This window comes from Agrobacterium sp. CCNWLW32 (assembly GCF_037083425.1).
In the GTDB taxonomy this organism is placed as follows: domain Bacteria; phylum Pseudomonadota; class Alphaproteobacteria; order Rhizobiales; family Rhizobiaceae; genus Agrobacterium; species Agrobacterium radiobacter.
Window position 1 is genome coordinate 220466 of the sequence record NZ_JBAOJM010000001.1, and the last position, 221113, is coordinate 441578.

At 58.9% G+C, this 221113-nt stretch carries 244 protein-coding genes, 1 tRNA gene, 2 pseudogenes and 1 other annotated feature (1 of these 248 only partly in view); of the genes and pseudogenes, 129 read left to right on the forward strand and 118 right to left on the reverse strand.

Going from position 1 to position 221113, the window contains the following annotated elements:
- Together V6R85_RS01135 and V6R85_RS01140 are read left to right on the forward strand one after the other, a co-directional pair.
- Positions 1-1007 carry the 3' portion of an aspartate aminotransferase family protein gene (locus tag V6R85_RS01135; RefSeq protein ID WP_162686144.1) on the forward strand. The gene continues 367 nt to the left of window position 1, outside the view, so the window shows 1007 of its 1374 coding nt (coding positions 368-1374); its start codon lies off the left edge, out of view; the stop codon is at positions 1005-1007.
- A 4-nt stretch (positions 1008-1011) separates the two neighbouring features.
- The gene (locus V6R85_RS01140; RefSeq protein ID WP_003509984.1) at positions 1012-1482 is read left to right on the forward strand and encodes an OsmC family protein; all 471 of its coding nucleotides are present in this window, start codon (positions 1012-1014) and stop codon (positions 1480-1482) included.
- Between the two features lie 171 nt (positions 1483-1653).
- On the opposite strand, the gene V6R85_RS01145 is transcribed toward V6R85_RS01140, so the two are convergent.
- The 6 genes from V6R85_RS01145 to V6R85_RS01170 form a co-directional block, all read right to left on the reverse strand.
- Positions 1654-1863, reverse strand: a complete 210-nt coding sequence (locus V6R85_RS01145) for a type II toxin-antitoxin system VapB family antitoxin (RefSeq protein WP_003509983.1) — start codon at positions 1861-1863, stop codon at positions 1654-1656.
- Positions 1864-1922: 59 nt separating this feature from the next.
- Positions 1923-3428, reverse strand: coding sequence for an AMP nucleosidase (gene amn, locus V6R85_RS01150; protein WP_003509981.1), 1506 nt, complete (start codon positions 3426-3428; stop codon positions 1923-1925).
- Positions 3429-3531: 103 nt separating this feature from the next.
- Positions 3532-3705, reverse strand: coding sequence for a hypothetical protein (locus tag V6R85_RS01155; protein WP_003509979.1), 174 nt, complete (start codon positions 3703-3705; stop codon positions 3532-3534).
- A gap of 10 nt (positions 3706-3715) precedes the next feature.
- Complete coding sequence (locus tag V6R85_RS01160) at positions 3716-3898, reverse strand: hypothetical protein (RefSeq protein WP_020809511.1); 183 nt, start codon at positions 3896-3898, stop codon at positions 3716-3718.
- 159 nt (positions 3899-4057) lie between these two features.
- Entirely contained in the window at positions 4058-4654 is a 597-nt protein-coding gene (locus V6R85_RS01165; RefSeq protein ID WP_111834260.1) for a hypothetical protein, read from the reverse strand.
- Between the two features lie 163 nt (positions 4655-4817).
- Complete coding sequence (locus V6R85_RS01170) at positions 4818-5156, reverse strand: DUF2147 domain-containing protein (protein WP_003509976.1); 339 nt, start codon at positions 5154-5156, stop codon at positions 4818-4820.
- Positions 5157-5759: 603 nt separating this feature from the next.
- Between V6R85_RS01170 and V6R85_RS01175 the strand changes: the two genes are divergently transcribed.
- Complete coding sequence (locus V6R85_RS01175) at positions 5760-6023, forward strand: SEL1-like repeat protein (RefSeq protein WP_003509974.1); 264 nt, start codon at positions 5760-5762, stop codon at positions 6021-6023.
- A gap of 305 nt (positions 6024-6328) precedes the next feature.
- On the opposite strand, the gene V6R85_RS01180 is transcribed toward V6R85_RS01175, so the two are convergent.
- Together V6R85_RS01180 and V6R85_RS01185 are read right to left on the reverse strand one after the other, a co-directional pair.
- A complete protein-coding gene (locus V6R85_RS01180) occupies positions 6329-7441 on the reverse strand; it encodes a pyridoxal phosphate-dependent aminotransferase (protein WP_060723988.1) in 1113 nt (370 codons plus the stop codon).
- Between the two features lie 157 nt (positions 7442-7598).
- Positions 7599-7946: a hypothetical protein gene (locus tag V6R85_RS01185; protein WP_020809747.1), complete on the reverse strand. Its 348-nt coding sequence runs from the start codon at positions 7944-7946 to the stop codon at positions 7599-7601.
- Positions 7947-8273: 327 nt separating this feature from the next.
- Here V6R85_RS01185 and V6R85_RS01190 point away from each other — a divergent pair, with 327 nt between their 5' ends.
- Together V6R85_RS01190 and V6R85_RS01195 are read left to right on the forward strand one after the other, a co-directional pair.
- A complete protein-coding gene (locus V6R85_RS01190) occupies positions 8274-9491 on the forward strand; it encodes an NAD(P)/FAD-dependent oxidoreductase (protein WP_065694919.1) in 1218 nt (405 codons plus the stop codon).
- Positions 9492-9498: 7 nt separating this feature from the next.
- Entirely contained in the window at positions 9499-10299 is an 801-nt protein-coding gene (locus V6R85_RS01195; RefSeq protein ID WP_111834261.1) for an aldolase/citrate lyase family protein, read from the forward strand.
- Between the two features lies 1 nt (position 10300).
- On the opposite strand, the gene V6R85_RS01200 is transcribed toward V6R85_RS01195, so the two are convergent.
- The 24 genes from V6R85_RS01200 to V6R85_RS01315 all read right to left on the reverse strand — a co-directional run bounded on the left by V6R85_RS01200 (position 10301) and on the right by V6R85_RS01315 (position 21013).
- Complete coding sequence (locus V6R85_RS01200) at positions 10301-10477, reverse strand: hypothetical protein (RefSeq protein ID WP_162993007.1); 177 nt, start codon at positions 10475-10477, stop codon at positions 10301-10303.
- Positions 10478-10566: 89 nt separating this feature from the next.
- Positions 10567-10908, reverse strand: coding sequence for a hypothetical protein (locus tag V6R85_RS01205; RefSeq protein ID WP_003509967.1), 342 nt, complete (start codon positions 10906-10908; stop codon positions 10567-10569).
- A 303-nt stretch (positions 10909-11211) separates the two neighbouring features.
- Positions 11212-12180: a tyrosine-type recombinase/integrase gene (locus V6R85_RS01210; protein ID WP_336376939.1), complete on the reverse strand. Its 969-nt coding sequence runs from the start codon at positions 12178-12180 to the stop codon at positions 11212-11214.
- 438 nt (positions 12181-12618) lie between these two features.
- A complete protein-coding gene (locus V6R85_RS01215; protein ID WP_336376940.1) occupies positions 12619-13230 on the reverse strand; it encodes a hypothetical protein in 612 nt (203 codons plus the stop codon).
- Positions 13217-13390, reverse strand: a complete 174-nt coding sequence (locus tag V6R85_RS01220) for a hypothetical protein (RefSeq protein WP_336376941.1) — start codon at positions 13388-13390, stop codon at positions 13217-13219. The genes V6R85_RS01215 and V6R85_RS01220 overlap by 14 nt, the downstream gene beginning before the upstream one ends.
- Complete coding sequence (locus V6R85_RS01225; RefSeq protein WP_336376942.1) at positions 13380-13829, reverse strand: hypothetical protein; 450 nt, start codon at positions 13827-13829, stop codon at positions 13380-13382. Before V6R85_RS01225 ends, V6R85_RS01220 begins: the two co-directional genes overlap by 11 nt.
- Positions 13826-14227 (reverse strand): HNH endonuclease signature motif containing protein, encoded by a 402-nt coding sequence (locus V6R85_RS01230; RefSeq protein WP_336376943.1) that lies wholly within the window; start codon positions 14225-14227, stop codon positions 13826-13828. The genes V6R85_RS01225 and V6R85_RS01230 overlap by 4 nt, the downstream gene beginning before the upstream one ends.
- On the reverse strand, positions 14224-14418 hold the full coding sequence (locus V6R85_RS01235; protein WP_336376944.1) for a hypothetical protein: 195 nt from the start codon (positions 14416-14418) through the stop codon (positions 14224-14226). The genes V6R85_RS01230 and V6R85_RS01235 overlap by 4 nt, the downstream gene beginning before the upstream one ends.
- Positions 14418-14621 (reverse strand): hypothetical protein, encoded by a 204-nt coding sequence (locus V6R85_RS01240; RefSeq protein WP_035198509.1) that lies wholly within the window; start codon positions 14619-14621, stop codon positions 14418-14420. Before V6R85_RS01240 ends, V6R85_RS01235 begins: the two co-directional genes overlap by 1 nt.
- Positions 14618-15013 (reverse strand): hypothetical protein, encoded by a 396-nt coding sequence (locus V6R85_RS01245; RefSeq protein WP_336376945.1) that lies wholly within the window; start codon positions 15011-15013, stop codon positions 14618-14620. The genes V6R85_RS01240 and V6R85_RS01245 overlap by 4 nt, the downstream gene beginning before the upstream one ends.
- On the reverse strand, positions 15010-15423 hold the full coding sequence (locus tag V6R85_RS01250) for a hypothetical protein (RefSeq protein WP_336376946.1): 414 nt from the start codon (positions 15421-15423) through the stop codon (positions 15010-15012). The genes V6R85_RS01245 and V6R85_RS01250 overlap by 4 nt, the downstream gene beginning before the upstream one ends.
- Positions 15423-15836 (reverse strand): single-stranded DNA-binding protein, encoded by a 414-nt coding sequence (locus V6R85_RS01255; RefSeq protein WP_336376947.1) that lies wholly within the window; start codon positions 15834-15836, stop codon positions 15423-15425. The genes V6R85_RS01250 and V6R85_RS01255 overlap by 1 nt, the downstream gene beginning before the upstream one ends.
- Positions 15837-16391 carry a Rad52/Rad22 family DNA repair protein gene (locus V6R85_RS01260; RefSeq protein ID WP_336376948.1) on the reverse strand — a complete coding sequence of 185 codons (555 nt, stop codon included), beginning with the start codon at positions 16389-16391 and terminating at the stop codon, positions 15837-15839. It lies immediately after the preceding gene.
- 162 nt (positions 16392-16553) lie between these two features.
- Entirely contained in the window at positions 16554-16766 is a 213-nt protein-coding gene (locus V6R85_RS01265) for a hypothetical protein (RefSeq protein WP_336376949.1), read from the reverse strand.
- Positions 16750-16998 carry a hypothetical protein gene (locus tag V6R85_RS01270; protein ID WP_336376950.1) on the reverse strand — a complete coding sequence of 83 codons (249 nt, stop codon included), beginning with the start codon at positions 16996-16998 and terminating at the stop codon, positions 16750-16752. Before V6R85_RS01270 ends, V6R85_RS01265 begins: the two co-directional genes overlap by 17 nt.
- The gene (locus V6R85_RS01275) at positions 16998-17321 is read right to left on the reverse strand and encodes a hypothetical protein (RefSeq protein WP_336376951.1); all 324 of its coding nucleotides are present in this window, start codon (positions 17319-17321) and stop codon (positions 16998-17000) included. The genes V6R85_RS01270 and V6R85_RS01275 overlap by 1 nt, the downstream gene beginning before the upstream one ends.
- 23 nt (positions 17322-17344) lie before the next feature.
- Positions 17345-17815: a helix-turn-helix domain-containing protein gene (locus V6R85_RS01280; RefSeq protein ID WP_336376952.1), complete on the reverse strand. Its 471-nt coding sequence runs from the start codon at positions 17813-17815 to the stop codon at positions 17345-17347.
- A 22-nt stretch (positions 17816-17837) separates the two neighbouring features.
- The gene (locus tag V6R85_RS01285; protein WP_336376953.1) at positions 17838-18194 is read right to left on the reverse strand and encodes a hypothetical protein; all 357 of its coding nucleotides are present in this window, start codon (positions 18192-18194) and stop codon (positions 17838-17840) included.
- A gap of 36 nt (positions 18195-18230) precedes the next feature.
- Positions 18231-18437: a hypothetical protein gene (locus V6R85_RS01290; protein WP_336376954.1), complete on the reverse strand. Its 207-nt coding sequence runs from the start codon at positions 18435-18437 to the stop codon at positions 18231-18233.
- Positions 18434-18811, reverse strand: a complete 378-nt coding sequence (locus tag V6R85_RS01295) for a hypothetical protein (protein WP_336376955.1) — start codon at positions 18809-18811, stop codon at positions 18434-18436. Before V6R85_RS01295 ends, V6R85_RS01290 begins: the two co-directional genes overlap by 4 nt.
- Positions 18811-19221: a hypothetical protein gene (locus V6R85_RS01300; RefSeq protein ID WP_336376956.1), complete on the reverse strand. Its 411-nt coding sequence runs from the start codon at positions 19219-19221 to the stop codon at positions 18811-18813. The genes V6R85_RS01295 and V6R85_RS01300 overlap by 1 nt, the downstream gene beginning before the upstream one ends.
- A gap of 35 nt (positions 19222-19256) precedes the next feature.
- On the reverse strand, positions 19257-19484 hold the full coding sequence (locus V6R85_RS01305) for a hypothetical protein (RefSeq protein WP_336376957.1): 228 nt from the start codon (positions 19482-19484) through the stop codon (positions 19257-19259).
- Positions 19485-19534: 50 nt separating this feature from the next.
- Complete coding sequence (locus V6R85_RS01310) at positions 19535-19702, reverse strand: hypothetical protein (RefSeq protein ID WP_336376958.1); 168 nt, start codon at positions 19700-19702, stop codon at positions 19535-19537.
- Positions 19703-20326: 624 nt separating this feature from the next.
- Entirely contained in the window at positions 20327-21013 is a 687-nt protein-coding gene (locus V6R85_RS01315) for a LexA family transcriptional regulator (protein ID WP_336376959.1), read from the reverse strand.
- A 63-nt stretch (positions 21014-21076) separates the two neighbouring features.
- Between V6R85_RS01315 and V6R85_RS01320 the strand changes: the two genes are divergently transcribed.
- The 5 genes from V6R85_RS01320 to V6R85_RS01340 all read left to right on the forward strand — a co-directional run bounded on the left by V6R85_RS01320 (position 21077) and on the right by V6R85_RS01340 (position 22675).
- On the forward strand, positions 21077-21340 hold the full coding sequence (locus V6R85_RS01320) for a carph-isopro domain-containing protein (protein WP_336376960.1): 264 nt from the start codon (positions 21077-21079) through the stop codon (positions 21338-21340).
- Positions 21337-21555: a hypothetical protein gene (locus V6R85_RS01325; protein ID WP_336376961.1), complete on the forward strand. Its 219-nt coding sequence runs from the start codon at positions 21337-21339 to the stop codon at positions 21553-21555. The genes V6R85_RS01320 and V6R85_RS01325 overlap by 4 nt, the downstream gene beginning before the upstream one ends.
- Positions 21556-21670: 115 nt before the next feature.
- Positions 21671-22006, forward strand: a complete 336-nt coding sequence (locus V6R85_RS01330) for a hypothetical protein (protein WP_336376962.1) — start codon at positions 21671-21673, stop codon at positions 22004-22006.
- Complete coding sequence (locus V6R85_RS01335) at positions 22003-22383, forward strand: DUF2493 domain-containing protein (protein WP_336376963.1); 381 nt, start codon at positions 22003-22005, stop codon at positions 22381-22383. Before V6R85_RS01330 ends, V6R85_RS01335 begins: the two co-directional genes overlap by 4 nt.
- A gap of 97 nt (positions 22384-22480) precedes the next feature.
- Positions 22481-22675, forward strand: a complete 195-nt coding sequence (locus V6R85_RS01340; RefSeq protein ID WP_336376964.1) for a hypothetical protein — start codon at positions 22481-22483, stop codon at positions 22673-22675.
- A gap of 34 nt (positions 22676-22709) precedes the next feature.
- Here V6R85_RS01340 and V6R85_RS01345 read toward each other — a convergent pair whose 3' ends face one another.
- Complete coding sequence (locus V6R85_RS01345) at positions 22710-22985, reverse strand: hypothetical protein (protein ID WP_336376965.1); 276 nt, start codon at positions 22983-22985, stop codon at positions 22710-22712.
- Between the two features lie 437 nt (positions 22986-23422).
- Here V6R85_RS01345 and V6R85_RS01350 point away from each other — a divergent pair, with 437 nt between their 5' ends.
- From V6R85_RS01350 to V6R85_RS01400, 11 genes and pseudogenes are all read left to right on the forward strand, one after another.
- The gene (locus V6R85_RS01350) at positions 23423-23998 is read left to right on the forward strand and encodes a DUF551 domain-containing protein (RefSeq protein ID WP_336376966.1); all 576 of its coding nucleotides are present in this window, start codon (positions 23423-23425) and stop codon (positions 23996-23998) included.
- On the forward strand, positions 23999-24199 hold the full coding sequence (locus V6R85_RS01355; protein WP_336376967.1) for a hypothetical protein: 201 nt from the start codon (positions 23999-24001) through the stop codon (positions 24197-24199).
- Positions 24196-24897 (forward strand): annotated as a pseudogene (locus tag V6R85_RS01360) (DNA cytosine methyltransferase); the annotation flags it as partial. The gene V6R85_RS01355 and the pseudogene V6R85_RS01360, both read left to right, overlap by 4 nt.
- 318 nt (positions 24898-25215) lie before the next feature.
- Entirely contained in the window at positions 25216-25476 is a 261-nt protein-coding gene (locus V6R85_RS01365; protein ID WP_336377020.1) for a hypothetical protein, read from the forward strand.
- Positions 25473-25838 (forward strand): RusA family crossover junction endodeoxyribonuclease, encoded by a 366-nt coding sequence (locus tag V6R85_RS01370; RefSeq protein WP_336376968.1) that lies wholly within the window; start codon positions 25473-25475, stop codon positions 25836-25838. The genes V6R85_RS01365 and V6R85_RS01370 overlap by 4 nt, the downstream gene beginning before the upstream one ends.
- Positions 25835-26482, forward strand: a complete 648-nt coding sequence (locus V6R85_RS01375; RefSeq protein ID WP_336376969.1) for a methyltransferase — start codon at positions 25835-25837, stop codon at positions 26480-26482. Before V6R85_RS01370 ends, V6R85_RS01375 begins: the two co-directional genes overlap by 4 nt.
- A complete protein-coding gene (locus V6R85_RS01380; RefSeq protein WP_336376970.1) occupies positions 26479-26841 on the forward strand; it encodes a hypothetical protein in 363 nt (120 codons plus the stop codon). Before V6R85_RS01375 ends, V6R85_RS01380 begins: the two co-directional genes overlap by 4 nt.
- 269 nt (positions 26842-27110) lie before the next feature.
- A pseudogene (locus tag V6R85_RS01385) lies at positions 27111-27338 on the forward strand (helix-turn-helix domain-containing protein); the annotation flags it as partial.
- 124 nt (positions 27339-27462) lie between these two features.
- On the forward strand, positions 27463-27621 hold the full coding sequence (locus V6R85_RS01390; protein WP_336376971.1) for a hypothetical protein: 159 nt from the start codon (positions 27463-27465) through the stop codon (positions 27619-27621).
- Between the two features lie 68 nt (positions 27622-27689).
- The gene (locus V6R85_RS01395) at positions 27690-28262 is read left to right on the forward strand and encodes a transcription termination/antitermination NusG family protein (RefSeq protein ID WP_336376972.1); all 573 of its coding nucleotides are present in this window, start codon (positions 27690-27692) and stop codon (positions 28260-28262) included.
- A 986-nt stretch (positions 28263-29248) separates the two neighbouring features.
- A complete protein-coding gene (locus tag V6R85_RS01400) occupies positions 29249-29419 on the forward strand; it encodes a hypothetical protein (RefSeq protein WP_336376973.1) in 171 nt (56 codons plus the stop codon).
- Between the two features lie 5 nt (positions 29420-29424).
- On the opposite strand, the gene V6R85_RS01405 is transcribed toward V6R85_RS01400, so the two are convergent.
- The gene (locus tag V6R85_RS01405; protein WP_336376974.1) at positions 29425-29772 is read right to left on the reverse strand and encodes a hypothetical protein; all 348 of its coding nucleotides are present in this window, start codon (positions 29770-29772) and stop codon (positions 29425-29427) included.
- Positions 29773-29822: 50 nt separating this feature from the next.
- On the opposite strand from V6R85_RS01405, the gene V6R85_RS01410 reads away from it, so the two are divergent.
- From V6R85_RS01410 to V6R85_RS01485, 16 genes are all read left to right on the forward strand, one after another.
- Positions 29823-29978 carry a hypothetical protein gene (locus V6R85_RS01410; protein ID WP_336376975.1) on the forward strand — a complete coding sequence of 52 codons (156 nt, stop codon included), beginning with the start codon at positions 29823-29825 and terminating at the stop codon, positions 29976-29978.
- Between the two features lie 112 nt (positions 29979-30090).
- A complete protein-coding gene (locus tag V6R85_RS01415; RefSeq protein WP_336376976.1) occupies positions 30091-30321 on the forward strand; it encodes a spike base protein, RCAP_Rcc01079 family in 231 nt (76 codons plus the stop codon).
- Positions 30322-30331: 10 nt separating this feature from the next.
- The gene (locus tag V6R85_RS01420) at positions 30332-30835 is read left to right on the forward strand and encodes a helix-turn-helix domain-containing protein (protein ID WP_336376977.1); all 504 of its coding nucleotides are present in this window, start codon (positions 30332-30334) and stop codon (positions 30833-30835) included.
- The gene (locus V6R85_RS01425; protein ID WP_336376978.1) at positions 30810-32330 is read left to right on the forward strand and encodes a terminase; all 1521 of its coding nucleotides are present in this window, start codon (positions 30810-30812) and stop codon (positions 32328-32330) included. The genes V6R85_RS01420 and V6R85_RS01425 overlap by 26 nt, the downstream gene beginning before the upstream one ends.
- Positions 32330-34393: a portal protein gene (locus tag V6R85_RS01430; RefSeq protein WP_336376979.1), complete on the forward strand. Its 2064-nt coding sequence runs from the start codon at positions 32330-32332 to the stop codon at positions 34391-34393. Before V6R85_RS01425 ends, V6R85_RS01430 begins: the two co-directional genes overlap by 1 nt.
- A 76-nt stretch (positions 34394-34469) precedes the next feature.
- Positions 34470-34670 (forward strand): hypothetical protein, encoded by a 201-nt coding sequence (locus tag V6R85_RS01435; protein WP_336376980.1) that lies wholly within the window; start codon positions 34470-34472, stop codon positions 34668-34670.
- Positions 34670-35620 carry a hypothetical protein gene (locus V6R85_RS01440; RefSeq protein ID WP_336376981.1) on the forward strand — a complete coding sequence of 317 codons (951 nt, stop codon included), beginning with the start codon at positions 34670-34672 and terminating at the stop codon, positions 35618-35620. The genes V6R85_RS01435 and V6R85_RS01440 overlap by 1 nt, the downstream gene beginning before the upstream one ends.
- Positions 35621-35779: 159 nt before the next feature.
- The gene (locus V6R85_RS01445; protein WP_336376982.1) at positions 35780-36868 is read left to right on the forward strand and encodes a N4-gp56 family major capsid protein; all 1089 of its coding nucleotides are present in this window, start codon (positions 35780-35782) and stop codon (positions 36866-36868) included.
- Positions 36869-36882: 14 nt separating this feature from the next.
- Entirely contained in the window at positions 36883-37293 is a 411-nt protein-coding gene (locus tag V6R85_RS01450; RefSeq protein ID WP_336376983.1) for a hypothetical protein, read from the forward strand.
- A gap of 48 nt (positions 37294-37341) precedes the next feature.
- Positions 37342-37515 (forward strand): hypothetical protein, encoded by a 174-nt coding sequence (locus V6R85_RS01455; RefSeq protein WP_336376984.1) that lies wholly within the window; start codon positions 37342-37344, stop codon positions 37513-37515.
- Entirely contained in the window at positions 37512-38156 is a 645-nt protein-coding gene (locus tag V6R85_RS01460) for a phage adaptor protein (protein ID WP_336376985.1), read from the forward strand. The genes V6R85_RS01455 and V6R85_RS01460 overlap by 4 nt, the downstream gene beginning before the upstream one ends.
- Entirely contained in the window at positions 38156-39613 is a 1458-nt protein-coding gene (locus tag V6R85_RS01465) for a hypothetical protein (RefSeq protein WP_336376986.1), read from the forward strand. Before V6R85_RS01460 ends, V6R85_RS01465 begins: the two co-directional genes overlap by 1 nt.
- On the forward strand, positions 39610-40047 hold the full coding sequence (locus tag V6R85_RS01470; RefSeq protein WP_336376987.1) for a hypothetical protein: 438 nt from the start codon (positions 39610-39612) through the stop codon (positions 40045-40047). The genes V6R85_RS01465 and V6R85_RS01470 overlap by 4 nt, the downstream gene beginning before the upstream one ends.
- A complete protein-coding gene (locus V6R85_RS01475; protein WP_336376988.1) occupies positions 40040-41041 on the forward strand; it encodes a tail fiber domain-containing protein in 1002 nt (333 codons plus the stop codon). Before V6R85_RS01470 ends, V6R85_RS01475 begins: the two co-directional genes overlap by 8 nt.
- A complete protein-coding gene (locus tag V6R85_RS01480) occupies positions 41042-42256 on the forward strand; it encodes a hypothetical protein (protein WP_336376989.1) in 1215 nt (404 codons plus the stop codon).
- 218 nt (positions 42257-42474) lie between these two features.
- Positions 42475-44328 (forward strand): hypothetical protein, encoded by a 1854-nt coding sequence (locus V6R85_RS01485; protein ID WP_336376990.1) that lies wholly within the window; start codon positions 42475-42477, stop codon positions 44326-44328.
- A 179-nt stretch (positions 44329-44507) separates the two neighbouring features.
- Here V6R85_RS01485 and V6R85_RS01490 read toward each other — a convergent pair whose 3' ends face one another.
- Positions 44508-44990, reverse strand: a complete 483-nt coding sequence (locus tag V6R85_RS01490) for a hypothetical protein (RefSeq protein ID WP_336376991.1) — start codon at positions 44988-44990, stop codon at positions 44508-44510.
- A gap of 98 nt (positions 44991-45088) precedes the next feature.
- Between V6R85_RS01490 and V6R85_RS01495 the strand changes: the two genes are divergently transcribed.
- The 4 genes from V6R85_RS01495 to V6R85_RS01510 are packed head-to-tail and all read left to right on the forward strand — an operon-like array spanning position 45089 to position 47658.
- Positions 45089-45808 (forward strand): hypothetical protein, encoded by a 720-nt coding sequence (locus V6R85_RS01495; RefSeq protein WP_336376992.1) that lies wholly within the window; start codon positions 45089-45091, stop codon positions 45806-45808.
- Positions 45808-45984, forward strand: a complete 177-nt coding sequence (locus V6R85_RS01500) for a hypothetical protein (RefSeq protein ID WP_336376993.1) — start codon at positions 45808-45810, stop codon at positions 45982-45984. The genes V6R85_RS01495 and V6R85_RS01500 overlap by 1 nt, the downstream gene beginning before the upstream one ends.
- Positions 45985-45996: 12 nt before the next feature.
- Positions 45997-47181, forward strand: a complete 1185-nt coding sequence (locus V6R85_RS01505; protein WP_336376994.1) for a hypothetical protein — start codon at positions 45997-45999, stop codon at positions 47179-47181.
- 57 nt (positions 47182-47238) lie between these two features.
- Positions 47239-47658, forward strand: coding sequence for a hypothetical protein (locus V6R85_RS01510; RefSeq protein ID WP_336376995.1), 420 nt, complete (start codon positions 47239-47241; stop codon positions 47656-47658).
- On the opposite strand, the gene V6R85_RS01515 is transcribed toward V6R85_RS01510, so the two are convergent.
- Entirely contained in the window at positions 47655-48647 is a 993-nt protein-coding gene (locus V6R85_RS01515; protein WP_336376996.1) for an FkbM family methyltransferase, read from the reverse strand. The two genes, V6R85_RS01510 and V6R85_RS01515, sit on opposite strands and share 4 nt — an antisense overlap.
- Before the next feature lie 115 nt (positions 48648-48762).
- On the opposite strand from V6R85_RS01515, the gene V6R85_RS01520 reads away from it, so the two are divergent.
- Genes V6R85_RS01520 through V6R85_RS01555 form a run of 8 tightly spaced genes read left to right on the forward strand, consistent with a single transcriptional unit; the run spans position 48763 to position 52695 of the window.
- Positions 48763-48969 carry a DUF7940 domain-containing protein gene (locus tag V6R85_RS01520; RefSeq protein ID WP_336376997.1) on the forward strand — a complete coding sequence of 69 codons (207 nt, stop codon included), beginning with the start codon at positions 48763-48765 and terminating at the stop codon, positions 48967-48969.
- Positions 48950-49546 (forward strand): lysozyme, encoded by a 597-nt coding sequence (locus V6R85_RS01525; RefSeq protein ID WP_336376998.1) that lies wholly within the window; start codon positions 48950-48952, stop codon positions 49544-49546. Before V6R85_RS01520 ends, V6R85_RS01525 begins: the two co-directional genes overlap by 20 nt.
- Entirely contained in the window at positions 49543-49890 is a 348-nt protein-coding gene (locus V6R85_RS01530; protein WP_336376999.1) for a hypothetical protein, read from the forward strand. The genes V6R85_RS01525 and V6R85_RS01530 overlap by 4 nt, the downstream gene beginning before the upstream one ends.
- Complete coding sequence (locus V6R85_RS01535) at positions 49872-50159, forward strand: hypothetical protein (RefSeq protein WP_336377000.1); 288 nt, start codon at positions 49872-49874, stop codon at positions 50157-50159. The genes V6R85_RS01530 and V6R85_RS01535 overlap by 19 nt, the downstream gene beginning before the upstream one ends.
- Positions 50156-51511 carry an SGNH/GDSL hydrolase family protein gene (locus tag V6R85_RS01540; protein WP_336377001.1) on the forward strand — a complete coding sequence of 452 codons (1356 nt, stop codon included), beginning with the start codon at positions 50156-50158 and terminating at the stop codon, positions 51509-51511. Before V6R85_RS01535 ends, V6R85_RS01540 begins: the two co-directional genes overlap by 4 nt.
- Before the next feature lie 23 nt (positions 51512-51534).
- Entirely contained in the window at positions 51535-51894 is a 360-nt protein-coding gene (locus tag V6R85_RS01545) for a hypothetical protein (RefSeq protein ID WP_112212749.1), read from the forward strand.
- Between the two features lies 1 nt (position 51895).
- Complete coding sequence (locus tag V6R85_RS01550) at positions 51896-52426, forward strand: hypothetical protein (RefSeq protein WP_336377002.1); 531 nt, start codon at positions 51896-51898, stop codon at positions 52424-52426.
- The gene (locus tag V6R85_RS01555; protein ID WP_112212747.1) at positions 52426-52695 is read left to right on the forward strand and encodes a hypothetical protein; all 270 of its coding nucleotides are present in this window, start codon (positions 52426-52428) and stop codon (positions 52693-52695) included. Before V6R85_RS01550 ends, V6R85_RS01555 begins: the two co-directional genes overlap by 1 nt.
- A gap of 1 nt (position 52696) precedes the next feature.
- Here the strand turns inward: V6R85_RS01555 and V6R85_RS01560 are convergent, their stop codons facing one another.
- Complete coding sequence (locus V6R85_RS01560) at positions 52697-53017, reverse strand: hypothetical protein (RefSeq protein ID WP_336377003.1); 321 nt, start codon at positions 53015-53017, stop codon at positions 52697-52699.
- Positions 53018-53205: 188 nt separating this feature from the next.
- Between V6R85_RS01560 and V6R85_RS01565 the strand changes: the two genes are divergently transcribed.
- From V6R85_RS01565 to V6R85_RS01575, 3 genes are all read left to right on the forward strand, one after another.
- Positions 53206-53296 (forward strand) — tRNA-Ser (locus V6R85_RS01565).
- A 693-nt stretch (positions 53297-53989) separates the two neighbouring features.
- Entirely contained in the window at positions 53990-55006 is a 1017-nt protein-coding gene (locus tag V6R85_RS01570) for a porin (RefSeq protein WP_111834262.1), read from the forward strand.
- Between the two features lie 578 nt (positions 55007-55584).
- Positions 55585-56607 (forward strand): porin, encoded by a 1023-nt coding sequence (locus V6R85_RS01575; RefSeq protein WP_111797561.1) that lies wholly within the window; start codon positions 55585-55587, stop codon positions 56605-56607.
- A gap of 170 nt (positions 56608-56777) precedes the next feature.
- Here the strand turns inward: V6R85_RS01575 and V6R85_RS01580 are convergent, their stop codons facing one another.
- Positions 56778-58850, reverse strand: coding sequence for a lytic transglycosylase domain-containing protein (locus V6R85_RS01580; RefSeq protein WP_162694563.1), 2073 nt, complete (start codon positions 58848-58850; stop codon positions 56778-56780).
- 362 nt (positions 58851-59212) lie between these two features.
- Here V6R85_RS01580 and dapA point away from each other — a divergent pair, with 362 nt between their 5' ends.
- On the forward strand, positions 59213-60097 hold the full coding sequence (gene dapA / locus V6R85_RS01585) for a 4-hydroxy-tetrahydrodipicolinate synthase (RefSeq protein ID WP_003509960.1): 885 nt from the start codon (positions 59213-59215) through the stop codon (positions 60095-60097).
- Positions 60098-60258: 161 nt separating this feature from the next.
- Positions 60259-60741 carry an SsrA-binding protein SmpB gene (gene smpB / locus V6R85_RS01590; RefSeq protein ID WP_003509959.1) on the forward strand — a complete coding sequence of 161 codons (483 nt, stop codon included), beginning with the start codon at positions 60259-60261 and terminating at the stop codon, positions 60739-60741.
- Positions 60742-60934: 193 nt separating this feature from the next.
- Here smpB and V6R85_RS01595 read toward each other — a convergent pair whose 3' ends face one another.
- Both V6R85_RS01595 and V6R85_RS01600 read right to left on the reverse strand, forming a co-directional pair.
- Positions 60935-62434, reverse strand: a complete 1500-nt coding sequence (locus V6R85_RS01595) for a methyl-accepting chemotaxis protein (protein ID WP_111834263.1) — start codon at positions 62432-62434, stop codon at positions 60935-60937.
- Between the two features lie 215 nt (positions 62435-62649).
- Entirely contained in the window at positions 62650-63219 is a 570-nt protein-coding gene (locus V6R85_RS01600; protein WP_003509957.1) for a LabA-like NYN domain-containing protein, read from the reverse strand.
- Between the two features lie 393 nt (positions 63220-63612).
- On the opposite strand from V6R85_RS01600, the gene rpoZ reads away from it, so the two are divergent.
- From rpoZ to recO, 11 genes are all read left to right on the forward strand, one after another.
- Positions 63613-64005 carry a DNA-directed RNA polymerase subunit omega gene (gene rpoZ / locus V6R85_RS01605; protein WP_020009554.1) on the forward strand — a complete coding sequence of 131 codons (393 nt, stop codon included), beginning with the start codon at positions 63613-63615 and terminating at the stop codon, positions 64003-64005.
- Positions 64006-64137: 132 nt separating this feature from the next.
- On the forward strand, positions 64138-66372 hold the full coding sequence (locus V6R85_RS01610) for a RelA/SpoT family protein (protein WP_003509955.1): 2235 nt from the start codon (positions 64138-64140) through the stop codon (positions 66370-66372).
- A 197-nt stretch (positions 66373-66569) separates the two neighbouring features.
- The gene (locus V6R85_RS01615; RefSeq protein ID WP_003496944.1) at positions 66570-66716 is read left to right on the forward strand and encodes a hypothetical protein; all 147 of its coding nucleotides are present in this window, start codon (positions 66570-66572) and stop codon (positions 66714-66716) included.
- A 474-nt stretch (positions 66717-67190) separates the two neighbouring features.
- Complete coding sequence (locus V6R85_RS01620) at positions 67191-67769, forward strand: DUF2062 domain-containing protein (protein ID WP_099085525.1); 579 nt, start codon at positions 67191-67193, stop codon at positions 67767-67769.
- On the forward strand, positions 67766-68170 hold the full coding sequence (gene acpS, locus V6R85_RS01625) for a holo-ACP synthase (RefSeq protein ID WP_111834264.1): 405 nt from the start codon (positions 67766-67768) through the stop codon (positions 68168-68170). The genes V6R85_RS01620 and acpS overlap by 4 nt, the downstream gene beginning before the upstream one ends.
- A gap of 208 nt (positions 68171-68378) precedes the next feature.
- On the forward strand, positions 68379-69125 hold the full coding sequence (gene lepB / locus V6R85_RS01630) for a signal peptidase I (protein WP_003509951.1): 747 nt from the start codon (positions 68379-68381) through the stop codon (positions 69123-69125).
- Positions 69122-69841: a ribonuclease III gene (gene rnc, locus V6R85_RS01635; RefSeq protein ID WP_003509950.1), complete on the forward strand. Its 720-nt coding sequence runs from the start codon at positions 69122-69124 to the stop codon at positions 69839-69841. The genes lepB and rnc overlap by 4 nt, the downstream gene beginning before the upstream one ends.
- A gap of 73 nt (positions 69842-69914) precedes the next feature.
- Positions 69915-70865 carry a GTPase Era gene (era, locus tag V6R85_RS01640; RefSeq protein WP_161974047.1) on the forward strand — a complete coding sequence of 317 codons (951 nt, stop codon included), beginning with the start codon at positions 69915-69917 and terminating at the stop codon, positions 70863-70865.
- A gap of 176 nt (positions 70866-71041) precedes the next feature.
- A complete protein-coding gene (locus tag V6R85_RS01645; RefSeq protein ID WP_020813373.1) occupies positions 71042-71794 on the forward strand; it encodes a Crp/Fnr family transcriptional regulator in 753 nt (250 codons plus the stop codon).
- A 136-nt stretch (positions 71795-71930) separates the two neighbouring features.
- The gene (locus tag V6R85_RS01650; protein ID WP_031234546.1) at positions 71931-72308 is read left to right on the forward strand and encodes a response regulator; all 378 of its coding nucleotides are present in this window, start codon (positions 71931-71933) and stop codon (positions 72306-72308) included.
- Between the two features lie 56 nt (positions 72309-72364).
- Complete coding sequence (recO, locus tag V6R85_RS01655) at positions 72365-73144, forward strand: DNA repair protein RecO (RefSeq protein ID WP_060723998.1); 780 nt, start codon at positions 72365-72367, stop codon at positions 73142-73144.
- Here the strand turns inward: recO and V6R85_RS01660 are convergent, their stop codons facing one another.
- Positions 73145-74359, reverse strand: coding sequence for an MFS transporter (locus tag V6R85_RS01660; protein WP_162691508.1), 1215 nt, complete (start codon positions 74357-74359; stop codon positions 73145-73147).
- Between the two features lie 166 nt (positions 74360-74525).
- Here V6R85_RS01660 and V6R85_RS01665 point away from each other — a divergent pair, with 166 nt between their 5' ends.
- Positions 74526-75260, forward strand: a complete 735-nt coding sequence (locus tag V6R85_RS01665; RefSeq protein WP_060724000.1) for a class I SAM-dependent methyltransferase — start codon at positions 74526-74528, stop codon at positions 75258-75260.
- A gap of 123 nt (positions 75261-75383) precedes the next feature.
- On the opposite strand, the gene V6R85_RS01670 is transcribed toward V6R85_RS01665, so the two are convergent.
- From V6R85_RS01670 to V6R85_RS01685, 4 genes are all read right to left on the reverse strand, one after another.
- Positions 75384-76226, reverse strand: a complete 843-nt coding sequence (locus tag V6R85_RS01670) for an MOSC domain-containing protein (RefSeq protein WP_111834265.1) — start codon at positions 76224-76226, stop codon at positions 75384-75386.
- An 11-nt stretch (positions 76227-76237) separates the two neighbouring features.
- Positions 76238-76882, reverse strand: coding sequence for an HD domain-containing protein (locus tag V6R85_RS01675; RefSeq protein ID WP_111784527.1), 645 nt, complete (start codon positions 76880-76882; stop codon positions 76238-76240).
- Entirely contained in the window at positions 76879-79650 is a 2772-nt protein-coding gene (locus V6R85_RS01680) for a DUF2339 domain-containing protein (RefSeq protein ID WP_162686141.1), read from the reverse strand. Before V6R85_RS01680 ends, V6R85_RS01675 begins: the two co-directional genes overlap by 4 nt.
- 170 nt (positions 79651-79820) lie before the next feature.
- Positions 79821-81380, reverse strand: coding sequence for a VOC family protein (locus tag V6R85_RS01685; protein ID WP_111834266.1), 1560 nt, complete (start codon positions 81378-81380; stop codon positions 79821-79823).
- A gap of 290 nt (positions 81381-81670) precedes the next feature.
- Here V6R85_RS01685 and V6R85_RS01690 point away from each other — a divergent pair, with 290 nt between their 5' ends.
- The 3 genes from V6R85_RS01690 (at position 81671) to V6R85_RS01700 (ending at position 84526) form a co-directional block, all read left to right on the forward strand.
- Positions 81671-82714, forward strand: a complete 1044-nt coding sequence (locus V6R85_RS01690) for an ABC transporter substrate-binding protein (RefSeq protein WP_111780929.1) — start codon at positions 81671-81673, stop codon at positions 82712-82714.
- Between the two features lie 208 nt (positions 82715-82922).
- Positions 82923-83711 carry an ABC transporter ATP-binding protein gene (locus V6R85_RS01695; protein WP_162690383.1) on the forward strand — a complete coding sequence of 263 codons (789 nt, stop codon included), beginning with the start codon at positions 82923-82925 and terminating at the stop codon, positions 83709-83711.
- Positions 83708-84526, forward strand: a complete 819-nt coding sequence (locus V6R85_RS01700) for an ABC transporter permease (protein WP_099085520.1) — start codon at positions 83708-83710, stop codon at positions 84524-84526. The genes V6R85_RS01695 and V6R85_RS01700 overlap by 4 nt, the downstream gene beginning before the upstream one ends.
- 185 nt (positions 84527-84711) lie before the next feature.
- Here the strand turns inward: V6R85_RS01700 and V6R85_RS01705 are convergent, their stop codons facing one another.
- From V6R85_RS01705 to V6R85_RS01745, 9 genes are all read right to left on the reverse strand, one after another.
- Entirely contained in the window at positions 84712-85398 is a 687-nt protein-coding gene (locus V6R85_RS01705) for a metal-binding protein ZinT (RefSeq protein ID WP_111834267.1), read from the reverse strand.
- A 169-nt stretch (positions 85399-85567) separates the two neighbouring features.
- Positions 85568-86389: a mechanosensitive ion channel family protein gene (locus V6R85_RS01710; protein WP_003501978.1), complete on the reverse strand. Its 822-nt coding sequence runs from the start codon at positions 86387-86389 to the stop codon at positions 85568-85570.
- A gap of 75 nt (positions 86390-86464) precedes the next feature.
- Entirely contained in the window at positions 86465-86983 is a 519-nt protein-coding gene (locus V6R85_RS01715) for a tyrosine phosphatase family protein (protein ID WP_003501980.1), read from the reverse strand.
- Entirely contained in the window at positions 86980-87603 is a 624-nt protein-coding gene (locus V6R85_RS01720) for a YfbR-like 5'-deoxynucleotidase (protein ID WP_060726123.1), read from the reverse strand. The genes V6R85_RS01715 and V6R85_RS01720 overlap by 4 nt, the downstream gene beginning before the upstream one ends.
- Positions 87604-87605: 2 nt before the next feature.
- Positions 87606-88454 (reverse strand): CAF17-like 4Fe-4S cluster assembly/insertion protein YgfZ, encoded by an 849-nt coding sequence (gene ygfZ / locus V6R85_RS01725; protein WP_111834515.1) that lies wholly within the window; start codon positions 88452-88454, stop codon positions 87606-87608.
- A gap of 122 nt (positions 88455-88576) precedes the next feature.
- On the reverse strand, positions 88577-89341 hold the full coding sequence (locus V6R85_RS01730; protein WP_111793945.1) for a hypothetical protein: 765 nt from the start codon (positions 89339-89341) through the stop codon (positions 88577-88579).
- Positions 89342-89355: 14 nt separating this feature from the next.
- On the reverse strand, positions 89356-89613 hold the full coding sequence (locus V6R85_RS01735; RefSeq protein ID WP_003501987.1) for a hypothetical protein: 258 nt from the start codon (positions 89611-89613) through the stop codon (positions 89356-89358).
- A gap of 105 nt (positions 89614-89718) precedes the next feature.
- The gene (locus V6R85_RS01740; protein ID WP_060724008.1) at positions 89719-90156 is read right to left on the reverse strand and encodes a TIGR02301 family protein; all 438 of its coding nucleotides are present in this window, start codon (positions 90154-90156) and stop codon (positions 89719-89721) included.
- Positions 90157-90254: 98 nt separating this feature from the next.
- Complete coding sequence (locus tag V6R85_RS01745; RefSeq protein WP_060724009.1) at positions 90255-90671, reverse strand: NUDIX hydrolase; 417 nt, start codon at positions 90669-90671, stop codon at positions 90255-90257.
- A gap of 129 nt (positions 90672-90800) precedes the next feature.
- Between V6R85_RS01745 and V6R85_RS01750 the strand changes: the two genes are divergently transcribed.
- Both V6R85_RS01750 and V6R85_RS01755 read left to right on the forward strand, forming a co-directional pair.
- Positions 90801-91124: a YnfA family protein gene (locus V6R85_RS01750; RefSeq protein ID WP_031234137.1), complete on the forward strand. Its 324-nt coding sequence runs from the start codon at positions 90801-90803 to the stop codon at positions 91122-91124.
- 9 nt (positions 91125-91133) lie between these two features.
- On the forward strand, positions 91134-91895 hold the full coding sequence (locus V6R85_RS01755) for an SOS response-associated peptidase (protein ID WP_065694921.1): 762 nt from the start codon (positions 91134-91136) through the stop codon (positions 91893-91895).
- A gap of 83 nt (positions 91896-91978) precedes the next feature.
- On the opposite strand, the gene V6R85_RS01760 is transcribed toward V6R85_RS01755, so the two are convergent.
- The 6 genes from V6R85_RS01760 to V6R85_RS01785 all read right to left on the reverse strand — a co-directional run bounded on the left by V6R85_RS01760 (position 91979) and on the right by V6R85_RS01785 (position 99722).
- The gene (locus V6R85_RS01760; protein WP_003501996.1) at positions 91979-93271 is read right to left on the reverse strand and encodes a GGDEF domain-containing response regulator; all 1293 of its coding nucleotides are present in this window, start codon (positions 93269-93271) and stop codon (positions 91979-91981) included.
- A gap of 388 nt (positions 93272-93659) precedes the next feature.
- Complete coding sequence (locus tag V6R85_RS01765) at positions 93660-93791, reverse strand: hypothetical protein (protein ID WP_003496883.1); 132 nt, start codon at positions 93789-93791, stop codon at positions 93660-93662.
- Between the two features lie 172 nt (positions 93792-93963).
- Positions 93964-94833 (reverse strand): CDP-diacylglycerol--serine O-phosphatidyltransferase, encoded by an 870-nt coding sequence (gene pssA, locus V6R85_RS01770; protein ID WP_020009523.1) that lies wholly within the window; start codon positions 94831-94833, stop codon positions 93964-93966.
- A gap of 22 nt (positions 94834-94855) precedes the next feature.
- Positions 94856-95554: a phosphatidylserine decarboxylase gene (locus V6R85_RS01775; protein WP_111834268.1), complete on the reverse strand. Its 699-nt coding sequence runs from the start codon at positions 95552-95554 to the stop codon at positions 94856-94858.
- A gap of 164 nt (positions 95555-95718) precedes the next feature.
- Complete coding sequence (locus V6R85_RS01780; RefSeq protein ID WP_111834269.1) at positions 95719-97605, reverse strand: ABCB family ABC transporter ATP-binding protein/permease; 1887 nt, start codon at positions 97603-97605, stop codon at positions 95719-95721.
- A gap of 110 nt (positions 97606-97715) precedes the next feature.
- Positions 97716-99722: a LysM peptidoglycan-binding domain-containing protein gene (locus tag V6R85_RS01785; RefSeq protein ID WP_099085518.1), complete on the reverse strand. Its 2007-nt coding sequence runs from the start codon at positions 99720-99722 to the stop codon at positions 97716-97718.
- Positions 99723-99878: 156 nt separating this feature from the next.
- On the opposite strand from V6R85_RS01785, the gene V6R85_RS01790 reads away from it, so the two are divergent.
- On the forward strand, positions 99879-100499 hold the full coding sequence (locus V6R85_RS01790) for a TIGR00730 family Rossman fold protein (RefSeq protein WP_003502006.1): 621 nt from the start codon (positions 99879-99881) through the stop codon (positions 100497-100499).
- 189 nt (positions 100500-100688) lie between these two features.
- A complete protein-coding gene (locus tag V6R85_RS01795) occupies positions 100689-102449 on the forward strand; it encodes a peptidoglycan D,D-transpeptidase FtsI family protein (RefSeq protein WP_111834270.1) in 1761 nt (586 codons plus the stop codon).
- Positions 102450-102519: 70 nt separating this feature from the next.
- On the opposite strand, the gene rarD is transcribed toward V6R85_RS01795, so the two are convergent.
- The 12 genes from rarD to alr all read right to left on the reverse strand — a co-directional run bounded on the left by rarD (position 102520) and on the right by alr (position 114185).
- Positions 102520-103428 (reverse strand): EamA family transporter RarD, encoded by a 909-nt coding sequence (gene rarD, locus V6R85_RS01800; RefSeq protein ID WP_003502010.1) that lies wholly within the window; start codon positions 103426-103428, stop codon positions 102520-102522.
- A gap of 216 nt (positions 103429-103644) precedes the next feature.
- Positions 103645-104601, reverse strand: coding sequence for a prolyl aminopeptidase (pip, locus tag V6R85_RS01805; RefSeq protein WP_111780921.1), 957 nt, complete (start codon positions 104599-104601; stop codon positions 103645-103647).
- A gap of 3 nt (positions 104602-104604) precedes the next feature.
- Positions 104605-105063, reverse strand: a complete 459-nt coding sequence (locus V6R85_RS01810; protein WP_003502014.1) for a GFA family protein — start codon at positions 105061-105063, stop codon at positions 104605-104607.
- Positions 105063-105536, reverse strand: a complete 474-nt coding sequence (locus V6R85_RS01815; RefSeq protein ID WP_060724015.1) for a GFA family protein — start codon at positions 105534-105536, stop codon at positions 105063-105065. Before V6R85_RS01815 ends, V6R85_RS01810 begins: the two co-directional genes overlap by 1 nt.
- Positions 105533-105901 (reverse strand): endonuclease domain-containing protein, encoded by a 369-nt coding sequence (locus tag V6R85_RS01820; RefSeq protein ID WP_111834271.1) that lies wholly within the window; start codon positions 105899-105901, stop codon positions 105533-105535. The genes V6R85_RS01815 and V6R85_RS01820 overlap by 4 nt, the downstream gene beginning before the upstream one ends.
- Before the next feature lie 257 nt (positions 105902-106158).
- Positions 106159-107544 carry a cysteine--tRNA ligase gene (cysS, locus tag V6R85_RS01830; RefSeq protein WP_111834272.1) on the reverse strand — a complete coding sequence of 462 codons (1386 nt, stop codon included), beginning with the start codon at positions 107542-107544 and terminating at the stop codon, positions 106159-106161.
- Between the two features lie 217 nt (positions 107545-107761).
- Positions 107762-108502, reverse strand: coding sequence for an SDR family NAD(P)-dependent oxidoreductase (locus V6R85_RS01835; protein ID WP_111834273.1), 741 nt, complete (start codon positions 108500-108502; stop codon positions 107762-107764).
- A gap of 144 nt (positions 108503-108646) precedes the next feature.
- On the reverse strand, positions 108647-110155 hold the full coding sequence (gene purF, locus V6R85_RS01840) for an amidophosphoribosyltransferase (protein ID WP_020009510.1): 1509 nt from the start codon (positions 110153-110155) through the stop codon (positions 108647-108649).
- Positions 110156-110293: 138 nt separating this feature from the next.
- Positions 110294-110881 (reverse strand): CvpA family protein, encoded by a 588-nt coding sequence (locus tag V6R85_RS01845; RefSeq protein ID WP_003502039.1) that lies wholly within the window; start codon positions 110879-110881, stop codon positions 110294-110296.
- Positions 110882-110970: 89 nt separating this feature from the next.
- The gene (gene radA / locus V6R85_RS01850; RefSeq protein ID WP_003502040.1) at positions 110971-112377 is read right to left on the reverse strand and encodes a DNA repair protein RadA; all 1407 of its coding nucleotides are present in this window, start codon (positions 112375-112377) and stop codon (positions 110971-110973) included.
- A gap of 313 nt (positions 112378-112690) precedes the next feature.
- Positions 112691-112945 carry a type II toxin-antitoxin system ParD family antitoxin gene (locus tag V6R85_RS01855; RefSeq protein WP_111834274.1) on the reverse strand — a complete coding sequence of 85 codons (255 nt, stop codon included), beginning with the start codon at positions 112943-112945 and terminating at the stop codon, positions 112691-112693.
- Positions 112946-113009: 64 nt separating this feature from the next.
- Positions 113010-114185, reverse strand: coding sequence for an alanine racemase (alr, locus tag V6R85_RS01860; RefSeq protein WP_111834275.1), 1176 nt, complete (start codon positions 114183-114185; stop codon positions 113010-113012).
- A gap of 86 nt (positions 114186-114271) precedes the next feature.
- Between alr and V6R85_RS01865 the strand changes: the two genes are divergently transcribed.
- The 3 genes from V6R85_RS01865 to V6R85_RS01875 all read left to right on the forward strand — a co-directional run bounded on the left by V6R85_RS01865 (position 114272) and on the right by V6R85_RS01875 (position 116290).
- Positions 114272-115129: an AraC family transcriptional regulator gene (locus tag V6R85_RS01865; protein WP_060724023.1), complete on the forward strand. Its 858-nt coding sequence runs from the start codon at positions 114272-114274 to the stop codon at positions 115127-115129.
- 157 nt (positions 115130-115286) lie between these two features.
- Entirely contained in the window at positions 115287-115991 is a 705-nt protein-coding gene (locus V6R85_RS01870; RefSeq protein WP_003502049.1) for an AzlC family ABC transporter permease, read from the forward strand.
- Positions 115988-116290, forward strand: a complete 303-nt coding sequence (locus V6R85_RS01875; RefSeq protein WP_336377004.1) for an AzlD family protein — start codon at positions 115988-115990, stop codon at positions 116288-116290. Before V6R85_RS01870 ends, V6R85_RS01875 begins: the two co-directional genes overlap by 4 nt.
- A 99-nt stretch (positions 116291-116389) precedes the next feature.
- Here V6R85_RS01875 and V6R85_RS01880 read toward each other — a convergent pair whose 3' ends face one another.
- Positions 116390-117886 (reverse strand): replicative DNA helicase, encoded by a 1497-nt coding sequence (locus tag V6R85_RS01880; protein WP_003502052.1) that lies wholly within the window; start codon positions 117884-117886, stop codon positions 116390-116392.
- A gap of 311 nt (positions 117887-118197) precedes the next feature.
- Between V6R85_RS01880 and V6R85_RS01885 the strand changes: the two genes are divergently transcribed.
- The 3 genes from V6R85_RS01885 to V6R85_RS01895 are packed head-to-tail and all read left to right on the forward strand — an operon-like array spanning position 118198 to position 121485.
- Complete coding sequence (locus tag V6R85_RS01885; protein ID WP_060724025.1) at positions 118198-118653, forward strand: MarR family winged helix-turn-helix transcriptional regulator; 456 nt, start codon at positions 118198-118200, stop codon at positions 118651-118653.
- On the forward strand, positions 118650-120398 hold the full coding sequence (locus tag V6R85_RS01890; RefSeq protein ID WP_162690386.1) for an MFS transporter: 1749 nt from the start codon (positions 118650-118652) through the stop codon (positions 120396-120398). Before V6R85_RS01885 ends, V6R85_RS01890 begins: the two co-directional genes overlap by 4 nt.
- Before the next feature lie 19 nt (positions 120399-120417).
- The gene (locus V6R85_RS01895) at positions 120418-121485 is read left to right on the forward strand and encodes an HlyD family secretion protein (protein ID WP_031234094.1); all 1068 of its coding nucleotides are present in this window, start codon (positions 120418-120420) and stop codon (positions 121483-121485) included.
- A gap of 263 nt (positions 121486-121748) precedes the next feature.
- Here the strand turns inward: V6R85_RS01895 and rplI are convergent, their stop codons facing one another.
- The 6 genes from rplI to V6R85_RS01925 all read right to left on the reverse strand — a co-directional run bounded on the left by rplI (position 121749) and on the right by V6R85_RS01925 (position 126066).
- Positions 121749-122324: a 50S ribosomal protein L9 gene (rplI, locus tag V6R85_RS01900; protein ID WP_003502059.1), complete on the reverse strand. Its 576-nt coding sequence runs from the start codon at positions 122322-122324 to the stop codon at positions 121749-121751.
- Positions 122325-122338: 14 nt separating this feature from the next.
- A complete protein-coding gene (locus V6R85_RS01905; protein WP_003502061.1) occupies positions 122339-123313 on the reverse strand; it encodes a hypothetical protein in 975 nt (324 codons plus the stop codon).
- A 185-nt stretch (positions 123314-123498) separates the two neighbouring features.
- The gene (gene rpsR / locus V6R85_RS01910) at positions 123499-123747 is read right to left on the reverse strand and encodes a 30S ribosomal protein S18 (RefSeq protein ID WP_003502063.1); all 249 of its coding nucleotides are present in this window, start codon (positions 123745-123747) and stop codon (positions 123499-123501) included.
- A gap of 13 nt (positions 123748-123760) precedes the next feature.
- Complete coding sequence (gene rpsF / locus V6R85_RS01915) at positions 123761-124222, reverse strand: 30S ribosomal protein S6 (protein WP_003520723.1); 462 nt, start codon at positions 124220-124222, stop codon at positions 123761-123763.
- Positions 124223-124495: 273 nt separating this feature from the next.
- Complete coding sequence (locus tag V6R85_RS01920; RefSeq protein ID WP_020811737.1) at positions 124496-125008, reverse strand: ClbS/DfsB family four-helix bundle protein; 513 nt, start codon at positions 125006-125008, stop codon at positions 124496-124498.
- A 14-nt stretch (positions 125009-125022) separates the two neighbouring features.
- Complete coding sequence (locus V6R85_RS01925) at positions 125023-126066, reverse strand: aldo/keto reductase (protein ID WP_111834277.1); 1044 nt, start codon at positions 126064-126066, stop codon at positions 125023-125025.
- Positions 126067-126288: 222 nt separating this feature from the next.
- On the opposite strand from V6R85_RS01925, the gene fabD reads away from it, so the two are divergent.
- From fabD to fabF, 4 genes are all read left to right on the forward strand, one after another.
- Positions 126289-127233, forward strand: coding sequence for an ACP S-malonyltransferase (fabD, locus tag V6R85_RS01930; RefSeq protein WP_003502070.1), 945 nt, complete (start codon positions 126289-126291; stop codon positions 127231-127233).
- Between the two features lie 98 nt (positions 127234-127331).
- Entirely contained in the window at positions 127332-128069 is a 738-nt protein-coding gene (fabG, locus tag V6R85_RS01935; RefSeq protein WP_003502072.1) for a 3-oxoacyl-[acyl-carrier-protein] reductase, read from the forward strand.
- Between the two features lie 350 nt (positions 128070-128419).
- Entirely contained in the window at positions 128420-128656 is a 237-nt protein-coding gene (locus V6R85_RS01940; protein ID WP_003502080.1) for an acyl carrier protein, read from the forward strand.
- Positions 128657-128903: 247 nt separating this feature from the next.
- Positions 128904-130166, forward strand: coding sequence for a beta-ketoacyl-ACP synthase II (gene fabF, locus V6R85_RS01945; RefSeq protein ID WP_003502082.1), 1263 nt, complete (start codon positions 128904-128906; stop codon positions 130164-130166).
- On the opposite strand, the gene V6R85_RS01950 is transcribed toward fabF, so the two are convergent.
- Positions 130154-130351 (reverse strand): hypothetical protein, encoded by a 198-nt coding sequence (locus V6R85_RS01950; RefSeq protein ID WP_162693415.1) that lies wholly within the window; start codon positions 130349-130351, stop codon positions 130154-130156. The genes fabF and V6R85_RS01950 overlap by 13 nt on opposite strands.
- A gap of 144 nt (positions 130352-130495) precedes the next feature.
- Between V6R85_RS01950 and mltG the strand changes: the two genes are divergently transcribed.
- The 3 genes from mltG to gmk all read left to right on the forward strand — a co-directional run bounded on the left by mltG (position 130496) and on the right by gmk (position 133339).
- Complete coding sequence (gene mltG, locus V6R85_RS01955; protein WP_003502086.1) at positions 130496-131716, forward strand: endolytic transglycosylase MltG; 1221 nt, start codon at positions 130496-130498, stop codon at positions 131714-131716.
- A gap of 67 nt (positions 131717-131783) precedes the next feature.
- Complete coding sequence (locus tag V6R85_RS01960) at positions 131784-132671, forward strand: YicC/YloC family endoribonuclease (protein ID WP_020810362.1); 888 nt, start codon at positions 131784-131786, stop codon at positions 132669-132671.
- Between the two features lie 5 nt (positions 132672-132676).
- Complete coding sequence (gmk, locus tag V6R85_RS01965; RefSeq protein WP_003502089.1) at positions 132677-133339, forward strand: guanylate kinase; 663 nt, start codon at positions 132677-132679, stop codon at positions 133337-133339.
- A gap of 86 nt (positions 133340-133425) precedes the next feature.
- Here the strand turns inward: gmk and V6R85_RS01970 are convergent, their stop codons facing one another.
- The 8 genes from V6R85_RS01970 to V6R85_RS02005 all read right to left on the reverse strand — a co-directional run bounded on the left by V6R85_RS01970 (position 133426) and on the right by V6R85_RS02005 (position 142354).
- On the reverse strand, positions 133426-133797 hold the full coding sequence (locus V6R85_RS01970) for a hypothetical protein (RefSeq protein WP_111834278.1): 372 nt from the start codon (positions 133795-133797) through the stop codon (positions 133426-133428).
- A gap of 7 nt (positions 133798-133804) precedes the next feature.
- Entirely contained in the window at positions 133805-134239 is a 435-nt protein-coding gene (locus V6R85_RS01975; RefSeq protein WP_236761714.1) for a hypothetical protein, read from the reverse strand.
- Positions 134240-134593: 354 nt separating this feature from the next.
- A complete protein-coding gene (rsmA, locus tag V6R85_RS01980) occupies positions 134594-135424 on the reverse strand; it encodes a 16S rRNA (adenine(1518)-N(6)/adenine(1519)-N(6))-dimethyltransferase RsmA (RefSeq protein WP_003502092.1) in 831 nt (276 codons plus the stop codon).
- Positions 135424-136446 (reverse strand): 4-hydroxythreonine-4-phosphate dehydrogenase PdxA, encoded by a 1023-nt coding sequence (pdxA, locus tag V6R85_RS01985; protein WP_107675450.1) that lies wholly within the window; start codon positions 136444-136446, stop codon positions 135424-135426. The genes rsmA and pdxA overlap by 1 nt, the downstream gene beginning before the upstream one ends.
- Before the next feature lie 26 nt (positions 136447-136472).
- Positions 136473-137420, reverse strand: coding sequence for a SurA N-terminal domain-containing protein (locus tag V6R85_RS01990; RefSeq protein ID WP_003502094.1), 948 nt, complete (start codon positions 137418-137420; stop codon positions 136473-136475).
- A 297-nt stretch (positions 137421-137717) separates the two neighbouring features.
- Positions 137718-140099, reverse strand: a complete 2382-nt coding sequence (locus V6R85_RS01995) for an LPS-assembly protein LptD (RefSeq protein ID WP_003502095.1) — start codon at positions 140097-140099, stop codon at positions 137718-137720.
- Positions 140100-141188, reverse strand: a complete 1089-nt coding sequence (gene lptG, locus V6R85_RS02000; RefSeq protein WP_111792517.1) for an LPS export ABC transporter permease LptG — start codon at positions 141186-141188, stop codon at positions 140100-140102.
- Positions 141185-142354 (reverse strand): LptF/LptG family permease, encoded by a 1170-nt coding sequence (locus V6R85_RS02005; RefSeq protein ID WP_003502098.1) that lies wholly within the window; start codon positions 142352-142354, stop codon positions 141185-141187. The genes lptG and V6R85_RS02005 overlap by 4 nt, the downstream gene beginning before the upstream one ends.
- Positions 142355-142652: 298 nt before the next feature.
- Between V6R85_RS02005 and V6R85_RS02010 the strand changes: the two genes are divergently transcribed.
- The 3 genes from V6R85_RS02010 (at position 142653) to V6R85_RS02020 (ending at position 145846) form a co-directional block, all read left to right on the forward strand.
- Positions 142653-144146, forward strand: coding sequence for a leucyl aminopeptidase (locus V6R85_RS02010; protein WP_111834516.1), 1494 nt, complete (start codon positions 142653-142655; stop codon positions 144144-144146).
- Positions 144147-144171: 25 nt separating this feature from the next.
- Positions 144172-144621 carry a DNA polymerase III subunit chi gene (locus V6R85_RS02015; protein ID WP_003502102.1) on the forward strand — a complete coding sequence of 150 codons (450 nt, stop codon included), beginning with the start codon at positions 144172-144174 and terminating at the stop codon, positions 144619-144621.
- Positions 144622-144817: 196 nt separating this feature from the next.
- Complete coding sequence (locus V6R85_RS02020) at positions 144818-145846, forward strand: sensor domain-containing diguanylate cyclase (protein WP_111834517.1); 1029 nt, start codon at positions 144818-144820, stop codon at positions 145844-145846.
- Positions 145847-145877: 31 nt separating this feature from the next.
- Here the strand turns inward: V6R85_RS02020 and V6R85_RS02025 are convergent, their stop codons facing one another.
- Positions 145878-146804, reverse strand: coding sequence for a Gfo/Idh/MocA family protein (locus V6R85_RS02025; RefSeq protein ID WP_003502104.1), 927 nt, complete (start codon positions 146802-146804; stop codon positions 145878-145880).
- 339 nt (positions 146805-147143) lie between these two features.
- Between V6R85_RS02025 and V6R85_RS02030 the strand changes: the two genes are divergently transcribed.
- The 5 genes from V6R85_RS02030 to V6R85_RS02050 all read left to right on the forward strand — a co-directional run bounded on the left by V6R85_RS02030 (position 147144) and on the right by V6R85_RS02050 (position 153386).
- Positions 147144-148331, forward strand: a complete 1188-nt coding sequence (locus tag V6R85_RS02030; RefSeq protein WP_003502105.1) for a GGDEF domain-containing protein — start codon at positions 147144-147146, stop codon at positions 148329-148331.
- A 112-nt stretch (positions 148332-148443) separates the two neighbouring features.
- Positions 148444-150384, forward strand: coding sequence for an EAL domain-containing protein (locus V6R85_RS02035; protein ID WP_111834518.1), 1941 nt, complete (start codon positions 148444-148446; stop codon positions 150382-150384).
- Between the two features lie 119 nt (positions 150385-150503).
- Entirely contained in the window at positions 150504-152210 is a 1707-nt protein-coding gene (locus V6R85_RS02040; protein WP_111834280.1) for a sensor histidine kinase, read from the forward strand.
- Entirely contained in the window at positions 152207-152815 is a 609-nt protein-coding gene (locus V6R85_RS02045) for a response regulator transcription factor (RefSeq protein ID WP_060724035.1), read from the forward strand. Before V6R85_RS02040 ends, V6R85_RS02045 begins: the two co-directional genes overlap by 4 nt.
- Positions 152816-152903: 88 nt before the next feature.
- Positions 152904-153386 (forward strand): GlcG/HbpS family heme-binding protein, encoded by a 483-nt coding sequence (locus tag V6R85_RS02050; protein WP_003502109.1) that lies wholly within the window; start codon positions 152904-152906, stop codon positions 153384-153386.
- 59 nt (positions 153387-153445) lie between these two features.
- On the opposite strand, the gene V6R85_RS02055 is transcribed toward V6R85_RS02050, so the two are convergent.
- Together V6R85_RS02055 and V6R85_RS02060 are read right to left on the reverse strand one after the other, a co-directional pair.
- Positions 153446-155329 carry an ABC-F family ATP-binding cassette domain-containing protein gene (locus V6R85_RS02055; protein ID WP_003502110.1) on the reverse strand — a complete coding sequence of 628 codons (1884 nt, stop codon included), beginning with the start codon at positions 155327-155329 and terminating at the stop codon, positions 153446-153448.
- A 69-nt stretch (positions 155330-155398) separates the two neighbouring features.
- A complete protein-coding gene (locus V6R85_RS02060; RefSeq protein WP_162694788.1) occupies positions 155399-156445 on the reverse strand; it encodes a GGDEF domain-containing protein in 1047 nt (348 codons plus the stop codon).
- 237 nt (positions 156446-156682) lie between these two features.
- Here V6R85_RS02060 and V6R85_RS02065 point away from each other — a divergent pair, with 237 nt between their 5' ends.
- Both V6R85_RS02065 and ndk read left to right on the forward strand, forming a co-directional pair.
- Positions 156683-157378: a glutathione S-transferase family protein gene (locus V6R85_RS02065; protein ID WP_026363455.1), complete on the forward strand. Its 696-nt coding sequence runs from the start codon at positions 156683-156685 to the stop codon at positions 157376-157378.
- 103 nt (positions 157379-157481) lie between these two features.
- Positions 157482-157904: a nucleoside-diphosphate kinase gene (gene ndk / locus V6R85_RS02070; protein WP_003502118.1), complete on the forward strand. Its 423-nt coding sequence runs from the start codon at positions 157482-157484 to the stop codon at positions 157902-157904.
- A gap of 206 nt (positions 157905-158110) precedes the next feature.
- On the opposite strand, the gene V6R85_RS02075 is transcribed toward ndk, so the two are convergent.
- Both V6R85_RS02075 and V6R85_RS02080 read right to left on the reverse strand, forming a co-directional pair.
- Positions 158111-158623: a hypothetical protein gene (locus V6R85_RS02075; RefSeq protein ID WP_111834281.1), complete on the reverse strand. Its 513-nt coding sequence runs from the start codon at positions 158621-158623 to the stop codon at positions 158111-158113.
- Positions 158620-159180 carry a CGNR zinc finger domain-containing protein gene (locus tag V6R85_RS02080; RefSeq protein WP_020813538.1) on the reverse strand — a complete coding sequence of 187 codons (561 nt, stop codon included), beginning with the start codon at positions 159178-159180 and terminating at the stop codon, positions 158620-158622. The genes V6R85_RS02075 and V6R85_RS02080 overlap by 4 nt, the downstream gene beginning before the upstream one ends.
- Before the next feature lie 52 nt (positions 159181-159232).
- Here V6R85_RS02080 and V6R85_RS02085 point away from each other — a divergent pair, with 52 nt between their 5' ends.
- Positions 159233-160129, forward strand: a complete 897-nt coding sequence (locus V6R85_RS02085; protein WP_099085504.1) for a branched-chain amino acid ABC transporter permease — start codon at positions 159233-159235, stop codon at positions 160127-160129.
- A 61-nt stretch (positions 160130-160190) separates the two neighbouring features.
- Here V6R85_RS02085 and V6R85_RS02090 read toward each other — a convergent pair whose 3' ends face one another.
- The 5 genes from V6R85_RS02090 to V6R85_RS02110 all read right to left on the reverse strand — a co-directional run bounded on the left by V6R85_RS02090 (position 160191) and on the right by V6R85_RS02110 (position 164426).
- Entirely contained in the window at positions 160191-160646 is a 456-nt protein-coding gene (locus V6R85_RS02090; RefSeq protein ID WP_111834282.1) for a molybdenum cofactor biosynthesis protein MoaE, read from the reverse strand.
- Between the two features lie 4 nt (positions 160647-160650).
- Positions 160651-160905: a molybdopterin converting factor subunit 1 gene (gene moaD / locus V6R85_RS02095; protein WP_031234579.1), complete on the reverse strand. Its 255-nt coding sequence runs from the start codon at positions 160903-160905 to the stop codon at positions 160651-160653.
- Complete coding sequence (gene pgsA / locus V6R85_RS02100) at positions 160905-161492, reverse strand: CDP-diacylglycerol--glycerol-3-phosphate 3-phosphatidyltransferase (RefSeq protein WP_003502124.1); 588 nt, start codon at positions 161490-161492, stop codon at positions 160905-160907. The genes moaD and pgsA overlap by 1 nt, the downstream gene beginning before the upstream one ends.
- 103 nt (positions 161493-161595) lie before the next feature.
- Positions 161596-163641 carry an excinuclease ABC subunit UvrC gene (gene uvrC, locus V6R85_RS02105; protein ID WP_060726133.1) on the reverse strand — a complete coding sequence of 682 codons (2046 nt, stop codon included), beginning with the start codon at positions 163639-163641 and terminating at the stop codon, positions 161596-161598.
- The gene (locus V6R85_RS02110) at positions 163638-164426 is read right to left on the reverse strand and encodes an SDR family oxidoreductase (RefSeq protein WP_003502126.1); all 789 of its coding nucleotides are present in this window, start codon (positions 164424-164426) and stop codon (positions 163638-163640) included. Before V6R85_RS02110 ends, uvrC begins: the two co-directional genes overlap by 4 nt.
- Before the next feature lie 348 nt (positions 164427-164774).
- Here V6R85_RS02110 and V6R85_RS02115 point away from each other — a divergent pair, with 348 nt between their 5' ends.
- Entirely contained in the window at positions 164775-165431 is a 657-nt protein-coding gene (locus V6R85_RS02115; protein ID WP_003502127.1) for an outer membrane protein, read from the forward strand.
- A 115-nt stretch (positions 165432-165546) separates the two neighbouring features.
- On the opposite strand, the gene V6R85_RS02120 is transcribed toward V6R85_RS02115, so the two are convergent.
- Both V6R85_RS02120 and V6R85_RS02125 read right to left on the reverse strand, forming a co-directional pair.
- The gene (locus V6R85_RS02120) at positions 165547-166143 is read right to left on the reverse strand and encodes a glutathione S-transferase (protein ID WP_087743731.1); all 597 of its coding nucleotides are present in this window, start codon (positions 166141-166143) and stop codon (positions 165547-165549) included.
- Positions 166144-166255: 112 nt separating this feature from the next.
- The gene (locus tag V6R85_RS02125) at positions 166256-167014 is read right to left on the reverse strand and encodes a ribonuclease T2 family protein (protein WP_111780898.1); all 759 of its coding nucleotides are present in this window, start codon (positions 167012-167014) and stop codon (positions 166256-166258) included.
- A 187-nt stretch (positions 167015-167201) separates the two neighbouring features.
- Here V6R85_RS02125 and V6R85_RS02130 point away from each other — a divergent pair, with 187 nt between their 5' ends.
- Positions 167202-168149, forward strand: a complete 948-nt coding sequence (locus V6R85_RS02130) for a lysylphosphatidylglycerol synthase domain-containing protein (RefSeq protein WP_080866056.1) — start codon at positions 167202-167204, stop codon at positions 168147-168149.
- Positions 168150-168152: 3 nt separating this feature from the next.
- Here V6R85_RS02130 and V6R85_RS02135 read toward each other — a convergent pair whose 3' ends face one another.
- Entirely contained in the window at positions 168153-169016 is an 864-nt protein-coding gene (locus V6R85_RS02135) for a 23S rRNA (adenine(2030)-N(6))-methyltransferase RlmJ (RefSeq protein ID WP_003502135.1), read from the reverse strand.
- Positions 169017-169057: 41 nt separating this feature from the next.
- Between V6R85_RS02135 and V6R85_RS02140 the strand changes: the two genes are divergently transcribed.
- Positions 169058-171280: a molybdopterin-containing oxidoreductase family protein gene (locus tag V6R85_RS02140; RefSeq protein ID WP_162695515.1), complete on the forward strand. Its 2223-nt coding sequence runs from the start codon at positions 169058-169060 to the stop codon at positions 171278-171280.
- Between the two features lie 55 nt (positions 171281-171335).
- A complete protein-coding gene (locus tag V6R85_RS02145) occupies positions 171336-171953 on the forward strand; it encodes an NUDIX domain-containing protein (protein WP_003502139.1) in 618 nt (205 codons plus the stop codon).
- Between the two features lie 57 nt (positions 171954-172010).
- Here V6R85_RS02145 and V6R85_RS02150 read toward each other — a convergent pair whose 3' ends face one another.
- The 4 genes from V6R85_RS02150 to V6R85_RS02165 all read right to left on the reverse strand — a co-directional run bounded on the left by V6R85_RS02150 (position 172011) and on the right by V6R85_RS02165 (position 175740).
- Positions 172011-172946: an omptin family outer membrane protease gene (locus V6R85_RS02150; protein ID WP_099085502.1), complete on the reverse strand. Its 936-nt coding sequence runs from the start codon at positions 172944-172946 to the stop codon at positions 172011-172013.
- A 131-nt stretch (positions 172947-173077) separates the two neighbouring features.
- On the reverse strand, positions 173078-173752 hold the full coding sequence (gene purN, locus V6R85_RS02155) for a phosphoribosylglycinamide formyltransferase (RefSeq protein ID WP_020809928.1): 675 nt from the start codon (positions 173750-173752) through the stop codon (positions 173078-173080).
- Positions 173749-174822: a phosphoribosylformylglycinamidine cyclo-ligase gene (gene purM, locus V6R85_RS02160; RefSeq protein ID WP_003502155.1), complete on the reverse strand. Its 1074-nt coding sequence runs from the start codon at positions 174820-174822 to the stop codon at positions 173749-173751. The genes purN and purM overlap by 4 nt, the downstream gene beginning before the upstream one ends.
- A gap of 123 nt (positions 174823-174945) precedes the next feature.
- Positions 174946-175740: a class I SAM-dependent DNA methyltransferase gene (locus tag V6R85_RS02165; protein ID WP_111784513.1), complete on the reverse strand. Its 795-nt coding sequence runs from the start codon at positions 175738-175740 to the stop codon at positions 174946-174948.
- Positions 175741-175982: 242 nt separating this feature from the next.
- Between V6R85_RS02165 and V6R85_RS02170 the strand changes: the two genes are divergently transcribed.
- The 4 genes from V6R85_RS02170 to ppx are packed head-to-tail and all read left to right on the forward strand — an operon-like array spanning position 175983 to position 181691.
- On the forward strand, positions 175983-177140 hold the full coding sequence (locus tag V6R85_RS02170; RefSeq protein ID WP_035212361.1) for an AI-2E family transporter: 1158 nt from the start codon (positions 175983-175985) through the stop codon (positions 177138-177140).
- A 2-nt stretch (positions 177141-177142) separates the two neighbouring features.
- Positions 177143-177871 carry a DnaA regulatory inactivator HdaA gene (gene hdaA / locus V6R85_RS02175; RefSeq protein WP_003502161.1) on the forward strand — a complete coding sequence of 243 codons (729 nt, stop codon included), beginning with the start codon at positions 177143-177145 and terminating at the stop codon, positions 177869-177871.
- Positions 177868-180171 (forward strand): RNA degradosome polyphosphate kinase, encoded by a 2304-nt coding sequence (locus tag V6R85_RS02180; protein WP_371412705.1) that lies wholly within the window; start codon positions 177868-177870, stop codon positions 180169-180171. Before hdaA ends, V6R85_RS02180 begins: the two co-directional genes overlap by 4 nt.
- Positions 180168-181691, forward strand: coding sequence for an exopolyphosphatase (gene ppx, locus V6R85_RS02185; RefSeq protein WP_003502164.1), 1524 nt, complete (start codon positions 180168-180170; stop codon positions 181689-181691). Before V6R85_RS02180 ends, ppx begins: the two co-directional genes overlap by 4 nt.
- A gap of 31 nt (positions 181692-181722) precedes the next feature.
- Here ppx and V6R85_RS02190 read toward each other — a convergent pair whose 3' ends face one another.
- The 8 genes from V6R85_RS02190 to V6R85_RS02225 all read right to left on the reverse strand — a co-directional run bounded on the left by V6R85_RS02190 (position 181723) and on the right by V6R85_RS02225 (position 189438).
- Positions 181723-182355 (reverse strand): DapH/DapD/GlmU-related protein, encoded by a 633-nt coding sequence (locus V6R85_RS02190; protein WP_111834283.1) that lies wholly within the window; start codon positions 182353-182355, stop codon positions 181723-181725.
- A gap of 150 nt (positions 182356-182505) precedes the next feature.
- Positions 182506-182853, reverse strand: coding sequence for a hypothetical protein (locus tag V6R85_RS02195; protein ID WP_111834284.1), 348 nt, complete (start codon positions 182851-182853; stop codon positions 182506-182508).
- A gap of 171 nt (positions 182854-183024) precedes the next feature.
- On the reverse strand, positions 183025-183372 hold the full coding sequence (locus tag V6R85_RS02200) for a YunG family protein (RefSeq protein WP_003502169.1): 348 nt from the start codon (positions 183370-183372) through the stop codon (positions 183025-183027).
- Between the two features lie 138 nt (positions 183373-183510).
- The gene (locus tag V6R85_RS02205) at positions 183511-184869 is read right to left on the reverse strand and encodes an esterase-like activity of phytase family protein (protein ID WP_080864281.1); all 1359 of its coding nucleotides are present in this window, start codon (positions 184867-184869) and stop codon (positions 183511-183513) included.
- Between the two features lie 154 nt (positions 184870-185023).
- Positions 185024-186052: an adenylate/guanylate cyclase domain-containing protein gene (locus V6R85_RS02210; RefSeq protein ID WP_111834285.1), complete on the reverse strand. Its 1029-nt coding sequence runs from the start codon at positions 186050-186052 to the stop codon at positions 185024-185026.
- 184 nt (positions 186053-186236) lie between these two features.
- Positions 186237-186842, reverse strand: coding sequence for a hypothetical protein (locus V6R85_RS02215; RefSeq protein WP_162695516.1), 606 nt, complete (start codon positions 186840-186842; stop codon positions 186237-186239).
- An 81-nt stretch (positions 186843-186923) separates the two neighbouring features.
- A complete protein-coding gene (gene rnd, locus V6R85_RS02220) occupies positions 186924-188084 on the reverse strand; it encodes a ribonuclease D (protein WP_003502177.1) in 1161 nt (386 codons plus the stop codon).
- Positions 188085-188166: 82 nt separating this feature from the next.
- On the reverse strand, positions 188167-189438 hold the full coding sequence (locus V6R85_RS02225; RefSeq protein ID WP_020810429.1) for an MFS transporter: 1272 nt from the start codon (positions 189436-189438) through the stop codon (positions 188167-188169).
- Positions 189439-189619: 181 nt separating this feature from the next.
- Here V6R85_RS02225 and aspS point away from each other — a divergent pair, with 181 nt between their 5' ends.
- The 4 genes from aspS (at position 189620) to V6R85_RS02245 (ending at position 195783) form a co-directional block, all read left to right on the forward strand.
- Positions 189620-191407, forward strand: coding sequence for an aspartate--tRNA ligase (gene aspS / locus V6R85_RS02230; RefSeq protein WP_111834286.1), 1788 nt, complete (start codon positions 189620-189622; stop codon positions 191405-191407).
- Between the two features lies 1 nt (position 191408).
- Positions 191409-191885, forward strand: a complete 477-nt coding sequence (locus V6R85_RS02235) for an FUSC family protein (protein ID WP_003502188.1) — start codon at positions 191409-191411, stop codon at positions 191883-191885.
- Between the two features lie 103 nt (positions 191886-191988).
- A complete protein-coding gene (locus V6R85_RS02240) occupies positions 191989-194094 on the forward strand; it encodes a methyl-accepting chemotaxis protein (RefSeq protein WP_111834287.1) in 2106 nt (701 codons plus the stop codon).
- 77 nt (positions 194095-194171) lie between these two features.
- Positions 194172-194227: a sequence feature (sul1 is cis-regulatory element that is thought to sense ions involved in sulfur or methionine metabolism; They are found in Alphaproteobacteria), on the forward strand.
- 74 nt (positions 194228-194301) lie between these two features.
- Positions 194302-195783, forward strand: coding sequence for a SulP family inorganic anion transporter (locus tag V6R85_RS02245; protein WP_111834288.1), 1482 nt, complete (start codon positions 194302-194304; stop codon positions 195781-195783).
- A 41-nt stretch (positions 195784-195824) separates the two neighbouring features.
- Here the strand turns inward: V6R85_RS02245 and V6R85_RS02250 are convergent, their stop codons facing one another.
- Positions 195825-197015, reverse strand: a complete 1191-nt coding sequence (locus V6R85_RS02250; protein ID WP_060724060.1) for a hypothetical protein — start codon at positions 197013-197015, stop codon at positions 195825-195827.
- 229 nt (positions 197016-197244) lie between these two features.
- Here V6R85_RS02250 and parC point away from each other — a divergent pair, with 229 nt between their 5' ends.
- A complete protein-coding gene (parC, locus tag V6R85_RS02255) occupies positions 197245-199497 on the forward strand; it encodes a DNA topoisomerase IV subunit A (RefSeq protein ID WP_087743751.1) in 2253 nt (750 codons plus the stop codon).
- Positions 199498-199594: 97 nt separating this feature from the next.
- Here parC and V6R85_RS02260 read toward each other — a convergent pair whose 3' ends face one another.
- The 3 genes from V6R85_RS02260 to hemB form a co-directional block, all read right to left on the reverse strand.
- A complete protein-coding gene (locus V6R85_RS02260; protein WP_003502198.1) occupies positions 199595-200353 on the reverse strand; it encodes an arginyltransferase in 759 nt (252 codons plus the stop codon).
- A 177-nt stretch (positions 200354-200530) separates the two neighbouring features.
- A complete protein-coding gene (locus V6R85_RS02265) occupies positions 200531-200989 on the reverse strand; it encodes an RDD family protein (protein WP_003502200.1) in 459 nt (152 codons plus the stop codon).
- Positions 200990-201086: 97 nt separating this feature from the next.
- Positions 201087-202100, reverse strand: coding sequence for a porphobilinogen synthase (gene hemB / locus V6R85_RS02270; RefSeq protein ID WP_111793082.1), 1014 nt, complete (start codon positions 202098-202100; stop codon positions 201087-201089).
- 174 nt (positions 202101-202274) lie between these two features.
- Here hemB and V6R85_RS02275 point away from each other — a divergent pair, with 174 nt between their 5' ends.
- The 12 genes from V6R85_RS02275 (at position 202275) to V6R85_RS02330 (ending at position 214577) form a co-directional block, all read left to right on the forward strand.
- Positions 202275-202712 carry a DUF6163 family protein gene (locus V6R85_RS02275; RefSeq protein ID WP_003502204.1) on the forward strand — a complete coding sequence of 146 codons (438 nt, stop codon included), beginning with the start codon at positions 202275-202277 and terminating at the stop codon, positions 202710-202712.
- A gap of 234 nt (positions 202713-202946) precedes the next feature.
- On the forward strand, positions 202947-203456 hold the full coding sequence (ldtR, locus tag V6R85_RS02280) for a transcriptional regulator LdtR (protein ID WP_026363448.1): 510 nt from the start codon (positions 202947-202949) through the stop codon (positions 203454-203456).
- Positions 203457-203830: 374 nt separating this feature from the next.
- On the forward strand, positions 203831-205162 hold the full coding sequence (locus V6R85_RS02285) for a L,D-transpeptidase family protein (protein WP_003502206.1): 1332 nt from the start codon (positions 203831-203833) through the stop codon (positions 205160-205162).
- 211 nt (positions 205163-205373) lie between these two features.
- On the forward strand, positions 205374-206663 hold the full coding sequence (gene glyA / locus V6R85_RS02290; protein WP_003512506.1) for a serine hydroxymethyltransferase: 1290 nt from the start codon (positions 205374-205376) through the stop codon (positions 206661-206663).
- 12 nt (positions 206664-206675) lie between these two features.
- Positions 206676-207155 (forward strand): transcriptional regulator NrdR, encoded by a 480-nt coding sequence (nrdR, locus tag V6R85_RS02295; RefSeq protein WP_003502218.1) that lies wholly within the window; start codon positions 206676-206678, stop codon positions 207153-207155.
- Between the two features lie 2 nt (positions 207156-207157).
- Entirely contained in the window at positions 207158-208402 is a 1245-nt protein-coding gene (ribD, locus tag V6R85_RS02300) for a bifunctional diaminohydroxyphosphoribosylaminopyrimidine deaminase/5-amino-6-(5-phosphoribosylamino)uracil reductase RibD (protein WP_099085494.1), read from the forward strand.
- A complete protein-coding gene (locus V6R85_RS02305; RefSeq protein WP_003502222.1) occupies positions 208402-209013 on the forward strand; it encodes a riboflavin synthase in 612 nt (203 codons plus the stop codon). The genes ribD and V6R85_RS02305 overlap by 1 nt, the downstream gene beginning before the upstream one ends.
- A gap of 203 nt (positions 209014-209216) precedes the next feature.
- The gene (locus tag V6R85_RS02310; protein ID WP_099085492.1) at positions 209217-209849 is read left to right on the forward strand and encodes a LysE family translocator; all 633 of its coding nucleotides are present in this window, start codon (positions 209217-209219) and stop codon (positions 209847-209849) included.
- A 177-nt stretch (positions 209850-210026) separates the two neighbouring features.
- Complete coding sequence (gene ribH / locus V6R85_RS02315; RefSeq protein ID WP_111834290.1) at positions 210027-210473, forward strand: 6,7-dimethyl-8-ribityllumazine synthase; 447 nt, start codon at positions 210027-210029, stop codon at positions 210471-210473.
- Positions 210474-210477: 4 nt separating this feature from the next.
- Entirely contained in the window at positions 210478-210975 is a 498-nt protein-coding gene (gene nusB, locus V6R85_RS02320; protein WP_031233928.1) for a transcription antitermination factor NusB, read from the forward strand.
- Between the two features lie 21 nt (positions 210976-210996).
- The gene (locus V6R85_RS02325) at positions 210997-212220 is read left to right on the forward strand and encodes an MFS transporter (protein ID WP_111834291.1); all 1224 of its coding nucleotides are present in this window, start codon (positions 210997-210999) and stop codon (positions 212218-212220) included.
- 218 nt (positions 212221-212438) lie between these two features.
- The gene (locus V6R85_RS02330; RefSeq protein WP_111834292.1) at positions 212439-214577 is read left to right on the forward strand and encodes a sodium-translocating pyrophosphatase; all 2139 of its coding nucleotides are present in this window, start codon (positions 212439-212441) and stop codon (positions 214575-214577) included.
- Between the two features lie 75 nt (positions 214578-214652).
- On the opposite strand, the gene V6R85_RS02335 is transcribed toward V6R85_RS02330, so the two are convergent.
- On the reverse strand, positions 214653-215183 hold the full coding sequence (locus V6R85_RS02335) for an outer membrane protein assembly factor BamE (protein WP_003502231.1): 531 nt from the start codon (positions 215181-215183) through the stop codon (positions 214653-214655).
- Between the two features lie 270 nt (positions 215184-215453).
- Between V6R85_RS02335 and V6R85_RS02340 the strand changes: the two genes are divergently transcribed.
- From V6R85_RS02340 to V6R85_RS02370, 7 genes are all read left to right on the forward strand, one after another.
- Positions 215454-215993 carry a ubiquinol-cytochrome C chaperone family protein gene (locus V6R85_RS02340; protein WP_060724066.1) on the forward strand — a complete coding sequence of 180 codons (540 nt, stop codon included), beginning with the start codon at positions 215454-215456 and terminating at the stop codon, positions 215991-215993.
- A gap of 8 nt (positions 215994-216001) precedes the next feature.
- Positions 216002-216565 (forward strand): YceD family protein, encoded by a 564-nt coding sequence (locus V6R85_RS02345; protein ID WP_003502233.1) that lies wholly within the window; start codon positions 216002-216004, stop codon positions 216563-216565.
- Between the two features lie 101 nt (positions 216566-216666).
- Positions 216667-217728 carry a phosphate acyltransferase PlsX gene (gene plsX, locus V6R85_RS02350; RefSeq protein WP_026363445.1) on the forward strand — a complete coding sequence of 354 codons (1062 nt, stop codon included), beginning with the start codon at positions 216667-216669 and terminating at the stop codon, positions 217726-217728.
- Positions 217729-217732: 4 nt separating this feature from the next.
- Positions 217733-218704 (forward strand): beta-ketoacyl-ACP synthase III, encoded by a 972-nt coding sequence (locus tag V6R85_RS02355; protein ID WP_111834293.1) that lies wholly within the window; start codon positions 217733-217735, stop codon positions 218702-218704.
- 244 nt (positions 218705-218948) lie between these two features.
- Positions 218949-219287, forward strand: coding sequence for an integration host factor subunit alpha (locus tag V6R85_RS02360; RefSeq protein ID WP_003502236.1), 339 nt, complete (start codon positions 218949-218951; stop codon positions 219285-219287).
- Between the two features lie 274 nt (positions 219288-219561).
- Positions 219562-220095, forward strand: a complete 534-nt coding sequence (locus V6R85_RS02365; RefSeq protein WP_003502237.1) for a MerR family transcriptional regulator — start codon at positions 219562-219564, stop codon at positions 220093-220095.
- 163 nt (positions 220096-220258) lie between these two features.
- Positions 220259-220987, forward strand: a complete 729-nt coding sequence (locus V6R85_RS02370) for a thermonuclease family protein (protein ID WP_020810782.1) — start codon at positions 220259-220261, stop codon at positions 220985-220987.
- Positions 220988-221113: the final 126 nt, after the last annotated feature.

The following is a 221113-nucleotide window of genomic DNA, read 5'->3' on the forward strand; positions in this document are numbered from 1 at the left end:
AAGCGACCGATACCTGGTTCCGCATGGCGCGGGTCTACTGGAAGGCGCTCGGCCATCCGACGAAGACGAAGGTGATTGCGAGGCGCAATGGCTATCACGGCTCGACGGTGGCCGGAGCCTCGCTCGGCGGCATGAAATGGATGCACGAGCAGGGTAACCTGCCGATCGAGGGTATCGCCCATATCGGCCAGCCCTATTGGTACGCCGAGGGTGGCGATCTTTCACCTGCCGAATTCGGCCTGAAGGTCGCCCGGGAACTCGAAGCGAAGATCGACGAGCTCGGTGAGGAAAACGTTGCCGCTTTTGTGGCCGAACCCATTCAGGGCGCCGGCGGCGTCATCGTGCCGCCGGAAACCTATTGGCCGGAAATCGCCCGCATCTGCAAGGCGCGCAACATCCTGCTCGTATCCGATGAGGTGATCTGCGGTTTCGGCCGTCTCGGCTCCTGGTTCGGCTATCAGCATTTCGGTGTGGAGCCGGATTTCGCGCCCGTCGCCAAGGGCCTGTCATCAGGTTATCTGCCGATAGGCGGCGTCATCGTCTCGGATCGGGTGGCGGACGTGATGTTGTCTGAGGTCGGTGACTTCAATCATGGTTTCACCTATTCCGGCCACCCCGTCTGCGCCGCCGCAGCGCTTGAAAATCTCCGCATCATCGAGACCGAAGGGCTGGTGGAGCGGGTGCGCGACGATATCGGCCCGTATTTTTCGCAAGGCTGGAAAAGCCTTGAGGACCACGAACTGGTGGGCGAGGCTGTCAATGTCGGCCTGATGGGCGGCCTGCAGATAACGGCCGACAAGGCGACACGCAAACGTTTTGCGAAGCCCGACGATATCGGAACCGCGGTGCGCAACCATTGCCTGGCAAACGGCCTCGTCATGCGCGCCACGGGAGACCGCATGCTGGCCTCGCCGGCGCTGACAATCAGCCGTTCGGAAGTGGATGAGATCATCGAGACGCTGCGCAAGGGGCTCGACCACCTGCGTGATACGATAAGGGAGGAGTAATTACATGGCAGGACAGGAACATCATTACGCCGTTCAGGTGAAATGGACGGGCAATCGCGGCAAGGGGACGTCCGGCTACCGCGACTATGAACGCGACTATACGATTTCCACCTCGGGAAAAGCCGATATCGCCGGCTCCTCCGACCCTGCCTTCCGCGGCGATGCCTCCCGTTGGAACCCGGAAGACCTGCTCGTCGCCTCACTCTCGGCCTGCCACAAGCTCTGGTACCTGCATTTCTGCTCCGTCAACGGCATCATCGTCGAAGACTATGTCGACAATGCCGAAGGCACGCTGTTGATGGAAAAGGACGGCGCCGGACAATTCAGCGAGGTGGTGCTGAAGCCGGTGATCACCATTTCGAAGGGGGATCCCACGAGAGCCGACGAATTGCACCATGACGCGCATGAGAAATGTTTTATCGCCAGATCGGTGAATTTCCCCGTGCGTGTGGAGGGGACGGTGAAGGTGGTTTAAAGGCACACGTCGCCTTCATTCAGTCTGTGTGGGCAGACTGTTAAAGCATCCCTCACACTCGACGTCATCCTCGGGCTTGCCCCGAGGATCCATTGCCGCGTGTGATGGTGGATCTTCGGGTCAAGCCCGAGGATGACGACGGAGAGGTTTCCAGGCCTTCGTCACTGCCCGCTAGACGTCGTCCTTGCCCGAGCCATCTCGGATTTCATCAAGATTGCCTTCCCAGCCAATCCCCCGCAGTTCCTCAAGCGCACGTCTCTGCCAGTGTACCCGGACGAATTCTCTCAGAGCCCGTCCAACCGTCGCCTCGACGGTGGACAATCCGGTGATTTCCATGGCCTCGGCCATCAAGTCGTCATCAAGGTCGATAGTCACACGCATCGCACGGCCTCAAGGTGTATGAACAGACATCACCACCTTGAGGGCGAAGATGTGCGATCTTACTGAAACGCCGTCTCGTAAAAGCTTCGAAGCTTGCGCGAATGCAGCGTTTCCGTCGGCATTGCCGCAAGCTTCTGCACAGCGCGAATGCCGATCTGCAGATGCTGGGCGACCTGTGTGCGGTAAAACTCCGTCGCCATGCCCGGTAGTTTCAATTCCCCATGCAGCGGCTTGTCGGAGACGCAGAGCAGGGTGCCGTAGGGCACGCGGAAGCGGAAACCGTTCGCCGCGATGGTGGCCGATTCCATGTCGAGCGCGATGGCGCGCGATTGCGACAGGCGCTTGACGGGGCCGGCCTGATCGCGAAGCTCCCAGTTGCGGTTGTCGATCGTGGCGACGGTGCCGGTGCGCATGATGCGCTTCAGCTCGAAGCCCTCGTAACCGGTGACTTCCGCGACTGCCCCTTCCAGCGCCAGCTGCACTTCGGCAAGCGCGGGGATCGGCACCCAGACCGGCAGGTCGTCGTCAAGCACATGGTCCTCGCGCACATAGGCATGCGCCAGAACATAATCGCCAAGCCGCTGGCTGTTGCGCAGGCCGGCGCAATGGCCGACCATCAGCCAGGCATGCGGGCGCAGCACGGCGATATGGTCAGTGATCGTCTTGGCATTGGAGGGACCGACGCCGATATTGACGAGCGTGATGCCGGCATGGCCCTTCTTCTTCAGGTGATAGGCGGGCATCTGCGGCAGGCGGCCGAGAACGGCGTCCGTTTCCGGCTTGTCGGAGCCGGCAGGGGTGATGATGTTGCCCGGCTCCACGAAGGCTGTGTAGCCTTCGCCGCCATTCTTCATCATCTGCCGCGCCCATGCGGCGAATTCATCGATATAGAACTGGTAGTTGGTGAACAGCACGAAGTTCTGGAAGTGGCTGGCGCTGGTTGCCGTATAATGGCTGAGGCGGGCCAGCGAATAATCGATGCGCTGTGCGGTAAAGGGTGCGAGCGGCGCGGGTTCGCCGGGCACCTGATCATATTCGCCATTGGCGATGAGATCGTCGGTATTGTTGAGATCGGGCGTATCGAAAAGATCGCGCAACGGCACGTCGGAGAGCGAGGATGCCGCCGCCGCTTCGACATAAGCGCCTTCGCCGAAGGCGAAATGCAGCGGAATGGGCGTGGCCGATTCAGCAACCGTCACCGGAACGCCGTGGTTCTTCATCAGAAGCCCCAGCTGCTCTTTCAGGTAATGGCGGAAAAGCTCCGGCCGGGTGATCGTCGTCGTATAGACGCCGGGGGCGGTGACATGGCCGTAGGAGAGACGCGAATCGACATGGCCGAAGGTGGCGGTCTCCAGGCTGACCTGCGGGTAGCAGGCGCGGTAACGGCCGGTGATCGGCGCGCCCTTGGCAAGGTCGGTGAAGGAGTTGATGAGGAACGCCGTATTGCGTTCGTAAAGCGCGGTCAAAGCCGCCACAGCTTCTTTCGGGTCCGTGAATGTCTGCGGCGCGAAAGGCTCGGGGCTGATGAAGGTGAAGGGCGGAATCGTTCGTTTTGCTATTGTCATGGCTCATTATAAGAGGCCAAATTCGACAGGCAAGCGACAGAAATACGAAGAAACTGAAAAGAAACGGAAAAAGCGGCTGGAGCAATATTGGGGCGGCGGAAACTCAGCCGAGCGCGCCGCGCTGAAGGCTCATCAGGAGCACGAAACCGGCGCCCTTGGAGGCGGGGCGGGGATCGGCCTTGTAAACCGCAAGTCCGGCCACCGGACCAAGAAAGATCGAGGCCATGAGCACCAGTCTCAGTGCGGAAAACAGGCCGTTGGAAAAACTAGTCGTCATCGGCCGGTCCTCAAAGTACGACGGGGCAATTGGCGGCGGGCGAGGGGCTGTGCTGGCAGGCAATTGCCGCACCGGCATTCACACGCTGGAAACTGCGGTTCGGATTAACGACGAGCGAGGCGAAGGACATGGCGAAGATCGCCATGAGAAACGCGAAGATTGCCAGTCGGCTGATCAGCTTTGCCATGTCCATTCCCCTTTATTGGAGTTGATGGACAGAGTTTTGCCACACTCGGACTGAACGGACCCTGAGACCCCGGTTCATATGGTGTTCAGGGATGTTAACGGGTGGTGACATGGTGGATCGGCGCGGCAATGGCGCTGGGCATCTCGCGGACCACCCGCTTTTCGATCAGGACAGAGGGGCCTCCGCGCGTGCCGCAAGATCGGTCAGCAGGGTCTCGAATGCCTGAGGCTGGGTCACATCGACAACCGGTACATGGTGTTCCTGCGCGGATGCCAGCATGTCGGTGTTTTCCCGCAACGAACGCTCGATGAAAGCGTCCATGATCCGCCGCCTGTCGGCTGTCGCATCTTCATATTGCGCGTGAGAACGCATTCTCTCGAGAAGAAAATCATTGCCGGCATGGAGAAAGACACCGGCGACCGTGCTGCCGAGCAGCGGCGATATCAATTCCGGCCGCAGGGCCGCGCCCTCGAAGATTGCGGGAGCGCCGGTGCCCGACCTGCTGTCGATCATCGTGCGGATCAGCGGCCAGATGTTCTGATGATGTATCTTCAGAAACCAGTGGATCGTTTCCGGCGAGAGCTGTGTGTAATATTCCTCCACCGGTGCCGGAATGCCCGGCCAGGGCCTTCCCGGATGGCGGGCGAGACTGTCGGTCGATATTGCCTCGCAGCGCAGTCTTTCGCTCAGCAGGCCGGCAAGGGTGCTTTTGCCGACATGGGAGGTGCCCGCGATCAGGATTGTCGAAAGGGTGGGGCGCATGCGTTGCTCTCGTTGGGGTTGGGCGCAACGATACATCAAGGGATATATGGCTTCCATGCGGCGTCTGTCCGCAATTTCGGGCGCGATCCTTGGGCAGCGCACCGCACCGTCAGGCGCGGGACCGCAGGCGGGAGGACAGAAAGCCCACCCGCCGCCTTGTCGATTACAGCCGTGTCCAGGTCTGTGATTTGCACAGAACCTTCAGCACGCAGCCCTTCATGCTCAGCGAGTTGCCGGAAACGGTGCCGGAGCCGCTATAGGTCTTGTCATTGGCGGGATCGGTGATTTCGCCGGAATAGCTGTTTCCCTTGCCGGCAAGCTTGCCGATCTGTTTTCCGGCGTGTTTGCCGGTCTTCAGCGTTACGCAGAAGGCGCCGCCGCAGGGGCCGATCACGGCGGTTTCGCCGCTGGCCGTCTTCCAATTGCCTTCGATCGCCTCGCCGGCAAAGGCAAGGTTGCCGCTCAGCATGAGGGCGGCGGCAATCGTCATCATACGCTTCATAAAATTCCTCCCGAAATTCGCGCAGGCTTTCCTGGGCCGGACAGGCCCGAAGAGGCGATGCGCAGATCAAACCCATTTGGCATGCGAATGCACCATTTCTGGCCCAAAGCCGCCCTGCGGCGCAACGATTGCTCCTCACACCGCAATATCCTTTGCCCGTTTCATCCTCATGACGGGCAGCGCGGATAGTATTTGACGTTCACGTAAAAGGAAACAGAAATTTGTGGCCGCGGCGCGGCATTTGCAGCAGCGGGAGGAGCGAAAAAGGGAGAATTCGAAAACCGCTGTTTTGATCGTGGTGAAGGAAGGGTTTAAATCCATTTCTAAAGTTTTCGTAAAATTCGCCGCAAAGTCCTTAATTTCCGCGGCTCGTGATATTTAACAAAAACCCAATTTTACCAATCGTTTGCAGTTTGTTTGCGGCCCATTAATCATGCCTTTTAAGCGACCGTTGAAAGCCCCGTGGCATAGTGAACTCATCAAAAGCGCAGGGAAAACCTGCCGGACGAAAGGACAAAAAAGCCGCAAAAGACGGCGGGTCCGGACGGTAGCCTCGACAAGAAGGCGAATGGTGAAACAGGTAGAAAGACAGGGATTAAAACAATGGCACGCTTTGACATCAGCGATATCGAAATGGCTGCCGGTGGCGAAACCCGCGCCGACACTCTTTGCAATCTCGGCCTGGTCTATGCGACCGGCCGGGGCTGCAAGGTGGATCTGATCGCAGCGCATAAATGGCTCAACATCGCCGCGATCCGCGGATCGGAAAGAGCCGCTTCACTGCGCGCTGATCTCGCCCGCAACATGACGAAATCGGAACTCGCCGAAGCGCTGCGCGCCGCCCGCGACTGGATGACGATGCACTGATTTACCCAAGCCATTATTGAGATTTCCGGTCCGGTTCCCTCCAGTCCCGACGACCGGTCAAAACGAAAGTAAACCCGAAGGGGAACGCGGCGAGGGCTTTGAAAAGGGCTTTTGCGCTGACACATCAAACCGCGACCGGCAGGAACAAGGCCGGCGCGGTTTTCTTATGTCTGATGAGCTCTCGTTGCCGGAAAATGATTCCTGGGCAGGGGGTTGCGGGAGGATGTTGAATCGATGCGCGCAATGTGCGGACTTTCCAACCCTCATTCCTGTGACGAGCACAGGAATGAGGGTTGGTTGGGAACTTACCCGATCGCCTTGAGAACCTTCGGCAGCGCCTGTTCGAAAAGATCAAGCTTGTCATCCGGCCCCACGCTCACGCGGATGCAGCGGTTGAGCGGCGCAACACCCGGCATGCGGATGAACACACCATGCTCCATCAACCCATCGACGATGGCGCGGGCGTAAGCACCATCGCGGTGGCAATCGATGGTGACGAAATTGGTGGCGGAGGGGAGCGGTGAAAGGCCGTTCTCGCGGGCGATTACCGAAATCCGCTCGCGGGCCGCGGAGATTTTGCCAACGACTTCATGCAGATAGGCCTGGTCCTTCAGCGCCGCCAAGGCGCCGGCGACCGAAATGCGCGCCATGCCGAAATGGTTGCGGATCTTGTCGAAGGCTTCGACATTGCCGAGCGTGCCGATGGCGTAACCCACGCGCGCGCCGGCGAGTCCATAGGCTTTCGAGAAGGTGCGCATGCGCAGGATGTTCGGCTGGCCGATCAGCGCATCGATGGCCGGAACGGCGCTCGCGGGCGCGGTCTCGCAATAGGCTTCGTCCAGAATGAGCAGGCAGGTTTCCGGCAATGCGCGGGCAAAGGCAACCACCTCGCTCGCTTCCCACCAGCTTCCCATCGGATTATCAGGGTTGGCGAAATAGACCAGCGGCGCATTTTCCCTGTTAACGAGGTCGAGAAGACCGTCGAGGTCTTCGTGATCGTCGACATAGGGCGTGGTGACGAGCCTCCCGCCAAAACCGTTTACATGGTAATTGAAAGTGGGATAGCCGCCAAACGAGGTGACGACGGGCGTGCCCGGCTCGACGATCAGCCTGGCGATCTCGCCCAGCAAGCCATCAACCCCGCTGCCGATGGCAATATTGCCGCGTGCAACGCCGTGGTGAATGGCAAGCGCTTCCTTCAACTCGAAATTTTCCGGATCGCTATACATCCAGGTTTCCGCTGCCGCATCGCGCATGGCCAGCAGCACGGAAGGGGCGGGGCCGAAGCCGCTTTCGTTTGCGCCGATTCGCGCCTCCACCTTCAAACCGCGGTTCCGCTCGATGGCCTCGGGGCCGACGAAGGGAACGGTGGAAGGAAGTGAGACGGCAAGTGGTGTAAGGCGTGAAAAAGCGGACATTGGCTGAAAGTTCCGGTACCTGTGTTTAAAACCCGGCTCACAATAGGTGCAAAAAAACCGGACGCAAGGCGCGGCCGGTTGCGGCATGGCTGTTTTGGAACAGAATTTTTCGTCGCGAAGAAGGGATGGAAAAAACCATCGGCCTGTCGTGACAAGGTCAGACGCTGGTCTCGAAGCTCAGGCGCCGCACATGGTGCAGGAATTCCGCATCGATCAGCATGTTGAAGCCGATCGTGGCCTTTTCTTCCTCGCGGCGGATCAGCGTGCAGCCGATCTCGTCGCGGATGCCCAGAATTTCCAGATAGAAATTGGCCGGCATTTCCAGATCGGGGCTGACATCCAGCTCGGCGCCGTAGAGGGAAATGGTCCGCACCAGGCAGCGCATGGTGTCCTTGGCGCTGAGATGATGCCCGATGAAGGTGATCTTGCCGGGCCGGTCGATCTGAAATTTCTCGTACATCTCGTCCTGTGGGACGTTCTGACTGATATCCATATGTAAAGCCATGACAACCTCCCGGATTGCCTCTTTCGTGCCGATTTTAACGCCGCTTCCTTGCCAGGGCATGAAGGAAATGCGCGCAATTATCTCTAGTGTGTGTCGATCTCGACCAATCTTCCGTCGGGGAAGCCGATGTTTCCACTATGGAAATGCGTTCGGTCCCATCAGGTTGCAGTCGTGCCGCAGCCTGTGCTGATAATGCGTCATGCTTGCACCGGGCTGGCGTTGCTGCGCGGTTGACTGGGGCCGTACTTGGCGTTACGCCTGATCCGGTAATATGGCTTCGCGAGGGTCGGCAGGATCGGCGCTTCGTGGTTGTTCTGGGAGTGAACTGTGACGGGAAGGCTGGTAATCGTCGGGGCGGGGCAGGCCGCTTTCGCGCTGGCGTCGAAGCTTCGGGCGCTGAAGGACGAGCGCCCCATCACCATCATCGGTTCCGAGGATGCCTATCCTTACCAGCGTCCGCCGCTATCCAAAAAATACCTTCTCGGTGAGATGAGTTTCGACCGGCTGATGTTCCGCCCGGAGGAATGGTACGCCGAAAACAATGTCGATATTCGGCTTTCCACCTGGGTGGAGGAGATAGACCGCGCTGAAAAAACCGTGCGCATGCAGGATGGCAGCACGCTTTCTTATGACAGGCTGGTCCTGGCAACCGGGGCCGCACCTCGCCTGCTGCCCGCCAGCATCGGCGGTGATCTCGAAGGCGTCCTGACGGTTCGCGACAAGCGCGACGCCAACCGGCTGATGGAGGAGATGAAGCCCGGCCGCAGGCTGCTGGTGATCGGCGGCGGTTATATCGGCCTTGAAGCGGCCGCCGTCGCCCGCAAGCTCGGCCTCGAGGTGACCTTGATCGAGATGGCCGACCGCATTCTGCAGCGCGTGGCGGCGAAAGAAACCGCCGATATCATGCGCGGCATCCATCAGGCCCATGGCGTTTCCATCCGCGAAAAGACCGGCCTTGTGCGCCTTGTCGGCATGGAAGGCCGGGTGGCCGCTGCCGAACTCTCCGACGGCTCTATGCTTGATGTCGATTTCGTCATCGTCGGCATCGGCGTGACGCCGAATGACCGCCTTGCCCGCGAATCGGGCCTCGATGTCGGCAATGGCATCGTGGTGGACGACCATACCCGCACATCCGACAGCGCCATTCATGCGGTGGGCGATTGCGCGCTGCTGCCGTGGCGAGGCCAGCACGTGCGTCTCGAATCGGTACAGAATGCGGTCGATCAGGCGGAGGCGACCGCTGCCGTGCTCACCGGGGCTGAAACCGCCTATGATCCGAAACCGTGGTTCTGGTCGGATCAATATGACGCCAAGCTGCAGATTGCCGGCTTCAACCTGGGTTACGACGAGACGGTGCTCCGGCCCGGTGCGCGCGAAGGCAGCTGGTCCGTCTGGTATTTCCGCGATGGACGATTCGTCGCCGTCGATGCCGTCAATGACGCCAAGGCCTATGTTGCCGGCAAGAAACTGCTCGATACCGGCGCGGAGCCGGATCGCGCCATCCTGGCGGACTTCTCCGCCGATCTGAAATTACTGCTTTCCTGAGGATATCATGCCTGCTCCCGAAAACCGTTTCAAAACCGCCATCCATGCCGGCAAGCCGCAGATCGGCCTCTGGCTCGATATGGGCGAGGCCATCACGGCGGAAATCGCCGGTACGGCGGGGTTCGACTGGCTGGTGATCGACGGCGAGCATGGGCCGAACGATCTGCGCAGCATCATCGACCAGCTGCGTGCCCTTGCCACGTCGTCCGCGGAACCCGTGGTGCGCGTGCCGGTCGGCGAAAGCTGGATGATCAAGCAGCTTCTGGATGCGGGTGCGCGCACGCTTCTGGTGCCGATGGTTGATTCGGCCACCCAGGCCACGGATCTGGTCAGCGCCATGCATTATCCGCCGCGCGGTATTCGCGGCATGGGCGCGGCCGTTGCCCGCGCTTCCGCCTTCAACACAATAACCGACTATGCCGACAGCGCCTCCGATAGCGTCTGCCTGCTGGTGCAGGCCGAAACGCGCGCGGCGATCAACGATCTCGATAATATTCTCGCGGTGGAGGGCGTGGACGGCGTCTTCATCGGCCCGGCGGATCTGGCCGCGGATATGGGTTATCTCGGCCGCATAGACGAGCCGGAAGTGCAGGCGGTGATTGAGGCGGCCATCGTCAAGATCGTCAAGGCGGGCAAGGCTGCCGGCATTCTCACCTTTAACGAAACCTATAATCGCCGTTATCTCGAACTCGGCGCGTCCTTCGTCGCCGTCGGGGCGGATGTCACGGAATTCGCCAACACCCTGCGTGCGCTGTCGGCCCGTTACAAGGGCGGAGCAGCGCCTGCGCCATCGCGGTCGGGATATTAATTCAGTCGTCGTTGCTGGCGTTCAGCTTTTCCGGCGGAATACCTTCTTCGCCGGAGGCGAGATAACCGCTATTGATAAGGGCGGCGCGAATGATGCGCTGGATGGCCTCATCCCTGTCTATGCCGTGATCCCTCGCAAAATCCGACAAAGCCGTTTCAAGATCGTCGCTGAACCGCATATCCGCCCCCATTCATTACATTTCAAACCCATACGAAAAGGCAAGGCAGGGTTGACCCGCCTTGCCTGAATTTTAATTCCATGCAGCGATCAGCGCCAGCGATAAAGGCTGCTGTTCGACGAGTTCTGCTGTGTGCTTGTGCCGACGGCATAACCGATGGCAAAACCGAGTGCGCCAACGATCGTCAGCAGGGAGGTTGCCGTACCGGGATTTTCCTTTACGGCTTCCACGACATTCTGGCCCTGAGCGCGTACATTATGCGCGGCCTTGCGGACGCGTCCGCGCGCCTCATCCAGAAATTCGGATGCATCCTCGCTCACCCCTTCCGCGCGGGCGGATACGGATTTGGAGAGGGATGCGATCTGCGAACGCAACTCCGCAATCTGGTTTTCGATCGTGTCTTCGACAACATTCAGTTTGGTCTGAGCCATTAGAACACCTCTTTTGTTACCGAAGGCAGAACGTACGGTCGGTCAAGAAGTTCCCGAATTGCCCGCAAAGTTTCGCGGGGGCGATGTTCAGCCAACAGGTTTTTGTGCTTCTTGGCGAAAAAGCCTTGCAATCATTTTTTTTAAGCAATAATCAGGCCGCACCGGAGAGGTGGCCGAGTGGTCGAAGGCGCTCCCCTGCTAAGGGAGTTTTAATACTTTCCCGCACCATCCCTAAGTAACTGATTTCATTATTTGTTTCGGTCAATCTATTTTTTCTAAAAATCGTCGTGTGCCAATCGTGTGTCAACGGCGTTCTTTCTTGCCAAAAACCCGGTCGATAACTTCCCGGTCGGCATCCCCCTCCACATACGTTTCCATAAGCAGCCTGCGCGACTTCCAACCGCCGTGATCTGCAGTCGTCGCTACATCCACGCCATTGCGTCGGATCATTTCAGTCGCAAATCCATGGCGGCCGATTTCATGGCTGGTGAGCCTGTTCAATCCAGCTTTGTCGATTACCTTGTCAAATCTCTTCTTCGCTGTGGATCGGTTTGCAGCGCCGAAGACAAGGATCGGATACCGGCTCCTGATGTTCGCTAGATCGATCACCATCGAGCGCGTCAGAAACACTTTCCGGGGCTCAGTTTTGGTCTTGGCGAGGTAGGCTACACCAAGCTGTAGGTTCACATCATCCCATGTCAGTCGGCAAGCCTCAGAGACACGGGTGGCGGTTTCAAACATGAACCGAGCCATTGCGGCAGTTTCCGGCATATCAAGCTTCTTGGCGGTCTTGCTGAAGACGTTCAGCCAATCTGAGTTTCCCGCCGGCCGACGTTTCTTTTCTTCCTTAAACCTTTTCACCGATATCTTGGGCAAACGCTTGGCTTCGGCCACATGATTGATGATGGCGCGCATGGGCGTTATTACCTGCCGGTTCCATGTCGCTGGCTGGGCATCGGGATACAGGAGCTTGGCGGCCTTGCGGATTTCCGGGCCGGTGATGTCCTTGACCTTCCACTTCCTGAAATGACGAATGAGCGGTGCTGTGAACCGCCCATCCTTGCCGTCATTCAGATATTCGGCCACCGCCTCTGGAAAGGTTAGGATTGCCTCCTGGCCGTGGACAGCGGCACGACGGACCCTGTCTTCGTGTTTGATCGCGATGTCTTCCGCGAGCCGCTTGTCACCCGTTCCAGAAGTTTCTCTGTATCTCTTTCCGTCCACCGTGAAACTGTAGTGCCAGATGTCTCCGCGCTTTTTGAGGTTGGGCATTCGTTAGGCTCCGGTCGTGCGGAATTGATGATTGTCTCGATATCGGACGGCATGAGGAACATCGCTTTGCCGATGACACGGCAGGCGCCAAGCTGTCGGGCTCGCTCTCTCAATGTTCGTTCGGAAAGGTGGATACCGCAAGCCGCCATTTTTTCAACGGCGGCCGATGGCGATATGGCTTGGTCAAGCAGGCTCGTCATCCCTCGCTCCTTTCAAGCGCCGCTCGGCCGGCCGCCGTCTTAAGGCGATGCAGAGACTTTAGCGCGCTGTCGTAGTTTTTTACCCATCGGCGCTCGTAAAGCTCGCACCCGGTCCCCATCGCCGCGCCATCTGCCATCAGCAGATGAGTTGCTCTGTTCCCGCAGCAAGCGCACTTGACGCGCGATCTGCCATTGACCGGATCAATGTAACGGTGACCCGTTTTTGCGCTGTAGACCGTCATTTGCCCTCCTGCTTTGCGGGTGCTGCGGGAAGCTCAAAAACTCCGAACCCTTCACGCTGGAGGGCGTTCAAAAGGTTGAGGCCTCGATCTATCCAATCTCCGCCGGAGTGAATGTCTGAACAGGCGCGGCCAAGCTTGTACGCTTCGATATTTCCCGGCTGATGCTCGTACGTGTAAGCCCGCCGCTCTTCCGGTCGGTCGTATGCCCTACCGTAAGTTCCAAGTTTGATGACACTCCTCGCCACGTCCTGCACCTGTGCGGAGAGGGCGGAGCGAATGCGGGCCTCGTAGTCGGCTTGGGCGGCGGCTTTGGCTTCATCCAATTCGTTAAATGATCCAATCTTGTGGAGAGTGTACCGAGACACATCCCACCTGTTCACAATCTTCATGACGTTGTAAGGGCCAAGGATTGTTTCCGCACTCCATATTTCGAAATCAATGGTATTTTGTCGCCACTCCAAAGCCTTCACTGCCACGGATGGCGCGGGCTGTGGCTCCACAGCGGACAGGGCGGCTTCGAGGGCGGCGCGCATAGCAGCGGGGCGGCATTTCTTATCTACCTTTACATAAGCCGCAACCGCAGCCGTCATCATTTTATCGCTGACCATTTTCGCCTCCAAACGATTGCATTTCTCGCTCAATCAAGACCCGTTCAATGCGCTCCCTGTCGCTGGCGCTGGTGCTTGCCGCATATCTCAAAGCTTTAAGCCACTCTGTTTTTGCATTCTCAATTCGAGGAAAGAGGTTCCATGTTTTCTCACTCTGCATGGTGTTCGCCTCCTGTGCTGGCGAGGGCTGTGTGAACATTCTTGATCGGGGTTGCCAAATTTCTCGCAGCCTCCTTGATGTTGGCTGGCGTATGAGCGCCAAGGCAGACGTGCTCAGCTTGATCCAGCAGTTCGCCTACCGCTTCTCGGATAAGCTTCACCTCGGCCTCTGCTGCCTCGGCTCGGGCCTTGTATTCATCGATGCGGGCTTGTTCTGCTTCCCGGCAAGAGATAGCGCCAGCCTGCCAATCCTTGAGGCGGCTAATCTCGTTGCCGTCCTTCACCGCCTGCTCTTGGCAAGCGGCAAGGTCGCGCCGCAAGCTTTCGAGGGCGGAGGCCAGAACGTATTCGACGCCTTCATCACCCCACTGGTTATCTTGGCACCAGCATCGATCGGGTGCACCCGCTGGTTCGAGCCAGATGCGTTCGTGTTCGGTCATCTCGTATCCTCGCGATAGAACGTGACGGGCCGGTAGACGACGGCCTTTTTGGGCTTTTCGGATTTGGGGAAGGGCTGGCCGCGCAGTGGCTTTGCGGGCTTCGTCTTGATGCCACGCGCCTTGTCCTGCTGGCGAACCGTCTTGGCGGCCATCGGGATATCGTGGTTCGCCGTCTTCCACTTATGGCACTTGATGCAGACCGCCGCGCAATTCTCCAGGCTGTTATCCTTGGAGTTGGCGTCGAGAACGATGTGATCGAACTCCACGCCGTGAGCGAGATCGGCATTGCATCGCTGGCCGGCGGGCAGCCCGTACATGGCTCCGACCGCCTCGCACTTGAAGCCGGACCGGGTAAAGGCCTCGCGCTGCGTCTTTTTTGTGAACTCGCGCCGGCTCATTGGATTTCCTCCTTGAGCCTGTCGTAAAATTTTTGAGTGCAGAAGATCACGTTCCCCTTGGTGACGAATGTGTCGTCTTCGACCGTGGCCTCTTGTCCGCTGCGCTCATCTGTGATGACCGTGCCGGGATCAACCTTCATCACGTGCATGCCGAGAAATGGCGTGGTGGTGTATTCGGTTGGGCTTCTCATCACCTCTGCCCTCCCAGCGCGCGTGTCATCATGTCCCGCTTGCGGCGCTGCAGATCGCGGACACGTCCTGTCTTGCCGTGGGATTGCTTTGCCTGTCGGATCTCGGCGTCGATCTCGGTTTGCCAGTTGTATTCACGGGCAAGGTTCCGTCTCGACTTCCAAGCGAGCCAGTGGTGGATGGCGCGGCGGATTAAGCGGTTCATTGAACTTCCTCCGCAGCAAAACGAGATTTGTACCAGTCGAACATGATGGCGTTCACGTACTCATGGACGTGATTGCTAAATGGAAGTTCGGCCTCACGAAGAAACGGTTCAACCTGCTCAGAGAATTGTAGGCTGGAGCCGTCATGCCAGCATGGGCATTTGAGCAGCCAGCAGTCGCTGTGGCTCGGCTCTTGGCTCCCGAAATCATAAAGCGGCTTCCGGCTATGTATCTCGATGCCGCCATAATAAAGTTCGCCCCAGCGATGGGTGATAAGTGGCGCCGTCGGTTCAGCCCAAACATGAACTGCGCCATTTTCCCCTACAGCCGTCCAGATGTGACGAGTAATTTCTCCCTCTGGAGCGATGTACTCATAGGTGATATCTATGCTCATGCTGCCTCCGAGAATGCTTGCTCTGGCGTCACGCCGAACGTCTCGGCAATGAAGCGGATCGCGTTTTCAAGGAACTGTTCGAACTGCGGTTCGCTCATGGAGCCGAAGGAAACGCTGGCCGGCACTAGGACTGTGTAGCCTTTAACCTTGATCGGCGTGGTGAAGCCGGTTTCCATCTTGACGAGCGCGTGCAGGCTTTCGGCGGTCGGTGCACACTCGGTGGCCTTCACGACCTTGCCGAGAAATGCCCAATAGAACCGAAGGCGCTGCGGCGATCGACCGGTGCGGAGTTCCACCTTAATCCGCATGTCGTGCGGCTGCTGGCGTATCCATTCGCGGTCGGCTTCCATTTCACCTATGAGGGTGTCGCCACGGCGAAGGCAGTAAACTGGCGGGTTTTCGGTCTTCATCAGCGGAACTCCGCAGCGAAGGGGATTGAATCATCCATATCCCCGAAGTTGGCCGGCTGCTGATTTCCGTAACTGTCGCGGTCCTGCTCATCGCTTTGGCGCTGGGCAGGCTTGGCGCCACCCATGAACGTAAGATTATCGACGTTGACGCCGAGATAGGCTTTGCCGTCGTGAACGCGCGCGGTCGGTCGGCCGGAAACCGTGAGCTTCGAACCCTTAACGATATGCTTCGCCAAGCCTTCGGCCCTCTTGCCCCATACCGCACAGTCAAACCACGTCGAAGGCCGGTCATTGCCGCTCTTGTCCTTGCCGTTGTCAACGGCGATGGAGAAGCCCAGAACCGGCTCCCCTTCATTCGTGCGGCGCAGTACCGCGTCTTTGCCAACGTTTCCGGCGATGATGAGCGTCTGCATTTATGCGGCCTCCTTATTGAGCTTCGGGAGGAACGCCGCCCTATTGCGAACGTGATCCCATGGATTTTCAGTGAATTTTTTGAAACGGGGCTTGCCCTGATTGTCGGTCGCCTCGCAGGGCACCCAGGTATTACCGAGATCGTAGAGATAGCGACCAATGCCCCACGACACGGCGGCACGTTTCAAAGCGCTGGAGAACGCGCCCTTTTCGGCCTCAACGTCGGTGTCGCCGGCGCCATCGGATTTCCAAACCCATTGGCCGTTGATGAAAATGCCGATACGGCAACCAAGGCGGTCTTTCCCTGCCTCGAAATGTTCGCTTTGCCAGAAGGCAGGCGTGCACACTTGGTCGAGGCGGTCCATCACGTCGCGAGCATCAAGATAGGCCAGCGCAAGGGCGGCATATCCTTCACCGCGGGCCTTCGTCACCATCTGGGCGCGCCAGTGAACCTGATCGGCATTGAAGGGCCGATGAAGGTCGCGTAGCTGTTCAAGCGATACGCTATCCATTTTCATTCTCCCTGCGTTTTTCAAAGAGCGGGCACGCACCCGCATTAACGTCCTTGCAGCGAAGGTAAGGCTCCTCGTTTGACCAGTATTCCGGGTGGACGAAGCCTTGGCCCTCAAGCCGCTTGTGTTTCAGGCAAAGCCAGCCGGTCGGGCTGCGCTTGCGAGATTCCGCGACGACGAATTCGCAGTCGGTGCAAAAGGTCGGGGTCATGCTGCGGCCTGTATGGAATGGCGCTGCACCGAGTGTTCAGCTATGAAAGCTCTGGAAAGATAGAACTCGGCATCCTCTTGCCGCTGTCTGGCGTACTTCAGGAGCGTTGACCGGCGCGGTTCGTCCGATTGCTCGGCCTCCGCTTCGTAATATTCAACGTCGTCGTATGCCTTCTGCGCATGAGCGCGATACTCATTTGGCTGCAACATGAACGTTCTCCTGATCAATAAGCGCCATCCGCTCAGCCTTTGGCATGCCGACGAACAGGAACGACGCTGAAATGATTGCGATGGTGAGAAGCCCGGTGATGAGGCGGGTGACGCCCTTGCGAAGATCTGCGTTGAACTGGTCGATCTGCTTTTCGCAATTGCGGAGCCGGATGATGATCTCGGTCGGGTCATCCGCTTCTTGTGTGTTGGTGGTGGAGAAAGCGGAGGGCATCACGAGCGGCCTTCTGCTTTGGCGATGGCGGCGGCGACAAGTCCAGCGGCATGCTCATGAGGGTTATCGCTTCCGACGATGGGAGACAGATCAAAAGCATCGCTGCTGGTGAGCGTCGAGTAGGCTTCCCTCAGGGCCTCCATCATTTCTTGCTCGACACCGCTCAACCCAAGCTGATCAGCCATATCCTTGGCGATGGTCTGCGCCACGGCCTTTGACACGACGTTGCCAATTTCCCGACCATCCGAGTATGCGACGAGAAGCTCGAAATTATCCTCGTCGCCATGAAACTGGCTGAGGCATGCTCCAACTATGCGTTTCATTTCCTGCCCCTTTATATCTCGGGTTACTCTGACAAAGCCGGTGGGTTGGTGGATGAGATAGACAGGCCAAATTCCGAGAAAATGCCGATGAATTTGTCTACCTGCTCCGGTGTGCTGTCGTCGCAAACAAGCCGGTCCAAGGCCTTCCCGACCTGCAACCTCAAATCATATGGAAGGCGTTCCTTCGCTTGCCTGTCGAAAATACGGCGGTGAGCGTCGATCAAAGCCATCTCCTGTTCGGAGAACATTGGCTGCGAGACATCCGCCCCGATCAATGAATTGAGGCTGCAATTCAGCGCGTCACACAGCGCCAGAATGAGCCACAGCGTGGGGTTCTTGGACTTGCGCCGCTCTAGCGCCCAAATGTGAGCCTTGGACGATCCGCAGCGCTCAGCGACCTGTTGAAGCGACAAGCCAAGCTCATGACGGCGAACCGAAATGTATGTCGCCATATGAGCGGTAATCATTGGGTGCCGATCAGCGCGTTCGCTCATCTTCTTCTCCGCTGTGCTGTGGTTACTTGGTGGGGGATGGGAGAGAGCTGTCCGTGGAACGAAGCGAGATCAGGAAATCGAGCTCGTCCTTAGCCGCAGCAATGAAATCCTCCAGCTTCGACTTCCCCTCCCACCACGAAATCTTGATGTTGTTCACCCGCAGGTATGGGGAATCTTTGCAATACCGCTTGCCTGTGGCGTCTCGAACCGGGCAGCCGATACAGTTCTGGTCTTCGTTATCTTCATCGTGGATGTTGAACAGCTGGCAAAGTGCGCAATCATCAGGGCCGATATTGACCTGATTGTATGCGGTAACCTCTGTTATCTCTTGCCAATGCTTGATTGATGCTTCCAGAGCATCACGCGTTATCTGTTCCATTTCCCTATCCCTTGTCGGAAGCCCTATGCGGGTCGGCTATTCGGCGGACTGGCGGTTGACGCCATCCCACTCGGGACAGGCGCAGCACTTGTCGGCTTCGTGAAATTCCGGTTCGTCAATCTGGCCGCAGAAGATGCATCGCAGTGTGCCGTCCGTTACCGGGTCAGAAAGCTTTCGAGGCCAGAACTTGAGGTAATCGCGGCCTTCGATGGTGATGAGTTCTTTCTGTTCCATGTCAGTCACTCAGCCGCTTCCAGACGACCGATGACGGTGCCGTGGACGATGGGGTTGAAGCTGTTGCGCATCGCGTTGTAGGCGACGTGGACGGCCTGTTCTTCCTCTTCGGCCTGATCCCGCTTGTCGTCATTGACGCGCTCTTTCCACGTCCGAACGTCGAACTCGTCGGCAATCGACTGGCCCTTCTTGGCGACGAAATCGTACAGATCGACGCCGACCACATCGCAGCGCTCGGAAACCGTCTCATCGATCAGCGACTGGATTTCCTCTGCCGTGTAGAACTTGACCGGCGTTTCCAGAAGAACCGTGTCGCCGTCATTCCAGCGAACGGTGATGAGAAGCATTTCATCTGCGCCGATTGTGTAAGCTGGCTTGGTCATCACGCACCTGCCGTTTCGGTCAGGCTGTCGAGATCGACGCCGATACGCTTCAGGAGAGCCTTCTTTTCACCTTCGCTCAGGAGCTTGCCGCTCAGGAGCATGTTTACCGTCTTCTCTCCAATTTGCAGGCTCTGAGAACGGTTCGATTTGAAGTCCTCCTGCACCTTGACCGTGAGGCCGAAACCGTGCGTCGGGATTGTCGAAGTGAGTTCCGGCCAGTTGAACTGGATGGAAGATTTCCTGTATTCTTGGCAGTCGATTGCCAGTGTACCGACGCCCTTCGGGCTTTTCAGAAACTCCTGCTGAGCCTCTTCGCGAACCTTGATAAGCTCTGCTTCGGCAGCCTTCAGACGCGAAACCAGCGCCTCATTTAGGTCTGCGTAGGAAACTGCGACTTTCACGTAAGTCATTTGCTCATCCTCAGTGGTTGAGATCGAATTGGAGATCAGGCGGCCTTGACGGCTAGCTTGGCTTCCTCAAGCGAGGGGAACTCACAGCCAGGAAGCCTAGAAATTTGGAATGGGAGGAGTTGGGTCGGTACACCGATGCCCCCTACCGAGAAGATTTTCCAAGTACCACCCGGCCTCTTGTCGAACGATGCAGTGACCTTGAACCCGCTCGCTGTTCTGAATTGCCCGCGAAAGCGTCCGATTTCTTCTGGTGTTTTTTTCATAGGTTCCACTCCAGTGGTTTAGATTAAATTGTGAGCCAACCCGGAGCCGGTTAAGCTAACTCTCTGATACGTCCGTATTTTTCCCCAATAGTCATCACAGCGATGACGGCTGAGAAATCGTTGGAGGCCTTGGCAGGAGCCATAACGGAGCGAATAACTTCGAGCGTATCTTTGTCCGTCTGGTAAGACTTGCCGTTCATTTCGAATGTGTATGCCATCGCTCATCTCCGGTTCTTGTGGTGGCAGCGAGATCGGCGGGTGTTGGTGATGCTTCGTCGCTGCTTGTGTATGGCCAGCATACACCCAACACGAAACGTGTCAACATAAATCGTGTTGAGCGGCAAAATAAAAACACGCGGCGTGTTGCGAAATGTCGAATCAAAGGGTAAAAATAAAAAGCCCGCCACGAGAGATTAGCTCGGGCGGGCTGTTGGTGACGGTTTGACCGTGGGAAGTTTTCCCGTCGCCAAATTGATGCAACCGTTATATCATTACGGTCGCAAAATTCAAAGCAAAAACCTCCCAACGAGTTGCCGATCTCCCGAAAATCGGAGCATTCGTATCGAGATGCCGCGATTTTTTCGGGCTAACCGATATTTGGACTGGCATAAGGCATGACACGCGGGCTCGGACGGCCCTGAACGCCCCGCAAGGGTGGATAAACGACGCAAGTGGTGAGGTTAGGCGAAAGCCACCAGCCGGGAGCGCAGGCCCCTGAAGATACCCCCGGGAGCATCCGGGTCTCAGCCTGGTCGATAATGCGTGTTTGGCTTAGCTTCTGACTATGGAATAAGACGGAATGGAAGTGATAACCTCACCCCCCGTCTTTGATACAACTATGCCTAAGCATTCCCAGCTAATGCGATATAGTGGACAGAATGAACCTGATTTGCAGGGAAGGTTAGAAGCTTCGGCGGATTGAACTGTTCAAGGACCAATTCCTGAGCATTATGCCGAATGAACTTTTTCACATAGGCAAGAATGGGCCCATGCTCTTCCGTCCGAATTTGGGCGATAACATAGTCGCCCTTCTTTACGCGGCGCACGGGATCTACGAAGCAAACCTCGCCATCTTCATATCGCGGAGACATCGAATCGCCGGACACCTGAACGCCATATGCTCCGCGAACATCAGACAGCACCGGCGGCGCCATCGTCTCGTATAGAACGCTCCCATTCATATCAAACTCGCCGTCTACGCCTCCCACAGCACGGCCGTAGACCTTTATCTTTCGACCGAGACCTACCACTCTATCGCCTATTTTAGCATTTGGCGAATAAACTTCTGCTTGAAGCGGTTGAGTTTCGGTTAGGAGTGTGTCGGCAGTCTTGCCCGTCATGATCCACAACGGGTCAACGTTGAACTTCTTGGCGTACACAGTTGCCTCTGCCAGATCGAAGTCGTTCTGGCCATTCTCGTGAGCGCGATAGGTTGAGGCATTAACGCTCAGAGCCTTTGCAGCATCTGAAGCATATTTATACCCGGCTTGTTCTCTTGCGGCTTTGAGCCGATCGGTTTTTTCCATCATGATTTCAACATATCGCAACACGCAACACGAAACATGTTGACTATACGACACGAATAGTGTTGTATGGGTGTTATGGAAACACAAGCACCACTCACCGACCTCCAAAGCGTATTTGCCGCATTCGGCTCGAATGTGAAGCTGGCCAGCGTGTTGCGCGTTGGCCCTTCTGCTGTCTCTGAAATGAAGCGCCGCAACAATATCCCGGTGGAATACTGGCCCGCGCTTGTCGATGGGGCGAGGGAGATCGGTCGCGGTGATTTGACAATGGAACGCATGGCTTTCCTCAGCGCCGAAGCTGCGCTTGCGAAGAAGGAAACTGCAGCATGACATGGTCCACCAACATCACCGAAGCCCAGACGGGCGATTACGTGTGGCTGGCAACGAAGTGCGGCCGGGTGATCAAATCGTACTGGATTGAAAACAAGATTGGCCCAGCCCGGTTCTCTGGCTTGGCCACCAATGAGGCTCCGGTTTCGTGGCAGCCGTTCATCACCCCAATTCATCCGTTCGAACTCGCAAAGCAAGAGGAGAGCGCATCGTGATCTGGCAGTTCGCAATTTACGGCTTCCTCTCAAGCCTGTTCGCCTTCATCGGCGCTATCGCTTTCATCGCCTACAAGACCAACCAAGAAGACCCGGATAACGAGGAGTGGGATTGATGGAGTGCAATTTCACAGTTGGGCAGAAGGTAGTTTGCGTTGATGCGGCTGTACGATTTGAAGCGCCACGTAATGGGGCAAGGGTCGTTAACACAACTCTTGGTGAAATCGTTGAGGGCAAAACATACACCATTCGCAGCGTTTTTTGGGATGAGTTGTGGGAATGCGTTCTGGTGAGGCTTGAAGAGGTTAAGCGAGGAAACTCCAGATACAAGGGTGAATATTATGAATCTGGATATGACCCGCGCCGTTTCCGACCGGTGAAAACTCGCAGCACTGATATTTCGGTCTTCAAGGCGATGCTCACCCCCTCGAAAGAGCAGGTGACGGCATGAAAGTCCTGATCTGCGGCGGTCGTGACGTGGACCGTATTGATGCTTGGAACTGGCTGGAGCGTAACGCTCTGGACGAACTGAGTTTTGCATCTGGCCTCAGCAACTTCACGATTGAGAAAATCATCCATGGCGGTTGCCGTGGCGCGGATGAGGGTGCTGGCGAATGGGCCAAGAGCGAAAACATCCCTGTTGTCATCTGCAAGGCGGATTGGAAGAAGCACGGAAAGTCTGCAGGACCAATTCGCAACCGGATGATGCTGGACGTTCATAAGCCTGATTTCGTCATCGCTCTTCCCGGCGGAAGGGGAACTGAAAACATGATTGGCCTCGCTGAAAGTTACGGCGTCCGCGTCATTCGCGCAGAGGTTTACGCATGACCACTCGCCCTCCCAAGCCCAAACCCATCAACATGCAGTCCCTCCAAGCTGAGCTAATGGCAGAGGTAGACCGAATTAACCGAGAGAAGGCAGAGCGATGAGCGGTCAGGAAGTTTCCGACTGGATCGAACATGACGGATCCGGAATGCCGGTTGGTGATGACGTCCTCGTTCAGGTCAGGTTTCGCGGCCTCGAACACAAGGAGACGAGAGTTATCCCGGCTCATTGGTATTCTGAGTTCTGGGGCAGTGACGAAATCCAATTCTATCGCGTCGTCAAAAGCGCGTCATGAATATCGAATTTGAGCGCTGAAGCCTCCATCGCGCTCAAAGCGGGCTGGTATCGTCTCCTTCCTCCCGGGTGCCAGCCCGCATTTTTATCCTCGGAAAGCCACCACGCAGCCTAAGCAAAACTGGCGCGATCGCTTCTCCGACCTGAATGAAAGCTGATGGCAAGTGCGGCTCGCCATCAGCATCCAAAGAGCGGGGCGGCGGATTGCTCTTTGGAAACGGAATTAGGTTCGTCTGATGCGGCGGGCCGGGATCGCGGACATCGTTGCAAGCTTTGCCTGCGATCCCATCATTTTCATGCCTGTGGCCCATCTGCATCTCCTGTCTACGAGGAGAAGATAACCACAGGAGTTTTCGTAAATGTCAGATTTTCGGTCGGAGAAATCCAATATGAGTACGGTTGAGTTTTGCCAGGATGCTTTGCGGCGGAAAATAGCGCCTCCTGAGTTCGGCAATGTCAGCACACGTATCAGGAAGGCGTCTCGAGACCTTGGGTGGTCTTACACGAGAACGCGCGACACTTGGTACGCTGATCCAAGAATTTCAATCAAACCAAACGAGCTATTCCGCGTCGAAGCGGTGAGCGGACTTACCTACGCACGAGAGGAGTTGCGGAAGAATGACGTGGCAATCGAAAGAGCAACCGCTCTCCTCGGCGGGGAAGATACGCGTCTCGTTCGCACGCTGGTTGCTGCGTTTCGCGAGGCGCTTGGCATTCGCAATCGCGCCTGAACTGAAGGATGAGGAGGATGGCGATGCAGGTAACTGATGAGATGGTAAAGCACGCCGTCGAGGCCTACAGGAAGGACACGGGTGCAGAAGATTGGCAGCTTTTGGGCTGGATCGAGCCTGCAATACGCGCCGCCCTCGAAGCCGTCCTGTCCGCAGAGGCAACTAGCTTCCGTTGTGAAGGATGTGGCTCGTCGTGGGATGACGCTAGATTGGCGGAAGAAAGAGCGAAGCGACCGGAGCTTATTTCATGCTGCCCAGAGCGTAAACTTGAACCTGTATGGTATCAGAACATCAAGGGTATGCTTCGCGGTGTATCCTTCACCGAAGAAATGAAGATGGCGTGCCTTCGCGAGTTTGAGGCGTTCTATAAGTCCACCCTCTCCGCACAGGTGCAGGACGTGGCGGGGTGGCAGCCGATTGAGACTGCGCCGAAGGATGGTAGCGATGTGCTTCTTTCCAGCCCAAACTGGCACGGCGACGTAGTGGTTGGATGCTGGAGCTTTGAAGGGTGGAGAGATCGCGAGGACAGCGACAAACTTGAACCCACCCACTGGATGCCTCTCCCCGCAGCACCCGCAAAGCAGGAGGGATAAATGACCCCCTCCAACCTCCAAGCCAAGATAGACTTCCTATCCTCCCAGATACACCAGAAGCGCCAATGGCTCGCCGACCATGGACCGGGAACCAAGCGCCCATGGCCTGAGAACGACATCGAGGCCAAGGAACGCCACCTGACCATGCTTGAGGCCATCCGCGTCGATTACGAGCAGGCGCAGAAGCGGGGGAAGGCATGAGCAAGCTTCGTGTCCTCGACCTGTTCAGCGGAATTGGTGGTTTCAGCCTTGGTCTTGAACGGACTGGTGGTTTCGAGACTGTCAGATTTTGCGAAATGAAGCCGCACGCTCGCGCTGTCCTTGAAAAGAATTTCCCCGGCGTTCCTTGCCACGAAGATGTAACCACAATGGATTTCAGAGAGGGTGAGGCGGATGTCATCACGGCCGGTTTCCCATGCCAAGACCTCAGCTTTGCAGGTGTCGGCGCCGGACTTGCCGGATCCCGTTCGGGACTCTACCGGGAAGTCATTCGAGCCATTCGCGTGGTACGACCCATCAGGGCCGTGCTGGAGAACGTGGCAGCGCTGCTTAGTAGAGGGCTGGGAACCGTTCTCGGAGACTTGGCCTCGATCGGGTATGACGCGGAATGGCATTGCATACCGGCGAGTGCCGTTGGTGCCCCTCACAGACGAGACCGCATATGGATTGTTGCCAACCCCAGAGGCAAGCAACACGAAGGCGGTAGCGCTCCGCTCAGCGGGTCGCTCGCCAAGGAACTTTTTGGCATCAATCCCGACGCCGAGGGCGAACGATGCTTTGAAGCGCGGGAACTTCGACACGGAGAATCCGAGAAACGGTTTGCCGGCGTATGCGAAGAAATGGCCGACGCCGAGCGCATCAGACAATCGAGATCGCGGGAATCTATCATCTCCAGCCATAAAAAGGAGACTAGAGAAGGGAAAGCAGGCGATGCTCTCCATGGTAGTATCCGAAACCAGTGGGCAGTTGAACCCGACGTGGGTCGAGTGGCTAATGGGGTTCCCCAAAAATTGGACGGAGTTGTAGATGCAGAAGAACACCATGCGCAAGATCGCACAAAGGCTGAACTCCGTCATGACGACATGTCAGGAATGTGGGGCGACCGAGAAGCTGCAGAGGCATCATCCGGATTATGCGAAGCCAGAACAAGTCGAGATCCTGTGTGTCCCTTGTCATGTCAAGGCAGACCAAAGGGACGGTCACCGGCGTGTGAAGCCATGGAAACCGTGCAAGGTGTGCGGCACGATGTTTCTGCCCAGTCACAGCATGAAGAACAATACATGCAGCGCAGCGTGCCTTTCGAAGATTGGCCGCATCAACGCGATGAAGCGTTGGGGATCTGGGACAGAGAGCCAGAAGTCCCCCGAGTAGCGCACGGCGTGAAAAATCGAGGCCATAGACTTGCCGAACTGGGTAACGCGGTCGTCCCGCAAATCCCCGAAATCATCGGAAGAGCAATCTTGAGGTCGCTGGCATGAGTGTGACCCTCCACCTCCCATTCCCGGTCTCTGTCAATGCCATTTACGCCAATGGTGGAAGAGCACGCGGTCGCAGCAAGACGGCGCGATACCTAGCCTGGATCAAGGAAGCATCCTTGTACGTCAAGGACAGCCACCGCCAGAAGATAGGCCCGTACCATATCGCTATATGCCTTGAGGCCCCCGATAAGCGGGCAAGAGACCTCGGCAATCTCGAAAAGGCCGTTCAGGATTTTCTCGTCATGCACGGGATCATTCAGGACGACAGCAAATGTCAGCAACTGGTCATGACATGGGGCAAGGACCTCCCGGCGCCTTGCGTTGTGACAGTGACCGAAGCGGCGGAGGAAGTAGCAGCATGAGCCAGAACACATCATCAGCCGTGATGCAACAGCGCAACGAGCCACACGACAGCCTAGACGACTTCCCAACCCAGCCATGGGCAACGCGAGCTTTGTGTGAATACGTGATTCCCCGGTTTTGCTTCATCAAAAACCGTACAGTGTGGGAACCGGCGTGTAATCGCGGTCATATGTCAGGACCACTGGATGAATACTTTGGAGCCGTTTGGGCTTCGGATATTCACGACTACGGAAATCCACGCTCTTTCCAGCACGACTTCCTGTTTCCCGTCATGCCTCTATCAGAGAGGCCGGACTGGATTATCAGCAACCCGCCTTTCCGCCTCGCCGAGCAGTTTATTTCTCGCGGTCGAGAAGTCGCTGTTGAAGGCGTGGCGATGATAGTTCGAACTTCATTCCTTGAAGGTGTCGGGCGCTACGAAAACCTCTTCAGCAAAAACCCGCCTTCTCTTGTCGCGCAGTTTTCTGAGCGAGTGCCGATGGTCAAGGGCCGTCTCACTGCGACAGGTTCAACCGCTACTTCTTACTGCTGGCTGGTATGGGTCGACGGGATGGACGGCACAAAGCTGGTCTGGATACCTCCCTGCCGGAAGAAGCTGGAGCGCAAGGAAGATTATGCAGCATATTCAGAGGTGGCAGCATGACCGAAGACATCAAGACAATTCTGGCCGCCTGTGTTGGCGATGACCTTGCAGGCGCCCTTATCGAGCATCGTAAGAAGACGGTAAAGAAGCCGCTGACCGCATACGCTGCCAAGCTTCTCGTTAAGGAATACGAGAAGACCGGAAGCCCACAGGAAGCCGCAGAAATGCAAATCCTGCACGGCTGGCAAGGTTTCCGCTCCGACTGGTTCACGAACGCCCGCGCCAAGCTTCCCCACGCCGGGACCGATCGGCCGCCGCCATTTGGCACATACAGTGTCTCACCCGTCGCCCGCATGGCGGAAAGCCGGGAAGATTACATTCGCCGCGAGAAAGAGCGTGAAGCGAGGAGTTTCAGATGAACATGCACCAGTTGCGTACCCCATCACAGATTGCGTTCTATGAGGCTGCAAGAGCAAGGGCGCTGAAAAAGATTGAGGCAGCAAAACGCTTCGAGGAGAAAACGCGCCCCGCACAGACCGAAATCATCGCCGCGCCACCTGAGCCAGAGGTACACGAAGAGCCGCCATTGGAAATATCATTTGCCATGTCAGCTTCGCTAAGGCTGACGTGGAAAGCTTACGAGCCTATCACATTTGGCGGCGACGAGAAACAGTCTCGCAAGAGATCAATGGACGAGATCGCCCTTAGTGTCCTTGAGCGCTTTCCGGGGGTAGAGCTTCGGGGGATAAAGGGACGCCGGCGCACCAAGCATCTTACGTTCCCGAGGCACCTTATCAGTTACGCGATCAAGGAAGAGCGTCCAGACCTGTCGTATCCACAAATCGGCAGGTGGTGCGGTGGACGTGATCATACCACCACTTTGAATTCTGTCCGAAAAATAGAGGAAATTGTCTCTCAAGGTCGGCTCGATGCTGAAATACTTACTTGGCGCGAAAGGGAGCGCGAGCGGTTGGAATCGTCTGCCCGCCTCGATGCGATCTATGCGGAGTGGCGAGAAAAGAACGCCAAGGCAGGCTCGAATGAACACCATTCCTAAGCCCATCCTCAATGCCAAGGCGGCGGGCTCAGATCGCAAGAAGCGAGAGACAGCCATTCACCGCATCATAGACCAATACCTGCAAGGTCGCGGCGCGTCGGCCTGCATGGACGAAATCAAGCGCATTCTCGGCAGGAAGTAACAGAAGGGGCGGCGGGCATGAGCAACACAAAATGGTATGCAATACGACCAATGCCGGGGACGCAGCGCATGGCTTCACTCGCTGCAAATCTTCCGGCAGGCAGGGAGGGCGAGAGCATCATCGAGCGCAACCTGCGCAATGAGGGGATTGACGTTTACATGCCGTCATTCTGGCAGGATGTTCGGCACCAGCGCACCAACAAGGTGATCGGCAAGCGCTTCCCTCTGCTGGTGGGCTATGTGTTCGTCAATATCCCCGAGCGTGACTTTGAGCGTGTCCGCCGCACTGATGGCGTCATGTGCTTCCTGCGATCATCAAGGGAAGGTGGCCCGGTATGCTTCCGCGATGCAGAAGACATCGGCCTCCTCATGCTCGCAGACATGGAGCGCAAGGCGGTCTACGCTCGGGAGCGGGAAGAACGGGAACGCCTGTGCCAGCAGCAGCGCCGCAACGCCCTCAACCGCCAGCTCGGATTGATATTACCAAAAGGCCGACGCAAGAAGGTTTCCATGAGATATGCGGCAGAGCAGGCCATGAATGAACTGTCGCCAGCAACCCGCGAAAGAGTTCTGTTGATTCTCAAGGAATTGGAGGGGCTTGAAGGCGATGGCCCTCTTGCAAAACTCGCGATGGCAAGCTAATGTTTCGGCGTGATTTGGGTGTTCAGTCGGACCTTTCGTTATTACCAAAGGGAATACTCGACGGCCTAACCAACCTTCGTTAAATCGGGGGTTGGAGAAACGCACCCAAAATTTCGCATGACGACGCGGTAATTAGCCAAGGCCGTCCTCCCCGCAAGGGTGTAGAGTAATCCGAGTGTTTGGCGCTCGGCATGCGAAAGTTTCGGTCGATTGGCCGAAGAACTCCAAGGTTGCGCGCTTCCGATAGCTCCTTGGTTTCAAGATTCTCGGAGCGTGATGGCAGAGTGGTAGTGCCGCAAGGTAGAGACGCCTAGATGCCATGAGGGACGCGAAACCGATCAGTACGTGAGCGGCAAATTAAGGCCCCGCAGAATCTCGGCCCGCTAATTCGCCCAACAGGGCAACGGAATGCGATGCGGCGCTGAAACGCAGAAGCGCAGGGAACACCGGCATCTTCACCGAACGCGATGCGCTGATGCTAGATGCGTTCGCCCGATGCCAGCCACGGTAGCGTGTGGCCCTCGCAGCAAATCAGGATCAGCGGGTTGATCACCCGATCTGAGGTATGAGGCTACCAAAAAGGACAAGCTCTGGGCTTGCAATCCGGGGCGAGTAGGGATGAAGCGATCGGCTGATAACCGGTAATGCTCGCAAGGTCCGGCAGGACGCGCCTGTGTCCTCATACTCAGCCCAGCCCTGGGGCTGTAAATCCGGGGCGCCTATCCGTAAGCCTGTAGGCAGGCATGTTTCACCAGCCCCGCCCGTAACAAGGTGGGGCTGAATACGTTTCACCCATAGAGGACTAAGCCATGAAGGTTCGGTTTTTCACGTCCGTTCGGTTCGCTGGTGATTGGGAACTGAATTTCATCGGCAAGCGGCTCAACCTCCGCGTTGGTCGTAGCCATTTCGCCCTCTGGCGCGATTATCGACCCATCTGGAACTTTGTCGCCGCCTAACCCCATTCACCCGCCCACATGGAGAGAGCGATGCAGTCTCAGTTCGATCGCAAGGTGAGCCAGCTCCGCGAGATGGAAAACGGTTTCTGCAATCCAATGAAGAACAAGGTGGCTCAGGAGCTGCGCGAGGATCTTCGCGAAGACCTGGAGCGTCGTGGCTTCAATAAGCAGGACATCGCTGAGATGGAGAGCGAATGGTGACCCACTCAGGCGAGGTTCCAGTCGAGGCAGTTAAGGCAGGGGTTGGATCCGTTCACTTCCTTAATCCCTTCACCGGTGAAACAGAGCCGTTCGTCTCCAGAGAGCATTCGCTCAACCGAGTGATTGAAGAAGCGTCCAAGCGCATTGCCGAACTTCAGGAAGAAATCCGGCAGATCAAAGCGTTTCTGGTTCTGTGAATGCGCTGCGTTCACTTCGTTGGCTTCAAGGGTGAGGAATACCATTCGGCAGTCAAGGCATTCGGGCCGCCGCATTTCATCCATCGCGGATGGGACTTGAGAGCGCAGCGCGAGATAGCCGGCGATGATCTGGTTGTCTTCGCGACCGGACCTCATGACCAAGCGCCACGCATCAAAAGTTTCGATGACCTTCGGGAGCCCACCCCATGACCACCACCGATCAAGAGCGGGAGAGGCGCGTGACCATTCATTTGTTGATCAACGGTAAGGCTGAACTCATCCATGATGAAGAGGCAGGCCGGCTGAACGCGGTTGTCAGGCGCTGCCGCATCAATCACGTCAGGCTCAAAGCCTACTCGTAGAAAACCATTATCGCGAAACACCCGAGAAATGTCACCTTCCCACCGGGTGGATAAAGCATTTCTGGAATGATTTTGCGCAAGACCGGAATAACCCCAGATAGGGAAGAGAACGATGTACAGCCCAACAGAACCAGGCGTTCCTTTCGCCATCACTCCCAGCGATACCGTAGACATGACAGCCGCAAGCCGCGCCATCGTCATTGCTGAAGGTGGGGACATCAAGGTAACCGGTATCGACGGCGTCACGGCAACATACACGTATCCTGCCGGCTGCTATGCGATCCGGGTTAACCGTGTATGGGCGACGGGCACCACGGCTACCGGTATTTCCGGGATTAAGTAAGGCAGAAGCCATGAGCAGTGATGAAACGGAAATGGATAAGGGCGGCCGCCCAAGCGAGTACAGGCCTGAGTATGCAGAGCAGGTCGAGAAGCTTTGCCTTCTTGGCGCAACTGACAGCGAAATAGCGGATTTCTTCGGGGTATGTGTCCGTACCATCCACCGGTGGAAAATTGATCACGAAGAGTTTTGTCACTCCGTAAAAGCCGGGAAGGAAAAGGCAGACGAACGAGTTGTTCGCAGCCTGTATATGAAGGCCACTGGATATGACTTCATCGAAGAACAGGCGATCAAGATAAAGGTCGAGCAATACAAGGAAGAGGTCGAGGTTGTGCAGGTCGAGAAGCACCAGCCTGCCGACACCACCGCAGCAATATTCTGGCTTAAGAACCGCCGCAAAGAAGACTGGCGCGATAAGCACGAGTTTGATGGGTCGCTCACCCACGAGGCGGGCGACAGCCTTAAAGGACTGATGGAGCGCATCGCAACCAATGGCAAACGCATCCATTCAGATTAACACTGACCAGTTCCTTGACCCGCGCTGGCGTCTGACAAACCTTTACAAGATCACAGACAAGAGCGGCAAGGCAGTACCGTTCGAGCCAAACGAAAGCCAGCTTCAGTTCCTCGATGACATCCACTCGATGAACATCATCCTGAAGGCCCGGCAGTTGGGTTTCACAACGCTGTGCTGCCTTATCTATCTTGACGCATGCATATTCACCCCGAATACACGCGCCGGCGTCATTGCTCATAAGCTGGACGACGCCAAGGTCATCTTCCGGGACAAGATCAAGTTCCCATACGATAATCTGGATGACGGGATTAAGGCACTCGTCGCTACACGGCAGGATAGCGCGGACACGCTGACGTTCGCCAACAATTCATCGATCCGCGTCTCTACCTCAATGCGATCGGGAACTCTGCAATATCTGCATATCTCAGAGTTTGGCAAGATTTGTTCGCAGTACCCAGACAAGGCCCGCGAAATTGTCACCGGCACTCTTAACGCAGTGGAGGCCGGGCAATTCGTCGTCATAGAGAGTACGGCTGAAGGCCAAGAGGGCAGGTTCTACGAAATGGTCCAGTCTGCCCGCAAGAAGCAGGCGGAAGGGACGGAGCTTAGCGACCTCGATTATAAGTTTCATTTCTTCCCGTGGTGGAGAGATGGTCAATACCGCCTGTCGAATGGTTATTTTGCCATAGGGCAGGAAGACCGGGATTATTTCGACAAGCTGGCGGCGCAGGGTATCATAACCACGCCAGAGCAGCAGTCCTGGTACATCAAGAAAGCAGAAGTGCAGGGCGGCGATATGCGGCGGGAATATCCGTCAACGCCTGATGAAGCATTTGAGCAGGCGCTTGAAGGTGCATACTTCGCTCACGAAATGCTTGCTGCATCGAAGCAAAAGCGCATCGGGGCGTTTCCGTTCATCCCGAGCGCGGTCGTCAATACGTTCTGGGATCTGGGGCGCAACGACCTAAACACAATATGGCTGCACCAGTTTGTTGACGGCTATCATCGCTTCGTTGGCTACTACGAAAACAGCGGTGAATTCATCGGGCATTACGTTTCATGGCTCAGGGAATGGGGCAAGGAGCGCAACGCTACCTTTGGAGAGCATTACATCCCCCACGACGGCGACAGGCAATCTCTGTGGCTGGAAGGCGGAACGCTCGCTGTCATGGATGGCCTAGGCTTTCGCCCAAACGTTGTGGAGCGGCCGGCGCTGAAAAGCGAGAGCATCGCGGCAGCACGATCAAAGCTGGCACTCAGCCAGTTTGACGAGACTGGATGCTCTACTGGCCTGAAGAGGCTTCGGGCATATCGCAAGGAATGGGACGACCTCCGGGGTGTGTGGAAAGACAAGCCACGGCATGACGATGCATCACACGGCGCCGATGGTTATCAGACGTTCGCCACCAGCAATTACACGCCACCCCGACCTCTTGCTTCGCAATCACGTTATTCGAGCCGATCAAGCTCGTCTTCATCATGGATGGCTGAATAATGGCTGAAGAATACGAAGACTCTGCCGATACCACATCCAGAGCGGAAAATGACGACCTGACGCTCAAGCTGAAGAGCTGGATAACGGACGACATGCCCAAGGTCGTAGCATGGCGCAAGACTGCGCGTGAGGCGTTCGGCTTCAAGTCCGGTAGCGGACAGTGGTCAGAGGAAGACAAGAACGTCCTGCGCGCCAACAAGCGCCCGGAAATGACGTTCAACCGGACGGCTCCTCTCGTTAATGCCGTGGTTGGCTCCGAGATAAACAACCGCCGCGAGGTGCAGTATATCCCGCGTGAGCAGGGCGATGCACTGGCTGACGAAATCCTAACGGCGGCCGGCGAGTGGTTCCGTGACCAGACTTCGGCAGAGGATGAGGAATCCGACGCATTCGAGGACACCGTTGTCACCGGCATGGGCTGGACCGACACTCGCCTTGATTTCGAGACTGACCCGGATGGTGCGCCTATTGTCGAGCGCATGGACAATCTCAAGATGGGATGGGACTGCAACGCCAGCAAGCCTAATTTGCAGGATGCTCAACGCCTCTGGTACGTCTGTGAAAAGCCTTACAGCGAAGTTCAGGAGATGTTCCCGAAGGTTCCGAAGGAGATGCTAAACGCCACGTGGGCGAAGACGCTTATCAAGGATCCGGTCAATCCGCACGATCAGGACAAGGCCGATCGCTACGAGGGTGACCAACAGGAGTTCACGGGCGACTGGCAGCGCAAGCTCTGCACGCTGGTGGAAATCCGCTGGTTTGAGAAGGTACCTTACTATCGTGGGCCTGCTATCAACGCTAACGGCATGCCATCGTCGGAGCCGCGTGAATACAGCGAGAAGCAATACGACCTGATCCGCAAGCAGTATCCCGACTTCCCGGCTGTGCGGCAGTACAAGAAGGTTGTGAAGCGCGCGTTCATCGGCAAGCAGGTTCTGGCAACGCCGGATCAGCCTCTTGTACCCCCCGGCATGTTCGGGTGGGAGTGCATCACCGGCTACTATGACAAGATCGAGATGCAGTTTTATGGCATCGTTCGCGCGGTCATCGATCCGCAGCGTTGGTCAAACAAGTTCTTCTCACAGGTCATGTACCTGCTCAACAGCCAGTCCAAGGGCGGCTTGCTTGCGGAAAAGAGCGCTTTCGACGACCCACGGCAGGCAGAGGAAAGCTGGACCAAGTCCGACGCTATCACATGGCTGAAGGACGGTGCATTGCGCGGTCAGAGTCCTGCGCTCAAAGAAAAGCCGTCCGCTCAATTCCCGACAGGCTTCTTTGCTTTGTTCAATGAGGCCAAGGAGTCGATCAGCCAGGTTACGGGCCTTTCTCCGGAGTTTCTTGGTACGCGCGAGGTCGATCAGGCTGGTGTTCTAGAATATCAGCGCAAGCAGTCATCTCTCAACCTGCTGGCATCGCTTTTTAACGCCCTCCGTCGCTATCGCAAGCGGCAGGGCAAGGTCATGCTCTTCCTGATCCAGAACTATCTCAGCGACGGGCGCCTGATCCGCATCGTTGGCGATGGCAAAGCTCAGTATGTGCCGTTGATCCGAAAAGAGGGCAGCTCACAATACGATATCATCGTTGATGATGCGCCAACGTCTCCGAACGAGAAAGAGCGCACATGGGGCGTCCTGTTGCAGATCATGCCATTCGTGAAGCAGTTCATGACGCCAGAGACCACGCTGGAAATTCTGAGCTATTCGCCACTTCCTGCCTCGCTTGTCCAGAAATGGAAAGAGAAGGCAGAGGAGGAGCAAGCCAAGGCCGCAGCTAATCCGCCTCCGCCACCCCCGGAAGAGATCAGAGCGCAGACCATGCGTGAAAAGGGCCAGCTCGATATTGCCGCCAAGCAGATGGATATGCAGGCCGACCAGCAGTCAGCCCAGATTGATGCGGCAGGTAAGATGCTCGACCTCTTCCTGAAGGGCAAAGAGGCAGAAATTGATCTTGCTCTCGGCACGCAGAAGGCCATGAACGACGCGGCCCGCATTGCCGGCCAAGAACGTCAAAACGAAATACGGCAGCAAAACGCCAACAGTAGACGCGGCTCGTCCGCAAGCTAATCCCGTCATCCAGACGGTTTCGCCCGCATGAGCGCATCATGCTTCGTTCGCCCACGAGACGGGCAAGGACAAAACAATGACCACTGAGAAAGATGTTCTGGCAATCTGCCATAAGGCAGGCTTCAAAAACGCGACTGTGGAAACGTCCGGCGACGATCCGCGCTTCAAGGTGACGGTGCAAGGCAAGAAGACGGAGTTCTCCTCCTACTTCCCCGCCGACAAAATCACTGACGAGCTTCCAACATGGCTCTCCGGTTTGAACGAGGACATAAACTGATGTCAGACGTTCTTACCCCATCCGAAGCAGCCTATTTCGAATCGGCCGGAGCAACGGAGGTGGTGGTCGAAACGCCTGCCGCCCCTGTTGTTGACCCCGCCAATCATCTCGACCCAGCACAGCCAGACGCGGCAAACCCTGATGCGCCTGCCGCTGAGCGAGACGAGAAAGGCCGTTTTGTTCCTCACCAAGCACTCCATGCAGAGCGCGAGGAACACAAGAAGACCAAAAGCCAGCTTGAGGAAATCAGCCGAAAGCAGGCGGTACTTGAGGACCGCTGGAATACGCTCCTTAAGCTCAGGGAGCCACAGGTCGAGGCAGATAACACCCCGCCTGACCCGAACGAAGACATTTTTGCCTTCTCCAAGTGGCAGGCTGAACAGATCAAGGCCCTAGCTGAAAAAGTCGAGGGCCGCGAGAAGCAGGAAGAGCAACAGCGCACCATTTCGCAGCAGGAAAGCGAACTGTGGAACCACTGGAGCGAATCCGCGCAGAGTTACGCGCAGGAAAAGACAGACTTCGGCGATGCCGTGAAGTTCCTTTCCGATGCACGCACCCGACAGCTCTCGGCTTTGGCTGCTGTTGAGCCTTCCTTTGCAACGGAGCAGGGGCGACTCAACCAGATCAACGCCGAGCTTCGCCAGATTGTTGCCGGCGCGAGACAGAAGGGGCAAAGCCCTGCTGCCGTTGTCTACGAGATCGCCGCAGCATACGGCTACGCTCCATCGGAGCCTGCTGCTGGCGACCCCGGCAAACTGGAACTGCCGCAAAAGCTGGCGCAGATCGATGCGGCGCAGAACGCCTCTCGCACGCTGGCAACGCCCGGTGGCCGCAATGCAACAGATCCGCTGACACCCGAAGCAATTGCCTCGATGTCGGCCAGTGAATTCGAAGCCTGGATGAAGGCGCCCGACAACGCCAAGCGCTTCGAGAGCATGATGGGCGGTTAACTCTGCCCACTGAAATGAGCCATAGAGGCGGCTTTAAACCTCTTTCGCAGGATGATGCGTCAAATCTCTCCGCGTTGGCCGGTCAGCCATCTTCGCCCGCTCCACGGCGTTACGTGCAGCACCAAACCCGCAAAATTCCCCATCAAAGGATAGACCTAAATGGCTACAACCACTTATGGCGTCAACGACGCTATGGCGGTGAAGCTGTGGTCGAAGAAACTCGCGGTCGAGGTGTCCAAGGCTACGGCCATTGCACCCCTGATCGGCACTTCTTCGAACAGCATCATCCAGCTCAAAGACGAAACGCAGAAGGGCAGCGGTGACAAAGTCACTTTTGGCCTTCGTACTCAGCTCGTTGGCGACGGCGTGACGGAAGCTCAGGTTCTTGAGGGCAATGAAGAAGCCCTTTCCACATATTCCGATGCGATCCTCATCAACGAACTGGCGCATGCCGTTCGCGTGAAGAATGACCAGACGATCGATGCCCAGCGCGTACCGTTCTCGCTGCGCAGCGAAGCCAATGCCGGTCTGACCGACTGGTACGCTGACCGTCTGTCTCTCGCTGCATTCATGCAGTGGGGAGGCTATACCGCTCCGACCATGTCGTTCGAGGGTCGTACTCTGGCAATCAAGCCGGTGCACTACCTATTCAACGCTCCGACCGCTCCTACGCGCATCATTCGCCCGAATGCCCGCGCCAACGACCAGTCGATCATTTCCACCGATCTGTTTGATTTGCGGCTGATCGATTACGCCGTCGAGCAGGCAAAGCTTGCCAACCCGAAGATCCGCCCTGTGCGCGTCAACGGCGAAAACAAGTACGTCATGTACCTGCACCCGGCGCAGGTCACCGACCTTCGTACCAACACGTCTACCGGTCAGTGGCTCGACATCACCAAGGCTGTCTACATGGGGTCCAAGCAGAACAACCCCATCTACGACGGCGCCCTTGGCGAGTACAACGGCGTTATCCTGCGTGAAGCAGAACATGTCGTTCCCGGTGTCAACGCCTCGACCGGCGCGCAGATCACCACGGTTCGCCGTGCGGTGCTTCTGGGTGCGCAGTCGGCCGTTGCTGCTTTCGGCATGAAAACCGCTCCCGACAAGTACAAAACTGTCGAAGAGCTTTTCGACTATCAGCGCGAACTCGGCGTCTCGGTTCAGACCGTCGTCGGCATGAAGAAGACTGTTTTCAACAGTGCTGACTTCGGTGTCGTCGTGGTTGCCACCTACGCCGCGCCTCACTAAGGAGGGCTAGCACTATGGCTACCAATACCACTCAGGTGAACCCTCCGGTGCGTCACATCTCCCAGCAGCAGATTTGCTATCTGCGCATGGGTGTGACGTTTGCGGATAACGGCGTAGCAAAGGTCATGGGTTCTATCCCGGCCGGCGCGCTCATCCTCAAGCCTCTGTCTGGCGTTCAGGTCGTAACGGTATTCAATGCCGGCACGACCAACACGCTGAACGTCGGCACCACGGCAGACGACGATCTGTTCGGTACGCTTCTCGCCCTCGGCTCGCTGGCATTCGTGCCTCTTGACGAAGCGATCGGCGGCTTCCGGGTTGCGGCAGACACCACCATCACCGCAACTGTTGTCCTGACGGGCACGGCTGCAACGACCGGTGATGCCGAAGTCGTCATCGCCTACATCGAAGACAACGACCAGTGATGAGCGAGGGGCGGGGAAACTCGCCCCTTCTCGTACATGGAGGGATGAATGGATATCCTGCAAAAACTATTCTCCCTCGGTTTCAAGAACGCCACTGTTCTTGATGAGAAGAAGGGGCTGACGCGCGTTCGAACCGCCAAAGGGTGGGTGTATGAGCGCTTCCAGTCCGAAGAACACATTGAAGCATGGTCTGACACGCATAAGCCGGAGATAGCGGAATGACGACGTATGCTGATCTTCAGGCTGACATTGCCGATGACCTTGACGATACTACCGGCGAATATTCGATCCAGATCAAGAAAGCCATTGTGGGCGCGATACGCTATTGCGAGCGCAACACCTACTATTTCAATGAGACGCGAGACATCACGTTTCCAACGGTGGACGGGCGTGAGTGGTACACTTCGGTGGACAACGCAAATATTCCGACGCTGGTTCATATCGCGGGGGTATGGAGCGAAGATTCGGCGGGTGTTCGTTCAGTCATCCAGAAATCAACACCGCAAGAGCTTGAGCTTTTGGCCGACAATGCGGCATCTCGGGGCGAGCCCTATGCCTATGTGTATTTCGGGCAGCAAATCCGCCTCTACCCAATTCCAAATGACGCCGTCTACACGATCCGTCTTCAGGTCTGTCCTTATCGCCTCGCTCCTCTGGTCAACGATACAGATGAAAACGCGTGGCTCAACGAAGCCTATGACATGGTGAAGGCGCGCGCGAAATACATCATCTACAAAAACACGATCAAGGATGCTGCTTTGGCCGCTGAAGCACTGAATGATTACAACGATCAGGAACTATCTCTGAAAAGCGAAACCACGAGCCGCAATGCTACCGGCTACGTTCAGGCGACGTGCTTCTGATGCTGATCCCAGCCGCCGAATATGCGCCAGATGTGGCCGATCTGAACTCATCCTTCAGCAATGCCATCCAGAACGTTCTCTGCGCGAGTGGAGGATACATTCCTGCGCCTGCACTGTCTGCGTTGACGTCTGCGTTGGGAGAGCAGCCTATCGGTTGGCTTTCGGTGCGAAGCCTTGACGGGTCTATCCGCTTCTTTGCTGGAACCCCCACGAAGTTGTTCTTGCTGAACAACACGGACTTGACATGGACAAACGTTTCCAAAGCGGCGACCGTCTACAACGCTTCTGTGGACGTGCCGTGGCACATGAAGGCCTTCGGAAATTTCATCATTGCTGTGAACCAGAACGATGACCCCCAGGTTTACCAGATCGGCACTGACGTACTGTTCCGCAATCTGGGTGGGTCTCCTCCGCGCGCCGGCCGAATTGCGATCTGGGGCGACTTTGTTGCTCTCCTCGATCTGACCAGCAATCAGAATCGCGTTCAGTGGTCTGGCCTCAATAACTGCGAATTCTGGACCCCGGGTTCAAATAACAGCGACTACCAGGACTTCCCGGACGGCGGACGCGTGACAGGATCGAGTGACGTAACAAACCCTATTGTGTTGCTGGAAAGCGCCATTCAACGCGCGACATTCGTTCCAGGTTCGGCAGAGATATTCACGTTCCAAAAGGTGCAGGAGATGCGGGGGGCCAAATCGCCGCTATCGGTGGCAACACGGGGTTCCTTTGTCTTCTTTGCGGATGCCGGTGGTTTCTTCCAATGCGCGGCTGACGGATCGGTATCGCCTATTGGTTTTGAGAAGGTAGACCGCACCGTCTTCGGTAAAATATCCGTCTATGGTACCTCGAAAATAATGGGTGCGATCGACCCTTTCTACAGCCGGGTTTATTGGGCAGTCGATACGAACGACGACAACCGCTACGAAGAGATGTACGTCTACGACTGGCAACTCCAGAAGTGGACGATGATCTCTATCAACGTCATGGGGATATTTCCGTTCGCAACGTCTGGCTACACGCTAGACGGTCTGGATTCTGTCAGTTCCAGCCTCGATGCTCTCCCGTTTTCGCTTGACAGCAAGGTCTGGGATGGTGGGGCACCGGTTCTCGGCAGTTTTACGTCTGACTGGAAGATCGGAGCCTTCTCCGGGACAAACCTTGAGGCAACGATCACAACGCAGGAAATGGGAGATACAGCAGGGCAGGTGACACGGGCGGTCGAAAGCGCGCCTGTTGTGGATACGATCAACACTTTCGTTTCCATCGGCGTTAGGATGCGTCGTAGTGACAATGTCGTCTGGTTGCCAGAGCAAATTCCGTCGACCAATACCGGTGTCGTGAAAAAGAGGGCGCGCGCGCGGTTCATGCGGTTCAAGACTCGCATCCCGGCTGGCGTTGTGTGGCGCAATTTCAAGGGGATTGATGTCCCGACGACGCCTGCGGGGTCTCGATGAGCCTTTCAATACATCTAACCACGGATTGGCCATTCGAGCGGGTGGCCCGGTATGGCCGAGAGATCACTGCGGCGATGAAGAAGCTTGTTGAGCGCTACCCCGACGAAATGACGCTAAAGGGATTGGCAGAAGATGTCATCAGCGGGAAAAACCAGCTCTGGCTCATCCTTGATGGCGAAGAGTTCAAGGCCTTTGTTACCAGCGAAATAAAGATCAACGAGGAAACCGGACGCCGGTCACTTATCTTGAGCGAGCTTGCTGGAGAGGGTGGGATTGATCTCGTTCCCATGATTGGGACGATCGAGGAATGGGCCAAAGAAAACTCGATCCATGAACTGACACCACTTGGACGTGACGGGTGGCGTAAACCTCTCGCAAAAGCCGGATACAAGCCGAAATTTGTCCTCTACAGCAAGGAATTGACGAATGGGTAAGAAGGGTTCGTCTACGCAGACGACAGAGAACAAGCCACCGGCATGGGCGACCCCGCTTTTCTCGCAATCCGCGTCAGAAGCGCAGAAGATTTACGATTCCGGCGCGGGCGGTAACGTCTACCAGGGGCAGACCGTAGCAGGTCTCGGCAGTACAACACAGAGCGGGATTGGCGGCATTCAGTCTGCTGCTGGGGCATACAATCGGACTCCCAATTACCTGACGGATCCGACCGCATCTCAATCCAATCTGTCTGATATGGCCTCCGGCAAATACCTGAAGGAAGGAAACCCTTATTTCAACGACGCTCTTCAGGGGCAATTGGATAATACAGCCGCTTCAGTTATGAGCCAGTTTTCGGGCGCCGGTCGATATGGTTCCGGTGCGAATACAAATGCTCTGACCACTCAGTTGGGGAATATTCGCAGCACTGCGCTGGCCGACCAGTTCAGCCGAGACTCGCAAAACATGCTTGCGGCGAACGGCCAGATTGATTCTGCAAACGGTAGTCTTGTCGATCGCCTCAATAGCTGGAACCAAGGACGCCTAGGTTCTCAGCAAGCCGTCGTCAACGCCGGTCAACTCCAGGATCAGGCTCGCCAGCAGCAGCTCACCGCCGACTTCACCAAGTGGCAGTCGCAGGACATGGAGCCATGGACGCGCCTTGGCCTGCTACAGAGCGCTGCCGCTGGTTCGGCCGGCAACTACGGCACCAACACACAGACAGCTACACAGCCATTCAACGCGCTTCAGGGCATTGGGGCGCTCGGATCCCTATTCACCAAGTCAGACGCGCGCCTCAAGACTGGCATCGTACCGGTTGGTGTAAGGAACGGGCACACGATTTACGAATGGCGCTATGTCGGCTCCACCGTGCGTTATCGTGGTGTCATGGCTCAGGATGTCATCGAGATCGACCCTCTGGCTGTCACCATTCAGGGCGGCTATTTCGCCGTCAACTATGCCCGTCTTGGCTTCGAAATGGAGGCTGCATAAATGGCTTTCGACATCATGAGCCTCTTCTCACCTCAGGCCGTCAACCGGCTTTTGCAACCGCAGCAAAGTGCGCAGGGGATCCAGAATTTCCTTGCAAACCCAGCGGTCCAGCAGCCCCAGATGGCACCGCCGCTTCCGCCACCTGTTAGCATTGGTCCTGCTCCGTCTGTTGCTCCGGCGCCTGTTGATCCGATGCAGACTGCTGCCGTTGCGGCTCCGCAGGTCGCTCCTGTCCAACAGCCTGCTAACCAGCCGTTTTTCAACGATGAGCGCAAAGCTATGCTGGGCGACATTTTTACTGGCTGGGCTATGGGATCTACCCCATCCGAGAGCATCGCCATGGGCGCCAAGTTGGTTGCGGCCAACAAGGGAACGCGAAAAAACGTCAACGAGACTGTGAACTGGCTCAAAGGCAAAGGCATGGACGAGCAGCAGGCGAAGATGCTTGCAGGCAGCCCCCCAGCGCTGAATGAATATCTCAAGCAGATGATCGGCGGCGATAAACAGAAGCCTATTGAGGTTGGTGGCCGTCTCATCGACCCTACGACATATAAGGTCATCGCAGACTTCAGCGACCCGAATGCAAAACTGACGAGCGACCAGCGGGAGTATAAGGCTGCGCAAGAACAGGGCTTCACTGGCTCATTTATGGATTACCAGATCAAAATGAAGGAAGCAGGCCGGAATCAGGTAAATATTGATACTGGCGCAAAACTGCCGAGCGGCTTCCGCTGGCTCGATCCCAATAAGCAGGAATTGGGCGTCGAGCCTATTCCAGGTGGGCCAGCTACGCAAGTTCCGGGCGAACTTGCCGCGCGCGTCGGCATGGGCGACAACTTCCTGAAAAACGATTTGCCATTCCTTAGGAAGCCAGAGTCCCTTGAGGCTGCTACAGGCCCAATCGACCGCACACAAGCTTATTTCGGGATAGGCGAACCCGGCGTCGTAGAACGTAAGTTTCAGTCAGGCGTCGAAGTGCTGTCACGCCTTCTCTCTGGCGCCGGCATGACCCAAGTTGAAATAGACGAGAAATCCAGACGGTACATGCCAACCAAATATGACACGCCGGAAAGCCTTAAGACTAAGCTTGACCAGCTCGAAGCCGAAATTAAAGCGGCCGGTGATGCCGCGATGCGTGGCCGTGGTGGGAGCATCATGACATCCCCATCAGCGGGCGTACGCAAATACAACCCACAGACAGGGATGATTGAATAATGCCGGTTCGCGTCTCAGCTCCCGACGGGTCAATTGTTGAATTTCCTGACGGAACACCCGATGACGTCATGGCAAACGCCATGCGTAAGACGTTTGGCAGTAATTCTCCGCAGCCTGACCCTGTTTCAAAGGCACCTGCTGGCCGCCACCTTTCTTTTGAGGAAGGACAGGCAGCAATGGGCGCTGAAGGCGCTAGTGGGGCGGCTGGAGCCGGACTAATGGGTATTGCCGAAGGCGTCCCAGTCCTTGGGCCATATATAAAAAGCGGGATCCAGAAGGCGTCCGCAGGTATCGCATCATTGATCGACGGGGAAAGCTATGGATCAAACCTGAGGCAGGGAGAGGCTATTACCGATGAGGCGCAGAGAGCGCATCCCTATATCAATACGGCGGGGCAAGTCGCTGGCGCGGTAGGTAGCATGATTCCTTTGGGTGCAACGTCAGTCGGCGCGCGCGCGCTTGGTATGACAGGCCCGAGCCTCATGGGTCGGATTGGAATGTCTGGACTTTCGAATGGAGTAATTGGCGCAGCGGATACGGCAGCTAGAGGTGGTGATGCAAAAGACATCATCAACAACGCTCTGATTGGCTGGGGCGTTGGTGCAGCTATCCCGGCTGTTGGTGCGGGGATTAAGGCTGGCATACAGGCAATTGGCGATAGGGTTGCGCCTACAGTTGGCGCGCTCACATCTCCTGATACTGAAGCTTTGCGGCGCGTTGGAGTGGCGCTGTCTCGCGATGCTGCCGCTAACCCTGGTCAAATGGTTAGCGCGCTGGATGAAGCTGCTGCTCGTGCGTCTGGCGTTCCTTTGGTTAACGCCGATCGCGGCGGAGAGGTTACAAGGGCGCTAACTCGCTCTGTCGCCAACCAGTCTCCTGAGGCAAGGGGCGTCATTGAAAAGGTAGCAAGTGACCGTTTCGGCACACAGAGCCAGAGAGCCGTGAATTTCATTAAGCGCGTTGCTGGTGGAAATGTGGATGATCTTGCTTATCAAGAGAATCTGACGCGGCTTGCCCGTGCGACTAACCGGCCCGCTTACGCTGCTGCCGAAGCCGCGCCTGAAGCACAGTCGATGTTTTCACCTCGCATGCAGGAATTGATGCAGTCGCCAACCTTTCGGAAGGCAGTTGATCAAGTTCCACGTCGAAGCGCCGACCGTGGTGCTGTCGAAGGGTTCAAGGAAATTGGCAACCCCTTTTCAAGGAATAGCCAAGGAGCGTACGTGCTGAAACAAAAGGCAGATGGGTCTCTAGTATCCCCCAGCCTGAAATTTTGGGATCAAGTACAGAGGAACCTGCGTTCCGATATGGATAAGGCCTATCGGGCTGGGGACAAGCAAACAGGGTCAGAAATAAAGGCTCTCCGTGATGCCCTTTTGGGCGACATGGATGCGTCTGTCCCGGCCTTCAAGGCTGCCAGAACTGGCGCCGCTTCTTTCTTCGGAGCTGAAGATGCATTGGATGCAGGCAGAAGCTTTGCTAACCAACCGCGCTCAATACCTGAGGCTAAGGCAGCTTTCGCCAAGTTTTCAACGGCAGAGAAGGATGCCTTTTCGACGGGGTACGCTTCCGAGCTTATCGACAAGATCAAGGCGTCTCCTGACCGCTCAAACGTCATAAATTCTATGTTCAAAAATCAGGCGTCCCGAGAATCTATAGAGTTGGCACTAGGCCCGCAGAAAGCGCGTCAAATTGAGGCATATGTACGCGTAGAAGATTTGGCGGACCGGCTGCGGGGGTCTCTTGGAAACTCCACAACAGCGCGCCAACTCGTAGAGCTTGGGATTGGCGCGGGGGTTGGTGGTGGTGCCGGATATGGCCTTACTGGAGACTGGAAAGGCGCAGCTCTTGGCGCTGTAGCTCCTAAGGCTATCCAGTATGTTGGCGCAAAAGCTGACACTCAAGTGATGCAGTCGATGGCGAAGCTGCTCACCCAGGACAATCCTGCTGCGTTGCAAGTAGCGATCCAGCAAGCAGCAAAAACACCGGCATATATGGATGCTCTAGAAAAGCTGTCTCTCGCTCTTGGCGCCCCTGCTCGCGGGGCAGCGCTTGCTATCGGAAATCAGTGAAACAAGCTGACTACCCAAGCTCCAAATCCGAAAAGCTCGGTTGATTTAAGCCACCAAGCAATCGGCATAAGGATCGCGGCGGCGATCAGATAACTAAACATCGAGAGTGCGTCAGGTTTTTCCATCGCGCGAATTCTAACCAGAAAATCCAAAATTGTACAAGGTTGGCTCGACCACTATCAACCGGCACAGGTGTATACGCCGTCCTTGACAATAGTTTTCCACTTCGGCCCCAGCGCATCACGAGCGGAAATAGCATTCTGACTGCCCGGTTCGCCATTCTTGAACATGCGGACAGCAACGTCCTGCTGATGGCCTCCGGCTACGAAGGTGGGGCCGGGGTTATAGGTTGTTGTCCCGTTATAAAAGCCGGTGTTCCCGTAAACGTTCATGGTACCGGAAGTGCTGTAGCTACCGGGCATCTGGACGACGCGGGTAGTATCCTGCGAAGCCTGCCCAAGGATGACATACTTGTCGTATCCTGCTTTGATTGTCTCGATTGCGGCTTGCTTCCCGGCGACCTTTAGCGCGCCATCCCCGCCACATATCGGCGCCGCGCGCGTCTTGATTATCATCTCATTCTGAGCGGTTCGCATTGAGCTTGATGCAGCGCAAGAAGCTAAAGACGATGCGATCAGCAACGTTACAACGATGTTTTTCATGATTTCCCCACACCAACAGAGCGGCCGCCCGACGGTAGAAAACCACTGCGCCACTGCGGCGTCAAGGTTGTGCTGCGGTCATATCAAAAGGTAGTTCAATGGCTCAAGACATTCGCGATGGGATAATTGCGACGGCAAGGGCACTCGGGATCGACCCGGTGGACCTTGCGACAGCCATTTCCTACGAGACGGCTGGAACGTTCGACCCCGTTAAAAAAGGTCCGAAAACCCAGTGGGGGCAACATCAAGGCCTCATTCAGTTCGGAGAACCACAAGCGCAAAAGTATGGCGTGGACTGGAACAATCCTGTCAGTTCGCAGCTAGGGCCGAATGGAGCCGTTGCGGGTTATTTGAGGGATACAGGTGTTAAACCCGGTATGGGCATGCTTGACATCTATTCGGCAATCAATGCCGGCGGGGTAGGTCGGTATGGCGCCTCCGATGCAAACAATGGGGGCGCTCCGGGAACTGTCGCTGATAAAGTCAACAACCAGATGGCAGAACACCGGCAGAAGGCTATGGCGCTTTTAGGGATGGCACAGCCTGACGGACCAAAAGGTCATGAAATGATTCCCCGGCCCGTTATGGGTTCAATGATGGCATCAGCATCTCCATCATCCGCTCCGATTCCGGAAGCTGTTCAGAAGGCGGCTGGCGGGATGCCCCCCGCGAATAATGGTCTTGCCAACATTTTTGGCATGATGGCGATGGCTGACAATAAGCCGCAGTTCTCTCCTGTTCAAATTCAGGGGCCGTCGCCGCAACAGGCCAACGCCTTGTCCACGCTTATCCAATCGCTCAGGCAGAGGGTTGTCTGATGGAAGAGTTGTTTGCTCAAGCGGCGATCGGTGAAGTCACCGACGTAACGAAGATCCGTGTCCTGATCTTCATAAACAACCGAGTGGTCCACGTGCCGTTCACTGAACTCGTCAAACAGATTGTCGCGGATGTCGAAGACCTGAAGACCCGCGTCACTGATCTGGAAACCCCTTAAGGATTATCGCCAATGTCCTCTATCTACGATTGGTCTACGACAGAGGCCAACAACGCTACCGCTGATTCTGGTATCAACTGGCAGGAAGGGCAACTACCAAGCACAGTGAACAATTCTGCGCGCTACATGATGCGGCGTGGTAAGGAGTTACTGAACGATATCGGCGCGGTAGCAACGGCGTCAGGTACGGCAAATGCATTGACGCTGACGGCTAGCAGCCCTTTTCCGGCGTATCAAAAGGGCATCCGTCTACTCTTCAAGGCTAGCGCCACCAATACCGGTAATGCGACATTGAACGTCAACGCTGTGGGTGCAAAGAGCATTGTATATCTTAACTCTGGCGCAGAATTGCCCATTGGCTCCGGGTTTATTTCATCAGGCGGAATTTACGAAGTCGTCTACGATCCTGCCCTTGCCGGAGGATCTGGAGCATGGGTTCTCCTTAACCCGCAAATGACATCCGGCGCAGCCCAACAGGGTCACCTATACGGGTTAGTGTTATCCAACAATTCTGGAGATGCGGCAAACGATATAGATATTGCCGCCGGGAACGCTGCTTCAGATGCAAGCCCATATCATCTGATGGTCCTTGCATCATCGCTGACAAAGCGCCTTGACGCAGCATGGGCTGTCGGAACCGGCAATGGCGGCCTAGACACTGGATCGATCGGCAACAACACCTACCACGTCTGGCTCATCCAGCGCTCGGATACTGGTGTCGTTGACGCGCTCTTTTCGCTGTCGGCCACCGCGCCCACGATGCCCTCCAACTACGACCGCAAGCGCCGCATCGGATCGATCATCAGGTCTGGCGGAACGATCCTCGGATTTTCCCAGAACGGCGATACCTTCATTCTCAACGTGGGGGTTACTGATCGCTCGTCGGCCTTGGCGCAAGCCTCAACGCTCCTCGCGCTTACTGTGCCGACTGGTATCGTTGTGCAGCCGATTATGCTTTCAACACAGGCCCAAAATGCAGTCGGGAACATCCAGACACAATTTTCGAATGCCGGTGGAGGGTTGGGAACATACGTCACGACGGTTGCTTCTCAAGAAATCGGTATTGCCTACATCAACGGCGGAATTTTCACAGATACGTCTGCGCGAATACAGTTCGCGGTCGTCATTATTGGCGGATCCTTGACGTCCAACAGCCTTACCACCCGAGGCTGGATAGACGGACGCGGACGAAGCTAAGGCCATTTTCAAAATAACCCAACACCTTGCACCACCTGATTAGGAGGCTGAACACCCATGAGTGAAGTTTGGTTTGATGACGGCGTAGATTTCAGCCCCAGAAATCTTATAACCAGGCAAAATGTAGGGGATATCAGCGGGACCATAAACGTTGATGTGGTTTACCCTGGGATTGTTCCAGCGAACGCCAAAAGTCTCATTTTAACTGTTGAACGTGGATTTTTGAGCATTCCAACGCTGGGGACCGGCTGCGTCTCTCTTCGAGTAATGCCAAGCCGGTGGAATCTGTCCCGCGTGTTGGACCGCGCCAAAACGCAGGAATGGATTGTTGGAAGCATGGGCATCGATGTCATCGCCCAAGACGTTCGTATGCCCATAACGACCGGCCGCCGCGATTTCTTCTACGCTCTCCAGAGCACATGCCCGGCAGAGGCCAACAAGATGATGATCATCGACTGTTGGGGCTACACCATTTAACTCGGGTAGAACCTGCGGTCGTCATTGTCAAATGCAGCCACAAGATCAGAATAGCTTGAGAATTTCTCAGCCCAGCCGCTCTCTTCGAATAGGCGTTCCAATCCTTCATCGACAGAGAAAATCGGCTCTAATCTATCCCTGAAGGTCAACAGCACATTTGCCGCCGAGTCCGGTTGCCCTATCATCGCGAACATTGCGGCTAGCTTCAAAAGCTTCTCTGGTGAATATCGTTCCGCTCTCTTTTTCTGAGCGGAATATGCCAAATCGCGTAAATACACGGCGTCCCCTTGAAGCGGACGGCCTGACACGCTTTGAGCGGGGAACGGAAGAGCATAGGGCGACGGCAGCGCAGCCAGAGAATATGTTCTCTTGGTGAAGTCGTAGAGATCAAACCCGCATTCTCTGAGGAACCGATCGGTGTTGTGGAAGGAGTGTTCATCTGGGCTTCCCGATCCAATCCAGTTCACCTCCATGCAGACGCCGATAACCTGATGCGTTGAGAAGGTGGTTTTCAGGGATTCGATCACATCAAAATCGGGGCCGTCGATATCGATCTTTACGAAGTCTATTGAAGACAGCCCCTTTTCCTTGAAGAAGGACGGAAGGTGAATTTCGCGCTTTGACATCTCCGTGAGGTGCCAGTCGTTTGCCGCAGTTTTCTCCTCCGATGATGCCGCCAGCCGTCGCTCTTGCGTAAGTTTTAGGGTGCGGTAGACGGCAAGTCTGTACCATGGGTTCCGGCCTGCTGGCTTCCGGCGGTTCTTCCCTACAATTGCGCCGTCAAAATATCTAATGTGTTCCGGGGAAGATGCGTTCAGGCGAGCAACCTCCTGGATATTCACATCAAACCCCCAGACGTGGAGTTTGTCACCGAAAGAGTTCCAGTTCGGGTGGGCGCCTCCTGAGCATCCGATATCAACAAGAGTGAAATTGTCGATGAAGTGAGAGACAAATTCGGCAAACTTCGACGTTCTTATAAGCTCCATCATTCTCCCCCTCGAGCGCTGTTAAGCGCTCCACTTAGATGGGAGCGATACTGTAGATTGCAACTTGGCCGGTCAAGGTGATTCAGCGATCCCGGCGCAACACAATCAGGACATTCCCATGCTCATCCGCAACTGGCGACGCGTGCTTCTGCGCGCCTCATCCCTTTGGGCTGTCTACATAGCGACGGCTCTCCAGATCGCTGAGAACGCCGTTCCGTATGTGGCCGACTACCTGCCGTGGTGGGTGCCGGTCGCTGTTCTGGTTCTCGCTCCCCTTTTCCGAATTATCTCCCAAGGAGGCCTCGATGCCGATCAACAGGATTAAGCCCACCAATCGGGCCAAGGCTGCGATTGCGGCCGTCGTCGCCGTTTCGGTTGGCGGCTTTGCTACCATCTTCGGCGGCTATCGTGTCCCTGACGACGTGGCTCTTGCTGTGAAGATCATCCAGCCGTGGGAAGGCCGCTCGCTCGTTGCTTACTATGACCGGCTGGCCAAACCTCCAGTCTGGACGATTTGCGACGGCGACACGAATGGGGTCAAGCAGGGAATGGTTGAGACTGAGGCAGGGTGCGACAAGCGTCTGGCCGTCAAGCTGGTTGAGGATTACCGGGCCGCCTTGGTGGAATGCACGGGAGATTGGAACCATCGTCCGCTTGCGTGGCGCGCCGCGATGCTCGCTCTGGCATGGAACATCGGGACCGGTTCGACAAAGAACAAGAAGGGCGCTTGCGGGTCGTCTGCCTTCATCTTGGCAAAGGTAGGCAAATATCGCGAGAGCTGCGAGGCGGCGACGGCATGGAACAAGGCTGGAGGCAAGGTTCTCCGTGGCCTCGTGCTCCGCCGCGAGATGGGGGACGAGAACCGCATTGGCGAAGCTGAACTTTGCGTAAGCGGCCTATGAGCGTTCTGAGCTACATCTACATGGCGGTCGGCGCGCTGGCGATGCTGGCGCTCGCTCACCTCTACAACGTGACGATAGACAATCCCTCTGTCCGTCGTCAGGCGCTGTCCGGCTACGTGCAGCAGTCGGAACGTGATGCGCTTCAGGCTCAGCTTAACAAGGAACGCTCTCTGCGTGAAGCGGCCGATCAATCCCTAGCCGCTGCCACGAAACGCGCTGACGAGGCGATGAAGGCAAAGCAGGCAGCAGAAGCAGAGATCGACCGGCTGGCCGAAGATGCCGCCAAGGACGCCAATCTCTCCCGCCCTAACGAAAGCGACAAGAAATGGCTATCCGAGCGCTAATCCTTATCGCCGCAATAGCGCTGACCGGATGCCAGAGTGACAAAGAGCGCCTCAAGGTTGCATCCGTCGTCAAGGGCGAGACTGCCGCACGTCAGCCGGTTCTCGTTCTCCCTGCCGCCTGCACCGCGCTTATAGAGCGCGTGAAGCTCCGAGACGAGCCGTGGGTGATCCATTCGTGGCGCTGGAACGTCGCCGCCGACAATCGCGACCAGTTGGCCAGAGACTGTCAGTCATGGGCCGATGACTACAATAGGAGAATTGCGCAATGATCGGTCTTGGACTTGGCCTGTCTCTCGGGTTGTCTCGTAAGCCGGGGAAGAGCCTGCGCGCCTTTAGCCCTTTGAAGACGAAGCTTGAAGGCGGGCAAGATGCGGTCCTGTTCGTCAACGGCGACAGCACCAGCTATTCCGACTATGGCCCATTCTACAAATTCGCCGTCGCGCTTGGTGATCTGCACGATTACACGGTGGTTATGAACCGCTGGGCGGAATGGGACAATGTTGCGGGTACGGCGACAGGTCCGAAGCAATACGCATCTTCCGCCACGCTCCGCACTGGCACGCGCGGCACGCTGACGGTCTATCTCGCTGCTCTTCCCGGTCAGGTGGCCGGTTGCATGTTCGATGGCACCCGCAAGCCTACCGCTATTGATGCGATCCCGACGCCGGATCTCTGCATTATCCACCACGGCCATAATATGCAGAGCTTCAACATCCCGAGCGGCACGAGCAACTATGCAACGGGTGTCGGCCTGTTCCTTGGCCCCATTGGCATGACCGAACTTCAGTGGCCCAACGTCCCGCAACTCATCACCACGCAAAATCCTTGGCGCGACGATAACGGCTACAACAAGGTGTACCAGGCTATCCTGCTGGCCTATGCAGGTCACTCCACAATGACGCTGATTGACACCTACGCGCAGTTTATCGCGCGGGGTAAGGCATCATCACTCTACCGGGATAACGTGCACCCCAGCGACACTTCCGGGAACAGTACCGGCGCACAGCTTATATCTGACACTCTATTCTCCGCCTACCAGTCATCCAAACCCGCAGCCTATACGACGCCAGCGTGGCCTTTAATCTCAGCTACAAACCTGATCGACAACGGCGATTTCGCCACATGGACAGAACCTTCGCCGCCGACTGGATGGACGCTTCAAGGCTCTGGCACGGCATGTGCGAAGGACACGACGACCAAATACGGCGCTGCGGCCTATTCGATGGCCCTCACGCCAAGCACTTCGATCGTTGGGCAGAACACCTTTCTACAGAAATATCTCTCCAGCACTGAAATGGGGAGGATTGCCGGAAAGACCGTCACCGTCGCCATGCTCGTTCGTGGACGGTCAACCCAGCCGCGCGCTTATGCCAGTTTCGGCGTCCCTGATTTCTCGAATGCTATTAAGACCTACGTCATGGGCGATCTGCTCAACTGCAAGGACGGATGGATGTGGCTTGTCGCGAGCGGCATTCCCGTGGTCAACGATGCTGCTGCTACGTGGAAGTATCTTCGCATCTACCCGGCCTTCGATGTCACCAACCCGACCAATACCGATCCGATCAACATCCAGAAGGTGCTGATCACTGACGGAATCCCACCCAAAGGCGTAATTGCCTAACGCTCATCGGAAAAGGAACCAGCATGACGACCGCAGAAAAGAAATCTGAAATCGTTTCCAACGGCGTAGATGCCCAAGCCCTGCTTGATAAGTATCTCGCCAAGTCCTATCGCGCCGGCATTCGATATGCGCAGGTCATCGAGGAGGCGGTGAAGAACGGTTTTTTCGTCAACCCGCTGGAAGCGAAGCGCATGCTTGCACAGGCACGGTCGCTGTCTGGCAAGATTGCAGATGCTGCAGAACTGGCCGCCGTGCTGCACCTGTCTGGCACGCAGCTGGCCAAGGACAATGATGTTGATCTTGGGTCCGTCTCGTCGGTCGGCGGCGTTGACTTCATTCGGCGCGATACCGGCATGATCACTCCGTTCGGGGGCGGTCGATAAGATGCAGTGGTATCACCTGACCATTCTCGCCATCGCCGCTGTTGCGTTTCTCGCATCAAGGGGGACGCCTCGCGCTTCGCTATGGATTGCCGCAGTCGTTGCGGCATATCTGGGGCCAGTGCTTTACATCCATGCGCCCCGGCCCGAGTGGCTCGGATGGTATCCGCCTGAGGCTGGCGTATCCTTCCTGTTTGACGGGCTGGTTTACTTCGTCATCACCCACAAGCATGAGGAGGCATGGGAGAAGCGTGGCCTTGGCACGATCTTCATGGTTGCCGCCACAATCGACCTGCTTCAATGTTTCGGCGTCCTCACAGGCCACCCGCCGCCGCTCTCATCCGCCATGTACGGGTCGATCCTCGAAATCTTCAATGTGTTGGCTTTGCTGCTGATCGGTGGAATCGGCATCGGGGATATGATCAGAGATGGCGGACTTGATATTTCTCGCTCTTATCGCCGCTATCTGGGTTCGGTTATGCACGTTGCCCACGCGAAAACGCACGCGACGAAACCGTTCAGGAAAGTGATGTAATGGTGGACCCCGACGATTACCGATACATCGGGGCTTTCCTCGGCGCGGCGTCCGGTCTGCTGTTTGTGAAGCCCAAGAGCATCCTTGATGCGGTGATGCGATTCGCCTTTTCTTTCATCGCAGCATCGATCCTGTATTTCGTGGTTCTCGACTATATGGCATGGGAAAAGGACGTCGACCACGTCGTAGCGGCCGCATGGATCACCGGTTTTGCAAGCTGGCCTATCGCTGGCTTCCTGATCCAGAAGGCCAAGAAGCAGTTCGGGTGATTTACGTTGAAGCAGGCTCTTCAGAAAGATTGAGGCAAACGACGTTAAAATTCGTATGTCCTGTGGCCTCAGCGTATTCTGTTGCCTCTTTTGCGCTGCTCCACATCGTGGCCATGAAGATATGGGGGGTTGGCACAGGATATCCGGAAGAATGGTCTATTTCCAGATAGCTCCCACCAACCTTGATCGCATACCATGGGCTTGCTGAAATAGCCTCAAGGCACCTAATCGATGCTTGGTAGCAATGGCTACACCTGAGAACAGGCTTATCAAATCCAAGAACATGATGTGCCTTTTCGCTAACGGTTGGCAAAAATTGCATAGATGTCTCCTGTGTTTAGAACATTGTGAGATTCCGGTGTGCCAAATTTGTGTCGTATGTGCCAACGCGTACCGGAATCGTTCTGCTTTTACCTGCAAGGATAGCGAGGCAGCGCAAAGCGAATATTTTGCGAAAAATCGCACAAAGCCCTTGATCCTGCGATGGTTTGCCCGTATCAGGCGCTTACCGGAGAGGTGGCCGAGTGGTCGAAGGCGCTCCCCTGCTAAGGGAGTATACGTCAAAAGCGTATCGTGGGTTCGAATCCCATCCTCTCCGCCACTTTGGCACAGACCGGAAACTTCAGCCCTACATATCCCTCAGCTCCAAATCATAGCCGACCCGCGCTTCGTGCTTCGGTGCGCGACAGCCATGTCGACCTCGCACCATGAAGCCGCAGACGTCCGCGCTCTTCAGGTTTCGATTATGGAAGAAACGAGCGAATCAAGAGACTTGGCGGTGTCGACTTCAATATCGTACCGGCAGTATCGTAACCAGCGCTGAGCAAGCGCGTCGAATCGTTGCGCGAGGAATCGGTGGCAAACGGCATGGTTTTCTATCCTTTCTCCATGAGCGCCGTGGCGGCATGTCAGGTTAAGGGGTATGAGGAAGCAAAAATTTCCATCATCCTTGCCCAGCAAGGCAAGGCTTCGCCGAAAAGGCCGGTAGTTTAGAAAGACCTTGTTAACCTCGCTAACTAACGGATTTTCAAGCAATTTCTTAACGCATGGTAAAGCTGTCTGCCGGCCGGGTGCGCACTGTGTGTTGTTTCCGCAACAAACCGAAATGAAGCATATACGTAAATGCTATTTATCGGATGTTGGCGATTGCAAGCGGCGAAACCTTTTGTATTTTCACCACCAGAAGCGAGGCGGTGGATCGTTTGGCTTCTAAGAACACGGGAATGGGGCAGGGAATGCTGTCCTTCAGCGAAAGTACCCAGACCCACTTAAAAACTTTGACTGGAGGTCAACCATGAACATCAAGAGCCTTCTCATCGGCTCCGCTGCGGCTCTCGCAGCAGTATCCGGCGCTCACGCTGCCGACGCTATCGTCGCTGCTGAGCCTGAGCCCCTGGAATACGTTCGCGTTTGCGACGCTTTCGGCACCGGCTTCTTCTACATCCCCGGCACCGAAACCTGCCTGAAGTTCCAGGGCTACGTTCGTTTCCAGACCGACTTCGGTCGTGACAAGTCCGGCACCTCTGACTGGGATTCGTTCACGCGCGCTCAGTTCGAAGTTGACACCCGCACCGACACCGAGCTCGGCGCTCTGCGTGGCTTCATCGGCTTCCGCGGCAATGCTGACAACGGTTCTGCTTCTTCTTCGAGCGTTTTCGTTGACCAGGCCTTCATCGAACTCGGCGGCCTGAAGGTCGGTAAGTTCTACAGCTGGTGGGACGATGGCCTTTCTGGCGAAACGGACGAGCTGTCTTCCAACGCTCTGTTCAACTCCATTCGTTACACCTACGACGCTGGCTCCTTCTGGGCAGGCGCTTCGGTTGACGAACTCGAAGGCATCAACGTTCAGGGCTTCAATGAATCTGACAACAACGTTGGTATCGCTCTCGGCGTTGGCGCCAAGCTCGGTGCAGCTTCGCTCCAGCTCATCGGCGGCTACGACGTTGACCGTGAAAACGGCTCTGTACGTCTGATCGCAACGGCTGACGTTGGTCCGGGTACGCTCGGCCTGGCTGGTGTTTGGGCTTCTGGCGCAAACGCTTACTACAACGTCTCCGAGTGGGCAGTTGCTGCTGAATACGCAATCAAGGCAACCGACAAGCTGACGATCACCCCCGGCGTTCAGTACTACGGCAACTACGGCCTGGTTTCCTGGGACGACTTCTCGAACGACGACGGCTGGAAGGCTGGTCTGACGCTCGACTACAAGATCACTCAGGGCCTCTCCACGAAGATCGCTGTTAACTACGTCGACATCGACAACCGTGACGACCAGGTTACCGGTTTCGTTCGCCTTCAGCGTTCGTTCTAATCTGATCTGACATTGTCAGTGATGGAAGCCCGGCTCTCGAGCCGGGCTTTTTTGCGTTATGGCGATCTTAGAGTGTGGATGATCAATTGATGATATCGTTTCGACCACACTTATGCGCGTTGCCGAATAGGGTTCATCGTGATCCAGATTCGCCGAATCACCTTGTGCTCGTCACAGATAGCAACGCCAGATCAATCGGAATTGCGGGCGGCCAGATTGCAAGATGAACGATTCTGCGACGTGGCAGATCAACTTTTGGACAATTTCCTGCGTCCTGATTATGGCCAGGCTCTCTAAAGGCATTTCACTTGCTTTTGGATGAATGTTGGATTCATCAGCTAAGCATCTGAAATAGATTGGAAATTAACTATTCGGTAATGAATCTGGTGAGGCAGGTTAGAATTGTAGCTATTTCGCAACAATGAAAAACTAAGGACACCTTACTGTCTTCCTTTCGTCATGATTACGATTGCCGATCCGTCCGGTTTTGGCTCTAATCAGCTTCATAAGCGGCACGCATTTCTGAGTGCTTTCCCACCCGCTGCTTAGAAGATTAAGCGTTTGACTGGAGGTCAACCATGAACATCAAGAGCCTTCTCATCGGCTCCGCTGCAGCTCTCGCAGCAGTATCCGGCGCACAGGCCGCTGACGCTATCGTCGCTGCCGAGCCCGAGCCCCTGGAATACGTTCGCGTCTGCGACGCTTTCGGCACCGGCTTCTTCTACATCCCCGGCACCGAAACCTGCCTGAAGTTTGGCGGTTACATCCGTTTCCAGACCAATTTCGGCCGTAACCAGTCTGGCACGTCCGACTGGGATTCGTTCACCCGCGCTCAGTTCGAAGTTGACACCCGCACCGACACCGAGCTCGGCGCTCTGCGTGGCTTCATCGGCTTCCGCGGCAATGCTGACAACGGTTCTGCTTCTTCTTCGAGCGTTTTCGTTGACCAGGCCTTCATCGAACTCGGCGGCCTGAAGGTCGGTAAGTTCTACAGCTGGTGGGATGACGATCTGAACGGTGAAACCGACATTCTGTCGACCAACACCCTGTTCAACTCGATCAAGTACACCTATGACGCTGGTTCTTTCCAGGCTGCGCTCTCGGTTGACGAACTGGAAGGCCAGTACGGCCAGTTCCAGTACGGCGCTGACAACAACGTCGGTATCGGCGGCATGATCGGCGGCAAGTTCGGCGCTGTTACGGCTAACCTGATCGCCAGCTACGACTTCGACGCAGAAAACGTTGCTATCCGCGGCATGCTGTTCGCAGATATTGGTCCGGGCACCTTCGGTCTTGCTGGTGTATGGGCTTCTGGCGACAACGCTTACTACGCAAAGTCTGAATGGGCTGTTGCCGTTGAGTACGCGATCAAGGCAACCGATCGCCTGACGCTTACCCCCGGCTTCGAATACCTCGGTACGCTGGACGTCAACCCTGCTGACGGCGACTTCGTTGGCGACCGTGACGCTTGGACTGCTGGTCTGACGGTTGACTACAAGATCACCGAAGGTCTGGCCACCAAGATCACCGCTAACTACTACGACGAAGATGGTCGTGACGACGAAGTCACCGGCTTCGTTCGCCTTCAGCGCACGTTCTAATCTGATCTGACATTGTCAGTGATGGAAACCCCGGCAGAAACGCCGGGGTTTTTCGTTTGATGGCTTCCGGCGCTGAGAGGCGTTATTCAAACACGGAAAACAAAAAAGCACCGGGCGAACCGATGCTTGAATGTTTTAGAACGATCAGCGATTGGCGGAAGAATGCTGCCTTATCCCGCACGCCCATGGCGCAGATCATCGACAATATCGGCCTGTTGCCCCAGCCGCGTCTTGTAGACCTGATAATTCTCCATCACCCGCTGCACGTAATTGCGCGTTTCGGGGAAGGGGATGCGTTCGATCCAGTCGACCACCTCGTCGATCGGCTTGCCGCGCGGGTCGCCATATCGCGAGATCCATTCCGGCACGCGTTTCGGTCCGGCATTATAGGCGATGAAGGTGAGGATGTAGGATCCACCGAAGCTGTCGATCTGTTCACCGAGATAATGCGCGCCGAGCGTGGCGTTGTAGCCCGCATCGCTGGTCAGCATCGCCTGCGTGTAGGGCAGGCCGTGGCGGCCGGCCACGCCCTTGGCGGTTCCGGGCAGCAGCTGCAGCAGGCCGCGGGCATTGGCGGCGGAGACGGCGGCGGGATTGAAAGCGCTTTCCTGCCGGGCAATCGCATAGGCGAGCGCCTTGCCGGAGCCGGCAATATTGGCGCTGGCGGGAATGACGCCGAGCGGATAGGCGAGCGCTGCCGCATCGATGCCGCGGCTGAAGGCCGTCTTGCCGATCTGCAGCGAGACCTGGTGATTGCCGTTGCCCTCAGCCCTTGCCGCCAGAATGGCAAGCTCGCCGGGACTGTCGAGCTGTTCCGCAAGCGACCGATAAAGGCTGTCGGCACGCCAGCCGTAACCGGCCGCCTCCAGCCGGTCGATGGCGCGTACGGCTTCGCGGCCGGCGAAACGTTCGCGGTCGCTGCTGCTGGGGCTCGGATAGGTGACGTTTAATGTTTTTGCGCCGATTCGCGCGGCGGCGAGCTGGCCGTAAAACGTGCCGGGGTGAGCGGCTGCCTTGGTGAAGAAGTCGCGGGCGTCGCCCGGTCCACCGGCTTCCGCCGCCCGACCTAGCCAATAATAGGCGCGCGACGCCGAAAGCGGCCGGTTCGAGGTCTGAAGCAGCGTGTTGAAGTGACGCGAAGCCGTCGCCGGGTCGCGCAGCGCCCTCAGCGCGTACCAGCCGGCATGGAACTCCGCATCGGCGGTATCGACCGCCGAGGTGGCAGAATGATTGGCGACAATGCGATAGGCCTCGGCGAAATCACCGAGATCGGCGATGCCTCGGGCGATGATGCGCCGCTCGTTCCACCATTCGCCGGCATTGACGAGCTTGGCGGCTTCCTTCGGCGCCTGCCGCAGAAGGGCTGCTGCTTCGGGGTATTTCTGCTGGTTGCGCAGGTTTTCCACCCGCGCGAAGAGATAAGCAGGGTCGCTGCGCCAGGAGGCGTCGACCTTGCCGAGGAGCGCGGTTGCGGTTGCGGATCGCTGCAGCACGGCCGCCCAGGCGTTGTAAAGCGACTGCGCCTTGCCGAGATCACCAAAACGCTTCGCCTGGCTGATGCGGCTGCGATACATCAGATAGTCCATGCGCGCTTTATGGTCGGCGGGCGTCAGATAGGCGGGAAACTCGGCAAGCACACGGTCTTCCATGTCCTTGTCCATGCCTTCGCTGACCCAGAGCTGGCGAATGAGACTCTGCGATTCCGCACCCTTGCCGGAGGAGGCGAGCGCCTTGGCGAACACCACGGTGCCTTCGGCGGTTTCCGGGCGGCTATTGCCGAAGGCGGCAAGCACCTGGGGTGCGGGCGGATCTTCGCGGTAAAGCGCTTTTTCGGAATTGGCGCGCAGCGTCGCCGCACCCGGCCAGCCGGAGAGCTCGCGCTGGGCAGCGGCAATTTCGGCGGAAGCGACGTCCTTCTGGCCGGAAACGGCAATAGCCCAGGTGAGGATATGGCGGTCAAGGCTGCCGGTCGGCATGGTGTTGCGCAGCGCAATCGCGCGGGCCGCATCACGGCTCGAAAGCGCGTCGAGACCCGCCTTCAACTGGCTTGTATCATCGGCGCGGTTGAGGCGCGGTATGGCGCCGGTGATCTCGGGCGAGGCCGGCATGAAGGCCGGAACAGCAGGTGCATTCGGCTTGACATAGGGAAGCGGCGCCGCACCTTCCGGCAGCGGCCCGGCCAGTGCGTTCCAAACGGTTGCGGCAAGGCCCGCCGCCATCAATCCCCAGACTGTCTTTTTCATGCCGCTCTTCATCGTGTAACGGATTTGTCGACTTTCTTGTAATATCGCTTCATTGCAGCGGGATTGCCGAAAACGGTCTGATGTCCCGCACCGGAATCTTGGGATTTCAGCCTTAATGAAATCTTAATTCCCGCCCCGCAATTCAATCAACTTTTATTCACCTGCCCGCGAGCGACGTCTCTTTTCGGTGCCGGTCTTTTGCGCTTGCCGATCACGGTCGGGAGACTGTCACACTTCCGACAATTTCGGACAAAATACGCTGCCTTTGCGCTTGTCGGCGCCAAGGGCTGGCTCTAATGTGTGCCGGTTTTAACCATCGAATGCGGCCGAAGCATGAACCGGCTCGGCGCCAGGAGCTTTGCATGTTCAAGGGATCAATTCCCGCCCTCATTACCCCGTTCACGGACAATGGCGCCGTGGACGAACAGGCATTTGCCGCCCATGTGGAATGGCAGATCGCCGAAGGCAGCAACGGACTTGTGCCCGTGGGCACGACGGGGGAATCTCCAACCCTCTCCCACGACGAGCACAAACGTGTCGTCGAGCTGTGCATCGAGGTAGCGGCGAAACGGGTTCCGGTCATTGCGGGCGCTGGCTCCAACAATACCGATGAGGCGATCGAGCTTGCGCTGCACGCGCAGGAAGCCGGTGCGGATGCGCTGCTGGTGGTGACGCCTTATTACAACAAACCGACCCAGAAGGGCCTGTTCGCCCATTTTTCCGCCGTGGCAGAAGCGGTGAAGCTGCCGATCGTCATCTACAATATCCCGCCGCGCTCGGTGGTGGATATGTCGCCGGAAACCATGGGCGCCTTGGTCAAGGCGCATAAGAACATCGTCGGTGTGAAGGATGCGACGGGCAAGATCGATCGCGTTTCCGAACAGCGTATTTCCTGCGGCAAGGATTTTATCCAGCTTTCGGGTGAGGATGGTACGGCGCTCGGTTTCAACGCCCATGGCGGCGTCGGCTGCATTTCTGTCTCCGCCAATGTCGCGCCGCGCCTCTGTTCGGAATTCCAGGCGGCGATGCTCGCGGGTGATTACGCCAAGGCGCTGGAATATCAGGATCGCCTGATGCCGCTGCACAAGGCCATCTTCATGGAGCCCGGCGTCTGCGGCACCAAATATGCGCTGTCGAAGACCCGCGGCGGCAATCGCCGGGTCCGTTCGCCCTTGATGAGCACGCTGGAACCGGCCACGGAAGCGGCCATCGATGCGGCGCTGAAGCATGCCGGCCTGATGAACTGAGACACGCCTGAAAACCTAAAAGGCGCGCCATGGACCGCTTCGAAACAGAAGCCGTTCGGCGCGCCTTTTCTTTTTGCGACGACAACATTAAATAGAGGTTCGAAAACCGCTCTCGGCGGTAAGCCGAAGGCGCAATAAGAAAAACAAGGGATTGAAATATCATGGCCCCCAAAGGCAGCCAGCGCGTGGTGAACAAGATCGTTGCGGAAAACCGCAAGGCCCGTTTCAACTACGAAATCATCGATACCTATGAAGCAGGGCTCGTGCTGACCGGCACCGAGGTCAAGTCGCTGCGCGAAGGCAAGGCGAATATCGCCGAATCCTACGCGTCGGACGAGGGCGATGAAATCTGGCTCATCAATTCCCACCTGCCGGAATATCTGCAGGCCAACCGCTTCAACCATGAGCCGCGCCGCCGCCGCAAGCTGCTTTTGAGCAAGCGTGAGATCAACCGCCTGCGCGCCGGTATCAACCGCGAAGGCATGACGCTGGTACCCTTGAAGGTCTATTTCAACGAAAAGGGCCGCGCGAAGCTGGAACTGGCGCTCGCCAAGGGCAAGAAGCTGCACGACAAGCGCGAGACCGAGAAGGAACGCGACTGGAACCGGCAGAAGTCGCGCTTGCTGAAGGGTGGTAACGCCTGAGCGGCAATAAATTTTGCCGGGCAGGGGGCTTGCTGCCTTTCACCGCTTGTTCCTCCGTCATGCCGGACTTGATCCGGCATCCAGTCACGGCGCGTCTGCGCCGTGGAAAGAGTTCTTTCAGCCCAAGGACTTGGACTGGCTGGATCCCGGCTCAAGGCCGGGATGACGGGAGTGTGTTGCGCGCCGGGCCCCGTTACGCCGCCTTGTAAGTCCGCTCCACATGAGCTTTCGTTGCCGAGACGCTGAACCGGCTGACGAGCGCCGCCAGATTGGCGCTGACATCGCTCAGATTGTGCGTGGCCGCATTGGTTTCTTCCACCATCGCCGCATTCTTCTGGGTCAGATTATCCATGCTGTTGATGGCGGCGCTGATTTCCTGAATGCCGACGGATTGCTCCTGCGCAGCCTTGGTCAGCGAGGCAATGTGTTCCTGAATATGATCCACCTTGTTGCCGATCGTATTCAAGGATTCGCCTGTCTTGTTGACCAGCGAGACGCCCTGCATCACATCCGCGGAGGATTTGGAGATCAGGGTCTTGATTTCCTTTGCGGCGTTGGCTGAACGCTGCGCCAGTTCGCGCACTTCCTGAGCAACGACGGCGAAACCCTTGCCAGCCTCGCCGGCGCGCGCGGCTTCCACGCCGGCATTCAGCGCCAGAAGATTGGTCTGGAACGAAATCTCGTCAATGACGGAGATGATCTGGGTGATCTTCTGCGATGAGTCCTCGATGGCCCCCATCGCCTTCACCGCTTCCGTCACCACATCGCGCGAGCGTGCCGCTTCGACGGCCGAGCTTTCGACGATGGCCTTGGCCTCTTCGGAACGCTGCGCCGACAATTTGGAAATGGTGGTGATTTCCTCGACGGCGGCGGCGGTTTCCTCAAGGGCGGCCGCCTGCTGCTCCGTCCGGCGGGCCATGTCGTCGGTCGCTGACGTCAGTTCGCGCGTATTGCCGGAAATCTTGTTCGCTTCCTCGACGATCTGCGCAAATGCGCCGGAGAGATTGCCGACGGCGGCGTTGAAATTGGCGATCAGTCCCTGGAATTGCGGTGCGGTCTTTTCACCGATGCTGGAGGTGAGGTCGCCATTGGCCAGCCTGTCGAGGGCGCTGTTGAGCAGTGCGAGAACATGCTCCTGCTCCTTCTTCATCTGCGCCTGTTCGGCCTCCACCTTGTGCCGCTCGGCGGCAAGCACGTCGAGATAGACGGAGATCGAATAATCCATGTCGAGAAGCGCGGCCTTGATGGTGGCGGACAGGGCGTCCTTCACCTTCCGGGCCTTCTTTTCCATGAAGAGGCCCTTCAACTCGGACTCGATCAGGGCCTTTACGATGCCATCGAGCATCAGCGCATAGCCGCCGATGTACCATCGCGGCTCCAGCCCGAGCCTTGCATGGGTGCGGCCGATAGCCGTCACGGCATCGGTATAATCCGCGTTGAATGTGCCGGAGGCGATCCTTGCCCAGTGTTTGAGCTGCATGGCCTTGGCGTGCTGTACATGCGCGTCGTTCGCGAAGAACTTCGCGGTCTCCGGCACCGAGCGGACCTTCGCATAAAAACGATCGAGAGAGGCGTCGAGAGAGCCGGTGATGACGCCCTTCATGTTTGAAAGATTTTGCCGCTCACCGTGGCCAAGCCCCAGAAAATTCAGTCTTTCATCGAGTTGTCGGTCGGTTTTTTCTTGGCCATGCATGTCTAGTCATCCTGATCTGGCGCCCAATTCACGTCTCTGGCGCCGTTGCGTGATTTAGACACGTCTAAAATTAACCAAGATATAATTTCGACTGGCTGAATTTGATGTTTGTTAATTCTAAAAGGAATTTTGTCCTGCTGGAGACGCTTGAAACAAAAACGCGCCCGTCTTTTGGACGGACGCGTTTTTGCAATATCAGCGGTACAAAAACCGAATCAGACGGTCTCTGGACCTTCGGCGTGACGAACGGGGCGCTCGTTCGGGTCGCGCCCGATTTCGGCCTTCAGCGTCATCAGATCGATGAAGTGATCGGCCTGGCGGCGCAGATCGTCGGCGATCATGGCGGGCTGGGTGGCCATGGTGGAAACCACGGAAACCTTGCGGCCCTTGCGCTGCAGCGCATCCACCAGCGTGGTGAAATCGCCGTCGCCGGAAAACAGCACCAGGTGATCGACGGTCTCGGACTGCTCCATGGCGTCGACTGCCAGTTCGATGTCCATATTGCCCTTGATCTTGCGGCGGCCGAGTGCGTCGGTGAATTCCTTGGCGGGCTTGGTGACGACCTTGTAGCCGTTATAATCCAGCCAGTCGATCAGCGGGCGGATCGAGGAATATTCCTGATCTTCGATAAGAGCGGTGTAATAATAGGCGCGCAGCAGATAGCCACGCTTCTGAAACGCCTTCAGAAGCTTGCGATAGTCAATATCGAACCCCAGGCTTTTCGATGCTGCATAAAGATTGGCTCCGTCTATGAAGAGCGCAATTTTCTCCCGTGGATCGAACATTCCATCCCATTCCTTTTTTTTGGAAAGGCCATTATCTGGCTTTTATTTCCGGTCGCTAACGCAAAAAATCATGTCGTATCAACGAATTTTGCGCATCGCCGTTGCGTTTTAAGTAAGCTACCTTCCCCCGTATTCCAAGACAATTCTTCTAGACATTTTGTTCATCAGACGCCAAACATGGCGGATAAGTTGCCAAAAGACGCCAAATACAGGAAAAACTTGAATTCCGCGGCCAATGGCTGTATCGGAAGCTGGAAAGCTTCGTCACGAGAAATCTTGAGTGTTTTTCGCAAGGCGCGAGGCGCAGATTCAATAGGTTAGGGCACAGCCGGTGCATCGCTAATATCGCACGGCGCTCTGATCCACGACATTACGACCCACAAAGGACAGGCAATGGCCCGCGTCACAGTAGAAGATTGCATTGATAAAGTAGACAACCGTTTCGAGCTGGTGCTTCTCGCTAGCCACCGTGCGCGCCAGATTTCGCAGGGCTCTTCCATCACGGTTGACCGCGATAACGACAAGAACCCTGTCGTTGCGCTGCGCGAAATCGCTGATGAGACGCTGTCTCCCGACGATCTCAAGGAAGACCTCATCCATTCGCTGCAGAAGCATGTGGAAGTGGACGAGCCCGAGCCCGATCCGGTCACGCTCGCCGCCTCCGCTATTGCTGATGGCGAAGACGACGACCAGCCGGAAACCGTCACTTTCGACCAGATGTCGGAAGAAGAACTGCTGGCCGGTATCGAAGGCCTTGTGCCGCCGGAAAAAAATGACGATTATTGATCTGACTTTATGACGCCATTGGCAGGCGGTGGTTACCGTCTGTCAATAGTTGCCGTCATAATCTGATCCCTATTGATGCAGCATTGTGCGCCGACCCCAAGGTTGGCGCGCTTTCTTTTTGTGGAATATCGCATGATGCGGCAATACGAACTCGTCGAGCGAGTTCAAAAATACAAACCGGATGCGAATGAGGCCCTGCTGAACAAGGCCTATGTTTACGCCATGCAGAAACACGGCCAGCAGAAGCGGGCCAATGGCGACCCCTATATCTCGCATCCGCTGGAAGTTGCCGCGATCCTCACAGAAATGCATCTCGACGAATCGACCATCGCGGTGGCGCTGCTGCACGATACGATCGAGGACACCACCGCCACCCGCGCGGAAATCGACGAGCTATTCGGCGAAGATATCGGCCGGCTGGTGGAAGGCCTCACCAAGCTCAAGAAGCTCGACCTCGTTACCCGCAAGGCGAAACAGGCCGAAAACCTTCGCAAGCTGCTGCTCGCCATTTCCGACGACGTGCGCGTTCTCTTGGTCAAGCTCGCCGACCGCCTGCACAATATGCGCACCATGGAATACATGCCGGCCGACAAGCGCAGCCGCATTTCCGAAGAGACCATGGAAATCTATGCGCCGCTCGCCGGCCGCATGGGCATGCAGGACATGCGCGACGAGCTGGAGGACCTGTCCTTCCGTTATCTCAACCCGGAAGCCTATGAGACGGTGACGAACCGCCTGCAGGAACTGGAAACGCGCAATGAGGGCCTGATCAAGAAGATCGAGGACGAGTTGCGTGAGCTTCTCGTGGCGAACGGCCTGATCGGGGCCAACGTAAAAGGGCGGCAGAAAAAGCCCCATTCGGTTTTCCGCAAGATGCAGGCGAAGTCGCTTTCCTTCGAGCAGCTTTCGGATGTTTACGGTTTCCGTATTCTGGTGGACGATATTCCCGCCTGCTACCGGGCGCTGGGCATCGTGCACACCCGTTGGCGCGTGGTGCCGGGTCGCTTCAAGGATTACATCTCCACGCCGAAGCAGAACGACTATCGCTCCATCCACACCACCATCGTCGGACCCTCGCGCCAGCGCATCGAGCTGCAGATCCGCACCAAGCGCATGCACGAGATCGCCGAATTCGGCATTGCCGCCCATGCGCTCTATAAGGATGGCGAAAACGGGGAGGGCGATCTGCTCTCTCGGGAAAGCAACGCCTATTCCTGGCTGCGCCACACCATCGAATCGCTCGCCGAAGGCGACAGCCCGGAAGAATTCCTCGAACATACCAAGCTGGAACTGTTCCAGGACCAGGTGTTCTGCTTCACGCCCAAGGGCAAGCTGATTGCGCTGCCGCGCGGCGCGACCCCCATCGATTTCGCCTATGCGGTGCACACCAATATCGGTGACACGACGGTTGGCGCCAAGATCAACGGGCGGATCATGCCGCTCGTGACCCGGCTTAACAATGGCGACGAGGTGGAGATCATCCGCTCGGGCGTGCAGGTGCCGCCTGCCGCATGGGAAGAGGTGGTGGTGACGGGCAAGGCCCGCTCGGCCATCCGTCGCGCCACGCGCATGGCCATCCGCAAGCAATATTCCGGCCTCGGCTATCGCATTCTGGAGCGCACCTTCGAGCGCGCCGGCAAGGCCTTCTCGCGTGAAGCACTGAAGCCCGTTCTTCATCGTCTGGCGCAGAAGGATGTGGAAGACGCGATCGCCGCCGTCGGGCGCGGTGAGGTCTCCTCGCTCGATGTGCTGCGTGCGGTCTATCCGGATTATCAGGACGAGCGCGTCACGGTGAAGATGACCGGTGACGATGGTTGGTTCAACATGCGCAGCGCTTCCGGCATGGTCTTCAAGATCCCCGGCAAGTCGCGCTCCGCTCTGGAGGACGATGGCGCGGCCGAAATGCTGGATGGGCCGGACCCGCTGCCCATCCGCGGCCTTTCCGGCAATGTCGACGTGCATTTCGGTGCCGCCGGCGCGGTTCCGGGTGACCGCATCGTCGGCATCATGGAAAAAGGCAAGGGCATTACCATATATCCCATTCAGGCGCCGGCGCTGCAGCGTTTCGACGATGAGCCGGAGCGCTGGATCGATGTCCGCTGGGACCTCGATGAAGCGAACAAGTCGCGCTTCATGGCGCGGGTGATGATCAATGCGCTGAACGAGCCGGGCACGCTCGCCTCCGTGGCGCAGTCCATCGCCACGCTCGATGTCAATATTCGGGGCTTGAACATGGTCCGCATCGGCACGGATTTCTCCGAGCTGGCGCTGGATGTCGAAGTCTGGGATCTCAGGCAGCTGAACCAGCTTCTGTCGCAGCTCAAGGATCTCGACTGCGTCTCGACGGTGACGCGTGCCTTCGATTGAGGCATTTTTGATCCTTTGAAGATACTGAAAGGCCGTTGTTATGCGCTAAACGCATGGCAGCGGCCTTTTCCTGTCTCTGGTCGTGGAAGTGGTTTGCGACTATTTTCTCCTCAGAAATTGAAGAGAAGGAAACGCGGCGTGCCGGTGGATAAACACCGATGAGAAACGCCAGTTCCAAACCGAAAGGACCGAAAATCATGTTTACTCCGCTTCGCAAGATCGCCCGTGCCGTCCGTGGCAAGACCACCCAGGAACGCGAATTCGAATATCTCAGCGGTTCGGTATCGAACGTCGATCTCGAATTCCGCCAGCGCGAAATCGACCGCGGCCTGTTCCGCCGGTAATGCACTCAACGCATGGCAGCCCATCGCCATGCGTATGGGGCTAGCAGATGCAGCCCTATCGGCCTGTGCATTCCTGCGTCTCGTAGACCAAGGTGAATACGCGCTTCTAGCGGGTGTCCCACACACAGCTGTCCGGTTTGACTGATATGACATGCTGCGTTTGCAATGAAGTTGACGGCGAGAGGGAGCGTATTTCCTCAACGTCTCCTTGGTCCCGGGAACAAGTTCGAGGATGCCCCAAGGATCTAATCACGTCGAATTGAATCAATCGCTTGCTGATCCTCGGGACAAGCCCGAGGATGACGTCAGAGTGTCCGGCAAGGCTTGTTATTGATCTGTCGACGCTGCACGAGCACGCGTAGGCTGGTTTCCGGCTCAAGGGCCAGAATGACGGACGTGGGGATAAGTCAGCAAAAGTCCTTTGTTGTCTACCATGCTCTTGGCTCGGCCGGGGCGATGAAATAGACTGCCCCCATGCCGTTTCGCCGCCGTGAACCCGTTGGTTTTTCAGAGAAGATTCGCGACCTGTTCTGGCCGCGAACGGGTTTTTCCCGTTCGCTGCGCTATATGAAGCTGCGGCTGCTCAGGCTTTCCGCCTCTCCGCATTCTGTTGCCGCCGGTGTCGCCATCGGTGTGGGCGTGGCATGGACGCCGTTTCTCGGCGTTCACATCATCATCGCCATGGCGCTCGGTTTCCTCTTGCGCGTCAATCTCGTGGCGGCGGCGCTCGGCACCACCTTCGCCAATCCGCTGACATTTCCGTTCATTTGGGCATCCACCTGGGAGCTGGGACACTTCATTCTCGGCCGGCAGAAGACGGAAAGTGCCGCGCATGTGGATTTCGTGGCGCTGTTCAGCCATCTTGAATTCCGGCAGATATGGACGCCGGTGCTGGAGCCCATGACCATCGGCGCGCTTCTTCCGGCCGGCATCAGCGCAATCATCGCCTATATCGCCGTTTATGGCCTCATCAGCGGTTTCCAGCGCCGCAAGATGGAAAATCTCGCGCATCGCGCCGCCAACAAGAATGCTTCTCTGGAGATGCTGAAATGATCATTGGATTGGGTAGCGACCTGATCGACATCCGCCGCATTGAAAAGTCGATCGAACGTTTCGGCGAGCGCTTCACCCATCGCTGTTTCACCGATATCGAGCGCGCGAAATCCGATGGCCGCAAGAACCGCGCCGCTTCCTACGCCAAACGTTTTGCCGCCAAGGAAGCCTGTTCCAAGGCGCTGGGAACCGGCCTTGCGAATGGCGTCTTCTGGAAGGACATGGGTGTCGTCAATCTGCCGGGCGGCAAGCCGACCATGAGGCTGACCAATGGGGCGGGGGAGAGGCTGGCGGCCTTGCTGCCCGCCGGCCACCGCGCCAATATTCACCTGACGATCACGGACGATTTTCCCTATGCTCAGGCATTTGTGATCATAGAAGCGCTTCCCGTGATCGATTGAGGCCCCGGCCTTGCCGCATTGGCGCTCTATTTGCGGGCGTGTGACAGAAGCGCTTCCCTTCGGGCTGGAAAGGTTCTAGAGAAGTCGCAGAAATATGAAAGCCTTGCCGGCAGTGTGAAACCGCTCCACCGCCGCAGGCTCTACAAACAACGGCCCGGAAGCCTTCGCGAAGCCGAAGAAGCCGGGAAACAATCAGGCAGGTCTTTAAGTGTCGGAAAAAGCTGAAAAGAAGCAGAACGCCCTCTGGGAGAACGTCAAGGTCATCATTCAGGCGCTGCTGCTGGCCATGGTCATCCGCACCGTGCTTTTTCAGCCCTTCACGATTCCATCGGGCTCGATGATGCCGACGCTTCTGGTTGGCGACTATCTTTTCGTCAACAAATTCTCCTACGGCTATTCGAAATATTCGCTGCCTTTTTCGCCGAACCTGTTTTCGGGCCGTATTCTCGAATTCAGCAAGCCGAAGCGCGGCGACGTCGTGGTCTTCCGCCTGCCGCCCAATCCTGAAGTCGATTATATCAAGCGTCTCGTCGGCCTGCCGGGTGATCGCATCCAGGTGACGAACGGCGTGCTGTTCATCAACGGTCAGCCGGTTCCGAAGCAGCCCGACGGCACCTTCACGTCAGATTATCGCGCCGATCCGGGCGCCAATGTGCCTGTTTTCCGCGAAACGCTTGATAATGGCGTCACCTACGACACGCTGGACCAGTCGCCCGATTCGCGCGGCGACAACACGCGTGAATTCGTGGTGCCGGAAGGCCATTATTTCATGATGGGCGACAACAGAGATAATTCGCTCGACAGCCGCTTCGATGTCGGTTTCGTGCCTGAAGAAAACCTGATCGGCCGCGCCAGCGTCATCTTCTTCTCGCTGGGCAACGACACGCCGTTCAGCCGCATTTGGGAATGGCCGGCCAACATGCGTTGGGACCGCCTGTTCAAGGTTGTGGGATGAGTAAGACCAAGCCGCTTTCCGCGGACGAAATTTCCCGTCTGGAAGCGTTGATCGGATATGAGTTCAAGGAAAAGGCCCGGCTCGACCGGGCCTTGACCCATGCCAGCGCCCGCTCCGCCGCGGCCGGCAATTACGAGCGGCTGGAATTTCTAGGGGACCGCGTTCTCGGCCTCTGCGTGGCGGAATTGTTGTTCTCCATTTTCCGTAACGCCACCGAAGGTGAACTCTCCGTCCGTCTCAACCAGCTCGTAAGCGCCGAATCCTGCGCCGCGATCGGCGACGAGATGGGGCTGCACAATTTCATCCGTACCGGATCCGACGTGAAAAAGCTGACCGGCAAGGCGATGCTGAATGTGCGCGCCGATGTGGTCGAAAGCCTGATCGCCACCATCTATCTGGATGGCGGGCTGGAAGCATCGCGCAAGTTCATTCTGAAATATTGGCAGGGCCGCGCAACGAGCGTGGATGCCGGACGGCGAGACGCCAAGACCGAATTGCAGGAATGGGCGCATGCCAGATTTGCGACCACGCCCTCTTACAGGATTGACGATCGCTCCGGACCGGATCACGATCCTCGCTTTACAGTGACTGTCGAAATTCCCGGCGTAAAGCCGGAAACCGGTGTCGAGCGCTCCAAGCGCGCGGCCGAGCAGGTGGCGGCAACCAGATTGCTGGAACGCGAAGGCGTCTGGCAGAAGGGCTCCACCCAGAACTGAGCGCCCGCCATAGGGTGCTAAATCGAGCGCATGGCGGACCGATAAGGCCGCATGTTGAATACCTCTGACCTTGATGGATATCATGACCGATCACGAAAACCCCGCCATTGAAGGCGAAGACAACAACCTTCCGACCCGTTCCGGTTTCGTGGCCCTTATCGGCCCGACCAATGCCGGCAAGTCGACGCTGGTCAACAGGCTGGTGGGCGCCAAGGTCTCGATCGTCAGCCACAAGGTTCAGACGACGCGCGCCGTGATGCGCGGCATCGCCATTCACAAGAATGCGCAGATCGTTTTCATGGACACGCCCGGCATCTTCAAGCCGCGCCGTCGGCTCGACCGCGCGATGGTCACCTCCGCCTGGGGCGGCGCGAAGGATGCCGATCTCATCCTGCTGCTGATCGACAGCGAACGTGGTCTTAAAGGCGACGCCGAGGCCATTCTCGAAGGCCTGAAGGATGTTCCGCAGAAGAAGATCCTCTGCCTCAACAAGATCGACCAGGTGAAGCGCGAAGACCTGCTTAAGCTTGCCGCCGCCGCCAATGAGACGGTGGCCTTCGACCGCACCTTCATGATTTCGGCCACCAACGGTTCGGGTTGCGAAGATCTGATGGATTATCTGGTGGAGGCTCTGCCGGAAGGTCCGTGGTATTATCCGGAAGACCAGATTTCCGATCTGCCGATGCGCCAGCTCGCTGCCGAAATCACCCGCGAGAAGCTGTTCCTGCGCCTGCATCAGGAGCTTCCCTATGCCTCGCATGTCGAGACGGAAAAGTGGGAAGAACGCAAGGACGGCTCGGTACGCATCGAGCAGGTGATCTATGTCGAGCGCGACAGCCAGAAGAAGATTGCGCTCGGCAAGAACGGCGACGCGATCAAGGCCATTTCCACCGCCTCGCGCAAGGAACTGTCGGAAATCCTCGAACAGCCGGTGCATCTCTTCCTGTTCGTCAAGGTGCGCGAGAACTGGGGTGATGACCCCGAGCGTTTCCGCGAAATGGGACTGGAATTCCCCCGAAACTGAAGCACATCCGCTTCACCCCCTCATTCCTGTGGCAAGCACAGGAATGAGGGCGCTGGGGGATGGAACGACGTACAAATAGCGAACTGAATATCTTCACCCACCATCGGGAACCGAATACGTTCGGGCGGGTTGTTCCAAAACAATTGGGCGCAACCTTTTTTCGATGACGGATATTCATGTCGCCAAAAAAACCGAACGGAATTTCCACCACCCCGTGCCAGCAATGTCCCCTGCGCGACCTGCCGCATTTCCGCGACTTTTCCTCCTCCGAGCTAGATTTCGTCTCGCGTTTCAAGACGGGGGAACTTGCGGTGGAAGGCGGCTCCGTCATCCTGATGGAAGGCTCGCATAGCGCCCATCTTTACACCGTTTTGCAGGGCTGGGCTTTCCGTTACAAGACGCTGGAAGACGGCAGGCGGCAGATACTGAACTATGTCATGCCCGGCGATCTCGTCGGCCTGCAGGGCACGGTGATGGGGGAAATGCAGCATTCGGTGGAGGCGCTGTCGCCAGTCACCCTATGCGTCTTCGAGCGCTCGCGCCTCAATAATCTCTTCACCGACCATCCGACGCTTGCCTATGACCTGACCTGGATCGCTGCGAGTGAGGAACGCATGCTCGACAGCCATCTCCTCAGCATCGGCCGGCGCACGGCGCTGGAGCGCGCCGCCTATCTGATTGTTTTCCTCTACAGCAAGGCAAAGGCGGTCCATCTCATACAGGGGGAAACGCCGATCCCGGTCACCCAGCAGCATGTGGCGGATACACTTGGCCTGTCCATTGTCCACACCAACAAGACCTTGAGAAAGCTGGTCGATCGCGGTCTCATTCGCTGGACCGACAAGGGTTGTCTGGTGCTTGATGATGCCGGGTTGAGCCATGTGGCCAGCTGGGAAAGCGAAGAGAAGCGGCAAAGACCCTTCATCTGATCTTCTTTCGACATGTCTTTTTTAAATGACGGTGGAGCCGTAATTTGCGACTCCTGTCGTGATATCTCACTGGAGAATCATGTCGGAAACCGCAGCTTCGAGCCTTGCGGCCATCTTTTTAGGAAGAAGAAAACATATGGTGCCACAACGGGTTATCATCGTTGAGGATGAATATCTGGTGGCGCTTGATGTCGAAGCGGTTCTCCAGTCCATGGGGGTGGAAACCGTCGTCATCGCCACGACGCTGGCGCAGGCGAGACAGGCCGTTGAAGAGGACGGCGCCGATTGTGTGCTTCTCGATGTCAGCCTTACCGACGGCAAGAGCTATGATTTTGCGCGCGGGCTGCGCGATGGGGGAATTCCCTTCGGTTTCGTCAGCGGCTATGGCGACACGACGGGCTTTCCGGATGATCTCATGCATGCGCCATTGCTGGGCAAGCCCTTCGGGGAAAACGAAATTATCGATTTCGTCCTCAACCTCGTCGGCACGGTCGACAATGCCGTAAAAGAATAACGTTTCGCCGCCAGATCGGGTATGATCGGCCTTGAATCGAAATTCGGACGCGTTTCATGCAGTGGCAGGAAGAGGCAATCATTCTCGGCGTAAAACGCCATGGCGAGACGAGTGTCATCGCCGAGGTGATGACCCCTTCGCGTGGCCGCCATCTGGGGCTGGTCCGTTCCGGCCGTTCCCGCAGCATGCAGCCGGTGCTACAGGCCGGAAACCGGGTGGATGTCATCTGGCGCGCGCGCCTTCACGATCATCTCGGCGAGTTCCGCATCGAGCCGCTGCAATTGCGCGCCGCACAACTGATGGAGACGGCGACCGCGGTTTATGGCGTACAGGCCATGGGTGCTCTTCTCAGGCTTCTGCCGGAGCGTGATCCGCACCCGCATCTCTATCAGGCGCTCGATATCATTCTCGACAATCTCCACGACCCCGTCGATGCCGGGGAATTGTTCGTGCGCTTTGAACTGGCAGTGCTGAACGATCTCGGTTTCGGGCTTGATCTGACCGAATGCGCGGCGACGGGGCTGCGCACCGACCTCATCTATGTATCGCCAAAGACGGGCCGGGCGGTTTGCCGCACGGCAGGCGCGCCCTATGCGGAGCGCATGCTGTCGCTTCCGGCTTTCTTGAGCGAAGGCCAGTCGAAGGCCGCCGATCCTGACAGCCTTGCGGCGGCTTTCCGCCTCACCGCCCATTTCCTCAACCGACATGTCTACGATCCGCGTGGGCTCAACGAAAACGCCGCCCGCGACGGTTTCGTGCAGGCGGCGCTGAAGGCGCTGGAAGGCCGGGCGACTGAGGGGAAGGTGATGCCGCCCGCGCTCGATAAGGCTGTCTGACTAGGCCATTGCAGGCCTCGGGGCCGGTTGCTCCTGAATGGGCCAATGCACGATGGCCGCAAAAATCCCCATGCCGACGCCCAGCCACCAGACGAGATCATAGGAACCCAGCCTGTCGTAAAGGAAGCCGCCGAGCCAGACGCCGAGGAACGAGCCGATCTGGTGCGACAGGAACACGACGCCGCCGAGCATGCCGAGATGGCGTGTGCCGAACATGATCGCCACCAGCGCATTGGTGGGCGGCACGGTGGAAAGCCAGAGGATGCCCATGACGGCGGCGAAGATGATGACCGAAAGCGGCGATTGCGGCAGAAGCAGGAAGGCTGTGACGGCGACAGAGCGGGCGATATAGATATAGGCGAGCAGATAGGGTTTCGAATAACGCTGGGCAATGACACCGGCGGCAAGCGACCCGATGATGTTGAAGAAGCCGATCAGCGCCATGGCGATGACGGCGTAGCGCGGTTCGATGCCGATATCGCCGAGATAGGCCGGGAAATGCGCGGTGATAAAGGCCACCTGAAAACCGCAGACAAAAAAGCCGGTGGTCAAAAGCAGGTAGCTTTTATGGCCGAGCGCCTCCTTCAGCGCTTCGCCTGCCGTCTGCTGGAACTGCGCCTGCGACTGGCTGCCGGAAGAGGAATTGCCGCGCATGAAGAAGGCGAGCAGCGGCACGAGCATCATCATCGCGGCAAGCCAGACGAGGCTGTCCGACCAGCCATAGGTGGAGATCAGCCCCTGACTGATCGGTGCGAACAGAAACATGCCGGCTGAGCCCGCCGCCGTGCCGATGCCGAAGGCGAGCGAACGCTGCTGCGGCGTGACATGGCGTGCAAAGGCCGAAAGGATGACGCTGAAGGAACCGGCGGCAATGCCGAGCCCGACGAGCACGCCGCCGCCGAAATGCAGCCAGAAGGGCGAGGTGCCAAAGGACATGCAGATGAGGCCGGCAGCATAAAGCAGGCCGGAGAGAACAAGCACGCGGCCCGTGCCGTATTTATCGGCGATGGCGCCGAAGAAGGGCTGGCCGAGACCCCAGAAGAGGTTCTGCAGGGCCATGGCGAGACCGAAGGTGGAACGGTCCCAGCCGGTATCGGCAAGCATCGGCAGCTGGAAGAAGCCCATGGCCGAACGCGGCCCGAAGGTCATGACGGCAATCAGTGACCCGGCGGCGATAATCAGCCAGGGCATTGTCTGGCGTGTGGCTTGCAACATGAATATTCCCCCATCGCGGCGCCTCGTCCCAAAAAAGAGGGACATGGCTTGCCGCAGATTCCGCTATGATGGGATGAATATTATCTTTTGTCAGCCAGTCCCACTAGCGACTTTTCTTGACGGCCACTATTCATGCGATTGATGGAATACGGCCGGAGAGAAGACGATGAAACAGAATATCTACGACGATCCAGGGTTTTTTGAGCGTTACAGCGCCATGCCGCGCTCCGTGGAGGGCCTGCGTCAGGCCGGCGAGTGGCATGAATTGCGTGCCATGCTTCCGCCCCTGAAAGACAGGAGCCTTCTTGATCTCGGTTGTGGTTTCGGCTGGCATTGCCGTTTTGCCGCAGAGCAGGGCGCGCGCCATGTCGTTGGCGTTGATCTCTCGGAAAACATGCTGCACCGCGCCGCCGAAATAAATGGCGGGCCCGGCATCGAATACCGCCGCGCCGCCATCGAAGACATCGATTTTCCGCAGGAAAGTTTCGATGTGGTGCTGAGTTCTCTCGCCCTGCATTACGTCCGTGATCTCGACGTGGCATTCGCGAAGGTCTTTGCCGTGCTGAAATCCGGCGGCGATTTCATCTTTTCCATCGAACATCCCGTTTTCACGGCGCTGGAAAAACAGGACTGGTTTTATGGCGAGGATGGCGAAATCCTGCACTGGCCGCTCGATAATTATCAAAGTCAGGGCGTGCGCCATTCCAACTGGATGGCGGACGATGTGGTCAAATATCACCGCACGGTGTCAGGCCTTCTCAATGGTCTCCTGGCTGCCGGATTTGTTTTGACGCGGCTGGCGGAGCCGAGGCCTGATCCGGCCTTGATGGCCGAGCGGCCTGAACTGAAGCACGAAGATCGCCGCCCGATTTTCCTGATCGTCGGGGCGCACAAGCCGTGATGCGGTGATGCTCCGTCCTTTCCTCATCCTGTGACAGGCGCAGGAATGATGGAGAGAGGGCGCGCCAGCCTATGAAAACTTTGCGCTGTGGGCTGTGGGTTGGGTTTGACCCGAACCAGCAACTTACCGCCGTTTGATCGTCCAGCCTTCCGGCCGTTCCTCGACCACCTTTGCCACATCGCCGACGGACAGCTTGCCCTGGCTGCGCGGCGTCACGTTCCAGCCGAAGAGCGGGCCGGGCACGCGCCGGTCGCCGGACATGCGGATGCGGCCCATGGCTTTCATGGGGGAGGGCACATCACGCGAGCCGGTGGTCTGATCCTGCGTGGTCATGATGCAGCGGGCGCAGGGTTTGACGAGATCGAAGCGAATGCCGCCAATCTCGATGGCCGCCCAGCGGTCCTCAGCCCATGCCTCGTCCGTGTCAAGCACGATATTCGGCCGGAAACGCTCCATGCCAACAGCGTCTTCGCCATTGGCGCGCATATTGTCGTTCAGCGCGGCAAGCGAGGCCGTGGTGGTGACGAGGATCTGGTAGCCGTCCGCAAAGGTGACGGGCGTTTCGTTGCCCGTCCATTCGAGGCTCGCAATACGTTTCGAGGTATCATCAAAAAAGGCGAGCTTCACCTCGCGCCCCAGCCATGCCGAGAGCGTGCCATTGGTCTCGTCATCGGCGATATTGGCGCTGACGATCGATTTCCACACCGCCACATCCATGCGCTGCCCGGATGGCCTTGCGAAAATCTCGCCGTCCTTGTCGCGCGCCAGCACCATGCCGCCATCCTCATGCCGGGCCAGAACCGTGGCGATGGCGGGCAATTCGCGCTGGGTGATGAAATGGCCGGAGGGATCAGTGAGCATGGCGCGGCGGTCACCCGGCAGGCCTTCGGCCGAAACGGCGCTTTCGGAGAGAGGGATACCGCGCGCGCTTTTCAGCGGATAGATGTTGAGTTCGGTCACACGCATCTAGGGTCTCCTTAGATCTCGTCGAGAAACAGGTCCAGCACCTGTTTCAGCCGCTCATGGCGGGCCCTGGCCATCTGCCGGCCTGTCTCGGTGCGAAAACCGTCGGCCAGCTTGAACAGCTTGGTTTCGAAATGGTCGATGGCAAAGGCGCGGTCGTCAAGCGGCCGGTCCTTCGCCAGCGGGTCGACCGGATCATAAAGTGCTGAGCCCATGCGCCCGGCAATATAAAAGCAGCGCGCCGCCCCCACCATGCCGATGGCGTCCAGCCGGTCGGCATCCTGAAGGATTTTCGCCTCCAGCGTCTGCGGTTCGATATTGGCGGAAAAGCTGTGTGTGGTGATGGCATGGGCGGCGGCGTCAATATCCGCCTGTTTCCAGCCGAGCCCCATCAGAATGCCGGATGCCTTTTCCGCCGCAAGCCGCGAGGCCTGCGCGCGCAGCGGTGAGTTCTTCTCCACCGCCACACAATCATGCAACAGCACGCTGGCGGCCAGCACGTTACCATCGCCGCCTTCGCCCGCATGGATGCGCATGGCGTTGCGGAAGACGCGGTGAATATGGGCAAGATCATGCGAACCGTCGCCGCTGTCTGCGGCGTGCGGTATCAGGTCCTGCGCAAGCGCCGCATAGGGCGCGAAAGCCTCGGCCGCGATCATGCCTGCGGCTTCCGGGTGAGGATCTTCTGGTAGAACAGGCCGATGCCGATGAGCACCGCGCCGAGCCCGATGAAGGACAGCGCCCTCAGCACGCCTTCGAGATTGCTCATGTCGATCAGGAACGCCTTGGCAACCGAGATCAGCACGAAGGCGGCCGATGCCAGACGCAGGCTGCGGGCATTAAAGCGCGAGCCAAGCACGAGCAGCAACACGCCGATCAGCAGCCAGACCACCGAATAGCTGTAGGTCTCGCCCTGCAGGAAACCCTTCCAGTCGGCAATATTTTCGCCCTGCCAGAAGCGGCGCACTGAAAGCGTGGCCCAGGCAAAACCGAGCGCTGCGCCCGCCACCGCCAGCATGCTGACATAGGGCGGTGGACGTTTTCCCCGCGCGTAATAGGCAAGGCCGCCATAGGCGAGCGCCGGCAGGAGGTAACCGATCAGCAGCAGGTTGAGGAACGGGATGCGGCCGGTATTTTCGCCGGTGAAATAGGGGTTGAGCGTGAAGAAATGCATCGTCAGCACGTTGATGACGGCAATCACGCCGGCAATCATCGAGCCGTAGCGGAAGATGGGGCTGGGGCTTTTCAGATCGAGCGTCATCAACACGCCCGAGAAGCCAATGGTCAGCAGCGTATAGATCGACTGTTCGCCAAGCGTCGGCACACTGTCATCCAGCGTGCCGCCATTCATTGCGTGGCGGACGAGGATGGCGACGGCGAGAAGACCCATGACGCTGGCAATCGCCTGCAGGAAGTTCTTCGCCCTGACCCCCGGCCAGTCGCGCAGCAGCCATGCCGAGGCGACGGCCAGCAGTGCGGGAATGCCGTAACCCGGAAGAAGCGCGTTGAAGACCGGCGTGAGCCCAAGATTTTGCGGCCCGACAATGGTGGGTTCCCAGGCGATGCGGCCGAGAACGGCAACGCTTGCCACGGCCATCACCCAGGGCAGAACCTCCCAGTTGCGGTAACGGCTGGCCAGCACATAGATGAAGCCGATGACCGAAAGGAGAACGGTTGTCACCAGCCCCTCCGTCAGCGTGTGCAGGCTGAGCGCGAAGGCGGCGAAGGAGCCGAGCACGAGGATGTTGAGCGGTTTGCGATAGGTCTCATTGTTCTGCCGATGCAGCCATTCGGCACCTGCAATCAACACGAAGCCGAGGCCGAGGCCATAGGCGGCGTGCAGCCAGTCGCGGCCAAGATTGCCGTATTCGACAAAGCTTGCGGTGGCGAGCCAGACCGGGAATAGCGCGGCGATACCAGCCCAGAGCTGGGCGAAATCCGCGTCGTCAGCACCCTTGCGCTTCAGGAAGGAGAAGGCGGACAGCACGAAGACGCCCCCGAGGCCGAGCGCCATGGCGATTTCCGCCGTGTAGCCAACCGACACGGGCGGAAGCGATACGGCCGTATCGTTGATGACGCCGATGAAGTCGAGACCCTGACGTGACATCAGCGATACCGCAGCCTGCGCGCCAAGTGCTGCGATAATAGCGGGCCATACCGCATAGTGGCGGGCGGCGCCAAGGGCCGCAAGGGCGGCTATGAGCGCTGAAACGATCAGGGCCGGATGAGTATCGACTCCGCCATCGGCAAAAAGGAAGCCGATTGCCGGCAGGATCACGGCCATCGAGACGGTGAGATTGAGGGCGAGTGACGGGCGTAGCAGAAGCCGCATGGCGCGGACGGCGCGTCGCTCGGGCGCTGCGGTTTCGGCAGTTTGGGCGGGCGGCGTGTCGAATGCCTTGCCGGGCCAGAGGAATATTGTTCCCGCCAGCATGACGAGCAGGGCAAGTGTTGGCGGTTCGGCGCTGATCGTTTCGGAAAAGCCGATATAGCCGAGCGCCCAGAGGCCAAGCCCGGCATTGGCGAGAGAGGGAACCACGGTCCAGCCCTGCCTGCGCGCCGCTGCCGCCGTTGCCAGCCAGGAGACGGTGAGGAAGACGAAGAGCGCCCAGATATTCGGCGTTTCGGTGGAAATCAGCGCGGGTGTCAGCATCGAACCGAGAAGGCCGAGACCGGCCAGCGCCTGCCCGTGCAGCAGCGAAAGCCCGATGGTGGCGAAAGCGACGAGGCCAAGCAGGCCAAAAGCCGCGCCGGGACCGATATAGTCGTAAATGCCATAGGCTGCATAAACCACGCCGAACAGCGTCAATGCGCCCGCCGCCGTCAGCACGCCCGGTATCATGGCGTTGGAATAGGTGGTGGCGATGCCCGGCACCGCCTTGCGGCGGATCGCTTCGCCGGCAAGCCCGAGAACAAGACCGAAAATGGCGGCGAGCGAAAGCCGCACGGCCGGGCTGAGCAGGCCCGATTCGATCGAATATTTAACGAGGAAAATGCCGCCGAGCGCCAGCGCCAGTCCACCGGCCCAGACCGCCCAGCGCGCGCCGAGCAGACTTTCGAAGCTCTCCTTCGTTGCCGGGGTGGATACGGCCTCGGCGGCAGGCGCAGGTTGGGCCTCCTCGCGCGCCAGCTCTTCCGATGCTGCCATGGCGGCGGCGTCTTCGGGCTCGGATGCGTATTCAGCCTGGAAGGCTGTGTCTTCCGCAGGGGGCGTGCTTGGCTCTTCCGCCTCGAAATCCGGTTTTACCGTGGATTCCGTGCTCTCCGTTTGCACTGCCGCAGCCGACGTCACGCCCGCAGCCATCAGCCGCTTGAGGCTGTGCACCTCCCGTTCGAGCGACTTGATTCGGCTTGAATTGCGGATGCTCGCGACCAGCGTGTAGATGAAGGCCGCGACGAGGGCGAGGATAAACAGCGGGATTTCCAAACGGACTCTCCAATTACGAAGCTGTTTTTAAAGCCCTTTTGGTGAATTTATGCAAGGCCCGGTTGATGAATGGTGTGGGTGGCGCGGGGGTAAGCATATGCCATTTGTTTCTTCTCCCCGACGGGGAGAAGAAATGGGTGGCCTCCGCTCGATCCGATGTACCGCTCGAATCAGGAAGCACCCGCCAGCCACCGCCGCGCCGCTTCGATATCGGTAAGCCCGAGCTCGTGCCCGTCCTCAACGGTTTCCATCTCGGCCTTTGCACCGCTCGCCGTGAGCTTTCCCTGCAGTTCGCTCGCCTTGTCGAGATATTTGTCGCGTTGTCCCGCCACGAGCAGGAAATTGTGGCCGGAAAGATCGGTTTGCGGCCATGTTTCGAGAACCGGCATCGGGCGATAGAGCAGGGCGTCGCCTGCAAGTTCGGGATAGAGCGCGGCAAAGGCGGCGTAGAAGTTCGCGCCATTGGAATGGCCGATAAACCGCAGTTTCGAGCGATCAAGACCATAGGCGCGGATTGCCCCCTCCACGAAGGCGGCAAAGGCTTCTGTTTCCGTGACAATATCCTGCTGGTCGAAGCTGAAATCGGGAAAACGGCGGAACCAGCGGGCGATTTCTTCTTCCGTGCTGCGGCCGCGCACGCCCAGAAGGGTGGCGCCCGGTGCTGCCCGGTGCGCCAGCGGCATCAGGCTCGTTTCACTGCCGCCGGAACCGTGCAGCAGGATGATGGTGCTGCCATCAGCTTCCTCGGGCGTGTAGAAACGGTGCACGAAGGGCAGGTCGCGATAGATGATGCGTTCTTCGCCCGGCATCGAGAATTGCGGCAGGGCGACACGCACATCCGCCTCGTCCTTCATGAAGAGCGGCGGGATGAACAGTTTTTCGCCGAGCGATTCCAGCGGTTCGTCGACCGTCATGCCCGGCCCATCGGTCGCCATTTCGATCAGCACGCCGCCCGGTTCGCGGACGTAGAGCGAGTGGAAATATTTCCGGTCATGGGCGTTGGTGGTGCTGGAATTCAGCGATTTCAGCCCGGTTAGAACCGTGTTCAGCTCATCCATGTCCTTCGCCCGGAAGGCGATGTGATCGACGGTGCCGGTGCCCGGCGCGCTGGACCAGAAGCCGGTGGCGTCACGCACGTCGATAATGTCGCCGCTGTCGGAAACGAGCCGGCGGATCGCACCCGCCTGGCTTTCCTGCCGGTAGCCGAAATGTTTCTCCAGAAACGCTACGGTTTCTTCCGGCACTTCACTCAGCACCGTCGCACCATAGATTCGGCGAATGGCGTCTTCTGCGGAAATATCGTCGGTCACATGTGGCGTGGCATCGGCAAAGGCGCGGGTGCCGACCAGCTTGACGATCAGGCCGTCAGGATCTTTCAGCCGGATAACCGGAGCGCCGAATTCGTCAGTCGGGCCTTCCGCGCGGATGCCGAATCTCAGCGCCCGCGTCAGCCAGAAGCCGATCGCAGCGGGATCGATCGCCACGGAAATTTCCAGCGTCTGGCCGTACCCGACACGGCCCTGGCCGCCATCTTCCCAGACGAGAAATGTCAGAAGCGAGCCGGGCGAGGCGATGTCATCGCCATAAAGCAGGTGAAGCTGCACGGCGTCTTCGAAGCCGGCCGTGCGCTTGGCCAGCCTCAAGCCCAGAAAGCCGGCGTAAAAATCCACATTCGCCTGCACCTTCCGGGTGATCATGGTGATGTGGTGTATGCCCAGTGCAGAATTCATCTTGCCGTCCCGCCGTTTCGCCTGCTGTTCATGGCCCTATTTGTCGCACGCTGCCCCTGATCCGCAACCCCGGCAAATGAGAACGCTGTGTTCTCTGGGTGAACGATACTGCTTTCGCTTCGTTGCATTCGCGATGGGCAGATTGCCGGCTTTTTGCCTGTCTTGTGATTGTTTGTGCATATAAAATAAGCACACAAAATAACGGCTATTTTGTATGCAATTTTATCTTGCCTTGAGGGTTGGAATTGGGTCTTATGCAACCAATCCAACAAAACCATCAGGGGGAACAGATGATTTTAACGCGCAGGTTGTTGACCAGAGCTCTGGCCATTACCGCCATCGGTGTAACCGCCGGCTTTTCGCTGCCGATCATCGAGGCGCGGGCCGAAACACCGGTGAAATTCACGCTCGACTGGAAGTTCGAAGGCCCCGCCGCCGGTTTCCTGCTGGCGCTCGACAAGGGTTACTTCAAGGCTGAGGGTCTCGATGTCACCATCGACAGCGGTAACGGTTCGGTTGAAGCTATTCCGCGCGTGGCGACCGGCGCCTATCAGATGGGTTTCGGCGATATCAATTCGGTGATGAAGTTCCTCGACGAAGATCCGAGCCAGAAGATCAAGGCCGTATATATGGTCTATGAGCGCCCGACTTTCGCCGTGGTCGGCCGCAAGTCGCTGGGTGTCACCGGTGATCCGAAGTCGCTGGAAGGCAAGAAGCTCGGCGCGCCGCCGCCGGATGGCGCTTTCGCGCAATGGCCGGCCTTCAAACAGGTGGCGGGTCTCGACGACAGCAAGATCAAGATCGAATCGATCGGTTTTCCGGTGCGTGAACCGATGCTCGCCAAGGGCGATGTCGACGCCGTTTTCGGCTTTGCCTTTTCGGTGATCCTCAACCTCAAGAAACAGGGCATCGCCGATGACGATATCTCGACCATCCTGATGGCCGAGCACGGCTTGAATCTTTATGGCAATGCGGTGCTGGTAAACACTGATTTCGCAGAGAAAAACCCGGAAGCAGTAAAGGGCTTTCTGAAAGCACTGGCCAAGGGCTTCGCCGATTCAGTCAAGAACCCCGAAGAGGGCGTGGCGGCTGTGCTCAAGCGCAACGAGACGCTCGACAGCGCCATCGAGCTTGAACGCCTCAACATGGCCAACAGCATGAATATCAAGACGCCCTATGTGGTGGAAAACGGCATGGGCGGCGTCGATCCTGCCCGGCTTGCGGCCTCCGTCGAAACGTTGAAAGTCTCCCTCGGCCTGAAGGGCAACGTCAAGGCGGAGCAGGTGTTCGACGCGACCTACCTGCCGGCCAAGGAAGAGCGCATGCTTCCGTAATGGGCGGAGTGAGCGGGTGCGGCATGCTTCTTCTCCCCGCCGGGGAGAAGGTCGCGGCAGCGGGATGAGGGGGCAAGCTCTCGGTCTATCGCTGGCGCTGCCCCCTCATCCGACCCTTCGGGCCACCTTCTCCCCGGCGGGGAGAAGAAACAAGCTGCAACGCTGCAGGGTTCAACCGCCCGATCAGCAACTTAAAACGGGGACAGCAATGTCACATCTCGTGGAAATAGACAGTGTCGACATGCGTTACGGCGGCTCCGCCGGCACGCTGGCCGTATCCGGCTTGAACCTGACGGTCGACAAGGGTGAATTTGCCGCAGTGGTCGGTCCCTCCGGCTGCGGCAAGTCGACCCTGATGAAGCTGGTGACCGGGCTGCATATTCCGCAGAAGGGCAATGTCATCGTTGCCGGGCGGCAGGTCACGGAGCCGGTTTCCATTGTCGGCATGGCGTTTCAGAACCCGACGATGCTGCCCTGGCGCACAACGCTCGAAAATATCCTGCTGCCGCTGGAAATCGTCGAGAAACATCGCCGACGCCTGCGCGCCCATAAGGCGGAATATGTCGCGAAAGCCGAGCGGTTGCTGGAAATCGTCGGCCTGAAGGGTTTCGGTTCAAAATACCCGTGGCAGCTTTCCGGCGGCATGCAGCAGCGCGCCAATCTTTGCCGGGCCTTGATCCACGAACCGGAACTACTGATGCTGGACGAGCCTTTCGGCGCGCTCGATGCCTTCACCCGCGAGGAATTGTGGTGCGTCATCCGCGACCTGCACGCCGCACAGCGTGTCACCATCATCCTTGTGACCCATGATCTGCGCGAGGCGACATTTCTGGCCGACAAGATTTTCGTGATGAGCGCAAGGCCGGGCCGCGTGCTCGCGGAACACCGCGTTCCGTTTGCCCGCCCGCGCCAGCTCGATATCATGTACGACAGGGGTTTCAACGACATGGTGCAGGAACTGCATGGCGAGATCGCCCAGGCGAGGGTGGCGGCATGAGCGCGATCCTGGAAAGCACCGTTGCGGCCGAGTCGCGCAAGCCGCTGATCGCCCGCGTCAACTGGGTGAAAGCCGCTCCATGGCTTTATACGCTGGCGCTTTTCGTGTTGTGGGAACTGCTCGTCCATGCGCTGAAAATGCCGCCCACCATTCTGCCGTCACCGGTAAGGGTTGGACAGGCCATCATGCAATATTGGTCGCCGATCTGGAAGAATTCGCTGCAGACGCTTTATACGACGACACTGGGTTTTGCCATTGCTGTGGCCGCCGGTCTTGCCATCGGTCTGTTCATCGGCTGGTCGAAAACCATCTATGCCGGGCTTTATCCGCTGATGATCGGCTTCAACGCCATCCCGAAAGTGGCGCTTGTGCCGATCCTCGTCATCTGGTTCGGCATCGGCACGGTCCCCGCCGTGTTGACCGCCTTCCTGATTTCCTTCTTTCCCATCGTCGTGAATGTCGCGACCGGGCTTGCCACCATAGAGCCGGAAACGGAAGATGTGCTGCGGGCGCTCGGCGCAAAGAAGATGGATATCATGCTGAAGGTCGGCATTCCGCGTTCCATGCCCTATTTCTTCGGCTCGCTGAAAATCGCCATCACGCTCGCCTTCGTCGGCTCGGTCGTATCGGAGACCGTCGCTTCCAATTATGGCCTCGGCAACATGATGAGTTCGGCCCAGAGCCAGTTCAATGTGCCGCTCGTCTTTGCCGGCCTGCTGATGCTCGCGGTGGAAGGCATCGTCATGTATGCGATTATGGCCTGGCTTGAAAAGCGCATGACCGGCTGGGCGCATCGTTCGACCATGGGGCAGTGAGCCTTTCTTCTCCCCGCCGGGGAGAAGATGCCCCGGAGGAGTAGATGAGGGGCACCGCCAGCGATAAGCCGAGAGCTTGCCCCTTCATCCCGCTGCCGCGACTTTCTCCCCCTCGGGGAGAAGGTGACAAGCGGCAACCGCTCGCGTCATTCACGCATGCTGCGGAAGACCGCTAAGTTACGGTCTCAATGCGCCGCCATTTCTTTCACGATATCGCCGCCGTCCATCAGGAAGGGATAATAGGTCGGCCAATTGGTCACTTCGTCCAGCAGCGCCTTGCGGTCAGCTCCCCAGTAGAGATGGTAATGGCCCGCCTTGACCGGGGCTATGGAGTGATCGCTGAACTGGATGAATTGCGGTGCGGCCTCATCGCCGCCGGTTTTCTTGAAGATGTAGCGGACACCGCGATTGCCCTTCTTGTAGGTCAGGATTTCATGGCCGTCGCTGACATAGGTGCCTTCAGCGGGCTTGCCGTCCTTATAAAACGCCACGCTGTCACTCTTGATGACGATGCGGTTTACATCGGTCTTGTAACCGATGTCGTAATAGGCGCGGTATTCGGCGGCGGTCTTGTCGCCATGGGCCGCTTTTTCGGCCATGACGGGGTCCAGCGAGCCGTTCAGCAAGTAGGGATAGACCGACTGCCAGTCGCCTTCCCAGTCGGAAAGCGCACGTGGTTTCACCTGCGCATCCTCGAAATAACCCTTGTAGATCTGCTTTTCCGCCTCGGTCATCTGGTGGCCGTGATCGTGTCCATGGTCGTGGCTATGGGCTGCGGGTTTGTCGCCACCGGCAGCCATTGCCGTGGTCGCCGCCAGCAGCATGGAACCAAGTGCGACAGCGCCGGTGACGCGGGTGAGTATCTTCTGCATTGTTTCGGCCCTCTCATATCCATAAAAGTAAGTTACGTAATAACATTACGTAACGACCTATAGAGGCCACGTCAGCGGGATGCAAGTGTGTGCTCCAACGCAACGCAACGAAAAAGCGCGATGGCTCTTGCAGCCACCGCGCTTGAAAAGAGGGGGGAGAGGTGAGGTCTCAGGCAGGCTGCGCGTTCACTTCCGCCTTTCGTTCGTCGAAGGCGAGCTTCATGGCCTTCGTCACGTCGCGGGTTGTCGCGAAATAACTGTCGCTGCGCACCCAGTAGCGCAATTTGACGGTGGCGCTGTCGGCGCTGACCGAATCGACGAAGGTGACGGGGGCGGGGTCCAGCAAAACCCGGCTCTCCGAGCGCACGACTTTCATCAGCATATTCTGCGCGGCCGTGAGATCCTCGTCAGTCTTGACCGTCAGGCTCAGTTCGTGACGGCGCGAGGGAAAACGGCTGTAATTGGTGATCGGCACGTTCCAGAGGGTGGAGTTGGGCGCGAGACGATAGAGCCCATCGCTGGTCTTGAGTTCGGTGGCAAAGAGCCCGATCTCGATCACCGTGCCGCTGACCGTGCCGGTCTCGATATATTCACCGACCCGGAAGGGACGCAGCACCAGAAGCATGATGCCGGCGGCAATATTCTGCAGCGTGCCCTGCAGCGCCAGACCAATGGCCAGACCGGCGGCGCCAAGGGCGGCGAGAATGGAGGCGGTCTGCACCCCGAACTGGCCAAGCACCATGACCAGTACCAGAATGAGAACCACATAGCGGATGGCGCCTGCGAAGAAGCCGGCGAGCGTCGCATCGAAGCCGCGAATGCGCGACAGGCCCTGAAAGGCCCAGCGTTGCAGGAAGGTGGCGGCCAGCCAGCCGATGATCAGCAGCAGAAGCGCACCAACGACCGAGAAGGAATATTGCACCGCAAGCGCGCTCGCCTGCTGCAACGCCGCCTGCGATGCGACGATGATATCCGTTGCCTGTTGTTCCATGAATTATCCTGTGATTTTTATTGCTGTTCAGGGTTGGTAACGACTGGACGCCGTGAGGGTTCCGCTAAAACGGCCTCAGGCGCCAAGCGGCAGTACGAAGGGCACGTTACCATCCGTATCCGCGCCCCTGCCGATTTTTTTGATCGCCGCCACCAGCCTGCCGTCGCGTCCAAGCAGACGGTCGCCGATGGCAATGATGCGGGCATTCGGCGTGGAATAGGGTGAGACGGCGCGCAGGCGCAGCGCAAGCTCCATTTCATCCTGGTCAGGATAAAGGCTGAGCGCTGCGATGACGGCGGCGGCGGGCGAGCGCGAAACACCCATCCAGCAATGGATGAGCAGCGGCGCGGACTGGTCCCATTCGCGGGCGAAATCGATCAGCCTCAGCACATGCGCATCATCAGGCGCGATGAGATCAGCGGTGCCCTTGAATGTGATGTCGTTCATGGCAAGCGTCAGATGCCGATCTGCGGCAATGACGGCAGGGCGGTGAAAGGCCTGCTCTTTGGCGATCAGTGTCACCATTTCGCGGGCCTTGTGTTTCACGGCCATCTCCGCGATCCGCGACAGCGGCGATACGACAATGGCCGTCATGTCGCGCTCCCCGTCCTGACCGCGCGCAGCGCCTCGATAGCCTCGAAACGTTCGATGAACAGCTTTTGCGCTTCGGTGGAGGGCAGGGGCGTAATGTCGAACATATCGCGGGTAATGCCGCGCGGCAGGCCGAAGAATTTCTGCGCCTCGGCGGTGGAAAAACCGGCAAGCTCCGTCGCCTCGAAAAAGGCGGCGACCGTGTCGGCCTTCTTGATGCGGTCCTTCAAGTCGCGCGATGCATGTGGTGGCAGGCCGAAACGCAGATGCACGGCGGCCTCCAGCCGTTTTTCCACGGTCTTGTAACCACCGCCGACCACGGATTTGAACGGCGAGATCATATCGCCGATGACATATTCCGGCGCGTCATGCAGAAGCGCCATCTGCATGTCATCAGGCGTCGCACCCGTGCACATGCGGCAGAAGATGGTTTCGACGATGAGGCAATGCTGGGCGACGGAAAAGGCGTGGTCGCCGCGCGTCTGGCCGTTCCAGCGGGCGACACGGGCAAGGCCGTGGGCGATATCGGCAATTTCCACATCGAGCGGCGAAGGGTCGAGCAGATCGAGCCGCCGGCCGGACAGCATGCGCTGCCAGGCGCGCGGGCTTTTTGCGGGCGTCACTCTTAATCCTCCGCCCGAGCCGCGGGATCGACCGCCGGGAAGGAAAGGCCGCTCCAGGCCGGCAGGGCCACGGTCACGGGAACAGTCTCGGCAAGAAGCGGCGTGCCCGAAGCAAGCGCATCGGCAATGCGGTCGATCCGCACGATGGCAAGCGCCCTGTTGCCGCAAACGGTTCCAAGCGTGCCGACCGGTTTTCCATCGGCGGTAATCTCCGCCCCGCTGGCGGGCAACGCGCCTCCGGCCGAAACGGTGACGACGCGGCGTCTTGCCGTACCGCGGTGCTTCATGCGCGAGACGACTTCCTGACCGACGAAGCAGCCCTTCCTGAAGGAAACGCCGTCATTCACATCCATCAGAACATCATGGGGAAAAGCATCCTGCAGCGCATAATCCCGGCCGGATTCGGCAATGCCATGGTCAACGCGCAGCGCATCATAGGCCGCAACATCGCCCGAGGCCGATGCGCCCGGTAGCCTGAAGAGATCGATTCCGGCCTTGGCGAAACGGCCGTCCCTGACGCCTGCCACCGGTGCAGTCTCGGTCCAGAAAACGCTCACACCTTCTACCGTCTCGACTTTGAGGTCGACCGGTGCGCGCAGCTTGTACATGGTCAGGCGGCGCAGCAATGCGTCCTGTTCGGCGGCGCCCGTTTCGATCAGATAGTCCCCGCCATCGCGCCAGATCAGGAAATCGAACAGGATCTTGCCCTGCGGCGTCAGAAGTGCCGCGGCCCGGGCCTCGCCTGCCGGCAGATTCTCGATATCTGCGGTGATGAGGTTGTTCAGAAACTCCTCGGCGCCGGTGCCGGAAACCCGGATCAGGCGGCGGTCGGCAAGAAAGGCGGAAGGCATGGTGTCACCGTTCGGTTCGTCGAGACTATGCGGATAGCAGGCAAGATGCAGATGCATTTGCCGGAATGCTCATTCCGCACAGTTAGGATTTTTGCCCGAGAACGGCAAGCACTGCGATGCGATCAATCGCCGGCGGTGAAGAACTTCCACTTGCCGTCAGGCGAAATGCCGACGCGATAGAAGCTGTAATTGCCAAATTCCTGCATGTCCGCCAGATCGCCCGCCGTGATGATTCGCAGAAGCTCCACCTTTTCCGGTGCAGTCAGCGTATTCAGCGGTTTTCCGGCAAAATAGGGGAAAACATAGGCTTCGTCAGGGGTGCCGGCATCGATATGGGCATAACCGGTCGACAGGAGATCGATGATGATCGCCAGCACTTCCAACCCGTCCGGATCGCCGGAATAGCTTTTCAGCGCTGCAATCGGGTCTTCGCTGTCACTGCCGTCGATGCGGAACTGGTTCTGCCCGGCGGCGATGAAGGGCCGCAGCTTTTCGATATCGCCTGACGCGGCGGCGTCGATGATCTGCTGGCGCAGCTTGCGCACGGGTTCCGGCGCCTTGGAAATGTCGTGCTCGATTACAACAGACATTTCCGGGGTGTTATCGGGCTTGGCGGATTGCTGGTTTGCCTGGCCAGCGGAACGGTCCACCAAAGGGTCGGGCAGGGGAATGCCTTCCGAATCGCCTTCGATCTCGTCCGGCTCAGCAGGCTGGGCCTGCTGCGGCTGCTCGCTCTCGGCCTTCGGCTCGCTTTCGGTGTTCTGCGCCGGCTTCAGCTCGGAAAGGGCAAAGGCGCGGCTCGGCACGCCAATCGGACCGGCGGTCAGGGCAAGCAGAATGGACAGCAGGGCGGAAGAGCGCAAAAGGCCCTTGCTCAGGCAAGACATGATAGACCCCGGCTTTACTGTATTACCCGCTGCGGCGAAAATTCGCCCTGAAGCATGCGCTGGCGCAGCGATTCCAGCATTGCTTCAGCGCCGGCCTCGCCATGGATACGGATGGTTTCGCGCATGGCCAGAGCGATGGCGGCATCGGCGATGATCTCCGGCTCGATGCCGTCGGCCATGCCGTCAGCCCATGCCTCGTTCTGGTGTTCCAGAGCGACCTGCATCTTTTCATGCACGATCATATCGTCGATTTCGTTACGGCTTGTCTGCATTTTTCATCCTCGACAGGGCGGGCAAGTCCTTACCACCCTGTTAACAACACTAGCAGCCTTTTATCAAAACGGCACGGGCTGCGGCGAAAAGAGGTTAACAATCCTCTAATTTCCGAACCTGGACGCGATTTCCTGCGCGAGTGTTGCCCCTTCGTTACGGTAGTTCTCTTCTGCCATGATGGCGGCGCGTGTGCAACTGGTGTGGATGGCCGCAAAGGAGCGGTATCCACGGTTGAATGCAGCCGTCATGCGCTGACGTCGTTCAGGTTCGTTGGCCGTGTCCGCAGCCAGAAGATCGCTCATCGACCTGCGCCAGTCCTCCGGTCCGGAAGAGGGGCACAGGGTTCTCAGATATTGCACCGCGCCCAGTATTTCCGACAGCCGTGCCAGCTTGTCGTCATAAGGAGCGGGCTTGGGCGGTATCGCTTCCGCCGGACGTGCCTCGGAAGCCGGTTTTGAAGGCTGCGCAAAAGCGATGCCTTCTTGCCCTGATATGGCAAGCATGGTCAGAAAAAGAGACAGGAAGATGGTTGGCCGTATCAAAATTCTATTCTGCCCCACACATACTCGTGAACTGTTGGCTCGTGACCATCCGGCGGGCGGATCAGTCCTAGATAATAGCGATTCTGGCTGACTGGCAATCATGCAAGCAGGCGCTCGGCGCATTCGACCACACTTTCGGGCGCAGGCAGAAGGCGGATTTCCGCCAATGTGTACCACCCGGCATCCGCCGCATCGTCGCCCACAGTCACGACGGGATCGGCATCCGTCTCCACGGTGAAGACGGAGAGGAAATAATGGCTCGTCAGCACGCCTTCAGCGTCGCGGGAGGGAAGATCATAGGTCGCGAAAAGCTGCGGCCTTCGCGCCACGATACCGGTTTCCTCGTGCAATTCGCGCAGCGCCGTCTCGGCTGCCGTTTCGCCGTCTTCGCCGCGCCCGCCCGGAAAGGCGAACATGTCCTTCGAGGGCGGGTTGATACGGCGCACGAGAAGCAGCCGGTCTCCGTTCCTGACGATGGCGGAGGAGGCAGCGCGGGGCTTGATACGAAGGGTCATGAATGGTTTCGCTTGTTTCGGCCGTCTGCGGCCTGTCTATAGTGTCGTGGTCCGGAAAATCGATTCCGGTTTCCGAAGTGAGCGTTATAGTCCGGAACTGTCGCGATTGTGCATGCTAAAGACGGTGGAATGAAGGTCTATCTTATCTATGTCCTGGCGGCTCTTGCCGAAATCGCCGGCTGTTTTTCCTTCTGGGCCTGGCTGAAACTCGGCAAGACCGGGTGGATATTGCTGCCGGGCATGCTGGCGCTTGCCGCTTTCGCCTGGCTTCTGACACTGGTTCCGACAGAGGCGGCGGGCAGGGCTTACGCCGCCTATGGCGGGATTTACATCGCTGCGTCGCTTTTCTGGCTCTGGGGCGTGGAAGGGCATGCGCCGGACAAATGGGATATTGCCGGCGGCGCTGTCTGCCTTGCCGGCACCGCCATCATCCTGTTCGGACCAAGGGGTTGAGGAAAAAGCATGTGTGGACGTTTCGTGCTGAAGGCGACACCCGAGGAGATCGCCGACTATCTCGATCTGATCGGCCTTGAGGATTTTCCCGCCCGTTTCAACATCGCACCGACGCAGCCCATATTGATCGTGATGGAGGGGGAGCGGCAGGAGCGCGGCAGCAACCTGCCCAATCGCCGCGCCGTGCTGGTCCGCTGGGGTTTCATGCCGGGCTGGGTAAAGGACCCGAAGGATTTTCCGCTGCTCATCAACGCCCGTTCGGAAACCGCCATCGGCAAGGCCTCCTTCCGCGCCGCCATGCGCCATCGCCGCGTGCTGGTGCCCGCAACCGGCTTTTACGAATGGCGACGCCCGCCGAAGGAGGAGGGCGGCAAACCGCAACCCTATTTCATTCGCCCGAAAAGTGGCGGCATAGTCGCTTTCGCCGGCCTCATGGAAACCTGGTCTTCCGCCGACGGTTCGGAGGTCGATACCGGTGCGATCCTCACCACCGCCGCCAATGCCGCGATCGGCCGTATTCACGACCGCATGCCTGTTGTCATTGCGCCCGAGGATTTCAGCCGCTGGCTGGATTGCAAGACCCAGGAACCGCGCGAGATCGTCGACCTGATGCGGCCGGTTCAGGATGATTTCTTCGAGATGATCCCGGTATCGGACAAGGTCAACAAGGTCGCCAATGTCGGTGCCGATCTCATCGAGCCGGTGCCGGAAAGCGCGCCGCTGGCGAAGATCAAACCGGCGAAGGATGACGGGCAGATGTCGCTGTTTTGAGATGCTTTCCGAGGAAGTTGAGGTCAGCCGTCGTTACGCGGCACGCGCTCGGTCCCACACAAGACTATCTTGTTCAGAAAAGCTCAGCTGTTCCGGCCGATCTTCTGCAGGCCTTCCTGGATCATGATGTCGGAATAGACGCGGTTGCGGCCATTTGCCTTGGCGAGATAGAGCAGCTGGTCCGCCGCATTCAGCTGGTTGTCGAAGGGTTCGCCCTTTTCGATCTCCACGACGCCGAGCGAAATCGTCAGGGCGAGGCTGCTGCCGCTCAGCTGCCGACCGTTCTTTTCCACCTGTCCACGCAGCTCTTCGCAGAACTGATAGGCGGCTCGCGCATCCAGCCCACGTAGGAACACGGCAAACTCCTCGCCGCCGAGGCGGGCGGGAATATGGCGTTGTTCATCGCACATGTCATGCAGCAGTTCGGCCAGCTTTTTCAACGCCCTGTCGCCGGCATCGTGCCCCAGCGTGTCATTGATCTTCTTGAAATGGTCGATGTCGAGAATGGCGACGGCGCCGCTCTCGTCATTGCCGTTGATGACATCCATCAGCGCCCGCGTGCGCTCGAAGAAGGAGCGGCGATTGGGCAGACCGGTGAGGTGGTCTCGTTCGGCCAGCTCGCGCAGGCGTTTAAGCTGCTTCAGCGTCTCGATATTGTTATCGATGCGGCACTGCAATTCTTCCGGCACGAAAGGGCGGTAGACGAAATCCGAGGCGCCCGCCTTCAGGAAGCTTGCCGAAAGCAACCGGTCGGTGGAGGACGATATGCCGATCACCCGCAAATCTTCGGATGAGCGGCTGTCGCGGATGCGGCGCGTCAGCTCATAACCGTCCATGTCGGGCATATGGTAGTCGGTGATGACAAGCTGGATCGTCGGGTCCTGCGACAGTATTTCCAGCGCCTGCTTGCCCGAATGGGCCTCGCTGACCCTGAAATTCTGCCGTTCCAGAATTTCCACGAGACCGGAGCGGGCTGTGCGAACATCATCGACCACCAGGACGGAAAAAAGCTTGTTGCTCAAAATCCGCTGGACCGTTCTGACCACCGCATCGACGGTGCGATGGCCGTCCTTGACAATGTAGTCGATGATCTTCTTTTCGGCGTAGCGCTTGCGCGCCTCGTCATCCACCGTGGCGGTGAAAACGATCGCCGGCACCTTACGCTCGGATAAAAGTGCGAGAATCTCGCCTTTCGGCGCATCGGGCAGATTGAGACCCGTCAGCGCCAGCGTGAAACTATGGGCCTGCATGAGGGCATCGGCCGCGGCCATGCTGTCGCAATGAACAACCTCGGCTTCCGTTTCTTCCGAAAGCCGCGTCTTCAGCAGCATGGAAAGAGCAACGGAATCTTCAATCAGAAGGATTTTATCCTGCATGGCCGTCCCAAGCCCCCCTGGCCTGTCTTCACAATCTTCCCCCAACGCCGAATATTCGTCATCCGCATTTCTGCGAATTCGAAAATTGGCTTATTCATTGTTGTGGAAAAAAATGCGGAATAGAAAAGTTCTTTTGTATTCACTAATCTATACGTCGCTGTTCGTATAGCCTTCTTGTGGAAGGCGAGATTTTTACTACATTTTCGTTTCAGCTTCGTTACAGAAGGTTGCCAATTTTGCAAATGATTGACGATCCGCGGTTTCGCGGAACGCCATATACAAAAACGGCGCCCGGAAAAGGCGCCGCATGCTTGTTGATCTTCCGTCCGCAACTCTCCGTTTTCCGGGTAGTCCGCAAAAACCGGGAAAATCAAAAAAGCGAATATTTTCAGGCGGTTTTGGCAGCGGGCTTACGCTTCAGCATCAGGGCTGCGGCCGCAACGGCCTTCAGTCCGAGCGGGCGGTAGTGGCTGTTGAGGTCGGGCTTCGCCTGCGGCTGTGCCTTCGTCTCGTTCGTCATTTCTCTCTCTCCACAATTCACGCCAATCGCCGTTGCGATGCGTGTGAGCCACTTCTTTCGCGGCTAATCTTGACGGATTCGAGGCAAAAAAAACGAAGCCGGCTTTTCAGGCTGCGACATTTTGCGTCACACCCTGCACCGGCTTGTAGCGAGAAAAAATAAACCTGCGGTTTTAAATGCCGCGATCGAGGCCGTTGCCGCCGTTCGCGTCGTCATGCGCGTCTTCCTCGATTGTCAGCGTGCCGTAGCGGCGGTGCCAGAGGCGGGCGCTGATGGGGATGAAGACGAGATAGGCGGCAACGGTCAGAACCAGAACCTCCCAGGTGAAGCTCATCAACATCGCCACATAGAGCACGACGACGAGGATCATCGGCAGCACCAGATCGCGGCGGATGCGGCTGGTGCCCGATTTTCCCGACCAGACCGGCAGGCGGCTGATGAGGAGATAACCGATCAGGACCGTATAGGCGGCGGCGACATAGGCAAAGGGCTTGTCCGGCTCGACGCCGAGGAAGCCGAGATAGACAGGCAGAAGCACCAGCATGGCGCCCATCGGGGCCGGCACGCCCACGAAAAATTCATTCTGCCAAGGCGCCTTTACCGGCCGCTCGATCATGACGTTGAAACGCGCCAGACGCAGGCCGGCGGCGATGACATAGATGAGGGCGGCGATCCAGCCGATGGAACGCGCCTGATCGAGAAGGTAGGCGTAGACCACGAGGGCAGGGGCGACACCAAAATTGACGATATCGGCCAGCGAATCCATCTGTTCGCCGAATTTCGACGTCGCTTTCATCATGCGGGCAATGCGCCCGTCTATGCCGTCGAGAAAGGCGGCCAGCAGTACCATGCCGACGGCCAGCTCGAAGCGGCCTTCAATGGCGAGACGCACGCCGCTCAGGCCCGCACAGATGGCCAGAACGGTGATGAGGTTGGGAACGACGAGGCGGAAGGGAATTTCCCTCAGCCGGGGTCCACGGCCGCTGTCGCTGCGGCCCTCGGGTTTGCCGTTCTGTTGCGGCTCGGCGATCGGCGTTTCCATGCGCATGCCCTTCCTGTTTCCGTCAGCCGCGGCGGCTGACGACCGGACCCTTGGCCGAGCCGAATTCGGCAAGCACGGTTTCACCGGCAATCGCCGTCTGGCCGACCGATACACGCGGCTCGAAACCTGCGGGAAGGAAGATATCGAGTCGCGAACCGAAACGGATAAGACCGAAACGCTCACCGGCATCAACAGGTTCATTCGGCTTCACCCAGCAGACGATGCGGCGTGCAACCATGCCGGCGATCTGCACCACGCCGACCTTGCCGTGCGAAGTCTCGATGACGAGGCCGTTGCGTTCATTGTCTTCGGAAGCCTTGTCGACTTCCGCATTGAGGAAGAGGCCGGGACGGTAGGCGACATTGACGATGCGGCCGCGTACCGGCGCGCGATTCACATGGCAGTTGAACACGTTCATGAACACCGAGATGCGCACCAGCGGCTCCTTGCCGAGTTCCAGCTCCAGCGGCGGAACGACGCTCTGCACGGCGGAAACCTTGCCGTCGGCCGGGCTGATGATGAGGTCGTCATCCTGCGGCGTGACGCGCTCGGGGTCGCGGAAGAAATAGGCGCACCAGGCCGTCAGGACGAGGCCGACCCAGAACAGCGGTTCGGCGATCCAGCCGAGCACCAGCGATGCGACGAAGAAGGCCGCCACGAAGACATAACCTTCCTTGTGGATCGGTACGATGGTGTTGCGAATGGTGTCGAACAGATTCATGAGATTCCTTGCTCCGGTTTTCGTCTGCCGCGTCTATATGTGGTCGTGATACGACACGCTCCACACGGCAATGCGACAAATTTTGCCTAGCTGGTTACAGCCAAACGCCCCGCGCGGCAATGGCGGGGTTCGTCCGTCGGCCCAGTTACCCCGGGGTATAGCCATCAATGGGCGGGTTCGCCGCGGTCGATGACACCCAGATCGTCGGTTTCGCGAACATGGCGCAGCATTTCCTCCGCCCGGATCGCCTCGCGCTGGCGGCTCCACATCGAGGCATAGAGACCGTTCTGCGTCATCAGCGAGCTGTGGGTGCCGCGTTCGGCAATCAGCCCTTCCTTCAGCACGATGATCTCATCCGCGCCGATGACGGTGGAAAGCCGGTGGGCGATAACTAGCGTCGTGCGGTTCTTCGAGACGATATCGAGCGCGCTCTGGATTTCCTGTTCGGTGTGGGTGTCGAGCGCCGAGGTCGCCTCGTCGAGAATGAGGATCGGCGGGGCTTTAAGGATCGTGCGGGCAATCGCCACGCGCTGCTTTTCACCACCGGAAAGCTTCAGGCCCCGTTCACCCACCATGGTCGCGTAGCCCTCCGGCAGCTTGCCGATGAAGGCGCTGATCTGTGCCGCATCCGCCGCCGCCCTCAGTTCCTCGTCGGTTGCCGAGGGGCGACCGTAGCGGATGTTATAGGCAAGCGTGTCGTTGAAGAGCACGGTATCCTGCGGCACCATGCCGATCACCGAGCGCAGGCTCTTCTGCGTCACGTCGCGAATGTCCTGCCCGTCAACGGTGACGGAGCCTTCCTGAATATCGTAGAAGCGATAGAGCAGCCGCGAGATCGTCGATTTTCCCGCACCTGAAGGCCCGACGATCGCCACCGTCTTGCCCGCCGGCACGTCGAAGGAAACGCCCTTCAGGATCGGTCTTTCGGGGTCATAGGCGAAGTGCACATCGCGGAAGGAGATGGCACCTGGGCCGGCCGCGAGCGGTTCTGCATCCTGCCTGTCGGTCACTTCGGCTTCCACCTCCAGAAGGTCGAACATCTGCTCGATGTCGGTCAGGCCCTGGCGGATTTCGCGATAAACGAAACCGATGAAGTTGAGCGGCACCGAAAGCTGCAGCAGAAGCGCGTTGACGAAGACGAAATCGCCGATGGTCTGTTCGCCGCGCTGCACGGCAAGCGCCGACATCACCATCATAACGGTCGAGCCGATGCCGAAGATCACGCCCTGACCGAAGTTCAGCCAGCCGAGCGACGTCCAGATCGAGATCGCCGACTTCTCGTAGCGCTCCATGGCGACGTCGAAACGCCGCGCCTCCATCTCCTCATTGCCGAAATATTTGACCGTCTCGAAATTCAGGAGCGAGTCGATCGCCTTGGTGTTGGCGTCGGTGTCGCTGTCATTCATGGCGCGGCGAATGCCGATACGCCAGTTGCTGGCCCGCACGGTGAACCAGATATAGGCCCAGACGGTGATGACCGTGACCAGCACATAGGAAAAACCGTAGGAAGCCCAGAAGATGATCGCCGTCAGCAGGAATTCGATGAAGGTCGGCGCTGTGTTGAGGATGGTGAAACGGACAATGGTTTCAATGCCCTTGGTGCCACGCTCGATAACCCGCGAAAGCCCGCCGGTCTTGCGCTCCAGATGGAAACGCAAAGAAAGCCGGTGCATGTGCACGAAGGTTCTGTAGGCGAGCTGGCGCACCGCATGCTGGCCGACGCTCGCAAAGAGGGAATCGCGCAGCTGGTTGAGCCCGACCTGGATCAGCCGCGTCAGATTGTAGGCGATAACAAGTGCGACGGCGCCGAGCAGGAAGGCCGGGACCAGTCCTGCCATATCGAGCTTGCCATTCAGCGCATCCGTTGCCCATTTGAAGAAATAGGGAACGGCGATCAGCACCAGCTTGGCGACGATGAGGAATACGGTCGCCCAGACCACCCGCATCTTCAGGTCCCACCGACCCTCCGGCCACATATAGGGCCAGAGATTGATCAGCGTCTGGGTCGGATTGCTGGAATCCGCCGAAATTGTTTTTTTGGTCGTGGCCATCATTCTCTCCGGTCACTGCCGGAAGCCGACAGCAGGACGGCGGCTCTGGTCAAGCCGCCGCGCGTGTCACAGATAGGGTCGTCACGGGTTCACCGCAACGCTTCAAATGCTCAGGAACCGCTCTTCAGCCGCTTGCGGTGAAGTTCCTCCGCATTCGGCAGGGCTTCCTTTGGCACGCCGAAAATCTGGCCGGGCTCGATCAGGTCGGGGTTTTTGATCTGGTCCTCGTTGGCGAGATAGATGGTCGTATAACGCACGCCCTGTCCGTACGCGCGGCGCGAAATCTGCCACAGCGTATCGCCGCGGCGAATGATGACGCTGTTCTGGCTTTCGGCCAGCGGCGCCTGCTCGAAGGTCTGCGGGCCAGCAGGGGCCTGCGGTGCCGGTGCGGGCGGCGCGGTGATGTGCAGTTCGGAGAGCCGGCTTGCCAGCGAAGCGATGCCCTTGCCGATTGCCGCCACGTCGTTCGGCCATGCCTCGACCGATGTCAGCAGCTGGCGCGCCTTGGCGGTGATATCGCCCGCAAAGGCGGTGAAGGCAGGCTCGGTCGCGGCCGCTGTACGGAATTCCGAAAGCGATTTCAGGCCGATGACGACGGCGGAGCGGCCGGCAATGGCCTGGTCGAGCGCCGGCGTCGCCTGATCCCTGTAGAGATTGGAGAGAATGCCGAAGGCCTTGGCGACATCGGCGCGCAGCTTTTCGAAAGCGGCGCGGTCGCTTGCCGTGCTCTGGTTTTCAGCCGGTGCCGCGGTCGTGGTCGCCGAAGATGAGGTGGATGGCGCCTGCATGGCGACGGTTGCCTGATCGGTCTGCGGCCGCTCGAAGGGAACGCGCACGCGCACTTTCGCGGTGCCGTCGGCATTCAGTTCCTCGACGGTGATGATATGGCTGCCGACGGCAAGATCGACATCGCCTTCGATGACAAAATGACCCGAGGCTTCCGTCGTGGTCTTGCCGATTTCCGTGTCGTCGACAAGCGCGCGCACCGTCGAACCCGCGGGCGCGGAACCCGCGACGAAAATCTTCGATCCTTCGAACTCGACGGCAGTGACCTGAACGCTCGACGTTAGCGGAGCCGCGGCGGACGGAGCTGTAGTACCGGCGAGCGGCGCGGCGGCGGTGTTGGCGCTGGTCTCAGATGTGGCCGCAGGCTGTTGCGATGGCGCGGCCTGCGGCTTAAGCGCCGGGGGTGCTGCCTCCGGCATGGCCAGCACGCGGCTCGCCTTGCCAGGCTTGGCAACCATGGCCAGAAGCTCGCCCGCCTTGCCATCAGGCACGGAAACGGTCGCCACTTCCTCGGACTGCGTCGCCTTGCCGTTGGCGTCGGTTGAACGCAGAACGAGCTCGTGATCGCCTGGGGGAAGGGGATTGTCGAAAACGGCGGCGAAATCGCCGGTGCCGTCAATGGTCGTCTGGGCGACCACCTTGCCGTTGCTGAGGATTTCGAGCTTTGCGCCGGGCTGCGCCTTGCCGGCGATTACGGCCGAACCATCGGGCTCGACGCGCAGAACGTCGAAAGTCGGCGCGCCGGAAGAAGACTGTGCCGTATCGGCTGGTGCTGCGGCCGGCTTTGCCGGTTCGGGCGCACCATCGTCGGTGCCGGCGAAGACGCCCGCCAGACGACGCACCTGTGCCGCCGCCGCCGCAGCATTGTCAGGCAGGCCGCGCAGGAACGCCGTGGTGCGTTCGGCCGCAGTGCGGGCCGTGGTGATGAGCCGCGACGTCGTTTCATCCAGCGACTCGGGAATTTCGATATTCGTCAGTTCCTTGAGCGAGGTCTCGACCTTCTTGCGCGCCGCCGCGAAATCGGCGTCGGAGGGAACCTTGCTATCGGCGAAAAGAGTGGTCAGATCCTTGATCGACTGGGTTGCGGAAGCCGCCAGGCGCCCCACCTTATCGGCGATGTTGGCCGTCTCCTCGGCCGCATCGGAGAGGATGTCGCCCGCCTTGTCACTGCCCATTTCAACGCTGTTCTTCACGGCGTTGCCGGCCTCGTTGATGGCGTCGCCGATCGGTTTGCCGTCATTGGAAATCCGCGGCAGGACGAAAAAGATCATGAGCAGGGACGCAATGCCCAGCACGATCAGCGCCAGCAAACCGGCTTTATTGTTTTTCATCCTGGAATCTCCGGGTATTTCAAGCTTTTCACACGAGTTGAGATTGCTAGCGTCTTACCTTGCGACAGACAAGCGGCGAGTGGCCAAAAGGCCATATTTGCAAGGGATTTCCCAAATTTTCTTGACGTGCCGCATCGCACATAGTTCCTTCCCTTCATGACGGACAAAAATACACCGATTCGATCCATCTGCGTTTATTGCGGCTCCCAGCCCGGACGTGATCCGGCCCATATGGAAGCAGGCCGCGCGCTTGGGAAATCCATTGCCGAAAACGGCATTCGCCTCGTTTATGGCGGCGGCACCAAGGGCATCATGGGCGCGGTTGCCAGTGGCGTTCTTTCCAATGGCGGCGAAGTAACCGGCATCATACCGGAATTTCTGGTCGATATGGAGGCAACGCGCCATTCTCTCGGACAATTGAACGAGCTTGTCATCACCAAGGACATGCATGAGCGCAAACATATGATGTTCGAGCGCTCCGATGCCTTCGTGACCCTGCCGGGCGGTGTCGGCACCCTGGAAGAGATCGTTGAGATCATGACCTGGGCGCAGCTTGGCCGTCACGCCAAGCCGATGGTCTTCGCCAATATAAACGGCTTCTGGAACCCGATGCTGGAACTGGTGCAGCACATGCGCGACCAGGGCTTCATCCACCGCGCCCACCTTCTCAACCCCCTTGTTATCGACGAGGTGAAGGATATCGTGCCCGCCATCATCGACCGGGCGCTGGCGCAGCAGAACCCGGAAGGCGATCCCTCGGTGATTTCCCGCCTCTAGACGCGGCGATTGTTAACGGCCGCTTGGCGGCTCGTTACAATTTTAAATGTATATTAATACAGATTTAACGGCGGCATCGGTCCGCCCGCTCTTTCCATGGCCCCGCGAATGATCTTGTGCCAGCCTCAATAGGGCGTTGGTTGTCGCGGAATTCGTTTTCGCCGCCATGAGGGTGGGTGTCATCAGGAAATGATTGCTTTTGTGGTGCGGCTCAAAAGCCGGGCGCATTTCATTATCAGGAGAAGTCCCGGAGAGGGCAGTGAGGCGATCCTCGGCTCCGCCGCCCGCCGCAGGGGCGATGCGCGCATGAGGCTCGGCATCCTGATTACCGCCTTTGTCGTCATCTATGGTGTCGTCGCCGCGCGTCTCGTCCAATATGGACTTGCCGAACCGGTGGCGACCGCATGGATCAACACCGGCGTCAATGCCGTCGCTTCCCGGCCGGATATTGTCGATCGCAATGGCATGCTTTTGGCGACGGATCTCAATATGGTCTCGCTTTATGCGGATCCGCGCAGGATCGTCGATCCGGACGAGGTGGTGGAAAAACTCGCAACCGTCATTCCCAACATCGACTGGCGTGAAACGCACCGCAGATTGCGTTCGGATACCGGCTTCCAGTGGCTGCGACGCCAGCTGACGCCCCGGCAGCAGGCGGATATTCTCAATCTCGGCATACCGGGCATTGGTTTCCGGCCGGAAAAGCGACGGTTTTATCCGGGTGGCCCCACCGCTTCGCATATTATCGGCCACGTCAATGTCGACAATCAGGGGCTTGCCGGCATGGAGCGTTACCTCGACCAGCAGGGGCTTGCCGATCTGCGCGCGGTCGGTCTTGCCAGCGGCGCGCCGCTGGAGCCGGTGCGGCTCTCCATCGATCTCAGGGTACAGAACATCGTCCGCGAAGTGGTCGTGAAGGCGAAAAGCGCCTATCAGGCCGAAGCCGCCGGTTCGGTGATCCTCGATGTGGAGACGGGCGAAGTGCTGGCCATGGCCTCCGTGCCGGATTACGATCCGAACGAACCTTCCCGCACCCTTGCCGATGGCAGCATCGACAGGGAGTATGAAAAGGGCTGGTTCAACCGCATGAGCAACGCCACCTTCGAGATGGGCTCCACCTTCAAGAGCTTCACGCTGGCCATGGGGCTGGATGCGGGGGCGATCACACTCAATTCGGTGGTCGATGCGTCGCGGCCGATCCGCATGGGCGGCTTCACCATCAAGGATTTCAAGGGCCGGAACCGGCCGCTCTCCATTCCGGAGGTGTTTCAATATTCATCGAATATCGGCACGGCGGCGGTGGCCGACAAGGTCGGCGTCGAAGGCCATCAGCAGTTCCTGACGAAACTCGGGCTTCTTACCAGAATGGACACGGAAATGCCCGGTGTGGCCACCCCCACCCAGCCGAGAAACTGGAAGAAGATCAATTCCGTCACCATCTCCTTCGGCCATGGCGTCGCCACCACGCCGTTGCAGACGGCGGTGGCCGCAGCAGCCCTCATCAATGGCGGAAGTCTGATTTCGCCGACCTTCCTGCCGCGTTCGAAAGAGGCTGCGGTATCGCTGGCGAGCACCGTCATCAAAGACAAGACCAGTGCGGATATGCGTTACCTGTTCAACTGGAACGGCATCAAGGGCTCCGGCCGTGGCGCGCAGGTGGAGGGATTTCACGTGGGCGGCAAGACCGGAACCGCCGACAAGGTGATCAATGGGCGTTACGCCAAGGATATCAATTTCAACGCCTTCGTGGCCGGTTTTCCCATGCACAAGCCGAAATATGTCGTGCTGACGATGATCGATGCTCCGAGGACCGGCGTGAATGGCGGGCGCACGGCGGCCTCGACAGCAGCCCCCATGACCCGCGAAATCATCGCCCAGACGGCAGGCCTTCTCGGCGTCAAGCCGCGTTTCGGTTATGACGCGACACCGCAATTGCTGGTGGACTATTAACTTCCACTTCGCTCATTCCTGTGACGAACACGGGGAATGAGGAAGGATAGAAATCCCGACGCCGTAGGCCCTATCGCTTGAGCCGCAGCAGGCTTGAGCCTGTATAGATCGCCAGCGCGACCCAGATCATCGCAAAGGCCGCCATCCGCACCATGTCGAAGGGTTCCTTGAAGACGAAGATGGCGATGAGGAAGATCATCGTCGGCGCGATATATTGCATGATGCCGATGGTCGACAGCCGCAGCAGTTTTGCGCCATTGCCATAGAGGATGAGCGGCACGGCGGTGATGACGCCGCTGGCTGCCAGAAGCCAGGTGTCGGCCGCATTGCCACCCATGAAATGCGCCTGTCCGCTGAACCCCAGCCAGGCCATGACCAGCACGGCAGGGATGGACAGCAGCATGACTTCAAGCAGGAAGCCCTGCGTTGCGCCGATGGGCAGCGTCTTGCGGAAGAAGGCGTAAAAACCCCAGGACACGGTGAGCGCAATGGAAACCCACGGCAGGCTGCCCGCATGCCAGGTGAGGATCGCGACTGCGAGCGCCACCAGAACGATGGCGGCGATCTGCGCCGGATAGAGTTTTTCCTTCAAAAGCACTGCTCCGAGGAAGATGCTGAACAGCGGATTGATGAAATAACCCAAAGCCGCATCGAGCGCGCGACCCGCACCGATCGCCCAGATATAGACACCCCAGTTGATGCTGATCAGAGCGGCCGTAAGGCTCGCCATGGCAAGCATTTTCGGGTTTTTCAGCGCCGCCCTGATTTCCGTCGTCCGCCCGATCGCTATGAGTACGGCAGCGGCGATCGGCACCGACCAGACGACGCGGTGAACGATGACCTCGATCGGCGAAATATGCGCAACCGCCTTCATGTAGAAGGGAAGGAACCCCCACAGCAGATATGCGGAAAGCGCGAAAGCAAAACCGCGCGCGCTATCGCCGCCCTCTTGGGCCGGGAGCGTTTTATCGAGTGCCATGGGAGTACCGCCAATTATTAGGGATGGCCCTTCATACCGGATCGGCGTGGTGCGAGCCAATTCATTTCCGTGAAGCGTCCATGAGAAAAACTGCATGAATAAAAGGCGGTTTGCCCTTGAAACGGGCTGCTGTCGCAATCTGCCGGATGATAGCCGCTGGAAAGCCCGCGTGAATCATTCTCTCATCCGGCCGGGCCAAAGCTCTGAAAAGACTGATTATTTCCCTGCAAAACGGTTGGTTGCGCGGATCAGCTGGTCAAGGATGCCGGGCTCGCTCATCGAGTGTCCGGCCGCCTCGATGATATGGAAATCCGCCTTCGGCCAGGCCTTGGCAAGCTGCCAGGCATATTTCAGCGGGCAGGGCATGTCGTAACGGCCATGCACGATGACACCCGGAATATCCCTGAGCTTGCCGGCATTGCGCAGCAATTGCTCTTCCTCCAGCCAGCAGCCGTTGACGAAGAAGTGGTTCTCGATGCGTGCGAAAGCGATGGCATATTTGTCCTCGCCGAAATCCTCGACCCGTTCCGGATCGGTGACCAGCGAGATGGTCGCGCCTTCCCACTGGCTCCATGCCCTGGCGCATTCCAGCTTCTTGGTTTCGTCCGCGCCGGTGAGATAACGATTATAGGCCTGCATCATCGCGCCGCGTTCCGCTTCAGGGATTGGTGCGATGAAGTTTTCCCAGCGATCAGGGTACATTTCGGAAACACCGAACTGGTAATACCAGTCCAGCTCCGGCTTCGTGACGGTGTAGATGCCGCGCAGAACCAGTTCGCTGACGCGGTCGGCATGGGTTTCGGCGTAAGCGAGCGCCAGCGTCGAGCCCCAGGAACCGCCGAAAACCAGCCATTTTTCAAAGCCGCACAGTGCGCGCAGTTTTTCCATGTCGGCGACCAGATGCCAGGTGGTGTTGGCTTCCAGTTCCGCATGCGGCGTGGAACGGCCGCAGCCGCGCTGATCGAACAGGATGACGTCGTAAAGTGCCGGATCAAAAACCCGGCGATGCGTCGGGTTCACCCCACCACCCGGACCGCCATGCAGGAAAACCGCCGGCTTTGCACCGCGTGTGCCCACCCTTTCCCAATAGATCGTGTGGCCGTCGCCGACATCGAGCATGCCGGTCTCGAAAGGTTCGATCTCGGGGTAAAAGCCGCGCAATTCTTCGGTCATGTCTTAGTTTCCTTCGGGTGGCCATTTGGCCGTGTCGTGATCCGGGTGTTGATAGGAGGTGATCTCCGCCTCGTCGACGCCCTGTTCCACTGCCGGCTTGCCGAAGAGCTGTTCGATCCACGGCATGCGCTTGTGGAAATTGACCTGCACCTGCGGTTCGATGCGCTCCGGCTCGTCAAAAGCGCCAATGGCGATCTCCACGCCGCCGGGATAATGATAGGTCAGCGGCGTGCCGCACTTGTTGCAGAAACCGCGATGGATTTTTGCCGAGGAGCGGAAGAGGGATGGCTGGCCGCGCGTCCAGGTCAGGTGCGCCTGATCGGCACTGACCAGCGCGCCGAAGAAATTGCCGAAATGTTTCTGGCACATGCGGCAATGGCAGATGGAAGCGCGGCCGAGCTTGCCCGCATGGAAACGCACGGCGCCGCACTGACAGCCGCCGGAAAATCCCGCTTCGCTCATTATTTGTTCTCCGGTGGCCAGTTTTCTGTGTCGTGGTCGGGGTGCTGATAGGAAACGAGATCGGCGAGATAGTCCACCTGCGTCAGGTCGTCCTCGGTGGCAACGGCAGGCAGCGTGTGAAGGCTGTCGACGAAATCGATCTTGCGTTCCACGCCCCACTGAATGGTCGGCGGCAGCGCGGCGGGATCATCGAAGGCCCCGGCCGCCACCGCCACACCGTCAGGCGCCTCATAGGTGAGCGGCGTACCGCATTCGGAGCAGAAACCGCGCTTGACGACACTGGAGGACTGGAAGCGTTTCGGCTCTCCCCGGGTCCATTCAAATTCCACGCCGCGCACCGAAACCAGCGGCGCGTAATAGGCACCAAAGGCCTTCTGGCACATGCGGCAATGGCATATGGAACTGTCTTTCAGCTCCCCGCTGGCGCGAAAACGGATCGCGCCGCACTGGCATCCGCCGGTATATGTCGTCATGGCCGGTCCTCCTTCACCGTTCGGATAATGCGGAGACAGACATTGTCGATGTCCTTCAGAATATCCTCGTTCCAGAAACGGAGGATTGTCCAGCCGTCTTCCTGAAGCCGTCCAGTTCTTTCCTGATCGTTGCGTAGCGCCGCCTCGGATGTGTGTTGAGAACCATCGACCTCAACGATGAGTCGATGATCCGAACAAGCGAAATCAACGATAAAGCCGGCAATCGGCATTTGTCTGCGAAAACTTAGTCGTTCAAGGCGATGAGCGCGAATGGCGTTCCAGAGCTTCAGCTCGGCATCCGTCATGACTTTACGCATCTGCTTCGCATATTTGCGATGCATCGGATCTACGTCTGCATGCGGCATGATTTGGCTCGCTGTTTAGTGCCTCAACTTAGATTGGTTGAGGTAACTCAAAACCGCAAGCAGATTGTGGCGACCGTCGGCCCCCCTCTGCCCTGCCGGGCATCTCCCCCACAAGGGGGGAGATCAGCTGGGAGCGAACCCCCGCTCCCTATTAAGCGTTAGAGATGGGCGAGCGACAACCGCGATTGATCTCCCCCCTTGTGGGGGAGATGCCCGGCAGGGCAGAGGGGGGTAAGGCCGCTAGCCGCAACGCTAAATTACCGCTTCAACTCCCACGTCGTCGTCCGTTCCCCGGTCTCCTTGTCCTTGCCATCCTTCAGCTGAATGCCCTTCTCGGAAAGCTCGTCACGCAAACGATCGGCCTCCGCAAAGTTCTTCGCCTTCAGCATTTCCAGACGCAGCTCAACCAGCGCATCGACGGCGGAAACGATGGCCTCGTCCATTTCCGTCTTCTTCGGCAGGACACCGAGCAGGGCAGCACTCGCCGCAAAGGCGGGCAGCCTGGATGGATCGGTATTGGCGGCATGCGCCAGCGCATGCAGGGCCTGAACGGCGGCAACCGTGTTGAGATCGTCGGCGAGCGCCTCGAGCACGGTTTCGTCCGGGGCGGCATCTGAGGCTTCCGCCGCCGGCCACTTGGCGAGCAGGCGTTCAGCCTCTTCCAGACGCTTCACCGAAAAATCGATCGGCTCGCGATAATGCGTCATCAGCATGGCAAGGCGCAGAACCTCGCCCGGCCATTGCCGACCGCCGAATTTGTCCGTGTGCAGCAATTCGTAGATCGTCACGAAGTTACCCTCGGACTTCGACATCTTGCGGCCTTCCACCTGCACGAAGCCGTTATGCATCCACACATTGGCCATGACATGCGTGCCGTTGGCGCAGCGCGATTGCGCGATTTCGTTCTCATGATGCGGGAAGATGAGGTCGAGCCCGCCGCCGTGAATATCGAAAACTTCACCGAGATAGCGACCGGCCATGGCCGAGCATTCGATGTGCCAGCCCGGACGACCGCGACCCCAGGGGCTTTCCCAGCCCGGTTCATTATCCGAGGACAGTTTCCACAGCACGAAATCGCCGGGGGTCTTCTTGTGGGCTTCCACCGCCACGCGCGCGCCCGCCTGCTGTTCGTCCAGCGGCCGCTTGGAAAGCTGGCCGTAATCCGCCATCGACCGGGTATCGAACAGCACCTCGCCGCCTGCCGTATAGGCATGGCCGCGGGCGATCAGCTTCTCGATGAGGTCGATCATCTCGCGGATATAGTCGGTGGCGCGCGGCTCGACGGTCGGCGGAAGGCAACCGAGCGTGGCCACATCCTCATGGAACTGATCGGCGGTCTTTTTCGTCACCGCATGAATGGCGTCGTTCAGCGGCAGATGCGGATAATCCCTCAACGCCCGCGCGTTGATCTTGTCATCGAGATCGGTGATGTTGCGGGCATAGGTCACATGGTCTTCGCCAAAGACGTGGCGCAGCAGCCGGTAGAGAACATCGAACACGATGACCGGGCGGGCATTGCCGATATGGGCAAAATCATAGACCGTCGGACCGCAGACATACATGCGCACATTGTCAGCGTCGATCGGCGCAAATTCCGCTTTTTCGCGTGTGAGTGTATTGTGAAATTTCAGGCGCAAGGACATGCGGCAGTTCCCTAGAGGCAGAATATTATCCTGGCCGGAACGTTTATCTTTCTTGACCTTGCGGGAGACGAAAACGATCTGGCCGGTGGCGAACCAGCAAAAAAAATCTCAGCAGCAGGTGCAGATCATCGTTCTCATATCTTGCTTTATGGCGCGGCGGTGCGGCCCGGTCAAGAGCAACCGTGGTGGCCGTATCGCCGCTCCGGGCGGAAAATATTCACTCCGGCTGGCGGTAGTCCACGAATTTTCCCTCGCGCACGAGGAAGAGTTTGCCTGTTTCGGTCAGATCGGGCGAGGCGAGCGGAAGAATGGCCGCGGCCACCTCTGATGGGTGCGGCACGGTTGTCGGATCTTCGCCGGGCATGGCCTGAGCGCGCATGGCGGTGCGGGTGGCGCCGGGATTGATGCTGTTGACGCGAAGCGCGCTCTTCTGCGTCTCGGCAGCCCAGGTGCGGGCCAGTGCTTCGACTGCCGCCTTGGAGGTGGAATAGACACCCCAGAAGGGGCGACAGCTATGGGCGGCGCCCGAAGACAGGATAAGTGCGCGGCCGGCATCCGACTTCAGAAGCAGCGGCTCGACCGAGCGGATCAGCCGCCAGGTGGCGGTAACGTTGATGTTCATGACCCTTTCGAAGACTTTCGCTTCGATATGGCCAACCGGCGAGATGACGCCGAGAACACCGGCATTGGCGACGAGAATATCAAGTTTGCCCCAGCGCTCGAAGATTTTGGCGCCCAGCGCATCGATGGCTTTCATGTCGGAGAGATCGAAGGGAACGAGCGTCGCCGTACCGCCGACGGCCTTGATGGCGTCGTCCAGCTCCTCAAGGCCGCCCACCGTGCGGGCGCAGGCGATGACATGCGCGCCGGCCTTGGCAAGTTCCAGCGCCGTGAAATAGCCGATGCCGCGCGAAGCGCCGGTAACGAGAGCGATTCGGCCCTTGAGATCGATAGTCATGGTCTCCCCCGAAATGATTGCGCTTCCTTCTACGAAGCGCCGCTGGCCTTTCGCAAGCGATCATATCGTCGCATGCGCTTGCCTGAACAAAAGGCAAGAAAAAAGCGGCCCCGGAAGCCGGTGGCCGCTTGTTGATCTGGAAAATCAGCCGTTGCTGGCCAGCATGGAAATCTTGCTGCCCATGGCCTCGCCGTTCTGGTCGAGAAGGCGGGTCGGATAATCGCCTGTAAAATAATGGTCCGTGAACTGCGGACGCGCCGGGTTGCGGTTTTCGCCGCCAACGGCGCGGTAAAGACCATCGATCGACAGGAAGGCGAGCGAATCGGCGCCAATGAACTTCGCCATCGCTTCGACATCGGCATATTGGTTGGCCAGCAGCTTGTCGGCGTCAGGCGTGTCGATGCCGTAGAAATCCGGATGGAAGATCATCGGGCTGGCGACGCGGATATGCACTTCCTTGGCGCCGGCCTCGCGGATCATCTGCACGATCTTGACCGAGGTCGTGCCGCGCACGATGGAATCATCCACCAGAACTACACGTTTGCCTTCAATCATCGCCCGGTTGGCGGAATGCTTGAGCTTGACGCCGAAAGCGCGGATCTGCTGCGTCGGCTCGATGAAGGTACGGCCGACATAATGGTTGCGGATGATGCCGTATTCGAAGGGAATACCGCTTTCCTGCGCAAAACCAAGAGCTGCCGGCGTGCCGCCGTCGGGAACCGGAACCACGACATCGGCTTCCAGCGGGGCTTCCTTGGCAAGGTTCATGCCCATATTCTTGCGCGTCGTATAGACATTGCGGCCGCCGACGACGGAATCGGGGCGGGCGAAATAGACGTATTCGAACAGGCACAGACGTTCCGGCTGCGGCTTCGACGGCTTGCGGGCGTCGATGGTGATCGAACCATCAGGCTGGATTTCGCAGATGATGACTTCGCCGTTTTCAACGTCGCGCACGAATTTCGCGCCGATGATATCGAGAGCACAGGTTTCCGAGCAGAAAATCGGCTTACCATCAAGCTCGCCCATCACCAGCGGGCGGATGCCGATCGGGTCGCGCGCGGCAATCAGCTTGGTGCGCGTCATGGCCAGCATCGAATAGCCGCCTTCCATCTGGCGGATGGCGTCGATGAAGCGGTCGGCGGTGGAGCTGTGACGCGAACGGGCGATGAGGTGCAGCACGACTTCGGTATCCGATGTCGACTGACAGATGGCGCCGGTGGCGATGATCTGGCGGCGAAGCGTCAGGCCATTGGTGAAGTTGCCGTTATGGGCAATCGAAATGCCGCCTTCTTCCAGTTCGGCAAACAGCGGCTGCACGTTGCGCATCGCCACTTCGCCTGTCGTGGAATAGCGGGTGTGGCCAATCGCGATGGAGCCGGGCAGGCGGGCAAGGGTTGCCGGATCGGTATAATGATCGCCGACGAGGCCCATATGGCGTTCCTGATGGAAGCGCTTGCCATCGAAGGAGACGATGCCGGCTGCTTCCTGGCCGCGATGCTGAAGCGCATGCAGGCCGAGAGCGGTCAGCGCCGAGGCATCGGCATGGCCGAGAATGCCGAAAACGCCGCACTCTTCATGCAGCGTATCGCCGTCGATCTCTTCCTTGAAAGTGGCCCCAGGGAACGGGGAATGCGAAAGCGGCTCAATCATCCGGCTTGCCCTTGCTCTCTAACGAGAAAAAAGAAAGACCTCTCCGGTGAGTATTTCCCCCGGTCGGTCCGTCTGTGTCGTGCTTGATATTTAGCACAAATAGCGCGCCTTGCATGCATTGCAAGGCGCGACACTGTGTCAATTATTCGTTGCCGGCGGATTTGTGGCCGGCACATCTTCCGCAGGCGCCTGCGTGGTCGTCGGTTCCTGTGGCTTTCCGAGGATGCGGGCGCGGATCTGCGGCTCGATATCGTCAGGCAGAACCGCCTCCAGCTTGCCGACCAGCCCGTCGAGGAAAGGCTTGGACTTCGCCTGCGTCACCCATTCCGGCTGCGTCTTCACATCCACCAGCCAGTTCCAGAAGGCGACCGCGACGACCAAAAGCAGAATGCCGCGCGCCGCGCCGAACAGGAAACCGAGTGTGCGATCCAGCGCGCCGATGCGACTGTCGATGATGAAATCGGCAATGCGCGAGGTGATGAAGGAAATCACGATCAGCGAGACAAGGAAAACCACGCCAGCCGAGCCGGCAATGGCGATCTTGTCGTCATCGGTATAGTTGCGCGCATAGGGCAGCAGGACCGGATAAAGATAATAGGCGGCGGCGACCGAACCGGCCCAGCTCGCGATCGACAGAATCTCGCGGGAAAAACCGCGTACCATCGCAAGAATGGCGGAGAAAAGAACAACGGCGATGACGATGCCGTCGAAAATTGTAATGGGCATATACCAACTCCGGAGGTGCGACGCCTTGTCAGACGCTGCCTTGCCAATTTTGCGATCCTCTTACACCACTGTTTCCCCTGGCGAAAGGATCAATATTCGTCGTCCTCAACCTGTTTGAACCGGTTGCCGGAGCCGGCGATGCGGGCCACGAGGTCCGGAAGGCTTTCGATTTCCGTCCAGCGCCCCTTGCCGCCTTTCGGCAATTCAGCCGAAGCAGAAGGCAGAAGTGCGGCGGAAAAGCCGAGTTTTTCAGCTTCTTTCAATCGCTGGCCCGTATGCGAGACCGGCCGTACCGCGCCCGACAGGCTGATTTCGCCGAAATAGACGCAATCGGCGGGCAGGGCAAGACCGGCAAGCGAGGAAACCAGCGCAGAGGCAATCGCCATATCGGCGGCCGGTTCGGAAATGCGGTAACCGCCGGCGACATTCAGATAGACGTCGTGCTGGCCGAGCTTCACGCCGCAATGGGCCTCCAGCACGGCAAGGATCATGGCAAGCCGCGAACTGTCCCAGCCGACCACGGCGCGGCGCGGCGTGCCGAGCGAGGTGGCGGCGACCAGCGCCTGTACTTCGACCAGGATAGGGCGTGTGCCCTCCATGCCGGCGAAGACAGCGGCGCCCGGCGATTTTTCGTTGCGCTCACCGAGGAACAGTTCGGAAGGGTTGGAAACCTCGCGCAACCCCTTGTCCGACATTTCGAACACGCCGATCTCATCCGTCGGCCCGAAGCGGTTCTTGACGGTGCGCAGAATGCGGTAATGGTGGCCGCGGTCGCCTTCGAAATAAAGCACGGCATCAACCATATGTTCGACCACGCGCGGGCCGGCAATCTGACCTTCCTTGGTGACATGGCCGACAAGCACCATGGTCGCGCCCGTCTGCTTGGCAAACCGGATCATCGCCTGCACGCCGGTGCGCACCTGCGTCACCGTGCCGGGGGCGGAATCAGCCGTGTCGCTCCAGAGCGTCTGGATGGAATCGATGATGATGAGATCGGGACGTTTGCCCTCGGAAACCGTCGCCAGAATATCCTCGACATTGGTTTCGGCGGCCAGCAGCACATCGGTCTCGGCCGCACCCAGACGCTGGGCGCGCAGGCGCACCTGCGCCACCGCTTCTTCGCCCGAGACATAGACGATGCGATGCCCGCGCCGCGAAAGGGCGGCCGCCGCCTGCATGAGCAGCGTCGATTTGCCGATGCCGGGATCACCGCCTATCAACACCGCAGAACCGCGCACGAAACCGCCACCGGTCGCACGGTCGAGTTCGCTGATGCCGGTCGGGATACGCGGCGCCTCCTCGATTTCACCGGAAAGCGAGGTGAGCGTGACGGGGCGGCCCTTCTTCGGCGTCTTGCCTGGCCCGGAACCGATGCCGCCCATCGGATCTTCCTCGACGATGGTATTCCACTCGCCGCAGCCTTCGCATTTTCCCGCCCAGCGGGTGTGAACCGTGCCGCAGTTCTGGCACACGAATTGGGTCTTGGCTTTGGCCATGTGATGTCAGTTTTCTTCTTCTACGTCTTCAGCGCCAACGTGTTGATGGCCATGGACGATGCGTAATATGCGCAGCTCGTTTTCTTTTACACGAAAATAGATGCAGCGATTTTTATGATTGACGGCGCGAAGGCCGCTACTGATCCAGTCACGGGAACCCCTGTGAGACCTAGCCGCGCCGAGTCCCGGATTTTCCGTTCGATGGCCGATACGAGCTGTTCGCCGGCGGCCGGATTTCTATCCTCCAGATATTTATAGATGTAGATAAGATCACGAATGGCGCGCGATGACAGCGAATACGCGCGGGCCTTTATCACTTTTCGTTTCTGGCGCGTTCGATGATGTAGGCGGTCAGATCATCATCCGTCGAAAAGGTCACGTAATCACCCCGTTCGAACTCTGCGTCAGCTTCGTGAATCATCTTCCGGAGCTCCGCGAGTCTTCCCTCGCCACTGCTCAGCAATTGCAGGCTCGCATGAATGACGGCGTCCGCATCGCTATAGATGCCCGCCGCCACCTGCTCTTCGATGAACTTCTCGTCCTGCTCGCTCAAATGGATTTCGGGCATTTCGATCTCCTTTTGTTCTCTTGTAGCACAGGTCACTTCCGCTTTCCAAGAGCCAAGGTGCGGCCTAGTCGTCGGCCATCAGATATTGCCGCTCATAACGCAGGCCAAGCCCCGTCAGCATCTCGTAACCGATGGTGCCGGCCGCCCGTGCGGCCTCATCAACAGGCACATTCGGGCCGAAAAGCTCGATATAGTCGCCGGCACGGATGGCATTGGCCGGAGCATCCGTCACGTCGAAAATCGTGAGGTCCATGGTCACCCGGCCGGCAACGGGGACCTTGTGCCCGTTGACCACACCATAGGCGCCGCCATGGCCCATTTCGCGCAGCGGAATGCCGGAGCCGGAAAGCGAACGCTGGTATCCATCCGCATAACCGACAGATGCGATGGCAAGGCGGCTTGCCCGTTTCAGCAGGAAGGTGCCGCCATAACTCACGGTCTGGCCTTCGCCCGCTTCACGGATCTGGATGATCCGCGCTTCGGCCGTGGCGACGGGACGCATCGGGTTTGCCATGTCATTGACCGCTTCGCCGCCATAAAGGGCGATGCCGGGGCGGGTGAGGTCGAAATGATAGTCGGGGCCGAGAAATATCCCGGCGGAAGCCGAGAGACTTGATTCGATGCCTTCGAAAGCAGCGCTAACCTTCCGGAATGATTCGAGCTGGACCCTGTTCATCGGCGAGGAGGGCGTGTCGGCGCAGGCGAGGTGCGACAGCACCAGAACCGGGTCGAAACTCGCCGGCCGCGTCACGTCGTCGGCCAGAAACAAGGCGTCGTCGAGCGGCAGCCCCAGACGGTTGAAGCCGGTATCCACATGCAGCGCGCAGGGGTGGTCACCACGCTCGGCAACCGTCGCCATCCAGAAGGAAAGTTGCTCCTCGGAGGCCAGAACCGGTACCAGGTCATTGTCGAAAACCTGGCGTTCCTGGCCTTGCCATATGCCTGATAGCACGAAGATACGCGCTTCCGGGGCATAGGAACGCAGGGTCGCACCCTCGGCCACAGTCGCCACGAAGAAATCGCGCGCGCCGGCATGGTAAAGCGTCGCGCCGCAATCCTCGATGCCGAGACCATAGGCATCGGCCTTGACGACAGCCGCCGTCCGCGCCTTGCCGGAACGCTTTTTCATGTCCCGCCAATTATCGGCGAGAGCGCCGAGATCGACGGTCAGCCTCAGCGGTGCGTGCTCGAAAGCATCGGTTTCGTTTTCGGGGAAGCTATCTTCGAAGTCGTCTGTCATGCCATGCGTCCGGTTGATCTTGAACCGGTTGGGACCCTAGCACTTTTGTTCAAGACGGTAAGGACGGAATGCTCTAAACTTCGCTCATGCACAATGTTTCGCAGGAACAGGCCCTTGATTTCATGCCCGTTGCCACGACGGAAACCACGCGTTTCTGGCGTGACCGGCGTTTTGGCGGCATGGAGTGCCTGAGCGCGACTTTTCTCACCCACGAATATTCGCCGCACGCGCATGACACGTTTTCCATAGGCGCGATCGAAAGCGGCTCGCAGATTTCCACCATCCAGGGCACCACCGAACAGACGGGGCCGGGGCATCTTTATCTCATCAATCCGGATGAGATTCACGATGGCGCACCGGGCGGCGGTGGTTATCGTTACCGGATGATCTATCCCGATACGGAACTGCTGCGCGACATCATCGAGGATGTCACGGGCAGGGTTTTCCACGGCACACCATCCTTCCCCAGATTTCTGCCGCGCGATCCGCAGATGGCGGCCGCCTTTCAGATGGCGCACCGGCGGCTGGAGGGGAAATCCGGTGCTCTTGAGGCGGATGAGGGCATGTTCTCGGTTCTGGCGGCTTTGTTCGGCAAGCACGGCAGCGCCATCATTCTGCCGGTCGAAACCCGAGAGAAAACGGCGGTTTACACCGCCCGCGATTATCTCTCTGACAATTACGAGACCGATATCGGCCTTGAGGAACTTGCCTCCATCGCCGGTCTCAGCCGCGCCCACCTCATCCGCGCTTTCAGGAAAGAGTTTCACATCACCCCGCATGCCTATCTGACGGATGTGCGCATCCGCAGGGCGCGCCGCCTTTTGCGCGCCGGTGAGATGCCGGCCGAGGTTGCGGCTTTGTGCGGTTTTGCCGATCAGGCGCATTTCACTCGGCATTTCAAGGCCCGCACCGGCGTCACGCCGGGGCAGTTCCGGGTCGCCTGAGTTTAAAGCATTTCCAGGAAAGTGGCCCCCGGTTTTCCGTTCGGAAATGCGACAAAACAAAAAGCGGAGTTTCAGCAGAAAACCGCATAACATCACTTTCGTTCAAGACCGCAGGATGTCGCAAGCGTAATCCCTCTCTTTCGAAAGGGAGAATGCGATGTCCATATCGGGAAGAAGCGGCGAGTTCGGTGCGGGACTGAGGGCGGCTGCCCCATTGCTGGTCGCCATGGTGCCGATCGGCGTGGTGTTCGGTGCGGTCGCCATCGGTAAAGGCCTGTCGCCGCTCGAAGCGTCGCTGATGTCGCTGCTGGTCTTTGCCGGCGGCTCGCAATTCGTTGCGATGGATTTATGGACCCATCCGGCAAGCTGGAGCGCACTTGGTTTTGCGGCGCTGCTGGTCAATCTGCGCCATGTGCTGATGAGCGCTTCCATCGCCGGTAAGCTGGATGATTTCAGGGGCTGGCGGAAATACGCGGCCATGCTGGTGCTGACGGATGAATCCTGGGCGCTGTCGGAGTTCCGCGTCATTGCCGGTCGATTGACGGCAGCCTTCTTCACCGGGGCCGCCCTGTCGATTTATCTCGTCTGGAACCTTGCCACGCTCGCCGGTGCGCTGCTGGGTTCGGTTGTGGGAGACATGTCGGTCATCGGTCTGGATTTCGCCTTTCCGGCCGTTTTCATCGTGCTGCTCATGGGCTTCTGGAAAGGTAGGGAAACCGGCTTCGTGCTTGTGGCAAGTGCCTCCGCGGCCTGTCTCACCCATGCGCTTGTTCCCGGCGCCTGGTATATCGCCGCCGGCGCCCTGGCTGGACTTGCCGTTGCCGCCTTCGGCCACGAGGAACCGGCGGAGCAGCCGGCATGACGCTCGATTCGAATACGCTGCTGACAATCCTTGCCATGATGGCGGCAACCGTCGCCACGCGTCTTGGCGGCCTGCTGCTGTTCAGTCATTTTACCCTGACACCGCGTCTGAAAAAGGCGCTCGGCGTGGTCCCTCCCGCCGTCCTGATGGCCGTGGTCACCCCGACGGCGCTTGCGAGCGGTCTGGCGGAAACCATCGCCTGCGCAATAACCGCCGTCGCGGCGCTGCGCCTCAGCCTCCTGCCGGCCGCCGCGCTTGGTGTTGCGGCCGTGGCGCTGCTGCGCGGAATCGGATTGTGAGAAAATTCCACCAAGGCTCTGAAAAGACTCGGGCCTTGTTTCCGGAACGTGGGATATAGCCGAGACGGTAAACATACCCTCTCGGCTATTATGTCCGGATCAATGCTCTTCGTACTGGCTGAAGCTCGGATCGGCGAGATCGGTAAATCGCGTGAACTCGGACTGGAAGGCGAGCTTCACCGTGCCGGTCGGTCCGTGACGCTGCTTGGCGATGATGACGTCGGCCGTGCCTTTCACCTTGTCGAACAGGGCTTCCCATTCAGTATATTTGGGATCGGAAATATCGCGCGGCTCCATGTTCTTGACGTAATATTCCTCGCGGAACACGAACAGCACCACGTCGGCGTCCTGCTCAATCGAGCCCGATTCACGCAGGTCGGAAAGCTGCGGGCGCTTGTCTTCGCGGCTTTCCACCGCACGGGAGAGCTGTGAAAGCGCGATGATCGGAACGTTGAGTTCCTTGCCCAGCGCCTTGAGGCCTGTGGTGATCTGGGTGATTTCTTGCACGCGGTTTTCGCCGCTCTTGCCGGAGCCGGTCATCAGCTGAACGTAGTCCACCACCAGAACATCAAGGCCGCGCTGGCGCTTCAGGCGGCGGGCGCGGGCGGAAAGCTGGGCAATCGAGATACCACCGGTCTGGTCGATATAAAGCGGCACTTTCTGCATCATCTGGGAGCAGGCGACGAGCTTTTCGAAGTCGGCCTCGGTAATGTCACCGCGACGGATTTTCGAGGAGGACACTTCGGTCTGCTCGGAAATGATACGGGTCGCCAGCTGTTCGGACGACATTTCGAGCGAGTAGAAGCCGACGACGCCGCCGTTCTTGGCCTTGTACGACCCGTCCGGCTGCACTTCCTGCTCGTAAGATGCGGCGATGTTATAGGCGATGTTTGTCGCAAGCGAGGTCTTGCCCATACCCGGACGACCGGCAAGCACGATAAGGTCGGAACGCTGCAGGCCGCCCATGCGGGCATCGAGCGAGTGAATGCCGGTGGAGATGCCCGAGAGGTTACCGTCGCGCTCGAAGGCCGCGCCCGCCATGTCGATTGCCAGCGCCACGGCATCGTTGAACGACTGGAAGCCGCCGTCGTAACGGCCGGTTTCCGCCAGTTCGAACAGGCGGCGTTCGGTATCTTCGATCTGCGCCTGCGGCGGCATGTCGAGCGGGGCGTCATAGGCGATGTTGACGACATCCTCGCCGATTTGAATCAGCGCACGGCGCAGCGCCAGATCATAGATCGCCCGGCCGTAATCTTCCGCGTTGATGATCGATACGGCTTCCGCTGCCAGACGTGCGAGATACTGCGCCACCGTCAGATCGCCGATCTTGTCGTCGGCGGGTAGGAAGGTCTTGATCGTCACCGGATTGGCGGTCTTGCCCATACGGATGATATCGCCCGCCACCTCGAAGATCTTGCGGTGCAGCGGCTCGTAAAGATGCACGGGCTTCAGGAAGTCCGACACGCGGTAATAGGCGTCGTTATTGACGAGGATGGCGCCGAGCAGCGCCTGTTCGGCCTCGATATTGTTCGGCGCTTCACGGTAATGCGGTTCCGCCGGTTGCGCGGGGGTGATCTTTCTCACAGCGTCGTTCATGGTTTGCGCGATCTCCCTTTGCCTTTGTCCTTAAACCTCGGGTTTGGCTTTCTGGGGCATGGCAGTCAATGATATTGTTGCAACACTCTGTGGCAGGCTGACGTCCGCTCTACGAAGCTTGATCACATCTTCAGTTGTCCCCAGCAATCCACAGGCGGTGGGGAACAAGGTGCCGGGGTCTTCCGGCAAGGTGATTCGCTGCCATGAGTTTATCGCATGGCAGACCCGTCGTGAAAGAAACTTGAAAATCGTCAGTCTTACGAATAAATAGGCAGAAAATAAGTAGTGTGCTAATTATAAGGCTTGCTGACATGTCCCGCGAGACCGACAAGGAACAGCTTCTCGATGAAGTCTCCGCTTTCACCCGGAAACTGCGCGCGTTTTTCGACGCGCGGGTGGGGGAGAGCGGGCTGACGCTTGCGCGGGCGCGAGCGCTTTTTGCGCTCTCGCGGCGTGGACCGCTGACGCAGACCGAGCTTGCCGAGGAAATGGAAATCGAGACGCCGACGCTGGTGCGGGTGCTTGATGGCATGGAGAAGCAGAACCTCATCGAGCGCCGTTCCGACGAAACCGATCGCCGCGCCAAACGCATCCACATGACGGCGGAGGGCGAGAAAACCTCCGAGACGGTGCAGGCGATGGCAAAGTCGCTGCGCTCTGAGATTGCCGCCGACATTTCCTCGCAGGAACTGGCGACGGCGCTTGATGTCATGCGCCGGCTTTCGGCCAATCTGCAAAATCTCGCGGCCGGGAGGGTGCAATCATGAGCAACCTCGTACCGCAAACCGCTGACAAGGCCGCTTCCCAGGATGCCGAAGGAACTGCCAAACCAGCCGACCTTCCGGAAGCGGCAGTGACGCCGATGAGCGCTTCGGGCGCGGGCGAAACCGTGCCGGAACCTGCCGCTGCCGCCGCACCGCAGCCGGTTGAGCGGCCGCTCTGGCTGCGGCTGTGCTTCATTTTTGCGGGCCTGTCGTTCTTCATCACACAAGGCCTGGGCATGAATCTCGTCATGGCCAATATCTACCAGTTGCAGGGCGAGTTTTCCGCCACGGTGGCTGAGGTCGCGTGGCTTTCCGCGGCCTATATGGCGCCTTACGCCACGTTTTCCATCGCGCTGTTCAAGGTCCGGGCGCAATATGGCCTGCGGCCCTTCGCCGAAGTCTCGATTATCGTGTTTGTCGTGGCCTCCTGTCTCAACCTCTTCGTGACCGACCTGCATTCGGCAATCGTCATCCGTTTTGTCAGCGGCATGGCCGCCGCGCCGATCTCGTCGCTCGGCTTTCTCTATATTCTGGAAGCCTTTCCGCCTGCGCGGAAATTCTCGCTTGGTTTCAGCATAGCGCTGACGGGCACGTTGCTGTCAGCGCCGCTCGCCCGCATCGTCTCGCCATCCCTGTTGGAAATCGACGGATGGAACGCGCTCTATTCCATGGAAGTGGGATTCGCGCTGATCGCTTTCGCCATGATCTATGTGCTGAAGGTCACCCCGCCGCCGCGCGCGAAAGTCATCGAGCGCATGGATATTCTGAGCTATCTCTTGTTTGCAGGCGGTCTCGGCTGTCTGGCGGTCATGCTCACCCTCGGCCGGTTCTACTGGTGGTTCGAAACATGGTGGCTGGGCGCCCTGCTGGCGACGTCGATCGCACTTCTGACGCTGATGGCCTTCATCGAATTGCCGCGCAAGAATCCGCTGCTCGACCTGCGCTGGATTTTCTCGAAAACCAACCTGCACATTATTGCGGTCCTGCTCGTCTACCGTGCGGTTTCCTCCGAGCAATCCTCAACGGCGGTCAGCTTTTACCAGCAGCTCGGCCTGCTGAACGACCAGACGACGACACTTTATGCACTTGTGCTTTTGGCGACCGTTCTCGGCGGTGCGGCCTGTGCCTGGCTGATGCTGACGAAATACGTCGATACCGCCCATGTGATTGCGCTGGCGCTGATCGCCGCCGGTTCATTCATGGATAGCCAGTCCAACAATCTGACGCGGCCGGGTGAGATGTATCTCAGCCAGATGATGATCGCCTTTGGCGCGGCCATGTTCCTGCCGCCCGTCATGGCCAAGGGTTTCGCCGCCGCGCTGGCCCGGGGTGCACCCTATCTGGTGAACTTCATCACCATCTTCCTGTTCACGCAGATCACGGGTTCGATGCTGATGACCGGCCTGCTTGGCAGTTTCGTAACGCTGCGGGAGAAGTTCCACTCCAATATTCTGGTGGAAAATATCCTGCTTACCAATCCCATGGTCGCCCAGCGTGTCTCACAGCTTTCCGGCGCTTACAGCCATGTCATCACCGATCCGGCATTGCTGAAGGCAGAGGGGCTGTCACTGCTTGGCCAGCAGGTCAGCAGGGAAGCCTATGTGCTTGCTTATAATGACACGTTCCTGCTGATTTCAGTCGTTTCCGCGCTGGCGTTGGCCGCGCTTTTGATCCACCTTGCATGGCTGCGCATCCGTCCTTTCCTTTTCCGGGAAGACATCGATGCCGCACCGGCACCACAGTCTTGAACATTCCAAGAGTGACAAAATGCTGAAGAAGTTTTTTACCCCCGTTTCCATTCTCGTGCTGCTCGGCGGTCTCGCCGGCGTGGCGCTGGTGCTTTACGCTTGGCGGCTGCCGCCGTTCCTTTCCACCGTCGAAATGACCGACAACGCCTTCGTACGGGGTTATGTCACGACGATGAGCCCGCAGGTGAGCGGTTATGTCGTGGACGTGCCGGTGAAGGATTATCAGGAAGTCAGCCAGGGCGCGCTGCTCGCGAAGATCGATGACCGTATCTACCGCCAGAAGCAGGCGCAGGCGGAAGCAACGCTCGATACCCACAAGGCCGCACTCGACAATTCCCGACAGCAGGAAAATGCCGCCAACGCCAACATCCGCTCGAGTGAAGCGGCGGTCGACAGTGCCGAGGCGTCGCTGAAACAGGCGCAGCTCGCCTCCGACCGGCAGGATAATCTCATCAAGAGTGGCGCCGGCACCTCCAGCCTGCAAGAAGAAGCCCATGCCGGGCTTGAAAAGGCGAGGGCGTCGCTCTCCCAGGCCAAGGCGGCGCTTGAGGTTTCCCGGCAGGATCTGCAGACCATCATCGTCAACCGCAGCTCGCTGCAGGCGGCCGTCGCCAATGCCGAGGCCGCCGTCGAGCTCGCCCGGATCGATCTCGCCAATACCGAAATCCACGCTCCCGTGGATGGCAGGCTCGGCGAGGTCGGCGTGCGCACTGGTCAATATGTCACCGCCGGAACACAATTGATGGCCGTCGTGCCGCACGATGTCTGGGTCATCGCCAATTTCAAGGAAACCCAGCTTGCCGGCATGCAGGTGGGCCAGCCCGTAACGATTTCCGTGGATGCCCTGCATCGCCGCAAGCTGACCGGCCATGTGGAACGGTTTTCGCCCGCGACGGGTTCGGAATTCGCCGTCATCAAGCCTGACAATGCGACGGGTAATTTCGTGAAGATCGCCCAGCGTCTCGGCGTGCGGATTGCGATCGATGCGGATCAGCCGCTTGCGGCGGAGCTTTCGCCGGGCATGTCGGTGGTGGTGCATGTGGATAAGAGCAAGGCGCCTGAGGGGGCGGAGACGGCGGCGAAGTAGTTGGGCGTAGAGGCTGCGGATAGCGGGCACCCCCCTCTCTCCTGCCGGACATCTCCCTCTCAAGGGGGGAGATCAGCAAGAAGCTCTGCCGTTGCTTCATTCTCAAACGTTGAGATGGCCGTGACCTCGCCGCGGGTCGATCTCCCCCCTTGAGGGGGAGATGCCCGGCAGGGCAGAGGGGGGTATCTCTCCACACATTCCATGCAAACAAAAAACCCCGGATGTCGCCATCCGGGGTTTTCCTTTGACCTTTAAGCCAAATCTTATTCGTCGTCGCCGTCGCGATCAGCTTCCGGATCGAAGAAGTCTTCCGGACGCAGTGCGTCTTCGTCAACGCCGTAGATGGCGTCAGCGGAGGTGAGGCTTTCGCCCTTGGCCTGACGCTCTGCTTCTTCAGCCGAACGGGCAACGTTCAGCTCAACCTGCAGCTCGACTTCTGCATGCAGGTGCAGGGTGACGTTGTGCAGGCCGATGGTCTTGATCGGCGTGTTCAGTTCAACCTGGTTGCGGCCGATGTTGAAGCCTTCGGCAGCCAGGATTTCGACGACGTCGCGAGCAGCGACAGAGCCGTAGAGCTGGCCGGTTTCGCCAGCCGAACGGACGACGATGAAGGACTTGCCTTCAAGTGCTTCGGCAACCTTCTGGGCTTCCGACTTGCGCTCGAGGTTACGGGCTTCAAGCGTTGCGCGCTCGGTTTCGAAACGTGCCTTGTTGGTGGCGTTGGCGCGCAGCGCCTTGCCCTGCGGCAGCAGGAAGTTACGGGCGTAGCCGTCGCGAACCTTTACGGTTTCGCCCATCTGGCCGAGCTTGTTGATGCGTTCGAGAAGAATGACGTCCATCTTCTTGATCCTTTCTATGGTTTGGTTTCGTTCGAATTGTCGGTTTTCCGCGCCGGTGTAAGAGAGATCGTGCTGCGCACGTCGCTCAGGCCGAACACGAGAATGATGAACAGCGGAAAGACAAAGACCGCCGAAAGATATGCGAGAATGAGAACCGGCAGCCGCCAGTCCTTGCCGCGGGCGCGCTTGTGCAACGAGGCGTAACCCGCCATCAGAAAGCCCGCGCCGAAGGTGCCGCAGATGACTGCGCCGACCATGGCCGCGACGCCGCCGAGGAAGATGGCGACGATGCCGGCGAGGAAGATGAAGATGGCGTTGCGGTGCATGCGCAGCGCCGAAGCGATGTCCTCGCGCGGGCGCAGACCCTTGCCGAAGGTGCCGACCACTCGCGTCGCGAAATAATAGGCGGCAAACAGCAGGATGACCCAGAGACCGCCCTGAACGATCGGCAGCAGAAGTACAAACAGGGACTTCGTCCGCGCCAGTGCCTCGACATCGGGTTCGAACAACGGTTCGCGGTTCTGAACCGAGGTCATAATCATGTCGATCATACGCGTGACGAGATCGGGACCGTAACCGATCATCCAGCCGAGAATGACGACGGCGACGGAAACTAGAATGCACAGATGCAGGACGATGCCGGAAAGCGGATACCAGGCAAGCAGATCATCCGGACCGCCGAGTTCGGAGGCCGGACGCGCCAGATTGGCGAGATGCGAAAGCCAGCCCGCCGGGATCAGCGTGAAGATTGCGATGGTCAGCGCAAAAAGCGGCGACATGACCAGCGCGCCGATGATGGCCGTGGTGATGATCGCGATAATGGCGGCGCGGTTGCCCCAGCCCATGCCGGCGATGAAGATCGGCATGGCGGAACCGGCATAAAGCAGGAAGGACAGGGACGACTGTGCCGTTGCGCCAAGCGTCAGAAACGCGGCGCATATGCCGGCGAGAACGCCGGAGATCAGCACTGTCTGGTTCAACTTCTGCACTTCGCTGTCCTGCTGAAACTTAAGCAGTTAGAGGATCGCTCCTGAGAGCCTCATCCCCAACATGGGTTTTTCAGAGTATCGATCCGCGCCCAACGCGGAAGGATTATAATTTTCGACCCGCTGATCAAGAGTCAGCTGATCGAGAAAAGCGAGGCTGCGATAAACCGCAGCCTCGCTTTAATTCATTACGCTACTACGTAGGGCAGCAGGCCGAGGAAGCGGGCGCGCTTGATCGCCTGGGCGAGTTCGCGCTGCTTCTTCTGGGAAACGGCCGTGATGCGGGACGGAACGATCTTGCCGCGCTCGGAAATGTAGCGCTGCAGGAGACGTACGTCCTTGTAGTCGATCTTCGGAGCGTTGGCGCCGGAGAAGGGGCACGTCTTGCGACGGCGGTGGAACGGGCGGCGTGCCTGGGAAGAGGATGCGTCAGCCATAGGTCAATTCTCCTTATGCACGGTCTTCGCGCGGACGGCGCGGACGGTCTTCGCGGTCGCCGAAGCCACCTTCGCGCGGTGCGCGGGGACCACGATCTTCACGCGGGCCACGGTCCGGACGGTCGCCGTCACGGCGCGGACGGTCGTCGCGATCGCGCTTCTGCATCATCGCGGACGGGCCTTCTTCGTGGGCTTCGACGGCGATGGTCATGTAGCGAAGAACGTCTTCGTTGATGCGCATCTGGCGCTCGACTTCATGGATGGCGGCCGCCGGAGCGTCGATGTCCATGAGAGCGTAGTGAGCCTTGCGGTTCTTCTTGATGCGGTAGGTGAGGGACTTCAGACCCCAGTTCTCGATGCGTCCGACTTTGCCGCCGAACGATTCGATAACGCCCTTGTACTGCTCGACAAGTGCGTCGACCTGCTGGGCAGAAATATCCTGCCGGGCAAGGAAGATGTGTTCGTAAAGAGCCATTTAAGCTTTGCCTTTCTTGCGTTTCGTCCTTCACCCGGCAACGGCGCTAAGCCTCAACGACTGCTCTTGGGTAGGCGGTAAAGCCTTAAAGCAAGAAAAGCGTTGTTCGAGACGGTCGAGAGCGGAGACACGGGAGGCCGGAAAAACCTTATGGTTCCTGCTGTTCCGTTACCGGAACCAGCCCTCCGTTCAGCCACCAGCCAATTGGACCGGGTGTTATGAACAGCGCGCTTATACGGATTTTTCCGCAGAAAACAACCCCGCACCGCAAAATCAAGCTATTCCTCTGGCTTTCTTCCATTTTCGCAGCCGTCCGCGGGCGTTAACGTAGGGCGAGGACGTGTTGAACTGGATCATACGGCCAAGCGACCATTTGCCGTACCAGCCGGGGGCGTAAAGCTGATGTGGATCATATGCGTTGATGGCGTCGATGATCCGTCTTTTCACACTGTCCAGTCGTTCCTGCCGTTCGGCGAAAGACAGGGAGACGTAGTCGCCATAGAATTTCTGCGCCAAGGCTCCCAGCGCATTCCACTTATAGCCTGTTTCGGGAAAATCCGGTTCACGACCTTCGGCGCGAAGCGATATCCACTTCAGCACCAGCTCTCCCCAGCCAATCAGATAGGCGACGAGGTCGTTGACGCTCATCAGCGTACCGGCTGCATGGCCGTCCATGTCCCTCGTCCCGGCAAGGTCCACCGGGACTGTTTCCAATTCGCGCATCAGCTTTTCAAAACTGCTTTCGATTGCAGTTCGCAGTTCCGTTGCGCTTTCGGGGACGGCCATGGCAACCAGCTACCTTAGATCGCCATCGGATATTGCCGATGGATCGCGGCAATACCCGTCAGCACCTCTTCCGACAGCGTCACATCCGCCGCCGCGATATCCACCTTCAACTGCTCCATCGTCGTTGCGCCGATGATGGCCGAGGCCATGAAGGGGCGTGTCAGGCAGAAGGCGATGGCGAGTTGGGCCGGATCGATCCCATGCCCGGCGGCAAGCTTTAGATAGGCCTTGACCGGCGCTTCCTGCAGCGGCTGCAACCGGCCGCCGAGATCCTTGTTGATGGAGGCGCGTGATCCCGCCGGGCGCGCGCCGTTCTGGTATTTGCCGGTCAGCAGACCCGCCGCAAGCGGCGAATAGGCGAGCAGGCCGACATCTTCGTGATGGGCGACTTCCGCCATGTCGAGATCGAAGCTGCGGTACAGCAGGTTATATTCGTTCTGAATGGTGGCGACGCGCGGCAGGCCGTTCGCTTCCGCGATATCGATATATTTCTGCGTGCCCCAGGCGCTTTCGTTGGAGAGGCCAATGGCGCGGATCTTGCCGGCCTTCACCAGTTCTCCGAGCGTCTCCAGCTTTTCGGTGATTTCGGCAAGCGTACGCTTCTTGTCCTGAGCGGAGGCGTCGAAGCCCCAGGCGCCACGGAAATGGTAGGTGCCGCGATTCGGCCAGTGAACCTGGTAGAGGTCGATGTAGTCGGTCTTCAGCCGCTTGAGGCTGGTATCCACCGCCTCGCGGATGGCGGCGGCGTCGATATCGCGGCCGCCGCGAATATAATCGCGTCCGGAGCCGGCGACCTTGGTGGCGAGCACGACCTGATCGCGCCTGCCGGTCTTTTCGAACCAGCTGCCGATATACTCCTCTGTCCGGCCCTGTGTTTCGGCGGAAACGGGGGTGGTCGGATAAAGCTCGGCCGTATCGAAGAAATTGACGCCGTTTTCGATGGCGTAGTCCATCTGCTGATGGGCTTCTGCTTCGGTGTTCTGCGTGCCCCACGTCATGGTGCCGAGGCAGATTTCGGACACGGAGATGCCCGTGCGTCCCAGTAGATTCTGTTTCATGGAGAGGTCCCGGTGCTTTGACGAGTTTTGGAAGGTGGGGTGAAAGTAATGGGGATTTGCCGCAGTGCAAGAAAAAATATGATGAAAAGAAAGGGGAAAACAGGTCGGCAAAACCCCTGACAAAGGCCTGCCATAGGGCTTCAAGCCTTGACTTCGCTGGCGGGAATGTGAATGGAAGTCCGAAAGAATAAAGGCAAGGCCAGACAAGAAGGACGACATCCCATGGGTATTGCATTCACATTTCCCGGTCAGGGAAGCCAGGCCGTCGGCATGGGCAAGGAGCTGGCGGATACCTATCCGGAAGCACGCGCCGTGTTTCAGGAGGTCGACGAGGCGCTCGACCAGAAGCTTTCCGATATCATGTGGAACGGCCCGGAAGAGACGCTGACGCTGACGGCCAATGCCCAGCCGGCGCTGATGGCCGTGTCCATGGCGGTCATGCGGGTTCTCGAAGCGCGCGGCTTCAAACTGTCCGATACGGTTTCTTATGTAGCCGGCCATTCGCTCGGCGAATATTCGGCGCTCTGTGCCGCCGGCACCTTCTCGGTTGCCGATACCGCCCGTCTTCTGCGTATCCGCGGCAATGCCATGCAGGCCGCCGTGCCGGTCGGCGAGGGCGCGATGGCTGCGATCATCGGGCTGGAGCATGATGCGGTGTCCGCAATCTGCGAGGAAGCCGGCATCCTCGGTGTCTGCCAAATCGCTAATGACAATGGCGGTGGCCAGCTGGTTATTTCCGGCGGCAAGGCTGCCGTTGAAAAGGCGGCGGCGATCGCTTCCGAAAAGGGCGCCAAGCGCGCCATCATGCTGCCGGTCTCGGCACCCTTCCACTCCGCACTGATGGCGCCGGCGGCGGAAGCCATGCGCGAGGCGCTGGCCAAGGTCGAAAAACACAACCCGGTCGTGCCCGTTGTCGCCAATGTGCGCGCCACACCCGTTTCCGATGCCAATGAGATCGCCGCTTTGCTGGTCGAGCAGGTAACGGGCCAGGTGCGCTGGCGCGAGACGGTTGAGTGGTTCGCCGCCAACAATGTGACGCAGCTTTACGAGATCGGTTCCGGCAAGGTGCTGACGGGCCTTGCCCGCCGCATCGACAAGACGGTGAACGGCGTTGCCGTCAACGGCGCTGCCGATATCGACCAGCTTCTCGCCACTCTTATCGGCTGAGACGGGCTTCGCCCCGTAACGGCCTTTTGTTTTACGATAATTCCCGATGCAATTCCGTTAAAAGGCTTTGCGGAATTGCTCTAAAGAAGGAACGGAACATGTTAGATCTGACAGGCCGCAAGGCTCTCGTAACCGGCGCGACCGGCGGCATCGGCGAAGAAATCGCCCGCCTTCTCCACAGCCAGGGCGCAACCGTCGGCCTGCACGGCACCCGCGTTGAAAAGCTTGAAGCGCTGGCGGCGGAACTTGGCGACCGCGTCAAGATTTTCCCGGCTAACCTTGCCGACCGAGCCGAGGTAAAGGCGCTCGGCGAAAAGGCCGAAGCCGAGCTGGAGGGCGTGGATATCCTCGTCAACAATGCCGGCATCACCAAGGACGGCCTCTTCGTGCGCATGAGCGACGAGGACTGGGATAACGTCATCGAAGTGAACCTGACGGCGATGTTCCGCCTGACGCGCGAGCTGACACATCCGATGATGCGCCGCCGTTTCGGCCGCATCATCAACATCACCTCCATCGTCGGCGTCACCGGCAATCCCGGCCAGGCCAACTACTGCGCCTCCAAGGCCGGCATGATCGGTTTTTCGAAGTCGCTGGCGCAGGAAATCGCCACCCGCAACGTCACCGTCAACTGCGTGGCGCCCGGTTTCATCGAAAGCGCGATGACCGGCAAGCTGAACGACAAGCAGAAAGACGCCATTATGGGCGCCATTCCGATGAAGCGCATGGGAACCGGTGCGGAAGTCGCGTCGGCCGTTCTTTACCTGGCTTCCAATGAGGCAGGTTACATGACTGGCCAGACCCTGCACGTCAATGGCGGCATGGCGATGATCTGACGGCGCATGAGGCCGTCATGAAAAGGATTGCGGCGCTGTTTAAGCACCTTCTTGGGTAGCTGGCGCCGCAAGGCCCCGCCGACTGGTTTTCGGCGAAATAGCCTGTCATACGCTGTGCTTAGCGCGTTTTCAGGCTTTTCGACCGATTGAAACCATGTTAAGCGGGCCAAGACTGTGAACAGTCGTCCCGGAGAGACAGGAAGCCGTTGCGATTTTGCGTGACGATGTCTAGCTTGGACCGGGTTGAACGGGTTTGCCAGCAGTGCCGGATTTGAACGGCGCATGAGGGCTTCTAACAGGGCAGGGTGCCGTAAGGCATTCCCTTTAAAATAAAGGTCGAGGAAACCGACATGAGCGATATCGCAGAACGCGTAAAGAAAATTGTAATTGATCATCTTGGCGTTGACGCCGACAAGGTTGTTGAAGGCGCTAGCTTCATTGACGATCTGGGCGCTGATTCGCTCGATACCGTTGAACTGGTCATGGCTTTCGAAGAAGAATTCGGCGTCGAAATTCCCGACGACGCAGCTGACTCGATCCTGACTGTCGGCGACGCCGTAAAGTTCATCGAGAAGGCCCAGGCCTGATCGACCTTCATGGGGGAGGTGCAATATCCTCCCGTCCTTGGCCCGGCTCGTCCGGGCCAATGTTTTATAGGCAGGACGGTACATGCCCCAAGCGGCGCGTGTTCCGGGCGATGCATGAGGTCACGGGCCGGAAACGGCGCCCGCAGCCATCATGCTGACATTTGAAATACTGCAACATCGAATGAACATCCCTGATGTCCGGCGTTGCATGAAGACCGATGATTTGGATAAGGGCGGAGCGTTGGCGATGAGGCGTGTCGTTATCACCGGTACCGGCATGGTATCTCCTCTTGGATGTGGGACGGAAGTGACCTGGGAACGGCTTTTGGCCGGCCATAACGGCGCCCGTCTCGTGACTGAATTCGAAGTCGAAGACCTTCCGGCAAAGATCGCCTGCCGTATTCCCGTAGGCGATGGTTCCAACGGCACCTTCAATGCCGATGACTGGATGGAACCCAAGGAACAGCGCAAGATCGATCCTTTCATCCTGTACGGCATGGCTGCCGCCGACATGGCGCTTGCCGACGCGGACTGGCACCCGGAAACGGACGAGGACCAGATCGCCACCGGCGTTATGATCGGCTCTGGCATCGGCGGCCTGGAAGGTATTGTCGAGGCGGGCTATACCCTGCGCGACAAGGGCCCGCGGCGCATTTCTCCCTTCTTCATTCCCGGCCGTCTGATCAACCTCGTATCCGGCCAGGTTTCCATCCGCCACAAGCTGCGCGGACCGAACCATGCGGTGGTGACGGCCTGCTCGACCGGCGCGCACGCCATTGGCGATGCCGCCCGTCTGATCGCACTCGGCGATGCCGACGTCATGGTCGCCGGTGGCGCTGAATCGCCGGTCTGCCGCATCGCGCTTGCCGGCTTCGCCGCCTGCAAGGCGCTTTCAACCCAGCATAATGACGATCCGCAGAAGGCCTCGCGCCCCTATGACCGTGACCGCGACGGTTTCGTCATGGGTGAAGGTGCAGGCATCGTCGTTCTGGAAGAGCTGGAACACGCCAAGGCGCGCGGTGCGAAGATTTACGCCGAAGTCGTTGGTTACGGCCTTTCCGGTGATGCCTATCACATCACCGCTCCGTCCGAGGATGGTGAAGGCGCCTATCGCTGCATGTCGATGGCGCTGAAGCGCGCCGGCCTGACGCCTGATGATATCGATTACATCAACGCCCATGGTACTTCCACCATGGCGGATACGATCGAGCTCGGCGCGGTCGAACGGCTCGTCGGCGAATCGGCCGCGAAGATTTCGATGTCTTCCACCAAGTCGGCCACCGGCCATCTTCTTGGTGCGGCGGGCGCTATCGAGGCGATCTTCGCCACGCTTGCGATCCGCGACAACATCGTTCCGCCGACGCTGAACCTCGACAATCCCGATGTGGAGACGAAGATTGACCTGGTGCCGCACAAGGCGCGCAAGCGGCAGGTCAACGTGGCGCTTTCGAACTCCTTCGGTTTCGGCGGTACCAACGCCTCCCTCGTGCTGCGTCGTTACGAAGCATAATCCCCGGCGGCGGCTCTGCCGCCGCGCTGGCGCCCTCCCACCGGGTGCTGACAAAGGCCGTTCTTTCCTTTGAAGAACGCATTGCGGCTTGCGAAAGTCATTCCGGTTTTCGCGCCGATATTGTAGTCGTTTATGAAGCGTTTGCCGGTTCGGGGTGATTTCCGGCCGCAGGCTGCTTCCTCCATCGGCTTTGTCCGAAACGATGTTCGTGAAGCGGAAAGATATGCTTCACGATATCTCCATGTGGTGCAGGAAGACATTCCGAACCTGTTTTTGCCGCATTACCTGCGCAAAAAGCGCTGACAACGCCGAACTGAAAAGGACCGACGGTGAGCGACACGAACCAGAACAGCCAGGGACCATACGGACAGAACGGCGCGGGCGAAGGCAATCGCGGCCCGATCATTCCGAAATCCCCGACGGAAGCCTTGCGGCCGGAAAAAGTACCGGCACCGCCCAAGCGCTCCCGTAAGGCCCATGGCCAGCTTGTAATCTTTCTGAATTTTCTGATGACGCTTGCAGTCGCGGTCTGTGTGCTGGCCATTGCCGCTTTCTATTACATGATCAATGCGTTCCAGGAGCCCGGTCCGCTTCAGACGAACACCCATTTCACGGTGCGCAATGGTGCCGGCATCATCGAGATCGCCAATAATCTCGAGCGCAACGACGTCGTCTCCAACGCCCGCGTCTTCCGCCTGATGACCGGCAGCTACCTGCAAAAGGACCAGACGCTGAAGGCTGGCGAATACGAGATCAAGGCCGGCGCGTCGATGAAGGACATCATGATGTTGCTGGAGTCCGGCAAGTCGATCCTTTATTCCGTGTCGCTGCCGGAAGGCCTGACCGTGAAGCAGATGTTCGCGCGCCTTGGAGCAGACGAAGTGCTGGACGGCGAATTGCCCTCGGCCCTGCCGCCGGAAGGCAGCTTGCGCCCCGATACCTATCGCTTTACCCGCGGCACCAAGCGCGAAGAAATCATCAACCAGATGAGTGCGGCGCAGGACAAGCTGATCGACATGATCTGGGAGCGGCGCGATCCTGACCTGCCGATCAAGACCATCGAGGAATTTGTGACGCTTGCCTCGATCGTCGAGAAGGAAACCGGCAAGGATGACGAGCGCGCCCATGTTGCTTCCGTTTTCTACAACCGTCTGAAGAAGGGCATGCGCCTGCAATCCGACCCGACGATCATCTACGGTCTGTTCGGTGGCGATGGCAAACCGTCCGATCGCCCGATCTACCAGTCTGACCTGCAGAAGCAGACGCCGTTCAACACCTATGTCATCAAGGGCCTGCCGCCGTCTCCGATCGCCAATCCGGGCCGGGCGGCGCTTGAGGCCGTTGCCAATCCCTGGCGCACGGATGACCTTTATTTCGTTGCCGATGGCACCGGCGGCCACGTCTTTGCCAAGACGCTGGAAGAGCACAACGCCAATGTGCGCCGCTGGCGCAAGATCGAGGCTGAGAAGGCTGCTTCCGGCGCCAATCCCGATGTTGTCGTGGATGGCCAGCCGGGCGGGGCCGAGGCGGAAAAACCCGCCAACAACTGATAATCTCGACCGGGCCCTGTGATCCACAGGGCCCGGTTTTGTACGGCATGACGGGGGGCTTCCAGATATGACATTGCAATCGATGACCGGCTTTGCGCGCAGCGAAGGAACCTCCGGCCGTTACCGCTGGGCGTGGGAATTGCGGTCCGTGAACGGCAAGGGGCTCGATGTACGCCTGCGTCTGCCGACCGGTCTTGAAGCGCTGGAAACCGCCTTGCGGGAAATCGCGGGCGAGCATCTTTCCCGCGGCAATATTCAGGCTGGGCTTACGCTCGCCATTGCGGAAAACCGGCTTGAGGCCGTGATCAACCGCGATGCGCTCGCTGCGGTTCTGGCACTTAAGAAGGAGCTTGGTGATGTCGTTGAAGACAAGCCGCTGAGCTTCGATACGTTGCTTACACTGCGGGGTCTCGTCGATTTTCGCGAGGCGGAAGACGATGCTGAAGCGCAGGCCACACGTAATAGCGATGTGCTGGCCGGTTTTGCGGTTGCCGTCGAGAAGCTGAAGGACATGCGCGAGCGGGAAGGGGCGTCGCTGTTCGCCATCCTGTCCGGCCATATCAACCGCATAGAGCAGCTTGTGGACATCATCGAGAATGATCCGTCCCGTCAGCCGGAACAGATCGCGGCAAGACTTGCCCAGCAGATCTCGCTCATCGGCGATGGCCTGCACGGGCTCGACCGCGACCGCCTGCATGCCGAGGCGGCGCTGATTGCCACCAAGGCGGATTTGCGCGAAGAGATCGACCGGTTGCACGCCCATGTTCAGGCTTCCCGGGAACTGCTGACCAATGGCGGGCCGGTAGGGCGCAAGCTCGATTTTCTTGCACAGGAATTTAACCGCGAGTCGAATACAATCTGTTCCAAATCGAATGCGAGTGCGGTAACCGCAGCAGGCATAGAGCTGAAAGTGGTGATCGACCAGTTTCGCGAACAGGTCCAAAATCTGGAGTAGACCCCATGGTCCCGGTGAATAATTCTCCCGTCACGATTGCCCGCCGAGGGCTGATGCTGGTGATTTCTTCGCCATCAGGCGCGGGCAAATCCACGATTGCCCGCAACCTGCTCGACAAGGACAAGAATATCGGCCTGTCCGTCAGCGTTACGACGCGCCCGCGCCGCCAGAGCGAGATTGACGGTATCCACTACCATTTCATTTCCAAGCGCGATTTCGAGCGTCTGCGGGACAGCGATGCGCTGCTGGAATGGGCGGAAGTTCACGGCAATTTCTACGGCACGCCGCGCGGGCCGGTGGAAGATGCCATGGCCGCCGGTCGCGATATGCTGTTCGATATCGACTGGCAGGGCGCCGAGCAGCTGCAGGACAAGATGAAAGCCGACGTCGTTTCGATCTTCATCCTGCCGCCGACCATGACCGAACTTCAATCGCGCCTGCATCGCCGCGCCGAAGACACCGAAGAGGTCATCAAGACCCGGCTCCTCAATTCCCGTGCCGAAATCGAGCACTGGCGCGATTATGACTATGTCATCCTCAATGACGACCTGCAGGCCGCCTTCGAGGCTGTCGAAGCAATCGTGAAGGCCGAACGCGTCCGCCGTGACCGCCGCCACGGCATGTTCGATTTCGTGCGGGCGCTGCTTGAGGAAGAACCGAAGCTTTAAGCGCTTCCGGTAAGCTAACTCATCCGCCGGGATGGGAAGAACCCATCGCCCGGGCAGTATGGGATAATTTGTTAGGCCTGTTCCAGTTAGCTGCGCCCAAAAGCAAGATCGAAGCCCGTCAGGTTTCTGATTGCAGCACCGATCACACCAAAAACCGCGTTCAGAACTGTCTGGACGGTGTCGTAAACGAGGAACTCAGAATAAAGCAGCACGCTGCTGAGGGCCAGTTCCTGTGTGTGCATGGCCATATCCGCGTGCTCTCTGGAAATCGTACCGCTCTTGAGGCCTGCCTGCGTTAGCCATGCCTTTTGCGCAATCGACTTAATATGAACGGCAATTTCATTTTTGACTTCATTGAAGTGCGAAATGAGAACCGCTGAAACCTGCTGCAGAATGCCCTTATAGAGTTCCGACGCATCTTTCGGTTCAAATTTATCCAGATCTAGTGACTTTGCCATGTGAACCTCACTTCAACCGGGCTTCAAACAACTTCGGAACGCTACAGGCTTCCTTCGTGGCGAATGTGGACGCGGTCTCAACGTTAAAGGGTGCTTTTCGATGAGCAGCCAACTGTGTCATCAGCGCTTCCTGGCAGATCAGCAGTGCTTTGTGAATAATCTGGGCGGGTCTACCGGAAACGTGGTTTCGAAGGTAAGTTGCGCGGCCTTCGGCAATATAAATTGCCGAACGTACATTTGATACTGCGTCGACGTATATGCCTTCGACCTTGGAGAACGGTGTTTTATCTTCGTAAACAGCAGATACTGCGGCATCAATCTTATCGATATCGTTGTTTAGCGCCTCAATGTGCTTCATCAGCGCTTCATCGAAAGTAGGTGTCACGCTAACACATGAGGAAAGCGTGAATAGCGAGATGGCCAAAACATAACTTATCTTCACGCGATCCCCCTGATATTTGAAACTGTGAAGTGGAAAATGTACAATAGGAATGGATATATAATTTACAGTTGTGTGTTTGGAGTCAAGCACCGGTTGTGATCGGGCTTGGTGATTGTGGTCTGGATCATGTCATTCAAGGTGAAAAGCGGAAAATTTCCCAAATAGGCAGCGCTTTTCATAAGGTTTCTTCCGAATCAGCCACGTTAGCAGAGGTGGCCGTGCCACCGGTTTCCCGTGGCGCGTGATCGTCGAAAATTCATCATCGGAAATTATTTATAGGTTGCGCCACAGATCAAGTTCTGTCGCGGACCTGAAGGGAACCCGTGTCGTCAAGCTTTCGTGTCTGGTCCAGCCTTAGAGGCAGTTCGCCAACGTCACGAATTCATCCACCGACAGCGTTTCCGCTCGTCGTGTGGGATCGATGCCCGCTTTTTCCAGCAGGGTTTCACCGCCAAGGCTTTTCACGCTCTGACGCAGCATCTTGCGGCGCTGGCCGAAGGCGGCTTCCGTGACCTTTTCAAGCTTGGCAACATCGCAGGGCAATGGCTTGTCCTTCGGCAGCAGGTGCACGACGGTGGAGGTCACTTTTGGCGGCGGGCTGAAGGCCTGTGGCGGGACGTCGAAGGCCATTTCCGCGACCGTGCGCCAGCCGGCGAGAACGCCCAGACGCCCATAATGATTGTCGCCTTCTTCAGCCACGATGCGCTGGCCGACTTCCTTCTGGAACATCAGTGTCATGGAAAGCCAGAAGGGTGGCCATTGTTTCGGCAAAAGCCAGTTGACCAGCAATTGCGTGCCGACATTGTAGGGCAGGTTGGCGATGATGCGCACCGGTTCGCCGACGGGAACCAGAGCCTCGAAATCGGTCTGGAGGGCGTCGCCCTCGATGACCTCGAGCCGTCCGGGATAATGCGCCTCGATTTCCGCCAGCGCCGGCAGGCAGCGGCTGTCGCGTTCGACGGCGATGACCTTTTTCGCCCCGAGCGAGAGAATGGCGCGGGTGAGGCCGCCGGGACCGGGACCGACCTCGATCACCGTTACGCCGTCGAGCGGCCCTGCCGTTCTGGCAATCTTCTGGGTGAGGTTGAGGTCGAACAGGAAGTTCTGACCGAGCGATTTTTTCGCGTCGAGCCCGTGGCGCTGGATGACATCGCGCAGTGGTGGCAGTCCGTCGATGGCCGCCATTATGCGCCAACCCGGCTGCGGGTGGAAATTTCCGCCGCCATCTTCAGTGCCGCGACAAGGCTCGCTTCATTGGCAATGCCCTGGCCTGCAATGCCGAAGGCAGTGCCATGGTCCGGCGAGGTGCGGATGAAGGGTAGCCCAAGCGTGACATTGACGGAATCGTCAAAGCCGAGCGCCTTGGCGGGGATCAGCGCCTGATCATGATACATGCACACCGCCACGTCATACCGCTTGCGGGCAGCATCGTGGAACATGGTGTCGGCGGGCAGGGGGCCGAAGGCATCGATCCCGTCCTTCCGCAACCGCATGGTCGCCGGGTGAACGATATCGCGATCCTCGGTGCCGAGTGCGCCATCTTCACCCGCATGTGGGTTGAGGCCGGCAACCGCCAGACGCGGCGCCTCGATGCCGAATTTTTGCCGGAGATCGGCATCGATGATCCGGCAGGTCGTGACGATCAGTTCTTCCGTCAGGGCTGCCGGCACGTCTTTCACGGGGATGTGGATCGTCACCGGGACGACACGGACCTTGGGCCCGGCAATCATCATGACAGGCGTCACCTGTTCGCCGGTCTGGCGCAAGGCGAGATCGGCCAGAAACTCCGTATGACCGGGGAAGCCGAAGCCCGCCTCGTAAAGCACCGATTTCGCGATCGGATTGGTGACAACGGCCGCAGCTTTGCCCTCGACCGTCAGGGAAACGGCGGTCTCGATGGCCTTGATCGTGGCATGGGCCGCGCCGACATGCGGCTGGCCGGCCTGCACTTCGAAGCCGACAGGAAGCGGGAGGATGGGGAAAGCGCGTTCGAACAGGCCGACGGCATTCTCCGCATCGCAGGTCTCGATATTGACCGGAATGCCGATCAGCGCTGCACGGCTCGCCACCACATCGGGGTCGCCGATGAAGATGAAGGGCGGCACGCCGCTCTCCCGGCGCTTTGCCCAGGCGGTGATGGCGATGTCGGGGCCGATACCGGCTGGATCTCCCTGTGTCAGGGCAAGCGGCAGGGATGCATATGTCACGGAAAGACCCGGCTCTTGTATCAATATCAGGTGTTGACGATCTGCGCCTTCTTGCGCAGCTCATCCATATATTTCTTTTCGTTCGGGTTTTCGCCGTCCTTGGCCTTCATCAGGTCTTCGGACTTGAACACCATTTCCGCCGCATAGTCGTCGGAAACCTGACGCTGCTTGCAGATGGCCAGATATTCGACGCCCTTTTCGGTCACGCGCGTTCCGGTGGTGCCGCCTTCCTTGGTCTTTTCCACCAAAGCTTTCCAGTCTTCCGGAAGTTCGGGGGCCAGAATGCGGCCGAGGTCCTTGATCGCCACGTCGCGCATGGTCGCGGCAAAGCTCATGGCCTGGTCGCAGCCGGGGTAACGCTTGCGCGAGGCTTCAGCCTCAGCCTTGCGCTTGCCGGTAATGGCATTACGCTTCGATTCCGGGATGACGAAGATGACCTGCTGCAGGAAATATTCCGTGGTGACGGGCTTGTCGCCGCGTTCCTTCAGGCGGGTCACGAGATCCTGCGTCGACATCTTGCCGCGGGCGCCATAACGGGCGTTGACAAGACGTGGCCAGCTCATCTGAATGGCGATGAAGGACTTGAAATGGTCGGCGCCGACACCCGCCTGCGACAGCACCTTCGTCAGTTGCTGCGGGGTCATCTTGTTGTTGCCGGCAAAGCGTGCGAAGGCCGCATCGACATCGTCGGTGCTGACCGACATTTTCACGCGGCCGATTTCCTCGCGCTTCAGCGCCTCATCGACAAGCTGCTCACGCGCTTTTTCATTGAGATTACCGGACTGGCGCTGCAGCTTCAGGAAGGCGACGCGCTTGGCGATATCGTCATTGGTGATGGGTGTCTTGTTGACGACAATCTTGACTGTGCTGTCGGCGAAGGCCTGGCCGGCATAGGGCACAATGGCCATGGGAACGGCGAATATCGCAAAGGCAAAAGCAGCGCCACGCAAAGCCGTCTTTCCGAAATTCATCATATCCTTCTCCCTTTCGTCGGGCAGGGTCCTGTTGCCCTGTCCCGCCAATCTGTTTTGTCTGATGAGGGGATCATCGAACTCTCCCGCTCTTCAGGCCTGCACCTGTGCATCCACACCGCAAATTTGCCACGTATATATCATCGCGATCCGCAAGACGGCAATGTGTCGGTTTGTTGAAAGAAAACCCGATAGGTTCCATGCGCGGCCGACATTGGCGTGTTGTTGCGGCGAAACCGTGGCTTTACTGGCCAAATGGTAAAAAGGCAGGCCACGATGCTGCGTAACCTGCCTCTAAACTCAGTAGTTGTTTGGCTTCCAGCCGATATCCATGTCGTTCCAGTCATCGTTTGCTGAACCGATGCTGATATCGCCGAGCGTCCGGAAGGCCAGACGGGCATTGATCGACCAGTCATTGGCGGCCTGGCGGCTGGAATTGATATTGCCTTCGTCGGAATAGCTGACCGTCAAGATCGTGCATTCATCCTGATAGGCAATGCCGATACGGCGCTCGGCAGCAAATTTTCCGTTCAGATCGTAGTTGATCGAGCCAAACAGCGACCAGTTGTCGTCCATACGCAGTGTGCCGGAGGCCTGAATGATATCGCGGTCTTCGTTATAGCCATATTTCGGCTGCGCCTTGACCTGCGTATAGCTGAGCTTGCCGGTGAGGCGGCGATCCGAATAGCTGATGCCGGTTTCCGACCGGTTGATGTCGAGATCGTCCTTGTCGAGACGCAGGCTGGAAGACAGAGAAAGACCGATCGGCGCATCGAAAGCAGCCATGGCGACGTAATCCGAACGGTCGGATTCGAGGCCGGAATTGGCGCCTGCATTGACGAGATCGTAGGAGGCGAAAGAGTTGTCGCCCGCCAGATGGAAGGACTGGCCGGCAATGGCGCGAACGCCGTAGCCGTTGTCGAAGGTACCGTTATAGCGGAAGCCGATGTTGGCGCGCGTGCCGCCTTCGATGCGGTCGAAGCCGGAGAATTTGTCGCGTTCGAACAGATTGGTCGCGTCGAATACGAATGCCTGTGCGTCCTCGTTCGGAAGGCGGCCGGCATATTGTTCGTTCGGGCGCACGAAAATCTGCGCAATGGGTTCAATCACATGGCTGCTGTTGAGTGCCGTGAACAGCCAGGGATAACGCACTTCCAGGCCGCCGGTGACCATGCCGCGGAAAGCCGCACCGTCATTCATCATGCCCTCATAGGCATAGGAGGTGCCGCCCGAGGTGAAGGCCGCGGGAGACATATCCGTCCAGAGCGCGTCACCGCGTGCAGCGAGGATCGGCGTGATCTGCAGGCCGCTGTCCATCGTGAAGGTGCGTTTCCACTCGGCTTCGGTGGAAAGGCGCGTATAGTCGCCTTCAAGCCCGCTGAAGCGCGGATAACCGCCAAGCGCGTAGGCATCCTGCTTCAAGCGCGTGATGCTCGTCAGGTTGGTGGTCAGCGAAAGCTCGCCGCCATAGATCGGATCCGGCACGAAATAACGATAGTCGACAACCGGATGGACGATGGCCTGCTTGCGTTCCTTGGATTCGGTATTGTCCGTGTCCTGAACGTTGAAATAATAACCACGGGCTTCGAAGCTGTTACGCTCGCTCGCGCCGGTCAGGTAGATCTGGTTGGTCTGAACGTCGTTTTTATAACCCTTCAGCCCATAGGTGCGCGAAAAGTTATTGTCGGTCTGCACCATGGCATCCCAGCCGAACGCCCAGCGCGGGTTGATCGAGAAATCACCCTTGCTTGCGATCATGCCACGATTGTCGTTGAGCGCATCGCTGGTGCCGGCCGTGAAGGTATCGGACTTCTGCTGGCTGATGCCGGCGATCGTGACCGTATGCATACCGGTTTCGAAGCGCTGGCGCAGTTCCGCCTGCAGCAGCAGACCCTGCGTCGTGTAATAGGTCGGCGTGACGGTCACGTCCGAGGTGTCGGACAGAACGTGGAAATAGGGGACGCCGATGCCGAAACCGAGATTGTCGGTAATGCTCATCTGCGGGAACAGGAAGCCCGATTTGCGCTTCACTGTATTGTCCGGAACCGTGAGGAACGGCAGATAGGCGATCGAATGGCCGAAAAGCTGCAGACGGGCCTTTTCCAGCCGGATCGTATGGGTCTTGCCGTCCTGAACGACGCGTTCCGCCTTGACCTGCCACAGAGGCGCCTTTTCGGGCCGCTCGGCGCAGGGCAGACACGCGGTGTAGACGCCGTTGTTGAGGACCATCAGGTCGCCTTCGAGACGCTCGGCACTTTCACCCGCGATACGGGTATTGTCCGTGGTCTCGACGCGCAGGGCATTAACGAAGCCCTGACCGAAATCGTCGGTGACGTCCATCTCGTCGGCATAGATCTTGTTGCCGCCCGGCTCGATCAGCTCGATGTTGCCATGGGCAATCACGCGGCCGGTCTGCTGGTTATATTCCACTTGCTGGGCCACCATGCGGTAGCCCGAATATTTCATGCGAACGACGCCCTTCGCGATGACGCGCTGGGAATCGCGATTATAGGTCAGTTCATTTGCTGTAAGCAGGAGTTTCGAATCGTCTTGGCTTGCCGACGCAAGCAAACCATCCTGGCCGAAAGCGACCGGGCTGGATGCCAAATACGCGCACACAGCGGCACCTGTCAGAAGGGCCGTCCAAAGCCGCCTGATATTCCCGCGGTCATATACCGCCACTTAGCCGTCCTCCTGATGAAGCAGAATGGTTGCCCCCAAAGCCAACGCCACGACGACTGGAACCCAGACCGCGACGGTGGGAGGGACAACACCACCACTCCCGAATGCCCTTACGAGCACGGTTACTACATAAAGCACGAAGCCGGAAACGATTCCACCCAGAATCACGGAGCGCGACTGGGCGAAGCGGCTGAACTTTAATGAAACGGTCGCGGCGATCAAGGTCATCGCAACCAGAAGCAGGGGCGTCGATAGCAGGAAATGATACTGCGTCTCAAGCGCCTTTGAAGATAGTCCAAAGGACTTTGCAACTTCGATCTTGTGAGAAAGGTCAAAGAAAGCAACGGTTTCCGTCTGCGTCATGCGCTCCTGGACGAATTCCCGTCTCAGATTGGTACTGATCCGCGTGCTCTCTTGCCGAACTGGCACATGTCCTGCGCGTGTTTCCGAAACGCCGTTAAGAAGCCAGTAACCATCTTCCAATTTAGCCGACTTCGCATCCTGCCGGGAGACGATGTTTCCGTCCTTGTCGAGGTGGATCAGAACCACATCGAGAAGCATCGTTCCGTTGTCCTCGAAGCTCTTGGCGCCGATGATCGTATCCTGGCCACCACTTGTCTGGCGCATCCACGGAATGATCTCCTGCTGGCGGCCGCCGCCTGCCTCATTGCGCAGACCGGCTTCCATCGCCAGCGACTTGTTCTGGCCCCATGCCGCGATGGGGTTCAGAATGATGACGGACAGGATGCCGATGAAAACCGCGCCGAGCACGAAGGGAAGGATGAATTGCCAGGCGGAAATGCCGGCAGCGCGCGTCACCACCAGCTCGTAGCGCCGGTTGAGCGAGATCAGCGTCGTCATGCCGACGAAGAGGGCGATGAAGGGAATGGTCTGCTGCAGGATCAGCGGCAGGCGAAGCGCCGTCAGGCCAAGGGCGGCCGGAACGGAATAGCCGGGCAGGCCGGACATGCGTCGTGCCGTCTCGCTGAAATCGGCAAGGTAAATGATCGAGGATACGCCGAGCACGAACCAGATGGCGGTGATCAGATATCGTTTCAGGAAATACCGGGAGAGCGTGTTGAAAATCATGCGTTGCCGCTCCCAGAGCTTTTCGCCATCCGGCTGGAGAAGAGACGGCGCAGACGACCCATCGCATCGGCGATGACTTTCGGCATTTTCGGCTTGCGGCCGGTCAGCAGAATGAAGGCGGCAGCGGCGCCGCTAAGGCCCGGCACGGCATAGACCAGCGGAATGAAGGCCGCGCTCTGCTTGATCTGATTGGTGACATAAAAACCAAGCCACCGCAGTATGAAGGCCGTCACCAGTGCGGCGACCATCGGATGCATGCGGGCCTCGCGATGCGAACGGGCGTCAGCGGCGATGACCAGTGAAATCAGCGCGAAGGAAAAGGCGAACATCCAGTCCGACAGGCGCTTGTGTAACTCGCTGCGGAAATTCTCCGGTGAGCGCTTGTAGCTCGCATTGTTCTCGTCAGGCGAGAGAAGGAAACCGAGGCTGGCATCGCCGGGAGAGAGCGACGGCTCCGAATCCTGCTTTTCCGACATGGTCGAAAGGTCGAAGGCGTAGGACAGGAACTTGACGATCGAGACCTTGCCGTCGGGCGTCTTCTGCTGCACTTCGCCGTCGCGCATGGTCAGCGAGGTGCCGCTTTCGTCGATCATGCCTTCCTTGGCATAATAGATGAGGTCGAAATTCGGATCGCGGCGGTCGGCGACGAACAGGCCCTTGAGAATACGGCCCTGCCGCTGCGCAATCTGCACATAGAGACCATCCTGAATGGTGCGGAAGGTCTTTTCCTCTATCACCGAAGACAGAAGGTCGGCATAGGCGGCGGCCACCATCTGCCGGGCGGAGCTGCGGGCCGGCGGCTCGATGAAATTGGTGATGGTGAAGGAAAGGGCGCTCAGAACGGCGGCCAGAATGAGAACCGGGCGATACATCACCGAACGCGGCGATCCAGCCGCATCGATAATGGCAAGCTCGGAATCATTGTTCATCGTCGTGAAGATCTGGGTGATGCCGATGACAAGCGCGAAAGGCAGCACGACGGGAATGAGCGTCGGCAGGATCATCGTCGCGAGCGCCATGAAGGAACCCATCGACTGGCCCGTATCGGTCACGAGATTGATTCTCTGGAGAACCTGGATGGTCCAGATGATGGCCAGCACCGGCAGCAGCGCGACCAGAAACATCTGCGTTGTCCGCCGCAGGATATAGTTCTCAAGAAGCTTCATACGGCCCTGTTCGACATTGTTTTTTCGTGCGATCGCTCGCCGAATTTCCGCTTATCTAATCGCATCGTTTGCAATTGGCTATTCCGGCATGCTCACAAATATGTTTTGCGCGACGATTTTTCCGTCGCCTGTGTCTTTTTGTGGAACAAGCTGTCGGTTTCATGACGTGATTTCGCATTCCACAAAAATGCCTTTCCTTTAACGACCGTAGGCCTTTAAAGAATGCGGGGTTGCGCCCCGGGCCGAAAAGGCCATGATCATGCGCATCGTGCAAGTCGTCCAAGAAGAGCAGGAAAACATGTCCGCTAAATTCGATATTTCTTTCGCCAATTCCGCCTCGCTGGAAAATGCCCTGGCCGTTGTGCTGCAGGCCTCGGGTGAGGCGCAGGCCGTCGCCGGTGCTTCCGAGGCCGACCCGGGCGGCGTGATCGAGAGGGCGGCGAAGATCTCGGGCTTTTCCGCAAAATCCATGACGACGCTCGACGTGATCGCGCCGCAGGGTTCCACCGCCGACCGGCTGCTCGTCATCGGCCTGGGCAAGCCGTCGAAGCTGATCGCCCATGACTGGCTGCGCGCCGGCGGCACCGCCGCCGCCAATTTCAAGAAGGCGGACAAGGTCGTCATCTATCTCGATGCGCCGGGCGTAGAGGCAGGCGGGCAGGCGGCTGCGGATTTCGCGCTTGGCGTTCTGCTGCGCGCTTACAGCTTCGATGCTTACAAGACCAAGAAAAAGTCCGATGACGAAAAGACGCCGAAGAAGGTCGGTATCGTCATCGTCACGGCTGCGTATCAGGAAGCGGAAAAGGCCTTTGCCGTGTCGGAGGCAGTTGCGGGCGGCGTTACTCTGGCGCGCGATCTCGTCAATCTCCCGCCGAACGCTCTCGGCCCGGTTGAATTCGCTGAAAAGGCGGAGGAACTACGCAAACTCGGCGTCGAGGTGGAAGTTCTCGGCGAGAAAGAGCTGAAGAAGCTTGGCATGAATGCGCTTCTCGGCGTCGCGCAGGGTTCAGCGCGTCCGCCACGGCTTGCGGTGATGCAGTGGAACGGCGGCAACAAGAAAGACGAGCCGATTGCCTTTGTCGGCAAGGGTGTCGTTTTCGATACTGGCGGCATTTCGCTGAAGCCCGGCCTCAATATGGAGGATATGAAGGGTGACATGGGCGGCGCTGCTGCCGTCACCGGCCTGATGCATGTGCTCGCAGCCCGCAAGGCCAAGGCAAACGTGATCGGCGTCATCGGCCTTGTCGAGAACATGCCTGACGGCAATGCCCAGCGTCCGGGCGATATCGTCACCTCCATGTCTGGCCAGACCATCGAGATCATCAATACCGATGCCGAAGGCCGGCTGGTTCTGGCCGATGCGCTCTGGTACACCAAGGACCGCTTCAACCCGAAATTCATGGTGAACCTCGCGACGCTGACGGGCGCCATCACGGTTGCGCTCGGCAATCTGCAGGCCGGCCTTTTCTCCAATGATGACGAGCTTTCAGCGCGTCTTGCGCAGGCGGGCGACGTGACAGCCGAAAAACTGTGGCGCATGCCGCTCGGCAAGGATTACGACAAGATCATCGATTCCAAATTCGCCGACATGAAGAACAGCTCGGGCCGTCTGGCGGGTTCCGTCACCGCCGCGCAGTTCCTCAAGCGTTTTGTGGGTGAAACATCCTGGGCGCATCTCGATATCGCCGGCACCGCAATGGGTTCGCCACTGACTGAGATCAATCAGTCCTGGGGCTCGGGCTACGGCGTCAGGCTGCTGAACGAACTCGTTCGCGCCCATTACGAAGATTGAAACGAGTGGGGCGGCACGTCTGCGGATGACTGAAATTCTGTTCTACCATCTGACGGAATCGAAGCTGGAGGACGCGTTGCCGCCTTTGCTCGAGAAATCGCTGGAGCGCGGCTGGAAGGTCGCGATCCAGACGGCGGGTGAGGAGCGCCGCGATTTCCTCGACACACATCTGTGGACCTTTCGTGACGACAGCTTCCTGCCGCACGCCACCGATACTTCGCCCGCACCGCAAAGTCAGCCGATTCTCCTGACGGCGTCGGACGAAAATGCCAACGCGGCGAGTGTCCGCTTTGTCGTTGATGGCGCAGAGCCGCCAGCGGTGGAAGCCTATGAGCGTATCGTGTTCATGTTCGACGGATACGATGCCTACCAGCTTGAAATGGCGCGAAATCACTGGAAGAGGCTGAAAACAGAGGGGCATTCTCTGACTTACTGGCAGCAGTCGCCTGAAGGCCGCTGGCAGAAGAAGGCCTGATCGCACAGCAGGTTTGTAACCCCACGATTGGTTCCATACGCAAACAGACCGGCAAAATTTCGCATGTGGCGTCAATTGCCGGTTTTTGCATTATGCGCCGAAAGGAAAGCCGCGAAACAGACGCGGCTTTCATGGTGTGGTCTTTTCATCCGGTCAAAGGCGGGTGCCGCGGACGAAACAGCAGAGGGACATGAGCATGGGGCAGGCAATTTCACGACCGGACGGGGAAATGGAGCGTCTGGTCGCGGTGCGGTCGATCATGTCCTTCAAGAATGCCGACATGCCGGAACTGAAAGTGCTGTCGCAATTGGGGCAGGGCGTTTTCGGCGTGCCACGGGCGGCCGTCCACATCGTTGACGAGGATTGGCTTCATATCGCGGAACAGGCGGGTATGGAGCTTTCAGAATGCTCGCGTGACCTGTCGATCTGCAGCCGCGTCATCACCAAGAGGGATGTGGTGATCATCTCCGATCTGACCGAGCATCCGGATTTCCGTTTCATGCCCTATGTAAAGGGCGGTCCCGGGTTGCGTTCCTATGCCGGTGCGCCGATCGAGCTGGAGCCGGGCCTCGTCGTTGGCGCCTTCTGCCTGGTCGATACGGTACCGCGGAAATTCTCTCGTACGGAAATCGACAGCTTAAGACGTTTTGCATTGTTGGCCGCCGCGCTTCTGCGGCTCCAGAAAGCCAATTTCACCATGAGTCTTGCCGAACGCGAGCTGCGCGACGCGGCGATGACCGATCCGCTGACCGGTTTTTATAATCGCAAGGCTCTGGAGGCGATCGTCGATAGCCAGCTCGGCGCGGCCCTCGGTGCAGATGAGGCCTTCGGTGTCCTCTATCTCGATCTTGATGGTTTCAAGACCATCAACGATACGTTCGGCCACCCGGCGGGAGACCGAGTTCTGACCGAAGCTGCGGGGCGCATTCGCAAAACGGTCCGCAGCGAGGATATCGTCGTGCGTATGGGCGGCGACGAATTCGCGATTTTCATGCCCCGGCCGAGCGCCTCCGAGGTGCTGAACGGATTGGCGGACCAGTTGCTTGCCGCCTTCCGCAAACCTTTTGATGTCGATGGGAACGAGGTGGGCGCCCGCCTCAGCATAGGCGGCGCACTGGCCCCGCAGGCGGGAGCAGACCGCGCGACGCTGCTGCAGAGCGTCGACGAAGCGCTGTATCAGGCCAAAAAATCAGGGCGCGACCGTTTCGTCAGCCGCGCCCTCTAAGGCATTGTCCTTCGGGAAGCGTTTCCGCTTCTCAGTCGTAGAAGGAATCCACGAATTTGTGGCGGCCGAGCAGGAAGGCATCGGCCACGTGGGTCAGTGGCGCGAGATCGACGTCGGAGCGGCCTGCCTTGATGATCTCGGAGAAACGCTCGTAAAGGGCCGGATATTCCCGCTCCGGCTCGGACAGTTTTTCTTCGCCGTTGATCGAGAGCTTCGCGCCCCCCTCCGAAAGCACCATTCGTCCCGCTGCCGTCTCGGCGACGATATCCCAGCTCTGCTTGCCGGTCTGGCGCCAGTCGAATTCCGCATGGACGGGCGTTTGCGTCACGTCGGAAAAATGCAGGTCGGCGGCGATCGGCGCGTCGCGGTTTTCCGGGAATTCGAGCGTCGCCTTGGTCAGGAACAGCGCGTGCGGCAGGATATGTGTGATGATCGAAAGCGCGTTGATGCCGGGATCGAACACGCCGAGACCGCCCGCCTGCCAGATCCAGGCCTGGTTGGGATGCCAGTGGCGCACATCCTCTTTCCAGATGACATGAACGCTGTCGATCTTCGTCGAGGCCAGAAACGCCTTCGCAGCCTCGACCGCCGGCGCATAACGCGAATGCCAGCTTGCAAACAGCGACAGGCCCTTTGAATCCGCAAGCCGCACGAGATCCTGCACTTCCGAAAGAGTGGCGCCGGGCGGCTTTTCGAGGAAGACGTGCTTGCCGGCATTCAGCGCCGCATAGGCGGCCTCGTAACGATATTGCGGCGGCATGCACAGCGATACCGCATCGATAGCAGGCACAGCCTCCAGCATGGCCTCGATGGTGCCATAGGAAGCGACGCCGTCCACCGTGCCATGACGGCTCGCGGTGCAGATCAATTCAAAATCCGGATTACCTGCGATGGCGGGAAGATGCTGGTCACGAACGATTTTGCCGACGCCGACGATGGCAAGCTTGGTGGCTGACATGAAGTGGAACCCGTGTGAGTGCTGCATGGGATAAAGTGTGATTTTTACAAGTTTTTAGCAGAAACGCTCGAAGGAGCAAGGTGATCGTTTCCGCCCGGCGCGTCTTTTTTCAAGTTGTAACTTCATAACAATTTTTCGGTATGGGCATTCTTTTGTTGTGTAATATTTGAGATTAAAAAATATTATTTTTGAGTTTTTAGTGTTATTTTTTTATCAGTCAGCGGTTTTAATGTTGATTTTTTCAGGTATATTCCATTGATGTTAGCGGTAATTTTATATTTCACTTGAATAGATTTTCTGAATAGCAGGTGTGTGTTGGTTTTACTTAGAGATGACCGTTTGTCTGGCTTCGTTCAGAAAGTCAACGAAAACAGCCGGCAATTCAATACATATGGATTGATTTTCGGCGTCACCCTCTACAATCTCTACGTGCTTGTGGACATAAGTCTGGTGCCGGAGATCATCTGGCTGGATCTTACAGTCCGCCTGTTTATCATCACGCCGCTTCTGTTTCTTTATTTTCCCGCGCGCTATTATGCGATCAGTGTGCGGCCGGATGCGGTGGTGCATGAGGTGCTTCACGGGCTGGGCTGCATGATGGTCGTCGCCTCGATCATGTTCATCTATGCCAATGCGCAGACGTCATCGGCCAGCGAATATTACATGGGGATCGTCACCGTCGTCCTCTATATGAATACGATACATCGCAAACCGTTTCCGCTTGCGGTCATGGGCACGGTCGGCTGCATGGCGGTTTTCATCATCGGCATGGAATATGTCACCGTGACGAGCGAGGTGGCCAAGCTCCCCGCGATCATGTGTTCCGTCGGAATCAGCGCCGTCTCACTGTTTGCGGCCTATCGTATCGAGCAGGTGGAAAGACGGGACTATCTGGCGTCGCTGCGCGAGAAGACGTTGCTGCAGCGGATTCAAAACGCAAATCACGAGCTTCAGCAGCTTTCCAATACCGACCAGCTCACCGGCATCCGCAATCGCCGCAGCTTTGACGAGGCGGCGAACGAGGCTTCGGGCGGCAACGGCAGGCCGCGGGCGCTCATCCTTCTCGATGTCGATTATTTCAAGAACTACAATGACTCAGAAGGCCATGTGGCCGGCGATGATTGCCTGCGCAGGATCGCCGGCAGGCTGCGCAGCGCCCTGCGCAGGGACGATGGCGACAGAAGTTTCGTCGCGCGTTATGGTGGCGAGGAATTTGTGGTTCTGCTCGACAATTGCGTTGTTTCCGCTGCACTCGCCATCGGTGAAAGACTGAGATTGGCTGTGATCGACGAGGCCATACCCCATCTCAACCGCCCCGACGGGCGGGAAATCGTCACCGTCAGCCTCGGCATTGCGGTTTCCGGTGACGGCAGGGAGATCATATACGAGATGGTCAACCGGGCCGACATGGCGCTTTACGAGGCGAAGCGCCAGGGCCGCGATCGGCTGGTGCTGGCCTCGGGGCATATGGGAACGATTGTCGGGCCAGCGGAACTTTACGGCGTCGAAGCCGCAATGTCGGCATAGGCCACTGAAGGCTAGGCGATGTGTTATAAGTTGTGTCCTGCGCGAAGCGGGATCTGTGAAGGCCATGTGCCGGAAATCCGGCCCCAGAACACATAATAACCGGGGAATGCAGATGATGGAATTGATCGCCTCACAAGCGGCAGCATCCGCTGCCGAACTTCCATTCCTCCTGCTTCAGGCGGCCGCCGTCGTTGGCATGGTGTCCGTGTTGATCCTCCTGCGGCGAAATATCGCCCTCGAGGACCCCCGCTATAAAATCTATTATGGCATCGTGTTCGGAATGACGGGCTTTCTGCTGACGCTGCTGGTTTCCGAATTCATCAAGCTGCCTTCCAAACCTTATATCCGCTCCGACCTGCTGTTTCTCGCCGGGGTGCTCGGCTCCTGGCAGGGCGGACTGATCAGCCTCTTCCTCGTGGCGGCCGGGCGTTTTGTGTTCGGTGGTCCCGTGCTGTTTTTTGCGGCCCTGCAGGACATGGTCGTCATTTCGGCCTGCGGCATCATCATGTATGGCTGGATGCGCAAGCGCCGTCTCGCCGACCTTGGAATTCGGGATATCCTCACCGTCTTTGCGGTCAGGTTCATTGCCGTGCTGCTTGCCATCGCGGCCTCATTCGCGCTTGGTCTGGTCGATCAGGCGCTGTTTTTGAGTGCAGTCGGCCGCCGAACCCTCGGCGCGGTCGCCGTCGGTCTGCCGATGATCGTCTGCCTGTTCATCCTTCTGCGCAGCGAGGCGCGGGCGCGGGACGAGGCAAAGAAGCGCGACGTTGCGGCGCGGACCGATTCATTGACCGGCCTGCCCAACAGGCGCGCCCTCAAAGACCACATAGAAACAACGATGCGGCAGGAGCCGGCCGTTCCGCATGCTCTCATTCTCATCGAAATCATCAATATTGCCGATGTCGCCGCCTGCGAGGGCGAGGACTGGAGCGATCTTTTCTGGCCCAGGCTGGCGCGGGAAATCTGCGATACCGAAGACGGTCTGCTGTGCAGGTCCAGCACGCCCTGCAGCTTCATGTTCGGCGATACGACACTTGCGGTCGTCATGCAGGGGGTTTCGCTGGAGAAGTCGGAAAGTGCGAAACTCATGATGCATCTGCATGATGGGTTGAGCACGTTTTGCCGCTCGGCGGAGGCGGGGCCGGTTCCGCATCTCAAAATCGGTGCGGCAAATCTGGACCAGCTTTCCCGGAAAAATGTCGCCTCCTTCCTCAGGCACCTCAGTCTGGCGCTGAAGGGAAGCGATCATCCGGTGCAGATTTTCCCTTTCTCCTTTGCCGAGAAAGCGACACGGGACGAGGCGGTGCGGCAGATGCTGGTCAACTGGGTTAAATCCGGCAGACCGCCCATTTGTTATCAGCCGAAATTCGAAATGCGTGATCGCCGCATGATCGGCGCTGAAGCGCTGCTGCGCGCGGTCGATGCACACGGACAGGCGCTTTCGCCTTATTATGTACTGGAGATCGCCGAACGCCATCGGCTGCTGGTGGAATTCGAATGGTCGACGATCGAAGCCGTCGTGCGCGACCTTCGTGACCTGCACGGCCTTGACGCGGATTTTCATCTGGCCGTGAATATTTCCGCGTCGTCTTTTGCGACTGCGCGTTTCGGAGACCGGGTCGTGACGCTTCTACGCGAAATGGCAGTGCCGACGCATCGCCTCTCGATCGAAGTGACGGAGATGAGCAGGATACCGACCACTGATGTCGTGCAGCAGAATTTCGATGCGCTGGTCGCCGCAGGCGTCCGGCTGGCGCTCGATGATTTCGGCACCGGTTATGCCGCGCTTACTTTGCTGGCGCGGTTCCCTTTCGAAGAGGTCAAGATCGATCACTGGATGACGTCGAGGCTCGACCAATCGCGGTTCAGGGAGGCCATCGCACTCGCTTTCGAGAGCGCCGAGCGCTACGGCGCAAAGCTGGTAACGGAAGGCATCGAAACGGAGGAGCAGAGCCGGCTTCTCATGCAGATGGGCATACGCTTCGGACAGGGTTATCTTTACTCCCCCGCCGTGCCGCTCGCCCGGCTGCAGCCTCGCAGGGCGTGCGCCTGACGCGTGGAGACCGATCGGGGCCCTTGCTGCGGCCAATGGCCATCAAAGGGAATTCGGCGACTGCTGCATTGAATGTTTTCCCGGTCTGTGCTGAGAAACTCCTTTGATGAACGAATGTCATGATCCTTTTTAAAGGTCATGCGGGCGAGCCGATGCTTGAAAACAATGACGCATGGAACGACATGCCCGGAAAGCCGGCTCAGCACTTGCCGAATGAATCGGCCAAGGGCGAGGGTGGCGCCGGCCGCTCGCTTCGCGCGGCCGCCCATGCCGTATCAGGCGACCGGCCTACGGCGGACAATCCGCAGCCGCTTTCAGGATGGCCTTTTCTCAGGTTGTTTCTGGTCTGGGCACTGTTCATGGCGGCCGTCATTTCCGCTTTGGCGGCTTATCAATATGTCAGCCTGCTCGGCGAGCTGGGGCGAGAGAGCGACGCGTTGCAGGCAGAGGCATCCCGCCGGGCCGATCAGCATGATGCCCATGTGACGGCGCTTTCGGCGGTGGCGCAGGCGGAGCAGGGGGCGGATTACGGCCTGCTGCTCGATGTTGCCGCGCCCATTCTGCAATTTTACCCGCGCATCGATGAGGTTCAGCTGGTTTCCCTCAGTGAGGCGGGGCCTGTCATAGGCACCCGATCGCTGGAAAACGAGCTGGCAGCGGCGATCCGCAAGGCGGCATCGGTCTTTACCGGCCGGCCCGCCCTGGTGGCGAGCGGTCTCAGGCCCGGCCATTACATGATCGTCAAGCGCAGCCCCAATAACGAGACGGCCTCGAAAGTGCTGGTGCTTGCCGTCGATGCCGCGCGGCTTCTGGCGTCCGATGCTCCGTTCTGGTCGGCGAAACAGGCGGTGATCCGCCTCAAAATGCCTGACGGTACAGTCCTGTTCGGCCCGCCCTCGCTACCGGAAGCACCGCAATATGTCCGGCAACTGAGCAGCGCTACCCAGCCGCTTATGCTCGAAGTCGCGCTCTCGATCACCTGGCGCGATCTTTTACCCGGCCGCGCCCTGTTGGCGGGCATGGCCGGCGCGAGCATCGTTTTCCTGCTCGGCACTGTCATGGCAAGACAGAGGACGCGCATGCGCGCCGCCGAAAGACGGGCCGAACTGAGCGGCATGGAGGCGAGGCTCACCCATGCTTCGCGGGTCAATGCACTCGGAGAAATGGCAAGCGGTCTTGCCCATGAGCTGACCCAGCCTCTGACGGCGATATTGGCACAGGCGCAGGCCGGACGGCGGCTGCTTGCCCGTCAGGATGTCACGGCCCTTTCCGGTGCTCTCGACGATATGATCGATCAGGCGCGATGCGCCGCCAATATGCTCGACCGGTTTCGCAACTGGTCGCTGCCGCACCGCAAGCCGGTGGCGGCGCATGATCTGCGCGCGGCTCTGCGCAATGTCGATGCGCTGCTTGCCGGCGAAGCGGCCCGGCATGAGGCCAGCATCGACATCGCCATGCCCGATGTTCCGCTTTTGGTGCGGGTTGATCCCGTCGAAATAGAACAGGTCATGTTCAATCTGCTGCGCAACGCGCTTGATGCGCTCACTGCCATTGAAGGCAGGCGCGCCATCACCGCCAGATTGAGCCGGAGCGGTGATTTCGCCGTTCTCGAGGTTGCCGATAACGGCCCCGGCGTCGCACCGGGCCTGCGCGACCGGCTGTTTACGCCTTTCGCCACCACGAAAACGAACGGCATGGGTCTGGGACTTGCCCTCAGCCAGCGGCTGGTGGAGCGCGCCGGCGGTGAAATCCTTTATGTCGAGAGTGAGAATGGCGCGCTTTTCCGCGTTGTCCTCCCGGTTGCAGCGGAGGCACAGAACCCATGACGCTGCCCGTTTATCTCGTTGATGATGATGACGCCGTGCGCAAGGCGCTGATCCTGCTCCTGTCCACCGTCGGCATCAAGGCGAAGGGCTTTGCCGATCCGGTGGTATTTCTCGGCCAGCTATCCGCGCTCGAACCGGGCTGCCTCATCTTCGATATCCGCATGCCTGCTATCACCGGATTGAAGCTGCAGGAGAAGCTGACGGAAGAGGGGATCGACTGGCCTGTCATCATCATTTCCGGTCACGGCAATATCGAAGCCTGCCGCCGGGCCTTTCACAACGGCGCGGTGGATTTTCTCTCCAAGCCCGTGGATGAGCAGGATCTCATCGACGCGATCCAGAAGGCTCACCGGATATTGACCCGCACGCTCGATGCAAAAGCGCTGCAGGCGGAGACGATGGCGCTTTTATCGCTCCTGACCGCGCGGGAGCGGGAAATACTCGAGCGCATTGCACTCGGTTTCACCACGCGCCAGATCGCCGACGGGCTTGGCCTTTCGCCGCGCACGGTGGACAGCCATCGTGCCGCCATCGGCCTCAAGCTCGGCACCACCTCGCAGGCGGAAATGACAAGGCTCTGGCTGGAAGCCGGTGCGGATCGGTAGAACTACCGAGCAGCCGGCAAGTCTTACGGATTCGCGGCCGAGCGCCATCCGCTTAAGCTGCAGTCCTCATCAAGCAAGAGGACTTTCCATGATCCGCACCCTTCTCATCGCTTCCGCCCTGATCGCTCCTTCGGCCGCATTGGCGCAGACGCTGCCGACCGCGCCCTATCTGCCGCTCGAAATGGCGGAAAAGGCAGCCAAGGCAGCGCTTCAGGCTTGCTCCGCCAAGGGCAGCGCCGTCACCGTTGCCATCGTCGCCCGCGATGGCGCCACCAAGATTGTGCTGAAGGCGGATGGATCCGGTCCGCACACGGTCTCCAGCGCAACCGGCAAGGCCTTTGCCGCCGCATCGCTCGGCCGTGATATTGGCGAGATCGCGGAATTCATCGCCTCCAAGCCCGCCAATGATGGCCTTCGCAACATGGATGAGCGCATGGTCATCCAGGCCGGCGGCCTGCCGATCAAGATCGGCGACGCCCTGGTCGGCGGTATCGGTGTCGGCGGCGCACCATCGGGCGCGATCGATGCCGAATGCGCCCGTGAAGGTCTCAACACGATCGGCGCGAAGTAAACTGCGTCAATGCGATACGGCGGCTTCGCAAGAGGCCGCCGGCTCTGCGCTGTCGCACATCAACCCGCCATCGCATCCTCGTATTCACTGGAAAGCATCAGCCATTGCTCCTCCGCATCCGAAAGCCTGGAAGCGGCTTCGCCACGCTCTTTGACTTTCTGCGCGGCCTTGGCAGGGGCTTTTTCGTATAGCGCCGGGTCAGCCAGTTCGGTGTCGAGCGACTGAATCAGTTTCTCAAGCTTTGCCGTCAGGGACTCGATTTCGTTAATCTTTTTCTTGAGCGGCGCAAGCTGGGCGCGCTTTTCTGCGTTGGCCTTGCGCTGATCCGCCTTCGACGCCTGATCGGCAGCGGCCTCGGTCTTGTCTTCCTTCTTCCTGCCGGAGGAAACGACGAGATCGCGATATTCCTCCATGTCGCCTTCGAAGGTCTTGACCGTGCCGTCGGCGACCAGCCACAGCCTGTCCACCGTCGCCTCGATGAGGTGGCGGTCGTGCGAAATGAGGATGACCGCACCGCTATAATCATTCAGCGCCTCGATCAGCGCGCGGCGGCTGTCGATGTCGAGGTGGTTGGTCGGTTCGTCGAGGATCAGCAGGTTCGGCGCATGGAAGGCCGCAAGCCCCATCAGCAGGCGAGCTTTCTCGCCACCGGACAGATCCTTCGCCGCCGTCGCCATCTTTTCCGTCGCAAGTCCCATCTGGGCCACGCGGGAGCGCACCTGCGCTTCGGGCGCCAGCGGCATCAACTTGCGCACATGCTCGACCGGGGTTTCATCCGGCACGAGGTCATCGAGCTGGTGCTGCGCGAAGAAGCCGATCTTCATGCCGGGCGCGACACGAAGATCGCCCGCCTGCGGCGCAAGACGGCCGGAGATGAATTTCGCAAAGGTCGATTTGCCGTTGCCGTTCGAGCCGAGCAGCGCGATGCGATCGTCATTGTCGATCCGCAGATTGAGCTGCTTCAGGATGGATTTTCCCGGCTCGTAACCCACAGCACCACCATTGATGGCGACGATGGGCGAGGCCGGCTGCTTTTCCGGCTCGGGGAAGGTGATCGGCTGGACGTGATCCTCGATCACGGCGGCGACGGTGCCCATGCGCTCCAGCGCCTTGATGCGGCTCTGCGCCTGTCGCGCTTTTGTCGCCTTGGCGCGGAAACGGTCGATGAAGCTTTGCAGATGTTTGCGGGCGGCGTCGTTCTTTACCTTCGCCTTCATCTGTAATTCGTCGGCCTCGGCCTTCTGCCGCTCGAACTGGTCGTAACCACCGCGATAGAAGGTCAGCTTCTTCTGGTCCAGATGCACGATGGAATTGACGGCGTTGTTGAGAAGATCGCGATCATGGCTGATGATGATGACGGTATGCGGATAACGCCTGATGTAATCTTCCAGCCAGAGCGTGCCTTCGAGGTCGAGATAGTTGGTCGGCTCGTCGAGCAGCAAAAGGTCGGGTTCGGCAAACAGCACCGACGCAAGCGCCACCCGCATGCGCCAGCCGCCGGAGAAGGAGGAGGCGGGGCGAAGCTGCGCCTCGTGATCAAAACCGAGACCGGCAAGAATGCTTGACGCGCGCGCTTCGGCCGAATGGGCGTCGATGTCGACAAGCCGCATCTGGATTTCCGCGATACGATGCGGATCGGTTGCGGTTTCCGCCTCGGCGAGAAGCGCGCTGCGTTCCTTGTCGGCGGAAAGCACGATGGAAATCAGCGATTCCTCGGTGCCCGGCGCTTCCTGCGCGACCTGGCCGATGCGCGCCATCTTCGGGATCGTCACCGAACCGCTTTCAGCCGAAAAATCGCCGGTGATGACCCGGAACAGAGTGGATTTGCCGGCGCCGTTGCGGCCAACAAGGCCCGCCTTCACGCCGGCGGGAAGCGTCACGCTGGCATGGTCAAGAAGCAGACGCCCGGCGATGCGGGCGGAAAGATCGGTAATCGTAATCATGGCGCCGTTTTGGCCGAACTGTCTGGCCAAGGCAAGAGCGCCCGCGCCACACCATGAGAGAATGCTGTCTCAGGAGCCGAGTTGCGCCAGATAGCTGCTGCGGCTGTGCTGCGACACCTCCCGCGAATAACCGACGACGCAGTTGCGCGCGCCGCAGCGGGCCGAAAGAAGGGCGAGTTCCGCATGGCCGAAAAACTCGGCCGGCGTGGCGGTGCCATCCACTTCCGCGACGCCGATCGAAACCGTCAGATGTTCGCCATCGCCGCCAGTGGTTGCGAAGCGCAATGCCTCCACGCTCTGCCGCAGCCGCTCGGCAATGGCCTCGGCCGTGTTTTGCGGCACGCCGGCAAACAGAAAGGCAAATTCATCGCCACCGATACGGGCGACGAAATCGTCCTTCTTGATGGTCTTGCGAAACAGGGCGGCGAGACGTCGCAATGCCTTGTTGCCTGCAGACGAGCCATATTTGCCGTTGATTTCCCGGAAATGGTCGATATCCAGCAGCACCAGCGAGGTGGCGGATGCAGCCCGGTCCTTCGCGAAAAGAGCGCCAAGCTTTTCGAGAAAGGCGGCTCGGTTTGGCAATGCCGTCAGCGCATCGCGCAGCGACGCGGCCTGAAGCTCCGCGCGGTTCCTTTCAACCTCGCGGATTTTCACCAGCCCCATGGCGATGAAATGCCGAAGGCTTGTCTGTTCCTCGCGAATATCACCCAGCAACTCCACGAAACGCTCCGTTGCGGGCGGCTCGCCATCTTCGTCCTGCTCAAGGCTGCCCAGAAAGGTTTCAGTGCGTTCAAGGCTCGCATCCAGTCGCACGGAAATCTGCGTCAGTGTCTCGAAGGCTTCGCTTGCCATCTGTTCCGCCTCGATCCGCGAAAAACCGGGCAGATTGTGCCGCTGGCCGATGAGGTCGATTTCATGCTGCTGCGGCGCGTTGCCGAGCGCGAGAATGTCGCGGCCCATGGCCGGGTTGTGTCCAGACAATATTTCATAGATCAATTCGTAATTGCGCGGCAAAGGCGCAATGTTCATCTTGGCGATGAACTGCGTGATTTTGGTAACGACAAGTGCACTTCTTGCATGCTCGCGTTTTTTATCGCCCGCCGATGTCGTCACTGACAGCCCCAATACCAATGGATTATTATGAATAGACCGGCGATAACCGATTGTTGAACGGCGCTATTCTTACAAGCAACGGTTTAAAATAGAATAAACCCAGAAGGGAATTTTGCCGTCACGAAGCATGAATCCGCATTGGCGCACCTTGATCGATAATATGACAAATCCTGATTTGATTTCGGGTGGCGACCGTTTTTATATCGCTTCATCGATGTTGCAGAAGAGGGGCAGCCCATGACGACTTCCAGAACGCTCTATTCGCTATGCGGAAGCGACACTTCCCGGCCATTTTCTCCCCATTGCTGGAAAACCGTGCTTTCGCTGGCGCATAAGGGGCTGGATTTCGAGGAAAGGCCTTTGCCTTTTACGGTGATCCCCACGGTGGAGGATGGTTTTTCGAAGACCGTGCCCATCCTGCGCGATGGTGACGAACTGGTGAGCGACAGTTTCGAAATTGCGCTTTATCTTGACGAGACTTACCCGGAGCGCCCCTCGCTGTTTAACGGCGAGGGTGGCAAGGCAATGGCCCGTTTCGTCGAAAGCTGGTCGCAGACGGTGCTTCACCCCGCCATCGTCCGCATTGCCGTGCTCGATATCCACAATATGCTGGATGAGCCGGATCGCCATTATTTCCGCGATAGCCGCACGAAAGCGCTCGGCCGTCCGCTCGAGGACGTGGTGGCGAACCGCGAGGCGGAGATCGCAGCATTTCCGGCATTGCTCGCACCGATCCGGCGTATGCTGAGCTTCCAGCCTTTCATCGGCGGTACGTCGCCGCTCTTTGCGGATTACATCGTGTTCGGCGCGCTGCAATGGGCGCGGATCACCACTGGGCTGGATCTGTTTGCCGATAACGATCCGGTGCGGGACTGGTTCGAAGGCTGCCTCGATCTCTATGATGCGAGAGGCCGCAGTGTGACAGCGGCGTGAAATGTCTGCGGTGACAGTCGCAATCTCGTTGATCCCCCTTGTTTTCGGGCCTTTGGGCGGGTAAAGACCGCCCACTTTCTCTGAAGGAAAAGGAAACGGACACATGGCGATTGAACGCACATTTTCGATGATCAAGCCGGACGCAACCAAGCGTAACCTCACGGGCGCGATCACCAAGGTATTTGAAGACAACGGTCTGCGCATCGTCGCCTCCAAGCGCGTCTGGATGAGCAAGCGCGAAGCCGAAGGCTTCTACGCCGTTCACAAAGAGCGTCCCTTCTTCGGCGAACTCGTTGAAGGCATGACCTCCGGCCCGACCATCGTTCAGGTTCTGGAAGGCGAAAACGCCATCCTCAAGAACCGCGAAATCATGGGCGCCACCAACCCGGCCCAGGCTGCGGAAGGCACCATCCGCAAGAGCTTCGCGCTCTCCATCGGCGAAAACTCCGTTCACGGGTCCGACGCTCCGGAAACCGCTGCACAGGAAATCGCCTACTGGTTCGCCGAAACCGAAATCGTCGGCTGATTCAAAATCTCAACGGCTTGAATCGCTGTTGCAGGCGATTACGTGAAGCTGCTGAAAAGACTCGAGGAAACGGAGCCGAAAGGCTCCGTTTTTTTGTTTTGATAGGGGTAAAGGGTTAGGCTGCAGCCATTCCCACCTTCCTCATCCCTGTGACGAGCACAGGAATGAGGGATGGGACGCCTTCACGTCATTCATTCCGTCAGTCCCTACGACGCCGGACAATCCTGAACCGGCCGCATATCCGTCGTGCCATCCGGTTTGAACACCTCAGGATTGGGCGTATAAAGCGGGCCAACCACCAGCGGCTTGGCGGGCAGAAGTGACTGGTCGGTGTCGGAACGGATCGCTGTTTCGATGGTCTGGAGAATGTCGCCTTCCGGCCCTTTGATACGGATGGTGACCTTATAGGGCCGGTCCTGCTTCACGCATTCCACCGGTGGGCTCTGAACCGTGATCTTTTCGTCTTTCGGAAAAATCTTCTCGCGGCTGGTGAGGTCTGGACCACCGCGCGGGTTCTCGAACGTCGCCTCAATGGTGCTGCCGTCGCGAATGGGGGCGATGCGCTGAAGGGTCACCAGATAGGTGGCGATGGCCACGCGGTAGTTAAACACAAACATCCGGCCGGAAATCTTCGCCACCTCACGCGGTTCGTCCCGTTGGCAGCCGGAAAGGGCGAGCATCCCTGCAATCGCCAGCAATGGAAGGGCGATTCCTTTCATGTCCGCGCCTCCTTTTTCCGGTGATAGTGCCGGTTGGCTTTCTGCCGGTTGCCGCACACCGCCATATCGCACCAGATGCGGCTCTTGTTCTTGCTGCGATCGATAAACAGCCAGCCGCAATTGCCGCAGATGCGCAGCCGTTCCTGCGTCTCGCCCGCAAGTAGCGAGAGGGCGGAATGGGCGGTGGCATTGCCGAGGCTTTCGGCAAGCGGAAACGTCCGCAGCGCCGTGCCGCAGGCGAAAAGAAGCCCGGCTAGTTTGCCGTCGCCATCGCCGCTGCCGCTGATGGACGTGCGGAAATAATCGTCGACAGCCTCGCGAAGCTCTAGAAAAATCGGCCGCCTTTCCGCTTCGGGCGCGATGAGCGTGGGAAACCTGTGGCGCTCCGCACCGAGCCTTGTCGCCGCTTCGGCAAAGGCAGCGATCTGCGCCGGCACAGCAAAACGGTCGACTGATTTTGCCGCCTCCGAGCGCAGGATCACGCTATTGGCGACATCCAGCGCCAATGCGCCGCCTGCGAAACGATGTTCTGTCCAGCGAAAGGTCATATCGCACATTATAACTATCAAAACAGGTTTTAACAGTTATAATAATGGCGGGAGGACGCGCTTGGCCTATTTCCTGCAACAATTGCTGAATGCCGTGCCGGTCGCCTCGCTTTATGCGGTTCTGGCCTTTGGCTATGCCATCGCCTTTTCGGTCACCAGACGCGCCGATGTCACCTATGGCGCCATATTCGCCTTTGCCGGTCAGACCTGCCTGCTGTTTGCCGATTTCGGCTGGAACCGGCTGTGGCTGGTTCTGCCGGCAACACTTGCGCTCGGGGCAGGGGCGGGTGTGTTCGGTGGGCTATGGGCGGCGGGTTTTGTCGGCAGGGCGGTGATGCGGCCGCTGGCGAAAGCCTCTCCCAATGCGGTGACCGTCGCCTCGGTCGGCGTGCTGATCGCCCTCACGGAAAGCGCGAGGCTGGTCGCCGACACAAGGCAGTTATGGCTGCCGCCGCTTCTGTCTGAGCCGGTGCGTTTCTGGGCCGACGGGGGATTTGCCGTAACCCTGACACCGATGCAGATGCTGAACACGGCGGCGTTCTGCCTGCTCATTCTCGCGGGGTCGTTTTATCTCAGCCTTTCCGCTTTCGGCAGGCGTTGGAAGGCGGTGTCGGACGATGCTTTTGCCGCCGCTTTATGCGGGGTGAATGCGGGCAGGATATTTCTGCTGTCCTATTGCGCGGCGGGCCTCGTCGCCGCCATCGCCGGTGTGCTGGCCACTTTTTATTACGGCACCATGGATTTCGGGGCCGGTCTGGTCTTTGGACTGAAGGTGGTGCTGATTTCAGCGGCGGGCGGTTATGCCAGCCCGCTCATCTGCGGCCTTGGGGCCGCCGCCGTTGGTTTTGCGGAAACTTTCTGGGTCGGTTACGGCCCGGCCGCCTGGCGCGACGCAGCGGTTCTGGCGATGCTGGTCGGCTGGCTGATCATCATGCGCAGCAGGGTTGAAGCGCCCTAGAGCATCTCCGGAAAAAGTGGACGTCGGTTGTCCATCCGGAAATGCGAGAAAAGAACAAGCACTATCGCCACTTGTCCTTGGCCGTATCATCGGTTGTCTTTGCTGCAACCCAGTCGCCCGTCGAGCCATCCCTGCCATGTTCCTTTTTCCAGAACGGGGCGGATGTCTTGAGATAGTCCATCACGAAATTGGCGCCATCAAAGGCCGCCTGTCGATGAGACGAGGTTGCAATGACGAGGACGATATTTTCGCCGGTGGCGATCTTGCCGTGGCGATGGATGGCGGTGAGGCCAAGCAGGCCGAAACGCTCCATGGCAAGTTTGGCAATGCGGGTTATTTCCGCTTCCGCCATGCCGGGATAATGTTCTAGCTCCAGCGCCGCGAGTGTGCCGCCATCATCCCGGCAGAGCCCGGTGAAGGCCACCACCGCGCCGATGCTCCTGTCACTTTCCGTCAGCCGGCGGGTTTCTTCCGCAGCATCGAAATCCTGTGCCTGGACGCGGACTGTCGGCTGCATCCGCTCATCCCCCCGTCATCGGTGGGAAAATGCCGATCTCGCGTGCGCCGACAATGCTTTCGTCATGCTCGACATGTTCCTGATTGACGGCAACACGGATCACATTGGGAAACTCGAAGGCGGCTTCGTAATTTTCGCCGCGTGTCGCAAGCCAGGCGATCAGCTCGCCGGCCGTGGTGACGGAGGAGGGGATATCCAGCTCTTCTTCATCCGTGCCGATCTTCTCGCGCACCCAGGCGAAATAAACGATCCGTGCCATCATTCTTCGTCCACGATGTGCTTGAGGCCGGCCTTGAAATAATCATAACCGGTATACATGGTGAGTGCCGCGGCGAGCCAGAGAAGCGTAATTCCCATCTCGGTCGTGTAGGGCAGAACCTTGTCGCCCGCAGGACCCGCAAGCAGAAAGGCGATGGCCACCATCTGGATGGTGGTCTTCCATTTGGCGATGCGGGTAACGGGAACACTGACCTTCAGTGCTGCCAGATATTCGCGCAGGCCGGAGACCAGAATTTCACGGCAGAGAATGGTGATGGCCGCCCAGAGCGACCAGCCGGCAATGGTGCCATCAGCCGCCATCAGGAGCAGCACGGAGGCGACCAGCAGCTTGTCGGCAATCGGATCCAGCATGCGGCCGATATTCGACGTCTGGTTCCAGATACGCGCCAGATAACCATCGAGGAAATCGGTCAGCGACGCGATGATAAACAGCCACAAGGCTGTCCAGCGCGCGAAATCCGAGCTTTCCAGCTTTCCTTCGATGAAAAAGCAAAGAACAATGACAGGAACCGCGAGGATGCGGCCATAGGTGAGAAGGTTGGGAATGCTATATGCGCGCGAAGCCATGGGAAACCTGTCAGTCTAAGATCAGCTGCCTTGATGCCGCCGCTAGGGCATAGCGTCAACATGTGATTATGTTTTTTTAGCAGTTCGCCACGACGTCGCGGTATCAATCACTGCCGCTCTCGTGGAAGTGATTATAGATTTGTCGCGCCACCGTCTCGGAAATACCGCTGACAGCCATCAAATCGTTGAGACCGGCGCGGGAAACCGCCTTGGCCGTGCCGAAATGCTGCAGCAGGGAGCGTTTGCGGCCCGGCCCGATTCCCGAAATTTCATCCAGCGGATTGCGCACCATTTCCTTCTTGCGCCGCGCCCGGTGCGAGCCGATGGCAAAACGGTGCGCTTCGTCGCGCATGCGCTGGATGAAATAAAGCACGGGATCGCGCGGCGGCAGCGAGAAATCGCTGCGCCCGTCCGCGAAGAAGCGCTCGCGGCCCGCCTCGCGGTCCACACCCTTGGCGACGCCGATGGCCGTCACACAGTCGCGAATGCCGAGTTCGTCGAGAATGGCGCGCACCGCCGTCATCTGGCCTTGGCCGCCGTCGATCAGGATCACATCCGGCCAGGCGGGGAAGGGCATGTCGGCCGCTTCCTCCGGTGTCGGTGTCCGCTCGCGGTCGGGCTTGCCTTCTTCCTTCAACAGACGGGAGAAACGGCGGGTCATCACCTCACGCATCATGCCGAAGTCATCGCCGGGGGTGATGTCGGTCGATTTGATGTTGAACTTGCGGTACTGGTTCTTCACGAAACCTTCCGGCCCCGCCACCACCATGCCGCCCACGGCATTGGTGCCCATGATATGCGAGTTGTCGTAAATCTCGATCCGTCGCGGCACATAGGAAAGGCCGAAGGTTTCCGCAAAACCCTTCAGCAGCCGCGCCTGGGACGAGGTTTCCGCCAGCTTGCGGCCATGCGCCTCGCGGGCATTGGCAAGCACGTGGTCGGTAATGTCCTTCTTCTCACCGCGCTGCGGCACGCTGATCGTGACCTTGTGTCCCGCCTTTTCACCGAGAGCGGCGGCCAGCAGTTCCTGCTCCTCCACCGTTTCGGAAAGCAGGATCTGTTTCGGCACGGGCTTGTCGTCGTAAAACTGCGCCAGAAACGCGTTGAGAATTTCCGAGCCGGGCAGGGAAGGATCGGCCTTCGGGAAATAGGCGCGGTTGCCCCAGTTCTGGCCGGTGCGGAAAAAGAATACCTGAATGCAGGAGATGCCGCCCTCATGGTGGATGGCGAAAACATCCGCTTCCTCGATGCCAGCCGGGTTGATGCCCTGATGGCTCTGGACATGGGAAAGTGCGGCCAGCCGGTCGCGATAGACGGCGGCCCGCTCGAAATCGAGGTCTTCGGCCGCCTCGTTCATCTGCCGCGCAATCGCGGTCTTGACGCTCTGGCTCTTGCCGGACAGGAAATCCTTGGCTTCCTTGACGAGTTCCGCATACCCCTGATCGCTGACCTCATGCGTGCAGGGGCCGGAACAGCGCTTGATCTGGTAAAGAAGACAGGGGCGCGTGCGGGTCTCGAACACGCTGTCGGTGCAGGTGCGGATCAAAAAGGCGCGCTGCAGTGAATTGATCGTGCGGCCGACCGCGCCAGCCGACGCAAAGGGGCCGAAATAGTCGCCCTTGCGCGCCCGGGCGCCACGGTGTTTGAAAATCGCCGGTGCGCGGTTGTCGGCGGTGATGAGAATATAGGGAAACGATTTGTCGTCTCGCAAAAGCACATTAAAGCGCGGCCGCAAACGCTTGATCAGATTCGCTTCCAGCAGAAGCGCTTCCGTCTCCGTGCGGGTGGTGACGAATTCCATATGGGTGGTGAAACGCACCATCTGGGCGATGCGGTTGGAATGCACGCGGCCCTGCGCGTAATTGCCGACGCGCTTCTTCAGCGAGCGCGCCTTGCCGACGTAAAGTACGTCGCCCGCATCGTTGAACATGCGATAGACACCCGGCGAGTTCGGCAGGTGTTTGACGAATTCGCCGATCAGATCCATGCCCTTCAGGCCGGATTCGTTCTTCCAGCCTGCATTCCAATCCATGCCGGCAACGTCGCGCGGAGCCTCGGCCGCTTCCGGTGCGGCAAGGTTTGCATCGTCGTCTTCGTCGTCGGTTTCATCGAAGAGAATACCGCCATCAGGCAGCTTCTTTCCGTTCATTCATTTATCTCCGCCACGTCAGGGGTTTCCCAGCCGAGGTGCTGGCCGCCGTCGAGCGCGATCATTTGTCCGGTGACCGACGGCGTGTCGAAAAGAAAGCGAATCGTTCGCCCGAACTCATCCGGTGCGGGACCTCGCTTTAATATAAGGCCGTCGATCTGCGCCTGAAAGTCCTCGGGCGTCTGTCTTTCGCTTTTGAAGGTAGGACCCGGCCCGATGGCATTGACCCGCACGCGCGGTGCGAAGCTCTGCGCCATCGTCCGCGTGGCCGTCCACAGGGCGGATTTAGAAAGTGTGTAGGAATAAAAACGCGGCGTGAGGGCAAGCACGCGCTGGTCGATGATATTGACGATCAGCCCGGAATTGTCGGCAGGCAATTGTTCGACAAAGGCGGCGGCGATGAGTGAAGGGGCCCGCACATGCACGGCGAAATGCGCGTCGAAGATCGCGGGATCGGGTTTATCCGCCGAGTCGTCCAGAAAAACCGATGCATTATTGATAACGACGCCGATAGGTCCCAGCGCCGAAGAAGCCTGTTCGATGAGCCCAGAAGTGGGCCCGGACTGTGTCAGATCCGCCTGGACGGCAACGGCTTTGCCGCCTTTTTGCCTTATTTCGTTAGCGAATTCCTCGGCCTGCGCCATCGATTCATTGGCATGGACGGCGATCGCGAAGCCATGGGCGGCCAGATCGGTGGCGATTGCCCGCCCAAGCCGGCGGGCGGCCCCCGTTATCAAGACTGTCTTCGGTATATTTTCTTTCACGGCGGACCTGCATTTGCTCATCTCAGCCCTATTTGCTGGATATAAATGCAAATCGCAAGCTGTCCGTCAGCCCCAAAAGAATTGGGCGATTTTTTATTCACAATGCAATTTCGGTTTAATTTGAATATAACTAAGTTTAAAGGCGATCTATTGCTGGTTAGGCTTCTGTTATGGTTAATAAAACCCTTGTGGCAATTAGGCAACGTCTAATTCTAGTCACGCCTCTGCCCCAAACAATTCACATTTTGGCTCTTTGATCTCCGCATTCTCCCATCAAGTTCAGTTTCCAGAGGGGCGATTAACCCGACGAATTATGCCGCGTCTGAAAACAATGTTTTGAGTGCAGAGCGGTCCTGAAAGGAGAATAGCATGCGTATTTTCGTAGCAACCCTTATGGCTTCGACCATGGCAGCCGCCGGCTTTTCGGCTGCTCACGCCGCTGACGCCGTAAATGAAGTGCCGCAGGCACCGGTGTCCTACGACCAGCCCGCACCGGTCAAGGATTGGTCCGGCGCTTACCTCGGTGGTACGGTCAACTATGACTGGGGCCGTTTCAGCTCCAGCAATGACGGCCGTGACGCCAAGGGCTTCGGCGGCGGTCTGTACGGTGGTTACAACATGCAGAGCGGCCAGATCGTTTACGGCGCCGAAGCAGACGTCAACCTCGGCGACGAGAAGGGTTCTGCCGGTACGGTTGCCGGCAACGCCATCGAAGGCAAGCAGGGCGTCAACGGCTCGCTGCGCGGCCGCGTTGGTTACGACATGAACCCGTTCCTGCTTTACGGTACGGCTGGTCTTGCCGTCTCCGACAACAAGGTACGTGACGCGACCTCCAAGGACAGCGCCACCGCCCTCGGTTACACTGTCGGTGCCGGTGTAGAAGCCATGGTGACCGATAACATCACCGCCCGTCTGGAATATCGCTACAGCGACTACCAGAAGAAGGACTACGGTCTCGACTCCGGCGCGTTCTCGCGTGGTTTCGACGATCACTCGGTCAAGGCCGGTATCGGCGTCAAGTTCTGATCCTTTTTGGATCGGTTAAAGAAAAGCCGGGGTTTATGCCCCGGCTTTTTGTTTTGTGGCATACCGCCGAAATAAATGCCCGGCGATCAGGCCGGGCATTGTTCTTTCGCTAACCTCAGGCGGCGGCCTTCATTTCCGTGTAGGCTTCGAAACGCTTGCCGAAGGTTTCAGGCCAGGCGGCCAGCGCATCGCGCCCTTCGGCCCATTCGCCGGCAAAACGCAGGTCGAGATAACCGATCATCGCCGCAAGGGCGAAATGGCCGCCATGCAGCTTCTTGCCGGTTTTGGGCAGGTTGGCGTTGAGGTAATCAAGTCCGCGTACCACCTTGCTCCACTGCTTGTCGATCCAGGGCTGATGGATCTTGTCTTCCGGGCGGAAACGGCGCTCGTAAACGATGGCAAGCAGGCAATCCATGATGCCGTCGCACAGCGCCTCCAGAATTTCCACATCCGTGCGCTTGCCGTTCTTTTTCGGGTAGAGCTTGCCGCCTGAAAGACGGTCGAGATAGTGCATGATCGCCACGCTGTCATAGACCGAGCCGCCTCCATCCAGAAGCAGGACGGGAATCTTGCCGAGCGGATTGTTGTCCATCAGCGTTGCGGGCTCGGCATTGGTGTCGACGCGTACCGAGGTGATGTCGATGCCGAGATGGCGGGCGGCCATGCGCACCTTGGCGGAGTAGGGGGAGGCGGGCGAGTAAAGCAGTTCCATGGTCAGGTCCTATGGGTTGTCGTCTGGGGACTGGAGTATTCAGTAAAACTGGATAGCGGTTTTATGTCTGGAAAATGTGTACAGACGAGAAATAGAGCGCATTCGATGCGCTCTAGCGAATGGGGATGATTTCTGCGGCGTTGGCGCGGCAGCCCTTGCGGTCAAGCTCGGGGCAATCGCGGAACGTCATGTCCCGGTTGAGGCAGATGCGTACTTCCTCAAGGCGTTTGCCGTCGCAGCTGATGGAGATGCCACGTTTCGACAGGCCCGGATTGGCGTCGGTGAAAGCGTTTTCTATGGCGTCGGCGGACAGTGTGGAGGCCGCGGCGCCCGAGGCGATCTTTTCCGGCAGCCGGACGGCCTCGAAGGCGGCCCGCGTTGCCGAGAAATAATCCCTCTGCGACAGGCCGGAGCAGGAGCCGTGCTTGCGCCACTGGTGGCCGATAAGGCCCATAGACGGCATGATATCGAACATACTGCGGCCGATCGCGTCAGGAACACGCTCAGGCTCGCTGCTTCGGCAGAATTCGGGATAGCCGTTTTCGTTCTGCGGCCAAAGCCCGTGCGCGACGAAACCGTAACGCCTGTCGCTGCCGCATTGCTGACGGTTACCCGAGCCTTCGGAACTGGCGCAGAAGGCCGGAGACCAGGACAAGGAAAGCACGTAGAAATCGAAACCCGTTCCGCGAGGTGCCGGATTATTGCCCGTATTTCTCCGTGGTGTCTCTTGCTGCGGGTGTCCCGCGGATTGCGGCGAGGCTTGCGCCTGCTGATCGTTCACGGGTCCTTTCGGGGCGGGTTTTTCCTGTGCAAACCACAGCGCCGCAAGCGATAGAAGACCCAAGGCGATGAAACCTGCGTAACGTTTCATTCCGTGCACGTTCCCCGGAAACTGGACCAGTTCATACCGCCGTCGGGCGACGATCCGGTCTTACATAAATTTGTGAACGAGGCAAACGGGCAAAAAGGTTGAAAGCTTCGCCGCATAACGAATAGAGTCGAACGAATCTTCCGCAAAAGACGGAAACAGGGCTGGGGGTAATAGGCGGCATGACCGCATGAAATTCAAGAAATACATCTGGCCCGTCGTTGGTTTTGCGACGATCGGTTTTTCCGCCTGGTTGCTCTTTCACGAATTGCGTGGCCTGTCGCTCGATGATCTCTGGGACAGCCTGAAAGCCATTCGCGTGCGGGACTGGCTGTGTTCGGGTCTTGCGACCCTGCTGGCCTATGCCGCGCTTGCCGGTTACGACCGCATCGCCCTGCAGCATCTTGGCCGCAAGGTGAACTGGTTCTTCATCACGCTCACCTCTTTCACCACCTATGCGTTGTCCCACAATGTAGGGGCCTCGGTGTTTTCGGGAGCGGTGGTGCGATACAGGGCTTATACGTCCAAGGGACTGAGTGTCGCGGAAGTGGGCGTCCTCGTGGGGCTCTGCTCCTTCACCTTCCTCATCGGCACGATCATGCTCATCGGCATGGTGCTGCTTTACGAGCCCGACATCACCGAACGGTTTACCGGAATCCTGCCCGTCGAAGCCTCCACGACCACGGGCGTCCTGCTGCTCCTTGTTGTCGGGCTTTATGTTCTCGGCAGCCTGCTCAGGCTGAAGCCCCTGAAAATCGGCTCTTTCGTGCTGCCTTACCCCGCGCCGAAGCTTGTTGCGCAACAACTCGTCATCGGCCCAATCGAGCTGATCGGCGCGGCGGGCATCATCTATTTCGCGCTGCCGGAAGCCGGAAATCCCGGTTATATGGTTATTCTCGGCATATTTCTGGTTTCCTTCTCGGCGGCGCTCATCTCGCACGCGCCGGGCGGACTGGGGGTGCTGGAGCTGGTCTTCGTCACCGGCCTGCCGGATATGAACCCGGCGGATGTGATCGCGGCGCTGCTGGTCTTCCGGCTGTTCTATCTCATCATCCCCTTCATCATGGCGCTGTTCGTGATCCTGTTCTTCGAACGATCACAGCTTGCGGCGGCGCAGAAAAGGGAAGGGTTGAGATAGCCCTCAGCTTTCTTCCGGCTTTTCCTCGCCGCGCAGCCAGAACGCGCGCTGCGAGGCGAACCTGTCCTGCGCCAGCGTTGTCTTCAGGTAAGGCAGCAGCGTGTGCAACTCGTCCTTCAGCGTATAGGGCGGATTGACGATGATGAGGCCTGAGCCGCTCAGGCCATCCAGCCGGTCGCTTCTGACTGACAGTTCCGCGCACAGCATCTTCGGAATGTCGAAGGATTGCAGCCGCTCATGGAAGTCCTTGATCGGCGCGCCTTTCTTCAGGGGATACCACAGGCAATAGGTGCCGGTGGAAAAACGCCGATAGGCCTTGTTCAGGCCATCGGCCAGACGCTGATATTCATTCTCAAGCTCGAACGGCGGATCAACGAGGATGAGGCCGCGCTTTTCCTTCGGCGGCAGATGCGCGCCGAGCGACAGCCAGCCATCCAGCTCGGTGACGCGAACCTGATAATCGCCCTCGAAGAGCCGTGCCAGAGCGCGGCTGTCATCCGGGTGCAGTTCCATGGCCGAAAGCCGGTCCTGCGGGCGAAACAGCATGCGTGCGAGTTTCGGCGAACCGGGATAAAATTTCACGCCGCCTTCCGGGTTCAGTTCCTTCACGGCGTCAAGATAGGGCTCCAGCAATTCGGCAATGGGGGCGGGCAGATCACCCTCCATCAGCTTGCCGATGCCGGTCTGCCATTCGCCCGTCTTCTGCGCCTCTTCCGAGGTCAGGTCGTAAAGACCGATGCCGGCATGGGTGTCCAGCACCCGAAATGCCTTGTCCTTGTTCTGCAGGTAGCGCACGAGGCGGGCAAGAACGGCATGTTTGAGGACATCCGCGAAATTGCCGGCGTGATAGATGTGGCGGTAGTTCATGGATATGTCTCGCTTGCGGCTTATCGGGGTGAATGGTCAGGATGAATATTCTTGATGGACGTCACTTCGGCCTTTTTGCCGCATCGTTGATGCAATATACAAAAGACATGAACGTTGCGACCCCGATTTCCGCTGAAAAAGCCGCCCCGAAGCCCGAAGTCCGTATCGGACACACGGTCTGCCCGCATGACTGTCCGAGCGCCTGCGCGCTGGAGGTCGACATCAATGCCGATGGCCGGATCGGCCGCGTGCGCGGGGCCAACGCCAATACTTACACCGCCGGCGTGATCTGCGCCAAGGTGGCGCGTTATTCCGAGCGCATCTATCATCCCGGCCGATTGCTGACCCCGAAGCGCCGCAAGGGCGCGAAGGGCGCGGGCGACTGGCAGGAAATTTCCTGGGACGCGGCTCTGGACGAGGTGGCGGACGCTTTCGTCAAGGCTGAAGCGCGGTGTGGTGCCGAAGCCATCTGGCCCTATTTCTACGCCGGCACCATGGGGCAGGTGCAGCGCGATTCCATCGAGCGGCTGCGCCACGCCAAGAAATATTCCGGCTTCTTCGGATCGATCTGCACCAACATGGCCTGGACCGGCTACGTGATGGGCACCGGCGCACTGCGTGGCCCCGATCCGCGCGAGATCGCCAAGGCCGATGTCGTCGTCATCTGGGGTACCAACGCGGTCGCCACGCAGGTCAATGTCATGAGCCATGCGGTGAAAGCCCGCAAGGAGCGCGGCGCGAAGATCGTCGTGGTCGATATCTACGACAATCCGACCATGAAGCAGGCGGATATGCGCCTCGTTGTCCGCCCCGGCACGGACGCGGCGCTCGCCTGCGCCGTGATGCACATCGCCTTCCGCGACGGTTACGCCGATCGTGATTATATGGCGCGTTTCGCCGATGATCCGGCCGGGCTTGAGGCGCACCTGAAGACGAAGACGCCGCAATGGGCATCGGAAATCACCGGTCTTTCCGTCGACGAGATCGAGGATTTCGCCCGGCTGGTCGGCACCACGAAAAAGACCTTCTTCCGGCTTGGATATGGTTTTGCCCGCCAGCGCAACGGCGCTGTCGCCATGCATGCGGCCCTTTCCATCGCCACCGTCCTCGGCTCCTGGCAATATGAGGGCGGCGGCGCTTTCCACAATAATGGCGATATCTTCCGGCTCAACAAGTCGGAGTTGATGGGCAGTTCTTACGCCGACCCCGAGGTACGCCAGCTCGACCAGTCACAGATCGGCCGCGTGCTGACCGGAGACGCTGAAGCGCTGCGCCATGGCGGCCCGGTGACGGCGCTGCTGATCCAGAACACCAATCCCGTCAATGTCGCCCCCGAACAGCGGCTGGTGAAACAGGGTTTCCTGCGCGACGATCTCTTCGTCGCCGTGCATGAGCAATTCATGACCGAAACGGCGGAGGTGGCCGATATCGTGCTGCCTGCCACCATGTTCCTTGAACATGACGACATCTACCGCGCCGGCGGCCAGAACCACATTCTGCTTGGTCCGAAACTGGTGGAGCCGCCCGAAACGGTGCGCACCAACCTCTTCGTGATCGAAGAACTGGCGAAACGTCTCGGTGTCGACCATATGCCGGGCTTTGGCCTTTCGGCCCGTGATCATGTCGACCGTATGCTCAAAGTCAGCGGCTGGGGCGATTTCGACACGCTGGCGGAAGAAAAATGGATCGATGCGCAGCCCTCCTTCGAGGTGGCGCATTATCTCGAAGGTTTCGGTTACGGTGACGGCAAATTCCGTTTCAGCCCCGAATGGGCGACCGGACCGTCTCCGAACAAGCCGCCGAAAAACATCGGCGTCATGGGGCCGGTCTCGCAATTTCCGAAATTCCCGGATCAGGTCGACGTCATCGAAACCGTGGATGGCGATCATCCGTTCCGGCTGGCGACATCGCCGGCGCGGAATTTCCTGAACTCCACCTTCGCGGAAACGAAGACCTCCGTGCAGAAGGAAGGCCGCCCGGAATTGATGATCTGTCCCGAGGATGCCGCCACCAGCGGTATCGCCGATGGCGACGTCGTCCGCATCGGCAATGGCCGCGGTGAAGTGCGGCTCCACGCGAAAATCGTGGAGGGAGCAAGACCGGGTGTGCTGATTGCCGAAGGGCTGTGGCCCAACAAGGCGCATCTGGATGGCGAGGGCATCAATGTGCTGACCGGCGCCGATGCCGTTGCGCCTTATGGCGGCGCGGCATTCCACGACAACAAGGTGTGGCTCCGCCGCGAAGATGAGAGCCGCGAGGCTTGATATCGCGCCGCAACACGGGCAGGCTGAAATCCCACGACAGGCAAGGACATATCCGGTGACACAGACGCAGGCGAAAAACGTTCCGGCCGACACGGACGCGGGCAGAATCCGGCTGGTGGAAAAGGAAACGGTGTGGAAGGGCTTCGTGCATATGCAGAAGCTCGTTTTCGACCAGCGCATGCCTGATGGTAAAACGATCCGCATTGTCCGGGAAGTCCACGACCACGGCAGCGCGGCCGCCATTCTCCTTTACGACCCGAAGCGCGACAGCGTGGTGCTGGTTCGCCAGTTTCGCCCCGCCGCCTTCGTGAACGGCGATCCAAGCTTCATGGTCGAAGTGCCGGCAGGGCTTCTCGATGATGACGATGCGGCGCATGCCATCCGCCGTGAGGCAATGGAAGAATCCGGCTACGCGGTCGAAAAGGTCGATTACCTCTTCGATATGTATGCCAGCCCCGGCACGCTGACGGAAAAGGTCAGCCTCTTCGTCGCCCGCATCGATCTCGACGTACAGGCCGGCAGCGGCGGCGGGCTGGAGGACGAAGGCGAGGATCTGGAGGTTCTGACCTACGGACTGGACGAGGCCTTCGCGATGATCGCATCGGGTGAAATTACCGATTCCAAGACGATCATTCTCCTGCAATGGGCGATGTTAAATCGCGCCCGGCTTTGAGGGCGGGGTTATCCGAGCGTATCTGGTAAACTTGTCCTTCGGGTGAAGCCGTCAATACTAGAAGCGACCTTTGACGCCCATCCCCACGAAAATCGACTGCAAGTCACCGCCGCCGGCATTCTTTTCCGATGATAGGCCTCCGGCACCTGCGCCACTATAGTGGGTGTCTCCGCGTCCGAGACTGGTATAGTCATACGCGCCATCGAGATAGATCGAGGCATTCTCGGTCAGGTCATAGGCGACGCCCGCTTTCACCCCGAACATACCGGCAACGTCGAATTTGTCGGTGAAGCGCATATCGCGCAGCCAGTGATCGTCCGTCGCCTTGCCGTAGACCATGGCGCCACCTTCGAGGCCAACGTTGAGCGACCAGTTGCCGAACCTCTGGCCGCCCGTCAGGTTGCCGTAGAAGACAGGGATTTGCTGGCGATAGGTGATTCCCTTGAGGCCATCCTTGAATTTGCCCGAGAGATCACGGGGGGAGAAAACGCTGTAAACGGCGTTGCCGCCATAGGCCGACCATTGCACATCCGTATAACGAAAGCCGACGCCGGCGCTGAGATATTGCTGCGGATCGTCCAGCAACATGCGATTGAGTTCGAGGTTTCCCGAAAAATAATGGTCGAGCCGCGTGTCGTCATGCTGAGAACGGTGGCTCCAATTGTCCTTGGAGCTGTCTCTGGAAAAAGGCCAGACCCAGTCATAGTCGGTCATGTAGCCATCGCCTTCAAAGCCGACGCGGCCTTCCGCCTTGACGCGCCAGCCGGGCGCAAGTTCAAGCCCGAGCGAGCCGCGCAATGCCACGGCGTTTTTGGTTTCCCATTCGAGTTCGCTCAGCTTGCGGCCACCGATATGGACGGTTTCGGTCGCTCGAAGATTGAGAACGCCGGCATCCACCGAGGCCGTAATGCCGCTTTGCTCAGCCGCAACAGGCAGGCTGGCGCCCGCCAGCAGAACAACCGAAAGCGGCAGGGAAAATCTCGAAAATGGCATAATCGCTCCTGAATGGCCGGAGAGCCCGAAATAAGGGCCGTTGCGGGCATTAAAGGTGATTATGGTAAATGATCGGTTTATTTTTCCAAAAATACCATTTCAGGTATTTTTGTACTTTAGGAATAACTCTATCAGGAAGCGGAAATGAGGTTGGAATACTCGGCTTTACTTTCTCTTTCCGTGAAGACGGCCTTACCGTCTTCCATTCGTACCTTGCCTTCGGCAAGCCGCTTCAGGGTCAGCGGATAGAGCTGGTGCTCTACGGTCAGTATCCGTGCCGCGAGGGTGTCGGCCGTATCGCCGGAAATGACCGGCACCGCGCCCTGCGCGATGGTCGGGCCTTCATCCATGCCTTCGGTGACGAAATGCACGGTGCAGCCGGAAATCTTCATGCCGCTGTCGATGGCGCGCTGATGAGTGTGCAGGCCGGGGAAAAGCGGCAGCAGGGAAGGGTGGATATTGATGATGCGGCCTTCATAGGGGGCAATGAAATCCCCCGATATCAGTCGCATGTAACCGGCAAGGCAGATGATATCAGGCGCAATCTCGCCAAGTGCGGCCAGTATGGCGCCCTCATGCTCCGCCTTGCTGGGATAAGTCTTGCGTTCGAAAACGAGCGTCGGAATACCGAGATCCCGTGCCTTTTCCAGTCCGCCCGCAGATGCCTTGTCCGAAATCACGCAGACGATTTCCGCCGGAAAATCCACCGCCTGGCAGGCCTTGGCCAGCGACACCATGTTGGAGCCGCTGCCGGAAATGAAAACGACGACGCGTTTGCGGCCGGACGAGAAGGCGGCGCTCATCATAGGCCGAGAGTGCCCTTGTAGATCGTACCGTGTGCACCTTCTTCACGGGCGACCATGCGGCCGAGCGGGAAGACGGTTTCACCTTCCGCCGTCAGGGCGTCGGTGACCTTCTCGGCATTTTCAGCCGAAACGACCACAATCATGCCGACGCCGCAATTGAAGGTACGCAACATTTCCTTCGCTTCAACGCCGCCGGTTTTTGCGAGCCACGAGAAGACGGCCGGAACCTTGATCGCGTCGAGATCAATCTCGGCGGCGAGATGCTTGGGCAGAACGCGCGGAATGTTTTCGGGGAAACCGCCGCCGGTGATGTGCGCCAGCGCCTTCAGTGCGCCGGTCTCGCGGATCGCCTTCAAAAGCGGCTTCACATAGATGCGGGTCGGCGTCAGCAGCGCTTCGCCAAGCTTCTTGCCATCCGCGAAGGGGGCAGGGGCGTCCCAGCCAAGACCGGAAACCGATACGATCTTGCGTACCAGCGAAAAGCCGTTCGAATGAACACCGGAGGAAGAGAGCCCGAGAATGACGTCGCCTTCGGAAATATCGCCAGCGGGCAGAAGCTGTCCGCGTTCGGCAGCACCTACGGCAAAACCCGCGAGATCGTAGTCGCCATCGGAATACATGCCCGGCATTTCAGCGGTTTCTCCGCCGATCAGCGCGCAGCCGGATTCGCGGCAACCGGCGGCAATGCCGGAAACGATGGCGGCGCCCTGATCCGGGTCCAGCTTGCCGGTTGCGAAATAATCGAGGAAGAACAGCGGTTCTGCGCCCTGGACAACGAGATCGTTGACGCACATGGCGACGAGATCAATGCCGACGGTGTCGTGGTAGTCAGCGTCGATGGCGATCTTCAGCTTGGTGCCGACGCCGTCATTGGCGGCCACCAGAACCGGATCGGTGAAGCCTGCGGCCTTCAGATCGAACAGGCCGCCGAAGCCGCCGATTTCGCCATCCGCGCCGGGACGCCGCGTCGAACGCACCGCCGGTTTGATCTTTTCGACCATCAGGTTGCCGGCGTCGATATCCACACCTGCATCACTATAGGTAAGACCGTTCTTGCCCGACTGGCTCATGGCTCTCGTCTCCGCTGGTTCCTTTGGCGTCGCCATTCGCACGGGACGGGACCTGATGCAAGGGTTTGAGTGGCAAAAGCTCCGGTTTTTAACGGCTTTGGCGGGGCTTGCCGGATTGAGTGCTCACGATGGCTGCGGAGCGGCGCGACAGACGAGATTGAGCAGGCCGTCATTGGAGGTATCGGAATTTTCCTCTATCGGCCGACCGTTTTCGCCATAACGCGCGACGATCTCCAAGCCCGCCGCTTCCAGCTGCCGGGTCTGGGCGGCAAGGTCGATGAAATAAAACAGGCCGCTCCAGCGGTGCGCCTGATCCGCGAGAATTGCATATTCCGGCGTCCGCCTTGTCTGAGGTTGCAGACGCAGATAGTTGATCCAGCTTTGCGGATGCAGCGAATTCACCACCTCGCGCGGGTGCCAGGAACGCCGATGCAGCGGCATGCCGCCAGCCCGCTTCCATTGCCGGTTATGAAACGAAAAGATGAAGTAACCGCCCGGTGACAGAATGCTTCGGACGGCATTGATGATGGCAAGCCGGTCCTCATGGCCGAAGGCGCTTAAGATGGCGAGCGCGCCGAGCACGCAATCGAAACGCTCCGCGCCGAATTGGTCGATCGCCCGCACATCCATGTCCAGAAACGTGGCAGCGGGAAAATTGCGCCGCGCAAGCGCAAGCATGGGCTGCGAGCGGTCGATACCGATATATTCACCCACCAGCGGCAGAAGCGGCTTCGTCGTTCGGCCGGTGCCGACGCCGAGATCCAGCAGCCGCTTGCCCGCATAGGCATGGCGGAACTGATCGAGAATGATGCGTTCAGCGGGGTAAAGCTGCTGGTTGTCGTACCATTCGGCAACTTCGGGATTATCGAAGAGACCGGCATTATAGTCCGCGATGCCATTTTCACTGGTACTTTGCATCGTGCCTCCGGCCACCGGGCGTGAAGGGGCGACGCTGGCCCGCCCGGCAATATTTGATAGTTGTCTAATATTTTCCGCCGGTCAACCTGCCGTTGCGAGGGGTTGACCGGAAATGAGGGATTTTATCGCTGTGCGGGCAGTCTCCTTCTGCGGTCGCGCCAAAGCGCCGGTCTTGACCATGTGCACATGCCCATCCTATCTCCATCATGGGCAGTGACGGTACGGCGACAAAGGATGAACGGATGCAACCCCATGTGAGTGGTATGAACCTGCGTCGGCAGGTGTTTTTCTGGATCGGCGTGCTTGCCGTCTTTATCCTTTTCCTGATGGTCTTCAGCTCCATTCTCCTGCCTTTCGTGGCGGGCATGGCGCTTGCCTATTTTCTCGATCCGGTGGCCGACTGGCTGGAGCGGCGCGGTTTGAGCCGGTTGATGGCGACCGTCGTCATCCTCGTCTCCTTCGTGCTGATCTTCGCGCTGTCGCTCATCATCATCATTCCGCTGATTGCCGCTCAGGCCTCGGAATTCATCACGCGCATTCCGCAATATATTTCGTCGCTGCAGCAGCTGATCGCCGGCGCGGATACCAACCTCCTGCCGGATTGGGTGAGCAGCCAGATCAACTCGGTAAAGGAGAACTTTTCAAAGCTCCTGACAGAGGGCGCAGGCTTCATCGGCACGCTTTTGACGCAGATATGGAATTCCGGCAAATCGCTGGTCGATGTCATGTCGCTGCTGGTCGTCACGCCCGTCGTCGCCTTCTACCTTCTGCTTGACTGGGACCGGATGATCGACAAGGTCGACAGCTGGATACCGCGCGACTATGTCCATACCGTCCGCCAGATCGCCCGCGACATGGACAAGACCATTGCCGGTTTCGTGCGCGGGCAGGGGTCGCTCTGCATCATTCTCGGGGTTTATTACGCCGTCGGCCTGTCGCTGGTGGGCTTGAATTTCGGCCTGCTGATCGGCCTTTTTTCGGGTCTCATCAGCTTCGTTCCCTATATCGGATCCATGGTCGGCCTCATCCTCGCCGTCGGCGTCGCCATCGTGCAATTCTGGCCGGACTATATTTATGTCTTTCTGACGCTCGTCGTGTTCTTTTCCGGCCAGTTCATCGAAGGCAACATCCTGCAGCCGAAGCTTGTCGGCAAAAGCGTCGGCCTGCATCCGGTCTGGCTGATGTTCGCCCTCTTCGCTTTCGGTGCGCTTTTCGGTTTCGTCGGGCTTCTCGTGGCGGTGCCGGCTGCGGCGGCGGTCGGCGTGCTTGTCCGCTTCGCCTTGTCGCGGTATCTTGAAAGCGATCTTTACCATGGGCATGCCGCCAACCTTCCCTGGGACACAAATACTGCCCCGGAAGAAGGGGAAACATCCTCCGGCAAGGTTGACTCTCAGAGCTGACGATGACTGACCAAATCAAAACCGACAATGCCCGGTCGAAGGCCGAGCAGCTGCCGCTCGCATTCTCGCACCAGTCCGCTTCCGGCAGGGACGATCTCCTCGTCTCCGCCTCGCTTGCGGCTGCCGTCAGCCTCATCGATGAGTGGCCGAACTGGCGCTCGCCCGTCGTCGTGCTCGCCGGGCCGCCGGGCTCGGGAAAATCGCATCTCGCCAATATCTGGAAAAATATCAGCGACGCGCGAGACATTCACCCCGAAGCCGGCGCGGATGCCGCGCGCGCGGCCGAAACGGGACCGGTTCTTTTCGAAGATGCCGACCGGCGCGGTTTCGACGAGACCGAGCTCTTCCATGTCATCAACAGCGTGCGCCAGCATGGCACGACGCTTTTGATGACCAGCCGGCAATGGCCGGCGGCATGGCCGGTGACGCTGCCGGACCTGCGCTCTCGCCTGAAAGCCGTGACGGTGGTGGAAACCGGTGAACCGGACGAAGGGCTGCTCGCGCAGGTGCTGGTGAAACTCTTCGCCGACCGGCAGCTTTACATGGATGACAAACTCATAGGTTACATCGTCAATAGAATGGAGCGTTCGCTCGATACGGCGCAGACGATCGTGGACCGGATCGACCGGCTGGCGCTTGCGCGTGGAACGAGAATTACACGTCCGCTGGTAGCTGAGGTCCTCAATGCGATGGACAATGCGAGAGCGGATAGCGGACTGGACGTCGATTGACTGTCACAGTTCCGTCGTCAAACTGTTATACGGGCAAGAAGGACGATCGCGCGATGCAGCAGGATCACGGGACGGAAATAGGTCAGGGGATGGAACAGGGAATGGACGCTATCGCGCAGGACGACTTCAACAAGGTTCAGCCGGTGACTGAGGGCGAGAGCCTTTGGGACAGCCCGGCGCGTTTCATCAACCGCGAATTTTCCTGGCTCCAGTTCAATCGCCGCGTTCTCGAGGAAACGCTGAACACGGATCACCCGCTTCTGGAGCGTCTGCGTTTCCTTTCCATCTCGGCCGCCAATCTCGATGAATTCTTCATGGTCCGCGTCGCCGGTCTTGAAGGCCAGGTACGTCAGAAGATCACCGTCAAGACGCCCGACGGCAAGACGCCGGCCGAGCAGCTCGAAGATATTCTGAAGGAAATCGACAATCTGCAGATGGAGCAGCAGGCTTCGCTTGCCGTTCTGCAGCAATATCTCGCCAAGGAAGAAATCTTCATCGTGCGTCCGGCGGCACTTTCCGAAGCGGATCGGACCTGGCTGGGCACGGAATTCGAAGAGCGTATTTTCCCGGTGCTGACGCCGCTGTCCATCGACCCTGCGCATCCGTTCCCCTTCATTCCGAACCTCGGCTTCTCGATGGGCCTGCAACTCGACAGCGTCAACGGCCGCGAGCCGATGACGGCGTTGTTGCGTCTTCCGACCGCGCTCGACCGCTTCGTTCGTTTGCCTGATGAGAAAAACGCCATCCGCTACATCACGCTTGAAGATGTGGTCGGCCTGTTCATTCACCGGCTTTATCCGGGCTATACCGTCCGGGGATTCGGCACGTTCCGCATTATCCGTGACAGCGATATCGAGGTGGAGGAAGAGGCGGAAGATCTGGTCCGTTTCTTCGAAAGCGCGCTGAAGCGCCGCCGCCGTGGTTCGGTGATCCGTATCGAGACCGACAGCGAAATGCCGCAGTCGCTGCGCCAGTTCGTGGTGCATGAACTTGGCGTTCCGGATAATCGCGTCGCCGTTCTGCCTGGCCTTCTGGCACTCAACACCATTTCGGAAATTGTCCGCGCGCCGCGCGATGACCTGAAGTTCGAGCCTTACAACGCCCGTTTCCCCGAGCGCGTGCGCGAACATGCCGGCGATTGCCTTGCCGCGATCCGCGAAAAGGACATGGTGGTTCACCACCCCTATGAAAGCTTCGACGTGGTCGTGCAGTTCCTGCTGCAGGCCGCGCGCGATCCCGAAGTGCTCGCCATCAAGCAGACGCTTTACCGCACCTCCAATGACAGCCCGATCGTTCGCGCGCTGATCGATGCGGCGGAAGCCGGTAAATCCGTCACCGCGCTGGTGGAGTTGAAGGCGCGTTTCGACGAAGAGGCGAACATCCGCTGGGCGCGCGACCTGGAGCGCGCCGGCGTGCAGGTCGTCTTCGGCTTCATCGAACTCAAGACCCATGCCAAGATGTCGATGGTGGTGCGTCGCGAGGACGGCAAGCTCAGAACCTATTGCCACCTCGGCACCGGCAACTATCACCCGATCACGGCCAAGATTTACACCGACCTGTCCTTCTTCACCTGCAACCCGAAGATCGCCCACGACATGGCGAATATCTTCAACTTCATCACGGGTTACGGCGAGCCGGAAGAGGGCATGAAGCTGGCGATTTCGCCCTATACGCTGCGCGCACGTATCGTAAAGCACATCAATGAAGAGATCGAGCACGCCAAGCGCGGTGCGCCGGCGGCGATCTGGATGAAGATGAATTCGCTGGTCGACCCTGAAATCATCGATTCCCTTTACCGCGCAAGTGCTGCGGGCGTGGAGGTCGATCTCGTTGTACGCGGCATCTGCTGCCTGCGCCCGCAGGTGCCCGGCCTGTCGGATAATATCCGCGTCAAATCCATCGTCGGCCGCTTCCTCGAACACAGCCGCATCTTCTGCTTCGGCAATGGTTTCGGCCTGCCGTCGGACAAGGCGCTGGTCTATATCGGCTCGGCCGACATGATGCCGCGCAACCTTGATCGGCGCGTGGAAACGCTTGTCCCGCTCACCAATCCCACGGTGCACGAGCAGGTTCTTTCACAGATTATGCTGGGCAATCTCATTGACAACCAGCAGAGCTACGAGATACTTGCGGACGGAACGTCGAGGCGCATCGAGGTGCGTAAAGGCGAAGAACCGTTCAACGCGCAGCACTATTTCATGACCAATCCCAGCCTTTCCGGACGTGGTGAAGCCCTGAAATCCAGTGCGCCCAAATTGATTGCCGGGTTGATTTCGTCCCGCAAGAAACAGGCTGAATGACTCGATCAGAAGCACAGGGGCGGCTGACCGGCCTTGCCCCCGTTTCCGTCATAGATATTGGTTCGAACTCCGTTCGTCTTGTTGTATATGAAGGTCTTTCCCGCGCGCCCGCGGTGCTGTTCAACGAAAAGGTCCTGTGCGGCCTTGGCAAGGGACTGGCGCTGACGGGCCGCATGCATGAGGAAGGCGTCAGCCGGGCGCTGATGGCGCTCAGGCGTTTTCATGTACTTTCCGAGCAGGCGCAGGCGCAGAAGCTTTATGTGCTGGCGACGGCGGCGGCGCGTGAAGCGGAAAACGGCCCGGATTTCATCCGTGAGGCCGAAGCCATTCTCGGCTGCGAGATCGAGGTGCTCTCAGGCGAAAAGGAAGCGCTTTATTCCGCCTATGGCGTGATCAGCGGTTTCCATGATCCAGACGGCATCGCGGGTGACCTCGGTGGCGGTTCGCTCGAACTCATCGACATAAAGGGCAAGAGCTGCGGCCAGGGCATCACCCTGCCGCTCGGCGGCCTGCGGCTGTCGGAACAGTCGGATGGCTCGCTGGAAAAGGCGACGACCATCGCCAGAAAACATGTCAAATCCTTTGCGAAGCTGTTGGCGGCGGGCGAGGGACGCACCTTCTATGCAGTCGGCGGCACCTGGCGAAACATTGCCAAGCTGCACATGGAAATATCAGGCTATCCGCTGCACATGATGCAGGGTTATGAATTGCCGCTCGAGGAAATGCTGAATTTTCTCGAGGAGGTCATCGTCTCCCGGGACAGCAAGGACCCGGCCTGGCAGGCGGTTTCCAAGAACCGCCGTTCGCTTCTGCCGTTTGGCGCCATCGCCATGCGCGAAGTTCTGAAGGCGATGAAACCGGCAAAGATCGCCTTCTCTGCGCAGGGTGTGCGCGAAGGTTATCTCTATTCGCTGTTGACGGAAGCCGAGCGTGAATCCGATCCGCTGCTGGTCGCGGCTGATGAACTTGCCATTCTGCGCGCCCGCTCGCCGGAACATGCGCGCGAACTGGCGGACTGGAGCGGCCGCACCTTTCCGGTTTTCGGCGTCGACGAGACGGAAGAGGAAAGCCGTTACCGGCAGGCGGCCTGCCTTCTCGCCGATATCAGCTGGCGCGCCCATCCGGATTATCGTGGCCTGCAGGCGCTCAACATCATCGCCCATTCCTCCTTCGTGGCGATCACCCATCCCGGCCGCGCCTATATTGCGCTTGCCAATTATTATCGTTTCGAAGGTCTGAACGACAACGGCACTACCGAGCCGCTCGCGGCGATGGCAGGCGACCGGTTGCAGGAACTTGGCAAGCTGCTCGGCGGCCTGCTGCGCGTGGTTTACCTCTTCTCGGCCTCGATGCCCGGTGTCGTTGATCACCTGAAATTCCGCAAGTCCGACAATCCGGACCTCGATCTCGAATTCGTGGTGCCGCACGATTATTGCGATTTCGCCGGCGAGCGGCTGGACGGGCGTTTGCAGCAGCTGGCGAAGCTGACCGGCAAGCGGCTGGCATTCGTGTTCGAGTAAAGAACGGGAACGATCTGTTTTGCGGCGCAGGCTAGGACCAGCGCTCGCAAAAGGCTTCGATATCGTTCGACTGAAAGTCGGAAAGCCGCGCCATGATCGTTTCGAATGGCCAGTCCCACCAGGCGATGGACGTAAGCTTTTCCGCGATGGATCGCGAAAACCGCTCGCGGATGATTTTCTCGGGCACACCGCCGACAATGGTGTAGGGCGGCACATCCCTGGTGACGACGGCGCCGGCGGCAAGCACTGCACCGTCTCCGACTGTCACGCCCGGCAAGACGATAACCCCGTGACCAATCCAGACATCGTGACCGATAATGGCGCGGTCCTGCTTGCGCTGGTCGAAAAAGGCGTCATCGCGCACCGCATCGGCAGAGTAATATTCCGGGCAGTAGCTGAAACGATGCATGGATGGCCGGTCCATCGGATGGTTCGGCGCGCCTATCCGGACCTCCGCAGCGATGGCGCAGAATTTTCCGACGATCGCGTCACCGACCATGCAGCGGGGTCCAAGGTAGGAATAATTCCCGAGTTCGACATTGTGCAGGGATGTATCCGCCAGAATTTCGCAGCACTCGCCGACGTTTGAATCTCTTATGCTCGCCGTCGCATGGATGACGGTTTCCGCGATTTTCGGGCGCTTGATCTGTGTGGTCGAATCCATTCCAGCCTCCGGATTTGCGCCTACTTAACCGGGGATGATGAAAGGCCTGTGACGACGGCAAAAGCGGTTCAAGCGGGCCGGCCGCTCCCTCGCAAATACGCATCATGTGGTTTGCGTGGGAGAGCGAAATCCTGTCTTTACGGACGTATGTCACTCATTGGAGATATTGGCGGCGGGATCTCGTTTCTTCCAGTAGTGTTCGGTGATGTTTTGAGCGTTTCGAATGATGTGACCAGCGATGTCAGGGTCTCCACCCTTGAATGTTTCCGGGTCGGCACCGCATAACAGCAGGAAGAGCTGCTGATGAGCGACAGCGACAAAATAATCGCTGGGCGGTGGCTGCATGTCTGAATCGGTGGCCTGGAATGCCTCGGCGACCTCTTTGCTGGCGCGCTCAAGCGCTGCGTGAATGGTGGCCATCATTGCCGCTTCCTTGCGCTGCAATATGTCCTGAACCTGCCGCTCCGCCGGTGTCAGAACCGGGCAACTCTCGCTCATCGAATGTCTCTCCTGTCGGTGCAACCATTTCGCTGAGCGATATTATCGCATGGATTGTGTCCGCTTTACGGGAAAGATTGAAATGATGGTGCTGAAGCATGGCGCAATGATTGACCACATACCGGGTTCGCGGGCGAAACGGCAATGGGCTGGCACTGCTTTGCAAACGGCTCAGCCGTGCCCCAGTGCTTTCCGGATGCAGGCGCTGAGATAGGCATATTGCAGGGGCGTTATCGTCGCCATGGCTTCCGTGCGGCTGGCAAGTCTGTCCTGGTAACCGACAGGAATATCGAACTGGCTGAAGGTGAAATCCCAGCGGGTGCCTTCAAGGATATTGTAAAAATGGTCGGCGCCGCTGACGGCGGTTTTGGCAAGCTCGCCGCCGAAAATATCCTGCACCACCAGCGCGGTGACGCTGCCTTGTCCTCTGGCTGGGTTTTCGCGTGACCAGAGGCTGCTGGTCTCACCCGACCAGCTTTTCTTCAGGGCGTAATAAAGTCTCTCTGCGTGGTCCTGCATCAAACGTCTTCTTTTCCGCAAGCATGTTTCGGTTGGAATACGAGAACCGGAACGGAGCGCCATGCAGACCATCTGGTCTACCGGGCGCTCCGTCCGGATCATTTGCAGCTGCCAGGGCGATTGGCAGCGGCCGTGGTCTTACTTCGCGTCGAGCAGGTCCTTGACCTCAAGCAGGACGAACTCGTTGTCGTCAGCCTTGTCCAGAGCACGGCCGGCCGAGAAGGGCAGGTTGTTGTCGTTGCCGACGATGATATGCGTGGCATCGACGCGATCGACATTCTCGATAGTGACGAAAGGCATGTCGTAATAGCCATTGCCACCACCCTGACGCTTCTTGTTATCAGGATCGGAGATTTTCAGAAGATCGATATAACCGATCTTGCGCGCGGCCTTGCCGACATTGGCGTCATTGAATTCGATCTTGTAGATGCGCTTCACCTTGGAAGGCACGGCAAAGCAGTTTGCTTCCGGCTTCTTCGGGTCGGCGCAGGCCTTGTCGGCGGTGCCGGCGCCATTGTCACGCTCGATGACCAGCGCGGTGCTGTCATCCAGCATGTTGAAGTCACCGATGGCTTCGCCGCCCTGCGCCAGCGGATAGAGCCACGTGCGGCCGGTCCATTCCTTCTTGGCGGTATCGAGCTCGATGATGCGCAGTGCGGTCGCGCCGTCTTCGGTCTTCTCCACCTGGCCGTCAGCCATGTAAAGCGGGCCTTCCAGCAGGCCGTAGAGCTTGGAGCCGTCCTTGGAGAGCGCCATGCCTTCATAACCGCCCGAGCGCTTCAGGTTGAAGGCCGCCATCTTCTGCGTGGGGTTGCCGGGCAGGGCGAGAGTGGGGTGATCGGGAGACTTCACCTCGATGTCGCCGGCCTTGGTGGAGATCACGTCGGTCAGCTTGCCGTCACGGGTGAATTTCAGGATGTAAGGGCCGAATTCCTCGCCGACCCAGAAACCATCGGCGACGGGCTGAATGGATTCGACGTCGAAATCGGCGCCCGTCAGGTAGCGCTTGCTCGAGCCTTCGAGAACGATGGGGAAAGGCGCCTTCATGTCGGGATCGGAGAGGAACACGGTTTCAAGCGCGTTGACCTTGCCGGCGTCCCAGTCGAACTTCAGATGGTGAAGCATCAGCATGGCGTCGCTGGAATTGAGCTTGGAGCCAAAGCCATTGTCGGAAAGGCTCCAGAAGCTGCCGTCGGGCATGGCCTTGATGCCGGAAAAACCCTGCATCGGCTGGCCGTTGAACGGCATGGAAAGGCCGGTCAGGCGCACGCCATCCTTGCCGGGCACGGTGCCGAGACCTTCGGCGCGCTTGCGATCAGCGGTCGTGAACTTGGCGGAGGTCTTGAGATGTTCAGGCGCGTCAGCAGGTGCTGCGATGATGGTATTGGCCGGCAGGATGGCGTGGGAGACCAGCTTTGCCGGAAACTCCTGTTCCGCCGCATGCGACGCGGAGGCGAGCGCAAGAATGGCGCAGGATGCAAAAAGAATGTGCTTCATGATGGAGACCCCTCTCAATACCTGTTGAAGATAGGATTGAGGCGATAGGGTCGTCGCATGACAGGCAGGTGATTGCCGTTTGAAGCTTTGATGAATTTTGATGACGGCCGTAGCGGTAAATGGAACGGCGCGGCATTTTGCAGCCGTTTACCCCTTAAACCACAGGGGGCTGGTATTGGCTGAGTGTGCAGACGCCCAGCGTCTGGCCACGACCTTTCACGGCATGTTCGCCCAGATATTCGCTGCGAACGTCTTTCGGAAGCACCAGCTGATGAGCGAGGTCTGCCGATATGAGCACCGGATGACCGAGCATCTTGCTGAGCGATTCGAGACGCGATGTGGTGTTCACGGTATCGCCGAAATAGGTGATCTTGTGATGATCGACGCCGATTTCCGCCGTGATGACCGGCCCGCCATGGATGGCGAAGCGCAGGCGCGGCACTTCGCCGAAGCGGGAGAGCCACATGTCTCGGTTGCTTTCAACGGTCGCCTGAATATCGAATACGCAGCGCACGCAGGCCGCCCGCCTGATCGCCATGTGATAGGGCCAGGTGATGATGGCGGCGTCGCCAATATAATCGTCGATGACACCGCCGTGTTTTCTGACCGGCGCGGCATAACTTGCGAAAATTTCGCCGAGAAACTCCTGGGCTTTCAGGTCGCCATGGGTTTCGGCAAAGGAGGTGGAACCGACGAGATCGATGAAGATGAAGACGCGGTCTTCGCTGACGGGGCGACGATAGCGACCGAGAATGAGATCGATGAAGATATCGCGGCCGAGAAGTTCGCGTACGCGCATGATGAAGACGATGATGCCGCAGACGATGAGGGTAAAGATCAGCGTCTGCACTTCGGCGTGCACCGCCCGTTTCCAGGTGCCGGGAAATATCCCGCTCAACCACAGGATGGTGCCGCCAAGCCCGAATCCGCAAAAGACGAGGATGGCGTATATGATGAGACCGACGGCGATATAGGCGGGCGTGGGCAAAGCGCTGACCTGCCGCGACAGGCCGGGCATGATGTAACCGCGTTCAAAAGCAAGAATCGGTGCGCAGGCGAAGAGCGCATAGGTCGCGCCGATCAGCGCGCCGCCGCCATATTCCAGAAAGGCGTAGGCCACGCCGCTGCCGGCCACGGCAACGAACAGCACCACGTAATCCAGAATGGGCAGCAATTTTTTCATGTCGGTTCTTGATCTCGGGAAGGCGAGGCCCCGCGCTCCCTTCGGGCGAAGCTTCTGTTCAGGTCATATGCGACATTAGTGTGGAAAAAGCGCTGCAAAAAGTGAGCAATCGGTAAGGTTGCATGAAGGATTGGTAAGGCTGTTGCGCCGTTGCCGCAAAATCGGCACCGCCGCCGCTCTACGTCTAATAGGATGTTCTGTAATAGACGGTTTCAAGCGGGGATTGCGGCCGGTCGTCCGGCGAGCGGTTCGACCATTTGACGGGAAAGGCGGCAAAACGCAGCTTGTTACCGTCGATCCATGCCCGGTCGAACAGGGTTTCGCCCTTGCGGGCGAAGGCGATGGCGGCGCAGGTGCGGCCGTCGACATCGAAGGGAATGTTTTCCTTCCAGCCGCTCAAGCCGCAGCCCATGCCTTTCGGGTCGCGATTATAGTGGTCAACGACGTCGCCGTCATTCGGCGTCATGGTGATGGCGGTGACGGTATGGGCAAATAGCAGGCTGTCCTGATCTTTCAGGCCGCCATCCAGCGTGCCTTCATAACGCACCTGAACCGTGGGCTGCTGGCAGCCGCTGCGGGCATAGATCTGCGAGACCGCGTGCATGCGATTGTCGCGAATGGTGATGCGGGTGACGATGCCATGACGGTCGTTCTTGCCGATCTTAAGGCAGTCGGTCGTCCATTCGCCCTGAAGATCGACCTTCTCTTCGGCGGCCCGGGCGGGAAGAGAGGGAAGAATGCCGGCCGCGGTAAAAAGGGCGGCGAGCAGCAGAGTGTGGGCAGGTTTCATGGCAATACCCTCAAATCGCGCGACCATCGGTTAAGAGATGGGACGCGATGCGGGCAAAATTGGGGAGAAAGCAGCGGGCGATTACGCCTCGCTTGCCGCAACCTCCACCGCCTCGACCTTCTTGCCGGCGAAACGCAATGCCACTTCGCCATTGATGAGCTTCAAGGCCACATCACCGAAGAGTTCTCGCCGCCAGCCGGTCAGCGCCGCAACGGTCGCCTTCTCGCCTTCGGAGGCGATCTTGTCCAGATCGTCGCTATTAGCGATGACCTTGGCGGCGACGCCGTGCTTATCTGCGGTGAGCTTCAGGAGAACCTTGAGCAGCTCCACGGCAGCGCCGGAACCTTCCGGTGCATGGCTGTGGCGCGGCGCCTTCGGCATTTCCTCTTTCGGAAGCGCCAGCGCTGCATTCACTGTCTCGATGATGGCGGTGCCGGAGGCGGATCGTTCCCAGCCCTTGGGGATGGTGCGCAGACGCGACAGCGCCTCGGCATCCTTCGGCTGCTGCTGGGCGATTTCGAAGATTGCATCGTCTTTCAGGACGCGCGAACGCGGCACGTTGCGCGAACGCGCTTCACGCTCGCGCCAGGCGGCGACGAATTTGAGGATGGCGAGTTCCGTTGGCTTGCGCAGGCGCGATTTCAACCGCAGCCATGCATCGTCGGGATGCATGTCATAGGTGTCGCGCGATTCCAGGATGTCCATCTCTTCGGTCAGCCACAGCGAGCGACCTTCGCGCTCCAGCTGCGCCTTCAGCGCCAGATAGACATCGCGCAGATGGGTCACGTCGGCGAGCGCGTAGTCCAGCTGCTTTTCGGTCAGCGGGCGGCGGCTCCAGTCGGTGAAACGCGAGGATTTGTCGATCTGCACATTCTTGATCTTCTGAACCAGCTGGTCGTAGGAGATCGAATCGCCGAAACCGCAGACCATGGCGGCGACCTGCGTATCGAAGATCGGATGGGGAATAAGCCCGCCCAGATGGTAGATGATTTCGATATCCTGCCGCGCGGCGTGGAAAACCTTCACGACATCAGGATTGGCCATCAGCTCGAACAGCGGGGTGAGATCGATACCTTTTGCGAGCGGATCGACCAGCACCTCAAGCGTCGGGCTTGCCATCTGCACGAGGCAGAGTTCCGGCCAGAAGGTGGTTTCGCGCAGAAACTCGGTGTCGATAGTAATGAATTCCGATTTCGCCAGTTCCGTGCAGGCTTCGGCGAGGGCGGCAGTCGTTTCAATCATTGCAAATGGCCACTCGTGAAAATTATCCGTCTTACTTTCCCTTTGCCGGGCGCATGTCAATACAAAGCCCGCTTTTGAAGGCTCAAGGATCGTTTTTCTCGGGCGGATTTGGCTCCGGCCCATCGTTTTTGGGCGGCGGGGGCGCGGCGAGCTTCTGAAAATAGGCCGAGGTGCGCAAAAGCGAGCGGAACCGCCAGTTCCTCTCCTCAACCGGAACGCCCTCGCGCACCTGCAGCCGGTAGATGGTGTAGGCGATGAAAACGATCTGGATCGCGGCCGTATAGCTGAACAACGCCTTCGGCCCGAACTGGTCGATCAGCACGGAAGCGAGCAGCGGCCCGACGGTTGCGCCGACCGACCAGAAGAACAAAAGCCCGGCGGAAACCATCGCATGTTCGCCCTCTTTCGCATGGTCGTTGCCGTGCGCGGAGCTGAGGGAATAGAGCGGCAGCGCAAAGGCGCCGAAGATGAAGACGCCGATGATGTTGCTCCATTCGTCCGTGCCGGCGAAGAAGGCGAGGAACAGGCCGACGATAACAGAACCAGCGGTAGTGGCGAGAATGATGATGCGGCGATCATAACGGTCGGAATAGACGCCGAGCGGATATTGCAGCACCACGCCGCCGATGATGCCCGCACTCATGAAGGTGGCGATGGCGGTAACGGACAAGCCGATCTGTTCGGCATAGATCGGGCCGATATTACGGAACGCCGCCATGCTGAGGCCGACGGCCACGCAGCCGACGACGGCGAGCGGCGAGATACGCCAGACGGCGAAAAGATTGAAGGGAATCTGTTTCGGCGGCGCGGGATTGGATTTGTCGGCAATCGAGATCGGCACCAGCGACAGGGTGAGCGCCATGGCGATCAGTGAGAATACGATGGGCCCGTCGATGCCGGCGACGGGAATGATATATTGGGCGAGCGTCACGGAGCCGAGATCAACGAAACGATAGATGGAGAGCGTGCGGGCGCGATTGGAATTCGTCACCTGCGCGTTGATCCAGCTTTCGATGGCGGCGAAAAGACAGGCGACCGCGATGCCGATCACAAAACGCATCGCCAGCCAGAAGAGCGGATGGGTGATGAGCGGCATGGCGATCGAGGCGGCTGATGCAACGGCCGCCATGGTGGCGAAAGTGCGGATGTGGCCGATCTTGCGCAGCAGGCGCGTCACCGAAATGCAGCCAAGCGCGAAACCGAGGCTGTAGGCCGCGCTGATGAGGCCGATGGTGCTGGCCGAGAACCCTTCGGAGAGGCCGCGCAGCGCGATATAGGTTCCCTGCAGGCCGTTGCCGCCGATCAGAATGCCGGCGGTGACGAGAAGCGGGATGAGAGGTCTGATCTGGCTCATTGCGGGCCGACTCGGTTTGGCGGGCTGGATTGAACCCTATCTAAAGCGAAGGCGGGGGAAAGGACAGGCGCAAGGCGACAATCTTGTGCTTTGCCTTGACAAATCAGGCTGACCATGCGCTTTTCCGGCAAATTTCGACAGTGCCGCCCATCTGGCCCACGACACGTTCCAGGATATAAAAATGCATCGTTACCGCAGCCACACCTGTGCCGCTCTCCGCAAGTCCGACGTCGGCGAAACCGTTCGCCTTTCCGGTTGGGTTCACCGCGTGCGAGATCATGGCGGCGTTCTCTTCATCGACCTTCGCGACCATTACGGCATCACCCAGGTGGTGGCCGATCCTGATAGCCCGGCCTTCAAGGTCGCCGAGACCGTACGCGGCGAATGGGTCATCTGCATCGACGGCCTCGTCAAGGCGCGCTCGGAAGACACCGTCAACAAGGGCATGGCGACCGGCGAGATCGAGCTTTACGCGCAGGAGATCGAGGTTCTTGGTGTTGCCAAGGAACTGCCGCTGCCGGTCTTCGGTGAGCCGGAATATCCGGAAGACGTTCGCCTGAAGTACCGCTTCCTCGACCTGCGCCGCGAAACCCTGCACAGGAACATCGTCAAGCGCACGCAGATCATCTCCGCTATGCGTACCGGCATGGGCGATATGGGCTTTGCCGAATATACGACGCCGATCCTTACCGCATCCTCGCCGGAAGGCGCGCGCGATTTCCTCGTTCCCTCGCGCATCCACGAAGGCAAGTTCTTCGCGCTGCCGCAGGCGCCGCAGCAGTACAAGCAGCTTCTGATGGTGGCCGGTTTCGACCGCTACTTCCAGATCGCGCCGTGCTTCCGCGATGAAGACCCGCGTGCCGACCGTCTCCCGGGCGAATTCTACCAGCTCGACGTCGAAATGAGCTTCGTGACCCAGGAAGATGTCTGGACCACGATGGAACCGATGATGACGGCCGTGTTCGAGAAGTTTGCCGAAGGCAAGCCTGTCACCAAGCAGTGGCCGCGCATTCCCTATGACGAGGCGATCCGCAAATACGGTTCCGACAAGCCCGACCTGCGCAACCCGATCGTCATGGAAGCTGTGACCGAACATTTCGACGGTTCGGGCTTCAAGGTCTTCGCCAACATGATCGCCTCCAACCCCAAGGTTCAGGTCTGGGCGATCCCGGCCAAAACCGGTGGTTCGCGCGCTTTCTGCGATCGCATGAACGCCTGGGCGCAGAGCCAGGGCCAGCCTGGCCTCGGCTACATCTTCTGGAAGGAAGAAGACGGCAAGATTGCCGGCTCCGGCCCGCTTGCGAAGAACATTGGCGAGGAACGCACCGAGGCGCTGCGTCAGCAGCTCGGCCTTGAGGCGGGCGACGCCTGCTTCTTCGTTGCCGGTGATCCCGCGAAGTTCTACAAGTTCGCCGGCGAGGCGCGCACTCGCGCTGCCGACGAGCTGAACCTCATCGACCGCGACCGTTTTGAAATGTGCTGGATCGTCGATTTCCCCTTCTTCGAATATAACGAGGAAGAAAAGAAGATCGACTTTGCTCACAACCCCTTCTCCATGCCGCAGGGTGGCATGGAAGCGCTGGAGGGCCAGGATCCGCTCTCCATCAAGGCATTCCAGTATGACGCGGTCTGCAACGGCTTCGAAATCGCCTCCGGCTCGATCCGTAACCAGTCGCCCGAGCTGATGGTCAAGGCTTTCGAAAAGGTTGGCCTGTCGCAGAGCGACGTGGAAGAGCGCTTCGGCGGTCTCTACCGCGCCTTCCAGTACGGTGCGCCTCCGCATGGCGGTTGCGCCTTCGGCATCGACCGTGTGGTCATGCTTCTGGTTGGTGCGAAGAACCTGCGCGAAATCACGCTGTTCCCAATGAACCAGCAGGCGCAGGACCTGCTGATGAACGCGCCGTCGCCGGCAACGCCGACGCAGCTTCGCGAACTGGCGCTGCGCGTCGTTCCGTCCAAGAAGGACTGATATGTTGAAGACGCTGCTCGACCGGGTTCGTGCAGCCTTCACCCGTGCATTGGCGGCCGCGCTTGCGGCCGCTTTTGCGTTCTGGGTCGCTCATCGCTGGCTCGGGCACCCACAGCCCGTCTTTGCCGCAATAAGCGCGCTGATCTGCCTGTCCCCCGGCATTCCAAGCCATGTCCGTCAGGGGCTTGGGCTGATGGTCGGCGTCACCATCGGCATCCTCGTCGGGGAGGTCGCTCTTCTCGTCCCGCATGACTTCGCCGAAATCCGGCTCGCCTCGGCGACCTTCATCGCCATGATCCTCGCCACCATGTTCGGCCTGCCGGCGGTGGTGCCGATACAGGCCGGGGCTTCGGCCATGCTCGTTCTTTTGATGGGACCGCAGGTTGCCGGTTTTGTCCGTTTTGTCGATGTGATCGTGGGCGTGGCGACGGGTGTGGTCGTTGCGCTGGTCTTCTTTCGCGAGCGGCTGAAGCTCTAGCGATCTTGTCATAAAACCTTAATTAAACTGACAAATCCGGTAGAGGAGTTCTTAAGCCTTCTCGATCATTCATCCCATCGTGAAATCTGCAAACGAGGGTTGAATGTTTTCGCTGGTCTCGACGTTCAAAATTGCGCATCGCGTATCCATGCTGGCCCTGGCTGCTCTGTGCGGGATCGCCGTCATCGCGGGCATGCTGCTCTGGCAAGGACACATGGAGGCGCGTTATCGCGTCGCTGAAGAGACGCTGATCGAGCGAGACGGAGTGCTGGCGGCGCTGGAGGACGGTTTGCATGAAAGCCGTGTTCACCAGAGAGACTTCCTGCTGACCCGCGATATGAAATCCGTCGGGCAGTTTGACCAGACGATGGACCAGATCCGGCAGTCATTGAGCCATCTCGAAGGCAGCGCGACATCGCAGGCCCGTACGCGGCTCGAAGCGCTCGCTGAGGGCGCGGTGGTCTATTCCGATAGCATGAAGGCCCTTGTCGCCAAGAACAGGGAACTGGGCCTAACCCCCGCGGAAGGTCTCGAAGGCGCCATGCGCAATGGCGTGCATTCCATCGAGAAACTCGTCGACGTCGTCGCCAATGCCGAAATCCGCGCCAGCATGCTGATGATGCGACGGCACGAGAAGGATTTCATCCTGCGGCGCGAAGCGGCCTATGTGACGAAACATGCGGCGGAAGTGGAAACCTTCAAGGCGCTGGTGAAGCTGGAATACCGGCCAGGCGCTGAGCGTCAGCGCATCATGGATGCACTGGAAATATATACCGCCTCGTTCCGCTTTTACGCCGCCGCCGTGCTGGAGGAGGAGAAGGCGCGCGAAACTGTCGCCTCCGCCTATAGTGCCCTGTTGCCTGTCGTCGCCGAAATCTCCACCAATTACCGGCAGGAGCGGGACGCAAGCGCTCTCGCGAACAGCGCTGCGGCGGAAAGAACGGTTTCGATCGTCGTCGCTCTTATCGCCCTGACCGTGGTAAGTCTTTTTGCCGGGGTCTACCTCATCGGCCGCTCGATCACCCGCCCGGCGACCGCGATCACGGGGGCTATGCGTCGTCTGGCCGACGGTGAAACCGAATTTGCCGTTCCCGGTCTCCAGCGTGGAGATGAGTTCGGCGCCATGGCGCATGCGCTGGAAATCTTCCGACAGGCCGCCATCGCAAAGATCGAACTGGAGGCGCAGGCGCACGCAGCCCGGCAACAGGCCGAAGCCGAAAAGGTGCGGTTCCAGCTTGAGGCGGAATCCGAAGCGCAGGCGCGGCTGATGCAGGCGACCACGGGGCTTGCGGCGGCGCTTCGCCGCCTCGCAGGCGGCGATCTCTCTTTCGAGCTGAACGAGCCTTTTGCCCCGGATTTCGAGGCGCTGCGCCATGATCTCAACCAGACGATCCGCCAGCTCGATGCCGCCATGTCCGGCGTCGTGCAGTCGAGCGTGGCCATCGACGGCGGCAGCCAGGAAATCAGTCAGAGCGCTGCCGATCTTGCCCGCCGTACCGAGCAGCAGGCGGCCTCACTGGAGGAAACCGCTGCCGCGCTGGATGAATTGACGGCGAATATCCGCATCTCGGCGGAGCGCGCCGTGGAAGCCCGCGCAGTCGCCCATTCGGCCGACAAGGATGCCAACCGCACGGCCAATCTCGTCGTTGACACAGTAAGCGCGATGGAAAAGATCGAGCAATCCTCCGGCAAGATCGGCAATATCATTGGCGTTATCGACGAGATCGCCTTCCAGACCAACCTTCTTGCCCTCAATGCCGGGGTGGAGGCTGCGCGCGCGGGTGAGGCGGGACGCGGTTTCGCCGTCGTTGCGCAGGAGGTGAGGGAACTCGCACAGCGCTCGGCAAGGGCCGCTGCCGAAATCAAGGCGCTTATCCAGACCTCCGGTACAGAGGTGAAGGAGGGCGCGCGCTTCGTGCGGGAAACGGGTGCTGCCCTGTCGCGCATCGGCGGCTCGGTGAAGACGATCAACGGCCATATCGAAGCCATTGCCGCTGCCACGCACGAGCAGTCACTGGGCCTTGCCGAAATCAACACCGCCGTCAACCATCTGGATCAGGGCACACAGCAGAACGCCGCCATGGTCGAGGAAAACAATGCCGCGAGCGCCATGCTGGCGGGCGAGACCGCGCGTCTCAAGGAACTGGTTCATCAGTTCCGGCTGAGCGACGTGGAGGCGAGGGGCTATGGCGGGCGCGAAGCGGCCTGAGACGCGACAGCAGTCATCGAAAAGCGGGCGCGCAACTTGCGGCCCGCTTTTTTGCCGTTTATAGCTGGGCCACTCACCACGGACCCGGTGAAATTCCGGGTGGCTCTTCTGGCCGCCGATCCGCCAGATAACGCAAAGCACCGACATTCGTTTTCAATCTACCGGACACGGTTCCGGCCGGTGCGTCATTCTTTGCGAAAAAATCAGATGAACAGATTTCAGACTTACAGACGTGAGTGGTTTTCCAATATTCGCGGCGATGTTCTTTCCGGCATTGTCGTGGCGCTTGCCCTCATTCCCGAAGCCATCGGCTTTTCCGTCATCGCCGGTGTCGACCCCAAAGTGGGGCTGTTCGCCTCCTTCGCCATTGCCTGCGTTTCTGCTTTCACCGGTGGCCGTCCGGGCATGATCTCAGCGGCAACCGCCGCGACAGCCGTCCTGATGGTTACGCTCGTCAAGGAACACGGGCTGCAATATCTCTTCGCCGCCACCATCCTCATGGGCGTGCTGCAAATCCTGGCGGGTCTTGTGAAACTCGGCCGGGTGATGCGCTTCGTCTCGCGCTCGGTCATGACCGGCTTCGTCAATGCGCTGGCGATCCTGATTTTCATGGCGCAATTGCCTGAGCTGATCGGCGTGCCGGTCGAAACCTACGTCATGATCGCCGCCGGCCTTGCGATCATCTATCTTTTCCCCCTGGTCACGAAGATCATTCCGTCACCGCTGGTCGCCATCGTCGTTCTCACCTGTGTTGCCGTCTTCTCTGGCATGGATATCCGCACGGTCGGCGATCTCGGTGAGTTGCCCTCGACGCTGCCGATATTCGCCCTGCCGCAGGTGCCGCTGACCTTCGAGACGCTGCAGATCATCTTTCCCTATTCCGTGGCGCTCGCCGCCGTCGGTCTCTTGGAATCGCTGCTGACGGCGCAGATTGTCGACGACATGACGGATACGGGCAGCAACAAGAGCCAGGAATGCATCGGGCAGGGGACGAGCAACATCGCCTCCGCCCTCATCGGCGGCATGGGCGGCTGCGCCATGATCGGCCAGTCCGTCATCAATGTCCGCTCCGGCGGCAGGGGCCGGCTCTCCACCTTCGTGGCGGGCGCTTTCCTGCTGTTCCTCATTCTGGTGCTTGATGATCTCGTGCGCATCATCCCGATGGCAGCCCTGGTGGCGGTGATGATCATGGTCTCCATCGGCACATTCTCGTGGCGCTCCATCCTTGATCTTAGACGCAACCCGCCATCATCGAGCATCGTCATGCTGGTGACGGTCGGCACGGTGCTTGCCACCCATGATCTCGCAAAAGGCGTGCTGGCCGGCGTGCTTCTCTCCGGCGTATTTTTTGCGGGCAAGGTGTCGAAACTCTTCCACGTCCGGCCGGAGCTTTCTGCCGATGGCCGCGAGCGGATTTATCGCGTCGATGGCCAGATTTTCTTCGCCTCGACCGAAAGCTTCATCGCCGCCTTCGATTTCGCCGATGAGGTGGACGCCGTGACGATTGATGTCACCGAGGCGCATCTGTGGGATATTTCGGCAGTTGGTGCGCTGGACAAGGTGGTTCTGAAATTCCGCAAGACCGGCAAGAAGGTCGAGGTGATCGGTGTCAACGAGGCTAGCGCCCACATGATCGACCGCTTTGCCCTGCACGATAAACAGGACGGCGCTGCCGCACCGCTGCACTGAGCGCAAAAAAAAAGCCCCGGCAAGACCGGGGCTTTTTGGTTTTATTCGTTTGCCGTCACCGTGACGCCGAGCATTTTCGGCAGGGTGTTCGGCGCGCCCATTGCGGCACCCATGATCATCGGGAAAGGAACCGGCTTCTCCGGCTCTGCCGTGATCGAGAGGTTCTTCGGATTGTCGATATAGGCGTTGATGGCCGCCGACACCATGTTCTGCAGCTCTGGAACGTTGAGCGAAGCCATCATGATCGGCGCCATGCCCTTGATGGTCTGGGCAAGCTGGTCGCTCGTCATGCCCTGCTGGCTTGCCGCATAGTCGATGGCGCGCTTGGTGATGCTGGCGTCTTCGAAGCTGATTTCGGCGTTGATGAAGGAAAGCTGCTGCATCAGGCCGAGCATGGCGAGGCTTGCTGCCTGGTCCGCCTGTTCCTTGTTCGGATTGGCGGCCTGCGCCTTTACCGTCTCCTGCATCGACTTGATGAAGTCGAGCGTGTAGCCGGAGAAACCAAACGACATGTTGAGACGGCCGACATTGTCGAGGTCGATGGCGTATTCCTCGACGTCGACGGTGCCGGAGGCAACTTCCCAGCTGCCGCTCATGGTCATGTTGCCGGAAAGCGCCTGCAGATTGAGCTTTTCAATCGCGTCCTTGGTGGCCGGATCGGTGGCTTCGCTGAGATCGGCCTTGAAGCCGGAGGCGTCGAGTTCGAAACCGATCGAGTTCTTGTCGTCGCTGACGGACATCGTCGCGCTGCTTTCCTCAAGCGAGAAAGCCGGCTTTCCGTCGACGGAAACGGAAATCGGACCGCTATGGGCTTCATCGTAGAACATCAGGGCGTCGACGGTGCCGGTGGTCGCATCGCCCGGAATGACGAGGCCGGACATGTAGATGTCGCTCGCCTTGATCTCAACCTTGTCCTGCTTGTAGTCGATATTATCGAAACGGGCGTTCTTGATCTTGTAGCCGCCGTTGTTTTCCTCGACGCCTTCGAGCGACACATTGCCAACGGGGATCTTCTTGGCAGGATCGGCGACGGAGTTGAAGGTCACGCTGTTCAGCGTCACCGTCGTGCCGTTGACGGCGACGGAACCGGCGGCGATCTCGCCTCCCTGCGCGGCATAGGCTGCGTTGATTTTCTTCAGCACATCCCCGCCATCCAGCGCGAAAGCCGGTGCCGAAAGCGTAAGAAGCGCGGCGCTCGCGAAAAGAACCTGCCGGGTGGATTTCAGTCTCATGATGTTTCTTCCCTCAACGTACGGCTGTGCACCGTGTCCGAATTCGAATGGTGATACTTATATTCGCGATTATTCAAAGGTCTATAGGATTTAGATCGATTCCCATGACGGCGGCATTGCGGCATTTGCAACGCGGTTAACAAAAAATCGCATGAAAGGGGTGCTTTCATCCACAGGGCACACCCCTGAATTTCTTGCCGGGAATCGGCATTTCCGCTAGTCAAGCACCATGGGAAAAAATCTTGTACCTCCGTCCGGCGGAGACGATAACATTCATCCGGTCGATTTGAAGGCGGCGCTTGAAGAGCGCTACCTTGCTTACGCCTTGTCCACGATCATGCATCGTGCGCTGCCGGATGTGCGCGACGGCCTGAAGCCGGTTCACCGCCGCATCATTCATGCCATGAGTGAAATGGGCATCCGCCCCAACTCGGCCTTCAAGAAATGCGCCCGTATCGTCGGTGACGTTATCGGTAAGTTCCACCCGCACGGCGACCAGTCGGTCTATGATGCGCTGGTGCGTCTCGCGCAGGATTTCTCACAACGTTATCCGATCGTCGACGGGCAGGGCAATTTCGGCAACATCGATGGCGACGGTGCTGCTGCCTATCGTTACACCGAAGCGCGCATGACTGACGTGGCGGCGCTGCTGCTGGAAGGCATCGGCGAGGATGCGGTGGATTTCCGCGCCACCTATAATGAGGAAGACGAAGAGCCGGTTGTCCTGCCGGGCGCCTTCCCCAATCTGCTTGCCAACGGTGCCTCAGGCATCGCAGTCGGCATGGCGACATCGATCCCGCCGCACAACGCCCATGAACTTTGCGATGCGGCGCTCCATCTCATCAAGCATCCCGATGCGACGGTTGAAAAGCTGGTGGAATTCATTCCCGGCCCTGACCTGCCGACCGGTGGCGTGATCATCGAAAGCCGCGAGAATATTCTCGATGCCTATAAGACCGGGCGCGGTGGTTTCCGCGTGCGCGCAAAATGGGAAACGGAAGACCTCGGACGTGGCGGCTATCAGATCGTCATCACCGAAATACCGTTCCAGGTGCAGAAATCGCGGCTGATCGAAAAGATCGCCGAGCTGCTGCTCGCACGCAAACTGCCGCTGCTCGAGGATGTCAGAGACGAATCCGCCGAAGACGTGCGCATCGTGCTGGTGCCGAAGAGCCGCACCGTCGATGCGACGCTGTTGATGGAATCGCTGTTCCGCCTCTCCGACCTTGAAAGCCGCCTGCCGCTCAACATGAACGTGCTGTCGCTCGGCAAGGTGCCGAAGGTGATGGCGTTGAACGAGGTGCTGAGCGAATGGCTGGCGCACCGCAAGGACGTGCTGGTCCGCCGTTCCCGCCACCGTCTTGCCGCCATCGACCGCAGGCTCGAGATTCTCGGCGGCCTGCTGGTCGCCTATCTCAATCTCGACGAGGTGATCCGCATCATCCGTGAGGAGGATGAGCCGAAACAGGTGATGATGGCGAAGTGGTCGCTCACCGACAATCAGGCCGAAGCCATCCTCAACATGCGGCTGCGTAATCTGCGCAAGCTCGAGGAATTCGAAATCCGCAAGGAATTCGATGAACTCAGCAGCGAGAAGGCCGAAATCGAGTCGCTGCTCGCCTCCGATGAAAAGCAGTGGCAGACCGTCGCCTGGGAAATCGGCGAGGTCAAAAAGAAGTATGCCAAGGCTACCGAGATCGGCCGTCGCCGCACGCAGTTCGCGGATGCCCCGGATGCCGATATCGAGGCCATCCAGCAGGCGATGATCGAGAAGGAACCGGTCACCATCGTCATCTCGCAGAAGGGTTGGATCAGGGCGCTGAAGGGTCACATGTCCGATACGTCGGCCCTGACCTTCAAGGAAGGCGACGGACCCAAGATCGCCTTCCCGGCGCAGACGACCGACAAGCTGCTGCTGCTGACGACAGGCGGCAAGGCCTATACGCTCGGCGCTGACAAGCTGCCGGGGGGGCGCGGTCATGGCGAGCCGATCCGCATCATGGTCGATATGGAGAACGATCAGGACATCCTGACCGCCTTCGTGCATGATCCGTCGCGCAAGCTGCTGCTCGTCTCCACCGCCGGTAATGGCTTCATCGTGCCCGAGAGCGAAATGGTCGCCAATACCCGCAAGGGCAAGCAGATCATGAATGTCTCCATGCCTGATGAAGCGAAGCTCGCGGTTCCGGTAACGGGCGATCATGTCGCCGTGGTCGGCGAGAACCGCAAGCTTCTGGCCTTCCCGCTGTCGCAGGTGCCGGAAATGTCACGCGGTAAGGGCGTGCGCCTGCAGCGCTACAAGGATGGCGGCGTTGTCGATGTGAAATGCTTCGCGCTCGCCGAGGGTCTGAGCTGGTCCGACACGGCCGGGCGTCTGTTCACCAAGGTCGGTGAGGAACTGCGCGAATGGCTGGCGGACCGCGCCACCGTTGGCCGCACCGTGCCGAAGGGCTTTCCGCGCAGCGGGAAATTTGGTGGGTAATATCTGAAAGACGTCCTCGGAGATTGTCTGGGGGCGTCTTTCCCGCCTTTGTTTTGCTGTCCAAGCCGAACATGTGCTTCAGGACTTGGCGAACCCATTATTCTCCTTCGGGATGGTAAACCTCCCACCCACGCGGCGTCAGATGCTCCTGCGGATGATAGCGGGTCTTGTACCCCATCTTTTCCGAACCATCGACCCAGTAGCCGAGATAGACATGCGGCAGGCCGAGCGCGCGCGTGCGGGTGATGTGATCGATGATCATGAAAGTGCCGAGCGAGCGTTTTTCGAGATCGGGATTGAAGAAGGAATAGACCATCGACAGACCGTCGCTCATCACGTCGCTGAGCGCCACCGCCAGAAGTTCGCCGCGCTTGCTGGAATCGATGCCGGAGCCGGGTTCGCGCACGCGGTATTCGATGATGCGGGTGTTGACATGCGTGTCTTCCACCATGATCGCGTAGTCCAGCGCCGACATGTCGGACATGCCGCCGGACTGGTGGCGGTGGTCGAGATAACGGCGAAACAGCGCGAATTGTTCGGTGGAGGGCTCGGCGGCGTGCACCGTGGCCACGACATCCCGGTTGGCGGCAAGTACACGCCGCATCGATTTCGTCGGCTGGAACTGTTCGGTGAGGATGCGTACGGAGACGCAGGCGCGGCAGTTTTCGCAGGCCGGGCGATAGGCGATGTTCTGCGAGCGCCTGAAACCGCCCTGGGTCAGAAGATCGTTCATTTCCGAAGCGCGCGGGCCGACCAGATGGGTGAAGACCTTCCGCTCCATCTGGTTCGGCAGATAGGGGCAGGTGGCCGGCGCCGTAAGATAGAATTGAGGAGAGGGCGTCGCCTGCGTGTTCATCGAACCGTGATCGCCTCCTGCGTCTGTTATGAAAGCGCGCCGCGATTTCACGGGGTTGGCGGCGGCGCTTCAAGCGACATGCATAATGTCACAGAATGGCAAAATGACGGAAAACGTCAACTGCGGGATGAGGTATTTGACGCGATGAAAGCCACGTTTCCGTGGCTTTCATCGATATCAGCGCGTTCTGACGATAACGGTGCCGAGCAGGAAGTCATGAACGAGGCGCGAGCGCTCGGTAAACAGGCCTGCAAGCAGGATCAGCGGCGTCAAAACCGAGTTGATGACCCAGAAAAGCACGATATGCACCGTCGACAGCAGGAAATCGATTCGCCGCCCGTCCATGCGCGCCATCGCGATCCCCATCGCCCGCATGCCGGGAGTGGCCTGCGACGGGCCGCCAAGCGTCATGCCGAAATAAAGCACCGCAACGATGACGAACAGCGCCGGGTAAAGGAAGAATCCCAGGCCAAGCGTGATCACGCCGAGAAAGAAGACGATGACCGCGGCCGGGATGCACAGAAGCAGAACGATCGCGTAATCGATCACGAACGCGAAGACGCGCCGGCTCAGGACGCCGCTATAGGCGCGCCAGTCATCCGGTGCGGCATAGGTGGGGTTCTGGTCGAGGCTCATCGGTCGTTTTCTCCTGAGAGGGTATGACAGCGCGGCATGAGTGCCGTGTCAGCAGACAATATGGGAAGAAAACGACCGAATACAATAAGCGCCGGCCTCAGCCCTTTGCCAGTTTGCGTGCGGCCTCCATGGCGAAATAGGTGAGAACACCATCGCAGCCCGCACGCTTGAAACAGAGAAGCGTTTCCATCATCACCCGCTCGCCGTCGATCCAGCCATTTATGGCCGCAGCCTTGATCTGGGTATATTCGCCGGACACCTGATAGGCGAAGGTCGGCAGGCCGAAATTCTCCTTCAGCCGCCAGCAGATGTCGAGATAGGGCAGGCCGGGTTTGACCATCAGCATGTCGGCGCCTTCCTCAACGTCGAGTGCTGCGTCGCGGATCGCCTCCATGCTATTGGCTGGGCTGATGTAATAGCTCGCCTTGTCACCCTTCAGCAGGCCGGCGGTGGAGATGGCCTCGCGATAGGGGCCATAATAGCCGGAGGAAAATTTCGTCGCATAGGACATGATGCCGACATTCTGGTGTCCGGCGGCGTCGAGCCCCCGGCGGATGGCGCCGATGCGCCCATCCATCATCTCCGACGGTGAGATAATGTCCGAACCGGCATCCGCCTGCAGGATGGCCGCCTTGACAACCTGTTCGACCGTTTCGTCATTGACGATCTCGTCGCCGCGCAGAATGCCGTCATGCCCGTGGCTGGTGAAGGGATCGAGCGCGACATCGGTGATCAAGCCGATATTTGGCACGGCTTTTTTGACCGCGATAGTCGCCTGATTGATGAGATTGTTTGCTTCGAGCGCGTTCGAGCCGGTCTCGTCCCGCAACTCCATCTCGATATTCGGGAAGGTCGCGATGGCGGGAATGCCGAGATCGGCGGCTTCCTTTGCCGCTTCCACCAGCCGGTCGACGCTCATGCGGTTGACGCCGGGCATGGCGGGAATGGGCTCGAGAATATTGCTGCCCGGCACGATGAATACCGGCCAGATGAGGTCGTCAACGGTCAGGTGGTTTTCCTGAACCAGACGGCGCGTCCAATCCGCCTTGCGATTGCGCCGCATGCGGCGATGGCCGGTGATCTCGTCGACCAGATGCGTTTTGTCCTGCATGTCAGAATGTCCTTCGGTCAAATTTCGAAAGCTGCATATCATGAAGCGTGGGCCATGCGAATGCGACAATCTTCCCTCATTGAGGCACAGCGCCGGCGATCATGCTTTGACAAGGCAGATGGCGGAATTCAATATGGACTGGTCGCCCGCCCATCGAGACCGTATCTTCCGGCCATGGAACCTGATTCTCAACCTCTGCCGAAGCGTCCGCTTGCCGAAATCCTCTTTCTGGTCTTCATGAGACTGGTTGCGGTTTCCTGTTTCTGGTTCGGCCTGCAATATTGGGCGATGCTGACGGGCTATTCGCTTGGCGGCCATGGGCGCTTCGATATGCTGAACCTGCCCTGGCGCGTGGCGGGCAGTGCGCTGGCGGTTATTTTCCCGGTTGCGGCGCTGGGTCTCTGGCTCGGCGCCTCCTGGGGTGCCGTCATGTGGGTCATGGGCGCGGGCGCGCAGATCGCCATGTATAAGGTTTGGCCACATATCTTCGGTGCCAACACGCTTGTGCCCGTGATGCACGGTCTCGTGGCAACCATTTATATACTATTCCTGGTCGCTTTCTGGCTGGATCAGCGCCAGAATGAAGAGCGCGCAAGAATTGATTTACCATAATAATAAAGCAATTCGCCCCGTTTTCCTGCCGAATTTTATCGTTAAGTCATTGAATTATAACGGATGACTAAGACCCATTCCCGCTTCGCCACAGATTCGGCCCGCTGGGGAAAATGCATGTAACCATTTGTTAATCGTAGCTTTTAAGTAGAATTTTATGCGCATTGATTAGGTTCTCACTCAAGGCGGGAGACAAACAAACACACCGCCAAACAAAACAGTGAGGCAGTCATGATCAATAGCAAAGTTAAGCCCCAGGCCGTTGTTGCCGATGCACATGAAGATACCATCCGCTCGCTCTACATGGAGTCGCTGCACCTGGTGGAACGTCTCCACCGCCGCCTCCTCGATGTCATCAAGGACGAGTTCGACCGTCAGGGTCGTGATGACGTCAACGCCGTTCAGGCCCTGCTGCTGTTCAACATCGGCAATTCCGAACTGACGGCCGGCGAGCTTCGTTCGCGTGGTTATTACCTCGGCTCGAACGTCTCCTATAACGTCAAGAAGCTGGTCGACCTCGGTCTCATCAACCACCAGCGCTCGCGTGTCGACCGCCGCTCGGTCCGCATCAGCCTGACGGAAAAGGGCCAGGAAATCGCCGAAACGGTTGCCCGCCTTTATGAACGCCACGTCGGTTCGATCGAAAAGGTCGGCGGCATCGGCACCGGCGAGTTCTCCGAAATGAACAAGCTGCTGCAGCGCCTTGATCGCTTCTGGAACGACTCGATCGCTTACCGCCTGTAATACCGCGACGGTTTCACTGTTTAAGCCGGGGGCATCCTTTGCTCCCGGCTTGCGGATTCCGCAGGTCACCCGCCACGCATTTTACCTGTCAAGTCCGCCCCTTCATCCGGCCTTCGCCCTGTTTTGCAGGCGAACACAGCTTCGTGAGAAGAGGACCGTGACACGAATCGGCCATATTGATATGGGAGGCGCAAAGGCATAGGAGCCGGCGGTTTCTCCTGCTGTCGTGGCAAGCCTCGACTGCTGTGCCAGACACCAGCGCCAAGATCATGGCGTATCGAGCATTACCGGCCGGCAGACACGTTGTACGTGTTTGTTAATCATATTGATTTAGGCATCGTTGAGGATGCCGAAGAGAGTGGCTGGTAGGTAGAATGACAAAGAAATCCGTTTCCGATTCCGTATCGCGCCGCGCGCTTCTGCGTTCGGCCGTTTCCGTTGGTGCTGCAGCACTTGCCGCGCCGGCCTTTGCGCAGAACGCGCTTAACGATCTCATGGGCTCTTCGCGCCGCGGCAACTGGGATGACCAGTTCGACGCCAATTCATCGCGTTCGGCCGTGGGTGTCGTTTCAAACAATCCGGTTCTCGGACGCGAAGCACCTGTCTATATGCAGCAGGCGATCATGCAATATCAGCAGATCGTGCAGAATGGCGGCTGGCCGGAAGTGCCTGCGTCCCAGCAGCGCCTCCAGATCGGCGTCTCCGATCCTTCCGTACAGGCGCTGCGCCAGCGACTGATGGTATCCGGCGATCTGCCGCGCGAAGCCGGCATTTCCAGTGCCTTTGACTCTTACGTTGATGGCGCACTGAAGCGTTTCCAGGCCCGTCATGGCCTTCCGGCTGACGGTGTCAGCGGCGAATATACCACGAAGGCGCTCAATGTTTCCGCGCAGATCCGTCTGGCGCAACTGCAGACCAACCTCGTGCGCATCCAGTCCATGTCGGGTGATCTCGGCCAGCGTCACCTGATGGTGAATATCCCGGCCGCCGCCATCGAAGCAGTGGAGAATGAACGCGTCGTGCTGCGCAACACCGCCGTCGTCGGTCGCGCCAGCCGCCCGACGCACGTCATCAATTCCAAGATTTACGAAGTCATCCTCAACCCTTACTGGACAGCGCCGCGCTCGATCGTCGAAAAGGACATCGTGCCGCTGATGCAGAAGGACCCGACCTATCTGGAGCGGAACAACATCCGCCTCATCGACGGCAAGGGACAGGAAGTTTCGCCGACGGCGGTCGACTGGTTTGCGCCAAAGGCGCCGAACCTGATGTTCCGCCAGGACCCCGGCAAGATCAACGCCATGTCCTCGACGAAGATCAACTTCCACAATCCGAACAACGAATATATGCACGACACGCCGCAGCAGGGTCTGTTCAACAAGCTGATGCGGTTCGAATCGTCCGGCTGCGTGCGCGTACAGAACGTGCGCGACCTCACAAGCTGGCTGCTGCGCGACACGCCCGGCTGGTCGCGTCAGGAAATGGAACGCGTCATCGCCACCCGCGTCAACACACCGATCAAGCTGGCGCAGGAAGTGCCTGTCTATTTCGTCTACATCACCGCATGGTCGGCGAAGGACGGCGTGGTGCAGTTCCGCGACGACATCTATGAAAAGGACGGCAACGCCGAACTGGCGCTCAACACCACCACCGGCATCGAACAGCCGGCTGGACCTGTCGACGACGACCTGTTGCCGCGCAACTGATCCGGCGCTGCCGTCAGGTTTTTATATTTAAGTGAAAGGCCGCACCCCGTCGGGTGCGGCTTTTTTCATTTTCGCTGCTGGTTTTGAAAAAAACAGCTGCCGTTTTTTGTCGCAACGTCGCAGTTTGACGGGCAAATCTCGCTGCCCGTATTGCTCTTGTTCGGGCAGGGCGCTAAGACGCCATCGCATTACTGTTTCAGGAGCCTTCACCATGTCGAACACAGATGCTTTCTTCTCCCGTCCGCTTGCCGAAGTCGATCCGGATATTTTCGGCGCGATCGAGAAGGAACTGGGTCGCCAGCGCCACGAGATCGAACTGATCGCCTCGGAAAACATCGTTTCCCGCGCCGTGCTTGAAGCGCAGGGTTCGATCATGACCAACAAATATGCCGAAGGTTATCCGGGCAAGCGTTATTATGGCGGCTGCCAGTTCGTAGACATCGCTGAAGAGCTTGCCATTGAGCGCGCCAAGAAGCTGTTCGGCGTCAACTTCGCCAACGTCCAGCCGAATTCCGGTTCGCAGATGAACCAGGCCGTGTTCCTCGCGCTCTTGCAGCCGGGCGACACTTTCATGGGTCTCGACCTGAACTCGGGAGGCCATTTGACGCACGGTTCGCCGGTCAACATGTCCGGCAAGTGGTTCAACGTCGTGTCTTACGGCGTGCGTGAAGGCGACAACCTGCTCGACATGGACGAAGTGGAGCGCAAGGCCAAGGAAACCCGGCCGAAGCTTATCCTCGCTGGCGGCACCGCCTATTCCCGTATCTGGGACTGGAAGCGTTTCCGCGAGATTGCCGATGAAGTCGGTGCCTATCTGATGGTCGATATGGCCCACATCGCCGGCCTCGTTGCCGGTGGCCAGCATCCGTCGCCGTTCCCGCATTGCCACGTTGCCACGACGACGACGCACAAGTCGCTGCGCGGCCCGCGTGGCGGCATGATCCTCACCAATGACGAGGATCTGGCCAAGAAGTTCAACTCCGCCGTTTTCCCCGGTCTTCAGGGCGGCCCGCTGATGCACGTCATCGCCGCCAAGGCAGTCGCCTTCGGTGAAGCGTTGCAGCCGGAATTCAAGGACTATGCCGCACAGGTCGTCAAGAACGCCAAGGCGCTGGCCGAAACGTTGATCGAAGGCGGTCTGGACGTGGTCTCAGGCGGCACCGACAACCACCTGATGCTGGTCGATCTTCGCAAGAAGAACGCCACCGGCAAGCGTGCGGAAGCAGCACTCGGCCGCGCTTACGTCACCTGCAACAAGAACGGTATTCCTTTCGATCCGGAAAAGCCCTTCGTCACCTCGGGTGTGCGTCTCGGCACGCCGGCCGGCACGACGCGCGGTTTCAAGGAAGCGGAATTCCGCGAAATCGGCAAGCTGATCGTCGAGGTTCTCGATGGTCTGAAGGTTGCCAATTCGGATGAGGGCAACGCTGCCGTTGAAGCTGCGGTACGTGAAAAGGTCGTCGGCCTGACGGACCGTTTCCCGATGTATCCGTATATGTAAGGAAAAGAGACGATGCGCTGCCCATTCTGCGGTTCCGAAGACACACAGGTCAAGGACTCGCGTCCGGCGGAGGACAATACCTCCATCCGCCGGCGGCGCATCTGCCCGGATTGCGGCGGTCGCTTCACGACCTATGAGCGCGTGCAATTGCGCGAGCTGATGGTCATCAAGAAAAGCGGCCGCAAGCTGCCCTTCGACCGGGAAAAACTGGTGCGATCCTTCGAGATCGCGCTGCGCAAGCGCCCGGTTGACCGCGACCGGATCGAGCGGGCCGTCTCCGGCATCGCTCGTCGTCTGGAAAGTTCCGGCGAGACGGAAATTCCCTCGGAAGAAATCGGCCTGCAGGTTCTGGAAGCGCTGAAAAGCCTCGATGACGTGGCCTTTGTGCGTTACGCCTCGGTCTATCGCGATTTCAGCCACGCCGAGGATTTCGAGAACGTGATTGCCGAAATCAACGCCAAGATCGCCCGTGATACGGACGGTGGAGCATAGACGTGACGAGCCGTGCCGATGACGAAAAATTCATGGCGCGGGCCATCGAGGTTTCGCTTCGCCACCAGGGTCAGACGCTGACCAATCCCTCGGTCGGCTGCGTCCTCGTCAAGGACGGACAAATCATCGCCGAAGCGGTGACGGCCATCGGCGGCCGGCCCCATGCCGAACGCCAGGCGCTGGAAATCGCCGGCGAGGCGGCCCGTGGCGCAACCGCCTATGTCACGCTCGAACCCTGTTCCCATTGGGGCAAAACCCCGCCCTGCGCCAATGCGCTGGTGGAATACGGCGTCGCCCGTGTCGTGGTGGCGGTGGATGATCCGGATGAGCGGGTTTCCGGCCGTGGTTACTCCATCCTGCGCGATGCGGGCATTGTCGTGGAAACCGGCCTGCTGCGCGACGAAGGCAAGAGAGCGCTTGCCGGTTACCTCACACGGCAGATGAAAAAACGCCCGCATGTGATTCTGAAGCTTGCCATTTCCGCCGATGGTATGATCGGCAGGAGAGGCGAGGGGCAGGTGGCGATCACCGGGCATGAGGCTCGCCACGCCGTGCATGAACTCCGGGCGCGCTGTGATTGCATTCTTGTGGGTATCGGGACTGCGATTGCGGATGATCCGGAACTGACAGTGCGCGTTGCCGGTTTGGAGGAGCGTTCGCCGGTGCGCATCGTGCTAGACCGACATTTTGAATTGCCGCTGACATCGAAGCTGGTGAAGACGGCGCGCGAAGTTCCGGTGGTGATTGCGGCGTTACCCCCCTCTGCCCTGCCGGGCATCTCCCCCTCAAGGGGGGAGATCGGCAAGGGGCTGGCCGCTCGCTCAAGTTTCGACTCCACCTCTCATTCGTCTACCTTCAATGTCGGGCAAGGTAGCGCCCCATCGATCTCCCCCCTTGAGGGGGAGATGCCCGGCAGGGCAGAGGGGGGTAGCTCCGAGTCAAAGCGCCAACTACTGACCGACGCCGGCATCCAGATCCTCGAAGCCTCCACGCTCGAAAACCTCCTCCACATCCTCGCCGAAAGCGGCATGTCGGAACTTCTGGTCGAAGGCGGCGCCTTTGCCGCAAAATCATTCCTTGAAGCCGGGCTGGTGGACCGTATCATGCTGTTCGAAAGCCCTGTTGTGATCGGTGAGGGCGGCATTGAAACGCCGCTCAACCGTGCCGATATCACGGGCGATTATGCGCTGATCAGCGAAACCGCCTATGGGCCGGATCGCTGCTTCGATTATGAAAGGCCAATTTGATGTTTACCGGAATTGTCACCGACGTCGGAACCGTTTCCGAGCTGGAAGCCCTGGCTGAAGGCATTCGTCTGCGGGTGGCGACGAATTACGATCCCAAGACCATCGATATGGGGGCGTCCATCTCCCATGGCGGCGTGTGCCTGACGGTGACGAGGCTGCCTGATGATGGCAGCAACGAGCGCTGGTACGAAGTCGAGGCCTGGGAAGAGGCGCTGCGCCTGACGACGATCGCCAGCTGGCAGAAGGGTACTCACGTCAATCTCGAGCGGGCGCTCAAGATCGGCGACGAGCTTGGCGGCCACATCGTCTCCGGCCATGTCGACGGCAAGGCGGAAATATTGGCTGTCGAACCGGAAGGTGAGGCGGTGCGTATCCGCCTGCGCGCCCCGGAGCATCTGGCGAAATTTGTGGCGCCTAAGGGTTCCATTGCGCTCGATGGCACCTCGCTGACCGTCAACGCCGTCGAAGGCACGGATTTTGACGTTCTGCTGATCCGCCATACGCTCACCGTCACCACCTGGGGCGAACGTCAGCCGGGCGATTTCGTCAATTTCGAGGTCGACACCATGGCGCGTTATGCCGCAAGGCTTGCGGAATTTCCGTCGGCGTAAACCGAAAAGGTGACTCGGCGGGTTATTGTGCCCGCTGACGCCTCCTCCTCCCGTCATTCCGACTCAAAGCCGGCATGACGGAACGGAAGCGACGAGTACGCCAAATCGCATAATGGTCGCTGCCTTGCTTCCGATGAAGCTCAAAACACTATAAGACGTCTCTTCAGCCGTTTTCATCCAAACGGGGGTAGGGGACATACATCATGCCGTCTTTTGAACTGCTGACAGCCTTTTTCGTAACCACCGCTTTGTTCGCCTATATCCCCGGTCCGGCCATGCTTTATGCGGCGGCGCAGACCATGGCGCGCGGCCGGTTTGCCGGGCTGATGGCGGTGCTTGGCATCCATGTCGGCTGCTATTTCCACATTTTTGCCTCTGCGGCGGGGCTTTCGGTGCTGTTTCAGGCCGTTCCCTGGCTCTATCTCGCCGTGAAGCTCTGCGGCGCGCTTTATCTCGTATGGCTCGGTTTTTCGATGCTGCGCAGCAAGCTTGAAGGTGAGGCGGTCAATCTGACCATCGAGCCGAAGTCGGCGCGCCGCGCCTTTTTCGACAGCATCATCATCGATGTGCTCAATCCGAAGACCGCGCTGTTCTTTCTAGCCTTTCTACCGCAATTCGTCGATCCGGCAGCAGCCTTTCCAGTCTGGCTGCAATTGCTGATCCTCGGCATCGCCGTCAATTTCATCTTTTCCTCTGCCGATCTGGTCGGCGTGCTTCTGGCAGGGGCGATGGTCGGGCGTTTGAAGCGTTCCAGCGCGGTGCAGATGCTTGTCCGCCGCGCTGCCGGAACGGTGCTGATGGGGCTCGGCGTCCATCTGGCCTTCCAGAAAACCTGATTCTCGCGGAGCCGCGCCGGGAGGTGCAAAACCCGGCCAAGTGCCCTGCAGAAGCGGCCCCTTGCGCCGCTGACATATGAAATTACTTGCCAAAAACAGTCAGCCGTGGTTTGACCGCCGCAAAAGCCGGTATGATCCGGCGTTAAGCTTTTCGGGAAAATCCCCAGGAACCCTCACATGTCCAAACCTCATCTTCTTATCGTGGAAGCACGTTTTTACAACGATATGGCCGATGCTCTTCTCGAAGGCGCGAAATTCGCGCTCGATGAAGCCGGCGCCACCTATGACGTCATCACCGTTCCCGGCGCGCTGGAAATCCCTGCCGCCATCGCCATGGCGCTTGACGGTGCAGACAATGACGGCACGGAATATGACGGTTTTGTCGCGCTTGGCATGGTCATTCGCGGCGAGACTTACCACTTCGACATCGTCGCCAACGAATCCTCCCGCGCGCTGATGGACCTCGCGGTCAGCGAATCGCTGCCGATCGGCAACGGCATCCTCACCGTCGAGAATGACGAGCAGGCCTGGGCGCGTGTACGCCGTTCCGACAAGGACAAGGGCGGTTTCGCCGCCCGCGCGGCGCTGACCATGATCAAGCTCAAGAAAAAACTGGGTGGCTGAACGCATGTCGAATGTTGATAATGGCGGCGAACCGCGCCAGCCTTCGGTAAAGCCCGCCAACCAGCGCGGCGCGGCCCGCCTTGCGGCCGTGCAGGCGCTTTACCAGATGGATGTCGGCGGAACCGGCGTGATGGAAGTCGTCGCCGAATATGAGGCGCATCGTCTCGGCCAGGAAGTCGATGGCGATACCTACCTGAAGGCTGACCCTTCGTGGTTCCGTTCGATCGTCGCCGGTGTGGTGCGCGATCAGACGAAGATCGACCCCTTGGTGCGCTCCGCCCTTCTGGAAGATTGGCCGCTGTCGCGCCTCGATGCCACCGTGCGCGCCATCCTGCGTGCCGGCGCTTTCGAGATTCTCGAGCGCAAGGACGTGCCGGTCGCCGTCATCGTCACGGAATATGTTGAAATCGCCCGTGCTTTCTTCGAGCATGACGAGCCTAAGCTGGTGAATGCGGTTCTGGACCGCATTGCCAAGCAGGTGCGCGGCGAGGCAAAACGCTGAAGTAAAACAGGTGAGGAAGAGATGAGCGCAGTTTCCCTCCCCGGACTTGAAGTTCAACTGGACGAGGCGAAGCGCAACGTCTTCCTTCTCACCATGGCGCAGGCGATCATGGGATCGGCCGCGCCCTTGAGCTTTTCGGTCGGCGCGCTTGCCGGTTATCAGCTGCTCGGTGCGGACAAGTCACTGGCAACCGCGCCGCTCACCGGCTTTAATGTCGGTGTCGCGCTCGGCGCGATCTGCGTGGCGGCCGCCTCCCGCTTTCTTGGCCGCAAGGCAGGCTTCATGGTCGGCGCGCTGATGTGCTCCATCGGCGGCGGCATTGCCGCGGTGGCGCTCTTCCGGTCGGATTTCTGGCTGTTTGCCGTGGGCCTGCTGCTGATTGGCATTTCTGGCGGTTTCACGCAGAAAATCCGCTTCGCCGCAGCCGATGCCTCGCCATCCTTCTACAAACCGAAGGCGATCTCCTGGATTCTGGCTGGCGGCATCATTTCCGCCATCGTCGGGCCGCAACTCGCCATCTTCGGCAAGGATTTACTTGCGCCGGTTACCTTTGCCGGCGCTTTTCTGGCCCTCGTTCCGCTCGGCCTCGTTTCGATTGCCATTCTGGCGTTTCTGAAATTGCCCGACCCCAAGGCTGCCACCGCCCATGTCGAATCGGTGAGGCCGCTTTCGGAGATTGTCCGCACGCAGCGTTTCGTCACCGGCATGATCTGCGGCATCGGCTCTTATGCGTTGATGACCTTCATGATGACGGGCGCACCGCTTGCCATGGTGATCGGCTGCGGTTTCCCGACCGAACTCGCCACGCTCGGCATCCAGTGGCATGTGCTGGCCATGTTCGGCCCGAGCTTCTTCACCGGCATGCTGATTTCCCGAATCGGCGCGGAAAAAATCGTTGCTTGCGGCCTCATCGTGCTGATGGCCTGCGCCATTGTCGCCCATATGGGCATAGAGCTGTGGAATTTCTGGGCGGCGCTCATTTTGCTTGGCCTCGGCTGGAATTTCGGTTTCATCGGTGCAACCGCCATCATCACGTCAAGCTACCGCCCGCATGAGGCGGACAAGGTGCAGGGCTTCCATGATATCGTGCTCTTCGGCACGGTGGCGTTGTCGTCCTTCTCTTCCGGCAAGGTGTTTACGGCCTGGGGCTGGTCGGTGATGAACCTCGTCATCTGGCCGGTTGCCGGGCTTTGCCTCCTGCTCGTCCTGTCGCTCATCCTCACGAAGCAAAAAAAAGCCGCCTGAGTTCTGCGCCGCTCTCTACGCCTTTCAAGTTTCAGGCAAATTTGTGGGCTTGACGCGGCACCTTGCGCCAACGCAATCTCCGCTCCGAGGACATTTTTCCTTGGGAGGGGAACAAATGCCCAAGACGGGATTTGGGACAGGCCGTCCGCATCTCCCTGCACAAGGTTTCGCCGCGCCGGGGAGGGAGTGAGACCCGGCCTTTTGGGAGGTAAGTGCGCATGACCGTAATACCCATAGTAATTTTATGCGGTGTCCTGTCCGTGGTTTACGCGGTATGGGCCACCAAAAGCGTTCTCGATGCCGATCAGGGCAACGAGCGTATGCGTGAAATAGCAGGTTTTATCCGTGAAGGTGCGCAGGCTTATCTCACCCGTCAATATCTCACCATCGCCGTCGTCGGATTGATCGTCGCTGTTCTTGCCTGGTATCTGCTATCGGCCATGGCGGCCATCGGCTTCCTCATCGGCGCGGTGCTTTCGGGCGCGGCCGGTTTCGTCGGCATGCATGTGTCGGTGCGCGCCAATCTGCGCACCGCGCAGGCGGCGTCCCACAGCCTTTCCGCCGGTCTCGATATCGCCTTCAAGTCGGGCGCCATCACCGGCATGCTGGTCGCAGGTCTCGCGCTGCTCGGCGTCTCCATCTATTATTTCGTCCTGACCTCGGTGATGGGCCATCCGGCCGGATCGCGTGAGGTGATCGATGCGCTGGTGTCGCTCGGCTTCGGCGCATCGCTGATCTCCATCTTCGCCCGTCTCGGCGGCGGCATCTTCACCAAGGGTGCAGATGTCGGCGGCGATCTCGTCGGCAAGGTCGAGGCCGGCATTCCCGAGGACGACCCGCGCAACCCGGCAACGATCGCCGACAATGTCGGCGACAACGTCGGCGACTGCGCCGGCATGGCGGCAGACCTCTTCGAGACCTATGCCGTCTCCGTGGTCGCGACCATGGTTCTTGCCGCGATCTTTTTTGCGGGAACGCCGATACTGGAAAGCGCCATGGTCTATCCGCTGGCGATTTGCGGCGCCTGCATCCTGACCTCGATTGCCGGCACCTTCTTCGTGAAGCTCGGCACCAACAATTCCATCATGGGCGCGCTCTACAAAGGGCTCATCGCCACCGGCGTTTTCTCGGTTGCCGGTCTTGCGGTCGCTACTCATGCGACGGTCGGCTGGGGAGTGGTGGGCACGGTGGCCGGAATGGAGATCACCGGCACCAACCTCTTCTTCTGCGGATTGGTCGGCCTCGTCGTGACGGCGCTTATCGTCGTCATCACCGAATATTATACCGGCACCAACAAGCGGCCGGTCAACTCCATCGCCCAGGCGTCGGTCACCGGTCACGGCACCAACGTCATCCAGGGCCTTGCGGTTTCGCTGGAATCGACGGCGCTGCCGGCTCTCGTCATCGTTGGCGGCATCATCGGAACCTATCAGTTGGCCGGCCTGTTCGGCACGGGCATCGCGGTCACCGCCATGCTTGGTCTCGCGGGCATGATCGTGGCGCTCGACGCCTTCGGCCCGGTGACTGATAATGCCGGTGGTATCGCTGAAATGGCCGGTCTCGATCCTGACGTGCGCAAGGCGACGGATGCGCTGGATGCCGTCGGCAACACCACCAAGGCCGTCACCAAGGGTTACGCCATCGGTTCGGCCGGTCTCGGCGCGCTGGTGCTGTTTGCGGCCTATTCCAACGACCTGTCCTATTTCGCCGCCAATGGCGATACTTATCCCTACTTCAAGGATATAGGCGAGATTTCCTTCAGCCTCGCCAACCCTTATGTGGTTGCCGGCCTGCTGTTCGGCGGCCTCATCCCCTATCTCTTCGGCGGCATCGCCATGACGGCGGTGGGCAAGGCGGCAAGCTCGATTGTCGAGGAAGTGCGCCGCCAGTTTCGCGAAAAACCGGGCATCATGGCTGGGACGGAAAAGCCTGATTATGGCAGGGCCGTGGACCTGCTGACACGCGCGGCGATCAAGGAAATGGTCATCCCGTCGCTCCTGCCGGTTCTGGCGCCGCTCGTCGTTTATTTCGGCGTGCTGCTGATTTCGGGCTCCAAGGCGTCGGCCTTCGCGGCACTTGGCGCATCGCTGCTCGGCGTCATCATCAACGGCCTCTTCGTGGCGATTTCCATGACCTCAGGTGGCGGTGCATGGGACAACGCCAAAAAGAGCTTCGAAGACGGCTTCATCGACAAGGACGGCGTGCGCCACGTCAAGGGTTCGGACGCCCACAAGGCGTCGGTGACGGGTGATACGGTCGGCGATCCCTACAAGGATACCGCCGGTCCCGCCGTCAACCCGGCGATCAAGATCACCAATATCGTGGCGCTGTTGCTGCTTGCTGTTCTTGCCCACTGAGGGCTGAGGTTCCGACGAATGAAAAAGGCCCGGGGAGTGATCCCCGGGCCTTTGATTTTTCCGTTCCTGCTGAGGTCAGGGGGTGTTGTTGCCCTGACCGAGAATGCTCTTGGCGATGTTGGCGCCGGAGGTGCCGCCGGAGAGCAGCTGCTGCAGGAAGGTGAGGTCCTTGCCGCCGGTCGGCGTTGTGCGCGAAATCGTGTCGAAGACCTTGCCGTCCTGCAGCGTGTAGTTGGCCTTGCGCTCGATGACGCCGTCCTTGTTGAAATAGATCGCAAGAATGTTCTGTTCGACCAGCGCCGGCTTCATGAAGGCCGCGCGGCGCACGCGCTTCTGCGAGATGTAATAGAAAACCTCGTTGCCGAAGGTCGCCGTCGTGGAGGGCGTGCCCATGGTCAGCAGAACCTGCTCACGGCTGGAACCCTCAGGGATCAGCTGGAGCGACTGCTCGTCCATGACATAGCCGTTATGGAACACATCGGTTGTGCTGCTGCAGGCGGAAAGCAGGCCGGATGCGAGCACGATTGCGATGGCGGTCTTGCTCAGAATTTTGCCGTGACTTGCGGATTTCTGCTTGCTCAACTGCTTTTCCCCGACTGCGATCATGAATGGCACCTTCCGGCATTGCGTGGTGCACAGTGTCTGTGCACATGATTGTGTCAATCCGGGGACGGAAAATCCCGATCACCCCCCAAATTCAATGCTTTCCCGGCCTTTTGGAACTCCTCCGGTTCTCTTCGACTGTTTCAGCCCAAAGACGAACGTGACCGTGACAGCATTGCAATTCGTGGATGCTTCGGTAAACCAGCTTTGACAATCATGCAACAAGTGCGATGGGCGGTAAGCGAATTCACCCGTCCGGTTCGGAAAAAAAAGATGATATTCGGGCTGTTCAAGAAGAAAAACAACAATCGCGCCATAGTTGACCGGCAATATGCGACCTTGACGGCTGCCGCCCGCACGCCCGGATTTTATCTTGACCTCGGTGTGCCCGACACGGTCATGGGCCGTTTCGAGATGCTCTCGGCGATCATGATTCTCTATTTCCGCCGCACCAAATCATCAGGTGTCAGCGGGCAGGAAATCGCCCAGGAGATCGTCGACGCCTTTTTTCAAGATATCGATCATTCCATCCGTGAGCTGGGAATCGGTGACCAGGGCGTGCCGAAACGCATGAAGAAATTCGCCGGTATGTTTTATGGGCGGCTCGAATCCTACGCGGCGGCGCTGGATGCTTCCGACCGCCCCGCTCTTGCCGCAGCGCTCCGGCGCAATATATATCCGCAGGTAGACGACAAGGCCCCTGATATGGAGGGGTTGGCGGGCTGGATGATGGAAGCATCCGCAGCCCTTGCCGCCCAGTCCGAAGAGACAATAGCAACCGGAAGCCTGACGCTGCCCTTGCCTTTACGATGAGGTTCACGATGAACGCGCGACACGCCGCAAATGACGACCTGCCTTTTTCCTATCCCGTAAAGGTAGGCCATATTTCCGCCAATCCCGTCAGGATTGGTCTCGAAGCCAGTGCCGAGGAACTGAAGGCGCTGGCGAAATTCTGGGATGTGGTTTCCGTCGAATATCTGAAGGCGGAGCTGCAGGTTTCCCGCTGGAAGAAGGATGGCGTGAAGATCAAGGGTGAGGTGCATGCGGCTGTGACCCAATCCTGCATCGTCACGCTGGAGCCGGTCTCGAGCAAGATCGACGAGACGGTGGAGCAGATTTTCGTCCCGGAAGGATCGAAACTGGCGCGGATGGTGACCAATGAGGAAGGCGAGATCGTGCTTGATCCTGATGGCCCCGATATTCCCGATCAGTTCACCGGCGACAGCATCGATGTCGGCGCCGTGGTTGCCGAATTTGCCGCGCTTGCGATCGATCCCTATCCGCGCAAAGCGGATGCGGAATTTGCCGAAGCGGCTGAAAAAGAGCCCGAAGAAGAAAAGCGCCCATCGCCCTTTGCCGTGCTGAAAGATTGGAAAAAAGACTGAATGGCCCAGCCGGGCTGAAATAATTTTATTGTAACAAGAGCCGGAAAAGGTATTTTCGCGCAAAATCCGCTTGATTGGCGGCAAGTAAGGATAAGGGACGAGTGATCAGAATTGCAATTGACGTCATGGGTGGCGATTTCGGCCCAGATGTTGCCATACCCGGTGCCGCCAAGGCGCTTGAACGGCACAACGATGTAACTTTTCTGCTCTACGGGCAGAAGAGCAAATGCGACCCCATTCTGGCACAATATCCCGCACTTCGGGAAAAGTCGGTCTTTCACGATTGTGAAGTCTCGGTCAGCATGGACGAGAAACCGAGCCAGGCGCTGCGCCGTGGCCGCTATGTTTCCAGCATGTGGCGCGCCATCGAGGCGGTGAAGCTCGGCGAGGCGGATGTCGCCGTTTCCGCCGGCAATACCGGCGCGCTGATGGCCATGGCCAAATTCTGTTTGCGCACCATGGCGCGGGTGGAACGACCGGCGATTGCCGGCATCTGGCCGACGCTGAAGGGCGAAAGCATCGTGCTCGACATCGGTGCGACGATCGGCGCCGATTCCCAGCAGCTTCTGGATTTTGCCCTGATGGGCGGCGCCATGGCGCGCGCGCTTTTCGATATCGACCGCCCTACCGTCGGCCTGCTCAATGTCGGTGTCGAGGAAGTCAAGGGCCAGGAAGAGGTACGTGAGGCCGGACGGCTTATCCGTGAGGCCGATCTCGGCACCATCGACTATCGCGGTTTCGTCGAAGGCGATGATATCGGCAAGGGTACGGTGGATGTGGTGGTGACGGAAGGTTTCACCGGCAACATTGCGCTCAAAGCCGCAGAAGGCACGGCGCGCCAGATCACCACGCTTCTGCGTGAGGCGATCTCGCGCAGCTTCTTCGCCAAGATCGGTTATGTCCTGGCGAAAAGCGCCTTTGATGTGCTTCGGGAAAAAATGGACCCGCGCAAGGTCAATGGCGGCGTGTTTCTGGGCCTGAACGGCATTGTCATCAAGAGCCACGGGGGTACGGACGCCGTTGGTTTTGCGTCGGCTGTCGATGTCGGTTACGACATGGTTCACAACGGCCTGACGGCCAAGATTGAAAATGATCTGAAGATTTACCACGCAAGACGGCTTCCGCCCCCGGCGCCCGAAGCTCTCGTGGCTGACGAGGAATAAGGGAATGATCCGCTCTATAGTTCGTGGTTTCGGGGCAGCGCTTCCGAAGCGTGTCATGACCAACAGCGAAATCGAAGGTGTCGTCGAGACATCAGACGAATGGATCGTGCAGCGCACGGGCATCAAGCAGCGCTATATCGCCGGCGAAGGTGAAACCACCGCGTCCCTCGGCGAAGCTGCTGCGCGTGCCGCGCTCGACAATGCCGGCCTGACACCTGATGATATCGACCTCATCATTCTGGCCACCTCGACCCCTGATAACACTTTTCCGGCAACGGCGGTGAACATCCAGAACCGTCTTGGCATGACCCACGGCTTCGCCTTCGACATGCAGGCCGTCTGTTCCGGCTTCGTTTATGCCGTATCGACCGCCGACCTCTATATTCGCGGCGGCATGGCCAAGCGCGTCCTGGTGATCGGTTCCGAAACCTTCTCGCGCATTCTCGACTGGAAGGACCGCACCACCTGCGTTCTCTTCGGAGATGGCGCCGGCGCGCTGATTCTTGAAGCCGGCGAAGGCGAGGGGACGTCCGCCGATCGCGGCGTTCTGACCGCGCAGCTGCGTTCCGACGGTTCGCACAAGGAAAAGCTCTATGTCGATGGCGGACCTTCCACGACAGGTACCGTTGGTCATCTGCGCATGGAAGGCCGGGAAGTGTTCAAGCACGCCGTCGGCATGATCACCGACGTGATCGAACAGGCCTTTGAGGCGACGGGCACGACGTCTGATGACCTCGACTGGCTGGTTCCGCACCAGGCCAACAAGCGCATCATCGACGGATCGGCGAAGAAGCTTAACATCGCCCCGGAAAAGGTCGTCATCACCGTCGATCAGCACGGCAATACCTCGGCCGCCTCCATTCCGCTGGCGCTCGCCGTTGCGGCCGGCGACGGACGCATCAAGAAGGGCGATCTTGTCATGCTGGAGGCCATGGGCGGCGGCTTCACCTGGGGTGCGGTGCTGCTGCGCTGGTAAGGGCGTGATTTGCGCGTTTGCCGGGGCGCCGGGGCGAAATCGGTTGTGATTTTCGCGCTCACGCCCCGGTCAGAAGCGCCCGGGCGACCCGAGCCTGTGTCAAAACCGTATCAGTCAGTCTAAGCCCTTGCACTGATTGCCGAAAGCCTCAAATGAATCTGGAACAATCCCTTGACCGGTCGCCACAAGGGAAATAATCTCGGCGGCTCCTAGAGAAAAATTCAGACACGGTTTGTGGGGAAAAATGGCCGGGAAGACAGTGACACGCGCAGATCTTGCAGAATCTGTGTTTCGTAAAGTCGGGCTGTCCCGCACCGAATCCGCCGAACTGGTCGAAACGATCATCGACGAGATTTGCAACGCGATCACCCGCGGCGAGGTCGTCAAGCTTTCGTCCTTCGCAACTTTCCAGATCAGGGAAAAGAACGAGCGCATCGGCCGCAACCCGAAAACGGGTGAGGAAGTTCCGATTTCGCCGCGCCGCGTCATGACCTTCAAGGCCTCGAATGTGCTGAAGCAGCGGATTCTGAAGGCCCATACGGCCCGCAAGGCCAAGCAGAAGGGCCAGAAGGCGGGGGCATAATCCCTCACTCAAGGTCGTAGCGACACGCCTTTTTTGCCATATCGCAAGCCCTTTTCCCCATTCTTCTTGTGAACATACTTGAATTTCAACGTGCAAGCCGTTGAAATCCGGTCGACTCACATCATAATCAATTTTAGTGATTTGTATCTCGCCGCAACGGCGTCGGCGCGGGGTCGTAACCGACTTAGCGTGGTGTTTGACCGGCGGGTGAAAAGCGTTCTCGTTCAGTGTCCGGCCGGATGCATGGTGCTCCGGTTCGGATGGGAGTGGAAATTTGGATAAAAGCCCCGACGCGTTTCGGACGATCAGTGAAGTGGCGGATGAGCTGAACCTGCCGCAGCATGTGCTGCGTTTCTGGGAAACGCGTTTTCCGCAGATCAAGCCGATGAAACGGGGCGGGGGCCGCCGTTATTACCGCCCTGACGATATCGATCTCCTGAAGGGCATCCGTCATCTTCTTTATGACCATGGCTACACCATCAAGGGCGTGCAGAAGCTCCTGAAAGCCAATGGTAACCGCTTCGTGGCGGCAATCGCCTCCGGTGATCTCGCGACCATGGAAGCCATCATGGCGGCGAGCGGGGAAAAGGAAGTCGCCGAGCCGCGTGTCATCGATACCGATGGGGACGAGGTTGTCGGCCGTCCGAAGGCCAAGCCGAGCGGCCGGTTTTTCGGCTTCGGCGGCGGCAACAGCGATGCCGAAATATCGGTCGGCAAGTCGAGCATCGGCAAGGACGACCAGGCGCTTTTGCAGGAAGCCCTGTTCGATCTCCTCGAGTGCAAACGCCTGCTCGATCAGGTTCGCTGACGATTTATCCACAGGTCTTTTAAGCGTTTCCCATCCGGGAATTCGAGAAAACAAAGAGTTAGAGCGTTTTCCCGTTTCTCTGAAAAACGAAAACGATCGCGAATGCCAACTTTTCGGAAACTCCTTTCGCCGATAATGCGGCTCCGTTGAAAGGAGTCCGATCGTGAGCAACCGAAAACCGACAGCACGACGCCGCACGGCGAAGAAATCGAGCGGCGGCAGCGTTTGGCCATGGGTGTTGATGCTGGGCGTCGTTGCCGGCGGCATTCAGGCTTACGAACATCGAGACAGCCTTCTGCCGCAGCGCCATGTTGCGAAGGCGACATCCTCAGCCGCGAATTCCCCGAAAGTCGCGACAACCGCCAAGCGCGATGCGGTCACGACCGAGAAAGTCGCATCCATCCGCCCCGCATCGCCGGCTCTGCCCGGCAATGGACCGGTGCCGCCGCGCCCGATCGCCATGCCATCCGTCTCGCAGCCGAGCCAGGTTGCAGCTATCCTGCCGGAAACGCGTCCTTCGGTCGAAAAAATCTCGCTCGGTGAAAAAAGCGGCGCCTTTGCCTTCTGCGGCCGTTCGGGCCTCAATAATTGCGTGGCCGATGGCAACACCTTCTGGATGAAGGGCGTGAAGACGCAGCTCGCCGGCATCGAGGTTCCGCAGATCGACCGGGCGCGCTGCATGGAAGAGCGCCAGCGCGGTTTCGTTGCAAAGGTCAGGCTTCGCGACATGCTGAATGCCGGCGCCTTCGATGTGACCTCTTCCGGGACTGCGGGCGGGCAAGCCACGGAACGCAAACGGCTTTCGCGTTCGGGCGTCTCCTTCGCCGATCAACTCGTGCGAGAAGGGCTCGCCCATCCGGTATCGGCAAAAAATCAGTCCTGGTGTGGCTAAGGCCCAATTGACCGAAACGGTCCGGCCTGTGTAGATGAGGCTCAGTCGCGTTTGGGATCGAGGCCTCGTGCCGGACACCCGAAGGATGACGACTTTTTGCAGCGACTTGACCGCAATGGTGCAAGG

Excerpts from the sequence above, each read along its gene's own strand:
- V6R85_RS01710 (WP_003501978.1), bottom strand. The coding sequence starts at position 86,389 with ATGGAACAACAGGCAACGGATATCATCGTCGCATCGCAGGCGGCGTTG.
- V6R85_RS01540 (WP_336377001.1), top strand. The coding sequence starts at position 50,156 with ATGATCGGTCTTGGACTTGGCCTGTCTCTCGGGTTGTCTCGTAAGCCG.
- uvrC (WP_060726133.1), bottom strand. The coding sequence starts at position 163,641 with ATGAACGGAAAGAAGCTGCCTGATGGCGGTATTCTCTTCGATGAAACC.
- recO (WP_060723998.1), top strand. The coding sequence starts at position 72,365 with ATGCAGTGGCAGGAAGAGGCAATCATTCTCGGCGTAAAACGCCATGGC.
- V6R85_RS01675 (WP_111784527.1), bottom strand. The coding sequence starts at position 76,882 with ATGATCGCGGCCGAGGCTTTCGCGCCCTATGCGGCGCTTGCGCAGGAC.
- V6R85_RS01715 (WP_003501980.1), bottom strand. The coding sequence starts at position 86,983 with ATGACGGCCATTGTCGTATCGCCGCTGTCGCGGATCGCGGAGATGGCC.
- V6R85_RS01335 (WP_336376963.1), top strand. The coding sequence starts at position 22,003 with ATGAAAGTCCTGATCTGCGGCGGTCGTGACGTGGACCGTATTGATGCT.
- rnd (WP_003502177.1), bottom strand. The coding sequence starts at position 188,084 with ATGATTGAAACGACTGCCGCCCTCGCCGAAGCCTGCACGGAACTGGCG.
- moaD (WP_031234579.1), bottom strand. The coding sequence starts at position 160,905 with ATGGCACGGATCGTTTATTTCGCCTGGGTGCGCGAGAAGATCGGCACG.
- V6R85_RS01165 (WP_111834260.1), bottom strand. The coding sequence starts at position 4,654 with ATGCGCCCCACCCTTTCGACAATCCTGATCGCGGGCACCTCCCATGTC.
- V6R85_RS02065 (WP_026363455.1), top strand. The coding sequence starts at position 156,683 with ATGACGACTTCCAGAACGCTCTATTCGCTATGCGGAAGCGACACTTCC.
- V6R85_RS01505 (WP_336376994.1), top strand. The coding sequence starts at position 45,997 with ATGTCCTCTATCTACGATTGGTCTACGACAGAGGCCAACAACGCTACC.
- V6R85_RS02210 (WP_111834285.1), bottom strand. The coding sequence starts at position 186,052 with ATGAAAAAATTGCTGCCCATTCTGGATTACGTGGTGCTGTTCGTTGCC.
- V6R85_RS01595 (WP_111834263.1), bottom strand. The coding sequence starts at position 62,434 with ATGCATGGCCAAGAAAAAACCGACCGACAACTCGATGAAAGACTGAAT.
- V6R85_RS02355 (WP_111834293.1), top strand. The coding sequence starts at position 217,733 with ATGATCCGCTCTATAGTTCGTGGTTTCGGGGCAGCGCTTCCGAAGCGT.
- V6R85_RS01230 (WP_336376943.1), bottom strand. The coding sequence starts at position 14,227 with ATGAGCCGGCGCGAGTTCACAAAAAAGACGCAGCGCGAGGCCTTTACC.
- V6R85_RS01560 (WP_336377003.1), bottom strand. The coding sequence starts at position 53,017 with ATGCAATTTTTGCCAACCGTTAGCGAAAAGGCACATCATGTTCTTGGA.
- V6R85_RS02115 (WP_003502127.1), top strand. The coding sequence starts at position 164,775 with ATGCGTATTTTCGTAGCAACCCTTATGGCTTCGACCATGGCAGCCGCC.
- V6R85_RS01950 (WP_162693415.1), bottom strand. The coding sequence starts at position 130,351 with ATGGAGGAAGCAGCCTGCGGCCGGAAATCACCCCGAACCGGCAAACGC.
- V6R85_RS01885 (WP_060724025.1), top strand. The coding sequence starts at position 118,198 with ATGTCCCGCGAGACCGACAAGGAACAGCTTCTCGATGAAGTCTCCGCT.
- V6R85_RS02235 (WP_003502188.1), top strand. The coding sequence starts at position 191,409 with ATGTTGAAGACGCTGCTCGACCGGGTTCGTGCAGCCTTCACCCGTGCA.
- V6R85_RS01495 (WP_336376992.1), top strand. The coding sequence starts at position 45,089 with ATGGCTCAAGACATTCGCGATGGGATAATTGCGACGGCAAGGGCACTC.
- V6R85_RS01315 (WP_336376959.1), bottom strand. The coding sequence starts at position 21,013 with ATGATGGAAAAAACCGATCGGCTCAAAGCCGCAAGAGAACAAGCCGGG.
- V6R85_RS01650 (WP_031234546.1), top strand. The coding sequence starts at position 71,931 with ATGGTGCCACAACGGGTTATCATCGTTGAGGATGAATATCTGGTGGCG.
- V6R85_RS01535 (WP_336377000.1), top strand. The coding sequence starts at position 49,872 with ATGGCTATCCGAGCGCTAATCCTTATCGCCGCAATAGCGCTGACCGGA.
- V6R85_RS02260 (WP_003502198.1), bottom strand. The coding sequence starts at position 200,353 with ATGAACACGCAGGCGACGCCCTCTCCTCAATTCTATCTTACGGCGCCG.
- V6R85_RS01645 (WP_020813373.1), top strand. The coding sequence starts at position 71,042 with ATGTCGCCAAAAAAACCGAACGGAATTTCCACCACCCCGTGCCAGCAA.
- V6R85_RS01450 (WP_336376983.1), top strand. The coding sequence starts at position 36,883 with ATGGCTACCAATACCACTCAGGTGAACCCTCCGGTGCGTCACATCTCC.
- V6R85_RS02345 (WP_003502233.1), top strand. The coding sequence starts at position 216,002 with ATGAACGCGCGACACGCCGCAAATGACGACCTGCCTTTTTCCTATCCC.
- V6R85_RS01705 (WP_111834267.1), bottom strand. The coding sequence starts at position 85,398 with ATGCAGAAGATACTCACCCGCGTCACCGGCGCTGTCGCACTTGGTTCC.
- lptG (WP_111792517.1), bottom strand. The coding sequence starts at position 141,188 with ATGATTTTCAACACGCTCTCCCGGTATTTCCTGAAACGATATCTGATC.
- V6R85_RS01235 (WP_336376944.1), bottom strand. The coding sequence starts at position 14,418 with ATGAGAAGCCCAACCGAATACACCACCACGCCATTTCTCGGCATGCAC.
- V6R85_RS01610 (WP_003509955.1), top strand. The coding sequence starts at position 64,138 with ATGATGCGGCAATACGAACTCGTCGAGCGAGTTCAAAAATACAAACCG.
- V6R85_RS02050 (WP_003502109.1), top strand. The coding sequence starts at position 152,904 with ATGATCCGCACCCTTCTCATCGCTTCCGCCCTGATCGCTCCTTCGGCC.
- V6R85_RS01240 (WP_035198509.1), bottom strand. The coding sequence starts at position 14,621 with ATGAACCGCTTAATCCGCCGCGCCATCCACCACTGGCTCGCTTGGAAG.
- hemB (WP_111793082.1), bottom strand. The coding sequence starts at position 202,100 with ATGCAGGACAAAACGCATCTGGTCGACGAGATCACCGGCCATCGCCGC.
- V6R85_RS01225 (WP_336376942.1), bottom strand. The coding sequence starts at position 13,829 with ATGACCGAACACGAACGCATCTGGCTCGAACCAGCGGGTGCACCCGAT.
- V6R85_RS01355 (WP_336376967.1), top strand. The coding sequence starts at position 23,999 with ATGACCCCCTCCAACCTCCAAGCCAAGATAGACTTCCTATCCTCCCAG.
- purN (WP_020809928.1), bottom strand. The coding sequence starts at position 173,752 with ATGATGAGCGCCGCCTTCTCGTCCGGCCGCAAACGCGTCGTCGTTTTC.
- V6R85_RS01765 (WP_003496883.1), bottom strand. The coding sequence starts at position 93,791 with ATGACGAACGAGACGAAGGCACAGCCGCAGGCGAAGCCCGACCTCAAC.
- nrdR (WP_003502218.1), top strand. The coding sequence starts at position 206,676 with ATGCGCTGCCCATTCTGCGGTTCCGAAGACACACAGGTCAAGGACTCG.
- V6R85_RS01875 (WP_336377004.1), top strand. The coding sequence starts at position 115,988 with ATGACGCTCGATTCGAATACGCTGCTGACAATCCTTGCCATGATGGCG.
- V6R85_RS01250 (WP_336376946.1), bottom strand. The coding sequence starts at position 15,423 with ATGAAGACCGAAAACCCGCCAGTTTACTGCCTTCGCCGTGGCGACACC.
- era (WP_161974047.1), top strand. The coding sequence starts at position 69,915 with ATGGATATCATGACCGATCACGAAAACCCCGCCATTGAAGGCGAAGAC.
- V6R85_RS01750 (WP_031234137.1), top strand. The coding sequence starts at position 90,801 with ATGAAGGTCTATCTTATCTATGTCCTGGCGGCTCTTGCCGAAATCGCC.
- V6R85_RS01465 (WP_336376986.1), top strand. The coding sequence starts at position 38,156 with ATGCTGATCCCAGCCGCCGAATATGCGCCAGATGTGGCCGATCTGAAC.
- V6R85_RS02015 (WP_003502102.1), top strand. The coding sequence starts at position 144,172 with ATGACTGAAATTCTGTTCTACCATCTGACGGAATCGAAGCTGGAGGAC.
- V6R85_RS01260 (WP_336376948.1), bottom strand. The coding sequence starts at position 16,391 with ATGCGGGTGCGTGCCCGCTCTTTGAAAAACGCAGGGAGAATGAAAATG.
- V6R85_RS01940 (WP_003502080.1), top strand. The coding sequence starts at position 128,420 with ATGAGCGATATCGCAGAACGCGTAAAGAAAATTGTAATTGATCATCTT.
- V6R85_RS01550 (WP_336377002.1), top strand. The coding sequence starts at position 51,896 with ATGCAGTGGTATCACCTGACCATTCTCGCCATCGCCGCTGTTGCGTTT.
- V6R85_RS02110 (WP_003502126.1), bottom strand. The coding sequence starts at position 164,426 with ATGAGCAAATGCAGGTCCGCCGTGAAAGAAAATATACCGAAGACAGTC.
- V6R85_RS02195 (WP_111834284.1), bottom strand. The coding sequence starts at position 182,853 with ATGAGCGAGAGTTGCCCGGTTCTGACACCGGCGGAGCGGCAGGTTCAG.
- V6R85_RS01280 (WP_336376952.1), bottom strand. The coding sequence starts at position 17,815 with ATGAGCGAACGCGCTGATCGGCACCCAATGATTACCGCTCATATGGCG.
- V6R85_RS02310 (WP_099085492.1), top strand. The coding sequence starts at position 209,217 with ATGCCGTCTTTTGAACTGCTGACAGCCTTTTTCGTAACCACCGCTTTG.
- pip (WP_111780921.1), bottom strand. The coding sequence starts at position 104,601 with ATGACCGAAGAATTGCGCGGCTTTTACCCCGAGATCGAACCTTTCGAG.
- V6R85_RS01445 (WP_336376982.1), top strand. The coding sequence starts at position 35,780 with ATGGCTACAACCACTTATGGCGTCAACGACGCTATGGCGGTGAAGCTG.
- V6R85_RS01285 (WP_336376953.1), bottom strand. The coding sequence starts at position 18,194 with ATGGAACAGATAACGCGTGATGCTCTGGAAGCATCAATCAAGCATTGG.
- V6R85_RS01170 (WP_003509976.1), bottom strand. The coding sequence starts at position 5,156 with ATGAAGCGTATGATGACGATTGCCGCCGCCCTCATGCTGAGCGGCAAC.
- V6R85_RS02040 (WP_111834280.1), top strand. The coding sequence starts at position 150,504 with ATGATCCTTTTTAAAGGTCATGCGGGCGAGCCGATGCTTGAAAACAAT.
- V6R85_RS01410 (WP_336376975.1), top strand. The coding sequence starts at position 29,823 with ATGACCACCACCGATCAAGAGCGGGAGAGGCGCGTGACCATTCATTTG.
- V6R85_RS01400 (WP_336376973.1), top strand. The coding sequence starts at position 29,249 with ATGCAGTCTCAGTTCGATCGCAAGGTGAGCCAGCTCCGCGAGATGGAA.
- V6R85_RS02150 (WP_099085502.1), bottom strand. The coding sequence starts at position 172,946 with ATGCCATTTTCGAGATTTTCCCTGCCGCTTTCGGTTGTTCTGCTGGCG.
- V6R85_RS01745 (WP_060724009.1), bottom strand. The coding sequence starts at position 90,671 with ATGACCCTTCGTATCAAGCCCCGCGCTGCCTCCTCCGCCATCGTCAGG.
- V6R85_RS01500 (WP_336376993.1), top strand. The coding sequence starts at position 45,808 with ATGGAAGAGTTGTTTGCTCAAGCGGCGATCGGTGAAGTCACCGACGTA.
- hdaA (WP_003502161.1), top strand. The coding sequence starts at position 177,143 with ATGACTGACCAAATCAAAACCGACAATGCCCGGTCGAAGGCCGAGCAG.
- V6R85_RS02075 (WP_111834281.1), bottom strand. The coding sequence starts at position 158,623 with ATGAAAGGAATCGCCCTTCCATTGCTGGCGATTGCAGGGATGCTCGCC.
- V6R85_RS01520 (WP_336376997.1), top strand. The coding sequence starts at position 48,763 with ATGCTCATCCGCAACTGGCGACGCGTGCTTCTGCGCGCCTCATCCCTT.
- V6R85_RS02010 (WP_111834516.1), top strand. The coding sequence starts at position 142,653 with ATGTCCGCTAAATTCGATATTTCTTTCGCCAATTCCGCCTCGCTGGAA.
- V6R85_RS02130 (WP_080866056.1), top strand. The coding sequence starts at position 167,202 with ATGAAATTCAAGAAATACATCTGGCCCGTCGTTGGTTTTGCGACGATC.
- V6R85_RS02080 (WP_020813538.1), bottom strand. The coding sequence starts at position 159,180 with ATGTGCGATATGACCTTTCGCTGGACAGAACATCGTTTCGCAGGCGGC.
- V6R85_RS01300 (WP_336376956.1), bottom strand. The coding sequence starts at position 19,221 with ATGACTTACGTGAAAGTCGCAGTTTCCTACGCAGACCTAAATGAGGCG.
- V6R85_RS02025 (WP_003502104.1), bottom strand. The coding sequence starts at position 146,804 with ATGTCAGCCACCAAGCTTGCCATCGTCGGCGTCGGCAAAATCGTTCGT.
- fabF (WP_003502082.1), top strand. The coding sequence starts at position 128,904 with ATGAGGCGTGTCGTTATCACCGGTACCGGCATGGTATCTCCTCTTGGA.
- V6R85_RS02225 (WP_020810429.1), bottom strand. The coding sequence starts at position 189,438 with ATGAGCCAGATCAGACCTCTCATCCCGCTTCTCGTCACCGCCGGCATT.
- V6R85_RS02335 (WP_003502231.1), bottom strand. The coding sequence starts at position 215,183 with ATGATCGCAGTCGGGGAAAAGCAGTTGAGCAAGCAGAAATCCGCAAGT.
- V6R85_RS01700 (WP_099085520.1), top strand. The coding sequence starts at position 83,708 with ATGAGCGCGATCCTGGAAAGCACCGTTGCGGCCGAGTCGCGCAAGCCG.
- V6R85_RS01780 (WP_111834269.1), bottom strand. The coding sequence starts at position 97,605 with ATGGCCACGACCAAAAAAACAATTTCGGCGGATTCCAGCAATCCGACC.
- rsmA (WP_003502092.1), bottom strand. The coding sequence starts at position 135,424 with ATGGCGGCCATCGACGGACTGCCACCACTGCGCGATGTCATCCAGCGC.
- V6R85_RS01345 (WP_336376965.1), bottom strand. The coding sequence starts at position 22,985 with ATGGGCCACAGGCATGAAAATGATGGGATCGCAGGCAAAGCTTGCAAC.
- V6R85_RS01140 (WP_003509984.1), top strand. The coding sequence starts at position 1,012 with ATGGCAGGACAGGAACATCATTACGCCGTTCAGGTGAAATGGACGGGC.
- V6R85_RS02215 (WP_162695516.1), bottom strand. The coding sequence starts at position 186,842 with ATGAAACCTGCCCACACTCTGCTGCTCGCCGCCCTTTTTACCGCGGCC.
- V6R85_RS01990 (WP_003502094.1), bottom strand. The coding sequence starts at position 137,420 with ATGATGAATTTCGGAAAGACGGCTTTGCGTGGCGCTGCTTTTGCCTTT.
- V6R85_RS01265 (WP_336376949.1), bottom strand. The coding sequence starts at position 16,766 with ATGTTGCAGCCAAATGAGTATCGCGCTCATGCGCAGAAGGCATACGAC.
- purM (WP_003502155.1), bottom strand. The coding sequence starts at position 174,822 with ATGAGCCAGTCGGGCAAGAACGGTCTTACCTATAGTGATGCAGGTGTG.
- V6R85_RS01545 (WP_112212749.1), top strand. The coding sequence starts at position 51,535 with ATGACGACCGCAGAAAAGAAATCTGAAATCGTTTCCAACGGCGTAGAT.
- V6R85_RS01795 (WP_111834270.1), top strand. The coding sequence starts at position 100,689 with ATGATTGCTTTTGTGGTGCGGCTCAAAAGCCGGGCGCATTTCATTATC.
- V6R85_RS01390 (WP_336376971.1), top strand. The coding sequence starts at position 27,463 with ATGAACACCATTCCTAAGCCCATCCTCAATGCCAAGGCGGCGGGCTCA.
- V6R85_RS01685 (WP_111834266.1), bottom strand. The coding sequence starts at position 81,380 with ATGAATTCTGCACTGGGCATACACCACATCACCATGATCACCCGGAAG.
- V6R85_RS01865 (WP_060724023.1), top strand. The coding sequence starts at position 114,272 with ATGCACAATGTTTCGCAGGAACAGGCCCTTGATTTCATGCCCGTTGCC.
- V6R85_RS01475 (WP_336376988.1), top strand. The coding sequence starts at position 40,040 with ATGGGTAAGAAGGGTTCGTCTACGCAGACGACAGAGAACAAGCCACCG.
- V6R85_RS01735 (WP_003501987.1), bottom strand. The coding sequence starts at position 89,613 with ATGCAGACAAGCCGTAACGAAATCGACGATATGATCGTGCATGAAAAG.
- V6R85_RS01270 (WP_336376950.1), bottom strand. The coding sequence starts at position 16,998 with ATGCCCTCCGCTTTCTCCACCACCAACACACAAGAAGCGGATGACCCG.
- V6R85_RS02140 (WP_162695515.1), top strand. The coding sequence starts at position 169,058 with ATGAATATTCTTGATGGACGTCACTTCGGCCTTTTTGCCGCATCGTTG.
- V6R85_RS02340 (WP_060724066.1), top strand. The coding sequence starts at position 215,454 with ATGATATTCGGGCTGTTCAAGAAGAAAAACAACAATCGCGCCATAGTT.
- V6R85_RS01660 (WP_162691508.1), bottom strand. The coding sequence starts at position 74,359 with ATGTTGCAAGCCACACGCCAGACAATGCCCTGGCTGATTATCGCCGCC.
- V6R85_RS01695 (WP_162690383.1), top strand. The coding sequence starts at position 82,923 with ATGTCACATCTCGTGGAAATAGACAGTGTCGACATGCGTTACGGCGGC.
- V6R85_RS01325 (WP_336376961.1), top strand. The coding sequence starts at position 21,337 with ATGACATGGTCCACCAACATCACCGAAGCCCAGACGGGCGATTACGTG.
- V6R85_RS01670 (WP_111834265.1), bottom strand. The coding sequence starts at position 76,226 with ATGCGTGTGACCGAACTCAACATCTATCCGCTGAAAAGCGCGCGCGGT.
- dapA (WP_003509960.1), top strand. The coding sequence starts at position 59,213 with ATGTTCAAGGGATCAATTCCCGCCCTCATTACCCCGTTCACGGACAAT.
- V6R85_RS01310 (WP_336376958.1), bottom strand. The coding sequence starts at position 19,702 with ATGGCATACACATTCGAAATGAACGGCAAGTCTTACCAGACGGACAAA.
- V6R85_RS01375 (WP_336376969.1), top strand. The coding sequence starts at position 25,835 with ATGAGCCAGAACACATCATCAGCCGTGATGCAACAGCGCAACGAGCCA.
- V6R85_RS01405 (WP_336376974.1), bottom strand. The coding sequence starts at position 29,772 with ATGAGGTCCGGTCGCGAAGACAACCAGATCATCGCCGGCTATCTCGCG.
- V6R85_RS02285 (WP_003502206.1), top strand. The coding sequence starts at position 203,831 with ATGACAAAGAAATCCGTTTCCGATTCCGTATCGCGCCGCGCGCTTCTG.
- V6R85_RS02005 (WP_003502098.1), bottom strand. The coding sequence starts at position 142,354 with ATGAAGCTTCTTGAGAACTATATCCTGCGGCGGACAACGCAGATGTTT.
- V6R85_RS01820 (WP_111834271.1), bottom strand. The coding sequence starts at position 105,901 with ATGCCGCATGCAGACGTAGATCCGATGCATCGCAAATATGCGAAGCAG.
- V6R85_RS02020 (WP_111834517.1), top strand. The coding sequence starts at position 144,818 with ATGGGGCAGGCAATTTCACGACCGGACGGGGAAATGGAGCGTCTGGTC.
- V6R85_RS02125 (WP_111780898.1), bottom strand. The coding sequence starts at position 167,014 with ATGAAACGTTACGCAGGTTTCATCGCCTTGGGTCTTCTATCGCTTGCG.
- V6R85_RS01440 (WP_336376981.1), top strand. The coding sequence starts at position 34,670 with ATGTCAGACGTTCTTACCCCATCCGAAGCAGCCTATTTCGAATCGGCC.
- V6R85_RS01160 (WP_020809511.1), bottom strand. The coding sequence starts at position 3,898 with ATGGACATGGCAAAGCTGATCAGCCGACTGGCAATCTTCGCGTTTCTC.
- V6R85_RS01530 (WP_336376999.1), top strand. The coding sequence starts at position 49,543 with ATGAGCGTTCTGAGCTACATCTACATGGCGGTCGGCGCGCTGGCGATG.
- radA (WP_003502040.1), bottom strand. The coding sequence starts at position 112,377 with ATGGCCAAAGCCAAGACCCAATTCGTGTGCCAGAACTGCGGCACGGTT.
- V6R85_RS01785 (WP_099085518.1), bottom strand. The coding sequence starts at position 99,722 with ATGAAAAACAATAAAGCCGGTTTGCTGGCGCTGATCGTGCTGGGCATT.
- V6R85_RS01730 (WP_111793945.1), bottom strand. The coding sequence starts at position 89,341 with ATGTCTTGCCTGAGCAAGGGCCTTTTGCGCTCTTCCGCCCTGCTGTCC.
- V6R85_RS01460 (WP_336376985.1), top strand. The coding sequence starts at position 37,512 with ATGACGACGTATGCTGATCTTCAGGCTGACATTGCCGATGACCTTGAC.
- V6R85_RS01855 (WP_111834274.1), bottom strand. The coding sequence starts at position 112,945 with ATGCCCGAAATCCATTTGAGCGAGCAGGACGAGAAGTTCATCGAAGAG.
- V6R85_RS01835 (WP_111834273.1), bottom strand. The coding sequence starts at position 108,502 with ATGACTATCGATCTCAAGGGCCGAATCGCTCTCGTTACCGGCGCTTCG.
- V6R85_RS01485 (WP_336376990.1), top strand. The coding sequence starts at position 42,475 with ATGGGTATTGCCGAAGGCGTCCCAGTCCTTGGGCCATATATAAAAAGC.
- fabG (WP_003502072.1), top strand. The coding sequence starts at position 127,332 with ATGTTAGATCTGACAGGCCGCAAGGCTCTCGTAACCGGCGCGACCGGC.
- acpS (WP_111834264.1), top strand. The coding sequence starts at position 67,766 with ATGATCATTGGATTGGGTAGCGACCTGATCGACATCCGCCGCATTGAA.
- purF (WP_020009510.1), bottom strand. The coding sequence starts at position 110,155 with ATGATTGAGCCGCTTTCGCATTCCCCGTTCCCTGGGGCCACTTTCAAG.
- V6R85_RS01920 (WP_020811737.1), bottom strand. The coding sequence starts at position 125,008 with ATGGCCGTCCCCGAAAGCGCAACGGAACTGCGAACTGCAATCGAAAGC.
- fabD (WP_003502070.1), top strand. The coding sequence starts at position 126,289 with ATGGGTATTGCATTCACATTTCCCGGTCAGGGAAGCCAGGCCGTCGGC.
- V6R85_RS01775 (WP_111834268.1), bottom strand. The coding sequence starts at position 95,554 with ATGAATCTGTTCGACACCATTCGCAACACCATCGTACCGATCCACAAG.
- V6R85_RS01580 (WP_162694563.1), bottom strand. The coding sequence starts at position 58,850 with ATGAAAAAGACAGTCTGGGGATTGATGGCGGCGGGCCTTGCCGCAACC.
- V6R85_RS02120 (WP_087743731.1), bottom strand. The coding sequence starts at position 166,143 with ATGGAACTGCTTTACTCGCCCGCCTCCCCCTACTCCGCCAAGGTGCGC.
- nusB (WP_031233928.1), top strand. The coding sequence starts at position 210,478 with ATGTCGAATGTTGATAATGGCGGCGAACCGCGCCAGCCTTCGGTAAAG.
- V6R85_RS01895 (WP_031234094.1), top strand. The coding sequence starts at position 120,418 with ATGCTGAAGAAGTTTTTTACCCCCGTTTCCATTCTCGTGCTGCTCGGC.
- V6R85_RS01195 (WP_111834261.1), top strand. The coding sequence starts at position 9,499 with ATGCCTGCTCCCGAAAACCGTTTCAAAACCGCCATCCATGCCGGCAAG.
- V6R85_RS02205 (WP_080864281.1), bottom strand. The coding sequence starts at position 184,869 with ATGAAGCACATTCTTTTTGCATCCTGCGCCATTCTTGCGCTCGCCTCC.
- V6R85_RS02360 (WP_003502236.1), top strand. The coding sequence starts at position 218,949 with ATGGCCGGGAAGACAGTGACACGCGCAGATCTTGCAGAATCTGTGTTT.
- V6R85_RS01665 (WP_060724000.1), top strand. The coding sequence starts at position 74,526 with ATGAAACAGAATATCTACGACGATCCAGGGTTTTTTGAGCGTTACAGC.
- V6R85_RS01755 (WP_065694921.1), top strand. The coding sequence starts at position 91,134 with ATGTGTGGACGTTTCGTGCTGAAGGCGACACCCGAGGAGATCGCCGAC.
- V6R85_RS01570 (WP_111834262.1), top strand. The coding sequence starts at position 53,990 with ATGAACATCAAGAGCCTTCTCATCGGCTCCGCTGCGGCTCTCGCAGCA.
- V6R85_RS01970 (WP_111834278.1), bottom strand. The coding sequence starts at position 133,797 with ATGGCAAAGTCACTAGATCTGGATAAATTTGAACCGAAAGATGCGTCG.
- V6R85_RS01510 (WP_336376995.1), top strand. The coding sequence starts at position 47,239 with ATGAGTGAAGTTTGGTTTGATGACGGCGTAGATTTCAGCCCCAGAAAT.
- V6R85_RS01870 (WP_003502049.1), top strand. The coding sequence starts at position 115,287 with ATGTCCATATCGGGAAGAAGCGGCGAGTTCGGTGCGGGACTGAGGGCG.
- V6R85_RS01880 (WP_003502052.1), bottom strand. The coding sequence starts at position 117,886 with ATGAACGACGCTGTGAGAAAGATCACCCCCGCGCAACCGGCGGAACCG.
- rpsR (WP_003502063.1), bottom strand. The coding sequence starts at position 123,747 with ATGGCTGACGCATCCTCTTCCCAGGCACGCCGCCCGTTCCACCGCCGT.
- V6R85_RS01245 (WP_336376945.1), bottom strand. The coding sequence starts at position 15,013 with ATGAGCATAGATATCACCTATGAGTACATCGCTCCAGAGGGAGAAATT.
- aspS (WP_111834286.1), top strand. The coding sequence starts at position 189,620 with ATGCATCGTTACCGCAGCCACACCTGTGCCGCTCTCCGCAAGTCCGAC.
- rpoZ (WP_020009554.1), top strand. The coding sequence starts at position 63,613 with ATGGCCCGCGTCACAGTAGAAGATTGCATTGATAAAGTAGACAACCGT.
- V6R85_RS02325 (WP_111834291.1), top strand. The coding sequence starts at position 210,997 with ATGAGCGCAGTTTCCCTCCCCGGACTTGAAGTTCAACTGGACGAGGCG.
- V6R85_RS02305 (WP_003502222.1), top strand. The coding sequence starts at position 208,402 with ATGTTTACCGGAATTGTCACCGACGTCGGAACCGTTTCCGAGCTGGAA.
- V6R85_RS01255 (WP_336376947.1), bottom strand. The coding sequence starts at position 15,836 with ATGCAGACGCTCATCATCGCCGGAAACGTTGGCAAAGACGCGGTACTG.
- pgsA (WP_003502124.1), bottom strand. The coding sequence starts at position 161,492 with ATGGCTTCGCGCGCATATAGCATTCCCAACCTTCTCACCTATGGCCGC.
- pssA (WP_020009523.1), bottom strand. The coding sequence starts at position 94,833 with ATGGAAACGCCGATCGCCGAGCCGCAACAGAACGGCAAACCCGAGGGC.
- V6R85_RS01320 (WP_336376960.1), top strand. The coding sequence starts at position 21,077 with ATGGGTGTTATGGAAACACAAGCACCACTCACCGACCTCCAAAGCGTA.
- V6R85_RS02170 (WP_035212361.1), top strand. The coding sequence starts at position 175,983 with ATGCAACCCCATGTGAGTGGTATGAACCTGCGTCGGCAGGTGTTTTTC.
- rnc (WP_003509950.1), top strand. The coding sequence starts at position 69,122 with ATGAGTAAGACCAAGCCGCTTTCCGCGGACGAAATTTCCCGTCTGGAA.
- V6R85_RS01815 (WP_060724015.1), bottom strand. The coding sequence starts at position 105,536 with ATGACGACATATACCGGCGGATGCCAGTGCGGCGCGATCCGTTTTCGC.
- V6R85_RS02245 (WP_111834288.1), top strand. The coding sequence starts at position 194,302 with ATGAACAGATTTCAGACTTACAGACGTGAGTGGTTTTCCAATATTCGC.
- V6R85_RS02240 (WP_111834287.1), top strand. The coding sequence starts at position 191,989 with ATGTTTTCGCTGGTCTCGACGTTCAAAATTGCGCATCGCGTATCCATG.
- V6R85_RS02045 (WP_060724035.1), top strand. The coding sequence starts at position 152,207 with ATGACGCTGCCCGTTTATCTCGTTGATGATGATGACGCCGTGCGCAAG.
- V6R85_RS01185 (WP_020809747.1), bottom strand. The coding sequence starts at position 7,946 with ATGGCTTTACATATGGATATCAGTCAGAACGTCCCACAGGACGAGATG.
- V6R85_RS01275 (WP_336376951.1), bottom strand. The coding sequence starts at position 17,321 with ATGAAACGCATAGTTGGAGCATGCCTCAGCCAGTTTCATGGCGACGAG.
- V6R85_RS01350 (WP_336376966.1), top strand. The coding sequence starts at position 23,423 with ATGGCGATGCAGGTAACTGATGAGATGGTAAAGCACGCCGTCGAGGCC.
- V6R85_RS01380 (WP_336376970.1), top strand. The coding sequence starts at position 26,479 with ATGACCGAAGACATCAAGACAATTCTGGCCGCCTGTGTTGGCGATGAC.
- V6R85_RS01365 (WP_336377020.1), top strand. The coding sequence starts at position 25,216 with ATGGAAACCGTGCAAGGTGTGCGGCACGATGTTTCTGCCCAGTCACAG.
- V6R85_RS01205 (WP_003509967.1), bottom strand. The coding sequence starts at position 10,908 with ATGGCTCAGACCAAACTGAATGTTGTCGAAGACACGATCGAAAACCAG.
- V6R85_RS01215 (WP_336376940.1), bottom strand. The coding sequence starts at position 13,230 with ATGGTCAGCGATAAAATGATGACGGCTGCGGTTGCGGCTTATGTAAAG.
- ygfZ (WP_111834515.1), bottom strand. The coding sequence starts at position 88,454 with ATGCCTTCCGCCTTTCTTGCCGACCGCCGCCTGATCCGGGTTTCCGGC.
- V6R85_RS01515 (WP_336376996.1), bottom strand. The coding sequence starts at position 48,647 with ATGATGGAGCTTATAAGAACGTCGAAGTTTGCCGAATTTGTCTCTCAC.
- V6R85_RS01575 (WP_111797561.1), top strand. The coding sequence starts at position 55,585 with ATGAACATCAAGAGCCTTCTCATCGGCTCCGCTGCAGCTCTCGCAGCA.
- rarD (WP_003502010.1), bottom strand. The coding sequence starts at position 103,428 with ATGGCACTCGATAAAACGCTCCCGGCCCAAGAGGGCGGCGATAGCGCG.
- V6R85_RS02090 (WP_111834282.1), bottom strand. The coding sequence starts at position 160,646 with ATGCAGCCGACAGTCCGCGTCCAGGCACAGGATTTCGATGCTGCGGAA.
- V6R85_RS02250 (WP_060724060.1), bottom strand. The coding sequence starts at position 197,015 with ATGAGACTGAAATCCACCCGGCAGGTTCTTTTCGCGAGCGCCGCGCTT.
- V6R85_RS01600 (WP_003509957.1), bottom strand. The coding sequence starts at position 63,219 with ATGTTCGATCCACGGGAGAAAATTGCGCTCTTCATAGACGGAGCCAAT.
- V6R85_RS01430 (WP_336376979.1), top strand. The coding sequence starts at position 32,330 with ATGGCTGAAGAATACGAAGACTCTGCCGATACCACATCCAGAGCGGAA.
- V6R85_RS01925 (WP_111834277.1), bottom strand. The coding sequence starts at position 126,066 with ATGAAACAGAATCTACTGGGACGCACGGGCATCTCCGTGTCCGAAATC.
- V6R85_RS01415 (WP_336376976.1), top strand. The coding sequence starts at position 30,091 with ATGTACAGCCCAACAGAACCAGGCGTTCCTTTCGCCATCACTCCCAGC.
- V6R85_RS01175 (WP_003509974.1), top strand. The coding sequence starts at position 5,760 with ATGGCACGCTTTGACATCAGCGATATCGAAATGGCTGCCGGTGGCGAA.
- V6R85_RS01435 (WP_336376980.1), top strand. The coding sequence starts at position 34,470 with ATGACCACTGAGAAAGATGTTCTGGCAATCTGCCATAAGGCAGGCTTC.
- V6R85_RS02135 (WP_003502135.1), bottom strand. The coding sequence starts at position 169,016 with ATGAACTACCGCCACATCTATCACGCCGGCAATTTCGCGGATGTCCTC.
- V6R85_RS01810 (WP_003502014.1), bottom strand. The coding sequence starts at position 105,063 with ATGAGCGAAGCGGGATTTTCCGGCGGCTGTCAGTGCGGCGCCGTGCGT.
- V6R85_RS01620 (WP_099085525.1), top strand. The coding sequence starts at position 67,191 with ATGCCGTTTCGCCGCCGTGAACCCGTTGGTTTTTCAGAGAAGATTCGC.
- glyA (WP_003512506.1), top strand. The coding sequence starts at position 205,374 with ATGTCGAACACAGATGCTTTCTTCTCCCGTCCGCTTGCCGAAGTCGAT.
- V6R85_RS01395 (WP_336376972.1), top strand. The coding sequence starts at position 27,690 with ATGGCTTCACTCGCTGCAAATCTTCCGGCAGGCAGGGAGGGCGAGAGC.
- alr (WP_111834275.1), bottom strand. The coding sequence starts at position 114,185 with ATGACAGACGACTTCGAAGATAGCTTCCCCGAAAACGAAACCGATGCT.
- V6R85_RS02165 (WP_111784513.1), bottom strand. The coding sequence starts at position 175,740 with ATGCAAAGTACCAGTGAAAATGGCATCGCGGACTATAATGCCGGTCTC.
- V6R85_RS01370 (WP_336376968.1), top strand. The coding sequence starts at position 25,473 with ATGAGTGTGACCCTCCACCTCCCATTCCCGGTCTCTGTCAATGCCATT.
- V6R85_RS02330 (WP_111834292.1), top strand. The coding sequence starts at position 212,439 with ATGACCGTAATACCCATAGTAATTTTATGCGGTGTCCTGTCCGTGGTT.
- V6R85_RS01615 (WP_003496944.1), top strand. The coding sequence starts at position 66,570 with ATGTTTACTCCGCTTCGCAAGATCGCCCGTGCCGTCCGTGGCAAGACC.
- ppx (WP_003502164.1), top strand. The coding sequence starts at position 180,168 with ATGACTCGATCAGAAGCACAGGGGCGGCTGACCGGCCTTGCCCCCGTT.
- parC (WP_087743751.1), top strand. The coding sequence starts at position 197,245 with ATGGGAAAAAATCTTGTACCTCCGTCCGGCGGAGACGATAACATTCAT.
- V6R85_RS02200 (WP_003502169.1), bottom strand. The coding sequence starts at position 183,372 with ATGCAGGACCACGCAGAGAGACTTTATTACGCCCTGAAGAAAAGCTGG.
- V6R85_RS01210 (WP_336376939.1), bottom strand. The coding sequence starts at position 12,180 with ATGCCCAACCTCAAAAAGCGCGGAGACATCTGGCACTACAGTTTCACG.
- V6R85_RS02275 (WP_003502204.1), top strand. The coding sequence starts at position 202,275 with ATGGAACCTGATTCTCAACCTCTGCCGAAGCGTCCGCTTGCCGAAATC.
- V6R85_RS01690 (WP_111780929.1), top strand. The coding sequence starts at position 81,671 with ATGATTTTAACGCGCAGGTTGTTGACCAGAGCTCTGGCCATTACCGCC.
- ndk (WP_003502118.1), top strand. The coding sequence starts at position 157,482 with ATGGCGATTGAACGCACATTTTCGATGATCAAGCCGGACGCAACCAAG.
- gmk (WP_003502089.1), top strand. The coding sequence starts at position 132,677 with ATGGTCCCGGTGAATAATTCTCCCGTCACGATTGCCCGCCGAGGGCTG.
- V6R85_RS01330 (WP_336376962.1), top strand. The coding sequence starts at position 21,671 with ATGGAGTGCAATTTCACAGTTGGGCAGAAGGTAGTTTGCGTTGATGCG.
- V6R85_RS01180 (WP_060723988.1), bottom strand. The coding sequence starts at position 7,441 with ATGTCCGCTTTTTCACGCCTTACACCACTTGCCGTCTCACTTCCTTCC.
- rplI (WP_003502059.1), bottom strand. The coding sequence starts at position 122,324 with ATGGACGTCATTCTTCTCGAACGCATCAACAAGCTCGGCCAGATGGGC.
- V6R85_RS01455 (WP_336376984.1), top strand. The coding sequence starts at position 37,342 with ATGGATATCCTGCAAAAACTATTCTCCCTCGGTTTCAAGAACGCCACT.
- ribH (WP_111834290.1), top strand. The coding sequence starts at position 210,027 with ATGTCCAAACCTCATCTTCTTATCGTGGAAGCACGTTTTTACAACGAT.
- V6R85_RS01790 (WP_003502006.1), top strand. The coding sequence starts at position 99,879 with ATGACGGACAAAAATACACCGATTCGATCCATCTGCGTTTATTGCGGC.
- V6R85_RS01220 (WP_336376941.1), bottom strand. The coding sequence starts at position 13,390 with ATGCAGAGTGAGAAAACATGGAACCTCTTTCCTCGAATTGAGAATGCA.
- V6R85_RS01295 (WP_336376955.1), bottom strand. The coding sequence starts at position 18,811 with ATGACCAAGCCAGCTTACACAATCGGCGCAGATGAAATGCTTCTCATC.
- V6R85_RS01525 (WP_336376998.1), top strand. The coding sequence starts at position 48,950 with ATGCCGATCAACAGGATTAAGCCCACCAATCGGGCCAAGGCTGCGATT.
- V6R85_RS01305 (WP_336376957.1), bottom strand. The coding sequence starts at position 19,484 with ATGAAAAAAACACCAGAAGAAATCGGACGCTTTCGCGGGCAATTCAGA.
- V6R85_RS01425 (WP_336376978.1), top strand. The coding sequence starts at position 30,810 with ATGGCAAACGCATCCATTCAGATTAACACTGACCAGTTCCTTGACCCG.
- V6R85_RS01470 (WP_336376987.1), top strand. The coding sequence starts at position 39,610 with ATGAGCCTTTCAATACATCTAACCACGGATTGGCCATTCGAGCGGGTG.
- V6R85_RS01340 (WP_336376964.1), top strand. The coding sequence starts at position 22,481 with ATGAGCGGTCAGGAAGTTTCCGACTGGATCGAACATGACGGATCCGGA.
- cysS (WP_111834272.1), bottom strand. The coding sequence starts at position 107,544 with ATGTCCTTGCGCCTGAAATTTCACAATACACTCACACGCGAAAAAGCG.
- V6R85_RS01760 (WP_003501996.1), bottom strand. The coding sequence starts at position 93,271 with ATGCAGGATAAAATCCTTCTGATTGAAGATTCCGTTGCTCTTTCCATG.
- V6R85_RS02265 (WP_003502200.1), bottom strand. The coding sequence starts at position 200,989 with ATGAGCCTCGACCAGAACCCCACCTATGCCGCACCGGATGACTGGCGC.
- V6R85_RS01845 (WP_003502039.1), bottom strand. The coding sequence starts at position 110,881 with ATGCCCATTACAATTTTCGACGGCATCGTCATCGCCGTTGTTCTTTTC.
- rpsF (WP_003520723.1), bottom strand. The coding sequence starts at position 124,222 with ATGGCTCTTTACGAACACATCTTCCTTGCCCGGCAGGATATTTCTGCC.
- smpB (WP_003509959.1), top strand. The coding sequence starts at position 60,259 with ATGGCCCCCAAAGGCAGCCAGCGCGTGGTGAACAAGATCGTTGCGGAA.
- V6R85_RS01555 (WP_112212747.1), top strand. The coding sequence starts at position 52,426 with ATGGTGGACCCCGACGATTACCGATACATCGGGGCTTTCCTCGGCGCG.
- V6R85_RS01145 (WP_003509983.1), bottom strand. The coding sequence starts at position 1,863 with ATGCGTGTGACTATCGACCTTGATGACGACTTGATGGCCGAGGCCATG.
- V6R85_RS01155 (WP_003509979.1), bottom strand. The coding sequence starts at position 3,705 with ATGACGACTAGTTTTTCCAACGGCCTGTTTTCCGCACTGAGACTGGTG.
- V6R85_RS01960 (WP_020810362.1), top strand. The coding sequence starts at position 131,784 with ATGACATTGCAATCGATGACCGGCTTTGCGCGCAGCGAAGGAACCTCC.
- V6R85_RS02055 (WP_003502110.1), bottom strand. The coding sequence starts at position 155,329 with ATGATTACGATTACCGATCTTTCCGCCCGCATCGCCGGGCGTCTGCTT.
- V6R85_RS01420 (WP_336376977.1), top strand. The coding sequence starts at position 30,332 with ATGAGCAGTGATGAAACGGAAATGGATAAGGGCGGCCGCCCAAGCGAG.
- V6R85_RS01480 (WP_336376989.1), top strand. The coding sequence starts at position 41,042 with ATGGCTTTCGACATCATGAGCCTCTTCTCACCTCAGGCCGTCAACCGG.
- V6R85_RS01200 (WP_162993007.1), bottom strand. The coding sequence starts at position 10,477 with ATGCGGTTCAGCGACGATCTTGAAACGGCTTTGTCGGATTTTGCGAGG.
- V6R85_RS02190 (WP_111834283.1), bottom strand. The coding sequence starts at position 182,355 with ATGGATTCGACCACACAGATCAAGCGCCCGAAAATCGCGGAAACCGTC.
- amn (WP_003509981.1), bottom strand. The coding sequence starts at position 3,428 with ATGACAATAGCAAAACGAACGATTCCGCCCTTCACCTTCATCAGCCCC.
- V6R85_RS01490 (WP_336376991.1), bottom strand. The coding sequence starts at position 44,990 with ATGAAAAACATCGTTGTAACGTTGCTGATCGCATCGTCTTTAGCTTCT.
- V6R85_RS02035 (WP_111834518.1), top strand. The coding sequence starts at position 148,444 with ATGATGGAATTGATCGCCTCACAAGCGGCAGCATCCGCTGCCGAACTT.
- V6R85_RS01890 (WP_162690386.1), top strand. The coding sequence starts at position 118,650 with ATGAGCAACCTCGTACCGCAAACCGCTGACAAGGCCGCTTCCCAGGAT.